This window comes from Saccharopolyspora sp. NPDC003752, assembly GCF_053605825.1.
Window position 1 is genome coordinate 114,715 of sequence record NZ_JBSGJZ010000002.1, and the last position, 221,450, is coordinate 336,164.

Below are 221,450 nucleotides of genomic sequence, written 5' to 3' on the forward strand. Positions count from 1 at the left end.
CATCGTCGGCAAACCAGCGCCCTACCGGACGACCATGGGCGACGAGATCGCCGCCGAGGATTACGACGTGGCCGTGCGGATGCTGTCCATGAACGCGCCGCACCCCGCCATCGGGCTCACCTCCGCCGTCGGCATCGCCGTGGCGAACCTCCTCGGCGGAACCGTCGTGCGCGGCGCGTCGGCGAGCACCGGTCCGACGCTGCGAATCGGAACTCCGGCCGGTGTCGTCGCCGTCACCTGCGGTGATCTCACCGGGGCAACGCCCCGCCGGGTCACCGTTCGGCGAGCCGCTCGCATCCTCTGCGACGCCGACATCTTGGTTCCGGACCTCATCCCGGCCTAACATCCGCCCGATCTCCAACCGCATAGGACAACGATGTCTGCCGAAATGATCTCCATCGGTGCGCTCGGCGTCATGTTCGTCGTGGCCACCGTGCTGCCCATCAACATCGGGATCCTCGCCTTCATCGGCGCGTTCGTCGTCGGCACCGCCTCGCTGGGGCTGTCCGAGGACGAGATCTTCGAAGGTTTCCCCGTCTCGCTGTTCGTGACGATCGTCGGTGTCACTTACCTGTTCTCGGTCGCCCAGCGCAACGGCACGATCGACGTGCTGGTGCGCGCCGGGATCAAACTCGTGCGCGGCAAGGCCGCGCTGATTCCCTGGGTGCTGTTCGTGGTGGCCGCCGTGCTCACCGCGTTCGGCACGTTCACCCCGGCCGCGGTGGCGCTGCTGGCGCCGGTCGGCATGAACTTCGCCTACCGCTTCGGCATCAGCCAGTTGATGGTCGGCATGATGGTGATCAGCGGTGCGCACGCAGGTGCGTTCTCGCCGATCGCCGTCTCCGGCGCCCTGGTGCTGGGCATGGTCGACAAGACGCCGCTGCACGTGGCGCCGCACCTGTTGTTCCTGGCCAGCTTCGGCTTCAACTTCCTGCTGTCGCTGATCACCTTCTTCCTGCTGGGCGGATTCGCCAAGCGGCAGGCCCGGGAAGTCGCGCCCGACGAGGCCGACGAGCCGGAGCTGTCGGCCGGCGAGCTCACCTGGCGGCAGGGGGTCACGCTGGTCGCGTTGGCCGGGCTGGTCGTCGGTGCCCTGGTGTTCCACCTGGAGATCGGATTCCTCGCGTTGCTGGCGGCCACCGCGCTGACGCTGGTCGACATCAAGAACCAGTCCAAGGCGGTCGAGGGCATCAGCTGGTCCACGATCCTGCTGGTCGCGGGCATGGTCACCTACGTGGAGATCCTGGAGAAGGCGGGCACCATCGAGGCCGTCTCGCACGGCGCGGCGGGCATGGGCGCGCCGCTGTTCGTGGCCCTGCTGCTGTGCTTCGTGGTCGCGATCGTCTCGGCGTTCGCCTCGTCGACGGCGATCCTCACCGCGATCATCCCGATCGCCGTGCCCCTGCTGCTGGCCAGCCACATCAGCGCGGTCGGCCTGGTGGCGGCGCTGGCGATCTCCACCACGATCGTCGACACCTCGCCGTTCTCGACGAACGGTGCCCTGGTGCTCAGCAACGCCCGCGGTGTGGACCGGGACCGCTTCTACAAGCAGATCATCGGCTACACGGCGGGAATCGTGGGTGCCGGCCCGATCCTGGCATGGGGCTTCCTGGTGCTGCCCTCCTCGATGTGATCGCGCGGCTGAGCCTGAGCCCGTGCCAGGGCTCAGGCCCCGCTGTTCTTCGCGATGTGAGATCCGCGTCACAACCGGATGATCTTCAGTGCGGTCGAGGTTGGAGGTTGGTGCACAGTCGACGGAGTTCGGAGGAGCGGTCATGAGGGTTGTGCGGGTGAGCGAGTTCGGTGGGCCCGAGGTGCTCGTCGTGGCGGAGGCGCCCGATCCGGTCGCCGGGGCCGGGCAGGTCGTGATCGGCGTCGAGGTCGCCGCCATCGACTTCGTCCAAACCCAGCTGCGCCAGGGCTTCTCGCCGGGACCACCGCTGCCGGAGCTGCCCTACGTGCCCGGCGCGACGGTGGCCGGAACGGTGCTCTCGGCAGGCGACGGCGTAGACGCGAGCTGGATCGGCCGCCGGGTGGTCGCCCACACTGCCGACGGGCTCGGTGGGAACGCCGAGAAAGCGGTAGCCGACGAGGACGCGCTGTTCCCGGTCCCGGACGGGCTGGGGCTGCCGGAGGCGGCGGCGCTGTTCGACGACGGCTCCACCGCGATCGGCCTGGCCGAGAACGCGGCGATCAAGCCGGGGGAGTGGGTGCTCGTCGAGGCGGCCGGTGGCGGCGTCGGCAGCCTGCTGGTGCAGTTGGCCCGCGCCGCCGGCGCGCGCGTCATCGGCGCGGCGAGGGGCGAGCGCAAGCGCGAGCTGGTGCTCTCGCTGGGAGCCGAGCTGGCGGTCGACTACGCGGAATCCGGTTGGCGCGAACAGGTCCTGGCGGCGACGGCCGGCCGGGGCCCGGACCTGGTCTTCGACGGCATCGGCGGAACCATCGGCCGGGAGGCGTTCGAGCTGACCGCGCGCGGCGGGCGGTTCTCGGTGCACGGCGCCTCCAGCGGCGCGCCGAGCGAGATCGACGGGGCGGAGGCCGAGCGCCGCGAGGTCACCGTGATCGGCCTCGACCAGCTCTTCGGCTTCGCGGCGACCGCGCGCCCGCGCAAGGAACGAGCGCTTTCCCGAGCGGCGGCGGGATTGCTGACCCCGACCATCGGCCAGACCTTCCCGCTGGAGCGCGCCGCCGACGCCCACGCGGCCATGCAGAACCGCCAGGTGATCGGCAAGACCCTGCTCCAGGTGCAGACGGGAGCATGATCGGGACTCGTGAGCACTTCGGGCTGTTGCAGCGGTCCAAAGTGCTCACGAGCCGGGTCAGCGGAGGTAGACCCGGTCGGGGTCGACGTCCTCGCGGAGCAGGCGGAGTTCCGCTGCCGTGGGCGGCTCGACGGTGGTCAGCTCGTCGGCCACCTGGAGGTCCCAGCCGGTCGCCGCGCGGACCTGGTCCACCGTGACGCCGGGGTGAGTCGCCACCAGCCGCAGCTCCTCGCCGACTCCGTCGCGCGCCAGGATGCCGAGGTCGGTGATCACCCGCGTGACGCCCGCGCCCAGCGGCCGGATCCCGTCCCGCAGCGCCCGGTCCGGGCCCGGCGAGGTGCAGAAGTCCAGTTCGGACATGAAGGAACGCGGGTCGTGGCGGCGCATCACCACGAACACCTCGCGGGAGTTGGCCATCACCTCCATCGCCCCGCCCGAGCCGGGCAGCCGCACCTTCGGCGCGTGCCAGTCGCCGATGACCGACGAGTTCAGGTTGCCCCACCTGTCGATCTGCGCCGCGCCGAGGAACCCGACGTCGATCCGGCCGCCCTGCAGGACGTAGCCGAACAGCGCCGTCATCGGCAGCACCGCCTCGGAATCGGTGATCAGCACCGCGTCGGCGATCGTCTCCGGCAGCTGCGACGGGTGCGCCCCGCACACGCCGGACTCGTAGACGATCTCGATGCCGGGCGCGACGGTCAGCTGCGCCAGCGACACCGCCAGCGTCGGCAGCCCGATCCCGGCGAAGACGGTGTTCTTGCCGGCCAGCTCCCGCGACGCGACCGCGGCGAGCAGCTCGGAGGACGTAACGGCCACAGTGGACCCCGTTGAACCGGTGGAGACAGCGTTCATCACGACAAATCCTTTCGTTCTGCCCGTCAGAGCCGGCGCCCGTAGTTGACCGGTTCGCTCCACGCCTCGCCCACCGCCAGGCCCGCCCAGTGCTCGGCGCCGAGCTTCTCGAGGTACTCGGCGTGGTCGCGGGTGCCGCGGATCCACTCGTCCAGCCAGGCCCGCAGCCGCTCGGGATCCTTGCTGATGTGCGACCAGCTGCGGTAGAAGTCGCCGTCCCGGTCGTAATAGCCCTGCGCGAAGGCCGGGTGCGCGCCGCGCGGGCACTCCACCACCGCGTCCACCGCGTGCGCCGGGATGACCGTGCGGTTGGGGTCGGAGCGGATCACCTCGTCGGCCACCACCTCCTCGACCACGATGATCGCGTGCTTCGCGGCGTAGACGGCCTCGGCCTGGATGCCGGTCAGGCCCCAGATCTGGGTGTTGCCGGCCCGGTCGGCGCGCTGCGCGTGCACGATCGTGACGTCCGGGTTCAGCGGCGGCACCACGTAGATCTGCTCCGCTTCGCCGTCCGGGCCCGGGAACGGCGAGGCCACCTTGCGGATGCCGGGGTTCACCGCAGGCACGTCGCTGCCGCCGTAGGAGCGCAGCGGGTAGAACGGCAGCCGCTGGGCGCCGGCGAGGTACCGGCAGATCATCCCGTAGTGGCTGTACTCCTCGAACTCCAGCGGCGCGGGCTGCCCGGTCTCGATGCGGCGGCGCAGCTCGCCGAGCGAGCCGGCGGTGGAGTTGCCGACGAACGACGACACGAGCTTGCGGACGCAGCCGCCGGCGATGAGCTGATCGGTCACGATGTCGGCGGTCATCCGCGCGATGGTGAGGTCCTCGCGGCCCTGCCGGATGATCTCGTGCCCGGCCGCGGTGGGGATCAGGTGCGTGAAGCCCTCCAGCGCGACCGTCGCCCCGTCCGGGACGAACGCGGCGATCGCGTCCCGCATCGTCATGGTCTTGTCGGGCCGGGGGACCGGCGTCGTCGACTCGGCGACCGGGTTCTGCATCGTCGGGGCTCCTCGGTGTGCGCTTCGAATGCACAGCACATTGCCAGGCGGCATTGATAGCTGTCTAATACTGAATTAGTGTCGGATCAAGAGTCATTTCTTATGGATTCCCCGGGTTCCGGGGTGAACAGAGGTCGACCGTGGAGCTGCGCTACCTCACCGCATTCGTCGCCGTCGCCGAGGAACTCCACTTCGGCCGCGCAGCCAAGCGGCTGCAGATGGCGCAGCCGCCGCTGAGCCAGCAGATCCGCCAGCTGGAGAAGGAGCTCGGCGTCCAGCTCTTCGAGCGCAACACCCGCTCGGTCCGGCTCACCAGCGCCGGCGAGTCGTTCCTGGAGCCCGCCCGCACGGCGCTCGACGACGTCGACATCGCGGTGCGCGCCGCGAAGGCCGCCGGCCGCGGCGAGTACGGGCGGGTCACCGTCGGCTTCGCCGGCGCCTCCAGCCACGAGTCGCTGCCCCGGCTGACCCGCGCGGTGCGCGCCGCGCATCCCGGCCTGGAGCTCGTGATGCGCGGCCAGACCTACGCGAACGTGGCGCTGGCGAAGGTCGCCGACGGCTCGCTGGACCTGGGTTTCGTGCGGCTGCCGGTCAACCAGGTCGGCTCGCCGACCCCGGGCGTGCAGACCCGGGTGATCGAGGTGGAGGAGCTGATCTGCGCGCTGCCGACGGATCACCCGCTGGCCGGGCGGGAGCGGATCGCGATCGAGGACCTCGCCGACGAGCCGTTCGTCAGCTTCCCGTCCAACGCCGGGTCCACGGTGCGCGACGCGTTGGTCAAGGCGTGCGTGTCCGCCGGGTTCAACCCGCGCGTGGTGCAGGAGGCGCCGGATTCCTACACCATCCTCGCGCTGGTGGCCGCGGGCGTCGGCGTCACCCTGACGCTGACGTCCTGCCAGCACATCCAGCAGACCGGCACGGTCTACCGGCCGCTGGCGGGCGCGCCGATGCTGCTGCACGCGGCGCTGGCCTGGCGCACCGACAACACCTCCGCGGCCCTGCGCACCGTGCTCGGCATCGCCGAGGAAGCCCTGCCCACGCCCGTGGGCGGCTGATCGCCGACGGCCGCTCACCTGGGGTGTTCCGGCGAATTAATAAGCCTGACGTCTCACTGTTGCACTGATTCTGTATTGGACACGTCTAGGTTTGGGTGGCACGGTTACCGCCATCACATCGGGACGCGGGCGCCGTTCGAGGACGCCCGCCGGCACCGAGCTTCAAGGGAGAATGCATGGGTGCGGCCAACGCGCGCGAACAGAGCCGAACGGCCAACCGCGCCGGGATCGGGGCCTTCATCGGCTCGACCATCGAGTGGTTCGACTTCTACATCTACGGCACGGCCTCGGCCCTGGTCTTCGACAAGGTCTTCTTCCCGGAGCTCGACGGTGCGATCGGCACCCTGGTCGCGTTCGCGACCTTCTGGGTCGGCTTCCTGGCCCGCCCGATCGGCGGCATCATCTTCGGCCACATCGGCGACCGGCTGGGCCGCAAGAAGACCCTGGTCATCACGCTGCTGCTGATGGGCATCTCGACGACCCTGATCGGCGTGCTGCCCGGCTACGCCCAGATCGGCGTGTGGGCGCCGATCCTGCTGGTGACCATCCGCATGGTGCAGGGCATCGGCCTCGGCGGCGAGTGGGGCGGCTCGGTGCTGATCGCCTCGGAGCACGCGCCCAAGGGCAAGTCCATCCTCTACGGCGCGTTCGCCCAGCAGGGCTCGCCGGTCGGCAACACCCTGAGCACGGTCAGCTTCCTGGCCATCAGCCAGCTCCCGGACGAGGCGTTCCTGGGCTGGGGCTGGCGCGTCCCGTTCCTGGCCTCGGCGCTGCTGGTGCTGGTCGGCCTGTTCATCCGGATGCGGGTCACCGAGTCGCCGGCGATGGCGAACCTCATCGAGCGCAAGAAGGTCGCCAAGCTGCCGGTGTGGGAGGTCGTCCGCTCGCACCCGGCGCTGCTGGCGCTGGGCATCGGGGCCTGCACGATCGGCCTGTCGGCGACCTACTTCAAGTCGACCTTCGCGCTGTCCTGGGCCACCAGCCACCTCAGCTTCGACAAGAGCTCGTTCCTGACGATCATCCTGGTCGCCAACATCACCCAGATCATCGTGCAGCCCTTCGGCGCCGTCATCGCCACCAGGATGCGCAGCTGGTCCCGCGCGGTGACCGTGATGCTGCTGCCCGAGGTCGTGCTGCTGCCGCTGATGTTCGTGCTGATCGGCACCGAGAACTACGGGCTGGCGATGTTCGGCGTGGCGATCGCGACGATCCCGCACTGCCTGTACTACGCGGCCCTGGCGGGCATGCTCGCCAGCCGGTTCCCGGCGCACGTGCGCTACACCGGCATCTCGCTGTGCTACCAGATGTGCGGCACGCTGCTCGGCGGCACGACGCCGATCGTCGGCCAGTTCCTGCTGAACCTGTCCGGTTCGATCACCGCGGTGATCGCCTACGCGATCTTCCAGGTGGTGCTGACCCTCGGCTGCATGCTGTTGCTGCTGCGCCGCCCGAACCACGACGAGCGTGCCGAGGCCGACCGGGCCTCGCGCGCCGAGGCTGTTCCCGCGTAACCGGGCGCGACCGGGTGCGGCTTCCCCGTCCGGCGGGGAAGCCGCACCCCGTTCTTCTGGAGGCACAGATGGAGAATCCGCGTTGGGTGCGGCGTCCCGAGGGGTCCAACTGGGGCGATTTCGGGCCGGACGACAACCTGGGGCGGCTGAACCTGCTCACACCGGAGAAGGTCCGGGAGGGCGTGGCCGAGGTCGTCGAGGGCGTCACCCACTGCCTGAGCCTGCCGCTGGACCTGCCCGGCGGCACCGCGCTGAACCCCAACCGGTTCCCGCCGGTCCTGCGGCCGAACCGGCGCGCAGGCGAGGTCAACTACAACTTCGAGATGGACCGCATCGACCCCGGGCACACCGACGTGCTTTGCGACGACCTCGCGGTCCTGCACCTGCAGTACTCGACGCAGTGGGACTCGCTGGCGCACGCCGGTTCGATGTTCGACGCCGACGGTGACGGGGTCGCGGAACCGGTGTTCTACAACGGTTTCCGCGCCGCGGAGCACGTCGTCGGCCCGGCCCGGCTCGACGATGCGGGCATGCAGACCCTGCACGGTGCCAGCACGTCGTCGGCCGGGCCGCTCGGGATCGACCACATGGCGCGGAAAGCGGTGCAGGGCCGGGCCGTGCTGATCGACCTGCACGCCCACCTCGGCGGCGAGCGCACCCTCGTCGGCTTCGATGCGCTGGCCGGGATCATGGCCGCCGACGACGTGGTCGTCGAACCGGGCGACATCGTCTGCCTGCACACCGGCTTCGCCGAGAAGGTGCTGTCGATGCGGGGGAATCCCGATCCGGACGTGCTGCACGGGTTCGGCGCCGTCCTCAACGGACGCGACCCGGAGCTGCTGCGCTGGATCACCGAGTCGGGGCTGGCCGCGCTGGTGGCCGACAACTACGCGGTGGAGGCGTTCCCGGCTCCGGCGGCGCCGGGCCCCAACGCCGTGCTGCCGCTGCACGAGCACTGCCTGTTCAAGCTCGGCGTGCACCTCGGCGAGCTGTGGCGGCTCACGCCGCTCGCCGGACACCTGCGGGCGAGCGGCCGCAGCCGCTTCCTGCTCACCGCCCCGCCGCTGAACCTGCCGGGCGCGGCCGGTTCGCCGGTCACCCCGGTGGCCACGCTCTGACGCATTTCGCACCGGGAAGGTCCCGGCGCGCTAGGGAAAGCACAGATGACCAAGATCGCCAACTTCTTCACCGAGCTGATGCGCCGGTACCTGCCCGATCCGTTCGTGTTCGCCATCGGGCTGACCTTCCTGACCCTGCTGCTGGCGCTGACGGTGGAGGGCAAGGGCTTCCTCGAGATCACCGAGGCGTGGGGCGACGGGTTCTGGAACCTGCTGTCCTTCACCACGCAGATGGCCGTCATCCTGGCCATGGGGTACGTGCTGGCCAGCGCGCCGGTGACCGACCGGCTGCTCGACGCGGTGGTCGCCCGGGTGCACCAGCCGCGCACGGCCGTCGCGGTCGCCACCCTGATCGGCGCCGTCGGCTCCTACCTGAACTGGGGCTTCGGCCTGGTCATCGGCGGGATCGTGGCGAAGAAGCTGGCGCTGAAGGTGCCCGGCGTGCACTACCCGCTGATCATCGCCGCCGCCTACAGCGGTTTCACCATGTACGGCCTGGGGTTGTCGGCGACGATCCCGCTGACCATCTCCACCAGCGGGCACTCGCTGGAGAGCAAGATGGGCGTCATCGCCCTGGGGCAGACGATCTTCTCGCTGCCGATGCTGCTGACCGCGCTCGCCGTGCTGATCACGCTGCCGGTCCTCAACGCGATGCTGCACCCCAAACCCGGCCAGCCGGTCAAGGAGATCGACCCGGCGCTGCACACCGAGAGCAAGTCCGCGGCCGTCGAGTCCGCGGACTTCGGCGGCGTCACCGTCGCGTCGCGGCTGAACAACAGCCGCGTCCTGAGCCTGCTGATCGGCGCGCTCGGCATGGTCTACGTGGTCGTCTACTTCGTCAAGGGCGGCGCGGCGGACCTGAACCTGGTGAACTTCTTCATCCTGTTCCTGGGCATCCTGCTGCTGGGCACGCCGCAGGCCTACGTCGCCAAGCTCGGCGAGGGCATCAAGACGATCTCCGGCATCGTCCTGCAGTACCCGTTCTACGCGGGCATCATGGCGATCATGGCCGCCTCCGGCCTGGTGGGCACGATCTCGCAGGTCTTCGTGGACATCTCCACCCCGGAGACGCTCGGGTTCTGGGGCCTGATCAGCTCGTTCGTCATCAACTTCTTCGCGCCCTCCGGCGGCGGCCACTGGGTCATCCAGGGCCCGTTCATGGTCGACGCGGCCAACGCGATCGGCGCGCCGATGCCCGACGTGGCGATGTCGGTCATGCTCGGCAACGCCTGGAACGACCTGGTGCAGCCGTTCTGGATCCTGCCCGCGCTGGCGCTGTCGCGGCTGCGCCTCAAGGACGTCATGGGTTACACGGTGATCATGATGTTCTGGGTCGGGTTGATCTACATCGCCGCGATCCTGCTCTGGGGATTCCTCGGCTGAGCCGTTGTTCGCCGGCCGGTGCGCCTGCTGTGCTGTCGGGCGCACCGGCCGCTGTCCGACCAGGAGGGTGAAATGCCTTATTTCATCGAAACATTCGACAAACCGGACCACCAGCAGGTGCGGCTGGACAACCGCCCCGCGCACCTGGCGTTCCTGGAGGAGCACAAGGAGCTGCTGCTGGCCTGCGGCGCGAAGCTGGCCGACGACGGCGATGCGGCCACCGGCGGCGTCTACCTGCTCGACGTCGAAACCCGGGCGGCGGCCGAGGAGTTCATCGCCGCGGACCCCTTCGCGAAGGCCGGCCTGTTCGCCGACACCAAGATCCTCCGCTGGCGCAAGGCCTACCTCGACGGCAAGGGCTACCTGTAGTCCTCACGAGCCGGGCCTGGCGCGGATGGCGAGGAACCCGCTCGGTTCGCGGTGCAGGCGGTCGAACGCCGCGGCGTTGATGGCGGCGCCTGCCGGGGCCGGGCGAGGTTCGAGCAGGCGCTCGATGACGAATCCCGCCTGGAACAGCTCCTCGCAGGTCATCTCCAGCGGAGTCATCCAGAACCGCACCCGCCAGCCCCGGCTCCAGGTCTCCTCGACGACGCGCGGCTCGAAGTAGTTGCCCCCGTGGCGGAGCCAGTCGCCGGTGGGGTGCATGCGCGACATCACCAGCGCCCCGCCGGGCCGCAGCACGCGGCGGAACTCGCGCAGCGCGGCGACCCGGTCGTCGAGGTATTCCACGGCCAGCGCGAAGAGCACCAGGTCGACCGATGAGTCCGGCAGCCAGTCCAGCGGCTCGGCCAGGTCGTGCACCCGGAACTCGCCCGCCGGAACCCGGGCGCCGGCGAGCCCGGCCATCCGTTCGCTGATGTCGCAGCCGATCACCTGCGCGCCGCGGGCGGCCAGTTCCCCGGCGTACAGGCCCGGGCCGCAGGCGGCATCGAGCACGCGCCTCCCGGCCACCTCACCGAGCAGCGACAGGCAGGCCGGCCGGTCGTAGTGCGCGTTGTAGAAGCCGTTCTCGGCGTGCTCGGCGAATTCATCGGCGAACACCTCGTACTGCGGATCGCGTCCCACTTCCTCGCTCATTCCGCCGATCTTGGCAGCGCGTCCGGCGGCGGCGATCACCCACTCGGCCCGTTCCGCCGCTGGAAGCCGGCCGAGGACTAGCCGGCCGGAGCCGGATGACCGTCCACATCGGACCATGCCGCCAGGCTCCGGCGGGTCTCGAAGCGGCGTCGCCGGCCGCTGATCGGGTCGGTGAACTCCAGCGCCCGGGCGAGGAGCTGGAGGGGCGCGGTGAAGTCGTCGGCGGCGCGGTCGCGGACGACGGGGTAGAGGTCGTCGCCGAGGATCGGGATGCCCAGGCCGTTGAGGTGCACCCGCAGCTGGTGGGTCCGGCCGGTGCGCGGCAGCAGCCGGTACCGGCCGAGGCCGTCGCGGTGCTCGATCAGCTCGATGCGCGTTTCGCTGTTCGGCTCGCCGGGTTCCTCCCAGGCGGCGAGCACGCCGCGGTGCTTGACGATCCGGCTGCGCACCGTGCGCGGCATCGCCAGCCCGGGGTCGAAGCGGGCGACGGCCTCGTACTCCTTGTGCACCAGGCGGTCGTGGAACAGGGTCTGGTAGGCGCCGCGCAGCTCGGGCTTGAGCACGAACATGACCAGCCCCGCGGTCAGGCGGTCCAGCCGGTGCGCCGGGCTGAGCTGCGGCAGGTCCAGGTCGCGCCGCAGCCGCACCAGCGCCGTCTCCACGACGTGCCCGCCGCGCGGCGTGGTGGCCAGGAAGTGCGGCTTGTCCACGACCAGCAGGCCGTCGTCGCGGTGCACGACGTCCAGGGCGAACGGCACCGGCGTCTCGTCGGGCAGGTCGCGGTGGAACCAGACGAACCCGCCCGGCGCGTACGGCGCGTCGGGCGCGAGCGGGCCGTCGACGCCGACGATCCGGCCTTCGCGGAGCATGGCGTCGATGCGTTCCGGGGCGAGCTTCGGTATCCGGTCGACGAGGTGGTCCCGGACGGTGGCCCAGTGGCCGTCGGCGGGCAGTCGCAACCGGACGGGGTCCAGGCCGTGCCGCTGGGGCAGCGGCGATCTGAGCTTGCGTCGCATCGCCCCGCCAGCGTAACCGGCGGTCACAGCCGGAGCTTGTAGCCCACGTGCGAGGCCTCGAACCCGAGCCGGTCGTAGAAGCGGTGCGCGTCGGAGCGCTGCCTGTCCGTGGTCAGCTGGACCAGGGCGCAGCCACGTCGGCGGGACTCGGCGATGGCCCAGTCGAACATCACGCGCCCGAGGCCGCGGCTGCGGTGCCGCTCGTGGACGCGGACCGCTTCGATCTGCGCGCGCAGCGCGCCCCGCCGGGCCAGCCCGGGGATGAACGTCAGCTGCATGGTCGCCACGACCTCGCCGCCCGGCGTCGCGGCCACCAGCAGCAGCTGCGCGGGATCGGCCTCGATCGCCTCGAAAGCCCGCTGGTAGGGGGCCAGGTCGGCGGCGGACTCCCGGGTCGAGCCGAGCTGGTCGGCGGCCAGCAATCCGACGATCGGCCCGAGATCGTCGCCGGTCGCCCGGCGCAGCAGGTACGTCCCGGACCCGGTGGACAGCTCGACCGGCACGCTCAACTGATCCTCCACTGTGGACTCGGCATCGGGATTCACCCCACCGGACCCTAACTCGGCGGTGCGGGGAGCGCGAAAAACCGGCGGCGCGCGCAGGCGGGTCTTGGCATGATCGTCGGGGACTCCGGAGGAAGGACGGGTATGCCCGAGGTCGCGACGGATCGGCGGCCGGTGGCGGCGCGGTTGGCGGTGGCCACGCTGTTCCTGGTCAACGGGGCGAGCTTCGCCAGCGTCGTGCCGCGCTACCCGGAGCTCAAGGACGCCCTGGCCCTGTCCAACGCCGCGCTGGGCACCGCGATCGCGGCGCTGCCGCTGGGTTCGCTGGTCGCCGGCCTGCTGGCCGGGCCGATCCTGGCCCGCTGGCGGTCGGCGGTCGTCGCGGTCGGCTGCTCGGTGCTGCTGGCGGCGGATCTCGTGCTGATCGGGTTCGTGGGGCTTTGGTGGCAGCTGGCGGCGGCGTTCTTCCTCGCGGGTGCGATGGACGCGATCGTGGACGTGGCGATGAACGCGCACGGGCTGCGGGTGCAGCGGCGCTACGGGCGGTCGATCGTCAACTCCTTCCACGGGATGTGGAGCGTCGGCGCGATCATCGGCGGCGCGGCGGGCTCGCTGGCCGCCGGGGCGGCCCTGCCGCTGCCCGTGCACCTGACGGCGGCCGCCGTCGTCCTGGCCGCCGCTGCGGTCGTCTGCGCCCGGTTCCTGTTGCCCGGCCGGGATGATGCCGAGCGCACGGGCGGACACCGGGGGAGACCGCGCTTCAAGCTGCTGCTCGCGTTGCTGGCGCTGGGCGCGCTGTGCGCCGCGGCGGCGCTGGTCGAGGACACCGCGGCGTCCTGGGGCGCGGTGTACCTGCGCGATTCGCTGGATGCCGCGCCGGTTCTCGCGGGCATGGCGTTCGTCGCGTTGCAAGTGGCGCAGACGGTCGGCCGGCTCTCCGGCGATCGTCTGGTGGACCGGTTCGGCAACCGGGCGGTGGCGCGAATCGGCGGCATCGCGGTGCTCGTCGGTGTCGGCTCGGCGCTTTTGTGGCCGTCGGTCCCGAGCACGCTGGCCGGATTCGCGCTCGCCGGCTGGGGCGTCGCCACGATCATCCCGGCCGGGTTCCACGCGGCCGACGAGCTCCCCGGACTGCCGGGCGGAACCGGGATCGCGGTCGTCGGCTGGGTCTACCGGCTGGGCATCCTGGCCGGCCCGCCGGTCGTCGGGCTGCTCGCGGACGCGGTCAGCCTGCGCCTCGGCCTGGTGGTCGTCCCGTTCGCGGGGGTGCTGATCGTGCTGCTGGCGGCGCGCCTGCCGCGCCGGCGCCCTGGAGCGGGCTGACCGGTGGCATCCGCATTCCGATCCGCAGATGCCGGCCCGCTGAACGGGGCGACGTCACCGACCTGGCCGCGTCGGCGCTGTCGGTGATCCGGTTCGAACGCCTGTGACCGCTACGGCTTTCAGAGCAGGCCCCGGTCGCGGAATTCCTCGTGCGCGACCGTCCAGGCGCGGGCCTGGTCGCTGATCGTCACGCCGAGTCCGGGACGGCTGGAGATGTGCATCCGGCCGCCGGAGATCTCGAGGTGCTCGTCGAACAGCGGGTCCAGCCACTCGAAGTGCTCGACCCACGGCTCGCGGGCGTACGCCGCGGCGAGGTGGACGTGGATCTCCATCGCGAAGTGCGGCGCGAGCTGGAGGTTCCGGTCGTCGGCCAGCGCCATCACCTTGAGGAACTGGGTGATGCCGCCGACGCGCGGGGCGTCCGGTTGCACGATGTCGGCGCCGCCGGCGCGGATGAGCTCGCGGTGCTCGGCCGCGCTGGTCAGCATCTCGCCGGTGGCGATCGAGGTGTCGGAGTTCGCGGCCAGCACCGCGTGCCCCTCGAAGTCGTAGGCGTCCAGCGGTTCTTCGATCCACACCAGGTTCAGCGGCTCCAGGGCGCGGCACATGCGGCGCGCGGTGGGCCGGTCCCACTGCTGGTTGGCGTCGACCATCAGCGCGACGTCCGCGCCGATCTCCTCCCGCACCGCGGTCACGCGGGCGAGGTCGGTGGCGTTGTCGGGATGCCCGACCTTGATCTTGATGCCGCCGATGCCGTTGGCCACCGATTCCGCGGCGCGGTCGAGGACCTCCTCGATCGGCGCGTGCAGGAAGCCGCCGGAGGTGTTGTAGCAGCGCACCGAATCCCGGTGGGAGCCGAGGAGTTTCGCCAGCGGCAGTCCCGCGCGCTTGGCCTTGAGGTCCCACAGCGCCACGTCGAAGGCGGCGATCGCCTGGACCGACAGGCCGCTGCGGCCGACGGAGGCGCCCGCCCAGGCGAGCTTGTCCCAGATCTTGGCGATGTCGCTGGGGTCCTCGCCGAGCAGCACCGGGGCGATCTCGCGGGCGTGCGCGTACTGGCCGGGGCCACCGGCCCGCTTGGAGTAGCTGAACCCGACGCCCTCCAGCCCGCCCGCGGTGGTGATCTCGGCGAACAGCATCGCCACCTCGGTCATCGGCTGCTGCCGCCCGGTGAGCACCTTCGCGTCGCTGATGGGGGTGGGCAGCGGCAGCGTCACCGAGGAGATCTTGACTCCGGTGATCCGGTCCAGCGTGGCGGAGTCGGTCGTCGTCATGGGTTCACTCCGTTCAAGCGGTTTCGCGGATCACCCCGCGTTACCGGGACATTAGAGTCGCGCACCGATGCCGGTCCAACACCGATTCGACATCGATCAATACCCGGTCCGCATTGGACACTTGGCGGCCCGGCTCGCGCGGCGGCGACGCCCCGCGATGCGCGCAAGGTATCGGTCGATGCCGAAATAGCCATGGACACGCATTTTTCGCGCTCTTAGGCTGCCCAGCGTTCCTCACCGTGACGGCACTCACACCGAGCGCGCGGCCCAGCGGACCGAAGGAGAAGGCATTGACCCAGGTGACGTCGAAGGCGCCAGTCCGAGGGGCGGTGTCCGTGCTCGCCGCGGCTCTTTCCCTGTCGCTCGCCGCGTGCGGCGGGAACCTCTCCAGCAGTGGCGGCGGGAAGTTCCCGAGCGGGCCGGTCACCATGACGATCGGCCAGGCCCCGGGCGGCAGCACCGACCTGATCGGCCGCGCGCTGGCCCAGGGCGCGGCCGACGACCTCGGCGTCCCGATGCCCGTGGTCAACACGCCCGGCGCCAACGGCGCCCTGGCCGCCGGGGAACTCGCCGGGAAGCAGCCGGACGGTCAGCACATCATGGTCATCAACGCCTCGCTGACCGCGATCACGCCGCTGGCGGCCGCGCCGCAGGAAGCCGTCGCGATCGACGATTTCGAGGTGGTCACCGGGATTTCGCAGGACGACTACGTGCTGGTCGCCAACGCCGCCTCCGGCCTGAAGTCGGTGCGGGACCTCGTGGACGCGCACCGGAACCTCAAGTTCGGCACCACCGGCGTCGGCACCGGCAGCCAGCTCTCCCAGGAACTGCTGTTCAAGCAGGCGGGGATCGCCGGCACCGCGGTCCCGTTCGACGGCGGGTCGCCCGCGATGACCGCGGTGCTCGGCGACCAGGTGGACGTCGCCTCCGTCCAGCTCGGCGAGGCGATCGGCCAGATCCGGGCGGGCGAGCTGGTCCCGCTGGTCACCTTCGCCGCGCAGCGCAACCAGTACCTCCCGGACACCCCGACGGCCGTGGAAGAGGGTTACGACGTGCGGGTTTCGCAGTTCCGCGCGGTCGTGGCCCCGAAGGGCACGCCCCGGGAGGTCGTGGACCGGCTGCGCCAGGCTTTCCGGACGACGTTCGCCACCGAGCGGTACCGGAAGTTCAACGAGGACAACCTGCTCACCCCGCACGAGGTCGACGGCGCGCAGGTCGCGCAGGAGTGGACCGGCTCGCTGGAGAGCTACCGAGCCCTGATCCAGCGCTACGGCATCGACCTCGGCGGGCCGAAGTGAGCGATGCCCGGCGCGACGGCGAACCGGCCGGCGCGGCCGCGAACCTGGTGGTGGCGCTGGTGATCGCCGGCATCGGCGGCGCCGGGATGGCCGGTTCGTGGGCACTGGGCCTGGGCAGTGCGGCCGCGCCGTCCGCCGGAACCTGGCCGTTCCTGGTCAGCACCGCGATCGCGGTGCTCGGCGTGGTGCTCGCGCTGCTGGCGCGGCGCACGAACGACGCCGAAGGGCTGTCGTCGTCCGGCCTGCCGGTGCTCGGCGCGGTGGCCGGTATGGCCGGGTTCGCCGCCCTGGTCGGCGTGATCGGGTTCGAGATCCCGGGCGCGTTGCTGGTCTTCGCGTGGCTGCGCTTCCTCGGCCGCGAGTCGTGGCGGCTGTCCGCTCTCGGCGCCGTCGGCATCGTGGCGGTCTTCTACCTGATCTTCGTCGGCGCCCTGAACGTGCCGATTCCCCACCTGTTCTAGGAGCGGCGATGGATCTGACTCCGGTGCTCGACGGGTTCGGCGTCGTCCTCGAACCCACCAACCTGCTCTACTGCCTGATCGGCGTCGTGATCGGGATGCTGGTCGGGGTGCTGCCCGGTCTCGGCCCGGCCGCGACGATCGCGATCCTGCTGCCGCTGACCTTCGACGTCGAACCGGTGACGGCGATCATCATGCTGGCCGGCATCTTCTACGGCGCCCAGTACGGCGGCACCATCACGTCGGTGCTGCTGCGGTTGCCCGGCGAGGCGTCCTCCGTCGTCACGGTCTTCGACGGCCATGCCCTGGCCCGGCAGGGCAAGGCCGGCACCGCGCTCGGGATCGCGGCGATCGGGTCGTTCGTCGGCGGCACCGCCTCGATCGTGGTGCTGTCGGTGCTGGCGCCCCTGATCGCCGGGTTCGCGCTCGACTTCGGTCCGCCCGAGTACACCGCCCTCGCCCTGCTCGGCATCCTGCTGGTCGCCACCGTGAGCAGCGGCGGCCGGCTGAAGGCGGTCGTGGCCGCCTGCATCGGGCTGCTGCTGGCGGTGGTCGGCCGGGACGCGTTCACCGGCGCCGAGCGGTTCACCTTCGGCCTGCTGCCGCTGTCGGACGGGCTCGACTTCGTCCCCATCGCGATGGGCCTCTTCGGACTCGGCGAGATCCTCCACGGCCTGGAGGAACGGCGGCGGGGCGCGACGGCGGTCACCCGGGTGGCCAACGCGTGGCCGTCCCGCGCGGATCTCCGGCGCTCGACGGGGGCGATCGGCCGCGGCTCGGTGCTCGGGTTCGTGCTGGGAGTGCTCCCGGGTGGCGGCGCGACGCTCTCCTCGCTCGCGGCGTACGCGCTGGAGAAGCGCCGGTCGAAGACGCCGGAGCGGTTCGGCAGCGGCGCGGTCGAGGGCGTGGCCGCACCGGAGACGGCGAACAACGCGGCCGCGACGTCGTCGTTCATCCCGCTGCTGACGCTGGGCATCCCGGCGAACGCGACGATGGCGATGATCTTCGGCGCCCTGCTGATCCAGGGCGTGACTCCCGGGCCCCAGCTCGTTGCCGAGCGGCCGGAACTGTTCTGGGGCGTGGTGAACTCGATGTACGTCGGGAACATCCTGCTGCTGGTCATGAGCATCCCGCTGGTCGGGCTGTTCGTGCGGATCCTCCGCGTGCGCGCCACCGTCCTCGCCCCGATCACCGTGCTGATCACGCTGGTGGGCGCGTACACCGTCCGCAACAGCGTCTTCGACATCGGGCTGGTGATCGCCTTCGGCGCCCTCGGCTACCTGATGAAGAAGTTCGGCTTCGAGCCCGGGCCGCTGGTGCTGGCCTTCGTGCTCGGCGCGATGCTCGAAACCTCGCTGCGCCGGTCGCTGCTGCTCTTCGACGGAAACCCGGCCGGCTTCATCACGAGGCCGATCTCCGCCACCCTGTTCGCGCTGCTGCTCCTGGTCGTCCTGCTTCCGCTGCTGCAGAAGCTGATCCGGTCCTGGCGCCGACCACGACAACCGTCCGATGCAGACGCATGAGCAAGGCTCGGTCACAGCAGGTCGAGCAGCGCGTGCAGGGCTGGGTTGTCGTTCGTCCGGCGCCAAACCAGGTGCAGTTCAACGGGATTCGGTTCGGGGAGCCGGACCTCGCGGAACGTCACGCCTTCGAAGTGCAGCCGGGCCGCGGTGGCCGGCACCAGGGCGGTGCCGAGACCGACCTGGACCAGCGCCAGGGCCGTGTGGATCTGGCTGACGTGCTGCACGTAGGTCGGCTGCGCGTTGGCGTTGCCGAAGGTGGTGACGAGCAGTTCGTGGAAGTACCGGGCCTCGGTCGGGGAGTACATCACCATGTCGGTGCCGTGGAATTCGGCGAGCTCCAGGGGTTTCGCGCCCTCGGCGAGCGGATGCCCGGCGGGCAGGGCCGCCAGCAGCGGTTCCGCGCGGAACCGGCGCGACTCCAGCTCGGGCCGCGCGGCGGGCGGGCGGGCCAGCCCGAGATCCAGGGAACCGCCGGACAGGCGGTCGATCTGGTCGCGGGTGACCAGCTCGTGCAGCACGACGTCCACCTGCGGCAGGTGTTCGCGAACGGTCGCCAGCAAGCCGCCCAGCACCCCGTACGCCGAGGTCGCGGTGAATCCGATCCGGATGATGCCCGCCTGGCCCGAGGTCACCCGCCGCACCGACAACGCCGCGTTGTCGGCCTCGTGCAGCAGGCGCCGCGCGTCCTGCAGGAAGGCACGCCCGGCCGGCGTCAGGCGCACCGTGCGGCTGGTGCGGTCGAACAGCTGGACCTTGAGCTCCTTCTCCAGTTGCTGGATCTGCCGTGTCAGCGGCGGTTGGGTCATGCGCAGGCGCTGCGCGGCGCGGCCGAAGTGTTGTTCCTCGGCCACCGCGACGAAGCCGGTGAGCTGGTTCAGGGTGAACAATGATGCCGTCCCGGTATTGGTGAATGCATTGTTGGACTTGGACGTGCATTGATGGCTCACCTTACTGTCATCCGCAGCCGGTTCCCCCGGGGCGCGGCGCGCTCCGGCGGAGCCGGGGGAACCACCGCCGGTGCCCACCGCCGCCAGGGCCGGCGCAGTCAGATGAATCCGCCCGATGAAGGAGATCTGCCGATGTCCGCGTATTCGCCCACCGATGTGGCCCGGCAGCTGGCCGGCGGGCTGTTGTCCTTCCCCGTGACGCACTTCCGGCCCGACCACGGCTTCGACGAGGCCGCGTACCGGGAGAACATCGGCTGGCTGGGCGGGTTCGGGGCGGCCGGGCTCTTCGCGGCCGGCGGCACCGGTGAGTTCTTCTCGCTGACCCCCGCCGAAGTCGAGTCGGTGGTCACCGCGGCCGCGCAGGAGGCGCCCGAGGGCGTGCCGGTGATCGCCCCGGCCGGTTACGGCACCGCGATGGCCGTCGAGATGGCCCGCTCCGCCGAACGCGCGGGGGCCGACGGCCTGCTCCTGCTGCCGCCGTACCTGACCGAGGCGGACCAGGACGGGCTCGCCGCCCACGTCCGCGCGGTCTGCGCGGCCACCGGCCTCGGCGTGATCCTCTACAGCCGCGCCAACGCGGTCTTCGACGAGACGACCGTCGCCGCACTGGCCGAGGACTGCCCGAACCTGGTCGGGTTCAAGGACGGGGTCGGCAACATCGAGAAGATGACGCGCCTGTACTCGCGGCTGGGGGACCGGCTCACCTACATCGGCGGCCTGCCCACCGCGGAGACCTTCGCGCTGCCGTACCTGGAGCTGGGCGTCACCACGTACTCGTCGGCGATGTTCAACTTCGTGCCCGAGTTCGCGATGCGCTTCTACCGGGCGGTGCGCGACCACGACCGCGCCGCCGTGTACCGGTACCTCGACCACTTCGTGCTGCCGTACTGCGACATCCGCAACCGGCGCGCCGGGTACGCGGTGAGCATCGTGAAGGCGGGCATGAAGGTCATCGGCCGCCCGGCCGGGCCCGTGCGCCCGCCGCTGGTCGACCTCGGCGAGTCCGAGCTCGCGCTGCTGGCCGGTCTCGTCGAGCGCCTGCCCGGGGAGTCCCGATGACCGTCCACATCTGACTGACCGCGGAGGATGCCGATCATGACCGCTCAGCACGGCCCGCTGGTGACCGGAATGCAGGTCGTTCCCGTCGCGGGGCACGACAGCATGCTGCTCAACCTCAGCGGGGCGCACGCCCCGCACTTCACCCGGAACCTGGTGATCCTCACCGACTCCGAAGGCCGCACCGGGGTCGGCGAGGTGCCCGGCGGGGAACCCATCCGCATCACCTTGGAGGAGTCCCGGGACCTGGTGGTCGGGCAGCCGGTCGCGCGGTACCACGCCGTGCTGGCCGGCGTGCGCGACCGCTTCGGCGACCGGGATTCCGGCGGCCGCGGCACGCAGACCTTCGACCTGCGCGTCGCGGTGCACGCCGTGACCGCTCTGGAATCCGCGCTGCTCGACCTGCTCGGCAAGCATCTCGGCGTGCCGGTCGCGGAGCTGCTCGGCGACGGCAAGCAGCGCGACGAGGTGCCGGTGCTGGGCTACCTGTTCTTCGTCGGCGACCGCACCAGGACCGACCTGGCCTACCGAGCCCCGGCCGACGAGCCCGCCGACGCCGACGACTGGTCGCGGCTGCGCCACGAGGAGGCGCTGACGCCGGATTCCGTCGTGCGGCTGGCCGAAGCGGCGCAGGCCCGCTACGGGTTCCGCGACTTCAAGCTCAAGGGTGGCGTGCTGCCCGGGCCTGCCGAGATCGAGGTCGTCACGGCGCTGGCCGAACGGTTCCCGGAGGCCCGCATCACGCTCGACCCCAACGGCGGATGGCTGCTGTCCGAGGCGATCGACCTGTGCCGGGGACTGCATGACGTGCTCGCCTACGCCGAGGACCCGTGCGGCGCGGAGCGCGGGTACTCGGGACGGGAGGTGATGGCGGAGTTCCGGCGGGCCACCGGGCTGCCCACGGCGACGAACATGATCGCCACCGACTGGCGCGAGCTCGGCCACGCGATCCGCGCCGACGCCGTCGACATCCCCCTGGCCGACCCGCACTTCTGGACGATGAGCGGCTCGGTGCGCGTAGCGCAGCTCTGCGACGCGTGGGGTCTGACGTGGGGTTCGCACTCGAACAACCACTTCGACGTGTCGCTGGCGATGTTCACCCACGTCGCCGCGGCGGCGCCCGGCGAGATCACGGCCATCGACACGCACTGGATCTGGCAGGACGGCCAGCGGCTCACCCGGCACCCGCTGGTCATCGCCGACGGACGGCTACCGGTGCCGACGGCCCCGGGACTCGGCGTGGAGCTCGACATGAGCCGGGTGGCCGAGGCGAACGAGCTCTACCGGCGCGAGGGCCTCGGCGCCCGCGACGACGCGCTGGCGATGCAGTACCTCGTCCCGGGCTGGGCCTTCGACGGCAAGCGCCCAGCCCTCGACCGGTAAGCACCGGGGGTGTGTCCGTCTTTGGTTCTTGCCCTTGAAGCGGCGAAGCCGCTTGGCCCACCTACGCGGCTTGCACCGCCGCGGGTTCTCAGGGGTCTTCTCGCGAGGACAGCCCCGACGTGGTGAATTGGCATTCATGAGTCGGGGATCCCACAGCGAGAAGACTCCTGAGGTTCCGCCACCCGCACCGCCACGCAAGGCGAGCCTGGAATAGGAAAACCGGTCAGCCCAGGAGCTTGGCGAGGAACCAGCCGACTCGGCTCACCTTGCGGATTCGCGGGTTGCCGGCCACTCCGTGGATCTCCCACTGCTGGCCGCAGACGTCGCACCGCCACAGGCCGATCCGGCTGGTGTCGGGTTCGCAGGGGTGGCCTCGGCGCCCTCGTCTCATGCACCGATGAGATCACAACGGGTACCCGGGATGGTCCCGATCGGTTCCGGAAGATCGGGTGAAACCGTGACTTTCGGCCTTACCGAGCGTGCACGGAAACGCCGTAGCGTCATCGGCGGTGTTGCGCGTCGGGGAGAGGAGCACCAGGTGACGTTGCGGGAGATGGTCGAGCAGATGGAACAGCGCTGGGAGGAGCTGAACACCCTGCGCGCGAGCCCGGACATGTACGGCAGCGAGAGCCTGGACGGCCAGCTCTCCGAACTGGAGCTGTGGCTGCTGCGGATGCACCGCCTGACCGCGGCGAGCCCCGCCGCATGACGGGCACGCCGGGGGTGCGGATCAGTTGACCAGCCGGTCGCGGGGGGCGAGCTTGTCGAGCAGCCGGAGCAGCTCGGCGCGCTCGGCCGGGGTGAGCCGGTCGAGCAGTTCGATGTCCACCCGGTCGGCGATCGGTTCGACGACGCGCAGTTCGGCCTCGCCGATCGGGGTGAGGCGCAGGAGGCGGCGGCGCCGGTCGGCGTCGTCAACGGTGCGGTGCACCAGCCCGCGCTGCTCCATCCGGACCAGTAGGGAGGCGAGGGTCGCCTTGTCGATCGCGGCCCGCTGACCGAGCTGCGCCTGCTCTATTCCGGGGTTCGCCCGGATCGCGTTGAGCACCGCGTACTGCGGTTTCGTCAGGTGCGGCAGGCGGGACTGCCAGCTCGACGTGTGTTCCTGCATGGCGCGGCGCATGAGGTGGAAGACGGCGTTGTCCAGCTCCACGTGGGCGTCACTTCCGTCAGGGTTGGCGAACGGGGTGTGCGCATCCTAGTCCAAACGGCCCAACTCGCGATTCGATATCCGGAACTTCACCGGTCTGGATTACGGTCGAGGTCGCAGGTGCACGGATCCTGGCACGCGTGGTTCAGGCCCGGCAGCGGGTACGTCTCGACACGCCGGGCGCGGTCGATGGTCAGCCACGCCAGCACGCCGCCGGCCGCGCACATGACCGCGGAGATCAGCATCGCCTGCCCGAAGCCGGGGCCGAGCGGCTCGCCCGCGCCGGTGTGCGACAACCCGGCGATCACCGGGAGCACCGCGACCGCGAGGAGGCCCGCCAGCCGGGACACCGCGTTGTTCACGCCGGAGGCGACACCGGCGTTGTCCGGGCTGACGGAGGCGAGTACCGCCGAGGTCAGCGGCGCCACCGTGATGGACAGGCCGACGCCGAACACCAGGACGCCGGGCAGCACGCCGCTGAGGTAGGTGCTGCCGGGCACCGCCCAGGTCAGCAGCGCCAGGCCGACCCCGCAGACGACCGGGCCGATGCTCATCGGCAGGCGCGGTCCGGTGCGCTGCGCGAGCGCGCCGACGCGCCCGGACACCAGCAGCATGATGATCGTGATCGGCAGCGTCGCGATCCCCGCGGCGAGGGCGGTGTAGCCCATCGACTGCTGCAACTGCAGCGACAGCAGGAACAACGCGCCGCTCAAGGCCGCGTAAACGGTGAAGGTCGTCAGGTTCGCGCCGGTGAACTGCGCGGAGCGGAACAACGACAGCGGCAGCAGCGGGTCCGGGTGGCGCGACTCGATCAGCGGGAACGCGACCAGCGCGGCGACGCCCACCACGGCCGCCGCCGCGCTGGCGGCGTTCCACCCGTTCGTCGGGATCTCGATCAGGGCGTACACGGCACCGGCCAGCCCGACGGTCACGGTGATCGCGCCGAGGACGTCCAACGGCCCGGCGGCGGCCGGGCCGCGGGATTCCGGCACGTGCCGCAGAGCCAGCAGCGCGGCCGCCGCGATGGGGACGTTGATGAAGAACACCCACCGCCAGGACGCCGCGTCCACCAGCCACCCGCCCACGAACGGGCCGATCGCCGAGGCCACGCCGGTCAGCCCGGCCCAGCGGCCGACCGCCTCGCCGCGGTCGTCGTGGCGGATCGTGGAGTTGATCAGCGCCAGGCTGCCGGGCACCAGCAGGGCACCGCCGACGCCCTGCAGCAGGCGTGCGGCGATCAGGGCCGCGCCGTTCGGCGCCAGGCCGCAGCCCAGCGAAGCAAGTGTGAACAGCACCAGCCCGAGCGTGTAGACGCGGCGGCGGCCGTAGCGGTCACCGAGCGCGCCGCCGAGCAGCAGCAGCGCGCTGAGCGTGAGCAGGTAGGCGTCCAGCACCCACTGCAGGACGCTGAGGTCGCCGCCCACGTCCCGGCCGATCGCCGGCAGCGCGACGTTGACGACGGAGCCGTCCAGGAACGCCACCCCGGAGCCGAGGATCGTGGCGACGATGATCCAGCGGCCGGGCCGGGAGCGAAGGGCTGTGGCGGCGGTCACCGCCCGACCATAAGGGGCGTGCCCGGGACCCGCCGCCGATCACCTGGTCCCCGGCGTGAACGCCATCGGCAGGTGCTTGATCCCGTTGATGAAGTTCGACACCAGGCGCTCGACCGGCCCGGCCACCCGCAGGTCGCGCATCCGCCACAGCGCCTCGCGGTAGAACGCCCGCAGCTGCAGCCGGGCGAAGTGCGCGCCAAGGCAGACGTGCGGGCCGTTGCCGAAGGCGACGTGGTCGTTGGGCGCGCGCCGGATGTCGAAGCGGTGCGGGTCGGGGAACCGCCGCTCGTCGAAGTGCGCCGAGCAGTGGAAGACCACGACCTTGTCCCCGGCGGCGATGCGCCGGCCGCCGAGTTCGGTGTCGGCGGACGCGGTCCGGCGGAAGCTGAGCACCGGCGGGTGGTAGCGCAGCGTCTCCTCCACGGCGGAGTCCAGCAGCCCGGGATCCGCCAGCAGCAGCCGCAGCTGGTCGGGATTCTCGGCGAAGGCGAGCATCCCGCCCGGCAACGCGCTGCGCACGGTGTCGTTGCCCGCCACCGAAAGCAGGAAGAAGAACATCTCCAGCTCGGCGTCGGCCAGGCCGCGCCCACCCGGCTCGGCGGTGGCCAGCGCGGTCATCACGTCGTCGGCCGGGTTCCGGCGCTTGAACGCAGCGAGGTCCTGGGCGAAGGCGAACATGTCCGCCAGCATCGCCGGGGAACGCGGGTTGACCGGCTTGCCGTCCGCGCCGCGGACCACCTCGGAGTGCTCCGGGTCCTGGTAGCCGATCACGCGGTTGGTCCACTCCAGCAGCATCCGCCGGTCCGACTCCGGCACGCCGAGCAGATCGGCGAGATTGCGCAGCGGGTAGTCGTCGGTGACCTCGGCGGGCAGGTCGCACTCGCCGCGCTCGACGACGCCGTCGACCAGCAGGCGGGCCCGCTCCGCGACCTCGTGCCGGAACCGGTCGATCCGCCGGGGCGTGAACGCGCGGCTGACCAGGCGGCGCAGCCGCCCGTGCTCCGGCGGGTCGAGGTTGAGCATCATGCTGCGGATGAACGGCAGGTCCGCCGGGTCGGGATCGCGGATCTGGGTGGCGCCGAGCCAGGACGAGTACGTCGCGGCGGACTTCAGCACCGCGACGACGTCGGAATACCTGGTGACGGCCCAGAATCCGGGCCCGGCGGGCCAGTCGCCGATCTCGTGCTCCTCCTGGCGGCTCACCGGCGCGTGCCGCCGCAGCCAGGCGAAGTCGTCGTGCGGCACGCCGTCGGCGTACCTGCGCGGATCGAACACGTCCGGAACATGGGCGGGCGCTGCCATCGCGACTCCTTCACCGCAGCCGTTGCAGGCCTACTCTGGCCGCGGCGCGCGACCCCGTCAACGCCCGCCTCCAGTCCGAAGTGGACTATCCGGGTACCGGCACCGCCAAGCCGGGGGCGGGCAGCTGCGAGCCCGCGGCGTCCGGGGCGTAGCGGCGCAGCAGGTCCAGGCCGATCTGCGCGCGGCGCACCCGCTCCCGGCCGAGCGCCACCGCCGTCGGCGTCAGGTGGGTGCCGCTGGGGTAGATGTTCGGCGCGTTGCGCAGCCCGAACTTGACGTGCACCGGGGCCGCGACGCGCACGATCTCGGCGATCTCGAAGTGCCGGACGAAGCCGCCCATGTCGTCGGGCGCCTCGACGTAGACGTCCAGCGGCAGGTCGGTGGCGGCGCGGATGGCGGCCAGCTGCCCGATGCTGAGGTCGGTCGGCACGTTGTAGGTGTCGGCGCCCAGGTCCTCGGCGATGCGCACCGAGGCGGGGTTCGCCAGTCCCATCTGGACGCTGATCTTGAACTGCAGGTCCGGCGGCAGGTCGCCGGCCGCGCGCATCGCCGCGGCCACCTTGAGCACGCCGAGATCGGTGATCAGCACGCTGCGGATGCCCGCGTCGGCGGTGCGGCGGATGTCCTCCAGCACGTGCACCAGCTGCTCGGTGCCGCGCGCCTGGGCGGCGACCGGGCCGCCGGCCGGGGCGGTGGCCATCGGGCTGGTGTCCCACCCGGCGACCGGCCGGGCGAACAGGCTCAGCTCGACCGACCGCCCGGCGGCCGTGGCGGCCATCGCGCGCAGCTCGTCGTCGGTGAGCAGCATGCCGCCGCTGCCCTGGGAGATGCGGTGCACCGGCACCTGGCGGGCGTCCGCCTCGGCGAGCACCGCGTCGAGCACCTCGGGGCCTTCGGTGCTGGGGATCTCCACCCGGTACTGCGCGCCGTCCGGGAACCGCTTCGTGCTGGTGGCGGGGGAGTCGTCGGTGGGCAGTCCCTGGGACCGCAGGAATTCACGTGTCTGGCGCACCGGTAGCTCCGTCCGAAATGTCGAACAACGTTCGTCAAATCGTATGATCGGCCGGGCCGGGTGGTCAAGGGACCCGGCTCGCCGTGGTCGATATCGGATACGATGTTCGAAATATCGGTCAACTGGCCGACGAGTTCCGACAGGGGGAAGTACGCGTGGCACGAGCGGTACCTGCCGTGGAACGGGCCTTCGATGTCCTGGAGCTGTTCCTGGACGCCCACGAGCTGAGCGCGCCGGAGATCACCGCGCAGCTGGGCCTGCCGCGCACCACGGTGCACGAGCTGGTCGGCACCCTCAGCGAGCGCGGCTACCTGATGCCCGCCGGCCGCGGCAGCAACCGGTTCCGGCTGGGCGTGCGCGGCTTCCAGCTCGGCGCGGCCTACGCCGAGCGGCTGGACCTCGCCCGCGAGGGACAGCTCGTCGCGGAGGAGATCGCCGAGCGCTGCCAGGAAACGGTGCACGTCGGGGTGCGCGACGGCACGGACGTGCTCTACGTGGCCAAGGTCGACAGCAGCCACCCGGTCCGGATGGTCTCGGCCGTGGGCCGGCGGCTACCCGCGCACTGCACCGCGCTCGGCAAGGCCCTGCTGGCGGCGCTGCCCCGCGCCGAGGTCGACGAGCTCTACGGCAACCGCCGCCTGGAGGCGATGACTGAACACAGCATCACCACCCGCAAGGCGCTGCGCCAGGAGCTCGACGCCATCGCCGAAGGTGGCGTGGCGGGGGAGTACTGCGAGTCCAACGAGTCGGTGGCCTGCGTCGCCGCGCCGGTGCGCGACCAGTCCGGCGAGGTGGTGGCCGCGATGAGCATCTCGGCGCCGATCCTGCGCTGGAACGACGAGACCGAGGCGGCGCTGCGCGAGCTCGTCGCGGAAGGCGCGTCGGCCCTCTCCGAACGCCTGGGCCACACCGGCTCCTGACGCCGCACGCGCGGCAGCCGGGAAGGCCGCCGAGATTCCGCTACGCCGCCGCGCAAGTCGATCCACCGGCTCATCGTTCAGTGCCGGACGATCACGACCGGGCACTTGGCGTGCTGGGCGCAACGCTGGCTCACCGACCCGAGCAGCGCACCGTAGAAGCTGCCGTGGCCACGGCTGCCGACCACCAGCAGGTCGGCGCCCTCGGAGGCGTCGAGCAGCGTCTGCGCCGCGTGGCCGTGGGTGAGCTCGCGCTGCACCGGGACCGCCGGGCTGAGCTCGTGCTCGATCTCGTCGACGGTGTCGGCCAGGCTCTTGCGCGCGGCCTCCTCGAAGTCGTCCGGCGGCATCGGGCCGCCTTCCCAGCTGTAGAAGGCCGGGAACTCCCACGAGGTGATCGCGTGCACCACGGCCCCGGAAAGGGCTGCCTGCCGCAGTGCCCACCGCAGGGCGCACCTGGACGAATCCGAGCCGTCCACCCCGACGACGATCCGGTGCTGGGTTCCGCTGTTCATGGCGTTGGCCTCCGGTTCCGCGATCCGCTGTGGCGGGCTCAGCCGCCGGCCCGCTCGACGAGCTCGTCGGACAGTTTCCGCAGCCGCGCCCTGGCCTGCCCGTCGTAGGCCTGTTCGAGCGCGCGGCAGGCGCGGGTCCCATGGAAGTACTCCCCGGTCACCTCGTCCAGTCCCGGGTCCGTGACCAGCCGCATCGTCGCCGCGACGCCCTCGGCCACGGTGGCCACCGGGCTCACCCCGGCCTCGCGGACCATCGCGGTGTTCATGTAGGTCGCCGGGTGCAGCGCGTTGACCGTGACGCCGGTGCCGCGCAGCTGCTCGGCCAGGTCGAAGGTGAACATGATCTGCGCGAGCTTGCTCTGCGCGTACGCGCGGTAGCCGAGGTAGTTGCGGGTCAGCATGGGATCGTCGAAGTCGATCGGGTGCTGCCCGGCCGAGGCGACGTTGACCACCCGGGCCGGCGCCGAGAAGATCAGCAGCGACTGCAGCAGCCGCGTCAGGTGGTACCCGGCCAGGTAGTTCACCGCGAACCGCAGCTCGATGCCGTCCGCGCTCTCCTCCCGGCCGCTGTCCGGTGGTCCGGAGCCGACGCCCGCGTTGTTCACCAGCACGTCCAGCCGGTCGCAGCGCAGCCGGGCGTCGTTGGCCAGCTGTTCGACCTGGCGGAGCTCGGCGAGGTCGGCGACCAGCACGCCGAGGCGGTCCGAGCCGGTGGCCGCCGCGATCTCCGCGCGCACCGCTTCGGCGCGCTCCGCACTGCGCCCGTGGATCAGGATCCGGGAACCGGTCTCGGCGAGCCGGTGGGCCAGGGCCCGGCCGAGTCCGCCGGTCGCGCCGGTGATCAAGATGCAACGCTGGCTGGGATCGCGCACGGCTCGCTCCGAACTATCGGCGGTGATTACGACCAGTGTGCGGACGTACGCCGGGAAATGTCATTCGCGCGTGCCGGAGATCCCCGGCCGAGGTACCACGAAAGCGTTGTGTCGCAAGATAATCGCCGAGGAAGTCGAGATGGGTGGTACGGATAGTGCGGTCCTTACCCGAGTGGGTGCTTGTGACTGTCCGTAACGCGCGATACACCTGAGAACGGTGTGGCGGTTCGCCGCACCTGGAACTCGCCGAGGGAGCGACCATGACCACCAACGAGGAGAGCTCCACCGGACGCTATCTGGTGCTGCTGGAAGACAACTCGACGATCATCGGGACCCGCGAGCTGACGCGGCTGACGGGCATCCGCTGCGCCAACACGGCCGACGCGGCGGGCGCGGCGCCGGGCGAGCTGTTCCGCGGCGCGGGCGGGATCGTGCTGCACCAGCTCGGCATCGCGTTGGTCAGCGCCGACGCCGAGCAGGCGGCGGCCCTGACGAACGCGGCCCGGGAGAGCGGCCCCATCGCCGCGTTCGAGCCGGAGCGCCGGGTGTTCGCCATCGGCGCGGAACCGGCCGTCGCGGACGGCGAATTCACCTGGGGTCTGCAAACCGTGCGCGCCGACCGCGCGCAGCCCACCGGCAAGGGCGTGCGGGTCGCGGTGCTCGACACCGGCCTCGACCTCAAGCACCCGGACTTCGCCGGCCGGGACATCGTCACGGGCTCGTTCGTGGAGGGCCAGGACGTGCAGGACGGCCACGGGCACGGCACGCACGTGATCGGCACCTCCTGCGGGCCGCGCACCTCGCAGGCCGGGCCCGGCTACGGCATCGCGTCCGAGGCCAGCATCTACGCGGGCAAGGTGCTCGGCGACGACGGTTCGGGCTCCGACAGCGGCATCCTCTCCGGCATCGAGTGGGCGATCTCCAACGGTGCCGCGGTGGTGTCGATGTCGCTCGGCGCGCCGACGCAGCCCGGCGAGGCGTTCTCCGCGGCCTTCGAGCGGGTCGCGCAGCGCGCGATGGAACGCGGCACGCTGATCATCGCCGCGGCCGGCAACGAGAGCGAGCGCTCCGCCGGGAAGATCGCGCCGGTCGGCCACCCGGCCAACTGCCCGTCCATCCTGGCCGTCGGCGCGATCGATTCGCAGCTGCAGATCGCGGACTTTTCCAGCGGCACGGTCGACGAGATCGGGCAGGTGGACCTGGTCGGTCCCGGCGTGGACGTCTACTCGAGCTGGCCGGGAGCGGAGCGCTACCGGAAGCTCAGCGGCACCAGCATGGCCACGCCGCACGTCGCGGGCGTCGCGGCGCTGCACGCGCAGCAGCACGCGGAGCGGGCGTGGGGCCTGTGGGCGCGGCTGTCGCAGACCGCCCGCCGGCTGCCGCTCGCGTCGACCGACGTCGGTGCGGGCGTGGTCCAGGCGCCGTAGCGGCCGGAGGTCGCCGCGCCGTCATTCGTCGAGGATGGCCTGCGCGGCGACCTTCGCGCAGTTGCCGAGGTCCTCTGCGGCGGCTGCCGCCTGGTCGAGCGCGACGTGCAGCTCGGACGGTTCGGCGGGGTTCGGCGTCTTGTAGGCGGCGGCCAGCATGTCGAGCTGCCGGGCCAGCCGGGCACCCGCCGCGGTGACGGCCAGCAGCGCTTCGCGGGCCGCGGCGGGTTCGCCCGGTGCCCGGCCCTTCCTGGCGGCTCGTTCCAGTTCCCGGCCGGCCTGCGAGATCACTTCGCCTGTCGTGCCGACGTCCTGCCAGCGCGACGGCGTTTCGCTCTCCATCTGGTTTGCCCCCCACACGCACCCGTTCGCCCGCCCGGGTCAGCTCCGCTGCAGCGCCCGCTCCAGCTCCGACTTCGTCATCTTCGAACGGCCTTTGATGCCGGCGCGCTGGGCGTCCGCGTAGAGCTGCTGCTTGGTGCGCCCGCCCGGGCCGGAGCCGGATCGCAGCCCACCGCGGCGCTGCGGCGGGATGTCCTGCGTGGCGGTCCTGCTCTGCTGCCTGGCTTCGCCGCGCTGCGCCCGGTTCTTGTTGACCGTCCGCGCCGCGATCTCCTCGGCGCGGTCCTCGGTGCTACCGCGCTCGATCGCCTGGTCCTTGATGTGCTGGTACTGGCGTTCCTCCGTTGCGGTCCAGCTCTGCTGCGGCATGCCCGTTCACCTCGCCTCCGCACGACTTCGGACGTGCTTCGCGTACCCCGTGCGGGCGTCGGTCACACGTGTGAGCGGCGGGCGCGGAGGCGCGCGGCGGCGACGGAGCCGAGCGCTCCGGCGGCGACCTCCAGGCGGCGCGCGCCGGAGACCGCGAGCCGCTGCCCGAACACGTCGTACCCGGATTCCACGATGCGGTCCAGGATCTCGCCGTACAGCGTGAAGGCGGTGCGCACGCACGGCCGGGACCAGGGCGCGAGCAGCGCGATGCCCGGCTCCGCGGCGCGGTACTTCGAGCGGGTGCGCGCGACCTGGTCGGCCAGCGCGCGGCGCACCGGGCGGTCCGGGCGGCCCGATTCCCGGCACCAGGCCAGCCGGTCCCGGTCGACGCCGAACACCGCGAGCTCCTCCATCGGCAGGTAGACCCGGCCGCGGTCGAGGTCCTCGCCGACGTCGCGCAGGAAGTTGGTGAGCTGGAAAGCGCCGCCCAGCGCCGCGGCGTAGGGCTCGGCCTCGCCTGCCGGGCACACCGTGCCGAGCACCGGGAGCAGCTGGAGGCCGATCACCGCCGCCGAGCCGTGGATGTAGGCGTCCAGCGCCGCCCGCGTCGGGTAGGCGTGGACGGTCAGGTCCATCCGCATCGAGGCCATGAAGTCGGTGAACAGCGCCGGGTCGATGCCGTGCCGGGCGACGGTGTCGACGAGCGCGGCCAGGATCGGGTCGTCGCTGGACCCAGTGCGCAGGCCAGCGCGCAGCTCGCCGTCCAGCCGGTCCAGCGCCTGCTGCCGGTCCGCCACGGTCCGCCGCCGGTCGGTGTCGTCGACGATGTCGTCCACCCACCGCGCGAAGCCGTAGAGCGCGTGCACCGAAGGCCGCTGCTGCGGCGCCAGCAGCCGGGTCGCGAGGAAGTAGGTGCGCCCGTGCGCGGCGTTGAGCATCCGGCACCGCTGGTAGGCGGGGCGCAGCTGCGGCCGGACGCCCGCGGCGTCGAGCTCGCGGCGCGCCGCCACTCGCGGCCAGGTGCCCGTGTCCATACCGGGAATCTCAGCACACGGAGTGCGTGACCGTGCGCACGGTGGGCATCCGCGGTGAACCCGGTCACTACCGCCGGGGTCCTCTTAGGACTGTTCGGCCGGCCCGCTGCGCTCGCCCCGCGGGACTCCGCCGAGGCCGCTCTCGGCCAGGGCCTCGTCGAGGCCGTCGAGCAGGACCACGCCCAGGGTGTTCGCGACCGAGCCGGAGGCCAGTTCGCTGCGCAGCCGGAAGGCGAGCAGCCGCACCCGGCGCGGATCCGGCCTGTCCTGCCGCACGGCCTCGCCCAGCCGCCGGGCGATGAGTTCGATCTCGGCGGTGTCGCCGTAGCGCGCGTGCACCGTGGGCAGCGCCAGCAGCACGACCTTGGCCACCCGGCTCAGCCCGGTGAAGTCCGGGCGCGCCGGCGGCGCGGGCGCCGGCTGGGCGGGCACCACGGGGTCCGCCGGACGCTCGTCCAGCACCGCGACCGACTGCGCCCTGGCCCACGAGCCGATGTCGCCGCCGTGCCTGCCCGCGCAGATCAGCCCGGAGCCGGTCAGCCCGGCGCGGGCGGGCGCGCCCTGCCACCCGGTGCCGCTGGTGGCGATCAGCTCGTGCTCGCGCAGCGTCTGCACGACCTCGGCGAGCTCCGCCCACGACGGCTGCAGCGCCGCCGCCACGGCCGCCGGGCTGGCGAAGAAGTCCGCGATCTCGGGCCGGAAGCGGTCGTCCTCGTACAGGTATCGGAGGAAGGCGCGAGCGATCGACTCAAGCCTGGACACGGTTGGCCTCCAGAGTGCTCGTCCAGGGTGCAGGGCGAGAGGGAGGGCGGACCCGGGTCCTGCCGAAGACCGCAGACGCACCGGCGCGCAGCCGGTTCCGGATTTTTGGTGCCGCTGTCCCCAGTTTCAGCGGATCCGCCGTGCGGCCGCCGGGTCCCGGGCGGCCACATCGGAGGAGCGTAAGCGGACCGGGGCCGTGATCGCAGGGGGCTTTCGTCACCCACAAGCTGGGGATTTCGACGCCGCCGCGTGACTGTCCACTGTGTTCAACGCGGTCGGGAATCGCGCCGCTGCGGCGAACGTGACGGGAGTTGCTCGGGTGACCGCCGGTCGCGACCCACATCCAAGCCACGACCGACGGCCGGTCGCGCGCACGAAATCCCCTCTTCGTTCCGCGCGCGCGGCGGGCGCTCCAGATCGCCCACGGGATCGAGACCCGCGGGCGAGATCATCATGACGCCGAGATCTGGAATTTATTTCGCGCGAGTTCCGGGGGCCTCCGGCGCGCGGTCGTCGGCGCCGGTGCGCAGCCCGTCGAAGGCGATCTTGGTCACCGCGTCGGCGACCTGCGCGGCCCGCAGGCCGCGGCTGGGCCGGTACCACTCGATGATCGAGTTGACCATGCCGAACAGCAGGCGGCTGGTCAGCGCCGGGTCGACGTCCGGGCGGATGCTGCCCTCCGCCTCGGCCTGCCGGACCAGCTCGCTGACCACCTGGTCGAACTCGCGGCGCCGGGCCAGCGCCTGCCGCTCGACCTTGGTGTTGCCCCGCACCCGCAGCAGCAGCGTGACGAACGGCAGCTCGTCGACCAGCACCTCGATGCTGCGCCGGACCACGTGTTCGAGCCGGTCGATGGCCTTGCCGGTGGTCGACGCCGCTTCCTCGGTGACCGCGAACAGGGCGTCCAGGGCCCGGTTGACGCTCAGCCGCAGCAGCTCGTCCTTGCTGGACACGTGGTAGTAGATCGCCGACTTGGTGATGCCCAGCCGCTGGGAGAGGTCCTCCATGCTGGTGCCCTCGTAGCCGCGCTCGTTGAACACCCGGACGGAGACGTCCAGCAGTCTGCCGAGGTCGTAGCCCGGTCGACCTCGGCGATTCGCGCGACCAGCGTTCCCCGACATGGCTCGCAGTATTTCAGCCGGCCGAACGGGGTTCGCGGCGGTCCACCACGCGGCGCAACTTGCCCACCGAGCGCTCCAGCGTGTCCGGGTCCACCACGGCGACCTCGGTGCTGACGCCGACGCCGTCCTTGATGGCGCGGACCAGTTCGGCGGCGGCGGGTTCGCGGCGGTCGGCGGGGCAGTCGGTGCGCGCCTCGACGCGGACCGCCATCTCGTCCATCCGGCCCCTGCGGGTGAGCACCAGCTGGAAGTGCGGCGACAGCCCGGGCGTGCGCAGCACCAGCTCCTCGATCTGGGTGGGGTAGACGTTGACGCCGCGCAGGATGATCATGTCGTCGCTGCGGCCGGTCACCTTCGCCATCCGGCGCATCGGCCGGGCCGTGCCGGGCAGCAGCCGCGTGAGGTCCCGGGTGCGGTAGCGGATGACCGGCATGGCCTCCTTGGTCAGCGAGGTGAACACCAGCTCGCCCTCGGTGCCGTCGGGCAGCACCTCCTCGGTGAACGGGTCGATCACCTCGGGGTAGAAGTGGTCCTCCCAGATGTGCAGCCCGTCCTTGGTCTCCACGCACTCGTTGGCCACGCCGGGCCCCATCACCTCGGACAGGCCGTAGATGTCGACCGCGTCGATGTCCAGCCGCTCCTCGATCTCCTGCCGCATCTGCTCGGTCCACGGCTCGGCGCCGAAGATGCCGATCTTCAGCGACGTGCCGCGCGGGTCGATGCCCTGGCGCTCGAACTCGTCGACGAGGGTGAGCAGGTAGGAGGGGGTGACCATGATGATCTCGGGCTTGAAGTCCTGGATGATCTGCACCTGCCGGGCGGTCATCCCGCCGGAGGCCGGGATCACGGTGCAGCCGAGCCGTTCGGCCCCGTAGTGCGCGCCGAGCCCGCCGGTGAACAGGCCGTACCCGTAGGCGACGTGCACCTTGTGGCCCGGCCGCCCGCCGGCGGCGCGGATGGAGCGTGCCACCACGTCGGCCCAGACGTCCAGGTCCCGCTTGGTGTAGCCGACGACGGTCGGGTTGCCGGTGGTGCCGCTGGAGGCGTGCAGCCTGCGGACCTGCTCCATCGGCACGGCGAACATGCCGAACGGGTAGTTCTCGCGCAGGTCCTGCTTGGTGGTGTGCGGGAACTTCGCCAGGTCGGCCAGGCTCCGGCAGTCCTCCGGGCGGACGCCCGCCGCGTCGAACTTGTCGCGGTACAGCGGCACGTTCTCGTAGGCGTGGCGCAGGGTGTGCTGCAGGCGCTCCAGCTGCACCGCGGCGAGCTCGTCGGCGGAGTACCGCTCGGCGGGGTCGAGATCGGCCGGATCCGGTGCGGCTCCGAGCCGGCGCGGGGCGCCCGTTGTCGCGGTCATCGCTTGGCTCCCTCGGATTGGTTCTCGGACGAGCCGTTCAACGACCGGCTGTGGCCCCGGAATTCGGCGATCGGCTCGTCGCCTCGGTGCACCGACACGTCGTAGATCCCGCTGCGGCCGAAGCGGGTCCGCTCCTCGGCGCGGGCGACCAGCAGGTCGCCGGCGCGGGCGGGGCGCATGAAGGTGATGTCCGCGCGCGCCGCGACGGTCGTCGGGCCGTGGCTGTTGCACGCGCAGGCGAAGGTCGTGTCGGCCAGCAGGAAGATGTAGCCGCCGTGCGCGATCCCGTGGCCGTTGACCATGGCGTCGGTGATCCGCATCCGGGCCAGGGCGAACCCGCTGCCGGTCTCGACGAGCTCGATGCCCAGCGCCCGCGAGGCGCGGTCGTCGTCGAACATGGCCTGGGCCGGGTTGCGCGTCGTCGCGCCGGGCTCCTGCACTGGGGTTCACCGCCTCATAACCGAACGAATAGTCGGTAATTAATACTGCGCCGCCGGACGCTGTCAAGGGTTCCCGCCCGGGCTGGTGTTTCTGGCTCGGTACAGCAGAATTTAGCTGCACCGGGTGGTGTGCGACACCGGTCGCCGGTGGTACTTTTTCGAACGAACGGTCAGTTAAAGAACCAGCCGGAGGAGGTCGGGCCGCATGGCTGCCCTGCGGAGCTACGTCAACGGTGCCTGGCACGCGCCAGCGGACAACGGGGTGCCGTTGCGCGACGCGGTGACCGGCGAGGAGGTCGCACGGGTCTCCTCGGCGGGGATCGACATGGCCGCGGTGCTGGCCCACGGGCGCGGCAGCGGCGGCCCGGCGCTGGCCGAGCTGACGTTCCACCAGCGCGCCGCGCTGCTGAAGAGCCTCGCGTCGCACCTGCGCGAGCACCGCGAGGAGCTGTACGCGCTGTCGGCCCGCACCGGGGCCACGCTCGGCGACTCCAAGTTCGACATCGACGGCGGCATCGGGGTGCTGTTCGGCTACTCCAGCAAGGGCCGCCGGGAGATGCCCAACAGCACCGTCTACGTCGACGGCGCGGTCGAGCCGCTGAGCAAGGGCGGCACGTTCGTCGGGCAGCACGTCTGCACGCCGCTGCAGGGCGTTGCGGTGCAGATCAACGCCTTCAACTTCCCGGTGTGGGGGCCGCTGGAGAAGTTCGCGCCCGCGTTCCTGGCCGGGGTGCCCAGCCTGATCAAGCCGGCGAGCCAGACCGCGTACCTCACGCACCGGCTGGTGGAGCTGATGCTCGGCTCCGGCCTCCTGCCCGAGGGATCGCTGCAGCTGATCTGCGGCAGCGTCGGCGACCTGTTCGAGCACCTCACCGACCAGGACCTGGTGTCGTTCACCGGCTCGGCGGCGACGGGGCAGCGGTTGCGCGCCCACCCGGTGGTGGCGGCGAACTCGGTGCGGTTCAACGTGGAGGCCGACTCGCTGAACTGCTCGATCCTGGGCCCGGATGCCGGGCCCGGCACCGAGGAGTTCGACCTGTTCGTCAAGCAGCTGGTCACCGAGATGACGGTCAAGGCCGGGCAGAAGTGCACCGCGATCCGCCGGGCGCTGGTGCCGGCGAACCGGATCGACGACGTGGTGGCGGCCGCCAAGGCGCGGTTGGAGAAGGTCGTCGTCGGCAACCCCGCCTCGCCGGACGTGCGGATGGGCGCGCTGGCGAGCCTGGAGCAGCGCGAGGAGGTCCGACGCTCGCTGAAGGCGCTGCTGGAGGCCGGGACCCTGATGCACGGCGACCCCGAGCGCGTCGAGGTCGTCGACGCCGACCCGGAGCGCGGCGCGTTCTTGCCGCCGCTGCTGGTCCGCTGCGACGACCCGGACCAGCCGCAGCCGCACGAGGTGGAGGCGTTCGGCCCGGTGAGCACCGTGCTGCCGTACGAGACGACGGCGCAGGCCGTGGAGCTGGCGCGGCGCGGCATGGGCAGCCTCGCCGGATCCGTGGTGACCGCCGACGCCGAGTTCGCCCGCGAAGTGGTGCTGGGCGCGGCGTCGCGGCACGGCCGGATGCTCGTGCTGAACCGGGAGAACGCCGGGGAGAACACCGGGCACGGCTCGCCGCTGCCCGCGCTGGTCCACGGTGGACCGGGCCGCGCCGGCGGCGGCGAGGAGATGGGCGGCGTTCGCGGCGTGCTGCACCACATGCAGCGGACCGCGGTGCAGGCCGACCCGGCGACGCTGACCGCGATCACCGGGCAGTGGGTGCCCGGAACTCCGCGCAACACCACCGAGAAGCACCCGTTCCGCAAGCACCTCGACGAGCTGCGCATCGGCGACACGGTGGTCGCCGGGCCGCGCACCGTGACGCTGGCGGACGTCGAGCACTTCGCCGAGTTCACCGGCGACACCTTCTACGCGCACACCGATGAGGAAGCGGCGAAGGCCAACCCGTTCTTCGACGGCCGGGTCGCGCACGGCTACCTGGTGGTGTCCTTCGCCGCCGGGCTGTTCGTGGACCCGGACCCGGGTCCGGTGCTGGCCAACTACGGGCTGGAGAACCTCCGGTTCCTCACGCCGACCTACCCGGGCGACGAGATCACCGTGACGATGACCGCGAAGCAGATCACGCCGCGGGTCGGCGCCGAGCACGGCGAGGTCCGCTGGGACGTGGACGTGACCAACCAGGACGGTGCCTCGGTGGCCAAGTACGACGTGCTGACGCTGGTCGCCAAGCGGCCGGCGGAGCAGGGGGCATCATGACCAGCGCGGTGGACCGGCTCGGCGACGCCGGGCTGCAGGAGCACTTCGACGAGCGGATCGCGCACGACCAGCGCATCGAGCCGCGGGACTGGATGCCGGAGGGCTACCGCAAGACCCTGGTGCGCCAGATCGCCCAGCACGCGCACTCCGAGATCATCGGCATGCAGCCGGAGGGCAACTGGCTGACCAGGGCCCCGAGCCTGCGGCGCAAGGCGATCCTGCTGGCGAAGGTGCAGGACGAGGCCGGGCACGGGCTGTACCTGTACTCGGCGGCCGAGACGCTCGGCGTGGACCGCGCGGAGCTGACCGAGAAGCTCATCACCCGCCGGCAGAAGTACTCGTCGATCTTCAACTACCCGACGCTGACCTTCGCGGACATCGGCGTCATCGGCTGGCTGGTCGACGGGGCGGCGATCTGCAACCAGGTGCCGCTGTGCCGCAGTTCCTTCGGGCCCTACGCGCGGGCCATGGTGCGGATCTGCAAGGAGGAGTCGTTCCACCAGCGGCAGGGTTACGAGCTGCTGATGACGATGATGCGCGGCACCGACGAGCAGCGGGAGATGGTGCAGGACGCCACGAACCGCTGGTGGTGGCCGTCGCTGATGATGTTCGGCCCGCCGGACGCCGACTCGCCCAACACCCAGCAGTCCATGGCGTGGCGGATCAAGCGGCACACCAACGACGAGCTGCGGCAGAAGTTCGTGGACATGTCCGTGCCGCAGGCGGAGGCGCTGGGCGTCACGCTGCCCGATCCGGCGCTGCGCTGGAACGAGGATCGCGGGCACTACGACTTCGGCGAGCCGGACTGGTCCGAGCTCAAGCGGGTGATCGCCGGGCACGGGCCGTGCAACGAGGAGCGGCTGGTCCGGCGCCGGGCCGCGCACGAGGAGGGGCAGTGGGTGCGCGATGCGGCAGCCGCCCACGCCGCGAAGCAGGCCGCACGCGAGGAGGTCGCGCGATGAGTTCGGACGCCGAGACCGGTGCGCCGCGGTCCGCGTGGCCGCTGTTCGAGGTTTTCGTCCGCGGCAAGCGGGGTTTGAACCACGTGCACGTGGGCTCGCTGCACGCCGCGGACGAGGAGATGGCGCTGCACAACGCGCGCAACCTCTACACGCGCCGCAACGAGGGCGTGAGCATCTGGGTGGTGCGGGCGGACGCGATCACCGCGTCCAGCCCGGACGAGAAGGACCCGTTCTTCGCGCCCAGCGGCGACAAGGTGTACCGGCACCCCACGTTCTACCGCATTCCCGACAACGTCCCGCACATGTGAGGTCGGCCTGATGTCGTTCGACAACGCCTACGAGGCGCTGACCGCGGCGGAGCCGGATGGCGAGTCCCGCTGGGCCTTCGGCACCGGCTTCGACGACCCGCTGTCCGGAGTGGACACCACGCTGCCGGAGGGCGTCGACGGCGCCGCGTTCGCCCGGTACTGCCTGATGCTCGGCGACGACGCGCTGATCGCCTCGCAGCGGCTGACCGAGTGGGTCACCCGCGCGCCGGAGCTGGAGGACGAGCTGGCGCTGGCCAACATCGCGCTCGACCTGCTGGGCCAGGCGCGGCTGCTGCTGTCCCGCGCCGGGCAGGCCGACGGCAGCGGGCGCGACGAGGACGAGCTGGCGTACTTCCGCGACGAGCGGGAGTTCCGCAACGTGCGGCTGGTCGAGCCGCCGAACGGCGACTTCGCGCAGACCATCGCCCGGCTGCTGGTGTTCGCGACGTGGCGGCTGGCGCTGTTCGCCCGGCTCGCCGAGTCCCGCGACCCGGTGCTGGCGGCGATCGCGGCCAAGGGCGTCAAGGAGCTGACCTACCACCGCGAGTACGCGGCGCAGTGGGCGGTCCGGCTCGGCGACGGCACCGAGGTGTCGCACGCGCGGATGCAGCAGGGGCTCGACGACGTGTGGCCGCTGGTCGACGAGCTCTTCGCGACGAACGCGACCGACCGGGAGATGGTCGCGGCCGGTGTCGGCACCGATCCGGCGCAGGCGCGAGCCGAGTTCGACGACGTCCTGGACCAGGTCACCGCCGCGGCCACCCTGCGGCGACCCGATGCGTCGGCGCTGGCCGGGGTGGCCGGGCGGACCGGCCGGGACGGCGTCCACACCGAACACCTGGGCTTCCTGCTGGCCGAGCTGCAGAGCCTGGCCCGAGCGCACCCGGAGGCGACGTGGTGACGAGCACGAAGCCGGGCCTCCGGCACGCCCGCGCGGTCGCCGAGTCGGTCACCGACCCGGAGCTGCCGGTGCTGACGCTGGCCGACCTCGGCGTCCTGCGCGACGTCGAGATGGCCGGGGACGGGACGGTGGTCGTGTCGATCACACCCACCTACTCCGGCTGCCCGGCGATGCGCGAGATGCGCGCGGACCTCAGCCACCGGCTGCGCGAAGCCGGGTTCGCCGACGTCGAGGTGCGCACGGTGCTGGACCCGCCGTGGACCACCGACTGGATCAGCCCGGTCGGCCGGCGGAAGCTGGCCGACTACGGCATCGCCCCGCCGGGCGCCGCCCCGCAGCGCTCGCCCGGCCCGGTGCCGCTGACGCTGACGGCGCCGCGCGCCCAGGTCCGCTGCCCGCAGTGCGGTTCGCCGGACACCGAGCAGGTCTCGCAGTTCGGCGCGACGGCGTGCAAGGCGCTGCGCCGGTGCCGCTCGTGCCGCGAACCCTTCGAGCACATCAAGGAGATCTGACGTGGTCCGTCCCGCCCCCGTCGACGCGCCCGCCCCGGCCGCCACCGAGCGGACCGGCCGCCGTCGCACGACCTTCCACCCGCTGCGGGTCAGCCACGTGGAGCGGCTGTGCGAGGACGCGGTCGCGGTCAGCTTCGACGTCCCGCCGGAGCTCGCCGAGGAGTTCGCGTTCCGGCCGGGCCAGTCGCTGACGCTGCGCCGCCGGGTGGACGGCCGCGAGGAGCGCCGGTCGTACTCGATCTGCGCCCCGCACGGCGCGGCGCCGCGGATCGGCGTGCGCCACGTGCCGGGCGGGCTGTTCTCCAGCTGGCTGGTGCAGGAGGTGCGGCCCGGCGACGAGATCGAGGTGCTCCCGCCGGTCGGCGGCTTCAGCCCGGACCTGACCGCGCACGAACGGCACGTGTGCGTCGCCGCCGGATCGGGCATCACGCCCGTGCTGTCCATCGCCGCGTCGGTGCTGCGCGAGACGGACGCGACCGTGACGCTGCTCTACGGGAACCGGCGCAGCGACACGGTGATGTTCGCCGACGAGCTCGCCGACCTGAAGGACCGCTACCCGGCGCGGCTGGAGCTGGTGCACGTGCTTTCGCGGGAGCCGCGCGAGTCGGAGCTGTTCACCGGCCGGCTGGACGCGGCGAAGATCCGGGCCCTGCTGTCCACGGTGGTCGATGCCGGTTCCGTAGACCAGTGGTGGCTGTGCGGGCCGTACGGCATGGTCAGCGACGCCCAGGACGTGCTGCGCGAATGCGGCGTCGCCACCGGGCAGATCCACCAGGAGCTGTTCTACGTCGAGGACGTGCCGCCGGAGCCGGCGCGCCACGAGGAGCCGGTGGTCGAGGGCCCGACCAGCGAGGTCACGGTGGTGCTCGACGGCCGGTCGACGCCGATGTCGCTGCCCCGCGACGTCCCGGTCCTGGACGCGGCCCAGCGGATCCGCCCCGACCTGCCGTTCGCGTGCAAGGGCGGCGTCTGCGGCACCTGCCGGGCGAAGGTCACCTGCGGGGAGGTCCGGATGCGCCGCAACTTCGCACTGGAGGAATCCGAGGTCGCGGAGGGCTTCGTCCTGACCTGCCAGTCGCTGCCGACCACCGACGAGGTCACGGTCGACTTCGACGCCTGATCGCTAGCCCGGCAGGGCCAGGCGGATCTCCTCGCCTGTGTGTCCACTGTGGTCAGGAGGCCTTGCGGGAACGGCGTCCTTCGGTGCCGGTGGGTTTCCGGATGGCCGCGGCCACCGCTTCCTCCAGCTCGGCGCGCTTCATCTTGGAGCGGCCCTTGATGCCCAGCTGCTTCGCCCGGTCGTCGAGCTCGGCCTTGTTCAGCTCCGACAGGTCTTCCTCGGCCTGCGCGGGCTTGCGGCCCTTGCGGGCCTCGTCGACGCTGCGCCGCAGCGCCTCGGTGAGGTCGATGACGTCCGTCGGCTTCGGCGGCTCCTCCGCCGCCTTCACCTCGCCGCCGTGGGCCTTCTCCGCCAGCAGCTCCTCGACTTTCGCGGTGTAGGTGTCCTCGTACTGCTCGGGTTCCCACGGCCCGCTCATCGACTCGATGATCGTGGTCGCCATCTGCAGTTCCTTCTCCGACGGATTCGCTTGCTCGCCCGCGTCGCCGATCAGCTCGCCCGGGTCGCGGACCTCGTCGGCGAAGAAGAGGGTGTTCAGCGCCAGCACGGTGTCGTCGGCGCGCACCGCGGTGAGGTACTGCTTGCCGCGCAGCACGAAGGTCGCGATCCCGGCCTGGCTGGTCTCGTGCATCGCCCGGCGCAGCAGGTTGTACGGCCGGTAGTGCTCCTTGCTGTTGGGGGCCAGCCAATAGGTCTTCTGGAAGTGCACCGGGTCGATCTCGGTGAGGTCGACGAACGTGGTGATGTCGATGGTGCGGGAGCGGCCGGGGGCGATCTCGTCGAGTTCGGACTGCTCCACGGTGATGACCCCGCCGTCGAACTCGCGGCCCTTGACGATGTCGTTGAAGCCGACTTCCTCGCCGGTCCGCTCGTTGACGCGCTTGTAGCGGATCCGGTCGGCGGTGCCGCGCTCGTACTGGTGGAACTGGATGGTGTGGTCCTCGGTCGCGGCGTAGAGCCCGACCGGGATGGTGACGAGGCCGAAGTTGATGGAGCCGGTCCAGATCTTCCGCGGCATGGTTGCCTCCCATCGCCCCGGCGCCCGAGCGCCGCCGGTGTTCACCATGCGGTGATGGGCGCAAGATCGCAGAAGTCCTGCTCATCGCCGTGGCGTCGGGTTGCCCCCGGTATTTCCCCGGGCCCGGGGTGGGGAAACAACGCGGTGGGTGCCGTCGGCCAGCCGTTGCGTCCGGCCGCGGCGAGCGAGCAGTTCCAGCAAGGGAACCGCAACGCGGCGCGAGGTGTCCAGCGCCTGCCTGGCCTGGCTGAGGGTGAACGGCTCTGGCAGCCGAGCCAGCCGTGCCACGGCGTCGTCGTCGGCGCCCGGCAGGAGCACCAGGCCGGGAGCCAGGCGCAGCAGCGCGCCGGTGTGCGCGGCTGCGGCGAGTTCCTTCTCGCCGAGGCCCAGTTCGGCGAGTTCGCCGGCGGTCGGGGCTTGGAACGGGTGGTCGACGAGCGCGGGCCGGATCGTCTCCACCGCGCGCTGCACGTGCTCGGGCAACCGGCTCCGTCCCTTGTGCAACCGTCCTTCGCTCAAAGCGATCCCGGCTGCTCGGGCGATCGGGGTCAACAGGTCCGGATCGGGCAGGTCCAGGGCGCGGCGGGCGGCCTCGGCGGGCATGCCGTCGTCCAGCGGGTGCGTCTCGCGGTGCCGCGCCAGCAGGCCGTCGAGGCGGCCGGCGAGTTCGTCGCGGCGTTCCTCGTCCAGCAGCCAAGGCCCGGGCCCGGGCGGGGTGGCGCCCATCGCGCGCAGATCATCGGCGCGGACCAGGCGGCGACGCCGCAGCTCGGCCGCGCCGTCGGGGCGGCCGTCCATGGTGTCCAGTTCGGCCGCCCGCGCGCGGGCCGCTCCGCGCCTGGTCAACCGCGGCGGACGGACGTCGAGCACCACGATTCCGCCGCAGATGCACCGGCTTCCCGGATCGCGCAGCAGGGCTCGGTCGCCGATGCGGAGGGGCAGCGGGGCGCGCAACGTCAGCCGCGCCGTGTCGTGGCCGAGCGGCCGGACGCGCGCCCCGACCGCCGCCGCGCCGACGTGCAGCACCAGGTCGCGGGGAAGACGTGGTGCCGCTCTGGTGCCGACGGAAGCAGGCGAGGCCGCCCGGTGGATCCGGACGTCGAGGACATCGGTGGTCAGCCACCGGTCCGGGGTCAGCAGCGCGTCGCCGCGCCGCACCTGGTCGAGGTCCACGCCGCGGAGGTTGACCGCCACCCGCGCGACGGCGCCGACCTGGTGTTCGGATGATCCGAGCGCCTGCAGGCCCCGGACCGTCACTTCCACCCCGGCGGGATGCAGCAGGAGCCGGGCATCTTCGCGGAGGGTCCCTGCCGGGAGGGTGCCGGTCACGACCGTTCCAGCGCCGCGGATGGTGAACGCGCGGTCCACCCAGAGCCGCACGTCGGCATCTTGGTCGGCCGCGGGTAGCCGGTGGACGAGCTCGTCGATCCGGTGCCGCAGCTCGCCCAGACCGGCACCGGTGCGTCCGCTGACGTGCACGGCCGGGATGCCGGCGAGCGACGTGCCGCGCAGCCGATCGCGGGCCTGCTCGGTGGCGGGGCCGGGGTCGGCCAGGTCGCAGCGGGTGACGGCGAGCAGGCCGTGCCGGACGCCGAGGGCTGCCAGGGCGTCCAGGTGTTCGCCGGACTGCGGCATCCAGCCCTCGTCGGCGGCGACGACGAACAGCACCGCGGGCACCGGCCCGACCCCGGCCAGCATGTTCGGCACGAACCGCTCGTGGCCGGGCACGTCGACGAAGGCCGCGGTGCAGCCGTCCGGCAGCCGGGTCCACGCGAACCCGAGGTCGATCGTCAGGCCCCGGCGGCGCTCCTCCGCCCAGCGATCCGGCTCCATCCCGGTCAGCTCGCGGATCAGCGTGGACTTGCCGTGGTCCACGTGCCCCGCGGTGGCGATGACGTGCATCAGGCCACCGCCAGCACCGCGCGATGCAGCAGTTCGTCGTGTTCGGGGGCCAGCGCGGCCAGGTCGAGCAGGCAGCGGTCGCGTTCGATGCGGGCGAGGACGGGAGGGTGCCCTTCGCGCAGGAGTTTCGCGAAGCGATCGGGGAGCGCGACGGCCGCGCTGGGCAGCGTGACGCCGGGGGCTCCGCCGCCGCCGACGGTCGCCTCGCTGTGCTGAGCCGAGGCCGGGACACCGGCGGCGGTCAGCAGATCCGCGAGCCGTTCGGCGCGGCGCAACAGGTCGGCACGGTCCTGCCGGAGCCGCTGCGCGGTCGGCGTGCTCGGACCCCGCACGGTGGCCTCCAGCGCGGCGAGGGTGAGCTTGTCGACGCGCAGCGCACGCGCCAGCGGATGTCGCCGGAGGCGGTGCACGATCTCGGCCCCGCCCAGCAGCAGCCCGGCCTGCGGCCCGCCGAGGAGCTTGTCGCCGCTGGCGATGACCAGATCCGCGCCGTCGGAAAGCGCCGTGGTCGCATCGGGTTCCCGCGGCAGGGCGGGATGCGGGTGCAGCAAGCCCGACCCGATGTCGGCGACCACGGGCACCCCGAGTTCGCGCAGCGCTGCGACCGGCACGGACGAGGTGAAACCGGTGATCACGAAGTTCGACGGGTGCACCTTGAGGACGAAGCCGGTGTCCGGTCCGAGTGCCGCCCGGTAGTCGTCGAGCCGGACCCGGTTGGTGGTGCCGACCTCGCGCAGCCGGGCGCCGGTGGCGGTGAGCAGCTCGGGGATGCGGAACCCGTCGCCGATCTCGACCATTTCGCCGCGCGCCAACACGATTTCGCGGCCCTGCGCGAGCGCGGTCGCCGCCAGGGCGAGCGCTGCGGCCCCGTTGTTGACCACGTGCGCGGCCTCGGCGCGCGGCACGGCGGCCAGCAGCGCGGCGATGGCGGCCGCGCCGCGCGGGCCGCGCCGGCCGGTGTGCAGGTCGAGTTCGACGTCCGTGGTCCCGGCGGCCTGTTGCAGGGCGTGGATCGCCGTGTCCGACAGCGGCGCGCGGCCGAGGTTGGTGTGCAGCAGGACGCCGGTCGCGTTGAGCACCGGCCGGATGCTCGACGCGGATTCCGGTAGTGCGGCAAGGGTTTCCGCGACGACCCGGTCGGGCGCGATCTCGCCGGCGCGAGCCCGTTCCTGCGCCGCGTGCACCGCGTGCTTGACCAGCCGGTGGCCCAGCCGTCCAGCTGCGGCGGCCACCTCGGGATCGGCCAGCACTCTGTCGGTGCCCGGCACCAGCTGCCGCGGATCGGCCATGCCCCGGACTATAGGAGCTGTTCCGGATGCGGTCGCGCGGGCGAAGCGCCGGAGCTGCCCTCGACGTGCCGGAGCCACGAGGTTGAGGCGTCGTTCTCGCGCGAAATCGGCGCGCTTGCCGGGTGCCGGAACAAGTCGACTGTGACAATGACTGTTGACAAGGTCTGTACTCTGCGGGGTATGGCTCGCACGCCGCGCGAAGCGGATTCCGGCAGGTGGATCGACACCGGCGATGGGCTGCGGTTGGCCGTGCGGGAGCACGGCGACCCGGCCGCCCCGACGCTGCTCGCGGTGCACGGCTACCCCGACGACCGCTCGATCTGGGACGGCGTGGTGACGGCGCTGTCCGGGCGGTACCGGGTGGTCACCTACGACGTGCGCGGGGCGGGGGAGTCCGACAAGCCCCGCGGCACCGACGCCTACCTGCTGGACCGGCTCGCCGACGACCTGCGCCGCGTCGCCGACGCGGTGAGCCCGGACCGGCCGGTGCACCTGCTGGCCCACGACTGGGGCTCGGTCCAGGCCTGGCACGCGGTGACCGATCCGCGGCTGGCCCACCGGTTCGCCTCGTTCACGTCGATCTCCGGGCCCTGCCTGGACCACGCGGGCCGCTGGATGCGGGCCAAGCTGCACCGGCCCACGCCGCGCGGGCTGCGCGACCTGGTCGCGCAGCTGATCTTCTCCGGCTACATCGGCTTCTTCCAGCTCCCGGTCCTGCCCGAGCTGGCGTGGCGGGCCGGGGCGCTGCCCAAGCTGATCGGTGCTCTGGAGCGGCTCGATCCCCGCGCGGCGGCGAACCCTACGCGCCCCGCGCTGTCCGACGGCCTGCACGGCTTGCAGCTGTACCGGGCGAACATGCGGTCCCGGCTGGGCAATCCGGGGGAGCGCCGCGCCGAGATCCCGGTGCAGGTCCTCGCGCCCGGCGGCGATCCGTTCGTGTCGACGCCCCTGCAGACCGGGATCGCGCCGTGGGTGCCGAACCTGCGGGTGCGCCGCCTGCCGGGCGGCCACTGGCTGCCGAGAAGCCGGCCCGAGCTCGTCGCGCGGTGCGCTGCGGAACTCGTCGACCACGTCGAAGGCGGCGCGGAGCCGCGAGCCCTGCGGGCCGCCCGGATCCGCCCGGGGCGCCAGCACTTCCAGGACCGGCTGGTGGTGATCACCGGCGCGGGCGGCGGGATCGGCCGGGCGACGGCGCTGGCCTTCGCCGCGCAAGGCGCGCACGTGGTCACCGCCGACATCGACGAGGCCGCCGCCAAGGCCACCGCGGAGCTGGTCGCGCGCACCGGCGCGGGCGCCACCTCCTACCGCGTCGACGTGGCCGACCAGGCGGGCATGGAGCGCTTCGCCGAGCACGTGCACGCCGAACTCGGCACCCCGGACGTGGTGGTGAACAACGCGGGCATCGGCGTCGCCGGGTCCTTCGCGGACACCGAGGTGGCGGACTGGGAACGCGTCATCGACATCAACCTGTGGGGCGTCATCCACGGTTGCCGGCTGTTCGCCGGGCAGATGATCGACCGCGGCGAGGGCGGGCGGATCGTCAACGTCGCCTCCGCCGCCGCGTACCTGCCGTCGAAGCTGCTCCCGGCTTACAGCACGACGAAGGCGGCGGTGCTGGCGCTCAGCGAATGCCTGCGCGCCGAGCTGGCCGCCGACGGGATCAAGGTGACCGCGGTCTGCCCCGGGCTGATCAACACCGGGATCACCGGCAGCACCCGGTTCGTCGGCGTCGCCGACGCCGAGCAGGACCGGCGCCGCCGCGCGGCCAAGCAGCTCTACCAGCGGCGGAACTTCACACCCGAGCGCGCCGCCGCGGAGATCCTGCGCGCGGTCCGGCGCGACGCCGCGGTCGCGCCGATCACCGCCGAAGCCAAGGTCGGCCTGGTGCTGTCCCGCCTGACCCCCGGGCTGCTGCGCGCGGCGGCCCGGGCCGACCTGACGCCCCGCTGATCCGAGGAGGCCGGAGATGTCGCAGATCGATCCAGGGGAACCGGACCGCGTCGCGTTGCAGGCCCGCGACGTCGCCTTCGACTGGGCCCAGCTGCCGATGCACTGGATTCCCGGCGAGCCGTTCGCCACCCACATGATCAACTTCCTGCACCTGGTGCTGCCGGAGGGCGAGCGCTGGTTCGTGGAGGTCTTCAAGCAGGCGATGCCGCTGATCAAGGACGACCGGCTGCTGGAGGACGTCCGCGGCTTCGTCGGCCAGGAGGCGATGCACGCCGAGTCGCACCAGGGCGTGCTGGACCACTTCGACGCGCACGGCCTGGACACCCGGCCCTATGCCGCGCAGGTCGGCTGGATGTTCCGCAAGATCCTCGGCGACCGGCCGCACACCGGCAAGCGAGCCGAGTCGTGGCTGGTGCAGCGGCTGGCGATGATCGCGGCGATCGAGCACTACACCGCGTTCCTCGGCCAGTGGGTGCTGGACGCGGCGGAGCTCGACGCCGCGGGCGCCGACCCGACGATGCTCGACCTCCTGCGCTGGCACGGCGCCGAGGAGGTCGAGCACCGGTCGGTCGCCTACGACCTCTACATGCACGTCGACGGTGGCTACCTGCAGCGCTGCCGGACGATGGTCATCGCGATCACGGTGCTGGCCATCCTGTGGGCGCGAGGCGTCCGCTACCTGATGGCGCACGACCCGGTGCTGCGCGGCCGCCGCAAGCCGCGCTTCCGCGACATGCTGCGCACCGGGCGGCTCGGGCTGACGCCCGGCTACTGGCAGATGCTGAAGGCGATCCCGCCCTACTTCCGGCGCTCCTACCACCCGTCGCAGCACGGTTCGACCAGCCAGGCGGTGGCGTACCTGGCGAAGTCGCCCGCCGCGCAGGCGGCCGAGCACTGATGGCCGAGGTCGATCGCGCCGTGCCGCCGGCGCTCACCCATGCCGGCCCGGACCGGTTCCTCTGGGCGCTCGACAAGCTGACGACCGCCGTGGAATGGCTGCACCGCAACGACCGCCGCGACCGCCCGCCGGTCCGGCCGGTGGACCGCGACATCCCGCTGCTGGTGTCGGAGGTGCGCGCCGAAGCGGACGAGGTGATCAGCCTGCGGCTGACGAGCGCGAGCGGCGCGCCGCTGCCCTCCTGGCAGCCCGGCGCGCACCTCGACGTCGTGCTGCCCTCCGGCCGCAAGCGGCAGTACTCGCTGTGCGGGGATCCCGGCGAGCTCGGGCACTACCGGATCGCGGTCCGGCGGCTGGCCGACGGCGGCGGATCGCGCGAGATCCACGACGAGCTCCGCTCCGGCAGCCGGATCGTCGTGCGCGGGCCGCGCAACGCGTTCCCGTTCGTCACCGCGCCGCGCTACCTGTTCATCGCGGGCGGCATCGGTATCACGCCGATCCTGCCGATGGTCCGCACCGCCGCGGCGCGCGGCGCGGACTGGCGGCTGGTCTACACCGGACGGTCGCGCGAGTCGATGCCGTTCCTCGGCGAGCTGGCGGCGCTGGACCCGGCGCGCGTCTGGATCCGGCCGGACACCGAGTTCGGCATCCCGGCCTCCGGCGCGGAACTGCTGGAGCACTCGCCGCCCGACGCGGCGGTGTACTGCTGCGGGCCGATCCCGATGATCACCGGCGTGCGGGTCGATCTGCCCGGCAGCGCGGCGGATTCGCTGCACTGGGAGCGGTTCTCGGCGCCGCCGATCATCGACGGCCGCCCGTTCACCGTCGAGCTGGCCCGCACCGGCGAGATCGTCGAGGTGCCCGCGGACCGGTCGGCGCTGGACGTGATCGGCGAGGTCCTGCCGCAGGTGCCCTACTCCTGCCGCCAGGGCTTCTGCGGCACCTGCCACGTCCGGGTCCTCGCCGGGGAGGTCGACCACCGGGGCCGGGCCGAGGACGACCGGATGGCGATCTGCACCTCCCGCGCGACGGGCCGGGTCGTGCTCGACCTCTGAACCGATCGCAGCGACGAAAACCACTCTCGGTGGGGCTCTCCGATGTCGTACGGTCTGAGGTGGGAGATCGATCTTGGGGAGAAGCCATGGAGCTCACTGGTCTGGTGGAGATCACGTCGGTCGACGAACTGCGCGAGATCGTCGGCGAGCCGCTGCAGCGCGTCGCGGACAAGGCGCGCCCCGGCCTGCACGAGCTGGACCGGCAGTGGCTCGCGGCCTCGCCGTTCTGCCTGATCGCCACCGCCGCCGCGGACGGCACGTGCGACGTCTCGCCGAAGGGCGACCCGGCAGGGTTCACGCTGGCGCTGGACGACCGGACGATCGCCATCCCGGACCGGGCGGGCAACCGGCGCGTCGACGGCTTCCGCAACGTGCTGTCGAACCCGCACGTCGGCCTGATCTACTTCATCCCCGGCCGCGGCGACACCCTGCGCATCAACGGCCGCGCGCGGCTGGTGCGCGACGCGCCGTTCTTCGACGAGATGGTGGTCAAGGGCCACCGCCCGGCGCTGGCGCTGGTGGTGGAGATCGACGAGGTCTTCCACCACTGCTCGAAGGCCTTCCTGCGCTCCGCGCTGTGGAAGTCCGAAACGTGGAAGCCGGACGCCGTGGCCTCCCGCGCGCAGATCGCCAAGTTCCTGGAGCGCCCGGATGACTCGCTGGCGGAACTGGAGCGCTACTATGGCCCGTCCTACGCCAACGGCCTCTACTGACGGGACGTCAGCGCGCCGAACCCCGGACCGCCGAACCGACCACGTCGGCGGCCTGGGCCAGGCCACCGGCGGTCTCGTCCAGCACCTGGGCGAGGATCTCGCGCAGCGGCGTGCCGCCGGTGCCGACCAGCCAGCTGTGCATGGCCGAGCCGAAGCAGCTCATCAGGGTGATCGAGTAGGCGACCGTGCGCGGGTCGTCGTCGCCGGTGCCCGTCCGTTCCGCGACCAGCGCGGCCATGTCCTGGACCCAGCGCTGCCTGATGAGGTGTAGCTCGTAGTCGCCGGCGTGCTCGAGGCCGTCCAGCAGCTCGGCGCGCATCAGGTGCTGCGCGCGGTCCTGTTCGATGCGTTCGGCCGCGTCCAGCAGCGCCGCGGCCAGCGATCGCATCGGGTGCTCGCCGGCGGGCCGGGCGGCCAGCACTTCGCGCATCCGTTCGGTCTCGCGGCCCGGGTCGCCGAAGAGCACGGCGTCCTTGCTGGGGAAGTGGCGGAAGAACGTGCGCGGGGCGATGTCGGCGGCCTCGGCGATCTGTTCCACCGTGGTGCCGGCGAAGCCCTGCTCGGTGAACAGCTTCAGCGCCGCCGCTTCGATGGCCGCGCGGGTGTGCATGGTCCGGCGATGGCGGCGGTCCTGGGGTCGGGAAGCCGGGTTCTCCGCCGCAGCGGCCGTCATACCTGCCAGATTCGTCCCGGCTCCCGCCCAGGTCAAGCGCGCCGATGACCGATGCGGGCGCTGGGCTTGCACTGCCCGGCCGCCGGGTTTCTCCTGGAACCACGCGTGTTGGGAGAACGGCGATGGCGGAGTGGTTGGGTTGGCCGGTGGTTCGCCAGCTGACCGGGGCGGACCCGCTGGGCAGGGGCCCGGCGGCCCGGTCGCGGCGCACCGATGAGCGGCGGGCGCGCACCGAGGACGCCGACGCGGTGGTCCGTTCGGTGTGCCCGTACTGCGCGGTGGGCTGCGGCCAGCGGGTCTTCGTCCAGGACGGTGCGGTCACCCAGATCGAGGGCGATCCCGATTCGCCGATCAGCCGCGGCCGGCTGTGCCCCAAGGGCTCGGCGAGCCGCGAGCTCGTGACCTCGCCGCTGCGGCAGACCAAGGTCCGCTACCGCCGCCCGCACGGCACCGGGTGGGAGGACCTCGACCTCGACACCGCGCTGGACATGATCGCCGACCGGGTGCTGGCCACCCGGGCCGCCACCTGGCAGGACGCCGACGCCGACGGCCGGCCGCTGCGGCGCACGACGGGCATCGCGAGCCTCGGAGGAGCGACCCTCGACAACGAGGAGAACTACCTCATGAAGAAGCTCTACACCGCCCTCGGCGCGATCCAGGTGGAGAACCAGGCCCGCATTTGACACTCCTCCACGGTGCCCGGTCTGGGCACCTCGTTCGGGCGCGGCGGCGCCACCACGTTCCAGCAGGACCTCGCCAACGCCGACTGCGTCCTCATCCAGGGGTCCAACATGGCCGAGGCGCACCCGGTCGGCTTCCAGTGGGTGGTGGAGGCGAAGCGGCGCGGCGCCACGATCATCCACGTCGACCCGCGCTTCACCCGCACCTCGGCGCTGGCGCACCGGCACGTCGCGCTGCGCGCGGGCAGCGACATCGCGTTCCTCGGCGCGCTGATCAACCACGTCCTGACCAACGACGCCTACTTCCACGACTACGTCGTGGCCTACACGAACGCCCCGATGATCGTGGGCGAGGACTTCCGCGACACGGAGGACCTCGACGGCGTCTTCTCCGGCTTCGACCCCGAAGCCGGCAGCTACGACACGACGACCTGGCAGTACGAGGGCAGTTCCGCGGTGCCGTCGGTCGGCGGTCACGGCCCGGAGACCGCGGTGCCCACGACGCCGCACGGACGCGAGCGCGACGCCAGCCGCCCGGAGCGCACCGGATCGGGCGGCCCGGTCTACCGCGGTCGTGCCGAGACCGACCCGACGCTGCAGCATCCCCGCTGCGTGTTCCAGCTGCTCAAGCGGCACTACGCGCGCTACACGCCGGAAATGGTGGAGGAGGTGTGCGGGGTTCCGCGCGAGGACTTCGAGTGGGTGGCCGAGCAGCTCGTGGCGAACTCCGGCCGGGACCGCACCACGGCGATCGCCTACGCGGTCGGCTGGACGCACCACACGGTGGGCGTGCAGTACATCCGCGCCGCCTCCATCCTGCAGCTGCTGCTGGGCAACATCGGCCGGCCCGGGGGCGGGATCCTGGCGCTGCGCGGGCACGCCAGCATCCAGGGCTCGACCGACATCCCGACGCTGTTCAACCTGCTGCCCGGCTACATCCCGATGCCGCACGCGCACGCCGACTTCGACCTCGACTCCTTCGTCGCGCCCGACGAGCTCGCGCGCGGCTACTGGGGCAACATGCGGTCGTACCTGGTCAGCCTGCTCAAGGCGTGGTGGGGCGAGCACGCCACGGCCGACAACGACTTCTGCTTCGACCGGCTGCCGCGGCTGACCGGCGACCACGGCACCTTCCAGACCGCGATCGACCAGATCGAGGGGCGCTGCAAGGGCTACTTCGTCGTCGGCGAGAACCCGGCGGTGGGCACGGCGAACGCCCGCCAGCAGCGGATGGGCCTGGCGAACCTGGACTGGCTCGTGGTGCGCGACCTCAACCTGATCGAGACGGCCACCTTCTGGCTGGACGGCCCGGAGATCGAGACCGGCGAGATGCGCACCGAGGACATCGGCACCGAGGTGTTCTTCCTGCCCGCCGCGGCGCACACCGAGAAGGACGGCACCTTCACCAACACCCAGCGGCTGCTGCAGTGGCACCACAAAGCCGTTGAACCGCACGCGGATCAGCGCAGCGACCTGTGGTTCTTCTACCACCTGGGGCGGCGGATCCGGGAGAAGCTCGAACCCGGCGCCGAGCGGGACCGGCCACTGCTGGAGCTGACCTGGGACTACCCGGTCGAGGGCGACATCCGCGAGCCGAGCGCGGCGGCCGTGCTGCAGGAGATCAACGGCTTCGACGCCGCCGGCGATCCGCTGTCGTCCTACACCCAGCTGCGTCCGGACGGGTCCACCCGCTGCGGTTGCTGGATCTACTGCGGCGTTTTCGCCGACGGGATCAACCAGTCCGCGCGGCGTCGCCCGGGACGCGAGCAGTCGTGGGTCGCGCCGGAGTGGGGCTGGGCGTGGCCGGCGAACCGGCGGCTGCTCTACAACCGGGCATCGGCCGATCCGGACGGCCGGCCGTGGAGCGACCGGAAGGCCTACGTCTGGTGGGACGACGAGAGCGGCGAGTGGACCGGCCACGACATCCCGGACTTCGACCGGGCCAAGCGGCCCGACTACCTGCCCGACCCGGACGCCACCGGGCCCGAGGGCATCGCGGGCACCGAGCCGTTCATCATGCAGAGCGACGGGCGCGGCTGGCTCTACGTCCCGGCCGGGCTGGTCGACGGACCGCTGCCGGCGCACTACGAGCCGCAGGAATCGCCGGTGGAGAACCGGATCCACGCCGCCCAGCAGCGGAATCCGGCGCGGCAGGTGTGTTCGCGCCCGGAGAACCGCTACCAGCCCAGCGGCGCCGAACCCGGCAGCGAGGTGTTCCCGTACGTGTTCACCACGTTCCGGCTCACCGAGCACCACACCGCGGGCGGCATGAGCCGGTGGCTGGCGCACCTGTCCGAGCTGGCGCCGGCGATGTTCCTGGAGGTCTCCCCGGCGCTGGCGGCCGAGCGCGGGCTGCGGCACCTGGGCTGGGCGACCGTGGTCACCGCCCGCAGCGCCATCGAAGGCCGCGTCCTGGTGACCGCCCGGATGCGGCCGCTGAGCCACGGCGAGCGCACCATCCACCAGATCGGCATCCCGTGGCACTGGGGGCCGAACGGCCTGACGACCGGCGACGCGGCGAACGAGCTGATCAACGTGGCGCTGGACCCGAACGTGCACATCATGGAGACCAAGGCCGGTGCCTGCGACATCCGGCCGGGCCGCCGCCCGCGCGGCGCGGCGCTGGTCCGCTACGTCGAGGAGTACCGCAGGCGGGCCGGGATCACCGAGCGCACCGGCACGGAGCACGCCGACAGCCCGAGGCGAGGAGGCGAGTGAGCGCGTGGAATCGAACCGGTTGAGCGGACCGCTGGCGGACCCGGCGGGGGAGGCGGGCTACCCGCCGGACCACCCCGACCGCGTCGGGTTCTTCACCGACACCAGCGTGTGCATCGGGTGCAAGGCGTGCGAGGTCGCCTGCAAGGAGTGGAACCTGCTGCCCGAGGACGGCCTCGACCTCACCGGGATGTCCTACGACAACACCGGTGCGCTCGGCGCGACGACGTGGCGGCACGTGGCCTTCGTCGAACAACACGGGTCCACTGTGGACCTGGGCATGCCGGGCATGGGCGAGGACCAGGTCCGCTGGCTGATGTCCTCGGACGTCTGCAAGCACTGCACGCACGCGGCATGCCTCGACGTCTGCCCGACGGGCGCGCTGATCCGCACCGAGTACGGCACGGTCCTGGTGCAGGACGACGTGTGCAACGGCTGCGGTTACTGCGTTCCCGCCTGCCCGTACGGGGTGATCGACGTGCGCCCGGACACCGGCGGCGCGGCCAAGTGCACGTTGTGCCAGGACCGGCTGGGCGCGGGGCTGATGCCCGCCTGCGCGACGGCGTGCCCGACGGAGTCCATCCAGTACGGCCCGCTCGACGAACTCCGCGACCGCGCGCAGCTGCGCGTCGAAGAACTGCACGCCCAGGGCATCGCCGAGGCCAGGCTCTACGGGCACGACCCGGCGGACGGGGTCGGCGGCGACGGCGCGTTCTTCCTGCTGCTGGACGAGCCCGAGGTGTACGGGCTGCCACCGGACCCGGTGGTGACGACGCGGGACCTGCCGTCGATGTGGCGGCACGCGGCGGGCGCGGCGCTGACCGCGGCGGCGGTGATCGCCGGGTGCTTCCTCGGGGGCAGGCGGTGAAGCGCGGCGACCGGCTGATGGTGCCGGAGGCGGAGTTCCGGTCCTACTACGGGCGCCCGGTGCTCAAGCAGCCGGTGTGGAAGGTGCCGGACGTTCCCGCGTACCTCTACCTCGGCGGGCTGGCGGGGGCGTCGTCGGCGATGGCGCTGTGCGCGGACCTCGCCGGGTACCGGCGGCTGGCGCGCTCCGGCAGGCTGGCCGCGGCGGTCGGCGCGACGGCCAGCGTCGGGGCGCTGATCCACGACCTCGGCCGCCCGGCGCGGTTCCTGAACATGCTCCGGGTGCTGAAGCCGACCTCGCCGCTGAGCGTCGGGTCCTGGATCCTGGCGCCGTTCTCGGCGTTGTCCAGCGCGGCGGTGGCCAGCGAACTCACCGGGCGGCTCCCGGTGCTGGGCCGTGCGGCGGCCACCACGGCCGGGGTGATCGCGCCCGCCATGACGACCTACACCGCGGTGCTGCTGGCCGACACGGCGGTCCCGGGCTGGCACGAGGCGTACCGCGAGCTGCCGTTCTTGTTCGCCGGCAGCGCCGTGTCGAGCGCGGGTGCGATCGGCATGCTCACCGCGCCGGGCGAGTCCGGCCCGGCGCGGCGGATGGCGATGACCGGGGCGGCGCTGGAGTTCGCCGCCGAGCAGCGCATGCACCGGCGGATGGGGCTGGTCGGCGAGGTCTACCGGCAGGGGCGCGCGGGCGCGGTGTGGCGTGCTGCCCGGGCGCTGACCGCCTTCGGCGCGGGCGCGGCGCTGTTCGCCGGGCGCAGCCGGACGGCCGCGATCGCCTCGGGGCTGAGCCTGACCGCGGCCGCCGCCGCGACGCGGTACGCCGTCTTCGAGGCCGGTCGTGCGTCGGTCCGGGATCCCCGGTACACGGTGGTGCCGCAACGCGAACGCGCCTGACCAGCGGAATCGCTTGATGCAGGTATCTATACACTCGCTATATACATCGCGCGTATAGTTGCCGGCATGTCGATCAGTCTCACCTTGCTGGGGCTGCTGGAAGGTGGCCCCAGCTACGGATACGACTTGAAGCGCGCCTACGACGAGAGCTTCGGGCACGCCAAGTCGCTGGCCTACGGGCAGGTCTACTCGACGCTGTCCCGGCTGCTGCGGGACGAACTGGTCGAAGTGGACGGAGTCGAGTCCGGTGGGGGACCGGACCGCAAGCGCTACTCGATCACCGAGGCCGGCCGGCGCCGGATCGAGGAGTGGCTGTCCACTCCGGAGAAGCCCGTGGCAGAACTCCACAACACGCTCTACGCCAAGGTCGTCCTCGCCGTCCGCTCCGGTCGCGACGCGACGGAGGTGCTCGACCGCCAGCGCGGCGCCCACCTGGCCCGCATGCGCGAACTGACCCGCCGCAAGACCGAAGCCGAACCCGGCGAGCAGTTGGTGCACGACTACGCCCTCTTCCACCTGGAGGCGGACCTGCGGTGGCTCGAACTCGCCGTGACCCGCCTCGAACCGCTCGCCCAGGAGGTTTCCCAGTGACCGAACCAGCGGTGACCCAGGCGCCCGCAGCCGAACCGCTGCTGCGCGGCGCGGACCTGCACCTGTCCTTCGGCCCGACGCCGGCGCTGCGCGGCGTGTCCCTGTCCGTCTCGGCGGGGGAGATCGTCGCGGTGATGGGCGCGTCCGGGTCCGGGAAGTCGACCCTGCTGCACTGCCTGGCCGGCATCCGCCTGCCGCAGTCGGGCCGGATCAGCTACCGCGGCACGGAGCTGACGACGCTGTCCGACGAGCGGCGGAGCGCCCTGCGCCGCGAGGAGTTCGGCTTCGTCTTCCAGTTCGGGCAGTTGGTGCCGGAGCTGACGGTGCGCGAGAACGTGGCGCTGCCGCTGCGGCTGTCCGGGGTGGCGCGCCGCGAAGCGGAGTCCAAGGCCGCGTTGTGGCTGGACGAGCTGGGGATCGCCGACGTGGCCGGTTCGCGCCCCGGCGACATCTCCGGTGGGCAGGGCCAGCGCGCGGCGCTGGCCAGGGCGCTGGTCGCCGAGCCCGCGGTGATCTTCGCCGACGAGCCGACCGGCGCGCTGGACTCCGCCGGCGGCGAGCAGGTGATGAAGTTGCTGACGCGCGCCGCGCGGGGCGCCCGCGCGGCGGTGGTGCTGGTGACCCACGAACCGCGCGTCGCCGCCTACGCGGACCGGGAGGTCGTGCTCCGCGACGGCAGCACCCAGCTCACCGGGGTGGCCCGATGACGACTGCGCAGGACTGGATGCGGGACCTGGCCTTCGGGCTCCGCCTGGCGGTGACCGGCCGGCGGTCGTGGGGACGGCTGGTGGTCACCGCCGCGGGTGTCGGGCTCGGCGTGGCGCTGCTGCTGGCGGCGGCATCGATCCCGAACGTCACCTCCTCCCGCGACGCCCGGTTCGATGCGCGGTGGGGTGCCGGCGCCGCCGTCGGGGACGCCGCCTCGGTGCTGGTGGCGGAGACCTCGACGCAGTTCCGGGCGGAGTGGGTGCAGGGGGTGTGGGTGCAGAACCTGCGTCCCGACGGGCCGGTTGCCCCCGGGCTGCGCCAGAACCCGCGTCCGGGAGAGGTGGTCGTCTCGCCGGCGCTGCAGGAGATCCTCTCCGGGCCGGACGGTGCGTTGCTGCAGCCGAGGTTCCCCAACGTGGTCGGCGTCATCGCCGACGAGGGCCTGATCGCCCCCAACGAGCTCTTCTTCTACGCCGGAACCGACGCGCTTTCGCCGCAGAGCAGCAGCGTCAGCGGGGTGGTGGACCACTTCGGGGAGGCCCCGGGGCACAGTCGCACGACGTTCTCCACGGACGAGTGGCTCATGCTCGCCCTCGGCCTGGCCGCGCTGCTGGTGCCGATCGTGGTGTACGTGGCGGCCACCACGCGATTGGCCGAGACCGCACGGCAGCGCCGGCTGTCGGCGATGCGGCTGGTCGGTGCCGACGGCGAGCAGATCCGCCGGATGGCGGCGGGTGAAGCGCTGGCCGGCGCGCTGCTGGGCGTCGTGCTGGGCTGGGCGCTGTACTTCCTCGGGAAGACGTTGGCCAGTGGGGTGACCGTCGTGCGGACCGCCGTCTTCGAATTCGACATCACCCCGGTGTGGTGGCTCGCCCTGCTCGTGACCGCAGGTATCCCGGCCGTCGCCGTCGTGGTCACGATCGGTTCCCTGGCGCAGGCCATCGCCGACCCGCTGGACGTGACCCGCCGGACGGTGTCGCGGCGGCGTCGCCTGGGCTGGCGCCTGGTGCCGCTCGGGCTGGGCCTGCTGGGATTGCTGGCCGTCACCGCCGGTTTCGACAGCGTGGACGACCTCCCGCTGTTCGTCGTCTCCGTGGTGCTCGTGCTGGTCGGGATCCCGGTGCTGCTCCCGTGGTGCGTCGAGCGCGCGGTCGGACGACTGCGCGGCGGCTCGACGGCGTGGCAGCTGGCGATCGGACGGCTGCAGCTGGCCAGCGGCCCCGCCGCGCGGTCGGTCAGCGCGATCGCCGTCGTGGTCGCGGGCGTGATCGCCCTGCAGACGCTGGTGGCCACGGTCGAAGCCGAACGCGCGGCCCGCAGCACTCCACGCGAAGCGGTGCAACCGGCGTCGGCCGAGGGACGGATCACCGGCGAACGACCGGCCGATGCCACCGAGATCGGGCGGATCGAGCAGGAAGTGCGGTCGCTGCCCGGCATCGACGACGTGCAGGTCGCCACGACGGCCTATGTCACGGGAAAGGACCAGGCGACCGGGAAGTTGCTCATCGCCGACTGCGCGCAGATCGCCCGGTTGCTCTCGGTGCCGGACTGCCGGGACGGCGACGCGTTCGTCCCGCCAGGGCGCAGCCCGCTGCGACCAGGCGAGCGCGTCGAGCTCGCGGAATCGTCGTTCGGCATGGAATTCCGCGCCAGCACGCCACCGCCGGCCTGGGACGTGCCGGAGTCGGTGCGGCCGGCGACCGTGCCGTTCAGGTTCGGCACCGAGGACATCGCGATGGTCCTGACCCCAGCCGCGGGCGTCCCGGCGGAAGCCCAGAGCCTGGAGGGGTACATCCGCCTCAACCAGGCGGCCCCGAACGACCTGAGCGATCGCCTCCGCAACGTCGCCGCGGCACATTTCGCCGATTACAGCGCATGGATCGCGACGACCGGAACCAGCAGCACGGCTGCGGAGGAGGAGTCGGCCGTAGCCGCGATCCGCGCCGCGCTGCTGGCGGGCGCGCTGCTCACCTTCGCGCTCATCGGGTGCAGCCTGTTCGTCTCGGCGGCCGAGCAGATCCAGGAACGACGCAGGCCGCTGGCCGTGCTCGGGGCGGTGGGCGTCCCGAGGCGAACCCTGCGGCGGTCACAACTCCTGCAGAACGCGGTCCCGATGCTCGTCGCAACGGCGCTGGCGACGGTGGTCGGCATGCTGCTCGGCACGCTGACGGCGGTGGCCACGGATGCCGGGAGGGAAGGGATCGTCTTCGACCTGCCCGGCATGCTCGGCCTCTTCGCGTTCGCGGCAGCGGCGGTCCTGGTCGTCACGGCCCTGACCCTCCCGGCGCTCGGCCGAGCCGCCCACCCGACGGGCCTCCGCACGGAGTGACCCCGCCGGACGAGTAGTAGCGAGTGGATGGGCGCCTCCCGCCGACATAAGCAGGAGGCGCCCATCGTTGTGTTTGTCTACTCTATTAGTTCAGTGTTGAATGAAATCATCTCGCTGGCGGCGCACCATCTCGGTGATCCAGATGGGCGCGAACGGTGACGTGCAGTTCGGTGGGGTCGGGTAGTCCTTGAGCACCTCCAGGCGCTCACCGATGTCGAGTGCACGGGCGCGGTGCTCGGCGTGACTGATCCCGATCTGGGCCAGGCAGCTGTTCATTGCCCACTGCAGGCGGTCCGGGGCGCCTTTCATCTCCGCCTCGATGACGTCGAGCAGCTCCGCGAGGTCGAGGCCCTCCGGCTTCTTCGCCACGCGTTCGGTGGTCAGCGCCCAGCCGGCGCTCGCGACCACCGGATCCGGATCGGCGGACCAGGCCAGGCGCAGCTCTTCGGCGTGCGGGCTCTTCTTCACCACGTAGTTCACGAGCCAGTCGTGCACCTTGGGGGTGCGCGCCTCGCGCAGCATGACGTCCAGCTCGGCACGCTCGAACGCCTTCGGGCGGCAGATCAGCGTCGCCAGCAGCCTCGCAGCGGTGTCGCCGGTCTCCCAGAGTTGGCGCGCGAGTTCCTGCTGCGTCTTCAGCCGCTTCGCGAGCGCGCGCAGCTTGCCGAGGTTCACACCGTGATCGTCACCGTGCTTCTCGTTCACCTTGCGCGCCTTCGGGTCCTCGAGCGCGGCCAGCTCGGCCATCACCTCGGCCACCGACGTCTCAGCCACCTCGGCCTCCTGTCCATCACGTGTGGGATCAGCCTACGAGGCAAGGGATGTCGCGCCGGGCAATTCGGTCTCTTCGGACGAGGCGCAGAGCCTCCGCTCGGTCTTTTCGGTGTGCCCATGTGAACTGATCGAATGCGGTCGGGGACGCTCTGTGAACACTCAATAGGGTGAGTCGTGGCTCATGTCTCACCGTGGGTGATTGGATTTCCGGGGGTGAGCTCATCGTCGATCAAGAAATGAGCTGGAAAAACCCAGCAATCGCGGCGATCTTGTCGGCGTTTCTATGACGATGGCCACTCGCTGATGGTTTGGTCCTCGGTTTCCGGCTACGTAGCGTGGCCCCTCGTCGGCGCCCCCGAGCCGACGAGCAAGACCGGAAGTCCGCTTCGCCGAACCCTGCCCAGCGGGCCCTTCCGACCCCCGACACGTGCATCAGGGCAGGGGCCTGACGACGACGGCGAACCCGGCGTCCCGGCCGAGCAGTCTCGGCCGCGCCGGTCGCCGCCCCTGGCGTCAGCGCAGGCGTTGCTGGAGACGAAGAACATGGCTAGCTCCCGAGGCAAGCACCGCAAGTCCACCACCGGCCGCAACGTCGCGCGGGTCGCCCTCGCCGGCGCGGTCGTCGCCGCTCCGTTCGCCCTGGCCCTGCCGGCCAACGCCGCGTCGCAGTCCACCTGGGACGCCGTCGCGAAGTGCGAGAGCGGTGGCAACTGGTCGATCAACACCGGCAACGGCTACTACGGCGGCCTGCAGTTCAACCAGTCCACCTGGGCCGCCTACGGTGGCACCAGCTACGCCTCGAACGCCTCGCAGGCCAGCCGCGAGCAGCAGATCGCGGTCGCCGAGCGCGTGCTGCAGAAGCAGGGCCCGGGCGCCTGGCCGGTGTGCTCGAAGAAGGCGGGTCTGACGGCCGGTGGCGGCCTGCAGAACCAGAGCGTCTCTTCGACCACCACGAAGAAGACCACTCCGAAGACGGAGACCAAGCCCAAGGTCAAGACCGAGACCAAGAAGACCGAGGTCAAGAAGACCGTCCAGGTCGAGGGCGCCTACACCGTGCAGGCCGGCGACACGCTGAGCTCGATCGGTGCCCAGTTCGACGTCAGCTGGCAGTCGATCTTCGAGAAGAACCACGGCGTTGTCAGCGACGCCAACCTGATCTTCCCGGGGCAGCAGCTGACCGTGAAGTGACCCGTCCGGTCCGCGTGACCGGGCGACAGCAAGGGACCCCGCCTGCCTCTCTCCGGCGGGGTCCCTTGCATTTCCGGTCGAGGCGCGGGAAACGGGCTCATTTCAGCTTGCGGCGGCGCAGGTCGCTGCGGATGTCCCACGCGGTCCAGCTGACGCCGCCCAGGGCGAGGCCGGACATCAGGATCAGCACCAGGACTTCGGTCACGGCGGGCTCCCTTCGAGTGGGACCGTCGGAGTGCTTCCCGAGCCTAATGACCGTTCCGTTGATCGCCGAACGTGTTGAGTTTTCAAACCCGATCGAGCGAAGTGTCCACATCGTCCGATCGTCGCTGACACCTCGAATTCCGCGTGCCCGAGGCGAATTCGGCGCATGGTCCGGACGCGCGCCCCGTCACTCGCCTTGTACGTTCCGTGTCTTCCGATCATCACCCGGGATGAATGCTGCCCGGCAGGGTGATTCATCGGCATGTTGGGACCGGTCGCATCGCCCGTTGCCCCGATCATTCTCGTGATCAAGCCCGGCCGTGCGCTCGGTGCGGGAAACGGCACGTGCCGCGGGAAAGGGGGAGAGCAAGATGGACGCAGGTCATTACGCCGCGCTGGTGGAGGTGACCGCCTTGGGCGGCTGGGTCGGCCCGACGACGATCGCCGCCGGTGCCCTTCTGCTGATCGTCGCGCTGTTTCGCCGAACGCGCGCCACACTGGCGAAGAAGCGACGGACGGCGCGCCCGAGTGCGGCCCATTGGTGGTGACGCGTCATCCGGAGCTGGCCTAGGCGTGTCGCGCGTGTGCGGGCGCCGAGGGGGGAGGGACGCATGACCGACACCACGCGGGACTCGAGGGAGGCGGCGGAGCGCGCCCCGACCGCAGACCGGCCGGCCGATCAGAGCTGGCGGGTCGTCCCGGCACCGCCGATGCGCAGGGCGCAGCGCCAAGACCTGCGCACCGCCATCGCCGTCGATCTGGGGCGGCTGGCGGCGTCGATGTCGCGGCGGCTCGGCATGGGCAGCGGCGGGATGATCGGCGGCCGGCTCGCGCTGAGCGTACAACCGAGAGCCCTGCGCAGGCTGGCAATCGGGCGGCGTGTCGTGATGGTCACCGGGACGAACGGCAAGACGACGACCACGCAGATGGTGGCCGAGGCGTTGCGCTCGCAGGCTCCCGCCGTCAGCAACGGCACCGGCGCGAACATGCTCGATGGACACGTCGCCGCGCTGATGACCAGGCCGGACGCCCCGTTCGCCGCGCTGGAGGTCGACGAGCTGCACCTGGCGCAGGTGACCGAGCAGTTCGAGCCGGCCGTGATCCTGCTGCTCAACCTCAGCCGGGACCAGCTCGACCGGGTCGGCGAGATCCGCACTGTCGCCGCGAGCCTGCGACGCGCCCTGGCGCAGGCGCCGGGCGCGCAGGTGATCGCGAACCGGGACGACCCGAACATCGTCTTCGCCGCCGCCGGTCATCCCGCGGTCACCTGGATCTCCGGTGGCGTGCGCTGGAAGGACGACGCGCTGAACTGCCCGAACTGCGGCGCGTTCATCGGCGACACCGACCGGGACTGGCGCTGCGCCTGCGGCCTGGCGCGTCCCGCCGCGGACTGGACGGTCACCGGAACCGGCGCGGTGTCCGCCGATGGTTCCCACCACGAGCTCGCGCTGTCGCTGCCGGGCCACGTCAACCGGGTCAACGCGACGTTCGCGCTGGCCGCGGCGCTGCACCTCGGCTGCGACGAGGACGCGTCGCTGGCCCGGATCGGGCGGATCTCGGATGCCGCCGGCCGCTACCAGACGGTCCGGCTCGCCGGGCGGGACGCCCGGCTGCTGCTGGCGAAGAATCCGGCCAGCTGGCTGGAGATGCTCGACCTCGTCGACGGTGGCGACGCACCGCTGGTGCTGGTGGTCAACAGCCGGGAGGCCGACGGCTACGACGTTTCCTGGCTGTGGGACGTGGATTTCGAGGTCCTGCGCGACCGGCCGGTCCGGGTGGCGGGGGACCGGGCGCTGGATCTGGCGGTGCGGCTGCGCTACGCCGAGGTGCCCTGCGCCGTGTCGTCCGATGTGGACGAGGCACTGGCCGGGTCGGCCACCGGCGTGCCGGACGTGATAGCCAACTACACCGCCTTCCGCGACCTCGTGACCAGGAGCCGGCGATGATGCGCGACCGCGTCCGGCTCGCACTGGTGCTTCCCGACCTGCTGGGCACGTACGGCGACCGGGGCAACGTGCTGGTGCTGGCGCAGCGGCTGAAGTGGCGCAACATCGACAGCGAGACGGTGACGGTGCTCTCCGATTCCGCCGCGGTGCCGGAGTCCTGCGACCTGTACCTGATCGGCGGTGGGGAGGACGTCGCGCAGGTGGCCGCGGTCCGGTTCCTGCACCGCGGTCCCGGGCTGCGGCGCGCGGTGGAACGCGGCTCCCCGGTGCTGGGCATCTGCGGTGGCCTGCAGGTGCTCGGGACGAGCTTCGTCACCGGCGACGGCGTGGAGCACGCCGGCCTGGGCGTGGTCGACGCGGCCACCGAGCCGGGCAGCGGGCGCGCGATCGGCGAGGTGACGACGCAGTCCACCCTGGGCGGCGTCGGGATGCTCACCGGGTTCGAGAACCACCTCGGCCGCACCCGGGTCGGCCCCGGCTCGCAGCCGCTGGGCCGGGTGACGCGCGGTATCGGCAACGGTCACGACGATGCCGAAGGCGCGGTCCGCGGGCACGTCGTGTGCACCTACCTGCACGGACCGGTGCTGGCGCGCAACCCGAAGCTGGCCGATCTGCTGCTGGAATGGGCGATCGGCGAACCTCTGGAGCCGCTGCCCGATCCTCCGGAGCTGCGCGCGCTTCGCGCCGAACGAACCCGGCCGCACGTCCGCAACCGCAAGTGACCGTCAGTGGCGGAAGATCCGGGCCAGCCGGTCGACCGCGGGTCGCAGCTCCGGGGCACGGAAGAGCGCCAGCGCGCCGAAGCTGACCGCCAGCACCACCACCGTGTGCACCACCAGCGAGAACCAGGCGTCGGCGACCGGCCCGAACGGGCCGAACGCGCTGCGCAGTCCGGCGAGGGCGGCGAGCCCGCAGGCGCAACCGAGCAGGGCGGCGGCGATCGCGCGCCCGATCCCGGCGAGGGTCCGGCGGGTCTGGACCGGGCCGACCCTGCGGTGCAGCCAGATCTGGCCGGCGATCGCGCCGATCACGAAGCTCACCGACATCGCACCGGTGACGCCGACGACGAGATCGCGCGGATCCAGCACGGCGAGCGCGACGTAGCACAGCACGCTGCGGACCAGAACCATGATCACGTTGATCCAGGTGGGCGTGCGGGCGTCCTTCATCGCGTAGAACGCGCGCAGCTGCAGCATCGTGATCGCGAACGGGACCACGCCCAGCGCGGCGGCCGCCAGCGCCCAGCCGAGCCGGTCCGCAGCCGCGACGTCGCTGGCGCCCAGCGAGAAGAACGCCACGCCGATCGCGCCGCCGGCGACCGCCAGCAGCGCGCTGATCGGCATCAGCAGCACGGCGCTCAGCCGGCTGCCCAACGACACGTCGGCGACGAACTCCGCGGTGTCCTCGGCCGCGGCCGCGCGGCTGATCCGGGGCATCAGCGCGGTGAGCAGCGAGACGCCGAGCACGCCGTAGGGGACCTGCGACAGCAGCCAGGCGTAGTTGAAGGTCGCGACGCTACCGGTGGTGCCCTGCCCGGTGACGCGGGTGATCACCACCATGCCGGCCTGGCTGACCAGCGTGTAGAGCACGACCCACCCGGCGAGCCCGCCGAACTCGGACAGCCTGCGGTCCCAGCCCCACCGCCAGCGGAACCGGAAACCGCTGCGGCGCAGCGAAACGGCCATGATCGCCGCTTGGGCCGCGATGCCCAGCGCGGTGCCGATGCCCAGGACCAGCAGCTTCGGCTCGCCCATGCGCACCGGGTGCGCCGAGATCTCGCCGGGCACCAGCGCGTACACCACGACTGTGGTGATCACGACGACGTTGTTGAGCACCGGGGCCCAGGCCGGGGTGCCGAACACGCCGCGCACGTTGAGGATCGCCTGCAGCAGCGCGGACATCCCGTAGCAGACGATGCCGGGCAGCAGCAGGTAGGCGAACGCCGTGGTCAACGCGGCGTTGGCCCGGGTGTCGGGGCCGAGGTAGAGCTCGGTGAGCAGCGGCGCGGCGGCCACCGCGGCGGTGGTGGCCGCGATCAGCAGCACCCCACCCATGGTGATCATCCACTGCGCGTAGGCCTCGCCCTGCCGGGCGCCCTCCTGCTGCGCCCGCACCAGCAGCGGCACCGCGATGCTCGTGAGCACCCCGCCGAGCAGGAGCTCGTTGACCACGGTCGGGAGGGTGTTCGCGACGGTGTAGGAGTCGTTGACCATGCCGAGCCCGAGAACGGCCACCAGCAGCACCTTCGCCAGCAGGCCGCTGACCCGGCTGACGGTGGTCGCCACCGCCATCGCCGCGCTGGCCCGGGCCAGCGAAGTGCCGCGCACGCTGGAATCGGCCTGCTCGACCACGACACTCCCCAGTTCTCCGGTCCCACCTGCGCCGACCGTGCCATGAAAACCCGGCCGCCGCCTCGCGACCGCTCGTCCCATGGCAACCTGATCACACCGACGTGGACGGGGGAGGCGCTGCGATGATCGTGATCGGCGGGCTGTTGCTGGTGGCCGGGGTGGTCGTGGCGATCATCAGCGGCGGCGACATGGCGGGCGGCTGGTTGCTGCCGGTGGGCCTGATCGCCGCGGGCCTCGGGATGCTCGTCGCCGGAACGGTCGCGGCGGCTCGCCGCCGGCTCCCGCTGCGGGCGGCGGTCCGCGCGCACCGGGTCGCGCCGGTGGGCAGCCCGCTGCGGCGGGCCCGCGCGGTTCCGTCGATGATCGCCTCCACCGCGCGGGGCCGGAATCCGGTGCTGCCGCGCTACCAGCTCGCGCTCTGGCTGCTGGCCGCGGTGTACGTGGTCTCGCCGATCGACTTCATCCCGGACTTCCTGCCGCTGCTGGGCATCGGCGACGACATCGGCGTCGGCACCTGGCTGCTGACCAGCCTGTACGCCGAAGCGGGCAACTTCCTCGCCGCCCGGGAGCAGCGGTCCGGTACGGACACCGAGTAGTCCTCAGCTCGTCGTCGGGGCGGGTTCGGTGGGAGCGCGACGGCGGCGGAAGAGGCCGTGGTCGATCGACCAATTGCCGCCGTTGAAGCCCAGTGCGAGCGCGGCGACGCCGATTGCCAGCGGCAATTCGAAGCCCATGGGGGAGAACAGCCCGTGGGGCAGGTGCACGAGCAGCACCGCGCCGGCCATGTCGATGGCGACCAGGACGCCGACCAGCGGCAGCAGCAGCCCGAGGATCAGGAACACACCGCCGATCAGTTCGACCAGGGCCGCGTACCAGGCCGACGCCTGCGGGAACGGGATCTGCATGCCGGCGAAGCTCTGGGCGACCGCGCCGAGCCCGTAGTCGACGACCTTCTGCCATCCGTGCGCGATCAGGATGATCCCGATGCCCAGCCGGCCGATGAAGGCGAAGAAATCACGAACGACGTGCATGACGTGCCTCCTGTCCTGCGTCGACCCCGCTGGCGGCGCGGCCCCACCTCAAGTCTGGTAGGTGGCCGCGTCCCAGTCATCTCGGCGGAGTTCTCGCCGGGCAGGAGGGTTGGGGGCCGGCCCGCGGCCCCCAACCCGGTGGATCAGCCCTTGAGCAGGGAGCGGGCCATCACCATGCGCTGGATCTGGTTGGTGCCCTCGTAGATCTGGGTGATCTTGGCGTCGCGCATCATCCGCTCCACCGGGAAGTCCCGGGTGTAGCCGGCGCCGCCGAAGAGCTGCACCGCGTCGGTGGTGACCTCCATGGCGACGTCGGAGGCGAAGCACTTCGCGGCGGCGGAGATGAAGCCGAGGTTCGCCTCGCCGCGCTCGGCGCGGGCCGCGGCGATGTAGACCATGTGGCGCGCGGCCTCGACCTTCATCGCCATGTCGGCCAGCATGAACTGGACGCCCTGGAAGTCGGAGATGGCCTTGCCGAACTGCTTGCGCTCCTTGACGTAGGCCAGCGCCTGGTCCAGCGCGCCCTGCGCGATGCCGACGGCCTGGGCGCCGATCGTGGGCCGGGTGTGGTCCAGCGTGCGCAGCGCGGTCTTGAAGCCGGTGCCGGGCTCGCCGATGATCCGGTCGGCCGGGATCGTGCAGTCCTCGAAGTACAGCTCCACGGTCGGCGAGCCCTTGATGCCGAGCTTCTTCTCCTTCGGGCCCACCACGAATCCGGGGTCGTCGGCGTGCACGACGAACGCGCTGATGCCGTTGGCGCCCTTGTCCGGGTCGGTCACCGCCATCACGGTGTACCACTTGGACTCGCCGCCGTTGGTGATCCAGCACTTGCTGCCGTTGAGCACCCAGTGGTCGCCGTCGAGGCGCGCGCGGGTCTTCATCGACGCGGCGTCCGAACCGGCCTCGCGCTCGGACAGCGCGTAGGACGCGGTCGCCTCGCCGTTGGCGATCGAGGGCATCACCTTCTTCTTGAGCTCCTCGGAGCCGGAGAGCAGGATCGGCATGGTGCCGAGCTTGTTCACCGCCGGGATCAGCGACGACGAGGCGCAGACCCGGGCGACCTCCTCGATCACGATGCAGGTGGCGACCGAGTCGGCGCCCTGCCCGTCGTAGGCCTCCGGTACGTGCACGGCGGCGAAGCCCGCCTTGACCAGCGCGTCGCGCGCCTCGCGCGGGTACCGCTCCTGCTCGTCCACCTCGGCCGCGTACGGCGCGATCTCCTTCTCGGCCAGGGCACGCACCGCCTCGCGCAGTGCTTCGTGCTCCTCGGCCAGCTGGTAGGTGCCGAAGCTCGGGTCCACCGGGTGCCTCCTAGTTCCCCGGCTCCGCGGCCGGGTAGTCCTCGCGGTCCGCGCCGGCGGACCCCTGTTCGTGTCACCATCTTAACGGCACTGAGTGCCACTAGCAATCGTGGCCGGTGCTATATTCCGGCCATGTCCGAGGCAGCGACTCCGGCCCCCAGAACCCGTTCCGGCCGCACCCCGCACGGCCGCCGGCGGGTCCGCAGCTCCCTGGCCTTGGCCGCGATGGAGCTGTTCGGCGAGCAGGGTTTCGAAGCGACCACTGTGGACCAGATCGCCGAAGCGGCGGGTGTCGGCCGGCGCACCTTCTTCCGGTACTTCCGGTCCAAGGAGGACGTCGTCTTCCCCGGCCACGACGAGCGGCTGGCGGAGGTGGTCGAGCTGCTGGCGGCCGCCGACCCGGCGGCCGACCCCCTCGCGGTGCTCGGGCGGACCGCCGAGGTGGTGCTGGAGATGTACCTGGCGGAGCCGGAGGTGTCGCTGAAGCGGTTCGAGCTGACCCGAGAGGTTTCCGCGTTGCGGGACAAGGAGATCGCCAGCATCGATCGCTACCAGCGGGTGTTCGCGCGTTACCTGCGCGGCCGCTACGCGGACGAGCCGGGCGGCGATCTGCGCGCCGCGGTGGTGGCCTCGGCGGTGGTCGCCGCGCACAACCACGTGCTCCGCCAGTGGCTGAAGAGCGGGGGAGCGCTGGACGCGAAGGCGCTGCTGCGCGAAGCGCTGCAGCAGGTGACGGTCGCGATGTCGGGGCAGTGGGGCCGCGACGATTCCGCCGTCGAGGCGGGGGAGAACGTCGTGGTGGGCGTGGTGCGGACCGCGGCGCCTGCGGGTGTCGTCCTCAAGCACCTCGAAGAGGCCCTGCGGGACATCCGCTAGCGGCAATTCGGCACTCAGTGTCAGATCGAAAGCGGCAGCGCGATGACCAAAAATATCGATTATATCTATTTCTTCAGTGTTGAATGAAATCATGCTGCGAACCGCACGACGGCACAGCGGCGGGGGCAGGAGCCCGCTGCGAACTTCGCCGCGCGTGGGGCTCAGCCGGTCATCGAGCGGACCCGCTCGATGACCGGCGCGAAGGCGTCCATGTACGGGCCGTGCACGGTGTAGTAGGTGAAGCCGTAGCGCTCGCGGTTGCGGAGCACTTGGTCGGCGATCTGCTCGACGCTGCCGATGAAGGCGAACGGCGTTTCCAGGAGCTCTTCGGCGGTCATCATCGAGCCGTACCGCTCCAGGAGCTTCTCGGCTGCGGCCGCTCGGCCATCGGTGATCACGACCACCTGCGTCAAGGCGTGCCACTGCACGCGATCGGCGCGATCTCCGGCGCGTTCGCGGGCGTAGCGGACCCGCTCGTCGGCTTCGGCCGCCGTGCCGATGCGCAGCGTCCCCGGCGGTTGCCCCTTGACCTGGAAAGCCCCGGCGATGCCGATGACGTCCGCGGATTCGGCGGCGATCTGCAGGATCCGGTCGCCGGTGCCGCCGACGATCAGCGGTGGCCCGTAGCCGCCGAAACCGGAGCGCTGCACGGGGCGCAGGACCGGGATGCCGAAGTTCTCGCGCATGGCCGCCTGCTGTTCGTAGCCGTCCGCGGCGAACAGCAGGCCGAGCTCGTCGATAGTCGCGCGCAGTCGTTCGGCGCGGCTGCCGAACGGTTCCCACTCGATGCCCGCCTCGTCGAACTCCCACTTCATGTGGCCGGCGCCGAGGCCGACTTCGAGGCGGCCGCCGGTGAGGACGTCCGTGGTGGCGATCTCGCGGGCCAGCAACGCCGGGTTCCAGAACGGTGCGTTGAGCACGAGGGTGCCGACCCGGAGCCGCTCGGTGGCCTGCGCGGCGGCGACGAGGGTGGGGAAGGGGGACGCGATGCCGAGGTGGTCGGCGGCGAACACCGCGTCGTACCCGTACCGCTCGGCGCGGCGGCAGGTCTCGGCGAAGGCCGCGGGCTCTTCCAGCCCGAAGATGTTGTAGGAGAAGCGGAAGTCGGTCATGGGGATCATGCTGCGGCATGCCCCGGACGACCACCAGGGGTTCAGCACTCGGCGAACGTCTCATATCATTAAAATCTATTGTTTCAGTATTGAATGAAATAAAGGCACAGTGTCGAACACCCACCATCACCTGCCGAAAAACCGCTAGGAAGCGGGGGCCGACGTCTCTAGCCTTGCTCGGCAATGGTTTTCGTGAATCGGGGAGTGGGAATGGTCGGGTCGGTGCGTTTCGATCCGTTGTCACGGCAGGATTTCGGGTTGCTGCAGAGCTGGCTGTCGGCCCCGCACGTGCGGGAGTGGTGGCGTGGCGCGGAGCCGACCGCGGACCTGGTGGAGCAGGAGTACGGCCCGTCCGTGGACGGGGTGGATCCGGCGCGCTGCTTCGTGATCAACGTGGCCGGGGAGCGGGTCGGGATGATCCAGTGCTACCGGATGGCGGACGAACCGGAGTGGGACGCGCTCGTGGGGATTCCGGCGGCGGCCGGCGTCGATTACCTGATCGGGATGCCCGGCCGATGCGGGCTCGGTATCGGCCCGTCGGCGATCGCGGCGTTCACGGAGCTGGTGTTCGGCCTCTACGACGACGTCGAGGCGATCGTCGCGGTGCCGCAGGCGGACAACCAGGCGTCCCGCCGGGCGCTGGAGCGAGCGGGGTTCGAGCTGATCGAGGAGCGAGACCTGGAGTCCGATGATCCGTCGGACTCGGGTGTCAGCGCGATCTACGAGTTCCGCCGCTGATCGGGCGATCCACTGTGGATGCGCGGTTCAGCACGCGATGCCGGAGGACTGCAGGTGCCGGCGCACCACGTCCCAGCGCGGATCGACAGGTTCGGGCCGTTGCGTCCCGACGCCGATGTCCTTGAACCCGCTGGAGGTGGCGATGCAGACCACGGGACCGTCGAACTCCTCCTGGGCGCGCGCCTGGCGGAAGCCGGCCAGCCCGGCGGCCGCGGAGATCTCGTACCACAGGCCCGCACGGGCCAGATCGTGTTGCGCCCGCGTCATTTCGGCGTCGTCCACCAGCAGTGCGCGCCCACTGCTGGCCCGGATCGCCGCCACCGGTCGGTAGCCGCTGACCTTGGAGTTGATCGCGTAGGCGGCGGTCTCGGCGACCTCGACTTCCGCCGCCGGGCGTCCTTCGGCGAGGGAGCGGGCCAGCGGGCCGCCTGCGGCGGGTTCGCAGGCGAACATCCGGGGCGTTTTCGTGGCCACGCCGAGGCGTGCCAGCTCGGCGAATCCCTTCCACACGCCGAAGAGCAGCTCGCCGTACCCGGTGGGCGCGAACACCGCCGCCGGGACGCCGAGTTCGGTGAAGATCTCGTACGCGATGGTCTTGTACCCCTCGGGGCCGAAGGCGTGTCCGGTGTGCGTCGTCGTGACGTTGCTGACCGGGTGGAAGCCCGTTTCGGCCACGATCTGGCGCAGCAGCGGCCAACGCGCTTCCGCGGGCACGGTCAGCACGACCGCGCCGTAGGCCCGCAGGAAAGACGTGACCGCAGGCGGGGTTTCGGCCGAGGTGAGCACGACGCACTTCAGCCCGGCGCGGGTGGCGTACGCGGCGGCGGATGCGCCGTGGTTGCCGGACGATGCGACGACGATCCCGTCTGCGCCCGAGCCGAGGGCGGCGCTCACCGTGCAGCGGTTCAGCCGGTCCTTGTGGCTCCAGGTGGGGTTTCGCGCTTCGTCCTTGACGAATGCGCCGTCGGCGATCTCCACCAGCGGCGTGCCGCCTTCGGCCAGTCCCGGGGCGGTCAGGGGTGGCAGCAGCGGCGCCCAGCGGTCCAGGCCGGTGCCGGTCGCGTGCTGGAACAGACCTGGCGGGACCCGGTCGTAGTCGTAGTCGACTTCGACCGGGTAGGCGATCTCGTCGGTGCTCGTGGTGGGGCAGCCGGCGGTCAGCGGCGGCCACAGCGGGTAGGCGATGTCCGGGTTGCCCATCGAGCGCTGGCCGATGGCCAGCGAGAGATCGGTTGCCACGCTTCCAGAGCGTAGCGGCCGGTGGGGCGGGGAGGGGTTCCGGTCAGTCGTAGCCGCGGATCAGATGGCTCTCGTCGTGGTCGTCGTGATCCGCGGCGGGGGTGGTTTCCACTCGGTCCTGGGCGGGCACGTGGAGTTCTCCGAAGTCCGGGGTGGGGGAGGCGGTTCGCTGCTGCGGGGCGGCGAAGTGGTCGGAGAGCGTCATGCCCGGCTCCTCTCGAAGCGGAAGTTATTGCCTGATGGTGCTTCTCGGGTTGGGAGATCGCATGGCGACCCGCGATCGCTGATCGGAAATCGCCCGGTCGGGAGGAGTACGTGTGTAGTATTAACTTCTATGATATCAGTGTAGATTGAAATTAAATCTTCAATCACCACGAACCGACTTGCTGTACACCCGCCAAGACGCATAGATGGCCAGGGGTTTCCCCTTGTGGGAGCAAGGGATTCGGGTCGAGGTGTGCGAGCCGACGTGCGGTGTTCGCGGAGTTGTTGGCCGGTCTCGTCTGAGGCGTTCCGGGTGCCCCCGTCGCCGTGTTCGGTGGCGGGCGCACCCGGGGTGGGGTCAGGCTTTCGGCGTCAGGCGGATTCCGGTGCGGGGGCCGATGTATTCGCCGTCCTCGACGACGGTTCGCCCGGCCTGGCAGACCCAGGGAATGCCGGCGGGTGGGCGCATCGGGTCCTGGTAGTCGCCGATGTCGGTGACCGCGTCGGCGTCGAAGGCGACCAGGTCGGCGATGTTGCCGGGGGCGATCACGCCGCGGTCCGGGATGCGGAAGCACCGGGCGGGCAGTGCGGTCATCCGGCGGATGGCTTCGGGGAGGGTCAGGACGCCGCGTTCGCGGGTGTAGCGGCCGAGGATCCGGGGGAAGGTGCCGGTCAGTCGCGGGTGCGGTTTGCCGCCGGTGCCGGGTGGCAGGCCGTCGGAGCCGATCATGGTGTGCGGGTCGGTCATGGCGAGTTCGAGGTCGTCCTCGTGCATCGAGAAGTTGATCATCGCTGCGCGGAGTTGCTCGTCGACCAGGACCTTGATCAGCGCGTCGACGGGTTCGGTGCCGTGGTGCGCGGCGAGTTCGGCGATGGTGCGGCCTTCGTGGCGGTGGCTGGCGGTGGTGGCGATGAGGATGCGGTCCCAGGCGGTGCGTTCGCCGATGGTGGCGGCGAGGTCGTCGCGGCCGGTCTTGCTGCGGAGGCGGGCGATGGTCTGTTCGGCGGTGCCGGCGAGGTACGAGGTGGGGAGGACGGCGGTGAGCATGGTGGAGGACGCGGTGTAGGGGTAGACGTCCTGGACGACGTCGTGGCCGGTGTTGCGGGCTTGGTCGATCTTGTCGAGGGCGGGCCGCATCTTGCCCCAATTGTCCGATTTAGTGGCTTTGAGGTGGGACAGGTGGGTGCGTCCCGCGGTGGCGCCGATGTGGAGCGCTTCGTCGATGGATTCGAGCAGGGCGTCGCCTTCGTCGCGCATGTGCGTGACGTAGAGGCCGGTGCCGGCGAGTGCTTCGGCGACGGCGGTGAGTTCGCGGGTGGTGGAGAAGACGGCGGGTGGGTAGATCAGTCCGCTGGAGAGGCCGAAAGCACCGGCGGTCATGCCTTCTTCGAGGGCGGTTCGCATGGTGCGGAGGGCGTTGTCGTCGGGGGCGGTGTCTGCCATGCCGAGGGCGGCGATGCGGAGGGTGCCGTGGCCGATGAGGGGGCAGTAGTTGGTGACGTAGCCGGCCGCGTCGGTGGCGGCGAAGAGGTCGTGGAAGCCGGTCCAGGTGAAGTCCAGCGGTGGGAAGAGGCGTTGCAGGAAGGTGGCGAGGGTGTCGGCGTTGCGGGTGCTGCGCGGTGCGAGGCTGAAGCCGCAGTTGCCGACGATTTCGGTGGTGACGCCTTGCAGGATCTTGGTGGTGTCGTCGGTGGTGAGCAGTGGGGCGTTGTCGGCGTGGGAGTGGACGTCGATGAAGCCGGGGGCGAGGACGAGTCCGGTGAGGTCGCGTCGGGGTGTGTCGGTGGGGAGGGTGCCGGGGTGTTCGACGGCGGTGATGCGGTCGTCCTGGATGAGGATTTCGGCGGGGCGCAGGGGTGTTCCGGTGCCGTCGGCGAGGAGCGCGCCGGTGAGCAGTTCGGTGGTCACTCGGGCTGCCTTTCGGGTGCGGTGGAATAACGGTGGTCGTGTGATGTTGTCCGGTTCGTCGGTGTCTAGGGCAGGGGTGTGCGGTGCACGGTGAGTACAAGGTTCCCGGTGGGAAGCTGGTCGTGGTCGATCTGGACGTTGTGGACGGTCGGCTGGCGGATGTGCGGTTGAGCGGGGATTTCTTCTTGGAGCCGGACGAGGCTTTGGAGGACATCAACGGTGCGTTGACGGGGGCGCCGGTGGATGCCGATGGGGCGGAGTTGGCGGCGCGGATCCGGAGCGGGTTGCCGGCTGGTGCGCGGTTGGTGGGTTTCGATGCGGAGGCGGTCGGGGTCGCGGTGCGGCGGGCGTTGACGCGTGCGTCGGATTGGGCTGATCACGAGTGGCGGTTGGTCCACGATGGGCCGCAGACGCCTTTGATGCACATGGCGTTGGACCAGGTGTTGGCCGAGGAGGTGGCGGCGGGGCGGCGTGCGCCGACGTTGCGGTTCTGGGAGTGGGCGGCGCCGGCGGTGATCATCGGGAGTTTCCAGTCGGTGCGCAATGAAGTGGATGTGGCTGGTGCGCAGCGGCATGGGGTCGAGGTGGTGCGGCGGATCACCGGTGGTGGGGCGATGTTCGTGGAGCCGGGGAACACGGTGACGTATTCGCTTTATGCGCCGGGTTCGCTGGTGGCGGGGATGACGTTCGCGGAGTCGTACGCGTTCTTGGACGACTGGGTGCTGGGTGTGTTGCGGGAGTTGGGGTTGAACGTGTGGTACCAGCCGTTGAACGACATCGCGTCGGATGGCGGGAAGATCGGTGGTGCGGCGCAGAAGCGGTTGGTGTCGGGTGCGGTGCTGCACCACGTGACGATGTCCTACAGCATCGATGCGGACAAGATGGGTGAGGTGTTGCGGGTGGGGAAGGAGAAGTTGTCGGACAAGGGGATCTCGAGCGCGAAGAAGCGGGTGGATCCGTTGCGGCGGCAGACGGGGTTGGCTCGTGAGGTGATCATCGAGCGGTTGATCGAGGGGTTCCGCCGGCGGTTCGGGTTGTCCGATGGTCCGGTGTCGGAGGGCGAGCGGCAGCGGGCGCGCGAGTTGGTGGAGTCGAAGTTCGCGACGCGGGAGTGGTTGCTGCGAGTGCCGTGACCGGGTCAGGTGAGCAGGCCGGGTACGCCGGGGGTGGTTCGGCGGCGGCGTAGCCAGATCTTGCGGGTTCCGTCGGCGTAGAGGAGCACGCGGGAGAGCTCCCAGCCGGAGAATTCGGCGTGGATGCTGAGTTGGGTCGCTGCGCTCCATCGGGTGACGCCCGGTGGGAGGCGCAGCGGTTGGTATTCCCAGTCGGTTTCGGTGTCGGTTCCTTCTGCGTTCACGCTCTCACCACCTGGTAGCCGGCGCCGTTGGCGGAGGCGATGTAGACGTCTCCGGTGTCTGGGTCGACTGCGACTGCGTTGGGTTGGCTGATGGTGGGGAGCCGGTGGCGTTCCTGGGGTTCGCCGCCGGCGATGTCGTAGCCGACGAGTTCGTTGGTTGCGGTCAGTGTGATCCAGGCTAGGTCGCGGGTGGGGTCGTAGGCGAGGCCGTAGGGGGCGCCGGGCACGGGGTAGCGCTGTTTCATGATCAGCGGGTCGGTGCTGAAGGCGAGGAGTTCTTGGCCTCGGGTGTCGATGGTGAGGATGCGGCCGTAGCGGTCGGTGATGGCGTTGGTGGCGCCTTGTCCGGCGCGGAGGCCTGCGCCTTTGCTGCCGGTTGCGGGGTCGATGGGCGTGATGGCGGTGGTGAGGCGGTCGAGGACCGCGATGCCGCCGCGGGTGGGCAGCAGTTGTGCCGGGCCTTGGAACTTCTCGGTGGTGGCGGTGGGGTTGCCGTTGTGGAGGACGGTGACGGTGCCGGTGTCGCGGAGGATGACGGCTGTTCGGTCGCCGTCGAGGTCGATGGCGTCGACCGGGCCGCCGGGGACCTGGGTGGGGCGTGCGGTGGCGGTGCGCAGGTCGATGCGGCTGATGAGGTTGGTGTCGGGGAGTGCGGCGGTGAGTTGGCCGCGGTCGGTGTGCAGGGTGGCGGGGGCGCTGGGGAGGGTGAGGGTGCGCGGGGTGTTGGTGCGCGTGTCCACGAGGGTGAGCTGGGGGCCGCTGGCGAGCACGAGGGTGTGGGTGTCGCGGTCGTAGGCGGCGTGTTGCACGGGGGGTGCGGGGTGGACGGTTCCTGCTGGTGGGGTGGTTGCGGGGGGCGCGGTGGCGGGTGTTGCGGCGGTGAGGGTGTCGGTGACCTGGAGGGGGTCGCTGGTGGTGTCCATTCCGCAGCCTGCGAGCAGGGTTGCGGAGAGGCAGATGATGGCCAGCCGACGCAACGGGGGTCCTCCTTGGTGCCGCGTGCCCCGCGGGTTGCGGTGCGTGTTGCTGGCTCCAGCATCCCTGATTCGGTCGGTCGGGTGGTGGTTGGCCCGGGGTGTCAGGGCTGGGCGGGGTTGCGTTCGGGGTAGCTCTGGTCGGGTGCGCTGATGTCGTCGAGGGCGGCGCGGATGGCTGGGGGGAGGGTGAGGTCTTCGGCGGCGAGGGCTGTTTTGAGCTGGGTGTTGGTGCGGGCGCCGAGGATGGGGGCGGTGACGCCGGGGCGGTCGCGGACCCAGGCGAGGGCGACGTGGACGGGTGCGGAGCCGAGGCCTTCGGCTGCGGTGAGGACGGCTTGGACGATGCGGGCGGCGCGTTCGGTGCGGTGGTGTTCGACGTAGCTGGCGAAGTGGCTGGTGGCGCCGCGGGAGTCGGGTGGGGTGGCGTTGCGGTATTTGCCGGTGAGGACGCCGCGGCCGAGTGGTGCCCAGGCGAGGAGGCCGAGGCCGTGGTGGGTGGCGGCGGGGGTGACTTCGCGTTCGATGCCGCGTTCGAGGAGTGAGTATTCGGCTTGGGTGGCGATGAGGGGGGTGCGGGTGGGGTGGGCGTTCTGGTGGGTGGCGGCGGTGGCGAGTTGCCAGCCGGCGTAGTTGGAGATGCCGGCGTAGCGGACGCGGCCGCTGGTGACGGCGGTGTCGATGGCGGAGAGGGTTTCGTCGAGGGGGACGGAGGGGTCCCAGGCGTGGAGTTGCCAGAGGTCGACGTGGTCGGTGCGGAGGCGGCGCAGTGAGCCGTCGAGGGCGGTGAGGAGGGCGCCGCGGGAGGCGCCGCCGCCGAAGGGGCCGGGTTTGCGGCGGGCGACGGCTTTGGTGGCGAGGACGATTTCGTCGCGGGGGAGTTGGGTGGTGAGGAGGTCGCCGAGGATTTCTTCGGTGTGGCCGTCCTGGTAGACGTCGGCGGTGTCGATGAGGGTGCCGCCGGCTTCGTGGAAGGTGGACAGTTGCTCGGCGGCTTCGTCGGCGTCGGTGTCGAGTCCCCAGGTCATGGTGCCGAGGGCGAGTCGGGAGACGCGGAGGCCGCTGCGGCCGAGTTGTCGGTGTTCCACGGTGGGTGAGGGTATTGCCTGTGGCGGTCGTGGGCGGTGAGGCTGCTGCGGCGGGTCTGGTTCTGGGTGTTCCGGATCACAGTTCGGGTCGTGGTGCCGGTGGGTGCCGGGTTTGTTCGTCGCTCGCTGTGATCAGCCGTTCGCTGACCTGGTGGAATGTGGTTGCCCGGGGTGGGGGAGGGCGGGCGGTGGGAATGCTGCAAGATTTGGGCTTCGAGCTTGGCGGCCGGTGGCCGGTGGGCGCACAAGGGTTTCCGCGATCGTGCTGGAGTGGGTTTCGTTGTCGTGGTTGCAGGCCATGGTGTTGGCCGTGGTCCAGGGGCTCACGGAGTTCCTTCCGATTTCTTCGTCCGGTCATCTGTCGATCGTGTCGAAGTTGTTCTTCGGTGACGATGCTGGTGCGTCGTTCACGGCGGTGACGCAGATCGGTACCGAGCTGGCGGTGGTGATCTTCTTCCTGAAGGACATCGTCCGGTTGGTGGGCGTGTGGTTCCGGGGTTTGGTGAACGCCGAGGTGCGGCGGACGCAGGATTACCGGCTGGCCTGGTACGTGATCGTCGGTAGTTTGCCGATCGGCGTGCTGGGTTTCCTGTTCCAGGACTTCATCCGGTCGACGTTCCGGAGCCTGTGGATCACGGGCACGACGTTGATCGTGTTCGGTGTGCTGATGGGGTTGGCGGAGCGGTTCGGTCAGCAGCGGCGGTCGCAGGACCGGTTGCGGTTGAGCGATGGCGTGGTGATGGGTTTCGCGCAGGCGTTGGCGTTGATCCCGGGTGTGTCGCGGTCGGGTGGCACGATCACGGCTGGTCTGTCGTTGGGGCTGGACCGGCCGACGGCGGTGCGGTTCTCGTTCTTGCTGGCGATTCCGGCGGTGTTCGCGGCGGGGTTGTCGGAGATCCCGCACGTGTTCGAGCCGAGCCCGTACGGGTTGCAGCCGACGACGGCGCAGATGATCGTGGCGACGGTGGTGGCCGGGGTGATCGGGTATGCGGTGATCGCCTGGTTGCTGCGGTTCGTGGAGCGGCACAGCGTGTACTTGTTCGTGTGGTACCGGATCGCGTTGGGTCTGCTGGTGTTCGGGTTGTTGGGTTTCGGCGTCATGCAGCCGTGATCCGGTGATCGGGGAGCGCGGTCGGCACCGTCGGGTGCCGGCCGCGTTTTCGTTTGCCGGGGGTTGTGGTGGGTGGCGCGGGGGTGGGGCCTACAGTCGGCGGGCGTGGCGACTCTCATCCTGTTGCGGCATGCGCGGTCGGCGGCCAATGGTGCCGGTACGTTGGCGGGGCGTTCGCCCGGTGTCGGGTTGGACGAGACCGGGGTGGGCCAGGCGGCCGGGTTGGTGGACCGGTTGGCGGGGGTTCCGCTGGCCGGGATCGTGGTGTCGCCGTTGCAGCGGTGCCGGGAGACGGTGGCGGGGCTGGCCGCGCAGCGGGGGCTTTCGCCGGTGGTGGAGCCGGATCTGGCGGAGGTCGACTACGGCGAGTGGACCGGCCGGAAGATCACCGAGTTGACCGCGGAGCCGCTGTGGAAGGTGGTGCAGCAGCATCCGTCGGCGGCGGTGTTCCCGGGTGGCGAGGGGTTGGCGCAGGTGCAGGCGCGGTCGGTGGCCGCGGTGCGGGCGCACGATCGCGGGTTCGGTGCGGATGCGGTGTGGTTGGCGTGCACGCATGGCGATGTGATCAAGTCGGTGCTGGCGGATGCGTTGGGGCTGCACCTGGACGGGTTCCAGCGGATCGTGGTGGATCCGTGTTCGGTGAGCGTGGTGCGCTACACCGAGACGAGGCCGTTCGTGTTGAAGGTCAACGACACCGGTGGGGACGTGTCGGGGTTGGTGCCGCCGGTGGATGCGGCGAAGTCGGATGCCGTCGTGGGTGGGACGACGGGTTCGTCGGATCGCTGAGCCGCGCTAGTTGCGCAGTGCCACGAGGTGGCAGCGGGCGTCTGCGGGCAGGAAGCGCTGGGTGCCGCCGGTGAAGCGGACGAGGACCTGCTCGTTGGTGGCGGGGGTGACCTGGTCGACGATGCCGACGGGCCCGATCGGGCCGTAGATGCGGATGGCGTCGCCGGGGAGCAGTTCGTCGGCGTAGACCTGTTCGAGGTTGGTGGCGGCCGAGGCGGGCCGGATCCAGCGGGTGGTGGCGAACCAGAGGGCGTAGGCGGCTGCGGGCAGGATCAGCGGCAGCCAGGTGTTGAGGTCGATGAGGGCGAGGCCGAGTGCGGTGCCGGTGAGCGCGGCCCAGAGCCCGGAGCTGATCGGTCGTGCGCCCAGCTGGAGCCAGCCGGTGGTGCGGATGGTGCCGTCGGGTCGGTGGCCGCGGGGTGGCGGCGGGATGTGGTCGAGGTCCGGCTCGTCGCCGTCGGCGTCGTCGCGGGTGTGGTGCGCGGTGATCTTGCCCAGGGGTTCGCGGGCGGTGTCTTCGGGTTGCACCCGGGGGATTTCGGCGGTGACGTCCAGCGCCGCGGTGTCGGTGTCGGCCGGTGGCTCCGGGTTGGCCGGCGGCGCCGGCTTGTCGGTGGGGGAGGTCGCCAGTGGCTGGTCGAAGTCGGCGTTCTCGGGGTTGAGCAGGGTGCGCAGCATCGTGATCTCCATGCCGCGGCGTTGTCCGCATTGCGGGCAGGCCATCGCCACGCCGGTGGGGGCGGCGGGGTCGGTGATGGTGGTCAGCGGGCCGTGCCCGTGGGGGCATTGCGGGGCGTGGGGGCCGTTTTCCAGGATGCGCAGGGCGCTGGTGTGGTGGCGGTCGGTGTCGGGGTTGTTCTTGTTCACCATTGCGTGGTCCACCTCAGCTTGCCGTGGTCGTCGCGTTCGCAGCTGGCGGCGGCGCCCGAGGAGGTGCGGCCGACGTCGCCTTCGCGGGAGCAGCGTTCGCCTTCGGTGACTTCCGGGACCCAGTCGTCGCCGCTGGTGGAGGTGGTCGTGGGCCGCCCGTGGTCCCAGCCCGGGGGCGTGGGCGCGCGGGTGGGTTGCGGGCGGCTGCTGGTCGTGGTGGTGACCGGTGCCGCCGTGGTGGTGGGTTGCGGGCGGCTGCTGCTGGTCGTCGGGGGCGCGGCCGGTTCCGGCTCGGTGGTTTCCGCGGCCGTGGTGGTCGTGGTGACCGCCGTGGTGGTCGGCGCGAGGTAGTCGACGGGGGCGCGCGGGGGCGGTGGAGTGGCGACGTCCTGGCTGCCCGCGGGCAGGGCGCTGAGGGCGCCGGCGCCGGTCGCGGTCAGCAGCGCGACGGCGGGCAGCAGACGTGCCGCCAGCGGGGTCCGCCACCACCAGCGGCGCAACGGGTCGGGGTGCTCGGCGGGCAACTGGTCACTCCGTTCGTGTAGTGCCGGTTGTTGTCCTGTCCCCGACCCGGCCGGCGAATCGTAGCGAATTCGTCATGATTTCGTGTCGGACGGTCCACGCGCCCGGCGGTTCACCGGCCGGTTGCCGGAGCGTAGGCACCCCGCGGGAGCCTGCTTGTGATCTCCATCGCAGCACGCGGAGGGCGTGGCGGGGTCAACTGGAAACGCATGCGCGGACACGAAGAGTCGCCACCATCGGTGTCCGATGTGGACTGTCCGAAGCGGACCGTTGCCCAGTGACCCGGGGGTCCGCGAAGCCGGTCTGGTTTCAGCCGGTTTCAAGGGGGAGTTGTGGCCGGTCCGGCCGGGTCACGCCGACATGCGCTGTTGTGCTTCCTGTGTCGCCGCGACGTCCTTGCGCAGTTCGTCCAGCGACAGTCCCACCGCGTCGGCCACCGCTGCGACGGTGAAGAACGCCGGGGTGGGGATGCGGCCCTTCTCGATCTTGCGGAGCGTTTCGGTGGAAATCCCGGACGCGGCGGCGATCTCGACCATGCTGCGCGTGCCGCGGGCCTCTCGCAGCGCCTGGCCGAGGAGTTCGCCCCGTTGGCGTTCTTGCTCGTTCAGCGGCACGCGCACCATGGCCGTGATACTAATATCGGTATAGTTATTGGGTCCAGTGGTGTGGGAGAGACGCACGTGATCGAACTGAAGACGCCCGCCGAGATCGACGCGCTGCGCGAAGCGGGCCGCATCGTCGCCCGAGCGCTGCACGCCGTCCGCGAGCACGCCACCACCGGCACCACGCTGCGCGAACTCGACGAACTCGCGCACACCACGATCACCGACGCCGGCGCACAACCGGTGTTCCTCGGCTACCGGCCCAACTGGGCGCCCACCCCGTTCCCCGGCACCATCTGCGCCTCGGTCAACGACGCGATCGTGCACGGCATCCCCAACGGGCAGCGGCTCGCCGACGGCGACCTCGTCAGCATCGACTGCGGCGCCCGCCTGCAGGGCTGGGTCGGCGACGCCGCCATCACCTTCAGCGTCGGCACCGCCCGCCCCGAGGACACCCGGCTGGCCGACACCACCGCGCAGGCCCTCGCCGACGGCATCGCCGCCGCCCGGCCCGGCGCCCGCATCGGCGACATCTCCCGCGCCATCGGCGTCGTCGGGCGCAGCGCCGGCTACGGCATCCCCGACCCCCTCGGCGGCCACGGCGTCGGCCGAGACATGCACGAAGCCCCGTTCGTGCCCAACGACGGCCCCGCCGGCCGCGGCACGCCGCTGCGCCCCGGGCTGGTCCTGGCCATCGAGCCGATGTTCCTCGCCGGCGGCCGCGACGACATCCGCACCGCCGACGACGGCTGGACCGTGCTCACCGGCGACGGCAGCCGCGCCGCCCACGTCGAGCACACCATCGCCATCACCGAGGACGGCCCGCGCGTGCTCACCATGCCCTGACACCGGGAACAACGCGGAACCCGGGGAAACGCGCGCCGGCGGGCTCCGGCAAAACGGGGGCGTGGCAGGAATTGCGGCGAGCAGCCGATGCGGACGCAATTCCGCCGGCCCCGAACACCTTTTGACCGGAATAGGCGAAAACGGTGATGATCAACGCCACATGCCGCCGCCGGAACGGATCCGGATACTGGACGGTGAGCCCCGCGCACAACGCGCACGTCCAGTACGAGGGATCATGAAAAAGCACTTCGCGTTCATCAGCATGCCCGCCGCCGGACACATCAACCCCACCCTGCCCCTGGTGACCGAACTGCTGCGCCGCGGCCACCGGGTCAGCTACGCCACCGGCCCGAAGATGGTCCAGGCAGTGGAAGCCACCGGCGCCGACGTCGTCGAACTCCCCACCGACGTGCCGGAAATACCGCCCCAGTCGCAATCCGTCCCGCCCCCGGTGGCGAGGCTGATGCAGTTCTTCATCGACGACATCAAGAACAGCTTCCCGCCGCTGCGCGAGCACTTCCGCGCCGACCCGCCGGACGCCGTCTGCGTCGACGTCATGAGTCCCATCGGGCGCATGCTCGCCGACGACCTCGACATCCCGGTGATCGCACTGATGCCCAGCTTCGCCACCAACGAGAAATTCTCCCTCCTCGACACCGTCGCCAAGGACAACCCCGCATTCTCCCCCGAGGCCTTCGCCGAATTCGGCCGGCGGATCCAGGAGATCGGCGCCGAGTTCGGCGTCCGCGCCCAACTGCCCTTCGGTGCGCCGCCGGCCGAGCTCAACCTGGTGTTCCTGCCCCGGGAATTCCAGCTCGCCGCCGACACCTTCGACGAGCGGTTCCACTTCATCGGCCCGCTGCTCGGCGACCGCCACGAGCAGCCCTGGCAGCCCCGCGACGCAGCCGCCCCGCTGCTGTTCATCTCCCTGGGCACCGCGTTCAACAACCGCCCGGAGTTCTACCGGATGTGCTTCGAGGCGTTCGCCGACAGCCCCTGGCAGGTCGCCATGTCCACCGGGCAGCACGTCGACCCCGCCGGCCTCGGCGAGATCCCCGCCAACTTCGACGTGCGCGCCTCCTTCCCGCAGCCCGCGGTCCTGCGCCACGCCACCGTCTTCCTCTCCCACACCGGCATGAACTCCACCATGGAATCCCTGCACGCCGGGGTGCCCCTGGTCGCCGTGCCGCAAATGCCCGAACAAGCCGCCAACGCCACCCGCGCCGAAGAACTCGGCCTCGGCCGCCGCCTCGACCCCGACACCGTCACCGCCGCCGAACTGCGCACCGCGGTCGACGGCATCGCCACCGACGAACAGGTCCGCGCCAACCTCCAGCGGATGCGCCAGATCATCCACGACTGCGGCGGCGCCACCGCCGGAGCCGACGCCCTCGAAGCCCACCTGAACTGACCCCGGCAACCCGCTGTTGGGCATCCCCACCCGGGATGCCCAACAGCGGTCGGGCCTACGTCAGGCAGAACTCCTTCTACCGGCGCCCGCCGAACTGCCACGTGTGCACCTCGACATCGGCGTAGCGATCCGCGTCGAGGACACCCCGCGCCTCGCCCGGGTCCTGCGCCTGGACCAGCGCCGCCGTGCCCAGCCAGGCAGTGCCGTCGTCGGACAGCAGCGGCCCGTACGCGATCAGGTCGTCACGGCCCCGCGGCACCTCGAGGTCCACCGGCTGCCCCGCACCGAGACCGAGCACCAGGTACCGGTTGCCGCCGCTGCTGCCGCCGGGGAAGTCCCACATCGTGCGGCCCAGCACGTTGCGCCAGCGCCGCAGCAGCACGTCCCGGTACGCCCCGGCCTGGTAACTCGGCTCGTCGAAGGCGAACGCGCGCGCAGCAGCGGGATCAGGCAGATCGACGATGTGCACGCTGCCGGTCGGCGTGTCGCCGTCGAGGGTCGGCCCCCGGGCGATCATCACGTCCGCAAACCGGTCCATGTAGGACCAATGCGCTTCCAGCAGCGCCTCGCGCAGCCCCAAAGAGCCGGGTCGGTCGCGGTGATAGCAGAAGAACTCCATGCCGACAGTCTTCACCCCAACTGGCAGAGCACGCGGGGCAGCCGGAGTACCGGTGTTGGCGTTTGATCAGAGCGGCAGCGTGTCACGGATTGCCTGGACCACGGCGTCCGGCCGGAGCCAGACGATGCCCGAGTGCCCGGCATCGTCCAGGCGGCGGACCTGGGTTCGGGGGCGCGCCGCGGCCAGGTCGGTGTACAGCCGGTGCTTGGTCTGGTTGGACTCGGCCAGCGATGCGTGCGCTTCGGGCGGCACCAGCTCCTCGGCGAACGCGTCGGTCCCCATGGCGGACACGAAGATCAGCGGCACCTCGGGATCGGGTCCGGCGTCGCGGACCTCGCCGAACAGCCGCGACAGGTTCATCGGCTCCCGCAGGGACTGCCGGTAACCCTCGCGGTTGAACCCCTGATCCAGCAGCGGTTCGCGGATCTCGGCGGGCCAGTCGGCGAGCGCCCGCCCGAACGTGGTCCGGTACGCGGTCCGCATCACGTCCATCTGCTCGGGCGGGAACAGGTCGTCGGTGTTCGAGTCCTGCAGCCGCTGCGCTTTCTCCTCCGGCAGGTAGTCGACGATGTCCTCGTGAGTCGGGTCGAGCAGGACCAAGCCGGCCACCTCGCCGGGGAATCGCTTCGCGTAGAGCCGCGCGTACAGACCGCCGAGTGAATGCCCGACCAGCACGTACGGGCCGGGCACGGCAGCGGCACGCAGTAGCTCGTGCAGGTCATCGGTCACCTGCGTGCCGCTGCGCGGAAGGCCCACCACGTCGCTCCAGCCCGTGCCGAGCCGGTCGTAGATCACGCTCGTGGTGAACTCCGCGACGAGGTTGTGCACGTTCCAGTAGTACAGGCCGAACATCCCACCGCCGGCCAGGAACACCACGGGCGGCCCACCGGTGCCGGACCGGTGCAGCAGCATCGCTCCGCCAGTGACCTCGTAGCGCATCCCCAGCGGCGCCCCGGCCGCGCTCGCGGTGTTCTCCACCATGCCCTGGCCGGCATCGGTATTGCTCCGGAGATCGTCCATGCCATCGATCATGCCCGGCCAGGAAGGCGAAGTGTCGCAGAAGACCGGGCCGCTCCTGTCCTCAACCCCGGCGGCCCAGCGCAATTCCTGCTCATCACAGCCGTTCTGGCGGCAGACGCGTAGCTGCCGGTCAGCCGAGGTCGGCGAGTTTGCGTGCGAGCACGGCCCGCTCTCGTTCGTTCCCGCACAGCTGCAGTGCGAGCCGAAGCTCGGTGCGCGCCTGGTCGGTGCGTCCCAGGCGGGTGAGCAGTTCCCCGCGGACGCTGGGCAGCAGGTGCGAGTTCGGTAGCGCCTGCGCGGCAGCCAGCTCGTCCACGATCGGCAACGCGGCAGCCGGTCCCCGCGCCATGCAGACCGCGACGGCCCGGTTGAGGTCGACCACCGGTGACGGTGCGAGCCGCCCGAGCGCCTCGTAGCGGAGCACGATGCGCTCCCAGTTCGTCTCCTCGACCGACGCCGCCACGGCGTGGCATTCGGCGATCGCCGCCTGCAGGCCGTAGGCGCCCAGGCCCCGGCCGATCCGCTCCGCCCGGGCCAGCGCCGCCCGTCCCCGGCGGATCGCGGCGCGGTCCCAGCGGCGGCGGTCCTGGTGCTCCAACAACACCGGCTCGCCGTCGGGCCCGGTGCGGGCGGGGAAGCGCGCCGCGGTCAGCTCCAGCAGCGCCAGCAGGCCGAAGACCTCGGGCTCGTCGGGCACCAGGCGAGTCAGCACCCGGGCGAGGCGCTGCGCCTCGCGCGCGAGGTCGAGCCGGATCAGATCACGACCGGAGCTGGCCGAGGACCCCTCGGTGAAGATCAGGTAGACCACGCTGAGCACCGAGCCCAGCCGCTCGGTGCGCTCCGCGGCCGCGGGCACCGCGAACGGCACCCGCGCCGCCCCGAGGGTCTTCTTCGCGCGGGTGATCCGGGCCTGCACGGTGGCGGTCGGGATGAGGAACGCCTTGGCGATCTCGTCGCTGGTGAGACCGCCGACGACCCGCAGGGTGAGCGCCACCCTCGCCTCCCGCGACAGCAAGGGGTGGCAGGCGATGAACATCAACGCGAGCACGTCGTCGTCGATCTGGTCGGGATCCCACAGCACGTCTTCGGTGTCCCGAGCCGGATCGGCGGGCGGGCGCCCCGAGGCCACGCCGCCCTCGCCGAGGTCGTGGGCGAGGGCGGCGTACCGCTCGTCGAGGGCGGAGCGGCGTCGGAACGCGTCGATCGCGCGACGCCGGCCGACGGTGAGCAGCCACCCCGCGGGATTGCGCGGCACGCCCTCGCGCGGCCAGGTCACCAGCGCCTCCGCCAACGCCTCCTGGGCGAGGTCCTCGGCGAGCGCGAAGTCGCCGGTGTAGCGGGCCAGGGCACCGACGATCCGCGCGGATTCGATCCGCCAGACCGCCGCGACCGCCTCGCGGCCGGTGGGGTTCGCCATCGAGTCCGGGCTCAGAGCTGGCCGGTCGCCTCGCGCCAAGCCCGCTCCTTCTTGATCCACTCGTTGTCCTGCGGGAACTCGTCGATGCTGGTGACCCGGCGGATCTCGCACTTGCTGCCCGGGCCGGCCATCGGCGCGCGCTTGGCCCACGCCACGGCCTCTTCCTTGGAGGCGACGTCGAGGATCCAGTAGCCGCCGAACAGTTCCTTGGTCTCGCCGTAGGGGCCGTCGGTGACCACCGGCGGCTGGGAGGAGTAGTCGACGACCACGCCGTCGGCGGCGTCGTCGAGGCCTTCGGCGGCGAGGAGGACACCGGCCTGGATCATCTCGTCGTTGAAGCGGCCCATCGCCTCCAGGATCTCGTTGAAGTCGACGTCCTGGAACGCCTCGAACGCCTCGTCGGTCGCGCGCATGATCAGCATGTACTTCACGGTTGTCTCCCTGGGCCTTCCGGGGTCCCGCTCGGACCCGCTCACCCCCAGGTCGAACGGGGAACGCCGCGGATCGACACGCCCGCCGAACTTTTTCCGAGGGGACTGCCGGGCAGCTTACGACCAGGCCGGTGACATGGCGATCGGCGCTGGAGATCCACACCGGGTTGCAGGTGGTCGAGAACTGGGACTCCGCCGATGACGTCGTGTTCTGCGGCACCCCCGTGAGTTGAGCCCGTCAAATGCGGGCATCAGTCACCGTCGTGCTCGGGGGTTCAATGCTGAAGGCTTACCAGCGACTCGGTTGTTCCCCGAAGCTCACCGGCGTTCCGGCCGGGTTTCGCCGAAGGTTCGCCGGTAGGCGCCGGGTGTGGTGCCGAAGTGCGCCCGGAAGCGGCGGCGCAGGTTGACCGCCGAGGCGAGTCCGACCCGGGTGGCGATGGCTTCCACCGGAAGGTTGGTCTGTTCCAGCAGTACCCGTGCCGCGTCGAGGCGCTGGCCGAGCAGCCACTGTCCCGGGCTGGTGCCGAGCTGTTCGGTGAACCGCCGGGCGAGAGTTCGGCTCGACAGCCCGGCGTGTTCGGCGAGTCGGCAGACGGTCAGGGTGTGGAGCTGGGAAGTGGCCCACTCCAGCAGTGGCGCCAAAGACTCGTCCGCCCTGGCCGGGGCGGGTTGTGCGGCGTACTGGAGTTGGCTGCCCTCCCGGTGTGGTGGCAGCACCATGTTCCGGGCGATCTGGGTGGCGTATGCCGCGCCGTGGTCGGAACGCACGAGGTGCAGGCACAGGTCGATGCCCGCACCGGTTCCGGCGCTGGTCGCCACGTCGCCGTGGTCCACGTAGAGCACGTCCGGGTCTACCTGCACCTCGGGGAAGGTGGCGGCGAGTTGAGCGGTTTGGCGCCAGTGGGTGGTGGCGCGGCGGCCGTCGAGCAGTCCGGCCTGAGCGAGGACGAAAGCCCCCGTGCAGATGGCGGCGATCCGCGCACCGCGCTGGTGGGCAGCCCGCAGCGCCTCGGTGATGGCCGGTGGCGCCGGTGTGCCGGGTGGCTGCCAGCCGGGGATGACCACGGTGTCCGCCTCCTGCAGGGTTTCCAGCCCTGCGTCGACGAGCATCGCGTAGCCGATGGTGGTCCGAAGGGGGCCGGGGTGCTCGGCGCAGATCCGGAAGTCGTAGTGGGCGGGCATGTCCTGCCGGACGGTGCCGAAGACCTCGGCGGCACAGGCGAGTTCGAAGGGGGACTGGGGTGGGTTGAGCAGCGCCACCACCCGATGACGGTTCATGGCAGAAATATACCCATGAATGTCTTTCTTGACTCTCGGCTGGGAGGCAGGTCCCGGCGAGAGTGGGCCCATGAGCGAAACCACTGAAACGGGCGTGCTGAGGACCGCGGTCCAGGTCGACGGCGAAACGGCCAGCTACCTGACGGCAGAGACCGCAGAGCAGGACGTCCCGGCTGTGTTGCTGCTGCACGGAACGTATTGGAGCCGGGTGTGGCTTCCGGTGCTGGGCCGCCTCGCGAAGGCGGGGCTGCGGCCCTTCGCGGTCGATTTCCCCGGACTGGGGCGCTCGGGGGGCGAGCTCACCCTGGAAACGGCCACGGTCCCGGCCCTTGCGGATTGGGTGGTGCGATTCGCGTCCGCGCTGAAGATCTCCGGGCCGATCGCCCTGGCAGGTCATGACATCGGTGGCGCCGTCGCCCAGCATCTCCTCGCCCACGATCGGCTGGAGGTGCCCCGGCTGGCCTTGGTCAACTCGGTCGTCTACGACTCCTGGCCGGCGCCCCACGTGGGCCGGTACCGGGACCCGGTGGTCGCCGCGGCGACCACCGTCGATGACCTCCTCGCCGCCCGCCGGCAGGCCGTGACGGGGGCGCTGGCCGGTGCCGCCACCGAGCAGCGGATCGCCGAGTACCTGGAGCCGTGGACCGATCCGCGGGTCGGACGCTCCTGGCTGGCCATGGCGGGCGCGGCCGACAGTCGCTACACCCTTGATCTCGTTCCCGCGCTGCGGCGGTCCACGACGCCCACGTTGCTGATCTGGGGCGAGGACGACGTGGACGAGAGGGTGGAGTACGCCGAGAAGTTCGCCTTGGAGATCCCGCACACCACGCTCGTACGCATCCCGGAAGCGGACCACATCCCCACGGAGAACGCCCCCGGCCAGATCGCCCGCGCCCTCATCGATTTCTTCAGGGCGTAGAGGTCTTGCTGCGGGCAACCTCGCCAAGCGCCCTGAGTCGGGCACAGCGTTGCTGCCGGCCCATCGCGAGGGCGGCCAGATCGTGGTGACCGAGCTGGACCGGCTCGGCACAGGCCCCCTGGCCGTAGCGGGAGTTCGAGGCCTTTACCGGGCGCGGAAGGCCACCGCGACGGCTAGCAGCGCCAGCACCGCGGCGAGACCGAAACCCGCGAGATACGCGGTGGCGGGCGACCACACCAGCCACGCCGCGAACAGCGTGCCCGCCGCCGCCAGCACCGTCGTGGTGAACAGGGACTCGCTGAGCTGCAACGCCGAACTGTTCACGCCCTGCTCGCGCGGAGCCGACAACCGCAGCGTCAACGTCGACAACACCGGATACACCAGGCCCATCCCCAGCGACATCACCGCGAGCCCGCCGATGCACACCACCAGCGGCACCGCCGCGAAAACCGTCGTCGCCACCCCCGCCGCCCCGGCGGCCAGCAGCGCCGCGCCCACCACCGGAACCCGGTCCCACGCCGGCAGGCGGCCCTGCAGCCACGAACCCGCCAGCCACCCGACCGCGGTCGTGGTCAGCACCAAACCCGCGGCGGTGGGGGACAGGCCCCGCTCCCGCGACAACATCAGCGGCACGAACACCTCAGCGGCCGAGAACGCCGCACCCGCGATACCGCGCAACGCCACCACGCTCGGCAGCCCCGCTCGGCCCCGGAAGGTCCCCACCGGCAACAACCTCGGCGCGAACACCACCAACGCCGCCAATCCCGCGATGACCAGCACCCCCGACAGCCAACCGGTCTGCTGCCCGCCGTAGTGCAGCAGCAACCCGCCGGCCGCCGCCCCCACCGCCCACATCGGACGGTCGAAACCGCGCTGCTGCGGCTGCGAACGCCAGGACAACCCGCGCAAGCTCGGGCTCACCAACGCCAGCGCGGGCACCGCCAGCACCATCGTCGCCAGGAACACCCACCGCCAGCTCAACCTCTCCACCAGCAGCCCCGCCACCAGCGGGCCCACGATCGACGGCAGCAGCCACGCCCCGGCCAGCATCCCGAAGAACCGCGCCCGCAACTCCTCCGGCAACACGTGCCCCACCACCACGTACAGGGCCACCGAGATCAACCCGCCGCCCAAGCCTTGCACGATCCGGCCCGCCACCAGCACCCACATCACCGGCGCCACCCCGGCCAGCAACAGTCCCGCGGCGAACACCGCGACCCCCACCCGCAGCGGCACCGCAGGCCCGCGCGCATCGCTCCACCCACCGGAGACGACCATGCTCACCACACCGGCGGCCGTCGTCCCGCCGAAAGCCACCGCATACAGCGCCAACCCGTCCAGGGAACGCGCGACCGTCGGCATCGCCGTGGCCACCGCCACGTACTCGAAGGCGACCAGCGAGATCAACGTGAGCGCGCCGAAGGTCAGCGATCGGTAGCGGCGGGAGAACAAACCGCCTGCGGCGGAATCGACATCGATCGCGGACACGACCACCCCCGGGCGGCTCGGCGAACCAGACCGCCCCAGCGTTCAACCTCCACCGCACTGCAGGTCAAGCCGGCACCCCGGAACGGCCCGCGGCCCGGGCGCGCTTCTTCGGCCGCCGGTCCAGCCACAACTGGGCGAGGATCAGCGGAACCACCCAGCCCAGCCACGTCGTCAGCCCGGCGATCGTCGAGGTCATGTACTGCTCGTTGCCGCCGAAGGTCGTCTCCAGCTGCGGGCCCAGCACCACACCCGCCACGACCCCCCACACGCGGTTGGTCACCGTGGAGACGGTCAGCACGAACGACCGCACCATCCACTTGCGGTGATCGCCGAACCGACGCGCCCGGCCCGCTCGCCACCCCGCGACCGTGCAGCCGAACCACACCAGCCCCAGCAGCACGTTGCTGACCCGCGCCACCGGCCCGAAGGGCGACACCGCGCCGATCACCGTCGCCATCACCGCCGCGGGCAGCACCCCGGCGAAGACGTAGGCGCGGCCGATCCAGCGGTGCGCCACCGGATACCGCCGCCGGAACGCAGGCCACACCTGGAAGCAGCAGCTCACGATCGCCACCGACCCGAACAGCACGTGCGCCACGAGCATCGGGTAGTGCGGCGCGAACCCCTCCGCGGGCGGCACCAGCGACTGCGCCGGATCCAACGTGAGGTACCGCGGCACCGATGCCACCACGAACACCACCGCGACCAACGCCAACGGGCCCACCCACGGCCGCCGCCACCACCGCACCGCCCGCGTTTCCTCCGCAGCCACCGGACGTTCCGCCACCACGCTCATCGATCCACCTCGAAAATGGAGAATGCGTACCCCGTACCTGACGCGTACACCGTATTCGACACGAAGTCGAACATGCTGCGGTACAACGAAGAATCTCAAAAAATACAGGGATAGCACTAGTGCGCCTTAGGGGAATCCGCGGGATTTCCTATAATTCCTCGGGGTAGTGCACTAGTGCGTAACCGAAAGGGGAGCGATGACGACCGGATCCCGGCCCCAACCGCCGTACCTGCGCATCGCCGAGGACATCCGCGCCCGCATCGACTCCGGCCGACTCCGCCCCGGCGACAAGGTGCCCTCGACCCGCCAGATCATCGACGAATGGGGCGTGGCCATGGCGACCGCCACCAAAGCCCTCGCCGCCCTGCGCCAGCACGGCCTCGTGCACGCCGTCCCCGGCGCCGGCACCGTCGTCAGCGACCCCGCGGCACATCCCCGCGCCCGGCCCCGGTCACCCAGAACCACCGAACCCGCCGGCCGCGAACGCATCGTGCGCACCGCCATCGGCATCGCCGACCGCGAAGGCCGCGCCGCGGTGTCCATGCGCCGCGTGGCCGCCGAACTCGGCGCCGGCACCATGTCCCTGTACCGGCACGTCCCCGACAAGGACGAACTCCTCCGGCTCATGGCCGACGCCGCCTTCGCCGAAACCCCGCTGCCCGGACCCGGCCACCGCGGCTGGCGCGCCCGCCTCGAAGAACTCGCCCGCCGGCAATGGGCCACCTACCGGCGACACCCCTGGCTCGCGCCCATCGCCCTCAACTCACTGGCCCAGCCGCCGCTGCTGCCGGCCGGCATGGCCCACGTCGAATGGCAACTCGCCACCCTCGACGGGCTCGGCCTCGACCACCGCGACAAACTGCGCATCGCCGTCGGCCTCAACGGCTACGTCGGCGGCATCGCCATGAGCCACTCCCTGGACGCGGAACTCACACAGGAAACCGGCATCACCAGCAGGCAACGCCACGACACCGACGAACCCGAGATGCGGAACCTGCTGGGAACCGGCCGCTACCCGAACCTGGCCGCCGCCGCGACCAGCGGCGTCGAACTCGACCTCGACGACCTGTTCGAGTTCGGCCTGCACAACCAGCTCAACGGCATCGAACACCACCTCTCCCACCGCGAAAAGCGCTGACCGGACGCGCTCCGCCGGCCGCGGCCCCGGGTGATCGCCACGCCCACCCGGCCAGGCAACGGGCCGCCCGAAAAACGTCCCGCGATCACAGCGAAACGCCACCCGGCGCCGCCGCGATCCCAGTAGCGTCGGCGCCACGGTCAGGGGAGCCACCGGCGACGAGGAGCAATTCGGGTGCCCATCGCACGCAGCAACGGATACCGGATCTCCTACCAGATCGCCGGGGACGGGCCACCGCTGCTGCTGCACCCGGGCATGTTCCAGACCGGCGCGCACTGGACCCGAACCGGCTGCACCACGACACTCGCCGCCACCCACACCGTCATCACCGTGGACCCGCTGGGCCTCGGCGCCAGCGACGCCCCGCACGACCCCGCCGCCTACACCCCGGCCCGACGCGCCGACTACGTCACCGCCGTGCTCGACGCCGTCGGCGCCATCAAAGCCGCGTTCTGGGGCTACTCGCTGGGAGCCTTCACCGGCTACGCCGTCGCCGTGCACGCCCCCGAACGGCTCACCCGGCTCGTCGCCGGCGCCTTCGACCCCATCGACGGGTTCCGCTCCGCGATCGCCCCGGTGCTGCGCCACCTCGGCCTGCCGGCCGACACCGACCCCTACCCGTTCATGCACCAAGCGGCCACCGCCGACCCCGCGCTGGCCGCCGTGATCGACGCCGCCGACCCCGCGGCACTGCGCGCGAACTTCCAGGCCTTCGCCCACGAACCCGGCCAGCACCGCGCGCTCGCCGCCACCGACGTCCCGATGCTCATGTACGCCGGCACCGAGGACTTCTGGCACGACCCGATGCGGACCTTCGCGCAGCAGACCGGCACCGAGTTCTTCTCCCTGCCCGGCGCCGACCACCAAACCGGCTGGGACCGGGCCGCCGACGCACTGCCCCGAGTCCAGCGGTTCCTCGCCGGGGACCGGACCTGCTGAGCGCGGTCCGGCCATGAACCGGATCCTCGCCCGCACGAGTGTGAACGCCTGTCTGGAGTCGTGATCACGTGGCGGGAAAAGGGATGGGCGGGATCGCGTCGGGCTGGTAGCTTGCAGTCGACCGCGACACCGCCCGAGGAGGTGAGACCCATGAACGCATCGATGTGGGTGCTCTCCCTTCCCGTCACGGTCGGGCGATTGACGTAGGTGTCGCCGGGAGCGCCTCGCCAACAAGGCACTCCCGAAAGGCAACACCTATGCACTCTCCGCAGTTCACCGCCGAGCCGTCGTCGAACGAAACGGCCGAGCGCGACTTCACCGTGGGCGACGTCCCCGGACTCAGGTCATCGGCCCCCGGCGCCGATCGCGCGCCCCACATGTTCGACGTGATCATTGCCGGGTGCGGGCCGACTGGCGCGATGCTGGCCGCCGAACTGCGGCTGCACGACGTGCGGGTACTCGTTCTGGAGAAGGAAACCGAGCCAGCGTCCTCCGTCCGCGTCGTCGGTCTGCATATCCGCAGTATCGAGCTGATGGCAATGCGCGGACTGCTGGATCGCCTCCTCGAACACGGGAGGCGGCGTCCGGCCGCCGGTTTCTTCGCCGCCATCGCCAAACCCGCGCCCGAGGGCCTGGACTCCGCGCACGAATATCTGCTGGGCATCCGGCATCCGGTCATCGTCCGCCTGCTCGAGGAACATGCGATCGAAGTGGGCGCGCAGGTCCGGCGCGGTTGCGCGGTGGCCGGTTTCGAGCAGGACGACAAGGGCGTGACCGTCGAGCTGGCCGACGGCGAACAGCTGCGTTCGCGCTATCTCGTCGGCTGTGACGGCGGGCGCAGTACGGTGCGCAAACTGCTCGGCGTCGGCTTCCCCGGCGAGCCCGCGCGGAACGACACGCTGATGGGCGAGATGGAAGTGGGCGTGCCGCAGCAGGAGATCGCCGCCAAGGTGGCCGAAATCCAGAAGACCGATAAGCGATTGAGGCTCCAGTTCTTCGGCGAAGGGGTTTACGGCGTCGTGGTCCCCGCCGCGGGAGTCAGCGACCGCGCGGAACCGCCCACCCTCAAGGATTTCCAACAACAGCTGCGCGCCATCGCCGGAACCGATTTCGGCGTGCACTCCCCGCGCTGGCTGTCCCGCTTCGGGGATGCCACCCGGCTGGCCGAACGTTATCGGGTCGGGCGGGTGCTGCTGGCAGGCGATGCGGCACACATCCATCCACCCACCGGCGGACAGGGCCTCAACCTGGGCGTTCAGGACGCGTTCAACCTCGGCTGGAAACTGGCCGCGCAGATCCGCGGCTGGGCGCCGGAAACACTGCTGGACACCTACCAGGCCGAACGTCATCCGGTCGCCGAGGACGTGCTGGACAACACCCGCGCCCAGATGGAACTGCTGTCCACCGAACCGGGCCCGCAGGCCGTGCGCAGGCTGCTCACCGAACTGATGGACTTCGACGAGGTGAACCGCCATCTGATCGAGAAGATCACCGCGATCGGCATCCGCTACGACTTCGGCGCAGGCCCCGACCTGCTCGGCCGCCGCCTGCGCGACATCGACGTGAAACAGGGCCACCTCTACGGTCTGCTGCATCGCGGCCGCGGCCTGCTGCTGGACCGCACCGAACGACTGACCGTCGGCGGCTGGTCGAACCGGGTCGATTACCTCGCGGATCCCACTGCGGCACTGGATGTTCCGTGCGTCCTGCTACGCCCCGACGGCCACGTCGCCTGGATCGGCGACGATCAGCAGGACCTGGACGACCACCTCGCCCGCTGGTTCGGCAAGCCCGCCAACTGATTTCGCCTGAGCAGTGGTCATCCCGCGCATACGTGGCGAGATGGCGAGCAGATCTGCGGCGCTGCCGGCCAGGAGCGGGGAGTGGTCGGCGTTCTCGGCGGGCGGCGTCGCTTGATCCAAAACGATCGTTCTGGTTAACTTGACGTTGGTGACCCGCAGACGGACGGGACATCCGTAGCTCGGCAACCGCGGGCTCGTCACCGCCTCAGCAGTAGAGGCACCGGCATGAAGGACGTCCTCCCGTCGTTGTGAACCCGCCGAGTACGACCCTGAGGTCCTCGGCTTCGCTCAAAAATGGAGTACGAATGCGTGTCATCATCGTCGGCGCGGGACTCGGCGGGCTTGCGCTTGCCCGATTTCTGCGCCGCGCGGATATCGATGTATCCGTCCATGAGCGTGACGAGGCCCTTGAACAACGGCCGCAGGGGGCGCGAATCCACCTCGACGAGCGTGGGCTCGGCGCGCTACACGCCTGTCTTACCGCCTCCGAAAGCAAATTCCTCGACGCGACCCTGGGACAACCCGACGAGTACGTCACCATCCTCGACGAATCCGATCTCGCGATCGTCAAGCGCCGGAAGTCCACCGGTCGGGAGGGGAGTCCCGACGCGATACGACCGGGCTCGTCGGCGAGTCGCCGCATCGTGCGACGGCTCCTCGCCCATGACGTGCACGACACGATCCGATTCGGTTCGGCGTTGACCGGCTACACCAAGCACGCGGCAGGGGTCACCGTCCGGTTCTCCGACGGGACGGTGGACGAAGCCGATCTGCTCGTCGGGGCGGATGGCATCGGATCCGCTGTGCGCCGGCTACGGCTGCCCGAGGCTGCGGTCACCGACAGCGGATTGCGGCTGTTGCAGGCGAAGACACCGATCACGCGTGAGCTGATCGCCACCGGTGTGATCGACCGGATCGCAGGCAGCTTCACCTTGACCGCGATCGGCGACGTGCAGGCGATCATTGGCGCGGTCCGTTACGGAGAACAACCCGCTGCCGCCGCGCAACGGCTCCTACCCGGCTTCGATCCGGGTGACCGGCACGACTACGTCATGTGGGGGCTGTTGTTGCGACGTCACCAGCTCGGGGACCTCGACCGCGACTTCACCCGCCGGTCACCCGCGAGCTTGTCCGACCACCTGCGGACCGTCACCGCGACGGCTCACCCCGTGTTCCGGCTCCTGCTCGACCAGGCATTTCCCGACCAGTTCTTCGGCCTGGCAATGGGAACCTCGCGCGAAGTCCCCGCGTGGACACCGGGCCGGGTCACCTTGCTCGGAGACGCCATCCACGCGATGTTGCCCACCAGGGCCTCAGGGGCCAACTCCGCCCTGCAGGACGCACGCCGGCTCGCCGACGCGATCCTGTCCGTGCACGCCGGCAGCCGGGCATGGGAGCACGCGATCGGCGACTACGAACACCTGCTCCGACGCGACGGTTTCCAGGCGGTGCGGGCTTCGTTGAACGGTGTCCGCGAGCTCGATGAAGATCACACGGCCGCCGTAGCACCAGTCGGCTCGTAGAACGCCGAGCACATCCGCTTCACGTGCCATCGCCGGCGTGTCGCCGCTGCACAATCCAAGACGGTCACCTGATCAGTAGGCTGAGATGATGACACCCCGGGAACGGCCACGTCGAGGTCCCATCCGCAGAGAGCAGATCGCGGCCGCGGCCCTGACCGTTCTTCTCGATCGCGGCTACGCGGGCACGTCGATGCGAGCCATCGCCGAGCAAGCCGGCTGCTCCCTGGAAACGCTGTACCGGCACTTCGAGAACAAGGAAGCCCTGTTCCTCGAGTTGGTCAACTCCCTCCGGCAGCGCATAGTCGAGCCCTTGCACCACGCAGCCGCCGCACCCCTCACCGGCCGCGATCTGAAAGAGGCGCTCACGCACGCCGGCACACTGCTCTTCGACGTTCTCACCAGCGATGAAGGTCTGAAAATGCAACGCCTGACCTTCGCTGAATCAGGTCGATTCCCCCAGCTGGGACGGCTCGTCTACGACGAAGGGATCAGACACTTCGACAACGCCGTTGCCACTATCCTCAGCGACGCCGCCGCGCGGGGGCTCCTGCAGTGCCCCGACCCGCACGAGGCAGCACGCATGTTCAGCGGCATGATCTTGTTCGATCCACGGGAGCGACTGCTCCTGGGAATTGAGCAACCACAGTCGCGCGGCGACCGCTCCGATTACATAGAACGCGTCGTCACGCTTTTCCTCGCAGGAAATCGCAGCTCCACGACGACCGCCGCCCCGGCAGAAATTTCGCAACGAATGACCTGAGCCACCGGCCGAGTCGAAGACCAGCCCCGTGTCACCGGCGAAGTCCCGCCGGAACCAGGAACGCTCCACATCGGTCAGCTGACGCACCAGGCCGAGGACCCGGAAGCCTTCCACACCACCAGATCGCGCTGCCGCTGCAGGAAACCCAGCAACGCCGCGCGCTCGTCACCGCGATGCGCGGGCGCGGTCATGCCGAACCGCACCCCGCAGAAGAAGCCGGGTGCGGAAGGAGAATCCGCACCCGGCGCCGCCTCACCGCGAGGCCATCAACTCGTCGAACGACGGGAACCGCTCCGCGGTGTCCGTGGCGCAGAAATCGCCCACCCAGCCGTCCTCGTCGTGGAAGAACCGGATCGCCACGAAATCCGGGCGCGTCCCCATGTCGAACCAGTGCGTGGTGTTCGCCGGCACGCTCAGCAGGTCACCCGCCTCGCACAGCACCGCGTACACCTTCCCGTCGATGTGCAGGTAGAAGACCCCGGCACCGCGAGCGAAGAACCGGTCCTCGTCATCGTCGTGGGTGTGCTCCGACAGGAACTTCTCCCGCGCCGCCTTCGCCTGCTGCGCCCACTCCGGATCACCGTCGCGCGGCGTCATCACCGCCGCGTCCACCTTGATGTAGCCCTCGGCGTCGATGACCCGGTCGACCTCGGCGCGATACGCGGCCAGCACGTCGTCGGCGGACGCGTCCGCCGACAGGTCCTTGAGCTCCCAGCGCTCGAAGCGCACCCCGAACTGCTTGAGGACGTCCGCGATCCGCTCGCCGTCCTCGGTGCGCAGCTCCACCGCGCCGGGATCGGTGTCCGGCCACACAGTCAGCAACGTCATGCCAAACCCTCCTGGATTCCGTTCGTGGCCAAGGTGAACTGGAACAGCCAGTCCAAGCATTCCGTGCGGTGCCGGGCCTGCACCAGATCCCGGCCCCACACGTACAGGCCGTGCCGGGCCACGATCACCGCCGGCGTCGCGGCGTCGAAACCCGCCTCGAACGCGTCGCCCAACACGCTCATGTCCTGGCTGTTGGGCACCACCGGCACCGTCATCACATCGTCGTCGCGGCGCCCGAGACCCTTGAGCATCTCCAGATCCCGCAGCACCACACCACTGGGCCAGCGCTGCCCGGCCACCACGGCCGAGAGCATGTGCACGTGCACCACCGCACCTGCACCGGCCACCGCCGCGATCCGCGCGTGCAGCCCCGCCTCCGCCGATGGCCGCTGCGCGGGATTGGGCTGATCGGGCACCGCCGCCCCGGCGGAGTCCACGACCACCACGTCCTCGCCGGTCAGCTCGCCCTTGTCCAGGCCGCTGGCCGTCACCGCCAACCGCAGCGGCTCCCGCTGCAACGTCACCGACAGGTTGCCGGATGTGCCGCGCATCCAGCCCAGCCCCGCCATCCGCGCCGACTCCGCGGCCAACGCCGCCCCGGCCTGCTCCAGACCGACGCTCACACGATCACCCCAAGCTCAACATCGTCGAAAGTGGACACCACCGGATGCGACCCGAAATCGGCGTCCGCGAACGGTTCCCCGGCCCGGGCCACCCCCACGGTCCGCCAGCCCGCCGCCGCGGCGGCGTCCAGCTCCGCCGGCACATCCGAGAAGAACACGATCTCGCCCGAGGCCGAGCCCAGCCCTGCGGCGATCGCGTCGTAGGAGGCGCGCTCCCGCTTCGGCCCGGCGTTGACCGTGTCGAAGTGGTGCGAGAACAGCCCCCGCAGGTCACCGGAGGTCGTGTTGGAGAACGACGCGACCTGCCCGGCCACCGAACCCGAGGAGAACACCGCCAGTCGTAGGCCCTGGCCCAGCCAGGACCGCAACGCCGGCACCACGTCCGCGAAGTAGTCGGTGGTCAGCTCCCCGCGGGCGTACCCGTCGGCCCAGATCAGCCCCTGCAACGTCTTCAACGGGCTGGCCTTGCGGTCAGCGTCCATCCAGCCGTGCAGCACCGCCACCACCTCGGCGGTGCCGGCCTGCTCGCCCAACCCGGCGTCGGTCTTGACCTGCGCCACCGCCTCGGCGACCACCGGATCGTCGCCGTGCGCGTCGATCCACGGCCCCAGTCGCGGCCGCGCGTAGTCGTAGAGCACCACGTGCACCTGGCTGGTGGCGGTCAGCGTTCCCTCGATGTCCAGCACGACCCACCTGGCCGCGACCCGCACGCTCACCGTGCCGTCCCCCGTTCCTCGTTCCAGTACTCGTGCACCCGGTCCGGCGCGAACGCGCCCCGGTCGGTCACCACCGTGGTCACGAACCGCGGATCGGTGATGTCGAAGGCCGGGTACAGTCCCCGCGCCCGCTCGCTGGCGCTGCGCCGCCCCAGGGTGTGCAGCACCTCGTCGCCGTCGCGGAACTCGATCGGCACATCCGCGCCGGTGGCCGAGGCCGGATCCGGGGCGTGGCACAGCGCGTGGAAGGGCACCCCGAAGGCGTTCGCGGCCACCGCCAGCTGCAACGTCCCCACCTTGTTGATCACGTGCCCGTCCATGGTGACCCGGTCGCTCGCGGTCACCAACGCGTCGATCTCGCCCGCCCGCATCAGCGACGCCGGCATGCCGTCGGTGACCAGCGTGGTGTCCACGCCCATCTCCGCCAGCGTCTCCGCGGTCAACCGCGCGCCCTGCAGGTACGGGCGGGTCTCGGTGCACACGAACGACGGCCGCTTGCCCGTCTCCAGCGCCGCCTCGACCAGCCCCACCAGGTACAGATCGCCCCAGCAGTGCGTCAGGACCCGGCCGCCCTCCGGCAGCAGAGCCGCGCCGGCGCGCCCCATCTCGCGGCTGCGCCGCCGGTAGTCCTCGTCCCCGGCCAGCGCACCGGCCAGTGCCGCGGCGGCGACGTCATCGCCGCCGGTGTTCACCGACGCCATGACCCACTCCACGGCCTTGCGCGGCTGGTCGTTGGTCGGGCGGGTGGCGATCAACCGGTCGCCGGCGGCCCGCAGCCGCTCGCGCGCGGTCTCCGGATCCTGCCCGGCCGTCTCCCGCGCGGCCAGCACCATGCCCCACAGCACCGCGAAGTACGGCCCGGACGACTGCGTCACCATGTCCTCGATCGCCGCGGCGACCTCCTCGACGGTGCGGGCGTGCACCCACCGGTGCTCGAACGGGAACACCCGGCGATCCAGGATGTGCACCCCGTCCTCGGCCAGCCGCACGCTGTCGGCCAGCGTCGGCAACCCCGGGTGTGCGGCAGGTGGCGGCATCGAATCCTCAACTAGGCGCAACAGCAGGTGAACAGGTCTTCACCAGGGTATCGATCCCGGTCCGCGCACCGGAAACACGATCCACATCGCGGAACCGGTAGGGTTTCGGTCACCGACCATGATCGGACGGTCAGCGGCCCGGCGACACCGGGACCGCGCGACACCGGGACCGCGCCACCGCCCACTCCGGGATGTCTCCCGAGGGCCGCGCCGAGGCCGAGTCGAGCCCCGCGTCCGACCCCGTGCCACGTCACACGAGCACCCGGCCGCGCCCGGGCGCGAGATCCTGGAGGCCAACCGGTGATCGACTCCCGGCCCACCGAGACCGGCCCCGTCCTGCGGGTCGCCGACATCGACGTCGTCCGCGACGGGAATTACCTGCTGCAGTCGATCTCGCTGGAGGTCCACCGCGGCCAGCACTGGGCGCTGCTGGGTGCCAACGGTGCCGGCAAGAGCACCCTGCTGAACCTCCTCGGCGCCGTCAGCCACCCCACCCGCGGAACGGTCGAGGTCCTCGGGCACCGGCTCGGCCGGGTCGACATGCGGCAACTGCGCTCCTACGTCGGCCACATCAACCCCCGCCACCCCCTGCGGAGCCCGCTGCGGGTCCGCGACGTCGTGCTCACCGGCGCCACCAACACCACCGAACCGGTCCCGCGCTGGCAGCCCACCGACGAACAGTCCCGGCAGGCCGACCGCCTGATCGGCATGCTCGGCATGGGCGGCAAGACCGACGCCCGCTGGAACACCCTTTCCCAGGGGGAGCGCGGCCGCACCCTCATCGCCCGCGCCCTCATGCCCCTCCCGCGGCTGCTGCTGCTCGACGAGCCCGCCACCGGCCTGGACCTCGCCGCCCGCGAACAGCTGCTCACCAGCCTCGACGAACTGCGCGCCGAACACCCCGAACTGGCCACCGTGCTGGTGACCCACCACCTTGAAGAACTGCCGGCCAGCACCACCCACGCCATGCTGCTGCGCGAAGGCCGCTGCCTGGCCGCCGGGGGAGTGGACGAGGTGCTGACCACGGACGAGGTCAGCAAGTGCTTCGACCACCCGGTCCGCATCACTCGAACCGACGGCCGCTGGCACGCCCGGGCCGACCGATGACCACGAGTACCGCGCAACTCAGCAGCAGGCGACCAAGGCCGGCTCGCAGCAGATCACGGGTCAGCGCTGCCCACCGTTCCAGTGCACCGCCGGTCTCGGTCGCCGCGTGCTGGATGACGGGCTCGTTCCTGGTGAAGGCGCGCATCACCTGACCGCGCCCCAGGTGCGCGAGCAGTCCGACGCCTGGACTTCAGCGAACGGCTCGTCCATTCCGTGGCAGCAACAGGAAAGGCGCCCATCGCCCGCGAACCGGCGTGGTACCACTGATGCGATCTGCGCTGACGGCGGTACTCCGGCTAGATGAGCAGGTGAGCTGAGGTGTCCTTTGGCTTGCGGGCCGCTTGGCCGGTCACGGCGCTGGCGGTCGTCACGACCTACGTCGCCCTGCACCTGGCGATCACCGCGGGCCTGGACCTGCGCACCCGCGACCGCTTCCACGACGCCCAGGCCCAAGCCGCTGCCTTCGCTGCCGCGCTCGACCGTTACGCCGGCGGCGACGAGGCCGCACGTGCGGAAATCCTCGAACTCAACGCGTGGTTCGAGCGCAATGCCCCGCTGACCGCCAGCCGCTCGACGATCGCTGCGGCCACCGACCACGCCGAGCACGGCAGATTCCCCGCCGCCCGCGAACAGGCTGGCAAGCTGGCCGCGGGAACCCTGCAGGATCAGGAAGAACTCGACCAGGACCTCAGTTCGTCGGGCACGGCGGTGCTGTGGTGGGCGGTGGCCGCAGGAGCGCTCGCCGTGCCGTCGCTGTGGCTCCGGCATCGGCGCCGGGCCGCCGCCTTCGAGGTCGTCGAAGCGATCCGTCCGTTCGTCCCACACCAGCCGTGGTGGCGGCGGCCGGTGTTCCTCGCCGTCAGTGCGGCCGGGTATGGGCTGTTCGCGGCGGGAGCCATCGGGGTGTCCACCCTGGAACGGGGCCACCGGCCGACGCTGGGCGTGCCCGCGCACTCCATGCTCGGCGGCCTGCTCACGCTGGGAATCCAGGGGCTCTTCGTGCTCGGCGGCCTGTTCGTCCTGTGGGCCGGATTCCTGACGCTGCGCTACTCCCGGCCACGCGCGGCGCGCGGCGCGACCCAGGCCCTGTTGGCCGACGGCCGCCGGCCCGTGCTCTACCTGCGCAGCTTCGCCGATGACGACACCGCCGCGCAGGTCGACGACGCGGTTCCCCTCAACATCCATTCCTGGGAGGAGCAGCTCGTGAGCGCGTTGACCGCCTTCGGCCCCGTGATCGCAGTGGGCAAGCCCGGGGAACCACTGCCGCGCCTGGGAGCGGCGCGGTGCTACCTGCCGCACGACGACTGGCAACCCGAAGTCCTCCGGCTCATGGACCTGTCGCAACTGATCGTGCTGCGCTTGGGCACGGGGGAGGGGTTGTGGTGGGAAGTCGAGCAGGCCCGCGCCACCCAACCCGCGCGCAAACTGCTGCTGCTGACGCCGAGTGACCCGGCGGCCGTGGCCGAACGGCTGGACGAGCACCTGCCGACACCGACCCGGCTGAACGAAGTGGCCGCCGGCGACCACTGGATCTCAGCCGTCGTCGCGTTCGACCCCGAGTGGAATCCCCACGTGTTCCCGGTTGAACCCACGCCCGGCCCCCTGAACGCGCTCGCGCATCGCACGATCCGCGCGGTCAAGCGGGCACTGGGGTTCCTGGTGTTGAGCGTGCCCGCGCGGAGTGCGGCCCGCGCGATGAAGGCCGCTCGGGCATCGGTGGGCGACCGCAAACCGGCGATGGTGCTGCGGGTGAACATCGGCATGCTGGCGGCGTTGGGCAAGGGCCTCCTGCTGATCGCCGCCCTGGCGCTGCTCGTGAGGGCACTGGAGCTCGCCGGCGCCGGTTAGCGCCCCTTCGGCCGAGAGATCCCGAAAACCCGGAAATGCCGGGACACCAAGGAATCCGGCGGTTTCACGAATCCCTGGGGGAAACATGGACGGTGCGGTGCAGGGCACGCCGACGGACGTCGGCGAGCAGCGGTGCCGGCCGGTGACCGGCGTGGCCACCGCCGCGAAAGCGCTGATCGCCTTGGTGCTCGGGTGCGACGTGCTGGATTCGGTATCCGCCTGGCACACCCACCTGGTCGTTCGCGACTACCTGGCCGGGAACGCGACGACCGCGGACCTCGAAGCGGCCGATGTCTTCACCGCACTGGTGTCGATTCCGGCGCTGCTGGTGTACATCGCGGCCGGTGTGGTGTTCCTGATCTGGCTGTGGCGGGCGCGGATCAACGCCGAAGTGCTGGGTGGCCGCGCCGCGCACCGCCGGTCCCGGGGCTGGGTGATCGGCGGCTGGTTCGGCCCGGTGGTCAACCTGTGGTTCCCGCACCAGGTCGTGTCGGACATCTGGCGGGCCAGCGCGCCCCGGCGGCAGGTCCCCGGCGGCCTGATCACCGCCTGGTGGGTGCTGTTCGTGGCCGTCACGCTCATCGGTCAGATCCTCCTGCGATCGTCCTTGGAGGAGATCACCGAGCAGGGACTGCAGGAAGCCGCGAACCTGTCCACCCTGTCCACGATGCTCAACTTGGCGGCGGGCGTGCTGATCGTCGTCATCATCACGCAGATCACCGCGTGGCAGACCAGCCGCAGCACATCGCCGCAACACCCTACCGAGACGCACTCCGACCAAGGCGAGATCGACCGCAGCACCGCGCGCATGGCGCTGCTCACGCTGCTGCTGGGCGCGTTCAGCCTGGTGCCGCTGCTGATCGTGCCGGGCATCATCACCGCGGTCCTGGTGCTGCTACGCGTCAACCGCGGCCCGCGCCAGACCAGCCCGCCCGGGACAGCGATCACCGGGGGCCCGGCAGGAAGCAAGACCACCGCAGTGGTGATGGCGCTGTCCGGCCTGCTGTTCTCCGTGCTGTGGAGCGGAATCTGGACCTACGCCGTCCTGGATGCGACGTACGTCCCTGAACCTGCGGCCACGCTCGCCGACTGCGAGAACCCACCCGCAGGCACTGCCACCATGTGCACGATGAAACCCGGTGACTGCTTCACATGGCCGGGCGAGGCCGACCGGTTCCTCACCGTCGAGCTCAAGTCGTGCACCCAGCCGCACGATGCGCAGACCATCGGCGCCTACACCGCAGGCGACGGCCCATGGCCCGGATGGGATGCGTTCCAGAACCAAATCGACGCGCGGTGCGGCCCGATCGCAGAGCGGAACGTGGACATGAGCGCGGTCTCACCGGACGACTCCCTGGGAGCCGTCGCGCCGGACCGAACTGCGTGGGAAGGCGGCCACCACACCGCGTTCTGCGCGGTCGTCAGCGAAGGGAGCGGCTACCAGCGGTCGATCTTGGTGCCCGACGCCGACCTGTCCGTCCCGACGCGGTGAAAAGCCGTTGTGGGCCGGGTGGGACGTCCCACCCGGCCCACAAGAGCGTGGATCAGTCCGTGCCGTACTCCATCGCGGCCCGGTCGAGGGTCTGGCCCTCCTCGGAGTCCCGGCCGCGGGAGGCGATCGCCTCGGCACCACCCTGCGGCATCGCCCCGATCAGCCCCGTCGACGCCGCCTGCGCGGCACCGATGAGCGCCGGGTGACCGGTGCCGACCATGCCGATGCCCGCGTACTGCTCCAGCTTGGCGCGCGAGTCCGCGATGTCGAGGTTGCGCATCGTGAGCTGGCCGATCCGGTCCACCGGGCCGAACGCCGAGTCCTCGGTGCGCTCCATCGACAGCTTGTCCGGGTGGTAGCTGAACGCCGGACCGGTGGTGTCCAGGATCGAGTAGTCCTCACCGCGCCGCAGCCGCAGCGTCACCTCGCCGGTGATCGCCGTGCCGACCCAGCGCTGCAGCGACTCCCGCACCATCAGCGCCTGCGGGTCCAGCCACCGGCCCTCGTACATCAGCCGGCCCAGCCGCCGGCCCTCGTTGTGGTAGTACGCCAGGGTGTCCTCGTTGTGGATCGCGTTGACCAGCCGCTCGTACGCGGCGTGCAGCAACGCCATCCCCGGCGCCTCGTAGATGCCGCGGCTCTTGGCCTCGATCACCCGGTTCTCGATCTGGTCCGACATGCCCAGGCCGTGCCGGCCACCGATCGCGTTCGCCTCGATCACCAGGTCGACCGCGGTGGCGAACTTCTTGCCGTTGATCGTCACCGGGCGGCCCTGCTCGAAGCCGATCGTCACGTCCTCGGTGGCGACCTCGACCTCCGGATCCCAGAACCGCACGCCCATGATCGGGTCCACGGTCTCGATGCCGGTGTCGAGGTGCTCCAGCGTCTTGGCCTCGTGGGTCGCGCCCCAGATGTTGGCGTCGGTCGAGTAGGCCTTCTCGGCGCTGTCCCGGTAGGGCAGGTCGTGCGCCAGCAGCCACTCCGACATCTCCTTGCGGCCGCCGAGCTCGGACACGAAGTCCGCGTCCAGCCACGGCTTGTAGATGCGCAGCTGCGGGTTGGCCAGCAGGCCGTACCGGTAGAACCGCTCGATGTCGTTGCCCTTGTAGGTCGAGCCGTCGCCCCAGATCTGCACGTCGTCCTCGAGCATCGCCCGGACCAGCAGGGTTCCCGTGACGGCCCGGCCCAGCGGCGTGGTGTTGAAGTACGGGCGCCCGGCGGAGCGGATGTGGAACGCACCGCAGGTGAGCGCGGCCAAGCCCTCCTCGACCAGCGCCGCGCGGCAGTCGACCAGGCGCGCGAGCTCGGCACCGTAGGTCAGCGCACGACCGGGCACCGAGGCGATGTCGGGCTCGTCGTACTGGCCGATGTCGGCGGTGTAGGTGCACGGGACGGCACCCTTGTCGCGCATCCACGCGACCGCGACAGAGGTGTCGAGGCCCCCGGAGAAGGCGATGCCGACGCGCTCGCCGGTGGGCAGGGAGGTGAGAACCTTGGACATGGAAGAGAGTATGCATTGCGACGTATGATCATGCAAAACTGGGGTGCACGACAGCCGCGCCGCAGCCCGAGGAAACCACATCAACGCCGCAACCCCGGCCGCAGGACACCTTCGAGCGGAAGTCGTCGGGCTGCACCCGGATCGCCCTGGGCGCAGCCCATGTCGACGGCATGCGGAGTCCGCGGAGCGGAGTCCGCGGATCCGCCGGCCTCCGGCCGCGGTCCACGACGACTACCAGCCGGGGATGCCCTCGTCCTGACCTGGATGAATGCCGTGGTGTCACTTCGGGGACCGGCGTGGAACGCGGTTGGTTCGACGATGTCGGCCAGGCTTGCGCCAACGGTCTTCATGCCGCCGGGCAAGATTTCACGCAACAGTCGTTATGTAAATTGTGTGGCAGAATCGGCGGGGTGCCGAACACGAAGGCCCGGCTGCCGGGTGGCGATGGCGGGACCGAGCCGGCCGTGCAGCGTGGCCGCCCGACCGGGGACCACGCCGCGAAGCGGGCGGAGCTGCTGAAGGCGGCGACCTCGGTGATCGCGCGGGAGGGCTACGCCAACGCGTCGCTGCGCAAGGTGGCCCAACGCGCGGGGTGCACAACCGGGGCCGTGACCTATTACTTCGCGAACAAGGAAGAACTGGTCACCGCGCTGGCCGAAAGCCGGTTCGACACCTACGACGCGATGCTGGAAGCCATCCGCGACCAGGGCGACATCGAAGCGCTCTTCCATCGGTGGCTGGCCCTGACCACCGGCGATCCCGAGTTCTGGCCGGTGATGTCCCAACTGCTCGCCCACGCGCGCTACGAACCGGCCCTCGCCGCCGTCATCGAGCAGCGCTACGCCCGCTACCGCGCGGTGCACACCACGATCATCGAGGCCGGGCAGGAACGGGGCACCATCCGCGACGACATTCCCGCGGACCTGCTCACCGACCAACTCGCCGCCATGGGCGACGGCTGGATGATGATGCACCCCTTCGAACCCCAGAGGTTCACCCCCAGCCGGGTCCGGGCGCTCGTGGACGCCGCCCTCGCCTTGATCGCCCCCGCCCCGGGCTCGTAACCCGCGAACTCCTCGTCCAGGCGGCGGTGGTGCGACAACGCGACTCCCGCGAACGGGGGCGTGATCAGTTGAACGTGAGTCGCCCAGCGGAGGCGCGCAACAAGAGGGGAATGCCCATGCGAATCGACCGCGACGTGACGGTCCCGACCAGAGACGGCACACCGATCGTCATCGACGTGTTCCGGCCCGATGGTGAGCGACCGGTGCCCGTGATCGCTTCGATGAGCCCCTATGGCAAGGACGTGCATTGGCCGGAGCGCTATCCCATGTACGAGCTGGTCGACCAGGGCGACCACATGGTGTGGGAGACGCCGAACCCGGAGTGGTGGACCGAACGCGGGTACGCCGTCGTCCGCGCCGACGCGCGCGGCACCGGCAAGTCCGCCGGTCGCCTCGACGTCTTCAGCCGCAAGGACGCCGAAGACTTCTACGACGTCATCGAATGGTGCGGCGTGCAGCCGTGGTCGACCGGCAAGATCGCCAGCAGCGGCATCTCCTGGTACGCGATGATGGGCTGGCACGTCGCCGCGCTCCAGCCGCCGCACCTGGCCGCGGTCGTCGCCTGGGAAGGCTGCACCGACTTCTACCGCGACTGGGGCCGCCAGGGCGGCATCTACACCAACGCCACCGAGAGTTGGTGGCAGCGGCAGATCATCCCGCAGCTGGGCGGCGACGATCACGCCAGTATGCCCGACGACCTCAGGTCGCACGAGCTGCTCGACGACTGGTACCGCGAGCGAACCGTCGACCTCGCCCAAGTGCGGGTGCCCGTCCTGTCGGCGGGCAACTGGGGCTCGATCCACCTGCACCTGCGCGGCAACATCGAAGGGTGGCTCGACGCCGCCTCCGAGCACAAATGGCTCGTCGTCCACGTCGGCTCCCACATCGATCCCTACTACGCGGACTGGGCCAAGGACCTCCAGTTGCGATTCCTGCAACGCTTCCTCGGTGATGACCAGACCGCGATGGATGGCATCCCACCTGTCCGGCTCGCGATCCGCCGCGGCCACGACGTCGAATGGCGCGACGAACAGGACTGGCCGCTGCCCCGCACCCAATGGCGCCGGCTCTACCTGGGGCAGAAGGAACTCAGTTGGCACCCGCCGACCGAGGACCGGACGCCGTACCCGGCCACCTTCGACTTCACCGCCACCGAACGGCTGGAACTCACCGGCCCGCTCGCCCTGCGGCTGTGGGTCTCGCACATCGCTGACGACCTGGACGTCTTCGTACAACTCGAACAGTACGACGCCGAGGGTCAGCGCATCCCCGCGGTCGGTCCAGGCGGGGCAGCCACACCGGTGCCGATGGGCATCGGCTGGCTGCGCGCCTCCCACCGCAAACTCGACCCCGAACGCACCCTTCCGCACCGCCCGTGGCACAGCCACGACGAGATCCAGCCCCTCGAACCCGGCGTGCCAACCCTGCTCGAAGTGGAGATCTGGCCCACCTCCATCACACTCGAACCCGGCCAACGCCTCCAACTGCGCGTCCAAGCCGACGACGACAACATGGGACTGCTCGCCCACAACGACCCGGACGACCGCAAGAGCGGACACGGTGCCACCATCCACCTCGGCGGCGACCACGCCTCACACCTGTACGTGCCGGTCATCCCCAACTAATACGACAAACCGCGGTGTGCCAACGGTGAACGGGCACGACTGCGGGAGCGAAACGTCCGTGGGTGATCTGTGGAGTCGAGCGTTACGTCGCACGGAACCGGCCTTGCTCGACTTCCGCGACCAGTCCCTTGCCGATCAAGCGGTCCAGGTGTCGCATCGCCGTCCTCCGCTCGACCGGATCCACGTGCGCGCCTTCCACATGCGGCCGGTAGACCAGCCTGTGCTCGACGATCTCCGCGACGGTCCGCGGTTCACCGAGCAGCCCCAGTAGCACCGCGTCCCGTTTTTCCACCACACCGGCGAAGGCATCGAGCCGCCTGCGGAACTCGTCGGCGCCCTCGATCACACCCTTCTGATGCGACGTGCCGTACCAGCGAGCATCGATCTCCCGGCATCGGCGCATGGACTCCTCGAAGTCCACGAGACTGCTGCCGACGTCGCCGTAGTAAGGACCGAACGACGTCAGATCGACATCCGCCACGAACAGGAATCCGTCCGGCTCGACCAGGAAACCGCAATGACCTGCCGTGTGGCCGGGAAGGTGCACCACCGTCACAGTGCGCCCACCCAGATCGAACACTGCTCCGTCGGTGAACTCCAGCGCGTCCGGACGACCCCGCACGTGGAAAAGATCCCGCAGCTTCCGGTCGGCATCGTCGATGGCGTCGGGAGGGAGCCCGAACCCGGCGACCATCACCTCGCGAGATCGCAGCCCGTCGATGTCCGCCTCGTGGATGTGGACCGGCACGTCGTAGTTCCCGAGACCGGCGACGTGGTCCTCGTGCGCGTGACTCACGAGGACCACGTCTGCGGGTGGCGCCGCTTCGACCAACGACAACGACGGATCGACGACCAGCGCGGCGTCGCTGCCGCGCACCACCAGCGAGTTGCCGAACGGGTAGGCACCCCGCTGCGCGCCGATGAGCACGGTGACCTCTCCGTACTTCATTTCCGCGTATCCCGTGGCGACCAACTCGAGTTCCTCCCGCGCGCTCTCGGCTGATGTGGTTCGAATCGGTGGTCCAATGCGGACGGTCCGGGATCCGGCCACCAAGCACCGCAACGTCATTCGTGCCGGTCAGGAGTCCCGGCGTGCGCGCTGGCCGATGGAGGCACCGTACCGAGCCCCAAGATTTCACGCAACGTTCGTTATGTAAATCGCGGAGCGTCCGTAGTCACCGGGTTCGGCCAAAGCGTCAGGACCGGCTCGCTTTCTGCGGGTCGTTCAGGGGCAGGCGCGGTTCGGTCGCCACGCGACGGCTGGATACCCAGACCACGAGAGCGCAGGCCGCGAAGGCTGCGCCGAGGATGCTGGAGCCGGCCCATCCGGCGCCGGCGAACACGGTGGTCGTCGTGGTGGCGCCGAGGGCGGAGCCGAGGGAGTAGAAGATCATGTAGCCGCCGACGACGCTGCTGGTGCGGTTCGGGTGGGTCATGGTGAGCAGGTGCTGGTTGCTCACGTGCACGGCTTGGACGGCGAAATCGAGCACGACCACGCCGATGACGATGAGCCACAGCGACCACGCCGCTTGCCCGATGGCCAGCCATGAGGCGGCGAGGATGACGAGCGCTCCGCCGGTGACGGCGCTCGTGAATCCGCCGTCGGCCCAGTGTCCCGCCCGGGCGGCGCCGAGCGCGCCGACCAGGCCGGCAAGGCCGAACAGGCCGATCTGCGCCGTGCTCAGATGCCACGGGGCAGCCGCGAGCGGCAGCGCCAGGCCGCTCCACAGCGTGCCGAAGGACGCGAACAGGAAGAACGCGATCAGCCCGCGCGAGATGAACAAGCGCTCGCGGAACAGTCCGCCCAGCGATGTGAGCACCTGTCGATACGTGGTGTGGTCGGCACGAATGTCCGGCGGCAGGGTTTTCAGGACGAGGCACGCCAGCGCCACCAGGAGCACGGCGAGCGCGACGTACACGCTGCGCCAACCCCATACCGCGGCCAGGGCTCCGGCCGCCACGCGTGCCCCGAGGATGCCGATGACGACACCGGAGGTCACCACGCCGAGGTTGCGGCCGCGTTCCTCGGGCGTGGACAGGGCTGCGGCGTAGGCCACCGTCGTCTGGACGACGACCGCGAACAGGCCGGCGACCACCAGCCCGGCAAGTAGCACCCAGGCCCGAGTGGCTGCCGCGGCCAGCGCCGCACCCGCCGCGGTCAGCAGAAGGTGCCCCGCCATGAGCTTGCGCCGGTCGATCATGTCGCCCAACGGGACGAGAACGGCCAGTCCTGCCAGATAGCCGAGCTGCCCGGCGGCGACGATCCACCCCAGGTGGGCATCCGGAATGCTCAGGCCGGTTCCGATCTGAGCGAGAACCGGCTGGGCGACGTAGATGCTCGCGACAGCGACCGCGCAGACCGCGGCGAACAACGTCCTTCGGCCAAGGCCAATGGTCGGGCCCATCCGCCCTCCTTCGATTAGTAGCAAATTGCAACTCATTCGAAGGTACGGCAGAATGGTTTCAAACAGCAACTCTTCGGGGAGGCACGGTGACTCAGACCGCGATCAGTGCCGAGGATGTGGCCTGGACCGACCCGCCCTGCCCAGTGGCGCGAACGCTTGACCTGATCGGTGACCGTTGGAGCCTGCTCATCGTCCGCGACGCGATGGACGGCGCGCGAGCGTTCACCGACTTCCAGCAGCGCACCGGGATCGCCCGCAACATCCTCACCGACCGGCTCCGCCGGCTGGTCGAGCGAGGCATCCTCGACCGGAAGACCGCACCATCGGGCAGGCGGCAGCTCTACACGCTCACCCCTGCCGGGCGCGACCTGTTCACCATCATCGTGGCCCTGCGCCAGTGGGGAGAACGCCACGCCTTCGCCTCCGACGAGAACCACTCCGTCCTCGTCGACGAGCTTGGCCTCCCGCTTCCGGAGCTCCGGCCGACCGGCTCCAGCGGCAGTCCCGCCGACGTCGACACGACCTCCGTGCGGAAGGATCACTGAACCCGGCGCTGATGAGTACTCACGTCAACCCAAGAGCCGTCCCAGCGGCCAGCAGCATCGTGACGGCCATGGCGCGCGGTGTTAGCAGCGGGAGGCACTGAGTTGCCCGAGGCGCTGTCCCGGGCCGAGTTGATGGCAATGCTCGCCGCCAGCGGAGTCGATCGGGGTGGCACCGCACCGAGCAATCAGCCGGGCGGCGTCGGAGGCTGAGCAGCCCGCTTGGGTGTCGACACCGTGTGGTCGGGGTGTTCTCCACCGCTAGGGCCTTTTTCGAGTTCGGTGAGGCGGGTGCGGGCGGCGGCGAGGTCGCGTTCGAGTTCGGCGATGCGGCAGGCGGCGGAGAGGATGGTGTGGCCGTCGAGGAGTTCTCGGACACGGGCGGCGAGAGTGAGTTCGGTGCGGCTGTAGCGGCGATGCCCGCCGGCGGAGCGGTCGGGTGCGAGCAGGCCGGTGGCGTCGAGGCTGCGGAGGAACTCGGGGGTGACGCCGAGCATCGCGGCAGCGCGGCCCATGGTGTAGGCGGGGTAGTCGGCGTCGTCGAAGGCGCTGGCCGCACTGTAGGCCGGGGAAGGATCGGTCATACCCACCTCGCGAGATCGGGATACGCCCAGGTCTGGCCCGCGAGGGAGCCGGACCTGGGCGCGGGGGTCATTGGGTGGCGCCTTCGATGACCTTGCGGCCGCCGCCGTGACCGATTTCGATGCGCCGTGGCTTGGCCTTCTCCGCCACCGGCAGGGTCACGGTGAGCACCCCGTCGGTGTAGTCGGCGCTGATGTGGTCCACATCCAGGCCGCCGCCCAGCGAGAGCTGGCGGGAGAAGGTGCCGCGGGGCCGTTCGGCGGTCAGGTAGCTGATCTCGGCATCGCCCTCCCCGCTCGGCCGCCCGCGGCGCTGGGCGCGCACGGTGAGGGTGTTGTTCTCCGCGCTGACTTCCAGCGATTCGGTGTCGATGCCGGGCAGGTCGAACTCGACCACGTAGTTGTCGCCGGCCCGGTAGGCGTCCATCGCCATGGCCTGGGGTGTGCGGGCGCTGCCGAACACCTCGGTGGCAAGCCGGTTGAGGTCACGGAAGAACGGGTCGAACGCCAGCGTCATCACCCACCACTCCTTTCACACGCTCAACGTCAACTCACGCATGATCGGCAGCGGAGTGCGGGGAGCGGAGCCGGAGGCCGGACGCCCGGGCACTCCGCGGGGAGAAATGACCGACAGCCTCACCTCCTGTGTTTGTGCTGGTAGACCTCTTGCCAACAGTGCTACCTCACTTATTCTGGAACTGCCACTGCAGATTTGCAAGGCCGCTGATTCACAGTATGTAGCGCCGTCTCGGGAGATATCAGGTCAGTGGAAGGTGGTGCGGGGCGATGGCAGCGCGGCATGTGGTGTATCGATGCGAGCTGGACCACCAGGTTCGGTGGCGTGGTTATGCGACCTGCGACGGTGAGATTCCCGTGCACGTGCGCGCGCCTTCGCTGGGCCAGGCCCGGCAGTTGATGGCGGCCACCACCGTCGGCGACGGGAGGCGGTCGGGGTGGGTCGAGCACACCGAACACGCCGCAGGCGACGGGCTGTGGGTGCGCGAGGCCCTCGACGAGTGGGTGCTGGATCGCGAGCACTCCACCCGGGTGTTGATGGAGGTCCTCGCTGACCAGCGGCTGCGTGCCCGGCTGGCCACGCTCCCCGCCTGCCGGATCGGCGGTGTGCCGGTGGTCGTGTGCGTGCCCGGTGACGCCGTGGAATGGGTTGTGGGGCAGCACGACGGGCATGGGGCCCTGGTCGTGGCCGCGGCGGTGACCAACCACCAGGTGTGGTGGAACGTGCTGGTGCCCGCCGACCGTGCCGCCGAGACCGACCTGGGCGTGATCGGCAGCCTGGACGAGATCGGCGTGACCGGCCCGGAGGCCACGGTCGATGACTGGATGGCCGCCGCCGACTGCGCAGGCCTGGTCCTGCTTGCCCCCCGACACGCGAAGGCGCACGCCTCGCCCCACCCGGACCCGGCAGCAGCCGATCCCTGCGCCAGCCGGAGCGCCGCAGCGCAGAAGCGTCCCGCCCATCTGGGCGAGCCCGAGACAACCGCCGATCCGCTGGGGACAGCGGAACTACGCGCGCGAACGCACGAGCTGGAAGGGGTCCTCCAGCGGCTAGCACACCGCCGGCGTGTGCCGGACTCGATCCCGCCCGGCACGGCAGCGGCGCCTACCCGCGATGAGCCGCAACAGCAGCGCACCTCGCGGTAGGCCTGGCGGTGATCGCGGCCAGGACGCAGCGGAGGAGGCATCCCGTGTCTGAGCAGGAACACCCTTTGGAAGCGCTGCACCGCGGGCGCGACGCGGTGGCGGCGGCTGTGAGCCAGCAGGCCAGAATCCCGCAGCCGTCCTTGAATGACCTCCATGTCTTCGGCTCCGCGATCGTGGGCACGCTCGCCCAGCTCGGCCACCTCAGCTCCGTGCTGGCCGACCAGGTAGGGCGCTTCGACGAACAGGAGCTGGAACAGGCCACGACCAGCGATGACCCCGCCGACAAGATCAGGATCGCCGGAACGCACCTGGCCAGGCTCAGCGACGAGTTGGCCACGGCCGTCGCCGACGCCAACCGGTACTGGACCGCGATGGAAAGCGTAGACCTGCACACCTCCGGCGACCTCCAAGCACGACGCGAACCCGACCCGTAGCCGCGGAATGCGGCGCGAAGGACCGACGGGAGGCGCCTCGGAGGCCGAGTGCATCCGGCAGCGGTGTCCCCAGAGATCCTTACTCACGCAGGTGCAATCGACCTGGGCCTGCTACCGGCCGAGCTCAGCGGCGGTTGTCGCCGGGCGCCAGCAAGCTCGTGACCTCGGCCAGGGCCTCGTGTGAGGGCGTGAGGTCGGGGTCCTCGATGTTGAGGCCGAGGATTTCCTCGGCGCGAGCGGCGGTTTCATAGAGCATCCGGTAGAGCGTCTTCTCCCGGATCGCGGCCTCACGACGCGCCACCAGCCGGTCGATCGTCAGCCGGGTCTCGGAATCCGGGGTCGCGAGTCGCTTGGTCCACCCCGGATGGCCAGGTCCTCATGGTCGCGATCGCGACACCACGACAGCAACGAGCCCACCGCGGTGCTGTAGCCGCGGATGTGTTCGGGTTCGCCAGCGAGTCGAGGACCACTTCCGCATGCCGGGCTGTCGGGGTTTCGGCGGGGAAAACAACAGTGGCCTTGGCACCAGCGCAGGATGCAGGTCTGCGCCAGTGCCAAGGCCACCGCCTTGCGCTGCTCTTACCGCTTCTTCTTCGGCGGATCCTTGCGCAGCAGATCAGGGCCGATGATACGGCGCACCACCCGGCGGACCAGGCTGCGCTTCTTCACCGGGGCGGGCGGGGCCGATGTCACCGGCTTGACCCGCTCGGTCGGCGCCGCCACCGACGCCTGCGGTTGCGGACCCGTCATCCCCGCGGCCGGTGCCGGCGGGTCGGGGTTGAGCAGCTTGGCGAACTCCGGCTGCTCGTCGCGGATCGCGGGAATGTAGGGCTGGGTGACCTCCACCCGGGATGGGGCGTCGGCCATGGGCGGCGGCGATGCCGCCGGGCGGGCCGGAACGACCACCTCGTCCAGGGGCAGCTGGCCCACGATGCGGGTAGTCGGCGGTCCCGAGTCCAGTCGCGGCTGCTGCGCTTCCGACTGGAGCACGGGCTGGAACCACGGTCGAGCAAGGTCGTCTTGAATAGTCATCCGTATCGACTCTGCGGGGGGCAAAGGGGCCAATGTCACCGGATCAGGGGCTTCCCTCACCGGCGGCTCAGACCCTACCGGTAACGGACAGATAAAGCACACCCCCGTGTTCCGTATGTCTCGCTGCGTGATCACAGCGAGTCCCGAAGCGGCCATCCGGCGTAATCAAGATCCGCCAAGCGATGGCGAAACCCATCGGTCCCGCCCTCGTTAGGCGCCCTTTCGAGGCGGCTCGGGCGCCACTCAGCCTTGCGGCGCGCCGGAATCCTGTTGCGGCGGCTCGCCGGGCATCGAGACCTGCTGCAACTGGCGGAACTCCGCGGCCAGCGTGCCCGCGGTCCAGTGCGCGTTGAGGCCGCTGGGATTCGGCAGCACCCACACCCGCGCGCCCTCGATCCGCCGGTCCTGCGGCCCGACCGTCGCCCGCCGCTCTCCGAACGCCGTCCGATACGCGGTGATCCCCACCACCGCCACCCACGCGGGCTGGAAGCGGCGCACCTTCTCCACCAGCACCTGCCCGCCGGCCCGCAACTCGTCGTCGGTGAGCTCGGCCGCCCGGGCGCTGGCCCGCGCGACGAAGTTGGTGATGCCCAGCCCCAACCCGGGCAGCTCGCCCTGCTCGTGCGGCTGCAGCAGGCGCGGCGTGAAGCCCGAGGCGTGCAACGCGGGCCAGAACCGGTTGCCCGGCCGCGCGAAGTGGTGACCGGTGGCTCCCGACCACAGACCCGGATTGATCCCGCAGAACAGCACCCGCAAACCGGGGGAGAGGACGTCCGGAATCCTCGCCCCCTCCGCCGCGGCCAACTCCTCCGCGCTCGGCCGGTTCCCCGCCAACTCGCACCTCCGGTTCCCGCAACCAACACCGGACCTTAACCGGCGGCCACGGCACCCCGAACCGGGTCCGGTCACCGGCTCCGACAGCACCTCCGCACGTATTACGTAACACCATCAACAGTAACGTTAATAACCAAACGAAACAGAATTTTGATTCGAGAAACACCGCCAGATTTACCGCGCATAATCGCGCTTATGTGCGGTAAGCTGATTCGGTGAGCATCACCGGAGAAGCGCGGGCGCCAGTCGTCGGCCGAGAGGCGCAAACGGAACTCCTGGCCACGCCCACGCGCACCGGCCACACCGTGGCCGCGTTGATCGCGGCGTGGCTGGGCTCGTTCGCGGACTCCGGAGCTACCCGCGCCGCCTATGCGCGGGATCTCCGCGAGTACGTGGAGTGGTGCACGCGCCGGGAACTCGATCCGCTCGACGTGCGCCTCCCGGAGGTGCAGATGTACGGCGCCGAGCTCGCCGCGGCGACCAATCCGCGCACCGGGCGTGCGTTCGCGGCCAGCACCCGGGCGCGGAAGATCGCCGCCGTCTCCAGCTGGTACACCTTCCTCGTGCGCGCCGGTGCGATCGACGCCAACCCGGCTCGCGACGCCGCGCGGCCCCGTTACGACAGGCAGCACTCGCCGACCGCCAGCGTCTCCGAGCGACAGGCCGCGCAGATGCTGACCGCCAGCCGGGACTACCGGCACCGCAGCCTCGCGCCCGAGGCGGTCGCGCTCGTGATGATGCTGCTGATCGATCTGGGTATCCGCGTCTCGGAGCTGTGCCACGCCGATTTGTCCGACCTCGGTCAGCGCGACGGCCTCCGGGTGCTGACCGTGCACATGAAGGGCGGCAAGGTCCGCACCCGGCCTATCCCGGCGCCGCTGGTCCCGGTCCTGGACGCTTACTTGGCGCAGCGGCCGGACGCCGACACCAGCGCCCTGGTGGTGACCCGGCACGGCGAGCGCATCAACCGCCACCAGGTATTCCGGCTTGTGCAGACGATGGCCGCGGAAGCCGGCGTGCCGATGCCGCAGCGGATCACGCCGCACTCGATGCGGCACACCTTCAACACCATCGCCCGGGAAAGGGGAGCGGCTCTGGAAGACCGCCGCGACGCGCTCGGGCACTCCTCGGCGGCGGTCACCCAGCTCTACGACCACGTCGCGGTGTCGCTGACCCGCGACCCGGCCCACCTCGTCGCGGGAGCGACCAGCGAAACCCGCGAAACAACCCCGAAATCGCCCGAACAATCCCATTGATCATTTACGTCACGGTGACGTAAATGATCAATGGGGCTTGTTCTGGTCGGTCTTGCCGATCCGGCTAGCGCGTAGCGCAGGAGCACGACGCCCGAGGTGAACGGGCGCGTCTCCAGCAGCTCGAGATCCTCACGGGTCGAGTCGAACAGGCGGTCTCCGTGACCGTCGGCCACGGGGAAGACGAACAACCGGTACTCGTCGACGTCGCTCACGACCCCAGACTGCTTCTTAGGGGTGCTTCAGCGTTCAAGCCTCCACGCGCTTCCACGGCGCACGCTGGACATCATCGCCTCAACCAGCGAAGGAACCACCGGAATGACCGAGAACGCCTCAGCAGCACCGACGAACCTTCCCGCCACGGAGCGGGTCCGCCTGCCGTCTACCACGGATTCGCCCGCACCGGACAGAACGGCCACGATTCCCCAGCAGAGCGGGTGGGAATCTTGAGTCACGGTGACGAAAATCAGGCCGGTTTGCGGGCCTCGACGAGAACCCGGGCCGAGTGGGCGATGAACGGGCCCTCTCGCTGGATCCGCTCGTGCAACTCGCGCAGCCGGTCCCGGTAGCGGTCGACGGTGAAGTCCGGAACCGTCCAGATCACCTTGCGCAGGAAGTAGATGACGGCGCCGACGTCGAAGAACTCCATCCGCAACCGCTCCAGGCGCACGTCGACGACGTCCAGTCCGGCCGCCTCGGCTTCGGCCGTCTCGACGTCGGGATGGCGCTTGCGGCGGATGTCCTCGGACAGCGGCCCGAGGAAGAACTCCACCAGCTCGAACACGGTCTCCGGGCCGACGTGCTGGGCGAAGTACGTTCCCCCGGGCCGCAGGACCCGGGCGATCTCCGCCCACCACACGGTCGCCGGATGACGGCTGGTGACCAGGTCGAACGCCGCGTCCGCGAACGGCAGCGGCGGCTCGTCCCGGGCTGCCACGACCACCGCGCCCAACGGGTGCAGCAGCTCGGTGGCCCTGGCGACGTTCGGCGGCCAGGACTCCGTCGCGGCCATCACGGCGGGGAAGTTCCCGGCGCCGGCCAGCACCTCGCCGCCACCGGTCTGCACGTCCAGCGCGGCCGACGCGACGCCCAGCCGATCGCCCAGCAGCCGCTGGTAACCCCACGACGGGCGCTGCTCGGTCGCGCGACCGTCCAACCAGGAGAAATCCCACCCATCGACCGGTGCGGCCGAGGCCTCGGCCACCAACTCCTCGAACGAACTCGCCGACATGCGGCCGATCTTCCCAGCCCGCCACGCGCGCAGCCACCGAATATTCGTTGGCTGGATGGAACATCCGGCCGTCGCCGATCCGGCCTTGCGCGCCAACCGGTTCGTCCCGCTGTTCTCGTTCAACAGGATGACGTGGATCAAGCCGTCATTGCGGCTGCTGCCTCCGGAGCGGCTCTTCCCGGTGCCCCGAGCGATCGCCGGGATCAGGGCTTGCGGCCCTTCCGGCGGATCTTGATCTGGCGCATGTCGGTCACCGCCGTGCGCAGGACCTGGTACGGGTGGCCGTGGGCGTCCAGCGCCGCCAGTGCGCGCTGGGTCGCCTCCCGCTCGCCGTCGTCGTCGCGTTCCGCCGGAACCTGGCAGCGGAAGGTGAACGTCGAAACGGTGTCGTCGTGGGTGAACGTGCCCGCCTCGGTGAAGGCGGTGTCGGTGGCCGCCAGGACGGCGGCGCGCCCGGCTTCGCTGAGCCCGTCGAACTTGCCTCGGATCGTCACTCGGAACACGGTTGGTCCTTTCGCGTGGCGTAGGTGAGAACGCGGTCGCCGAGCACGTCCTCGATGGTGGTCAGCAGATCCAGCGCGGCCTCGGCGATCGCGTCGGGGCGCTCGCCGGCCGCGAGGCGCTCGCCGATCTCGGCGAACACCAGGGAGTGGAAGCAGCCCAGCTGGTGGGCGATCACCCGGGGCAGCGGGTCGTCCGGTGCGGCCCCGGTCTCCTCGGCGAGGACGGCGGCGAGCGCGTCGGTCATCTGCTGACCGAGGGACTCAAGCCGCGCGAGGAGCGTGGGCGCGGCCCGCATCATGTCGAAGACGCGGCCGAAACCGCCGGTCAACCCCACCTTGCGGTCGCGGCGGCGCACTTCCTCGCGCAACTCGCGCAGGATCGCGTCCGCGGCGGACTCGCCGACGCGGCGTTGCCGCACCATGTCGGCGAGCCGTTGCGGGGACGCTTCGTCCGGTGGCAGGACGAGGTCTTCCTTGGTCGGGAAGTAGTTGTAGACGGTGTTCGCCGACACCTCAGCGGCCGCGGCGACCTCCGCGATCGTGACGTGCTCAAAGCCTCGCTCGACGAACAGGCCCACGGCCACCTCGGTGATCCGCTGCCGTGTCTGGCGCTTCTTGCGCTCCCGCAGCCCCTCGGTCATGCCACAAGCTTAACTCGACTGCAATATTGGAGTCGACTCCATTATTTCTCAGGCGAGCTGCTTGTAGAAGAAGCTGCCGTCTTCGAGACGACCGGCCGGGTCGGCGGCGTAGCCGGGCACGATGCCGAACCGAGTCCAACCGGCGGCGAGGTAGAGCCCCTCGGCGGGACTGCCGGTGGTGGTGTCCAGGAGCAGCAGGATGGCGCCCGCGTGGGCGGCGGCCCGTTCGGCGGTGGCGAGGAGTTCGCGGCCCAGTCCCTGGCCGCGGGCGTCGCGGTGCACCATGAGCTTGACGATCTCGGCGCGGTGCCGGCCGTTGGGCTTGGATTCCAGCGCGAGGCTGACGGTGCCGGTGATGCCGTCGGGGCCGTGGGCGGCCCAGACGATCAGGCTGCCGTCGGCGATCGCGGATTCCCGGGTCTCCCACCAGGCCGCGGCCGCGTCCTGGTCGAAGGGTTCGAGGAACCCGAGTGAGAAGCCGCCGTCGACGACGTCGACGAGGAGATCGGCCAGTTCCTTCACGTAGTCGCGGAAATCGGCGGCGGACAGCCGGGTGATGGTCGGCAAGGCGGGTTCCCTCCGGGTGATCAGGGCAGGACGATCAGCAGGGCGTAGCGGACCGGTTCGGGGCCAGGGCAGCGGAAGCGAGACCGGCCCCACAGCCGGAACCGCAGGCAGTCACCGGCCCGCACCTCGTGCACGTGGTCGCCCGCGGTGACCTCCAGGGCCCCCGCCAGCACCCAGATGTGCTGCTCCAGGCCCGGCACGGCCGGGCCGTCGTAGGAGATGTCCGCGCCCGGTTCCAGCACGCCTTCGACGACCTCGCCGCGCAGTCCCGGATGCGGCGGAGACACCGAGCGCCGGGTGAAGCCCGATGCCGCGTCCCGCCACACTTCCTGCCGGTCGGCGCGCACCAGCTGCGGCGGCTCCGATTCCACCTCGGCCAGCAACTGCGACATGGTCCGCCCGTAGGCCGCGCACAACTTGTTCAGCAGCGCCGCGGTCGGGCTGATCTCGGCCCGCTCCAGCCTCGACAGCGTCGAGCGGCTGATCTCGGTGCGCTGCGCCAACTCCTCCAGCGACCAGCCGCGCTCCACCCGCAGCTCCGCCAGCCGACCCGCCAGCCGGGTGTCCATCTCAGAGCCGTTTCTCATATTCGGGAGACTAGCTCAAATATGAGATGGATCGGAAGCCGGGTGCGGATGTCACCGAGAGCGCGTCATGGCAACCCTGCGTCGTCGCGGCGTTCGCACCAGCTTCGCCCAGGTCAAGGCTTTCGCAAGACGAGCGCGCCGCTACTGGCGCGCGGTGACGACGCTGACGACGTTGGCGGCGACGATCGCCGAGATGCTCAGCCACTCCAGCAACTGCAGGTTCTGGCCGAGGAACACCAGTCCCACGCCGGCCGCCAGAACCGGGTTGATGCTCATGAAGATGCCGAAGAACTGCGCCGGAACCCGCCGCAGCGCCAGCATGTCGATCAGGAACGGCACGGCCGAGGAGAGGATGCCCGCCGCGGCCGCGCAGCCCAGCGCCGCCGGGGTCGGCGGATGCTGGATGAGCACCGCGATACCGATCGGCACGAACAGCAGACCCGACAGCCCGGCCGAGGCCGCAGTGCCCTCGGCACCGGGCAACCGGCGGCCCACCGAGCGGTTGAGCAGGATGTAGGACGCCCAGCACACCGCGGCCAGCAGCGCCAAGCCGATGCCGAGGTAGTCCGTGGTCGGCTGCGGCCGGGTCAGCGCCACCACGCCCGCGGCCGCGACCACCGCGCACCCCAGATCCACCACGCGTCGCGACGCGGCGAGCGCGACCACCAGCGGACCGAGGAACTCCAGCGTCACCGCAAGACCGAGGCCGATGCGGTCGATCGCGCTGTACAGCGACAGGTTCATCGTCGCGAACACCGCCGCCAGCAGCAGCACCGGCTGCCACTGGCGCCACGTGAACGCCCGCAGCCGAGGACGCCCCACCGCCAGCAGTGCCACGGCGGCGATCCACTGCCGCACCGCCACGACACCGGCCGGCCCGATCACCGGGAACGCCAGCGATCCGATCGCCGCACCGACCTGATTGGACAGCCCGCTGCCGACCATCATCGCGATTCCCGCGTAGCGGCCGCCGTTTTCCGCGGTGGGCGCCGGGACCGCCACGGGCTGCCGCACCTGCGCTGTCGTCTGCATGGCACAGAGCCTGCGCCGCCGCGGTGCTTCCGCAAAATGCATCCGGCGCGCCAGCTATACGCTTGGGTTATGGATGTGGAGCTGCGGCAGCTGCGCTGCCTGGTCGCGATCGCCGACGAGGGCACCTTCACCGACGCCGCCATCGAACTGGGCGTCTCGCAGGCGGCCGTCTCCCGCACGCTGGCCTCGCTGGAAGCCGCCCTCGGCGTCCGCCTGTTGCGCCGCACCAGCCGCGAGGTCGTGCCCACCGCCGTCGGCACGCAGGTCATCGCCCGCGCCCGGCGGCTGCTGGCCGAGGCCGAGGACCTAGTGCGCGACGCCACCTCCGGGCACACCCGGCTGCGCATCGGCTACGCCTGGTCGGCCATGGGCCGCCACACGGTGGACTTCCAGCGCAGGTGGCCCGCGCTGCGCCCGGACGTCGAACTGAGCCTGGTGCGCACCAACTCCGCGACCGGCGGCCTCGCCGAAGGCGCCTGCGACGTCGCCGTGGTGCGCACCGAACCCGACCAGCGGCGCTTCGACGGCGTCATCGTCGGCCTGGAACGCCGGTTCTGCGCGGTGGCGTCCGACGATCCGTGGGCCCGCCGCCGCTCCATCCGGCTGGCCGAGATCAGCGAACGCACGCTCCTCATCGACCGCCGAACCGGCACCACGACCACCGACCTGTGGCCGCCGGAGAACCGGCCTGCCATCGAGTACACCCACGAGCTCGACGACTGGCTCACCACCATCGCCACCGGTCGCAGCGTCGGCATCACCGCGGAAAGCACCGTCGACCAATACCCGCGCCCCGGCGTGGTCTTCCGCCCGCTGCGCGACGCCGCACCCATCGCGGTCCGCCTGATCTGGTGGCGCGACGACCCGCACCCGGCCGCGCAAGCCGCCGTCGCCCTGCTCACCGACCTCTACCGCGCGCACAGCTAGAGAAAACGGTCCCGGTCGGGGATGAGCCGGCTGCTCACCTGCCGATGTCCGTCCGGTCATGCCCTTCGGGGCGAAGTCGTGCCCTTTCGGACATTCCTGGGGAAGTCACCCGCTGGGAGCATCGGCTCGGGACCTGGCTCTGCGGAGGGAGTCGCATGCGCGCACACGACCAGGCATCCAACCGGATGTCGCAGCCGCAGCGGCCGCTCCACCAGGCCGCGGACAAGCCCTCTGCCGGCGGCCTGACACGCACACCGCTGTCCCCGCAAGCGGCGCTGGCACTGCAGCGCACCGCAGGCAATGACGCCGTGAGCAAGCTGATCGCCGCGCAGCAGCATGCGTGCGGCGACGGTTGCGGACACGGGCCGGCCGTCCAGCGCAACGACCGAGCGCAGGGCCGCGGGGGCCAGCCGAAGCCGCACGTCGCCGGGGTGATCCAGCGGAGCATCACCATGCGCCCCGCGGAAAAACCAGAGGGCAGCGACCTGCTGGAAGAGGCGAAAACGGCCGGGGGGACCACCGACGCCGGTGGGCTGTTCAGCTTCCTCGTCCACAAGCTCAGGGAGGAGAGCCGCAACGGCAGCGGCGTGCCCGAGAACGAGATAGCCGAATTCGAGCGCAATCGGGAAACCCTCGAACCGCAGCTGTTCAAATGGGCCGCCGGCACACCCGGCGCCCGTGGCGCCAAGTCCCATCCGCAGTTCGGCGCCAAACAGCAGGACCGCGATTACCACACCTACACCGATCTCGCGCTGGCGCTGAGCGGGTGGATGCGGGCCAAACCCGCGCGGCACGACGAGAAAGAACTGGCCCGCAACGTCAAGGACAACTCCGACGTCGAGCTGCACCTCGAGATCCTGCTCACCCGGGTCAGGGCGATCGTCGAGGACCGGCGAGCCGAGGAGCGGAGTCCCACCGGCCCGTTCCGGTGGGAATACATCCGCCAGGAACTGGAGACCGGGACGACCCTCCAGCCGGACGCGGGCGGCAACCGCCAGTTCGGCCACTACCAGCACTACTTCGACCAGGTCATCCAGGGGAAGGCCGAGATCCCGGCCGAGATCAGGGACCAATTGCGCACCCGGATCAACGGCGGCATGTGGAAGGCGCTGGAGGCTCCGGAGCAGTTCAGCTTCCGCGACAAGATAGTCGTCCTGCACGACCTGATGGAGTACTTCGGCAAGCACCAGCGGTGGAACCCGCCCACGGCCGGCAACGACGTCATCGCCGACCAGCACGGCCAGAACCTCACCACCACGGCGATCGACGACCACGGCAACCGGGTGCGGGCCGACGAGGACCGGGGCCAGGAGTCCACCGTCCTGCCGGGGGGCAAGGTCAAGAACCATCCGTCGACGCGCCGGGAGTCCGCGGAGAGCACCCGCCTCGCCCGACGGCACGACATCCCGGTGTGGGCGGGCTCGTCGTTCACCGCGATGCGCATGCTCAACCTCGCCAAGTCCGCTGGCGGCACCATCGAGGAGATCAGCGCGGTCGCCTGGGGGATCTTCGCCTTCTGGCGCTTGGACTACGACCACTCGTTCGAGCTCGCCTACCACACGCTGCACGAAGTCATGGACATCGCGCAGAACTTCGGCGTCCCCTACAACGCGCTGCACCGCGGGAAAGGCTTGGAGGAGGGACACCGGGCAGGGATCACGAAGCAGCACGTGCTGGACCGGCTGACCGTCGCCGAGCGGCAACTCGCCGAAGACCACGGCAGGCTGACCGCCGGGGCGCAACAGGTCGCGGAGCACCTCGGGAAGAATCCGCCGGTCGACCGGACACCCTTCGACCAGTTGGGAAGCAGGCTGGCCGCCCTCGCGCAACGCATCGAGCAGCTGCGTCAGCGCGTGCTCGGCGTCGGCCGAGCTGTCTCGGGCATAGCCGAACACGCTTCTCCCGCCGACCGCCAGCACCTGCGCCAGGTGATGCTCGACATGCCCGGATTGGCCACCGACCTGAGCGCCATCGCACGGGAGATCAACGACCTCGACCGGGACCTCGTCGACCACCTCAGCACCTACATGAGCACCTGAGCAGACCGCCTACCGGCGGCGCTCGTCCCTGGCGAGTTCGTCGAGGACGAATCGCATGCGCTGGTCGACCGTTGTTCGCGGGAGGTGGACGAGTTCGTAGCCGTAGTCGGTGTAGGCGGCGACCATGTGCTCGTAGGTGCGTTCGGCCTCCGCCGGGGTTTGCTTGCGTTCGCCGTCCTGGCGGTAGATCTCCGGCCAGAACGGGGCGATCAGCACGCGGTTGCGGTACCGGAACCGCCGCGCGGCGGCGTCCACGTGCGGGGGCACCGGCAGGCCGCTCAGCCGCAGGTAGCCGACGATGTCGGGCAGCCCGCGGTCGAAGATCACCGGTCCGCGCCTGCGGCGGGCCTGCCGGTGGGAACGCAGGTCCCGCTGCAGCATCAGCTCGGCGAACAACGCCCGGTCCGCCCAGGGCAGACCGCGGCCTCCGGCGGCCAGCTGATCTGCGATGACGCCGCGGCCCGCCTCCGGCGAGCAGGCACATCCGGCGGCGGCCAGGCGCTCGACGAGCGTCGTCTTGCCCGCCCCGGGACCACCGGTGATCACGACGAAATCTGCTGGCGACATGCCGACCTCCACCATCGAACCCTCGCAACGGTCGCGAACGGAAGTGCGGTGATTGTCGTCGCCGGATGCGGCGGGAACGCCGGGGTGAGCGCGGCGTGAACGGCCACTGGAGCAGGCCTGGCACCAGATCTTAGCGGTCGCGATGAGTTTCGCGGCCCGGCGCGGTCCAACCATCGGAGGCGCTTGCCGGCCGGAGGTGCCTCCGGGGCCGTGTCCGAGGTCGCGCATTCGGCTGCAGGGGGTACTGCGCGGCTCTCGGACGGCCCTCGGCCTCGGGGAACATCGGTACAGCGGTTACCGGTGAGAACGATCATGGTCCGGGCGGCGCGAGTGTGCTGACCCGGCTCTCGTACTCAGCTCGCGCTGGAGTTCGCCGGCGGAGGCGAGGGCCGCGTACGAGGCGGAACATCTCGGAGATGTGCACGGTGTCGCCCGGCCGTGCGTAACGGGTTCATTGGACGCTGGGGCCGTTTGTCGTCAAACGGTCATTTGACGAGCAGCAACAGGCGTTCTGGGCCGACCGGTTCCGCGACGCCGGCTGGCAGACCGAGCGCTTCGTCGAGGGCATGGTGACCAGCCCGTTCTTCTACTCGCAGGAGATCGTCCAGGTCCGCACCGACACCTGGTCCAAGGGCCGGGTGGTCCTGGCCGGCGACGCCGCGCACTGTGCCTCCCCCTACAGCGGCATGGGCACTTCCGGCGGCCTGGTCGGCGAGATCAACCGTCACTCCGGCGACCTGCCGACCGCCCTGGCGAACTAACGACCAAACGCTGCGACCCTTCGTCAACGAGATCCAGGGCGAAGTCAACCCGCGGCTGCTGCGCTTGGGCATGCCGATGACTCAGCGCGCGATCGACGTCTTCCAGGCCACCACCGCACTTGCCTGCGTCCTCCGCGTCCCGGAACTCACCGCACGCTTCTCCGAGGAAGACCGCGGCGGCGACTGGCGGCTCCCCGCTAACCCGGCACCGATCAGCGCCGCGTGAAAACCCGCAGGGACAGCAGTAACCCGGCGGAGCCGGCGACCAGGCGAAACTGGCAGGTCACGGCACCGCGAGCGGCATTTCACCGAACCCCAGTGGCGAAGTGGGTCACTGTGCTGGCCGACCATGATCGTTCTCACCGACAACCGCTGTACCGATGTTCCCGGGGCCGGCCCTGGCGGCCGTCACAGGTAGGTGGTCAACAGGTCGTCCACCGAGTACATCAGTTCCGTGCGACCGCCGAAGAGCTTATGCAGGCGGGTGGCGTGATCGCGCATCGCGGTATCGAAGTCCGCGGCACCGTCGTAGAGGCGGGCCACGCCGTCGACGAGGTCGGGGAGGTCGGCGTCGATGCGGGCCGCGGACATGCTGGGCGAGCGCGGGCCGTCGTCGTCGACGGGCTCGGGCGTGTTGCCCAGCATGACGTAGCAGGGGAAGCGTTCCAGGTCCGGCAGCACCGAGTAGAACGGCACGCCCGGGTTGAAGTAGTACTCCGCCCAGTCGTTCCCGGCCAGCGCCAGCCACGGGGTGTCCACGGCCAGCGCGGCGAACGCGAACCCGGTGTGCGGCGAGAGCAGCATGTCGCAGCGCTGCATCGCGGCCAGCTGCCGGTCCAGCGGCACGTCCAGCGCCCACGCCGCGTTCGGGACGGTCGCGGCCAGCGCGTCGAACTCCGCGCGCGTGAACCCGGTGCTGGTGCGGCCGTCGTCGGCGAGCTTGCCGGTCAAGCAGATCCGCGCCTGCGGCCAGCGGTCGGTGATGGCGCCGAGGATCCGCTGCCACGACGCCAGCGACGGGTAGCGCCACCGTTCGGCGCTGCCGCCGGGCAGCACCGCGATGGTCGGCGCGTCGTGCTGCGGCAACAGCTCGGCGGCCCAGTCGCGCGCCGCGGCAGGCAGGCTCAGCCGCAGCGGGTTGCGCGCCTGGTAGGCCGGTTCGGGTGCGCCGACCTGCGTGTGCCCGCCGGTGGTGCGGAAGTGCTCGGCCGACAGCTCGTAGTAGCGCTGCAGGCCGGGGAAGAAGTCGTGCTGCCACTTCTGGTGGCCGCGCGGGTCGTCGACGACCCAGTCCCACTCGGCGGGGATGTGCGCGAGGACGTCGGCCGTCGGCGGCTCGAACACGTCGATGTCCACTGTGTACACCTCGTCGATCGCGTCGCACCAGGCGGCCAGGTCGACGGCGGTGGCGGAGTTGAGCACCACCGCGATCCGCCGATCCGGGTTCGCGCGGCGATATCCCAGGCAGTACTGCAGCGCCTCCACGGCGTGTCCGACGGGGTGGCAGTAGACGAAGTTGACGAGCACCGATTGCACGAGATCAACCCTACGATCGCGGGCAACGGGTTTTCGCCGCTACAGCCCGCCCGCGACGCGCAGCACCGCCCCGCTGGTGTAGGCCGACTCCGGACCGAGCAGCCAGCCGATCGCCGGGGCGATCTCGTCGGGTTCGCCGGCCCGGCCGAACGGCACGCGTGACACCGCCGTGTCGATGCGTTCCGGCGCTCCCGCGCTGGCGTGGATGTCGGTGCGCACCAGTCCGGGCGCGACGGCGTTGACGCGCACGCCCTCGTCGGCGAGTTCCTTCGCCAGGCCCACCGTCAGCGCGTCCACGGCGGCTTTGGCTCCGGCGTAGTGGACGTACTCGTGCGGCGAGCCGAGCGTTGCCGCGCTGGAGGAGATGTTGACGATGGCCCCGCCACCGCCGCCGCGGCGGGTGGACATGACCTGCGCGGCGGCACGCGCGCAAAGCACCGCGCCGAGGAAGTTGACGTCGATGACGTGGCGGATCACCTCGACCGGCGTGTCGGCCAGATCGCCGATGTGCGCGGTGAGCCCGGCGTTGTTGACCAGCCCCGTGACCGGGCCCAGCTGGTCCGCGGCCTCGGCGAACAACCGGTCCACATCGGCCTCGCGACTGACGTCCACCCGCACCACCACGCACCGGGCGCCGTGCCCGCGGGCTTCGGCCGCGACGCGCTCGGCGCCGCTGTCGTTGTCGCGGTATCCGAGCACGAGGTCGTGGCCGGCCCGGGCCAGCCACGACGCCGTGGCCGCGCCGATGCCGCGACTGGCGCCGGTGATGATCGTGATGGGGCGACTCATGCGCTGATCATGACATCCGCCGGTGCCCGGCTCATCGACAGCCGTGCGCGAATTCGTTGGCCCGCAGCCGGCCTGAGCGGGAAGACTGTCCCACATGGACATCGGCCCAGCGGACGTCGGCGAGGTGATCAGCCCGGTCGACTCGATCTGGGGCATCGGCCTCGCCGCCGACGATCCGCGCTGCGAGAACCCCGAGCAGTGGCGAGGGCTGAACCTGCTGGGCTTCGCGCTGGGCGAAGCCCGCGCCCGCCTCGGTCGGCAGTCCTGACCGAGGCGGGGCAACGGCGTCACAGCAGTGTCAGCTGCGCGGGACGCGGGCGGCGTGGTGCCGGGGTCGCGGCCTGGGTGGTGGTGTCGCCGAGGGCGGACAGGAACGGTGACGGCTGGCGGTCCTGGGTGCTGCCGCGGACCGTTCGCCGTGCCGCGCCGGTGAGGTAGAGGTGATCCTGGGCGCGGGTCATGCCGACGAAGAACAGGCGGCGTTCTTCGGCCACTTCCTCCGCGGTGGGTTCGGCGCCCGGCCAGCGCAGCGGCAGCAGGCCGTCCTCGCAGCCGACCAGGAACACCACCGGGAACTCCAGGCCCTTGGCGGCGTGCAGGGTCAGCAGGGAGATCGCCTCGGCTCGCGGGTCGAGCGTGTCGACCTCGGCGCCGAGCAGCACCTCGCGGCAGAACCGCGGCACGTCCTCACCGCAGCGCTGCGCCAGCGGCCCGAGCAGTTCCACCGCGGTGTGAATGTCGGGCCGGGTGTCCTCGGGCAGGGTGTCGGCGACCGTTTTCGCGGCCATGCGCAGCTGGTCGGTCACCGGGCCGGTGCGGTCGGCGACGTGCAGCAGTTCGCGGACCAGGAGGTCGACGCCGGGGCGGGCGGAAAGCCGGTCGTGCGACCGCTTCTGCACCGGCAGGCCGCAGCGGGTGAGCTCGTCGAGGATGGCGTGCGACTGCGAGTCCGTCCGGTACAGCACCGCGATGTCGTTGAACCCGATGCCGCCGGGGCCGTCGCCGAGGACCCTGCCGCTGTCGAGGGAGTGGAACGACGCGCCGCCGAGCAGCTGGTCGATCGTGCGCGCGACGAACGCCGCCTCCGCGCGCTCGTCGCCGGCCCGGTGGGCGACGATGCGGTGCGCCTCGCGGTCCGAAGCCGGGTGCAGCCGCCGGTCGGTGACCAGTGTGGACGGTGCGATGGCGCGGATCGCGCCGTCGAGGATGTGGGCGCCGCTGCGGTAGTTGCGGGTCAGCGCCCGGACCGGTGCGCGGGGGTAGTCCTGCTCGAAGCGCAGGAAGAAGCCGACGTCGGCGCCGCGGAAGGAGTAGATCGCCTGGTCGGGGTCGCCGATGGCGGTCAGGTTGGCTTCGGCCGGCGCGATCAGCCGCAGCAGCCGGTACTGGAGTTCGTCGACGTCCTGGTACTCGTCGACGGTGATCCACCGGTAGCGGCGGCGGTACTGCTCGGCGATGCCGGGATGGTCGGTGAGCAGCTGCACCGCGAGCACGACGAGGTCGTCGAAGTCGACGAGGTTCTGCTCGCGCAGTCCCGCCAGGTAGTCCGCCAGCACGGCTAGGGTTTCCGGGTCCGCCTCGCCGCCGCGGCGCGCCGGTGACAGCTGCGCCTTCACCCGCCGCGCGTTGCGTTCGTCGCCGGTGATGGCGGTGAGGATCTCCTGCTGGCGGGCGGCGTCGGCGAGCCCGAAGTCGGCGCCGAGCCCGAGTTCGCGGTGGTGTTCGCGCAGGATCTGCAGGCCGAAGGAGTGGAAGGTCGCCACGGTCATCCGCTGCGCGGGCGCGCCGATGAGCGCGTGCAGGCGTTCGGTCATCTCCTCGGCGGCGCGGCGGGTGAAGGTGATCGCGAGGCATTCCTCCGCCGGGACGTCGCGTTCCAGGACGAGGTGCGCCAGCCGGTGGGTGACGGTGCGGGTCTTGCCGGTGCCCGGCCCGGCGACGATCAGCAGCGGACCGCCCGGGACCTCGGCCGCGGCCCGCTGGTCGGGATCCAGCCCGGCGAGCACACCGGTCCCGGTGTTCCGGGTGGGAGCCGGCTGCGGCTCGGGTTCGGCTAGTGGCTGGGGGACCGGTGCGGCAGCGGGTTCGGGTTCCGGCTGCGGGGCGAACAGCGCGTCGTCGAACAGCGCGGGCGCATCGCCGGTGCGCAGGCGGGTGAGTTCGGCGGGTTCGAAAACGCGGATGGTGCCGTATTCGCCGTCGTAGCCGGGATCGCGCAGCACCTGGCCGTGCCGCAGCCGGTCGATCGCCTCGGCCACCGCGGCGTTGCTGCGGCGCAGCTCGTCGACCGGCACGTCCTGGAGGATCTGCAGTTCCGGGCCGTGGGCGGCGGTGAGGTCGCTGACCTCGCCGAAGACCTTCTTGCTCTTGGGTCCCACGCCGAGGACCTCGCCGACGATCTCCGGCAACGGGATGAGGTTGCGGAACCCGGCCGCGCCGGGTGGGCGGATGCCTTCGGGCCGGTCCGCGAGCGCGTCGATGCGGTGCAGCACGCCGACGGTCAGCGGCTTGTTGCAGCCCGGGCACAGTCCGCTGTGGGCGCGGGTGTCGCCCGGCTCGAAGCGCACCTGGCACTTGCGGTGCCCGTCGAGGTGGTACTTGCCCTCTTCGGGGAAGAACTCCACCGTGCCCGCGAAGCCCTCGCCGGTCTCCAGTGCGCGCTTGATCGCGAAGTAGTCCAGGTCGGTGTCGAAGACGCTGGCCTCGCGGCCCAGCATCGGCGGCGAATGCGCGTCGGAGTGGCTGACCAGCGTGTACTTGTCCAGCGCGGAGACCCGCCAGTTCATCTCCGGGTCGCTGGACAGCCCGGTCTCCAGTGCGAAGACGTGCCCGGCGAGGTCGCGGTAGCAGTCCTCGATCGCGTCGAACCCGGCCTTGGAGCCCAGCACCGCGAACCACGGCGTCCAGATGTGCGCGGGCACGAGGTAGGCGCCGTCGCCGGATTCGAGGGTGATCTCCAGGAGGTCCCGGGAATCCAGGCCGAGGATCGGGCGGCCGTCGGAGCCGAGGTTGCCGATGCGGCCCAGCCGCTGGTTGAACCGCTCGGCGGCGGCGAAGTCCGGCAGGTAGCAGAGGTGGTGGACCTTCCGGGTGCGTTCGCCGTGCTTGTAGATCGTCGAGATCTCGACCGACAGCATGAACCGCACCTGACCGCCGCAGTTGGCGGGCATGCCGCGGGTCATCGCGGCGTCGAGGTCGTCGCGCAGCCGGAACAGGCCGGGCTCGGCGGGTTCGAGGACTTCGCGCAGGTGCGCGAACCAGGCCGGGTGGGTGAAGTCCCCGGTCCCGACCAGCGTGATGCCCTTGCGGCGCGCCCACCAGGTCAGGTGCTCGATGTCGCAGTCCTTGCTGCAGGCGCGCGAGTACTTCGAATGGATGTGCAGATCGGCGTAGAAGCGCACCCCGGCGATCTTGCCAAAAGATCACCGGCGGCCGTCCGGGGGCCGGGCGAAGCGGCTGCCCGTCGATGAGCGGGTGGGTGACCGAGCGGTTGGTCAGCTCTCCGGCAGGCTCCGGTCCACCAGGTCGTCGACGATCTTGTCGATGCCGTACGGCTGCAGCAGTCCGGGGACCGTGAGGTCGTCGACGATGACGCCGAGCATGGCCAGGTAGAGCTGCAGCACGGTGGCGCGGTCGCCGGGCAGGCCTGCTTCGAGGTGCCAGTCGATGTTGCTCTTGAGCATGTCGGCGAAGGTGGTGGTCAGGTCTTCCTGCAGCTCCGGTCGGCGGGTGGCCTCCAGGCGCAGTTCGAGCATGGCGAGGTGGCTGCTGCGGTCGGCGCGCATCCGCTCGACGAGCTGGCGCAGCAGCGTGGCGGTGAGCTCGCGGCTGGGCGCGGCCTTCATCGTCTCGGCCATCTCGACCGGGTCCGGGGTGAGGCGCTCGTGGGTGCGGGCCATGATCTGGCGGAGCAGTTCCGCGCGGTTGGCGAAGTAGTTGGTCGTCGTGCCGGTGGGAACGCCCGCTTCCTTGTCCACGGAACGCAGCGTCAGCCCGCGCGACCCGTCCCGCGCGAGGACCTCGATCGCGGCATCCAGCAGGGCGGTGCGGCGGGCGGGGTTCTGTCGCATGTCGATCTCCCGAAACTCGTTGACACCACTTCAAATGCAGTACTACGTTTCAACCACTTCAATCACAGTATCTCAATCGAAGTTGGAAGTGAGGACCCGAGATGCGAGTTCGCCCGAAGCGCCAACACCGCCCGCAGCCACCGATGCCGCGCCCCGCCCCCGGCCGCCGCCCAAGCCCGCAACCCGGCGGTAACGCGCACCCCTGCCGCCCAGCGATCCACGACCGGACGGCAGATCGACGTTGAAATTCCTCCAGACCGCCACGATGCTGTCCGCCACGATCGCCTGCGCGCTGATGGCCGGGCTGTTCGCCTGAGAAGACCTGGGCCACCTGGAACATCGTCCGCGCCCTCGTGCACACCGCGGCATTCGCGTGCCTGCTGTGGTCCCTGGTCGTCTACGGCTCCCAGCGGGTCGACGACGGCCAGCCGGCCGCGCTGCAAGCCGGTCACGCCCGTTCCGTCGTCGTCCACGGCGGCTGAGCGGCAGCGCGGCCGATCACCAGTGCGCGGGGCGGGAAAGCGCCGGGGGCAGCTTCGTGGCGGCATCGCCCTTGGCGGCGTTGAGCTGGGCCTGGGTGAGGAAGATCGCGCCGGTGAGGTCGGCCCCGCGCAGGTTCGTGTCGCGGAAGTCCGCGCCGATCACGTCGGCCGAGCGCAGATCGGCACCGCGCAGGTCGGCCGCGATGAGGTAGGCGCCGCGGAGGTTGGCGCCGCGCAGGTCGGCGCCGCGCAGCTTGGCTCCGATGAGGTCCGCGCCCCGGTGGTTCTTCTTGCGGCCCGAGACCTTGGCCCGCACGAGCTCGCTGGTGCGCAGCAGCAGGGTGTTGATGTCGTGGCGCAGCGCCGCGACATCGACATCGGTGAGCTCATCGGCGCTGCCGCGGGTCAGCGCTTCGGTGTCCTCCAGCGCCTTGCGGAGGTCGTCGTGCACGGGCTCGGCCGCCGGGAGGGTCAGGGCTTCGGCGAGGTACCAGAGCAGCTCGTGGAGCTGGCGCATCACCGGGAACACCGCGAACATCTTCCCGGCGGTGCGCGGGGCCTGCCGCCAGTCCGTGCCGCCGAAGGTGACCTGCGAGACCTTCTGCCCGGCGCCGAAGCAGTCGAAGACGGTGCAGCCGGGAAAACCCCGCTCGCGCAGCTGCGAGTGGACGCCGCAGCGGAAGTCGTCCAGCAGGTTCCTGCACGGCGTCCCGGCGTCCTTGTTCACGGCGAAGTCGGCCGAGGCGGCGAAGGGCAGTGCCACGCAGCACAGTCCGAAGCAGTTCGCGCAGTCTGCATGCAGACCGCCATCGGCGGGTGGGGCTTGGTGCTGGTCGGACAACGTGCGTGATCTCCTGCCGCGAGGCGTTCTCTCGTCCTATTCTCCCCGACCGGATGCGGCGGGCCGGACGCAGGTCGTGCTGCCGGGGCGGGTCCCGGGGGCGGCGGCGTGCCCGCCAGCAGGTCCGACGTGCCGCCGGTCGCGGTTGATAACGTCCGCGGCATGGGTGAGCAGCAGGTGCGCGACGCGACGTCCGAGGAGCAGGCCGAAGGGGTGTGCCGGTTCCCCGGATGCTCGCGGGAGGTCGTGCGCACCGGCGGCCCGGGGCGCCCCTCGGAGTACTGCGATCTTCCCGAACACACCCGCTGGCGCGCCTGGAAGGAACGGCAGCGCCTGCAAGCCGTGCAGGATCAGGCCGAGGTTTCGCCGGTCGCGGCCGTCGAGTACGACAGCGCGCGGCTGCGGGCCGAGGAGTTGCTGCGGCAGTACCGGCTCCTGTCGGAGCAATTGACCCGGAATCTGCGTGCCGGGATCGCCGAACTCGGTACGATCGCTGATCCCAGCGCGGCGGAGGCGCAGATCCAGGCGGCCCAAGCCGAAGCCGCGCACCGCATCGCGCAGGCCGAGAAAGCCCTGGCCACCGCGCAGCAGCAGCGTCGCGACGCCGAACAGGCGCGCAGCGCCGCCGAGGCGGCGGCAGAGGACGCCACCGCGGCCGCGGAAACCGCCGGGCAGGAGGCCGAAAGCGCCCGCAAGGAACGGGATGATGCCGTGGAACGGGCGGACCAAGCCGAGCGGCGGGCGCGTCAGGACATCGAGGCGGCGCGCAACGAAGCCGAGGTCGCCACCGCGGCGGCCCGGCGCGACGCCGAGCGGCAGATCGCCGACGCGCGCAACTCCATCGAGCAGGCGAAGGCGAGCGCGGCGGCGGAAATCCAAGCGGCGCAAGAGGAAGCGCGGCGGCAGATGGATGCCGCGGCGCAGCAGCAGGCGGCGGCGGTGGAGCGGGCGGCGCGCGCCGAGCAATCGGCGGAGACCGCGCAGGGACAGCTGGACGAGCTCAAGCGCGTAGCGGAGGAAGCGCGCGCGGAGGTGCAGCGCCAGCGCGACGAGCTCGCAGTGCTGCGCGAGCAGCAGGCGGCGGAACTCCAGCAGCTGCGGACAGAGGCCGCGGAGCGGATGGAGACCGAGCGCACCGCCGCCGCGCAGCGGGTGGCGGCGGTGCAGGACGCGCGGGAGCAGTCGCTGGCACGCGCGGAGCGCGCCGAACGGCAGCTCGACGCGGCGACGGAGGAGCTGCGTGCTCTGCGGGCAGCTGCGGCGCCGCCGCCCGTGGAGCCGGCGTAGCAACCTTCGGGTCACCGCGCCGCCTGCCTCCCGGTTCCGCAGCAGGTAGGCGGCGCGGTGACGTAGTCAGCGGGCGCGTTCGGCGGTGAACGGGCCGTCGGAGCCGAAGGCCCGTTCGGCGAAGCGTTCGCCGATGCGGCGGTGGGTGGCGGCGTCCGGGTGGAGCCGGTCGGGCAGCGGCAGCTCGGCGAAGTCCGCCTCGCCGTAGAGCTCGAGGCCGTCGAGGTGGTGCAGGTTCGGGTCGTCGGCCGCGCGCTGCTTCACGATGCGGGCGAGCTCCTCCCGGATGACGCTCAGCGTCAGCTTCCCGGCCGCGCGCTCCGCGGGGTCGCCGGTGGCCCGGAACTGCACCTTGCCGGCTCGGAGCGCGTCGATGTCGAAAGCGCCGGGGCCGGGGGTGTCCTCGTGGATGGGGCACAGGATCGGCGAGACGACCAGCAGCGGCGTCGTGGGATGTCCTTCGCGGATGGTGTCGAGGAAGCCGTGCACTGCTGGGGTGAAGGCGCGCAGGCGCATCAGGTCGGCGTTGACGACGTTGATGCCGATCTTGACGCTGATCAGGTCCGCGGGGGTGTCGCGCAGGGTGCGGGCGGTGAACGGGTCGAGCAACGCGCTGCCGCTGAAGCCCAGGTTGATCAGTTCCACGTCGCCGAGGGCGGCGGCCAGCGCGGGCCAGATCGTGCTGGGACTGGCCGCGTTGGAGCCGTGGCTGATGGAGCTGCCGTGGTGCAGCCACACCCTGCGCAGCCCGGTCGGCACCGGCTCGACCGGGGCGTCGGTGCGCAGGGCTACCAGTTGCGTGAGCTCGTTGTGCGGCAGCCAGATCTCGACCTCCTTGACGCGGTCGGGCAGCCCGGCGAACCGGACGGTGCCGACCGGGCCGGGCCGGGTCTCGGTGGAGCCGGTGGCGATGTCCACGGTCACAACGTTGCCGCCCGGCGCACTCGCCTGGTCGGTCAGGCGGCCGTCGACGAGCAGGTCGTAGACGCTGCCGGGGCGCGGCGGAAGACCTTGGTAGACGGTCTTGGTGGGGAGGACGTCCAGCTCGATGACCGTGGCCCGGGTGCTGACGACCAACCGCACGCCGGAGGGCTGGGACTCGGCCGTGGCCAGCTGCCCATCGGTGTACTGCGCACGCGCCCAGGCCGGCAGCCGGTGCGGCAGCAACCCGTGCTCGGTGCGTTCCAGGTCGAGCGCACCGCGCAGGAGATCCGCGGTGATGGGGGTGGTGACCCGGGCCTGCGGCCCGGTGCTGGCGGCGTCGTGCGCGTGGTTCATGACCACCAGCCTGTCAATTGGTTTCCCGATCCGCACCTGGATTTCGCGTCGCGGGCTCGGCTCAGGGGTTCACGGCGGCCAGCGCGTCGATCTCGACCAGCTGGTCGTCGTAGCCGAGCACCGTGACGCCCAGCAGGGTGCTGGGCGGGGCGTGGTCGCCGAAGTGGTCGCGCACCACTTCCCACGTCGTGACCAGGTCGGCCTGCCGCGTGGCGGCCACGTAGACGGTCGTCTTGACGACATCGGACAGTCGGGCCCCGGCGTCGGTCAGGGCGGTTTCGAGGTTGCGCATCATCTGGTGCGCCTGTGCGGCGTAATCGCCGACGGCCACTGTCGCGCCGGCCTCGTCGAGCGGGCAGGCTCCGGCGGCGAAGACGAGTTGCGAGTCGGGGCGCACGACCGCGCCGTAGGCGTATTCGGCCACATCGGACAGTTTTCCGCTGCGGATCAGGCGGAACGCATCGGACATAACGTCACCCTACCGGCGGGCGCCGCGATGGGGGCTTTCGCTCGTCGCGAAAAAGGAGTTGATCGTCCGAATAGTCTGGTTGTCAGTGGGCGGTCGCTGAGCCGGATCCGCCGGAACCTGTTCCACAGTGGACACCGAAAGGGCTGGAGGACGATGGAACCGCGGGGCGTGGTGGACGACCGGTTCGCCAAGGTGGCCGAGACCTTCGCGCAGCTGCTGGCCGGCGGCCGCGAGACCGGTGCCGGGCTGGTGGTGCGCCACGGCGGCGAGGAGGTCGTGCGGCTCTCCGGCGGGTGGGCCGATGCCGCGCGCACCCGCCCATGGCGCGAGGACACGCTCGTGCACGTCTACTCGGTCAGCAAGCCGTTCGCCGCCCTGACCCTGCTGAAGGTGCTCGCCGAAGCCGGGATCGCGCTGGACACCCCGGTGGCCGCGCTGTGGCCGGACTACGCGGCGGCCGGCAAGTCGGCGACCACGCTGCGCCAGCTGCTCAGCCACCAGACCGGGCAACCGGTGTTCCCCGCCGCCGCGGACCCGTTCGACGACGCCGGGCTGCGCGCGCAGCTGGCCGCGGCCGCGCCGGAATGGCCGCCGGGCACGGCGGTGGCCGAACACGGCCTGACCTACGGTCATCTGCTCGACGGCGTCGTGCGGTCGGTCACCGGGCGCTCGCTGGGGACGGTGTTCCGGGAGGACATCGCGGGACCGCTGGGGCTGGATGCGCACTTCGGGGTTCCTGAAGCGGACCTGGGGCGGGTCGCGGAGCTGGAGGTCGCCGACCCGGAGTCCTGGAAGTTCGGCGAGCCGGGCGATCTGACGCACCGCGCGCTGGCGGTACCGCCCGGCGCGTTCGACGTGGCGCTGCACAACTCCGAGCGCTGGCGCCGCGCCGAGTTCCCGGCGATCGGCATGCACACCACCGCCCGGGCGCTGTGCGGGTTCTTCGCCGGGCTGGCCGACGCCGACGGGCCGGTGGCGCGGCTGCTGGGCGGGAAACTGCACGGGGAGTTCATCCGGCCGCAGGTCAGCGGGCGGGATCTGTTCCTCGGCTTCGACGTGACGTGGACGCTGGGCCTGCAGCACTACGACGGAGACCTGGCCATGGGCGGACTGGGCGGCTCCACGGCATGGGTGTCGCGGAAGCACGGGTATTCCTGCGCGTTCGTGACCCGGCACCTCGCCGGCCCGCACCGGATGATGGCGCTGGAGGAAGCCATCGAGTCGGTCTGGTGAACCGGGCTTCCGGTGCGGCGGGGCGCGCCGGGTGTCATGGGGTTGGCGCCGGGTGTCATGGGGTTGGTATTGACTGGTTGCCATGGCAATCAAGATCGATGACGCGACGGTCGCCGATACCGAACGGCTGACGCGGATCGTGCGGACCAGCAGCGCCTACGACGGGCACTACCGGGTGATGGTGGCCGATCTGGGTATCGACGCCGAGTACCTGGCGGCGCACCTGGTACGGGTCGCCCGCGACGAGTCGGGCCGGCCGCTGGGCTTCTGCACGGTGATCGTCCCGGGGCGTGGCGGCGCCGGAGAAGGAGAGCTCGACTTCATGTTCGTCGACGACGCCGCGCAGGGCCGGGGCGTGGGCCGGATGCTCATCGACGACGCCCGCGCGCAGGCCCGCGCCCGGGGTTTGCGGCGGGTTCACGTGGTGTCGCACCCGCCGTCGGAGGGCTTCTACCTGTCGGTCGGGGCTCAGCGTGTGGGGACGGTTCCCGCGGAGGGTGCGATCACGTGGTCCCGTCCGCATCTGGTGCTCGAACTGTAGGCGGCACCTACCGTGTCGACATGCGAATCTCACGTCTGCAGTTCGTGTCGGTGCCGGTGGCCGACCACGTCAAGGCCCGCGAGTTCTACGTCGACGTCCTCGGCTTCGAGCTGGTCGTGGACATCGCCGGCCCGCACGGCCAGTTCGTCATGGTCGCCCCGTCCGGCGCGCAGACCGGTGTGGTGCTGGTCGACTTCAGCGTCGACGGGCGCGAATTCGGCGGGCCCGTGCACCTGCAGTTCCACACCGACGACCTGGACGCCGATATCGCGGAACTGCGCGCCGCGGGAGTGGAGGCCGGGAACCCGCAGGAGGTGCCGTGGGGCCGGATGACGACCTTCACCGATCTCGACGGCAACCCGATCTCGCTGCTGCAGCCCTCGGCGATGGGCAACCGGCCGGGCTGACGCCGGTCACCGCATGGCGCGCCAGGGTTCGCCGCCGGCCCGGTCGAGCTGGTCGCCGGGTGTCGCCCAGGTGTGCACCGGGGTTTCGCCGGGCGTGACCTGTGGCCAGCCGGGGTCGCCGGTGCGGGCGAAGTCGTGCCAGGCGCGCATCATGCGCCGGGACAGGGCTTGGTCGTGGTGGTCGGGTGGGCCGCCGAGGAGGAAGTCCGCCGCGGCGAGGTTGCCGAAGTTCAGCGGCACATCGGCACCGTGCCAGGCGTGGACTCCGGGGCGGCTGCGGGCGAAACGGGCCAGGTGCGCCCGCCCGCCGTGGCGTGCGTGGTGCTCGGCCAGCCGCGTGCTGTGGGCCGCGAAGATCGCGTCGCCGAACAGGGCGAGATAGGCATCGCGCGGCGAGGACGCGAGGGCGAGGTAGCGCGCGGCGACGGTATCCGGGATGGCCATGGCGTGGGCGAAGGCGCGCAGCTGGACACCGGTGTCGACGCGCTTGATGGTGTCCAGTGCATCGAACAGCCAGTACTCCTCTGCCGTGTGGCAGACCAGGATGTCGACGGTCGTGTCGTGCACTGTGGACAGTGGTGCCGCGGGCAGCGTGCGGCCGTCGACGACGGGGCCGAACAGGACCGGGTCGTACTGTCGCCGGGAACCGGGCTGCGGGGCGCCGGAGACTTCGGTCGCGGCGGCGACGAGTTCGCGGGGCGGGGCCGTCTGCGGATCGGTGCCCAGCCGCGTGGTGATCTCGGCGGTGATGGCCGCGGCGGCGTCGGTGGTGAAGTAGGAGTCGGGGACGCTGTGCAGGATGGCGCGGCGGAACAGCCCGCGTGCCTGCGGCATGAGCAGCAGGCACGCCGCCGATCCGGCACCGGCGGACTGCCCGGCGACCGTCACGTTGCCCGGGTCGCCGCCGAACGCGGCGATGTTCTCCCGCACCCAGCGCAGCGCGGCGATCTGGTCCAGCAGGCCGCGGTTGTCGGGATGGCCGGGCAGATGCCCGAACCCTTCGAAACCCAGCCGGTAGTTGGCGGTGACGACGACGAGCCCGGTTGCGGCCAGGGCGGTGCCGTCGTAGTCGGGCTGGGCGGTGGAACCGAAGGTGTAGGCGCCGCCGTGGATCCACACCAGCACCGGGAGCCGGTGCGCGGCCGGCGGCGCCCAGACGTTGAGGGTGAGCACGTCGTCGGCGCCGGACCACGTCGGCGCGCCGGGCAGTTCCGCGTCCTGGGGTGCGATGGGGCCGAACGCCACGCAGTCGCGCACCCCGTTCCAGGTCTCTGCCGGCCTGGGCGGCTGGTACCGGTTCGGCCCGAACGGTGCTGCGGCGTATGGGATTCCGAGGAACGAGTGGACTGCGCCGTGGCGGCCGCGAATCCGGCCGGCGGCGGTGGTGACCTCGGGCGTCACCGCGGGGCCGGGCGGGTCAGCCGCCAGATGACGTCGATGCCCTCTTCGCTGCCCGATCGGGGGTCACGACTGGGGCTGCGGCGGTCGACGCAGGTGAAACCGAGGCGTTGCGGGATGCGCCCGCTGGCGGTGTTCGCCGCGTCGTGCCAGATCTCCACCCGGTCGATGCCCGGCAGCGCGAACGCCTCGTCGACCAGCGCGGCGGTGCTGGTGGTGGCCAGGCCGAGACCGGTGTAGTCGGGGTGCAGCCAGTACCCGATCTCCAGGCCGCCGGAGCCGATGCGGCGTTCCATGGCGACGCAGCCGGCGATCGCGCCGTCGACGATGATGGCGTAGGTGTAGGCACTGCCGGTGTGCCAATTGCGGTCGCAGCGGTCGAGGAACTCGACGGCGGTGTCCAGCGAGTAGTCCCCGGCGGCCCACGGCATCCACGGCCGGAGGTGCGGCAGGGCCTCGGTGACCACTCGGTGCATCTCGGCGAGATCGCCACCGCGCCAGCGGCGCAACACCGCCGATTCGAGGGTGATCAGTTCCGGGGGGTGGGCCATGCGCCGATGGTCCTGCCCCGCGGCCGGTCCCGGCAACCGAATATCACCGGATCCGCATAGCCGAAGTGGGCCGCCCCGCAACCGGGACGGCCCACTTCGGCTATGCGCGAGTGGCTCAGATCAGGCCGAGCTTGCTGACCGCGTCGCGCTCCTCGACGAGCTCGTTGACCGAGGCGTCGATGCGCTCGCGGGAGAACTCGTCGATCTCCAGGCCCTGCACGATCTCGAACTTGCCGTCGCGGGCGGTGACCGGGAACGACGAGATCAGACCCTCAGGCACGCCGTAGGAGCCGTCGGAGACCACGGCCGCCGAGGTCCAGTCGCCCTCGGGCGTGCCGTTGACCCAGGTGTGCACGTGGTCGATGGCGGCGTTGGCGGCCGAGGCGGCCGAGGACGCGCCGCGGGCCTCGATGATGGCCGCGCCGCGCTTGGCGACGGTCGGGATGAACTCGTCGGCCAGCCAGGCCTGCTCGACCTGCTCAGCGGCGATCTTGCCGCCGACCTCGGCGTGGAAGAGGTCGGGGTACTGGGTGGCGGAGTGGTTGCCCCAGATGGTGAGCTTCTTGATGTCGGTGATCGACACGTTCAGCTTCTGCGCCAGCTGGGACAGCGCCCGGTTGTGGTCCAGGCGGGTCATCGCGGTGAACCGCTCGGCGGGCACGTCCGGCGCGTGGGCCTGGGCGATGAGGGCGTTGGTGTTGGCCGGGTTGCCGACCACCAGCACGCGCACGTCGTCGGCGGCACCGGCGTTGATCGCCTCGCCCTGCGGCTTGAAGATGCCGCCGTTGGCCTCCAGCAGGTCGCCGCGCTCCATGCCCTTGGTGCGCGGGCGAGCGCCTACCAGCAGCGCGACGTTGGTGCCGTCGAACGCGGTGCGGGCATCGTCGGTGATGTCGATGCTCTGCAGCAGCGGGAAGGCGCAGTCGTCGAGCTCCATCGCGGTGCCCTCGGCCGCCTTGACCGCCTGCGGGATCTCCAGCAAGCGGAGCTTGATCGGGGTGTCGGGCCCGATGAGCTGACCGGATGCGATCCGGAACAGCAACGCGTAGCCGATCTGACCGGCCGCACCGGTAACGGTCACGGTGACGGGAGCTTGGGTCATGAGGTTTCGTTCTCCTGCTCGCCGGGTGATTGCCTAGCCGGATGCTATCCCCAGCGCGCCGGTGCCGTTGCGTGCCCGCCACGGATCACAGTGGACCGCGCGCCTGACCGATTCAGCCGCGACCGGCGGCGAGAGGCAGACCACAGTCCGGCGGCCGCATGATCATCGGTACGTGCTGGGTGGCGGCCCGCGGAAATTCTTCGCACCGTGGTGTCGATCCGGCGCGGAGCCGTTCGTGTAGTGGGTGAGGAGCCGGGGCGGAGCCGGCTTCACGAGCGCGAGGAGAACGCGATGAAGCAGTACCTGCTCAGCATCTACCAGCCCGACGGGCCCACGCCGCCACCGGAGGTGCTGGAGCCGATCATGCGCGACGTGCAGGCGGTGAACGCCGAGATGCAGGCCGCCGGGGCGTGGGTGTTCGCCGCCGGCCTGCACCCGCCGACCACCGCGACCGTGCTGCACGCGAAGGGCGCCGACGTGCTCACCACCGACGGCCCGTACACCGAGGGCAAGGAGCACCTGGGCGGGTTCACCATCATCCGGGCGGCCGACCTGGACGCCGCGCTGGAGTGGGGCCGCAAGCTGGCGAAGGCGATCACCCTGCCCATCGAGGTGCGGCCGTTGCAGGACGACGAGGGCGAGACGTGCCGGTCGTCGGCGTAGCGGAGATCGAACGGGTCTTCCGCGCGGAGTACGGCCGCGCGGTGGCGGTCCTGGTCCGCTTCTTCGGCGACATCGACATCGCCGAGGAAGCCGTCCAGGACGCCTTCGCCACGGCCGTGGCGAAATGGCCATCGGCGGGCCTGCCGCCGAGTCCGGCGGGCTGGATCATCACCACGGCGCGCAACCGGGCGGTCGACCGGCTGCGCCGGGAGGTCTCCCGCGAGGACCGGCACGCGCAGGCCGCGCTGCTGCACGCCCGCGACGAGCCGGAGCAGGAGGGGCCCGTGCACGACGACCGGTTGCGGCTGATCTTCACGTGCTGCCACCCGGCGCTGTCCACCGGCGCGCAGGTGGCGCTGACGCTGCGGCTGCTCGGCGGGCTGAGCACCGCGGAGATCGCGCGGGCGTTCCTGGTGGCCGAGCCGGCGATGGCCCAGCGGCTGGTGCGCGCCAAGGGCAAGATCCGCGACGCCGGGATTCCGTACCGGGTGCCGAGCGAAGCCGACCTGCCGGACCGGCTGCGCGCGGTGCTGGCCGTGGTCTACCTCGTGTTCAACGAGGGCCACACCGCCAGCTCGGGGCCTCGGCTGGTCCGCGAGGACCTGTGCGCGGAGGCCGTCCGGCTGGGGCGGCTGCTGGCCGGGCTGATGCCCGACGAGCCGGAGGTCCTGGGGCTGCTGGCGCTGATGCTGCTGGTCGAATCGCGGCGGGCGGCGCGCACGACCGCCGATGGCGCACTGGTGCTGCTGGCCGATCAGGACCGCGGCCGCTGGGATCGCGACCTCATCGCCGAAGGCCAGGCCCTCGTGCGCCGCTGCCTGCGCCGCAACCAGCCCGGCCCCTACCAGATCCAGGCGGCGATCAACGCCGTGCACAGCGACGCGCCGACCGCCGCCGACACCGATTGGCGGCAGATCCGGGCGCTGTACGACCAGTTGCTGACGGTGTCGCCGAGCCAGGTGGTGGCGCTGCACCGCGCGGTCGCCGTCGCGGAGGTCGAGGGCCCGGAAGCGGGACTGGCCCTGGTGGACGAGCTCGACCTCGGCGGATACCACGTGTTCCACACCGTCCGCGCGGACCTGCTGCGCCGCTTGGGGCGCGTCGAGGAGGCGGCGCGGGCCTACGACGCGGCGATCGCGGGAACCGACAACGCTGCCGAACGCGAGTTCTTGCAGCACGCACGCCGGGCGCTGGCGCGATGAGTTTCGCGCCGCGCGCCGGTCTACCCGTGGTGCAGGCGAAACCACGAGGTTGACGGAGTATGTGATGAGCGTTCCCGACATCGTTTCGCGCGAGGAGTGGCTGGCGGCCCGCCGCGATTTCCTGGTGCGGGAGAAGGAGTTCACCCGCACCCGCGACGCGCTCAACGCCGACCGGCGGCGGCTGCCGATGGTCGAGATCGACGCGGACTACCGGTTCGAGGGCCCGGCCGGGCCGGTCGGCCTGCCGGAGCTGTTCGACGGGCGGCCGCAGCTGGTGATCTACCACGCGATGTTCGATCCGAGGTGGGACGGCGCCTGCCGGAGCTGCTCGTCGTTCATCGACCAGATCGGGCACCTGGCCCACCTGCACGCCCGCGGCACGTCGCTGGTCCTGGTATCGCGCGCGCCGCTGGCCAAGATCGAGGCGTTCCGGGCCAGGATGGGCTGGACCGTGCCCTGGTACTCCTCCTACGGCAGCGACTTCAACTACGACTTCCACGTGACGCTGGACGAGTCGGTGCGCCCGGTGGAGTACAACTACCGCACCGCCGAGGAGCACCGGCGGGCCGGCACCGGCTACTACGTCTCCGGTGAGCAGCCGTTCGAGCTGCCCGGGCTGAGCTGCTTCCTGCGCGTCGGCGACCGCGTGTTCCACACCTACTCGACCTACGGGCGGGGCATGGACGTGCTGGGCAGCACCACGAGTTTCCTGGACCTGACCGCCCTGGGGCGGCAGGAGGACTGGGAGGAACCCGAGGGCCGTGCCACCGGGCTGGGTGCCCCTGCGGGCAGCCCGCAGGTGAAGTACCACGACGAGTACTGACCACGGCGTTTCAACTGGTGAGGCCGAGTTCGCCGGCTCGGGCACCGGCTTGGAAGCGGGAGTTGGCGTCCAGCAGGGTCATCAGCTCGGCGACGCGCCGCCGGTAGGTGCGGAGGGAGACGCCGATGCGGCGGGCCGCGGCTTCGTCGGTGAGCCCGGCGTTGAGCGCCTGCAGGACGCTGCGCCCGGCCTGGTCGATCTGCGGAAGTTCCTGGCGCAAGTAGTCGGAGAGTGGGATGGCCGTGTGCCAGGTGGCGTCGAACAGGGCGTGCACGCCGTTGATGAAGGTCGGCAGCAAGCTGCCAGCGCGCACCTGGAAGAGAACGTGGCCGCCGGTGGGTTGCGGCTCGACGACAGTGACCTCGCGGAGCTGGGCTCCTAGACGGGGGAGGCCAGTGCCGCCGAATTGGCCTTTGGTGCCGCCGCCGCGACTGCCTAGTGTCCGATGAGGACGGTTTGTTGCGGCGAGAAGGTGGCGTGGTGGTCGAATTTCCGGCGGTGGCGGGGATCGCGGTGGTGGCGCTGGGGCTGGTGCTCACGCCGGGACCGAACATGTTCTACCTGGTGTCGCGGTCGCTGACGCAGGGACGCCGGGCGGGGCTGGTGTCGCTGCTGGGCGTGGCGGTGGGGTTCCTGGTGTACGCGGCGGCGGCCACCGCGGGCATCGCCACGGTGTTCGCGCTGGTGCCCGCGCTGTACACGGCGTTGCAGATCGCCGGCGCGGCATACCTGCTGTGGCTGGCGTGGCAGGCGGTGCGCCCGGGCGGGGTGTCGGTGTTCGCGCCGGCGCCCACCCCCGCCTACGGGCCGGGAAAGCTGTTCGCGATGGGGCTGGTGACCAACCTGCTCAACCCGAAGATCGCGGTCCTCTACGTGTCGCTGCTGCCGCAGTTCATCGACCCCACGCGGGGCGGTGTGGCGTTGCAGAGCCTGACGTTGAGCGTGGTGCAGATCCTGGTGGCGCTGTCGGTGAACGCGCTGATCGTGGTGACGGCCGGGTCGGTGGCGGGCATGCTCGCCCGGCGCCCGGGGTGGCTGCGGGTGCAGCGCTACTTCATGGGCGCGGTGCTGGCCGGGCTGGCGGTGCGGCTGCTGACCGACCGGGCTCGCCCGGCGTGATGCCGAGCGCGGTTTGCAGCCCGTCGACGCCGTGCGCGGTGAGTTTCAGCGCCCGCTGCTGGGGTTTGCGGGCCAGCCAGCCTGAGTCGAGCAACCCGGTCAGCAGTGCCGCGCCGAGCCGGCCGGCGAGGTGGTGCCGCTGTTCGCTCCAGTCCACGCAGAACCGCAGCAGCGGCCGTCGCGACGGCCCGGCCTGCACGGCGCGCAGGTCCACGCCCAGGGCGGCGAAGACCCCTTCGGCGTGCGGACCGAGCCGGTAGGGATGGTCGCTGAGCTGCACGGACAGGCCCTCGTGCGGGCGACGGCGGGTGTCGGGGATGCCGTCGTCTGCGGCGAGCGCGCCACGGTCCAGCAGTGCCGCGGTGACCGCGACGCCGAGCCTCCCAGCGAGGTGGTCGTAGCAGCTGCGGGCTTCGCGCACCGCGGCGGCACGGGTGCCCTGGCGCAGCGAGCGCACCGGTTCGGCCGGTGCGATGGCGGCGAGGGCTTCCAGCACGGCGGCGACCCGGTCGTCGACGAGCCGGAAGTAGCGGTGCCGCCCGGAGCGTTCGGCCTCGATGAGGCCGCCGGCGCAGAGCTTGGCGAGGTGCGCGCTGGCGGCGCTGGCCGACAGCCCGGCCTCCGCGGCCAGCACCGAGGCGGGTAGCGACCGCCCGTCGGCCAGCGCCTGCAGCACCTTGGCGCGGCCGGGTTCAGCGAACAGTGCGGCCACCGGTGCGATGTCGCTGTCTCCCTGGACTGCCATGCGCCCATTCTGCGCCCGCGACGTTTCAGGCCGGCGTGAAGTGTTGCGGGTGCAGCCTCGGTGCGTGTTGAAGAGACGAGGTTCTCCTGTGCTGGTGCTCGCGGTGATGTGCGCGGGCATGTTCTTGGTGCTGCTGGACGTCACGGTGGTCAACGTGGCCCTGCCCGCCATCCGCGGTGCGCTGGGCGCGGGGATGGCGGGGACGCAGTGGGTGGTCGACGGGTATGCGCTGGCCATCGCCGGGATGTTGCTGGTCGGCGGCGCGCTGGGCGACCGCTTCGGGCACCGCCGGGTGGTGCTGGCCGGGCTGGCGGTCTTCGGCGCGGCGTCGCTGGGGTGCGCGCTGGCTTCGGGGTTGGGGGCGCTGGTCGCCTCCCGCGCAGTGCAGGGCGTGGGGGCGGCGTTGCTGCTGCCGGGCAGCCTGGCCGTGATCGCCGGGGTGTACCCGGACGCGGCGGCGCGGGCGCGGGCATTGGGGGTGTGGGCGGCGGTGTCGTCGCTGGCGTTGCCGGCCGGTCCGCTGATGGGCGGCCTACTCGTCGAGTGGGGCGGCTGGCAGTCGGTGTTCGCGCTGAACGTGCCAGTGGTGATCGCCGCGGTCGTCGGAGTTCGCGCGCTGGTGCCGGATGTGCCCGGCGATCGCGGGCAGCGGGTGCGCGTCGGGGTGCTGGCGGGCGCGGTCGCGGGGTTGACGGCACTGGTGTTCGCGGTGATCGAGGCCGGCCAGGCGGGGCTGGACGCATCGGTGGTGGCAGCGCTGGTGCTGGCGGTGATCGCGCTGGGGGCGGCCGGGCGGCGGATGCCGCGTTCGTGGCTGGGCAACCGGCCGTTCCTGACGGCGAACTCGGTGGCGCTGCTGATGAATCTCGGCATGAACGGCACGCTGTTCGTGCTGTCGCTGTACCTGCAGAACCTCGGCGGGAACTCGCCGGCGCGCACCGGGGCGCTGCTGTTGCCGATGTCGATTCCGCTGGTGCTGCTGGCGCCGGTGGCCGGGCGGCTGGTGGCGCGCTTCGGACCCCGGGTGCCGATGGTGTGCGGCGCGGTGATCGCCGCGGCGGGATCGGGTTGCTGGGCCCTGGCGTCTCCGGGCGGTGGTTATGCGGAGGTGGTTCCGGTGCTGGTGGCGTGCGGGATCGGTGCCGGGTTGCTGACCACGCCGGTGGTGGCGGCCGCGGTCGGTGCGCTCGGTCCGCGGCGTTCGGGGCTGGCCAGCGGGGTGAACAACACCATGCGGCAGACCGGGACCGCGCTGGGTGTCGCGGTGTTCGGCGCGGTCGCGGGCTCGCCGGAAGCACCTGCTGATTTCGCCGCGGGGCTGCACCGCCTGGCCGTGGTCGGCGTGCTGCTGTGGCTGGCGGCGATCACCGTCAGCCTCGCCGCAGGCGCGCGTCGGGCCGTGGGTGACCGCGTTTCCGCAGTGCGGTGAGATGCGCCGCCCCGTGAGCGTTTTGGGGCGCCACTACACCCCAAAACGCTCACGGGGGTCAGGCTGTGCCGACGACCGGCTCCGGGTGGCCGCCGCGGCGATCCGCCGGACACAGTGGCCGGCGCTAGATCATGCGTTTGCCCCCTCCGGCGTAGATGGTCTGGCCGGTGACCCAGCGGGCTTGGTGGGAGGCGAGGAAGACCGCGAGGTCGGCGATGTCGTCGGGGCGGCCGACGCGGCCCAGCGGGCTGAACTCGGCGAAGCGGGTGTTCATGTCGTCGCTGATCCAGCCGGTCTGCACCGGGCCCGGCGAGATGATGTTGACGGTGATGCCGGCGGCGCCGAGTTCGATGGCCGCGGAGCGGCTCAGCGATTCCAGCGCGTTCTTGGTCGCCCAGTAGGAGATCTGGTCGGCCGCGCCGGGCGCGGCGTCGGTGGAGATGTTGATGATGCGGCCCCAGCCGGCTTTGCGGCGCCGGTGGCGGCGGTGGAATTCGGCCATCAGCAGCGCGGGGGCGCGGGTGTTGACGGCGTGGTGGGCGTCCAGGGTCGCCGCGGCGACGGTGGTGGCGCCGCGCGCGGGCTCGGTCCCGAAGGTGTCGGGCACGCAGTGGGCGGCGTTGTTGATGAGGATCTCCACCGGCCCGAAGTGGGTTTCGGCGTGGTCGAAGATCGCCGGGACGACGGCGGGGTCGGCGAGATCGACGGCCAGCGATTCGGCGTCGGCGCCGTCGGCGCGCAGGGCATCGCGCACGTGATCGGTGTCAGTGGCCTTCGCCGCGCCGTAGGTGCGGTCGGCGCCGGCGGTGTCGCGGGTCGGGGGTGTTTCGGGCAGGGAGGCGAGCACGACTTTGACGCCTTGGCGGGCCAGGGCGCGGGCGATGCCGGCGCCGATGCCCAGCGGGCTGTTGGCGCCGGTGATCACGGCAACGCGGTCGCGCAGGCGGGGGTCGATCACGCGGTGGTCCTCTCGAAGTGTCCGATGTGGTCGGTGATGGTGGCGGTGATCTGGCGGTGCAGCGCGCCGGGCAGGGCGTGGCCGAGCCCGGGGATCGTCGCGCAGCGGGCGCCGGGGATGAGGTCGGCGAGGTGCCGGCCGTGCGGGGGCGGGTTGATGGGGTCCTGCGGGCCCTGGATGACCAGGGTCGGCGTGCTGACGTGGCGCAGTTCGGCGCCGCGTTCGGTGGGCACCGGGGTGGCGAAGGCGTGCGCGGACGGTTGCCGGTAGCTGCCGGCGTGGTCGATCGCGGCGTTCTCCCAGCGGCGGAACTCCGCGGCGTCGAAGGGGATTTCGTCGCCTGCGAGCAGTCGCCACTCGTCGATCCGGCGTTGCAGCGCGGTGGCGCGGTCGGGTGCGGGGTCGGCGCGGTGGGCCATCGCGGTGACCACCCGCGGGGTGGGTGGGGGCAGGTCGCTGGGTTCGCCTTCGACGGCGCGGCGCATCGAGTCGGCGAAGTCGACGTCGAGGGCGGCGGTCAGCATCAGGGTGAGGGTGCGCAGCCGGTCGCGGTGGTCCAGGGCGAGCAGCTGGCCGAGGGTGCCGCCCATGGACAGGCCGATGACGTGGGCGGTGGCGATGCCGTGGCCGTCGAGGACCGCCACGGCATCGCGGGCGAGGTCGGTCAGGGCGTAGTCGGTGATGTCCAGGTGCGTGGAGCGGCCGGTGTCGCGGTGGTCGTAGCGCACGACGTGCAGGTGGTGCGCGACGAGGGCGTCGACGAACTCGTCGGGCCAGCCCAGCGCGCTGGTGTTGGCGCCCATGATCAGCAGCACCGGAGGGTCCGCCGGGTTGCCGCGGGATTCGCTCCACAGCAGCAGGCCGTCGGGGGTGGTGATGTGGCGTTCAGTCATCGAGCAGCCCTTCCCTGCGGGCCAGGGCCGCGAGCTCCTTGGGGTCGCCGCCCATGATGGTCCGCACGTGGGTGGTGATGGTCTGGACGGGCCAGTTCCACCAGGCGATGCGCTGCAGCAGCTCGACGTCGTCGTCGTAGAAGCGGCGGCGGATCACCTGAGCCGGGTTGCCGCCAGCGATGCCGTAGGCGGGGATATCGCCGGTGACCACCGCGCCGGTGGCGATGATCGCGCCGTCGCCGATGCGCACGCCGGGCATGATGGTGGCGTCGCGGCCGATCCAGACGTCGTTGCCGACGACGGTGTCGCCCTTGGCGGGCAGGCTGGTGGCGAGGTCGAGGGTGGCCTGGGCCCAGTCGCCGCCGAACATGGTGAACGGGTAGGTGGAGCAGCCGATCATGGGGTGGTTGGCGGCGGGCATGATGAACCGCGCTCCGGTGGCCAGCGCGCAGAACCGGCCGATGCGCAGCCGCGCGGGCCCGTAGTTGTAGAGCACGTTGCGGGTTTCGAATTCGGCCGCGCCCGCGGGGTCGTCGTAGTAGGTGTACTCGCCGATCTCGATCAGCGGGGAGCTGACCACTGTGGACAGGAAGGCCACGTTGGTCAGCTCGGGCCGGGTGCTGGGGTGCACCCGGGCCGGGTCGGGCGTGTTGGGCATGGTGGCGGCTCCCCTCAGGCGCTTCGGCCGTCGTGCAGGTTCAGGGTGGGCCCGTTCCAGCGTCGCCGCAGCCATCGGTCGTGGCTGGCGAGGACGATGGCGCCGGGCGCGGTGTGCAGGGCGTCTTCGAGTTCGCCGACGAGGGTCAGCGACAGGTGGTTGGTGGGTTCGTCCAGCAACAACACCTGTGGTGGATCGGCGAGCAGCACGGCCAGGGCCAGGCGGCGGCGCTGGCCGACCGAGAGGACGCCGACGGGGCGGTCGAGGTCCGCCGGGGCGAGCAGGCCCAGGTCGCGCAGGTCGGGCCGGTCCTCCCGGTGGGGCGTGGCGTAGATCTGCCGGGGGCTCTTGCGGGGTTCGGCGAAGGTGACGTCCTGTTCGAGCAGGCCGATGCTGACGTCGTGGCGGCGCTGCACGCTGCCGGTGTCGGGTGTCAGCCGGCCGGCGGCCAGGTGCAGCAGGGTGGACTTGCCCGCGCCGTTGCCGCCGGTGATCAGCAGCCGGTCGGTGCCGGTGACGTCGAGTTCGTCGATCCACACCCGCCCGCGCACGCCTGCTTCCCGGATCTGCAGCACCACATCGGTGGTGGTTTCGCGGCCGGTGAGGGGTGCGGCGAAGCGCAGCGGGCTCGGCGGTTCGCGGACTTGGGCGGCGGTGAGGTCGTCGAGGCGCTGCTGGGCGTTGCGCACCCGGCGGGAGATCTGCTTCTGGACCCGGCCGCCGGAGTAGTCGTAGGCCATCTTGGCGTTGTCGCGCCGCATGCCGTGGTGGCTGACCTGGCGGGCGGTGACGTCCACGGCGTGGCGCAGGGCGGCGAGTTCGTTCTGCTCGGCGGTGTAGCGCTGTTCCCAGCGGGCGCGTTCGGCGCGTTTGGCTGCGAGGTAGTCGGTGAAGGTGCCGCCGTAGCGGGTGGGGCCGTCCACGGCGGGGTCGAGGTCGAGGATGTCGGTGCAGACCGCGTCGAGGAAGACGCGGTCGTGGCTGGCCAGCACGACGGCGCCGGGCAGCGCGGCGAGGTGCTGCTGCAGGAACGTCAGGGCGGATTCGTCGAGGTGGTTGGTGGGTTCGTCCAGCAGCAGCGCGCGCGGCCTGCGCAGCAGCAGGACGGCCAGTCCCAGCCTGCTGCGCTGGCCGCCGGAGAGCGTGCCGATGCGCCGGTCGCCGGTGATGCCGCCCAGGCCGAGCCCGTCGAGGACGACTTCGGCGCGGTGGTCGGCGTTCCAGGTGTCGTGCTGCTGGGCCCAGTCGAGGACTTCGCCGTAGGCGGTGAGGATCCCGGGGTCCTCGGGTGCCTCGCCGAGGGCGTCGGCGAGTTCGGCCAGGCGGGCTTGCGCGGCGCGGTGGTCGGCCAGCGCCTCGTCCAGCGCGGCCGCCAGCGTCGTGTCGGGGGTGAAAGGTGGTTCCTGGTGCAGGAATCCGAGGTCGTCGGGGCGGGTGAGCTCGCCGCTGTCGGGATCTTCCGCACCGGCGAGGATGCGCAGCAGGGTGGACTTGCCGGCGCCGTTCTCGCCGACCAGGCCGATGCGCTGGCCGGGCGAGACGGTCAGCGACACCCCGGCGAGGACGGTTCGGTCCGCATAGGACTTGACGAGATCACGCGCGCGCAGGACGACGGACGAAGCAGCAGAAGCATGGGACACGGGGCGTCACACCGGAGGACTCGATGGCAGTCGCCCGCCGGGCATGATTCGACGCGAACCGGTGAAAGCGGTCGCGGAAGCCTCGGACGCGGGCCTGGCTCGAAGTCAGTTCTTCATAGTGGTGTTGATCTTAGCGGCCGGCCCGCCGCGGATGTCAAGGGAATTTCCTCGCCGCCGTCCGCCGGACGGGGTAGATCCGCTCGCCTGTCGTGGTGATCCAGTCGGCGCGCGGCGCCGGTCGGTGTTGGCCTGGGGCCACCGGCCCCCGCACGGGGGGCCCGAGCATTCCAGGAGATACGTGATCATGCGCCGAATCCTCAGCGTCGCCATCCTCGCCGCCGCCTTCGCCGGCACCACCGCGGGCCTGGCACAGGCCCAGGACCAGCCGTGGAACGTCACGACGCTGCCCGCCCCGGCATGCGAGAGCGGCAGCTGCACCAGCTCCAACGGGCAGGACGGGTACGGGCAGGACGGCGTGGCGCACGCCGTGGCGACCGACGAAAGCGGGAACCAGTGACACCGGTTCCCCGGTAGCCGAACCGTTGGGGGCCTGTTCCGCGCGGAACAGGCCCCCAACGCTGTCCGCTCCGACGCTAATTCGGTTGCCCCGCCGCGAGATTCGGGTGTAGTGGTTGTCCAATGATGCAACAGAACCACGCCGGCGACCCCGCGATGCTGTCGGATGGCACCACGACGGTGTCCTACATCCCCAAAGGGATGCCGCGCACCGCCCGGGTGCTCGGCATCGACGGACCCGCCGCGCTGGACCTGCTGCGCGCGGAGTTGCCGGGGTGGAAGCTGTTCGCCACACCGGAGCAGGGCGCGGCCCTGGTGCGCGAAGGTGCGCGGCTGAAGCGGCACGCGCATGCGATGCGGCGGGATCTGCGGGCCGACCCGCCACCGCAGGAGTGGGCGGACCTGGTGCCGGCGGCGCCGATGCGGCTGGCGGACTGTGATCGCCCGGCGTCGGAACTGCTGGCGTCGTGGCGCGAGGCGTACCCGCCGGATCACCCCGACCGGGCCTCCGGCGACGACCAGCAGGTGCTGGTGGAGCTGCTGCAGCCGCTGCTGGCCGGCCGGGTGCTGGGCCCCGTGCTGGGGTGCAGCGCGTTGGTGGTCGACGCCGACGACAGGGTCGGGGCCGGGCTGGTGGTCAACGATCACGACGGTGTCCCGTGGGTGGGCGATGTGTTCCGCCGTCCGGCACCGGAATTCGCCGGCCTGGGCGGGCTGCTGCTGCGACGCGCGATGGCGTGGCTGAGCGCGCAGGGCTGGCACGAAGTGGGTCTGGCCGTCACGGTCGGCAATCCGGCGCAGCACGTGTACGAGCGGCTCGGGTTCGCCGTCACCGACACGACGATGACCGTGGAAATCCCGTGACCGCATCCCCGGACCGGCCGCCGGGATGGTTTCGGTCATATCGCAGGCAGTGCGCGGCCGGAGCGGGTTAGGATGGCGGCGTGATTCGCAGTTCGTGCTTCGCGTGGTGGCGCTCCGGTTAGGAGCGGCCATCTCAGCACGCACGTCTCGGGCCGTTCGGATGGACGGCCCTTTTTCGTGTTCTCCACACGTCCCGGGGCCCCGGCCGGACCCCGCCACCAGACCGAGGAGAACACCATGACCACCGTGATCGAGACCTCCACCGCCGTGCGCCGCAGCGCCGAGCTGGAGGAGCAGATCGCCTTGCGCCCCAACGACTTCCGGGTGCTCACCGGCGACCGCCCGACCGGGCTGCTGCACTTGGGCCACTACTTCGGCACCCTGCACAACCGCGTCCGGTTGCAGCGCCAGGGCGTGGAGATGATGGTGATCATCGCCGACTACCAGGTGCTCACCGACCGCGACCTCACCGAACACCTCGGCGAGCACGTCGACGACCTGGTGCTGGACTACCTGGCCGCCGGGATCGACCCGCGGACCGCCACGATCTTCACCCACAGCGCGGTCGCGGCGCTCAACCAGCTGCTCCTGCCGTTCCTGAGCCTGGTGTCGGTCTCGGAGCTCAGCCGCAACCCCACGGTCAAGGACGAGATCAACCACTCGCGGCAGGCGGCCGTCAGCGGCCTGATGTTCACCTACCCCGCGCACCAGGCCGCCGACATCCTGTTCTGCAAGGCCAATCTCGTACCGGTGGGCCAGGACCAGCTGCCGCACCTGGAGCTGACCCGCACGATCGCGCGCCGCTTCAACGACCGCTACGGGCGGCTGCTGCCCGAACCCGACGCACTGCTGTCGCCGGCGCCGCTGCTGCTGGGCACCGACGGCACCAAGATGAGCAAGAGCCGCGGCAACGCGATCACGCTGTCGGCCACCGCCGATGAGACCGCGCGGCTGATCCGCGGCGCGAAGACCGACGCACAGCGCCACATCACCTACGACCCGCAGGCGCGCCCGGAGGTCTCCAGCCTGGTGCTGCTCGCGGCCCTGTGCCTGGGGCGCGATCCGCACGACGTCGCCGCGGACATCGGTCCGGGTGGCGCGGCGGCGCTGAAGCGCACCGTCACCGAGGCCGTCAACGAGCACCTGGCACCGATGCGGCAACGCCGCGCCGCCTTCGCGCAGGACCGCGGCTATCTCCGCCGGATCCTGCGCGAAGGCAACGAGCGCGCCAACACCATCGCCGAGGCGACCCTCACCGAGGTGCGCTCAGCGATGGGCACCCGCTACTGAACGGGCCAGCTCCCCGTCACGCATCACGGCCACCTCGTCAACCTGGTCGAGGTACTCGGTGTCGTGGGTGACCATGACGGTCGCGACCTGGTGCTGGCGGGTGACCTCGGCGAGCAGCTCGACGATCTGGCCGCCGCGCTCCTGGTCGAGCGCGGCGGTCGGCTCGTCCACCAGCAGCACCGCCGGCCTGCCGGTGAGGGCGCGGGCGATGTTGACCCGCTGGCGCTCACCACCGGAGAGCTGGTGCGGACGCCGGTGCTGCTTGCCATCCAGCCCGACCGCGGCCAGCGCTTCGGCGGCCGCACGGCGCTGCCGCCGCACCGAACCGCCGCGCATGTGCTGGACGGCGAGCAGCTGCTCGGCGGCGGTCAGCGAACCGAGCAGGTTGGGCTGCTGGAAGACGATGCCGATCTTCTCCAGCCGCAGCCGGGCCCGCTGGGCGGCGGAAAGACCACCGGCGTCGACGCCGTCGACGACTACGCGGCCGGAATCGGGGCGCAGCAGGGTCGCGGCCACGGCCAGCAGGCTCGACTTGCCGGACCCCGAGGGGCCGACGACGGCCAGCATCCGGCCGGGCTCGACCTGCAGCGACACCTCGTCGAGGGCGGTGAGAACGCGGTCGCCGTCGGGGTAGGTCAGGCGGACATCGGTCAGGGTGAGGCTCATCGGGCTGCTCCCAAAGCGGTCAACGGGTCGACGGAGGTGATGCGCCGGACGGCCAGAACGGCACCGATCATGCCCAGGACGATCATGGCGGCGATGGGCAGCACCGTCGTGGCGGCGGTGAGCTGGAACGGCACGGCCTGCACCGCCAGCGCCCCCAGGCCGACCCCGACCGCGCCGCCGACACCGGCGCCGAGCACCAGCACGATCGCCGACTGCGCCAGCGCATCCCGAAGCAGGTAGCCGGTGGCGCCACCGAGGGCCTTGAGGATCGCGATGTCGCCGCTGCGCTGGATGGTCCACACGGTCATGAACGCACCGATCACCAGCGCGGAGATCGCGTACAGGAAGCCCTGCATCATCAGCAGCGACCCGTTCTCCGAGGAGTAGGAGCCGATGGCCGACAGGCTGGCTCCGGTGGTGGCCGTGGTGGTGCCCGCCGCGGCGTCGGCCTGCGCCGGATCGGTGGTCACCTCGGCAGCGATCACGGTGGCCAGCGGCGCGTCGACGCGCGGGGGCCGCAGCGTCGACCAGGTCTCCAGCGCCGTCCACGCCACCGGCGTGTGGCTGTAGTAGGCGTTGTCCGCGATGCCGCTGATGGTCAGCCGCTGCGTGCCCGCCAGCACGGTCTGCCCGACGGCCAGGTCGTTGTCCTCGGCGAGCTCGCGGCTGATCACCAGCGTGCCGGGCGTGACCGCCTCGGGCGCGAGTCCGTCGGCGGAGCGCACGCCGAAGATGGTGGCCGCCGCGCCGCCGGTGGCGGTTTCCAGGCGGGTCTGGGTGATGCCCAGCGGCGCGGCGCGCTGCACGCCGGGTGCGGCGCGGTAGGCGTCGAGCTGGGCCTGGGTGACCGAGGAGTCGGCGAAGGACTGCTCGGGGGCTTCGGCGCTGGTCGTGCCGAAGGCGATGTGGGTGGCGGGCAGCTGTGAGATGGCCGAGGTGGACTGGTGGGCCAGTCCCGCGGTCAGTCCCGACAGCAGCACGATCAACAGCGTGATCAGCCCGACCACCGAGCCCATGAGCGCGAACCGCCCCTTGGCGAAGCGGATGTCGCGGATGGCGAGGAACACGGTGCTCTGCTTTCCGGTCGTGGTCGATTCCGGCATCCAGCCTCGCCGCGATCGGCCCCGCTGCCATCGCCGCACGGATTGATTCCGCGCCTGCCGCGCGGTGCACCCCGATCTCAACCGAACGATCGATGCCGCGCCCCGGCCCCGATGTCTAGAAAGGACCCTGGCGAGCACCGTCCGCCCCGTCCACCCGCAGGCCTTAAGGTGTCCACAGTGTCCGAAACGTCGTTGCCCGCCGGTCCCGGCCCGGTGGCGATCCTGCGGTTGATGCGGCTGGTGTTCCACGCGGGATTCCTGCTGCTGCTGGGCATCGCCACGGCGCGGGTGTTCCTCACCCACCCCGCCGGCCCGACCGGCTGGCTGGCGGTGGCCGGCGCGGTGCTGCTCACCGCCGTGTACGCCGCAGGCGCGGCCGTGCGCCACGCCCTGCACCGGCGGTGGCTGGCGATGACGTGGCTGGCGGCGGTCACCGCGGTGTGGGCGGGCCTGCTGGTGATCAGCCCGGACTTCTCGTGGCTGGCGTTCCCGCTGTTCTTCCTGCACCTGCACCTCCTGCGCGGGCGGCACGCGCTGGTCGCGGTCGTGGTGGTCACCGCCCTGGTCGTCTCGGCCCAGGGCTGGCACGCCGGGACCTGGAGCGTGGGCATGGTGCTGGGCCCGGTCGTCGGGGCAGGGGTGGCCGTGGTGATCACCTGGGGCTACTCGGCGATCTACGCCGAGAGCCAGCGCAGGCAAGCCCTCATCGACGACCTGACCCGCACCCGCGCGGAGCTGGCGTCCTCGCAGCACCAGGCCGGGGTGGCCGCCGAGCGCGAACGGCTGGCCAGGGAAATCCACGACACCCTCGCCCAAGGCCTGTCGAGCATCGTGCTGCTGCTGCGCGCGGCGGACTCGGCGTTGCCGCCGCAGGCGGACAAGGCCCGCGCCCGCATCGTCGAGGCGCAGCGCACGGCGGCGGACAACCTCGACGAGGCCCGCCGCTTCGTGCGGGACCTACGACCGCCGTCGCTGACCGGTGCGGGACTGCCGCAGGCACTGCAGCGGCTGTGCGAGGACACCGCGAGGGAATCGGGCATCCACTGCCGCTTCCAGACCGATGGCGTGCCCGTGCAGCTGCCGTCCGGCTACGAGGTGGCGCTGCTGCGCGCGGCGCAGGCCAGCCTCGGCAACGTCGTCCGCCACGCCCACGCCCGCACCGCGGTGGTCACGCTCGGGTTCCTCGACACGGAGGTCACCCTCGACATCTACGACGACGGCGCCGGCTTCGACCCGGCCGCGGTCCGGCCCGCACCAGATGGCAGCGGATACGGGCTGATCGCGCTGCGGGAACGCATCGGCGCGCTGGGCGGGCGGCTCGCGGTGGAGTCCGCGCCCGGTGACGGCACCGCGGTGGCCATCCGGCTGCCCCTGACCGACGAGGAGATCCGGTGATGGCCGAAGCGTTGCGCATCCTGCTCGTCGACGATCATCCGGTGGTCCGGCGCGGGCTGCGGGCGATGTTCGACGACCGGCCGGACATGACGGTGGTGGCCGAGGCCGCCGACGGGCAGGCCGCGCTGGACGTGCTGGCCGGCACCGAGGTGGACATCGTGCTGATGGACCTGCAGATGCCCACCGGCATGGACGGCGTCACGGCCACCCGCCGCATCACCGCCGAGGGTGGCCCGCCGGTGCTGGTGCTGACCACCTACGACTCCGACGCCGACATCCTCACCGCCGTGGAAGCCGGCGCCACCGGCTACATGCTCAAGGACGCCCCACCGGAGGAGCTGTGCCAGGCGGTGTGGCTGGCGGCGTCGGGCCAGACGGCGCTGGCACCCGGCGTGGCGGCACGACTGCTCGGTCACCTGCGCCGCCCGCAGCCCGCGCTGAGCCCGCGCGAGGTGGAGATCCTCCAGCTGCTGGCCCAGGGCCTGTCCAACCGGGCGCTGTCGAAGGCGCTGTTCATCAGCGAGGCGACCGTGAAGACGCACCTGGTGCACATCTACGACAAGCTCGGCGTGGACAACCGCACCGCGGCGATCACCACGGCGTTGCAGCGCGGCATCATCCGGCCCCGGTGACCGCCTCGACCAGGAACGCCGGCCGCCACCAGTAGTCGGCCAGCCGCGCTGTGCGCGGTGGGGCATCACCGCCGCTGTAGGCCCGGATCGCCGCGCACAGCGCGGTTTCGGCATCGGCGAAGATGTCGGCGGGGCGGGTCTGGTGGATCCGTTCAGCTGGGACCGTCGAGGTAGGACTGCCCGCGCGAGGACAGCCGGAAGCCCGACTCCTGGGGCTCGACGAGGCCGAGCTCGCGCAACTGCCACACATCGGATTTGCAGCGCGACACCGGCCGCCCCTGGTCGGCGGCGAGTTCGGCGGCCCGAAGCCCGGGGCGCCGCCGCAGCACCTCCAGGACGGCCTTGGTCCACGGCCCGCGCGGGGAGGCGACATCCAGCCGCGCCAATCGCCGGTCGATCTCGGCGCGCTCGCGGGGACGCAGCTCCACCGGTTCCGGCGGCAGCTGGGGCGCGGAGCCCGCGTAGCTGAGGGCGAGGCGGTAGACCGCGCCGCGGCCGTGCTTGTCCAAAGAGGACCGGAGACCGGCGGCGGAGGCGAAGCCGGCGCGGTGGGCGTCGGCATCGGTGATCTGGGCCGGATCGACCTCGGCGACTTCGTCGACACCGATCACCCCGGCCGCGGTGTGCAACCGCGAGCCGGCCCGCGCCAGCGGGCTGGGCCAGCGCTGGAACGCCAGGGTGATCTCGCCGGCGGCCACGCCCCGCAGGATCCGGTTGCTCAACACCACGGCCACCACGCTAGTACAGGCGCCGCAATCACCGATCCGGGCGGATTGTCGCGCCCACGATGATCACGAAACGGGGTCGTCAGCTTCCGCACCCCTGCCGGCGCAGGGGAGAATCAGAGCATGTTGCAGGTCTGCCTCAACGGCGCCCGCTCGCCGCGCGAGCACTTCCACCTGCCCGTGCGGCCCGAGGAACTGGCCAAGGCCGCCGCGGACAGCATCGCCGCCGGCGCCACCGACATCCACCTGCACCCCAAAGCGCCCGACGGGACCGACAGCCTCGACCCGCACGCGGTCGCCGCCGCGTTGCGCGCGGTGCGGGCCGCGGCACCCGGCGTCGGGGTCGGCGTCACCACCGGCGCCTGGACCGCGCCCGACCCGGCCGACCGGATCCGGGCCATCCGGGCGTGGACGGTGCTGCCCGATCACGCCTCGGTGAACTGGCACGAGCCCGGCGCGGACGACGTCGCGGCCGTGCTGCTGGAGCGCGGTATCGGCGTCGAGGCGGGCATCTACTCCGGCACCGACGGCGACCACCAGTTCCTGCGTTCCCCGCACCGCGGCCGGGTCCTGCGGGTGCTGGCCGAGGTCACCGACCTGACGGCGCGCGGTGCCCCGGCGACCGCCGAAGCCCTGCTGGAGCGGCTGCGGCCGGCGGCGACACCGATCCTGCTGCACGGCGAGGCAGCGGGTGCGTGGCCGGTGCTGACCGTCGCCGCCCGCCGTGGGCTCGCGACCCGCATCGGCCTGGAAGACACCCTGCTGCTGCCCGATGGGCAGGTCGCCGCCGACAACGCCGAACTGGTCGCCGCCGCGACCCGGATCCTCGCGGAGGAGAGCTCATGACCGCCATCGACCACCAGCAGCTCGTCGCGCTCATGCCGTTCGCGGTGTCGCTGGGTGTGCAGATCGACTCCGCGAGCGCCGAGGAGGTCCGCGGGCACCTGGACTGGGCACCGCAGCGCTGCACGGCGGGGGGAGTGCTGCACGGGGGAGCGGTCATGGCGCTGGCCGATTCGATCGGCGCGATCTGCGCGTTCCTCAACCTCCCCGAGGGCGCGCACACCGCCACGATCGAATCGAAGACGAACTTCTTCCGCGCGCTGCGCGAGGGTGCTCTGCACGCGGTCAGCCGCCCGCTGCACGTGGGCCGCTCGAACATCGCGGTGCAGACGGAGCTGCTGGACGTCGACGGGCGCCGCATCGGGCACACCACCCAGACCCAGGCCGTGCTCACGGCCTGATCGGCCGGATTCGCGGTCATATTTCCGCTCGGCTATATTGACGGGGTGGCAAGTGCCTTCGAAGTCCTGGCCGAACCGCACCGCCGGGACATCCTCGACCTGCTGCGCACCGGCGAACGAGCCGTCGGCGACCTCGTCGACCACCTCCCGCTGAGCCAGCCCACGGTGTCCAAGCACCTCAAGGTGCTGCGCGAAGCAGGCCTGGTCGAAGTCCGCCAGGACGCCCAACGCCGCTGGTACCGGCTGCGTCCCGAGCCACTGGCCGAGATCGACGCCTGGCTGGCGCCCTACCGGCAGATGTGGCACGAACGCCTCGACGCCCTGCAACGCCACCTCGACGCCATGCCCGACCCGGAGGACACCCAGCCATGAACACCGACACGTCCGTCACGATGATCGGCGACCGCCCCGTCCTGCGCCTGCAACGCCTGCTGCACCACCCGCCGGAGAAGGTGTGGCGCGCCATCACCGACCCCGCCGAGCTGACCCACTGGTTCCCGGCCCGCATCGACTTCGACCAGCCCGTCCCCGGCGCCAAGATGCGCTTCACCTTCGAAGGCTCCGACACCGCCGACGAGGGGGAGATCCTCGAAGCCGACCCGCCGAAGGTCTTCGCCTTCCGCTGGGACACCGACGTCATCCGCTGCGAACTGCTCCCGCGCCCCGAAGGCTGCCTGCTGGTGTTCAGCCACGCGCTGCACGGCCCCGACAGCGACCGCCCGTCGACCGCCCGCCACGCCGCCGGCTGGGACGCCTGCCTCGACGGCCTCGCCGCCCGGCTCACCGGCACGACCGCCGAGTTCTCCATGCAGACCTGGTTCGAACGCGCCGAGGCCTACATCGAGCAGTTCGGCCTCGGCGAAGGCGAACTGCACGAGACCGACAACGGCCACGAGATCCGCTTCGAACGCGACTTCGTCCAACCACCCCACGAGGTCTGGGCACTCATCACCGGCGACAGCAACCCCACCGCAGGCACCCGGCCTCCGCTGGAAAGCACCCACGGCTACGGCGAGGCCGGCGCACTCACCAGCGTCGAAGCCCCGAACGCCCTGGAATACGCCTGGCAACCAGGCGGCACCGTCCGGTTCCAGCTCCGCGACCAGCACCCGATCGGCACCCGCCTCACGTTCACCCACGCGCTGCCCGCCGCACAGGCCGCCGAACGGGCCACCCTCCTGGCGGCATGGCAGGTCTACTTCGAGATCGTGTTCGCGGCCCTGCACGGCGACATCCGCTGCCCCTGGCCCGCCGACCGCACCGAGCAGCTGCGCGAGCACTACGCGCAACGCCTCGGCCTGGACTGAATCGAAGCCGACCAGCCCGAATCGCCCCGCGCGCGGTTCCTTAGGATCATCGAGCCCGGTGGAAGCCGAGCACCACGACGCCGAAGGAGTACCCGCGATGATCTTCATCACCGCCAAGTTCCGCATCCGGCCCGAACACGCCGACCGGTGGCCGGAGATCGCAGCCGAATTCACCCGGGCGACCCGCGCCGAACCCGGCTGCCTGTGGTTCGACTGGTCCCGCAGCCTCGACGACCCGAACGAGTACGTCCTGGTCGAAGCCTTCCGCGACGACCAGGCCGGCACCGCGCACGTCCAGTCCGAGCACTTCGAGAAGGCCCGGCAAACCCTGCCGCCGCACCTCGCCGAGACCCCGCGGATCGTCAACGCGACCGTGGACCAGCAGGACTGGTCGCTGCTCGGCGAGATGGCCGTGCAGGACTGACCCGCTGTGGTGTCGTGCGTCCGAGCACGCACGACACCACAGCCGTCGTCACAGCGACCCCGCCAGATCGGCCAGCAGGGCGGCGACCAGATCCGGCCGGGACCAGTTGGGGCAGTGCCCGGTCGGCAACTCCACGACCTCGACCGCGTCCCACTCGACCGAACCCGACACCAGCTCCGGCATCCGGTCGGCCGCGCCCCGCACGAAGGTCACCGGCGCCTCCCGCCACGCCGCCGCCCGCACACCCTGCGCACCGATCACCGGGTTGCTGGGCCGCAGCAACGAAATCGCCTCCTCGGCCCGCGCCGCGGAGCAGTCGTGGAACAACGCCTCCCGCGCGGAATCCGCGGTCAGCTCCAGCAAGCCGTCCACCCGCCACCGCACCGCCTCCCGCACCCCGGGCCCAACAACAGGCGGGGGAGCGAGATCCGTCAGGCTCTGCCCGGCATCGGGCATCGCGCCGGCGAGGTACACCAACCGCCGCACCGCCGGATGCCCGGCCGCCGCCTCGGTGATCACCGCACCGCCGTAGGAATGCCCGCACAGCACCACCGGTTCGGTCGCCGCGTCCAGGAGCTCCCGCACCTGGGCGGCGTCGTCGTGCAGGTCGCCGGCCGCATCGCGGACGCCGCCGAACCCGCTGGGCAGATCCGCGACCGAGCACCCGATCCCCACGCCCTCCAGGTCTGCGACGACATCGCGCCACGACCAGGGCCCCAGGAAACTGCCGTGCACCAGCACCACAGCCATACCGGGAGCCTAACCGGCCACACTTTGACATGCAGCCGGTTGGCTGCCTATATTCATGCAGCCAACCGGCTGCGCTTTGGTAGGTGAGATGGACGACGTGTTCAAAGCACTGGCTGACCCCAACCGTCGCCAACTGCTCGACAACCTGAACGCCCACAACGGCCAAACCCTGCGCGAACTGTGCAGCGGCCTCGACATGGCCCGGCAATCCGTGAGCAAGCACCTCGCAGTGCTCGAAGCCGCCAACCTCGTCACCACCGTCCGACGCGGCCGCGAAAAACTCCACTACCTCAACGCCGAACCCATCAACGCCATCACCGAACGCTGGATCGACCAGTACGACCGGCAACGCATCCGCGCACTCGCAGACCTCAAAACCGCACTGGAGCAACCCGTGAACAAACCGGAATTCGTCTACACGACCTACATCAACACCACGCCGCAACGGCTCTGGCAAGCCCTCACCGACCCCGCCTTCACCCGCCGCTACTGGGGCCTGACCATCGACACCGACTGGCAACCCGGCTCCACCATGACCTGGCACGTACCCGGCACCACGATCACCGACCCCGCCCAGGTCGTCATCGAAGCCGAACCCCACCGCAAGCTCGCCTACACCTGGCACACCTTCACCCCGCAATGGGCCGAAGGCAGCGGCATCGACGACGACACGCTCACCACGATCGCCGCCGAACCCCGATCGAAGGTCACCTTCGAGATCGAACCCCTCGGCGACATCGTCAAACTCACCGTGATCCACGACGGCTTCGAACCGGACAGCACCGTGCTCACCATGATCACCCAAGGCTGGCCCGCCCTGCTCTCCAGCCTCAAAACCCTGCTGGAAACCGGCGAAGCGCTACCCGACGCCTAACAACACCTCACGCATCGAACCGCAACGGCGTCAACTGCTCGATGTCATGCCGCCGCCGCAACTCCGCCACCGCCACATCATCCACGCCCCCCGGAGCCTCCAGGATCTCCAACAACTCCTCGAAGTACCGCTCGTGATGCGACGGCGGCGACGACTGGAAGAACATCCGCGCCGCAACCCCACCACGATTGGCGAACGCATGCGGACACCCCGGCGGCACGAACATGACACTGCCCGGACCAGCACGACAAACCCGCTGCCCCGACTCGCCCTCCCACTCGGACCAGTCGCCCCCACCACGCACGACCGGCTCGAACGCCAACAGCTCCAGCTCACCCTCCAGCACGTAGAACAACTCCTCGCTGCGGGCGTGCACATGCGCACCGACGTCGAAACCCGGCGGCACCACGACCTCGAAACTCGACGCCGCCGACGAATGCGCCCCCGTGACCTTGAACGTCACGTCCTGCGCACCCGTCACGATCCGCTTCCCACCACCAGGCGGAACGACCAAACCCCGCATCAGCGCTGAACCTTCCCCGAATCACCAGGTCACCGGCAGACCGACCGGACCGCGGATCATCACGTCCTGCCGCCACCGGACCTCCTCCGGCGGCACCGCCAACCGAAGCCGGGGGAGACGCTCCACCAAACCACCCAGCAGCACCTGCGACTCCATCCGCGCCAACAACGGCCCCACGCAGTAATGCGGGCCATGCCCGAACGCCACGTGCGGAATCTCCGCACGCCCCAGATCGAACCGCTCCGGCTCCGGGAAGACCTCCGGATCCCAGTTCGCCGTCACGTACGAGACGTGCACGACGTCCCCGGCCCGAATCCGAACACCCCCGATCACCACGTCCTCAGTAGCCACCCTCGGCTGCCCGACACCGCGCTTGTGCGGGATGAAACGCAGCAGCTCCTCCACCGCATGCGGAACCAGCCCCGGCTCGGCCACCAACCGATCCCGCAAACCCGGCTCCGTCAACAGCACGTACACCATGTTCGAACTGTTGTAGCGAACCGCGTGCCACCCGTTCAGCGACACCAGCACCACCAGCGCGCCCAGCTCCTCGTCATCGATCTCGCCACGATCGCGCGCATCACCCAGCACCGTCAGCAGATCATCACCCGACTCCCGACGACGCCGCGCCACCAACTTGTGGAAGTACGCGTACAACTCGTCCTTGATCCGACCGTTGCGAGCCACCTCCGACTCGTCGCGCGCCATGCTGAACAACGTCTCCGCGCACCACATCAACCACGGTCGATCGTCCTCCGGAACACCCACGACCTCACCGATCATCGCCATCGGAAAAGGCGCCACCACGTGCTCCACCAGATCGGCCGGCGGCCCCGCGCTGACCAACGCCGCAATCCGCTCGGCCACCACCTGCTCGGCGCGCGCCCGCAACCGCTCGACGTTGCGCTGCGCGAAGACCTTCGCCGCCACCCGCCGGATCCGCGCATGCCCCGGCGGATCCGCATAGCTCACCGCCCGGTCCAACGGGATGATGTGCTTCGTCATCCGCGGGAACGGCTGGCCCGCGATCGCCGCCCGGCTGAACCTCGGATCCGAGGTCACGAACTTGACGTCCTCGTACCGCGTCACCAGCCACGCCTCACCCGACCCGAACTGCATCCGGATCCGCGCCACCGGCTCGTCCCGCAAGAACGCGGCCAGATCCGGATCGAACCCCACCCCGGCGACGTTCGGCGGCACGTAGAGCCGCACCGGACACCGATCCGACATCAGCGACCTCCCAACGGACGCGCAACCTCCACCTGCTCACCCCGGGGACGCACGATCGTCGGCTCCGGCCCCGAAACCCAACTGCCGACGGCCATCTCCGCACTGATGCCCGGGCCGAAACCAGCGATCACCCCACGCGCCCGATCGGGCACCGAACCCTCGTCGAACATCCGCAACAACGCATCGAGCACGACGCCGCTGGCGATGTTCCCGTACTCGGTGAGCGTCGCCCGGCTGTACCGGAACGCCACCGGCGGCACCCCCAAGAACTTCGTCAGATCGTCGAGGATCCGCGGCCCACCGGCATGGATGATGTAGAAGTCCAGCCCCGAGACATCCCACCGATGGCGATCCGCCAACGCACGCAACGCCGGCGCCAGCGGCTCCATCGTCGTCGGCACCCGCTTGTCCAACCGGAAGTGGAAGCCGGTGGCCTTCACCTGGTAGGAAATCCAGTCCTCGGTGTCCGGGATCATCGCCGCGGCATTGCGCTCCAGCAGAACCCCGCTACCACCGGAACCCCGCACCACGGCAGCCGCGACGGCATCGCCGAACAGCCCGTTCGACAGCAACGAACCGATGTCGTGGTCGTCGGGCTGGTAGCACAGCGAGCAGAACTCGCAGGCCACGATCAGCGCGTTCAAGTCGGGATAGGCGGTGCAGAAGTCGTGCGCGCGGTTGATCGCCGCACCACCCGCAGCGCACCCGAGCTGCGCGATCGGCAGCTGCCGCGTGTCGTGGCGGAACCCCATCGAGTTGATCAGCCACGACGTCATCGACGGCATCATGAACCCGGTGCACGACACGTACACCAGCAGGTCGATGTCCTCGGCGCGCAACCCGGAATTGGCCAGCGCCCGGGACACGACGGCCGGCACGCGCAGCTTGGCCTGCTCCTCGTAGATCCTGTTGCGCACCTCGAACCCCGGATGCTGCAACGTCTCGGAGATCGGCCGGATGAGGTGGCGCTTGCGGACCCCGGTGTTGCTGATCAATCGCAGTGCGAGGGGGAGTTGCGGGTGATCGGCGTGGACTCGACGGGCGTGCTCAAGAGTTTCCTCCACGGTGATGACGTGCTCGGGAACCGCAACCGCCGGTCTGCACAGAACTGCCACCGATGCCTCCAGACGTACGAGCAGACCTGCTGCGAAGCGAATTGGTTCGGCACTCATCATCCGGTGCGGCGGGAGGAATGGTCGTCCGTGCGGGGCCGTTTCCCTCGGCATAGCCACTGATGGGAGGACACAGCGGTGTTGAGTGACCAACTCATGTGAAAGTTGTTCGCGCCCAACGGATTTCCGGATCCGCCGGCACGATTCGACTTCGGAGACAAGGGGAGTGGGGCGGCTCCGTCGCACAAGCCATCAACCCATTGCGATGCGTCTATCTCTGCGGTGTTGATCTCGGACGGGACGCCAAGGGGAGAGGCAGCCGGTGGTCCGGCGCAGTTTTCTCGCTGGCGCGCAACTGGCGAGTCAGACACGCGGGTGCGCGACCGCAGCGCGCACTCCGAGCCAGGAGCCGCCTTCCCGTCGCTCGGGATGCCAGAGCGTTGATGAGCGCGGCGGACTCGGCATGCCTGTGAGGTCGGGCGGTAACGCGACCGGGACGTGGTCGGAGGCCAGGGTGGTGGTCGGGGCGCCCCGCAAATGCATTACTTAACATAATGTACATTATCGGCGTTTTGTCGATCTGCGGAGACGGCGGCCAGAAGGGCCGTTTGTCGGGTTTTCGCGCCATGTTGCATCCGACTTCGACGTCAGATGCCGACGAGCCGGATGGCGTGATTGGCAACCGGCGCCTGACGACTGGCTGGCTCGTCGGCGTCGTGTCAGGCGCTGAGTGCGATGTCGACCATGGGATTGCGTCCGTGAGCCGAGTTGGCGGTTGGTCGACGCGTGCCGTGAGGCTCTGCACCCGCAGCCGCCTTGTGGAGTGCCGAGCTTGGCCGGCTCATGGTGTCGGATGCAGGCGAAGGTCCTCCGGTCGCCCATCCGGCTCGATCTACCAGGCCTCGTTCCTCTGCCTATTAACGTCACAGTGACAAAATCAGGTAGGCGGAACGGGACGTCCATCTGCGGAGCATCATCGAAGCAATCCGCCGGATCATGATCCACATGGTTCGAGGCGGGCCGAGCCGGGCGCGCCATGTGGAACGATCTGGCCTGATGATTCGGCCGGACGTCAAGGCGTGTGGCGTGCCGATGCGGAGCCGTTGAACGTGTGGACCACGAGAGAGCCGATCGGCCTGGGCGAGCGACCAGCTATCCCCCGGGAAGGGCTCCGGCTCTTTCCTCGCGCCACGTCTCCATTTGATGGATAACGTTCATTATCCATCAAATGGGGAAAGGGAATGATGCCGAAGGTCTTGCTCGCGCCGCCCGGGACTTGTTGCTACTCCACGCACATTCGCTCCTGGATGCCGCTGCCCTCGGTCACTTCTGGCAGCTCGCCCCCCCTAACGTCTGCCGGAAAGACTTATCCCCTACCCGTACGCGGTCGGCCCCAATCCCCTCCCCATGCACCAGAGGGCGGTCGGTGCGTAGGCTGCCCTTCCCCGCCGCATCGCCCCTCGATCGTCCGCAGAGGTCACGCCGCGGAGCGGGCGATCAGGACCGGGCACGGGGCCATGTGCAGCAGGGCTCGGCTGGTCGAGCCCAGCAGCATGCCGGTCATGCCGCCTCTCCCCCTGCTGCCCACGACGATCAGCTGGGCCTCCCTGCCGTGTCCGACCAGGTAGCGGACCGGCCGGTCCCGTTCCACCACGCGATGCACCTCGACGTCCGGGTACTTCTCGCGCCACCCGGCGAGGCGCTCGGCGAGCACCGCTCGCTCGGCCTCGTTGATCGACTCCCATTCCTGGTCGTCGTCGCGGGCGAGCCAAGGCTCTACTTCGACGTCCATCCAGACGTGCACGGCCACCAGCGGCGCGTGGCGCACCGATGCCTCCTCGAAGGCTGCGGCAACGGCGGCCTCGCCGACGCGGGACCCGTCGACGCCGACGAGAATCGGCCCCGGATCTGCCGGTTCGACGTCGCGAACACGCACTACGACCACCGGGCACTCGGCGTGCATGGCGACCGTCTCGGCCGTGGACCCGACCATCATGCCCCCGCCTTCACCGAGGCCCCGGATCCCCACGATCACCCGGCGGCCCTGTCCGGATTCCTCGACGAGAACGGCGTGCGGGGCGCCTCGGCGCAGTTCCGACGTCGTCTCGACGCCTGGCGCGACCTCGTCGACCTGCTGAGCGGCCACGGCCAGCCAACGGCGCCGTGCGGACTCCTCGGCGACACGCGCCTTGTCCGGCAGTGATTCCGCTCCGACCGAGATCAACCGCAGTGGCACGCGGTGCAACGCGGCGTCGGCCGCAGCCCACCGCACGGCGTTCAGCGCCGCCCCGGACCCGTCGACGCCCACGATGTTGGCCTTGCGCATGCTCGTCTCCTTCCCCCGACCGACCGTAAGGCCCCTCCAGAACCGCACAAGTCGGGCGTTCCTGGAGGACTTCGTGGCCCAGTCGGTGCAGGTCGGATGCGCCGGGTGCCACGGGCACTTCGTCACTCGTGGCTGCGGTGCTGTCCGAAGGCACTTGGACCCTCGCCCAGCGGGGCTCCGAGCGGTCACAGCGACAGCATCGAGGGTGAGGAGTCGTGCATGCGAACGTTCCCGCTGCCTTCGGGCTGACATCCAGCCTGACGGAGCAGGTCGTCCGGCTGGCTGGGATGGCTCCGTCGCTGCACAACAGCCAGCCGTGGCGCTTCCGGGTCCTGCCCCACCTGATCGAACTGCACGCGGATCCGAAGCGGCACCTGCCGGTCGCCGATCCGGAGGACCAGGAATTGCGGCTGGCGTGCGGTGACGCGACTCGATGTCCTGGTGCTGGTCGAAGGCGGGCCGGGCGCGTTTCGGGTCGGTAACCACCTCGTCGCCCCATTGCATCGGCAACTATGCACGGGCTAGTTTGTACGCGATGCGGGCGGATGTACGTAGAGCGTACATTCGAGCCTTCGCGAAAGGAGCCCAGGTGGCCGGTAGCGGAGCGAGATCGAGGCCGCGGCGCCTCGCCGCGGTGGTGGTGACCCTCGCGTTGGCCGCCACCACGGCCGGGGCGTGCACGGCCGGTGGCCGGGCGGGCGCCACGGCGGGAAACGGGCGGAACATCGTCGTCGCCTACAACAACAAGATCAATTCGCTGGATCCGATCAACGTCGAGTACCAGCAGGCCAACGTGGTGCTGCAGGGCCTCTACGACACGCTGGTCACCTACGACGCCGACCAGCGCCTGGTGGGCCGGCTCGCGTCGGGTTTCGCGCTGTCCCCCGACGCCACCGCCGTCGACATCACGCTGCGCGAGGGCGTCACGTTCCACGACGGGACCCCGCTGACCGCGGCCGACGTCGCGTACACATTGGACCGGACGGCGCGGCTGGCGCGGGGCGCGGCGACCTACCTGACCGGGTACGCGGGCACCGAGGTCCGCGACGCCGGGCACCTGACGATCCGGCTGACCAAGCCGAATTCGCTGATCCTCGGCGGTCTCAGCAAGATCTACATCCTCAACTCCGCCCTGGTGCGGCGCAATGAGGGAACCGACGACGCGCAGAGCTGGCTGTCCGCCAACGACGCGGGCAGCGGCCCGTACCGGCTCACCGAGGCGCGGCAGGGCGACACCTTCGGCGTCCACCGCCACCCCGGCTACTGGGAGTTCGACCCGGCCCGGCCCGACGAGCTCTCGTTCCGGCTGATCACCGAGAGCGCCACGCAACGCGACGAACTGCGCGCGGGCAACCTCGACGTGGCCACCACCCTGACCGCGACCGACGCGGCCACCCTCGACGGCATCGACGGGGTCACCGTCCGCACCTCCCCGACCAACCTGGAATCGGTGGTGGTGTTCAACATGGTCGACGGGCCGACCACGAATCCCGCGGTGCGCAAGGCGATTCAGCTGGCCTACGACTACCAGGGCGCGCTGCGGGCCTTCCGCGGCGGCGCGGGATCCGTCGCCGCGGGGCCGCTGCCCAACACGATGTCGTGCCGCCCGGGCCTGCCGCCGGCGCATCGCGACCTCGCGGAGGCGCGGCGGATCCTGGACCGGGCGGGCATCGGCAAGCTGACGCTGACCATGAGCTTCCAGCCGTCGTCGACGGTGTGGAAGCAGGAGGCGACGCTGCTGCAGTCGAACCTGGCCGAGATCGGGGTGACGCTCAACCTCGAACCGATCGCCTTCGCCGACTACCTGAGCCGGCTGTCGGACCGGTCGAAGATCCCGCAGATGATGTTGCTGGAGGAGTTCGCCCAGTTCCCCGATCCGGGCGCGCTGCTGGTGCGGGGCTACCACTCCGAGTCGGTGGGCACGAACCGCTCCGGCTACGCCGATCCCGAGCTGGACGCGTTGCTGCGGCGGGCCCTGGCCAGTCCCACCGCCGAGCAGGCCTGCCCGAGCTACCTGCGGGCGCAGGAGCTGATCGACCGCCAGGCGATCACCCTGCCCATGTACACGCTGGAGAAGTCGATCGGCTTCGCGAACCGGGTGTCGGGGGTGCGCCCGGCGACGGTCGGGTCCGGGGTGTCGGTGCCGGACCTGCGGCTGTCGGCGGGAGGCGCCCGATGAGCGGATCACGACAGGCGATCTGGTTCCTGGCGCGCCGGCTGGGCACCGCGCTGCTGACGGTGCTCGGGCTGGTCACGCTGGTGTTCGCGATGATCAAGCTGATCCCGGGCGATGAGGCGCAGGTGGCGGCCGGTGACGGCGCCACCCCGGCGCAGGTCGAGCGGACCCGCGCGCAGCTCGGTCTCGACGCCCCGGCGATCGTGCAGTACTTCCGCTACCTGGGCCGGCTCGTGCACGGCGATCTCGGCACCTCCACCGCGACCCGGCACCCGGTGCTCAGCGATGTGCTCGCGGTGCTGCCCGCGACGGCCGAGTTGGTGGTGCTCGCGCTGCTGCTGGCGCTGTTGGTGGCGTTGCCTGCCGCGACGCTCGCGGCGCTGCGGCACGGGGCGGCCACCGACGCGGTCAGCCGGATCCTGGTCGTCATCACCGCCGGGCTGCCGACCTTCTGGCTGGGGTTGCTGCTGCAGTGGCTGCTCGGCACCAAGCTGGAGATGCTGCCGATCTCCGGCCGGTTCTCCGCAGGCGTTGAGGTTCCGACGCGCACGGGCATGGCGATGCTCGACGCGTTGCTGGCCGGTGACCTCTACGCGTTCTACGACGCGCTCCAGCACTTCGTGCTGCCCGCCTCGGTGCTGGCCGTCCCGGTCGCCGCGCAGCTGTTCCGGTTGTTGCGCGCGGAATTGCTGACCGTGCTCGCCCGCGATCACATCACCGTCGCCAGGGCCAAAGGGGTGCCGATGCGGCGGTTGGTGCGCGGGCACGCGGTGCCTAACGCGATGGGTCCGGTGCTGACGCTCACCGGCATCGAGGTCGGCATCCTGGTCGGCTCCGCGGTGCTGGTCGAGTCGATCTTCGGGCTGTCCGGTGTCGGCGCCTACCTGCAGAACGCGGTGGAACAGCGGGACATCTTCGCGGTGCTGGGCACGGTGACGGCGATCGGTGTGCTCGTCGTGCTCGCCAACCTCGTGACCGATGTGGTGCAGCTCGTGCGGGATCCGCGGCTGCGCTCGACCCGGATGGGCGGGTGAGTACCGTGCCGCAACTCGTCAGGTCGGCGCGGTCGAGCAGGCGGAGCACGCTCGACGTGATCGTGATCGCGCTGGTGTGCCTGGTCGTGGCCACCGCGCTGCTGGGGCCGCTGCTGGCGCCTGGGTCGGCGTTCCGCTCCAACGTGCTGGAAGCCCTGCAACCGCCTAGCGCGGCGCACTGGTTCGGCACCGACGACCAGGGCCGGGACGTGCTCTGGCGGCTGGTGGCCGGGGCGCGCGAAACGCTGCTGGCCGCGATGCTCGTGGTGGTCAGCTATTCGGCCATCGGATGCCTGGTCGCGGTGCTGGCCACCGTCGGCGGCCGGTGGCTGGACGAGGTGCTGATGCGGGTCACCGACATCGCGCTGGCGCTGCCCGGGATGGTCGTGGCCCTCGGCTTCGCCGCCGCGATGGGGCCGAGTCTCAAGAGCGCGATCATCGCGATGGTCCTGGCCGGCTGGCCGATGACCGCGCGGCTGTTGCGCGGGGTGATGCACGAGACCATGGCGATGCCGTTCGTCGCCGGGGCTCGCGTGCTCGGGGTGTCCCGGGCCCGGCTGATGCTGCGCCACGTCCTGCCGAACTCGCTGGACGCGCTGCTGGTCAAGTGGGCGGGCGACATCGGGTTCACGGTGCTGCTGCTGGCGGGGCTGTCGTTCATCGGTGTCGGCGCCCAGCCGCCCAGCGCCGAGTGGGGCGCCATGATCTCGGGTGCGAAGGGCTACATCGCCACCGCCTGGTGGGTGGCCCTGGCCCCAGGTCTGGCCATCGCCGTCACCGCCGCGTCCTTCGGGCTGCTCGGCGATCTGCTGCAAGTCCGCCGCAATCCCGCGTTGAGGAAGAAATGAGGTCCGCGATGGTTGCGACCCCGCTGCTGGACATCCGCGGGCTGACGGTCCAGGTCGACGGGCCCGTGGGGCCGGTGACGCTGGTGGATTCCTTCGATCTCGCCCTGGCCGCCGGTGACCGGGTCGCGCTGGTCGGCGAGTCCGGTTCCGGCAAGTCCGTGATGGCCCGGTCGGTGCTCCGGCTGGATCCCGACGTGGCGTTGTCCGGGTCGATCCGCCTGGGTGGCAGCGAACTGCTGTCCAGCGGCGAGGCCGAGCTGGCGCGGGTGCGGGGCGGCCGGGTCGGCATGGTGTTCCAGGATCCGATGGGCGCGCTGAACCCGCTGCAGACGATCGGCAGGCAGATCGCCGAACCGCTGCTGTTGAAGGGAGTTCCGCGGCGGACCGCGCTGAACCGGGCCCGGGAGCTGCTGGACGAGCTCGGCGTGGACCGGGCCGCGCAGCGGCTGCGGGCCTACCCACACGAGTTCTCCGGTGGGATGCGTCAGCGCGTGGTGCTCGCGATGGCCTTGATCGGCGAGCCTGAGCTGCTGATCGCCGACGAGCCGACCACGGCGCTGGACGTGCGGGTGCAGCAGCAGGTGCTGGCGCTGCTGGACGACGTGTGCCGCCGCCGCGGGCTGGCGGTCCTGCTCATCACCCACGACCTGGGGCTGGTCGCGGGTTTCGCCGAGCGGGTCGTCGTGATGTACGCGGGCCGCAAGGCCGAGGAACGACCGGTGCGGCCGCTCTACGCGCAGCCCGCTCACCCCTACACCTCGGGTCTGCTGCGCGCGGTGCCGCGGATCGATCGGGAGACGCAGCGGTTGGCGTCGATCCCGGGTGTTCCGCCGACGCCGTCCGCCCGCCCCGCCGGCTGCGCGTTCCACCCCCGGTGCGAGGTGCGCGTGGACCGGTGCAGCACCGAGATCCCGCGGCCGCGTGCGCTGGAGCACGGTGTCGCCGCTTGCCACCTGCTCGGCGATGATGCGGAGGCCCGTCCATGACCTTGCTCGACGTACGCGCGGTGACCAAGGAATTCCGCGGCACGCGCGCCCTGCACGCCGTCGACCTCGCCGTGGGCGAGGGCGAAACCGTTGGTCTGGTCGGCGAATCCGGGTCCGGGAAGTCGACGCTGCTGAAGTGCGTGCTGCGGCTGGAGCGCCCGGACAGCGGCGAGATCCGCTACGACGGCATCGACGTGATCCGTGCGGACCGGGCGCAGCGCAAGCGGTTCCGGCGGGAGGTGCAGATGGTGTTCCAGGATCCGCACGCCAGCCTCAATCCGCGGATGACGGTCGAGCAGCTGGTCTCCGAGGGCATGTTCGTGCACGGGCTGGAGCGGTCCGGGGCCGGCCGCCGGGACCGCGTGGCCGAGTTGTTGTCGATGGTCGGGCTGGCCCCCTCGGACATGGGCCGCCGCCCAGGCTCGTTCTCCGGCGGGCAGCGGCAGCGCATCGCGATCGCGCGGGCGCTGGCGGTGCGACCCCGCCTGCTGGTCTGCGACGAACCGGTGTCCGCGCTGGACGTTTCGGTGCAGGCGCAGGTGATCAACCTGCTGGCGGACATGCAGGCGGAGCTGGGGCTGGCGGTGCTGTTCATCGCGCACGACCTCGCCGTGGTCGGCCACCTCTGCACCCGGATCGCGGTCATCTCGCGCGGCGAGATCGTCGAATCCGGTCCGCGCGAGGAGGTTTTCGGCGCGCCGCGCCACGAGTACACCCGCGCGCTGCTGGACGCGGTGCCCATTCCCGATCCCACGATCGCACGATGAGAGGACGCCGGATGCGAATCGGAGTAGACGGCCGGAAGATCCCCGAGAGCGCCAAGCGCGGGCCGGTCGCCAGCCTCGACCACGGCCACGAGCTCGGCATGGCGGGGCTGTTCTTCCGGACGGTGCTGGACATGAGCCCGGCCCTCGACCCCGGCGAGCTCGGGGCGATCCGGCAGCGCGCCGACGAGCTCGGCATGTACTTGGAGACCGGGCTCGGCAAGGTCAACCCCTACGCGCTCGCCGAAGCCCCGGAGCTGCGCGCGGTCGGCGACGGTGACGTGCTGCTGGGGTTCCGGCGCATGATGGAGGCCTGCGCGGCGATCGACTGCCGGGAGTTGTGGGTGGCGACGGCGAACTACAAGCCCGCGTTCCGCGGCCGGTGGGCTTACGACCGCTTCCGCACGGACGTGACCTGGGACGAGCAGCTCGCCGCCACCGACCGGCTCCTGCACCGGCTCGCGCCGATCGCGCGGGATCTCGGCATCCACCTGAACCTGGAGACGCACGAGGAGATCACCACGTTCGAGCTGGTGCGCCTGGTGGAATCGGTCGGCGCCGACGTCGCGGGAATCGTGTTCGACACGGCGAACGTCCTGCAACGCGTGGAGCACCCGGTGTGGGCGGCGCGGCGGGTCGCGCCGTACGTCCGCCAGACGCACATCAAGGACGCCTTGATCGCGCACGAGTGCGGTGAGCTCGCGTACCAGATGCGTCCGTGCGGCTCCGGCGTGGTGGACTTCGCGGCGTTGCTGCCGATCCTCGCGGCGGCCAACCCGGCCCTGCACCTGACGATCGAGAACGACGAGTCGCTGGACGACCGGCCGCGGCCGCGCAAGCCCATCCTCATCGAGATCTACTCCCCGGAGTTCCTCGCCGGGCACCCGGACCTGACGGTCGAGGAGATGGCCGCCTACCTGGAGATGGTGCACGGCTACGAGCGGCGGATCCGCAGCGGTGAGCTGCCCACCAGGCAGGACTACGCCGAACAGCCCTACGGCTACGCCGAAACCGTGGCCTACATCCGGCGCAGCGCCGAGCACCTGCGGTCGGTGTGCGCGGCCGCGGACTTGCCGGTGACGGCGTGATGATCGCCGCGCGGGGGCGCGTGGAGATCTGCGCGCGCGATCTCCCGGGCGCCCCGGCCGATCCGGCCGAGGCGGTCGGGAAGACCGGCGAACTGGGTTTCGGCGGTGTCCACTTCCCTTCGGTGACGGCCATTTCCGCGCGCTACGAGACGCGGGAGCTGGCGGAGTTCGCCGCGTTCGCCGCCGATCGGCGGGTCTCCGTGTCGCTCGGGGTGGGCATGATCAACGCCTACCGCCTGGACCGGGCCGCTGAGCTGCTGGCGGCGGGGTCGGGTGATCTGCTGCGCGGCTTCGGCCGGACGGTGGCGTCGGCCGCCGCGCTCGGCGTGCACGAGCTGACCGCGGTCGTGGGTGTGGAGGCGGATCGCTTCGACCCCGCGATCCCGTGGCCGGAGCAGTTGCGCGCCACCGGTGATCTGCTGGCGCGGCTGGTGCCCGCGTTGCGCGACGCGGGCAGCAGGCTGCTGATCAAGACGCACGAGGAGATCACCACCTTCGAGATCGTCGGGCTCGTGGAGTCCGTCGGTCCGGACGTGCTGGGCGTCGCCTTCGACCCGGTGAACGTGGTGGTCCGGCTGGAAGATCCGGTGGCCGCCGCTGGCCGTGTCGCGCCGCACGTCCGCGCGGTCCACCTCGACGACGCTTGGCTGTGCCGGACCTCGCGCGGTCTGGCGCGCCGGATGTGCCCGCTGGGGCGGGGAATCCTCGACTGGCCGCGCTTGCTGGCGGAGGACGCCCGGCTGGTCCTGGACTTCCACCGCGCTGAGCTGGAGCTGCCGTACTTCGACCGGGCCTGGCTCGCCGCGCAGCCCGACGCGACCTGCGTCGAGCTCGCGGCGCTGGCGGCCACTGCCTCGGCGGACCGCGCGCCGGTCTCCGACCTCGGCGTTCGCCTCATGGCGGCGCTGGACGCGCTGCCCCGATGACAGACTCCGAGGAGGATCGCATGCCCACTCCCGACAAGACGCACCGCCGCGAGGGCAGCCACTGGGTCAGCCCGGTGAACTTCGACCCCGAGGTGCAGGGCGGTTTCCGCTGGCCCGATCCGTTGGAGCTGATCGACAGCACGTTGCGCAAGACGTTGTTCACCGCCGGGGCGACCACCACGATCGGCGGTTTCCTGCGCATCGCCGAAGCGCTCGCCGACGCCGGCGTCAGGGAGGAGAGCCTCAACATCAACTGGGGCGGCGGCAGCGCCCCGATCCCCCGCGAACTCGAACTCTGCCGGGCCATCGCGGGCCGCGACTTCGGGTTCCGGCTCAACGTCTACGCGGACACGCTGCTGTCGGACGGGGTGAACCGGCAGCCGGTGACGGCCCGCGAGACGGCCCGGCTGCTGGCCGATCTCGGCGTTCGCGTGCTGGCGCCGGGCATCGTGCAGGCGCCGTCGAAGGAGGCGCAGAAGCACCAGTTGGAGGAGCTCGCCGACTTCTTCGAGCTGGCCCGCGAGCTGGGGATGGACGTGACGATCACGCTCGCGCACGTGGGCAGGCGCGACTGGGACAGCCTCGTCGAGGTGTCCAACGTCGCGATCGCGCTCGGTGCGCGGCGGATCGACCTGATGGACTCCACCAGCAGCCTCGCGCCGGAGGCCATGAAGGTGTTCATCACTCGCTACCGCGCTGCCCTGGTGCGCGACGTCCCGGTGACGATGCACGTGCACGACGACTTCGGGCTGGCCACGGCCGGGGCGATCGCCGCCGCCACCGCCGGGGCGTCCCCGGACGTCTCGGTCGCCGGGGTCTCCTACCGCGCCGGGTTCGCGCCGTTGGAGGAGGTGGTCTCCAGCCTGGAGTTCCTCTACGGCGTGGACACCGGTATCCGGCTGGACCGGCTCAAGCCGCTGGCCGACCTCGTGGCCGCCGAGATGGGGCTGCCGATCCCGCCGCTGAAGCCGCTGGTCGGCGAGTACGCGTTCCTCCGGCACATGCCGGGTGACGTGTTGTCCTGCCTGCGCCAGGGAACCGATGCGTTCCCGCCGGTTTCCGCCTGCGTCGACCCGTCGGTCATCGGTTCCCGGATGCGCTGGGTCTGGGACAGCCTGAGCAACGACGCGATGGCCCGTGAACTGGGCAGGTCGCTGGGCGAGGAGCTCAGCGGCGAGGAAGTCCGGGCGGTGCGCGTCGCGTTGGACTCGGCGGTGGAGCGGATCATCAGCTACCCGCGCTGGCTCACCTCGGAGGAGGCCACGCGGCTGTGCCGGGAGACGCTCTCCGGTGTGCGATCGGCGACCGAGCGGTGAGCGGCATCGCGATCCTCAACGCGTTGCCCGCCGATGCGGCCCGTGATGCGTTGCGCGCGTGCTGGTCGCGGGAATTGGCCGGCCGAACTGCGGACGGCGCGCGCGGAGCCGCGCGGGATCGTCGAGCTGCGGCTCGGCCGAATCCTCGAAGCGGTACGCTGAGCGTGCAGATTGCACACGATGCGCCCGCGCCGGAGGTAGTGGTGGACGAGCAGGACCAGGCGGCACCGTACTTCGTCACCGCCGTGGAACGGGGAATGGCCGTCCTGCAGGCCTTCACCGCCGCTCGTCCCGAGCTGAACTTCACCGAGGCCGGTGAGCTGACGGGGCTGAGCCGCGCCACGACCCGGCGGCTGATGCTGACCCTGCGCGACCTCGGCTTCCTCACCTCCGAGGACGCCCGCACGTTCCGGCTGGCCCCCAAGGTGCTGCAACTCGGCTACAGCTACCTCTCCAGCATGCCGCTGCGCGACATCGCCCGGCCGCACCTGGAAACGCTGTCCGGCCGGCTCGGCGAGACCGCCGGGCTCGCGGTGCTCGACGGAGCGGAGATCCTCTACGTCGCGATAGCGATGTGCCCGCGGCTGACCGCGGTCCGGATCAACCTCGGCACCCGCTTCCCCGCGCCCGCGACCGCCGCCGGCCGGGTCCTGCTCGCCAACCTGCCGCCCGCCGCGCTGGACAAGGCCCTCGCCGAGACGGCGCTGGACCGGGCCGCGGGCACCACGTCCGAGCGGGTGTTCCGCGATCGCCTGGCCGAGATCCGCGGCCAGGGCTGGGCGCTGGCCGACAGCGAGCTCGACGACGAACTCCGCGGCGCGGCGGCCCCGGTCGCCGATCAGGACGGCCGCGTCACGGCGGCGGTGAGCGTCTCGCTGCACAGCGGCCGGCAGACCGCGGAGGCCATGCAGCGCGACGTGATCCCGCAGGTGACGAACACGGCGGGCCTGATCCACGCCGACTTGACCGGAACCCCCCGAGCCAGGCCGTGAGCCGCGCGGCGGGGCCGCGCTACTGCGGGTCCAGCTCGGCGATGGTCCGGTCGAGCCAGTCGCGGTCCGCCCGGCTGGTCGCGCCGGCGAGGGTGAGCATTCCCCGGCGGAAGCGGTCGGGCATGTCGGCGGCGCGCAGCGGCCGGCCCTGGTCGTAGAAGTAGCTGGCGGGCTGGTCCATGAAGGCCAGCCGGCGGCGCAGCACCTGGGCCTGGTCGGCCGGGTCCGGCAGGAAGCGCAGGAACGCCAGCAGGATCAGGAACGAGTTGCGGTCGGTGATCTCGACCTCGGCCGGTTCGCGCAGCCGGCGCAGCAGTTCCGCGCGGCCGCTGTCGGTGAGGGTGAGGACGTTGCGCGGGGTGGCGCCGGTGCCGCGCTCGGCGTGCTTGGTCAGGTACCCGGCGGCCTGCAGGCGGTTCAGCGCCGGGTACAGCGCGCCGTCGCTGAGCGGCCGGATGTGCCCGCTGAGCCCGGAGATCCGTTGTCTCAGGTCGTAGGCGTGCAGGGGTTCCTCGTAGAGGAACCCGAGGATGCACAACGTCAGCACGAGCCCTCCCCTTCCTTGTGTCGATCGCCATGGTAATACCTCTAATAGAGACCACTCGATTAGAGTGACGCCCGAGCGAAAGGATCACGAGATGCCGACGAACCAGCCGACGACGGGACACCTGACCACTCCGGAAGGAAATCGTCTGTCGTATGTGGATTTCGGCGGCCCCGGCCGCCCCGTCCTCGCACTGCACGGCGCCTACGGGCGCGGCCGCGCCTTCCACGGCCTGGCGCAGCGCCTCGGCTCGCGGTACCGGGTGATCGCGGTGGACCAGCGCGGGCACGGACTGTCCGATCCCGCGCGGGACTACGGCCGCGAGGCGTTCCTCGGCGACGCCGCGTCGGTGATCGAGCAGCTGGACCTCGCGCCAGCGGTGGTGCTCGGGCATTCCCTGGGCGGGATCAACGCCTACCAGCTGGCGGCACGCAGGCCCGAACTGGTGGCGGCGGCGGTCGTGGTGGATGTCGGGGCCGAGATCTCCGTTCCCGAGGACACCGCGATCGCCCGCCTGCCGAGGCACTTCGCCAGCCTGCAGGCGCTGCGCGAGGGAATTCGGCGTGCCGTCGCGCCGTTCGGCGCGGTCGAGCACTTCGACGAGAGCGCCGTCGAGGACGAGCAGGGCTGGCGCTTCCGGTGGGACGCGGCGGACATGGCGGAGGTCAAGCGCGGCGTGTGCGGGGCGTGGTGGGACGACTGGGCCGGCGGCGAGCAGCCCCTGTTGCTGATCCGGGGCGAGGACAGTCCGCTGATCCCGCCCGCGCACGGCGCGGACATGGTCCGGCGGCGGGCCAACACCGAGCTGGTCACCATCGAAGGCGCGGGCCACGACCTGCACCTCACCCATCCCGACCGGTTCGCGGCCGTGGTGCGACGGTTCCTCGACGAACTCGCCGGCTGATCGCCGCCTCCGGTCAGGCGGCCCGCAGGGCATCAAGAGCGCGTAAACGGCCTAGGGGAACATCGGTACAGCGGTTGGCGCTGAGAACGATCATGGTCAGGGCGTGAGGCTGCTGACCCGGTTCTCGTACTCGCGGCGGGCCTTGCGCTGGGCTGGGACCGCCGGGACGCCCTGGCCGCCGTCGAGCGGCTGGGCGAGCTGGTCGCGGTGCAGGACTTCGAGTACGTCGAGGATGTGCTGATTGCCGCGCACGAGGCGGAACATCTCGGAGATGTGCACGGTGTCGCCCGGCCGCGCATATGTCAGCAGCTCGCCGAACTTCGGGCGCTGAAGCGGGTGGAGGCGGCTGGAGGTGCCGCCTCTTCCTCGAACACCCGGGGATCTTCGATCTCGGCCTCGGCGAGGACGAGATCCTGCCGGGCGGTCGACTGCTGGTCGGTCGACACCCGCTTGTAGACGAGATTGGCCACGCTGTTCCCCCGCTTCTGCCGACGCATCGGACCTTGGGTGTCATCTAACCCTGTCGTCAGCCGTCATCGGATCTCATTGGATCCGAGTCGCCGTCAGGCCCCGGAATCACCGGGTTCATGGAACGCCGGTCGGACCTGTCGTCATTCGATCGTTTGACGACAGGCGGCCGACGCGTCCGGGCGATGTAGTCGGGACAGACTGCTGTCTGCCATCGGTGAACACCACCCCGAGCGGGCGCAACGGTCATTAGCGTCCAGTCGCATGACGACGGTCGCAACCCGTACGGTCGAATACCCGGCCGACAACCTGACGATGATCGGATACCTCGCGCTCCCGGCCGGCGCCGAGCGCCGACCCGCAGTCCTGATCGGACCCGAGGGGATGGGGCTCAGCGATGTCGAGCGCCGGCGGGCCGAGGCTCTGGCCGAGCTGGGGTACGTGGCGCTGGCCTTCGACCTCCACGGCGGACGCTATTTGGAAGACCCAGAGGAAATGTTGGCCCGTTGCATGCCGCTGCTCGCCGATCCCGACCGCATGCGAGGAATCGGTCACGCCGCGCTCAACGTGTTGCGTGCCGAATCACGGGCCGACCCCGACCGGACCGCCGCCGTCGGCTACGGCACCGGGGGCGCAGTCGCACTGGAACTCGGTCGCGATGGCGTCGACCTGCGCGCGATTGGGACAGTCAACGCACTGACCACGGGCCGACCGGGCGAGGCGGCACGCATTCGCTGCCCGGTATGGGCCGGGGTCGGGTCGGAAGACCCGATCATGCCGCCCGCGCAACGGGAGGCGTTCACCGCAGAGATGCAGGCCGCGGGCGTCGACTGGCGCCTCGTGGTCTACGGAGGAGCCCTTCACGCCTTCCACCACCCACCGGTCGACCACACCGCGCCTCCCGGCGTCGGCTACCACCCACGGCACGCGCAGCGAGCCTGGCGTGACATCGTCGCCCTGCTCGCCGAGTGCCTGCCCGTCACGGATTGATCCGATCGGCTCCTGATACTCACTCCTGCCCGCCGTCGTCGTCTTCGTCCAGCCCTGGGGCATCCGACACCTGCCGGGCCAGCACCGACACCCCAGGCAGCAGCACCCGGTGCCGGCGCAGCCAGCCCACCGCTTGGTTGAACAGCGCCACCGGCCCCTCGGCGTGCGTCCAGGCCCGGCCATGCAGGAAAGTGCGGAACCGCCGCGACCACTCCGCATCCTCGTACTCGTGGTACTCGTAGGCGTCCCGGATCTCCCACGCGTGCTCATACGCCGTCTTCGGCCGCTCGGTGTACCGCTTGACCACCTTCGATGCCGAGCTGCGCGGCCAGGTGCTCGACCACCGGCCGCGGCGCATTGAGCGGGTCGTCCGGGAGGAACCGGCCGATGTAGCGCACGGTGCACATCTGGAGCGCGAAGCCGAGCTGGTGGTGCGAGGAGCGGCGCAGCGCGATCAGGTCGCGGTCGACGTCGTCCAGGAAGAAGAATCGCTCCAGCTCGGGGCGGGTCGGCTCCTCGGCGAACTTCCCGTACGCCTCGGCCTGCTCAGCAGTCAGAAACTCAACCGGCACGAGGCGGACCGTAGCCGCCCGGGAACCCGCTCAGCGATCTTTCTGCGAACCCCAGCGGAGCCCCCGACCGGTGTGCTAGCCGACCGTGATCGTTCTCAGCGCCAACCGCTGTACCGGTGTTCCCCGAGGTCGGTGAACAGCCGCCCCCTGCTGCTTGTCACCTCCGTGCGGCAGGCGTAGCTTGTGCACTCATGACCGAATGAGTAAATCTGGTCAAACATGTGTAGAACATCGTGGAGGCTTGGGTGGCGGATGGTGCTCGGGATCGTTCCCTCGAACGCCGGCAACGCGGGCAGCGGATTCTGGACGCCGCTGCCGAGTTGATCCTGCGCTGGGGTTACGACAAGACCACTTTGGACGATGTCGCCCGGTCGGCCGGGGTCTCGAAGGGGACGATCCACCTGCACTGGAAGAACCGGGAGCGGCTGTTCCTGGTCCTGCTGCGGCGGGAACGGGTCGGGCTGCTGACCGAGGTCCGGCGGCGGGTGGTCGAGTCGTCGCAGCAGCCGTCGCTGCACGACCTGCTGCTGCACACGGCGCTGGTCTACCAGCGGCATCCCCTGCTCATGGCCGTGCTGACGCGGGACATGGACGTGATCGGCAAGCTGGCCCGCACCGAGAAGGCGGCCCAGGCCGGGGACGCGTTGCGCAGCGATTTCGTGCGGTACCTGGAGGTGCTGCACGAGCGGGGCCTGATCCGCACCGACCTGGGGCTGGCCGAACTGGTGCAGCTGGTCAGCTCGGTGTTCCTCGGGTTCTTCCTGGCACCGCCGCTGGTTCCGGCGGAGTTCGCGGTCGCCGACGAGACGCGTGCGCGGTTGCTGGCCGAGACGGCGTGCCGGGCGCTGGCGACCGGGCGGGAGTCCACTTCGGAGGATGCCCGGGACCTCGCGGCGGCCACGGTGTCGTACCTGGACGAGTCCTTGAGCAATGCGGAAGCGAAGTACCAGGCCCTGTTGGGTGCTGGGGAATGAGGGGTGTTCCGGTGTCTGTTGTAGTGCCGTTGGATGCCGCCGACGCGGATCTGGCGCTGGTCGGTGGCAAGGGTGCGTCGCTGGCGCGGCTGGCGGGCGCGGGGTTGCCGGTGCCGCCGGGGTTCGACGTCACGACGGTGGCGTACCGGGATTTCACGGCCACCGCGGGTGTGCAGGAGCGGATCCTGGCGGCGGTCGCGGAGGTCGATCCGGACCGGCCGGAGACCGCGCAGGCGGCGTCGGAGAAGATCCAGCAGTGGTTCGCCGAGTCGCCGGTGCCCGCGGAGATCGCGGAGGCGGTCGGGGCGGCGTATGCCGGGATGGGCGAGGACGTTGCGGTGGCGGTGCGATCGTCGGCGACCGCCGAGGACCTGCCGGAGATGTCGTTCGCGGGTCAGCAGGACACGTACCTCAACATCCGCGGCGAGGCTGCGGTGCTGGATGCCGTGCGGCGCTGCTGGGCATCGTTGTGGACCGCGCGGGCCATCGACTACCGGCTGCGCAACGGGGTGGCCGCCGACGAGGTGGCGCTGGCGGTCGTGGTGCAGGAGCTGGTGCCCGCGGACGCCGCCGGGGTGTTGTTCACCCGGGACCCGGTGACCGGCGCCGGCGAGGACGTCCTAGTGAACGCAGCATGGGGACTCGGCGAGTCGATCGTGGGCGGCCAGGTCACACCGGACACCTACGTGGTCGCGCGCGACGGCCGGGTGCGCGAGCAGGTCGTCGGCGACAAGGCGGTGATGACGGTGCGCACCGCCGAGGGCACCAGGGAAGAACCGGTGCCGGAGGGGCGCCGGGGTGTCCCGGTCCTCTCCCCCGCCGAGGCCGGCGAACTGGCGACGCTGGGGGTGCGGATCGAGGAGCTGTACGGGCGGCCGATGGACGTGGAGTGGGCTGCCCGGGACGGCCGGTTCTGGGTGGTGCAGGCACGGCCGATCACGGGGCTGCGGGACCGGCCGGTGGAGACGTGGAACGACAGCCTCGGCGGCGACTACCTGTGGACGTGCGCGAATCTCGGCGAGGCGATCCCGAGCGTGATGACGCCGTGCACGTGGTCTCTGGTGGAGATCTTCATGTCGGAGACGATGGCGCTGTCGCGGGTCGGGCCGCACCGGCTGTCGGGCAACATCGGCGGCCGCTTCTACCTGAACCTGAGCTTGACGTTCGCGGTGGGCAACGCGCTCGGGCTGGGTTCGCTGGTGCGCGCCGCCAGCGAACAGGCGTTCGGGCGCATCCCCGCGGATGTGGCGGTTCCGGCGCTGCCGATGTCGCGGTGGCGAGTGGTGCGGTCGGCGCTGGCGAGCGCGTTGCCGTTCCTGCGTCGCGTCGCGGCGTACCAGCGGCGGCTGCCGGAACTGCTGGCGTCTTCGCCGGATCGGTGCGCGCGGTTGCACGAGCGGATCGCCGCGGCCGGTGACGCCGGGGAGTTGCGGGCGTTGTGGCGTTCGGATGTGGAGCCGTTGCTGCGGGATTCCAGCCGAATGCTGGCGGCCGGGGCGCGGTTGGACGGCGCCGGTCTGGTGCGGATTCGGCCACGGCTGCTGAAGCTGGTCGGCGAGGCGGACGCGAACGCGTTGCTGAGCGGGCTCAGCGCCGGCGGGGATGCGCTGGCGAGCCTGGGGCCGGTGATGGGGCTGGGCGAGCTGGCGCGCGGGGAGATCGACCGGGACGCGTTCGCGCGGTCGTGGGGGCATCGGTGCCCGGACGAGTTCGAGGTGTCCGCGCCCCGGCCCGCCGAGGATCCGGAGTGGATCGACCGGCAGCTGGCGGGGTTGCGGTCGGCGGCGGATCCGGCGGAGTTGCTGGCGCGGCAGCGACGCGCGCGGGATGCGGCGTGGGCGCGGCTGCGGTCGCGCCACCCGGGGAAGGAGCGGGGGTTGCGGCGCCGGATCGCCGGGGCCGCGCGGTCCGCGCGGGGCCGGGAGGCGGCGCGTTCGGAGTTGATCCGGGCGTTCTGGGTGCTGCGGGCCTTCGTGTTGCGCGCCGGCGAGCTGACCGGGTGCGGCGAGGACCTGTTCTTCTTGCGGATCGAGGAGGTCCTGGCGGTGCTGGGCGGTTCGCGGGAGCCGTTGGGGGCGGTCGCGGACCGGCGGCAGACCTACCGGGCGTATGCGGCGTTGGGGCCGTACCCGACGTTGGTCCGGGGACATTTCGACCCGGTGCGGTGGTCGACCCTGCCGGATCGGCGGATGGACGTGTTCGACGAGTCGGTGGCGTTGGCCCCGGTGTCGCACTCGGTGCGCGGTTTCGCCGGCGCGGCCGGTGTCGTCGAGGGCACGGCGCGGGTGCTGACCTCGGTCGACGAGGGCGATTCGTTGCGGCCGGGCGAGGTCCTGGTGACGACGGTGACGAACGTGGGGTGGACACCGTTGTTCCCGCGGGCCGCGGCGGTGGTGACGGACGTGGGTGCGCCGCTGTCGCATGCCGCGATCGTGGCCCGGGAGCTGGGGATTCCGGCCGTGGTGGGCTGCGGCAACGCCACGACGCGGCTGCGCAGCGGTGATCGGGTGCGGGTGGACGGCGCCGCGGGAACCGTCGAGGTCCTGACCGCCGATTCGGGTGTTGAGGAACATCCGAACGAAAACCGGCGCTGAGCCCTGGGGTTCCCGGTCTGCTCGTTGACGGCCGTGATCGGGATGGCGATCAAGCTCCTCCGGCAGGACCTCGACCACGTGGAGCGCATCCTCGATACCTGATCATCTGTAAGGAATCGGATCGTCGTGGCGAGATCCTCACCCGGGCCACGCGGACGGATGCCGTGCCGCGGTGCCCAGGTACCACGAGGCCGGACCGGCCAACTCGGTGATCTGCGGCGCGGTCTTGCCGGGACCGCGCCGCACTGGTCAGGATCAACTCGCCGGTGCATTGCGATTCGCACTCGGCGCAGCGGAACGGAGTTCGGTCAAAGCCATGGCGCCGACAACCAGTATCCCTCCGAGGACGATGCGAATCGTTATTTCGTCATGATCGACCAGCACACCGAAAACGCTCGCGAAGACCGGTTCGATGGTGAGAGCCAGTGCCGCGACGACAACCGGCAACTGAGCCTGCGCCCACGTCTGAATGAGGTACGCCGCCGCTGTCGCCACTACTGCCAAGCCGATGACGGGGATCCAGAAGCTCTGATCACCGGGGAGGGCGATGCCGTTCGGGGCGCCCAGCATCAGGCAGAGCGCACCGACCACGCCCAGTTGCACCACGGTGAGGGCGTATGCATCACGTGCTGTGGACCATTCGCTGAGCGCAATGACGTGGAGCGCGAAGAAGAGCGCGCAAAGCAGTGTGAGCCCCTCGCCGAGGCCGATCGTGAACCCACGCAGCGACAGGATTCCCAAGCCCACCGCGGCAATCGTCACCGCACCCCAGGTCGCCAATCCGATCCGGTGCCGCAAGAGCAATCCGGCGATCATGGGTGTGAACACCACGGACATCCCGGTGATGAAGCCCGACATGGACGCCGACGTGTATTGCTGGCCGAAGGTCTGCCCGATGTAGGCGATGCCCAGCAAGAGCCCCATCAGGAGACCGTGCCCCCACTGCTTCCGGCTCAGCACCCGCAACCGGCCGGGACTCCACAACGCCAGCGCACCGGCCGCGACGAGGAACCGCACGGCCAGGAAATCCATCGGTGGCGCTTGCTGCGTCACGTCCTTGACGACGACGAACGTCCCGCCCCAGACAGCAGTGACAACGACCAGAGAAGCCAGTGCGAGCGGCTTCATCATGCTCGCTGCGTCATCGGGGTGAAGTCGATCAACAGCACCGCTCGCTCGCCTGTCTCAGCGCCGGCGGCGACGGTGACAGGCGCAACGTAATGGCTGACCAGGTCGTCCTTGACTCCGTAGGAGTCCAGCGGGTGGCGGAGCGTGAACCGGTCCAGCACGCTCTCCGGTGCGACATCGTTCGGGGAACTGCCGGCGCAGGCCGGGGTGGCTATGACGTTCTCGCCGCCTTCCGCATCACGCCGGTAGATCAAGTGCGCGAACGTGTAGGGTTCCCCGTCCTGGTGCAGCATGTCGGGGGTTGCGACCGCGCGGCCGCCGGGACTGCCTACCGACAACCTGATCAGGTGGACGCCGACATGGATCGGCCAGCAGAGCTCGACCTCGCTCCACGTCGTTTGCGAGAAGTCGAATTTGATCAGTTCGGTCAACAGGGAATTCCGCCTGACCGACTCCGTGAGCCCCGGCATGTGCCGTACCATGCCGATGAATTCCGGGTTGTGCATTCCCTGCTGATAGTGGTTGACGCTGCAAGTCGTGCCGTCCGGCATGTTCACGAGGGTTTCGGGCATCCAGTGGAACTCGTCATTCCACGGCAGCAACACCCCTCGGCCGAAGCGGCGAAAGCGGCCCTCGTTTCGCGAGTGCGGATCACCTGGCAGCTGCCCGAACTCCACGGTCAAGCGACGAAGCCGCTCGTCCGTCATGGAGATGTCCAGCATTGACGCCAGCTCGTATCGAGCGAAACCCAACCGTTGAAGTTCGGACGCGGGCGCGGCTAGTTTCACAGTGATCCTTTGTTGAAAATTAACTGGTCCCGTGAACATTGACGACAGCAACGAACGTCGCTCAACTATTCATCGGCAATGATGGTATTGCCGAGGCGGGACGAGAAAGCCGGCGCAGGTACAAATCTGCCCGTTTGCTTCCGGAACCTGCTCGGAAAGGTAGGAAACAGCTCCGCCTCGCACACCGATCGCCTCGACGGGGACGGCGGCGAAAGCGCCGAATGTCGCAGCTGGCGCAGCGTCCGCGGACCGCCCGGCAGCTTCGCCGCCCGCCGGTAGGACAACCGTGCCCGCCCTGTTTCCGGGGCCAGACCCCCGTTCCTGACGCCGCCCCTGGGCCGGCGGGTTCAGGGGCGCCAGCGGGCGATGTAGCCGGGGCGGTCGGTGTAGGGCAGGCCGAGCAGCGCCCGGGTGGGGCAGCCGCGTTCGTCCTCAGGCGGGTAGCTCTCCCTCAGTTCGTCGCAGGGGCCGCCGCCGGTGCCGCAGTGGTGGTGGGCGGAAAGCAGGCGGGATTTCAGCTCGCATTCCCGGAATCCCCGGATGGGGGTGATCAGGCAGGCGTGGACGGCGCCGGTTTCGGCGTCTTGCCTGGCCACGCGCAGCAGCTCGAGGTCGATGTCGAGCTGGCGGCGCAGGAACGTGACGAACCGGTCCATCTTGCGCACTCCCGTTGTCCGCGGTGTTCGTCGGTCACAGACAGGGACGCGGCGGCGGTTCGGTTGTGACGCGTTCGACGCGGGTGATCTTGTCATCCGGCGGCGGCGTGGTGGCTTCTTGACCGGTTGTTGGCGGATTGTCGCCAAGAATTCCCCGCTCCGGTTACCGCTGCGTACCGTTCGGGGCTCCGGGCTCGGCCCTGATCATGATGTTCGTCCGGTTTGGGGAGTGGCTATGGCGTTGCGCGATGTTCGGATGGCCCGTCGGGTGCTGTTAGCCGGTGGGCTGGCGGCGACGGCGGTCGGCGTGTGCGGGTTGCCGGCGGTGGCCGCCGGCCGGTCGCGGCGGTCGGCCGCGCCGGAGATCGCGTCGACGGCGGATTGGCAGGCGCGGGAGCCCACTTCGCCGGTGGACGTGCTCGACAGCAAGCCGGTCAAGATCGTCGTGCACCACACCGCCTCGCCCAACGTCGACGACACCTCGCAGGAGGCGGCGTTCGCGCTGGCCCGGCAGATCCAGGACTTCCACATGGATTCCAACGGGTGGAAGGACACCGGGCAGAACTTCACCAACTCCCGCGGCGGCTGGCTGATGGAGGGCCGCCACCGGAGCCTGGAGGTGCTGACCGCCGGCGATCAGCACGTGCAGGGTGCGCACGCGGGCGCGGAGAACCCGGTGTCGCTGGGCATTGAGAACGAGGGCACCTACGTCGACACCGACGTGCCGGAAGACCTGTGGGACTCGCTGGTGCTGTTGTGCACCTACATGGTGTCGCAGTACGGCATCGAGCCCGGCGAGATCTACGGGCACCGCGACTTCATGGCCACCGAATGCCCCGGTGATGTCCTGTACGGACGGTTGCCGGAGCTGCGCGAGGCCGTCGGCGCGGCCACGGGCCGGGCCGTGGTGCAGCCGGCGGTGTGGCCGCTGCTGCGCCCGGAGGCGGCGGGCCCGTCGGTGACGGCGTTGCAGCTCCTGCTGCGGGCGCAAGGAGTTCCGGTGCCGGTGGACGGCGTGTTCGGTCCGCAGACGCAGGCCGAGGCCGGTGGGGTCGTCGCGGCCGGCGGTGCGGCGGGCGTGTCCTGCTACGCGACGCGGTTGCCGGAGCCGGGTTTGTTCGGCGGTTCGGCCTGGGCCGGTCTGACGCCGGTGCTGGGCCAGGGCGCCGGTGGCGATGCGGTGCGGGCGGCGCAGGTCTTGCTGACGTCTCGTGGCCGGTACGTGGCGGCGGATGCGCGTTTCGGCGACCGGATGGTCGCGGTGGTGCGGGAGTTCCAGGCGTCCAGCGGCCTGGCGGCCACGGGTGTGCTGGACCAGCGGACCTGGCAGCGCCTGCTGAGCTGATCATGGAGAACCGGCTGCACCTGCTCGGGTGCAGCCGGTTCTCCATGATGTGCCTGCCGGATGCCGGACGGTCGGGTCCGCCGGCGTCAGGACTCTGGTTCAGGCTTCGGTGTGCTCCCCGGCGAGGTCCTCTTCCTGCAGCAACGGATTCCCCGCCGTTTCGCGCATGGAGAAGGCCGCGATCAGCCCGATCACGGCGGCGACCATGAGGTACGGGCCGGGCACCAGCGTGCTGCCGGTGGCCGAGATCAGGACCGTCATCAAGTAGGGCACGGTGCCGGCGAACAGGGCGGCTGTCAGGTTGTACGCGATGGACAGGCCGCCCTGGCGGGTGCGGGTCGGGAAGATCTCGGCGGACCACACCGCGTACGTGCCCAGGATCGCGGAGAGCACCACGCCGAGCGCGAGCCCGCCGATCCACGTTCCGGTGAGGCCCGTGCGCATCAGCAGATAGGCCGGGGTCGCGAGGACGAACAGCGCGATGCCCGCGCCGAGCAGGACCGGACGCCTGCCGACGCGGTCGGACAGGCGGCCGAACGCCGGGACGAGGACCAGCCCGACCAGGGAGATGACCGTGGACAGGAGCGCGGCGTTGCCGGCGGAGTGGCCCAGGTAGTCGGTCTCGTAGGTGACCAGGTAGGTGAGCACGGCGTAGAACGGCACGTGCATCATCGTCATCAGGCCGGCGGCCTGCAGCAGCTGCTTCTTGTTGTTGCGGAAGAGTTCCCGCACGGGGCTGCGGGGCACGTTGTCGGTCGCTTCGAGGGTGCGGTACTCGGGGGTGTCCTCGATCTTGTTGCGGACGATGAAACCGACGATGCCCAGCGGTGCGGCGATGAGGAACGGGATGCGCCAGCCCCACGAGGTGAGCTGCGCGTCCGAGAGGCCGACCGACAGCAGGAGGAACACGAACGACCCGGCGAGGAAGCCCAGCAGCGAGCCGACTTCGAGCCAGCTGACGCCGAACCCGCGGCGGCGGCGCGGCGCGAACTCGGCGAGGAAGCTCGCGGCGCTGCCGAACTCGCCGCCCGCGGCGAAGCCCTGCAGCAGCCGCAGGAAGACCAGCAGCAGCGGGGCCGCGATCCCGATCTTCGAGTAGTCCGGCAGCAGGCCGATGGCGAGCGTGGCGCCGGACATCATGAAGATGACGATCGACAGCGTGCGCTTGCGGCCGATCCGGTCTCCGAGCGGTCCGAACACCAGCGCTCCGACGGGGCGGATGCCGAACGACACCGCGAAGACCCCGAACACGGCGAGGAGGCCGGCGGTGGCGTTGCCGTCGGGGAAGAAGACCGAGGCGATGGTGCTCGCGAGATAGGCGTACGCGGCCCAGTCGAACCAGTGCACGAAGACGCCGACCGCGCCCGCGGCCACGCTCCGGCGCAGCGTCGCGGGATCGGCGATCGTCTCGGTGAGCTCCCTGGCCGGGGCGGATTCACGTGTGGTCATGGGCGGCCTCCTTGGACCGGATTTCGTGATGACGCTAGGAGCGGTCCGTGGCATCTAACAAGAAGTAATAACCAAAGCAATGCATCGAGAGGATCTATGCAGAGGCGCTGAGCTGGCCCGAAACGCGAGCCTGACGAGGCTGAAACGGCGACTTCACCGCGGCCCGGGGACGGTCAGCCGACGGGTCCGCCGGTGAGGGCCTGTGGCGTGGTCAGCGCGCCGAGTTGCTCGTCGGTCAGCAGATGCCGTTCCCGCACCAGTTCCAGCGCGGGCCGGCCGGTGCGGTGCGCCTCCAGCGCGATGGTGCACGCGGTTTCGTAGCCGAGCGCGGGACTCAGCGCGGTCACCAGGCCTGCGGAGGTGGCGACGATGCCCGCCAGGTGCTCGCGGCGGGCGGTGATGCCGCGTACGCAGTGCTCGGTGAGCACGCCGATCGCGGCGGTGAAGTGGTCGAGGCCGGCGGTCAGGGCCCGCGCGATGATCGGCTCGAAGGCGTTGAGCTGCAGTTGTCCGCCTTCCGCGGCAAGGGTGATCGTGACGTCGTTGCCGACGATCTCGAATGCGACCTGGTTGACGACCTCGGGGATGACCGGGTTGACCTTGCCGGGCATGATCGACGAACCGGCCTGCCGGGCGGGCAGGGTGATCTCGCCGAGCCCGGCCTGCGGTCCCGACGAGAGCAGTCGCAGGTCGTTGCAGATCTTCGAGAGCTTGACCGCGACCCGTTTCAGGACGCCGGAGAGCTGGACGAACACGCCGACGTCCTGGGTGGCCTCGATGAGGTCGGGGGCGGAGACGAGCGTCGGGATGCCGGTCAGCTCGCGCAGGTGCGCCACGGCGAGCTCGCGGTAGCCGGGGCGGGCGTTGAGCCCGGTGCCGATCGCCGTGCCGCCGAGGTTGAGCTCGTGCAGCAACAGCCGGGCCTCGGCGAGGCGCTGCTCGTCCTCGCCGAGCGTGGCGGCGAACGCGCCGAATTCCTGGCCGAGGGTCATCGGGACCGCGTCCTGCAGCTGGGTGCGGCCCATCTTGAGGATGTCGGCGAACTCGACCGCCTTGGCGGAGAACGCTTCCCGCAGCCCGGCGAGTGCCGCGAGCAGCTCGGCGAGGTGGCTGTCGAGCGCGAGCTTGACCGCCGTGGGATAGACGTCGTTGGTGCTCTGGCCCAGGTTGACGTGATCGAGCGGGTGGAGCGCGGAGTGATCTCCGCGGTCGTGGCCGAGCAGTTCCAGGGCCCGGTTGGCGATGACCTCGTTGGCGTTCATGTTCGTCGAGGTTCCGGCGCCGCCTTGGATCAGGTCGACGACGAACTGGTCGTGCAGCCCGCCGTTGCTGATCTCGGCGCAGGCTTCCGCGATGGCGTTGGCCCTGGTGCGGTCCAGGGCGCCGACCTCCGCGTTGGCGGTGGCCGCGGCCTGCTTGACCGCAGCCAGTGCCACGACCAGGTGCGGGCGGTCGGCGAGGGTCTCTTGCGTGATGGGGAAGTTGACGAGGGCGCGTGCGGTGTGGGCGCCGTAGTAGGCGTCCGCGGGCACGCTGATCTCGCCCAGCATGTCGTGCTCGGTGCGCGTCGGGGCGTGGGACATCGTTGTCCTTCCCGGAATGGTGCGGATTCAGAACGTGAGCGTGCTGCGGATGCGGGCCGAGGAGCGGGCGGTCACGGCACCACGGCTCGGTCCACTCCGGTCCACGCCAGTGCGATCGCGCCGTCGAGCAGGGCTCGTTGCGCGGTGCCGCCGACGCAGTGCGCGGCGAACTCGCGCTGGTGGTTGATCGCCGGCAGGGACCCGATGCCGATGTAGGGGTGGATGGCGGGCACGACCTGCGAGACGTTGCCCATGTCGGTGGAGGCGCGGTTCATGCGGGACGCCGTGCCGTCCGGCGCGAACTCGCGGCCGAGCTCGAGCGCGTTGGCGTGGTAGGCCGCCAGTGCCGCCTCGTCGGCGCGGAACTCGGCGTAGGGCTTGCTTTCCGGTTCCACGGTCAGCTCGCAGCCGGTGGCCAGCGCGCCGGCTTCGAACGCGCGGAACACACGCGGCTCCAGCTCGGCCAGTTCCGCGAGCGTCTCGGCACGCACGTACCAGCGGCCGCTGGCGTGCTCGGGGATCGCGTTCGGAGCGTCGCCGGCGTTCGTCACGATGCCGTGCACCCGCGCCGAGGCGGGGATCTGCTGGCGGAGCAGGCCGATGGCGACCTGGGCGACGGTGAACGCGTCGGCGGCGTTGATCCCGGCCTCGGGGTAGGCGGCGGCGTGCGCGGACTTGCCGGTGTAGGAGATCTTCGAGTGGCTGACGGCGAACGGCCGGGCCTCGGCGACGTCGACGGGCGCCGGGTGCACCATCATCGCGAGGTCCACGTCCGCGAAAGCGCCGCGGTCGAGCAGCTCGATCTTCCCTCCGCCGCCCTCCTCGGCCGGGGTGCCGTAGACCTCGACCGTCACCCCGGCGTAGTCGGCGACCGCGGCCAGCCCCAGTGCGGCGCCGATGGAACTGGCCGCGATGAGGTTGTGGCCGCACGCGTGGCCGAGGCCGGGCAGCGCGTCGTACTCGGCGCACAGCGCGATCCGCGTTGGACCGGTGCCGAAGCTCGCGTGGAACGCCGTGTCCAGGCCGAGGTAGCTGGAGGTGACGGCGAACCCGGCGCGGTCGAGCAGTTCCGGGACCGCCGCGGCGGCGCGGTGCTCCTCCCACGCCGTCTCGGGGTCGGCGTGCAGCCGTTCCGACAGGCGGATCAGTGCGTCGGCGTGCCGGTCGACCTCGGTGCGGGCCGCGTTCTTCAGTGCCGTCATCACTCGTCTCCCGGCACGCCGTAGGACGGGGCCGAAGCGGGGTTGAGCCCGCGGGTGACGTAGTCGTCGCGCTGCGGGAGCCACACGTCGAGCAACTCGGCGAGCCGGTCGACGGGGTCGTCCGCCCAGTCCACCCGGAGGTCGGTGACCGGCCAGTCCACATCGGACACCACGACGACGCCGGCGGAGTGGACCGGGCCTTCCTCGCCGCCGGCGGTGAGACCGGCCTGCAACGCGGTGACGAGCCGCTGCTCCAGCTCGCCGGTGGCGGAGGTGAACGCGTCCACGATGGCCTGCGGGATGTGGTTCCCGGCCAGCATGTTGCCCGCCGCCACGACACCGTCCGCGGCGACGGCACCGTGCTTGCCCAGCGTCCGGGGCCCGCTGTAGGCGAAGCCCGGGCCGGTCGGGCCGAGCACGGTGAGCTGCCGGTACTCGATGTTGTCCGCGGCGGCGGTGACCCCGGCGAGCGCCCGCTCGGCGTCGCCGTGTTCGGCGAGCCCGTCGAGCAGGTGGCCGCCGAGTCGCGGGTCGGTGATGTTCTGCGAGGCCGCGGCGCCGAGGCCCGGGCGCAGGTGCGCGACGCGGGCGACGACGGCAGGGCTGGATGAGGTGGCTGCGACACCGAATCGCACGGTGCCGCCGGAAGTGTCGCGGGCGACGATCGAGAGGGTCACTTCTCCTCCTCCGGGATCACGGCGATGGCGTCGATCTCGCACAGCCACTCGGGCCGGGCGAGCGCGGAGACCACCACGCCGGTCGAGATCGGGTGCACGCCCTTGGTCCAGCGCCCGACGGTGCGGTAGACGGCCTCGCGGTAGCGCGGGTCGATCAGGTAGATGGTGAGCTTGACCAGGTGCTCCATCCGGCTGCCTGCTTCTTCGAGCAGCACCTTGATGTTCGCCATCGCCTGCTCGGCCTGCGCGGCGGCGTCGCCGATCCCGACGGACTCGCTGGTGTCGAGGTCCTGCCCGATCTGGCCGCGGACGTAGACGGTGCCGTTGGCGACGACGGCCTGGCAGAGGTCGTTGTCGAGGTTTTGCTCGGGGTAGGTGTCGCGCGTGTTGAACGGGCGGATGCGGCGATGAACAGTCACTTCGTGGCCTTTCCCGGCGGCGGTTGTCGGACGGATCGGCGGCGCCATCGCCACAGCCTGACCTCGCCACGCACTTTCTGTCCAGTAGATGTTTCAGTACCAATGCATCGGAAATTTCGATCCACGGATGCGGCCCTGGATCGGAAAATCAGATCTCGTGTACCAAAAACATCTGTTGGACACGGGAAGTGTCCGGCGGTCAGGATCCGGTTGAGACGCACAGAGGCATGGAGGCGGACCGGCGCGGTCCGCCCGCCGGTCCGGAGTGGAGGTCTGGATGTCGATCCAAGAGGTGGAGGCCCTCGTCGTGGGCGGGGGCCAGGCCGGCCTGGCGATGAGCGAACACCTGAGTGACTGCGGCGTGCAGCACCTCGTGCTGGAACGCGACCGCATCGCCGAGCGCTGGCGTTCGCAGCGGTGGGACTCGCTGGTCGCGAACGGGCCCGCGTGGCACGACCGCTTCCCCGGCCTGGAGTTCGTCGACCTGGCACCCGGCGCCTTCGCTTCCAAGGACCAGGTCGCGGCCTACTTCGAGGCGTACGCCGAGAAGATCGCCGCGCCGATCCGGACCGGGGTCGAGGTGACGTCCGTCCGGAGGCTCGAGGGACGGCCCGGTTTTCGCGTGGAGACCTCGGACGGAACCATCGACGCCCGCTTCGTCGTCGCGGCGACCGGGCCGTTCCAGCGGCCCGTGATCCCGCCGATCGTGCCCCGGGAAGCCGGCCCCCTGCAGATCCACTCCAGTTCCTACCGGAATCCGGAGCAGCTGCCCGACGGCGCCGTGCTGGTGGTCGGAGCAGGTTCGTCGGGAGTGCAGATCGCCGAAGAGCTCCGCCGATCGGGGCGGCCCGTGTACCTGTCCGTCGGCCCCCACGACCGTCCTCCGCGCCAGTACCGCGGACGCGACTTCTGCTGGTGGCTCGGCGTGCTCGGCAAGTGGGACGCCGAGACTCCGCCGTCGGGGGCCGAACACGTCACCATCGCGGTCAGCGGAGCCCGCGGCGGGCACACGGTGGACTTCCGCGCCCTCGCCGGACTCGGGATCGACCTCGTCGGCATGACCGGCTCGTTCGACGGCGGGATCCTCCGCTTCGCGCCGGACCTCGGGGCCAACATCGCCAAGGGAGACGCGAACTACCTCGCGCTGCTCGACGAAGCCGACGCGTATGTCGCGCGCAACGGCCTGGACCTCCCGGAGGAACCGGGTGCCCGCGCGCTGGGGCCGGATCCCGCCTGCGTGACCGACCCGATCCTCGAGCTCGATCTCGCCGCCGCCGGAGTCCGCTCGATCGTCTGGGCGACCGGCTTCGCCGTCGACTACGGCTGGCTGCAGGTCGACGCGTTCGACGAGAACGGCAAGCCGAAGCACCGTCGCGGCGTGTCCCCCGAGCCCGGCGTGTACTTCCTGGGACTGCCCTGGCTGGCGCGCCGTGGCTCGAGCTTCATCTGGGGGGTGTGGCACGACGCCAAGTTCGTGGCCGACCACATCGCGACCCAGCACCGCTACCTCAACTACGAGGACTGACCCGTTCGACCGTTGTGGGGCCGGGGAAGCGATCGCCTCCCCGGCCCCACAACGGTCAGCGCGCGTAGAGGGCGCGGCACAACTCCCGGAACTCCTGCGCCCGCCGGGTGAGGCGGACCCCGCGCATGGAGGCGACGACGATTTCCAGCGACGGGACGTCGTCGGTCAGGGTCAGCGGTACGGCTCGCGCCCCCGAGTAGGTGGTCTCGGCTGGCGGGCATTGGTTGAGGAGCGCGAAACCGTGACCGTGCGCGACGAAAGCGCGGACGGTCTCGTAGCCGCTCGTGCGGTGGCGGACCCGGGGTTCCACGCCTGCGTTGCTGAGGATCGACTGCAGGTACTCGCGGCTGTGCGGCAGGTCGAGCAGCACCATGGGCTCGTCGGCGAGGTCCTGCAGCGACACCTTGCGGTTCTTCCGCCGCGCGAGGCGGTGGTCCTCGGACACGAGGGCGTACGGGTGCGCGGTTCCCACGACCTCGCGGTCGATGTCGTCGTCCAGGTCGTAGCCGTAGAGCAGGGCGAGTTCCGTCTCGCCCGAGCGCAGGGCCGATTTGAGCGCCTGGTGCTCGCCTTCGCGCAGGGACACGTGGACGTGCGGGTGCCGGGCCTCGAACTCGGCCAGCAGGCCGGGTAGCCGGAACGGCGCGAGCGTGGCGAAGCAGCCGACCGTCAGCGTCCCGACCAGCTCGGTCCCGGACTGCCGGGCGGTCTCGACCAGCTCGGCGCCGTGGGCGAGGAAGTCCAGGACCCTCTTGTAGAACGCCTCGCCCGCTGTGGTCAGGCTGAGCCCGCGGGCGTGGTGGCGCAGCAGGAACTGCACGCCCATTTCTTTCTCCAGCTGCGCGATCGCGGTCGACACGGCCGACTGGGACACCATGAGTTCCTTCGACGCGGCGGTCATGCTGAGGTGCCGGGCCGCCGCCTCGAAGTAGCGCAGTTGCACGAGGGTGAAGGCAGGCTCGTTCATGGAGACATCCTGCCTCCCGGAGCCGCGTTCGACTACGAGGTGGTCGCGCAGCCGATGGCCTGCCGCGCGTACTCGGTGACCAAGTGCTTGGCGGCACTGCGCTCGACGGAGGTGTTGTTGCTCATCAGGTGCAGCCCGAGGCCGTCCTCCAGCGCGACCAGCGTCGCGGCGATCTCGCGCACCGGCCGGGAAAGCGTGAACCGGCCCGTCGCGCGGCCGATCTCCAGCACCGTGCCGTAGAGCGCGACCTCGCGGTCGTACAGACTGGTCATGAGCGCGGCGTGCGCGGAACTGCGGTCGGCCAGCCCATGCATCTCGTAGAGCACGCAGGCGACCTCGTCGTCCTTCCCCGAGGGCAGGCCGGTCTCGATGGCCGCGGCGAGCTTGAGCTCGGCGCTCCCGGCCGCGTCGACGGTGTCGGCCCGGTGGCGGTAGAAGCGGTCGGTGACCGTGCGATGCACGTCGAACATCAGCTCCGCCAGTTCCGGGTAGTGGTAGAGCACCGAGCCCGGTGACACACCCGCCTCCGTGGCGATGTCGCGGATGCGGACGTTGACGCGCCCGCGTTCGTTGATCGCCCGCAGCGCGGCGTCGATGAGCTGTTCCCGGCGTGCCCGCTGTGTCCTCGTCCGTGTCACGCCACCATTATTGACGCTCTGGTTCAATTTTTTCAATCTCTGACGTGGCTATTGACATGTGACTTTGCTGAAGTTTTGAATCTGCGTTCAAAGTTTCTTGAGCGAAGAGGAGAGCCATGCCAGCGTTCACCCACGAGCAGTGGCGCGAGGCCGCCGCGGGTCTCGCCCCGCGCACCGCCGCGTTCATCGGCGGCCGGTTCACCGCGGCGCTCGACGGCCGCACCTTCCCGACCGTCGACCCCGCCACCGGCCGCACCATCGCCGACGTCGCCGAGTGCGGCCCCGCCGACGTCGACGCCGCCGTGTCGGCCGCCCGCACGTGTTTCGAGTCCGGCGCCTGGTCGTCCGCCGGACCCGCCGAGCGCAAGCAGGTGCTGCTGCGCCTGGCCGACCTGATCGACGAGCACCGCGCGGAGCTCGCCCTGCTCGACTCGATGGACATGGGCAAGCTCGTCACCGACGCCTACGAGATCGACGTACCCGGGGCGGCGGGCCTGTTCCGCTGGTACGCCGAGATGCTCGACAAGGACTACGGCGAGATCGCGCCGACCGCTGCGGGAGATCTGGCCCTGGTGCGCCGCGTCCCCCTCGGCGTCGTCGGCGCGGTCGTGCCGTGGAACTTTCCGCTGGACATGGCCACCTGGAAGCTCGCACCCGCCCTGGCCGCCGGGAACTCGGTGGTGCTCAAGCCCGCCGAGCAGTCCCCGCTGTCGGCGCTGCGGCTCGCGGAGCTGGCCGCCGAAGCAGGGCTGCCCGACGGGGCGCTCAACGTCGTTCCGGGCTACGGCGAGACCACCGGCCGCGCGCTGGGCCTGCACCCCGACGTCGACTGCATCGCGTTCACCGGATCAACCGCCGTGGGACGGCAATTCCTGCGCTACGCGGCGGAATCCAATCTCAAGCAGGTGTGGCCGGAATGCGGCGGGAAGAGCCCCAACCTCGTCTTCGCCGACTGCGCCGACCTGGACGCGGCGGCCGAAGCCGCGTGCGCGGGGATCTTCTTCAACCAGGGCGAGGTGTGCTCGGCCCAACTCGCGGTTGCTCGTCGCCCGCGAGATCAAGGACGACCTGGTGGCCAGGATCGCGAAGCGGGCCGCCGACTACGCACCCGGCGACCCGCTCGACCCCGCGAGCCGGATGGGGCCGCTGGTCGACGCCGCCCACGCCGAACGGGTCGCCGGCTTCATCGCGGACGGCAGCCGCGAAGCCGCACTGGTCACCGGCGGCGGACGGCGCGACTGCTTCGTGGAGCCAACGGTCTTCGACGACGTGGCACCGGGTTCGCGCATCGAGCGCGAGGAGATCTTCGGCCCCGTGCTCTGCGTGACCGCCTTCGACGACGAAGCGCACGCGATCCGGCTGGCCAACGACAGCCGCTACGGCCTGGCCGCCTCCGTCTGGACCGCGGACCTCTCCCGCGCCCTGCGGGTCTCTGACGCGCTGCGCGCGGGAACCGTGTCGGTCAACACCGTCGACGCGCTGAGCCCGCAGACCCCGTTCGGCGGCTTCGGCCAGTCCGGCTTCGGACGCGACCTGTCCGCGCACGCGATCGAGAAGTTCACCGGCCTGAAAACCACGTGGTTCAAGTACTGAAGGCCACCGCGGGGCCACCGCCCCGCCCCGTGACCTGAACCGGTGGCCGGCGTCCAGAACCACCGGCGCGGCCGTTCCTTTCGAGCCACCGCAAGGCATCGAACCCCGAACACCGACAACTCTAGGGAGCACCATGTCCGCGGAGACGAGCACGACCGCCACCGTTGAAGAGCTGGCGAAGCGCCACCTGGTCATGAACTTCACCTCGGCGGCGAAGTACCGGAACGAGAGCCTGCCGATCTTCGTCCGCGGCGAGGGCTGCTACGTCTACGACGAATCGGGCAAGCGCTACTTCGACGGGCTGGCCGGGCTGTTCTGCACCCAGCTGGGCTACTCGCACGGAGCCGAGGTCGGCGAGGCCGTCGCCCGGCAGATGAGCGAACTGCCCTTCCAGACCACCTGGAGCGTCGCGCACCCGCCCGCGGCGAAGCTGGCCGCCGAACTGGCCGCGCTCGCCCCCGGCGACCTGAACCGGGTGTTCCTGACCTCCAGCGGCTCGGAGTCCAACGAGGCCGCGATCAAGCTGGCCCGGCAGTACCACATCAGCCGGGGCGAGCACGCTCGCCGGAAGTTCATCGCCCGCCGGGTCGCTTACCACGGCACCAGCTTCGGCGCCATGTCCCTCAACGGCATGGTGCAGGTGCGCAAGATGTTCGAGCCGCTCATGTCCGGCGTCCGGCACGTGTCCAACACCAAGCGGTACCGCCGCCCCGGTCAGGAGACCGAGGCGGAGTTCACCGCTTTCCTGCTGACCGAGCTCGAATCGCTGGTCCTGCAGGAGGGCGCGGACACCATCGCCGCCATCATCATGGAGCCGCTGCAGAACGCCGGCGGGAGCCTCACCCCGCCCGAGGGCTACTTCCGGGGCGTGCGCGAACTCTGCGACCGGCACGGGATCCTGCTGATCGCCGACGAGGTCATCACCGGGTTCGGCAGGCTCGGCGAGTGGTTCGGCTCGATCCACTACGGTTTCCAGCCCGACATCATCACCTTCGCCAAGGGGATCGCCTCGGCCTACGTGCCGCTGGGCGGTCTGATCGCCGCCGACCGGGTCATCGAGACCGTCCTGGACGGACCGGCCGGCATGTACAACCACGCGCTCACCTACAGCGGGCACCCGGTCGCCTGCGCCGCGGCGCTGGCCAACCTGGAGATCATGCGCCGACTGGACGTGCGGGGCAACGTCAAGGCCACCAGCGCGACGTTCGCCGCCGAACTCGAACGGCTCCGCGAGAACCCGATCGTGGGCGACATCCGCGGCGACGGCTACCACCGCAGCCTGGAGCTGGTCACCGACAAGGCCACGAAGTCCTGGGCCTCGGAACGGCTCGACGCCACCGAGTTCGTCGACCAGCACCTGACCCCGGCCGCCGCCGAGGCTGGCGTGCTGTGCCGGCTCGCCGTCGACTCCGAGGGCAACCCGCTGCTGCAGCTCTCCCCTCCGCTGATCGCCGACGCCGCAGCCATCGGCGAACTGGTCGGGCTGGTCGAGCAGGCGCTCAACAAGGCCGTCGCGTCGGGTGGACTCCGGTGAGCGGGCACGACAGTCGCGCCGAGGCAGCCCGGCCCGCGACGGCACCGGCCGGCACCCATCCGGCCGGTGAGCACGGGCTCAAACGCGTGCTCGGGCTGCCCTCGCTGTTCCTCTTCGGGCTGGCCTACATGGTCCCGCTCGCGGCCTTCACCACCTACGGGATCGCGACCGACGTGACCCGCGGACACCTGCCCACCGCGTTCATCGTCACCCTGGCCGCGATGACGTTCACCGCGCTGGGCTACGCGAACATGGTGCGCGCCTACCCCGTGGCCGGCTCCGCCTACACCTACACGCAGCAGACCTTCGGCCCTGCCACGGGTTTCCTCACCGGCTGGGCGCTGCTGCTGGACTACATCTTCCTGCCCACGATCAGCTACATCGTCATCGGGCTCTACCTGGGGATCGCCATCCCGGCGGTGCCCGGATGGGTCTGGGTGCTGCTGGCGATCGCCGTCGTCACCGGGCTGAACACCCTCGGCATCAAACTGGTGACCGGCATGAACATGGTGCTGGTGGGCGCGCAGGGGGTGTTCATCGCGACGTTCCTGGCGATGAGCTACCTGACCGTGTCCAGGCGCTCGGCACCGGCGGACCTGGTGGCGCCGTTCTACAACGCGGACTTCTCGCTCACCGCGGTCGTCGCCGGATCGGCCATCCTCTGCTTGTCGTTCCTGGGATTCGACGCGATCTCCACGCTCTCCGAGGAGGCCCGGGAGCCGCAGAAGACGATCCCGACAGCGATCATCCTGTGCACGGTCTTCTGCGGACTGCTGTTCGTCCTCATGTCCTGGGTGGGCCACCTGGTCCACCCCGACTGGCGGACCTTCACCGATCCCGACTCGGCCTCGGTCGAGGTGATGGTCAGCGCCGGCGGCGATTTCCTGGCGGCGTTCTTCACCGCCGCCTACGTCGCGGCCTGCTTCGCCTCGGCCATGGCGGCGCAAAGCGCGGTGTCCCGGATCCTGTTCTCCATGGGGCGTGACGGCGCGCTGCCCAGGCGCGTCTTCGCCCGCATCCACCCGAGGTACCGGACCCCGCACCTGGCCACCCTGGCGGTGGGCGCGGTGTCCCTGCTGGCCTGCGTCATGTCGCTGGACCAGGCCGCCGCCCTGGTGAGCTTCGGCGCCCTGATCGCCTTCACCTTCGTCAACCTGAGCGTCATCAAGCACTACGCGATCGGCCAGGGCAGGCGCCGGGGCGCGGACTTCCTCCGCTACGTGCTCACCCCGGGGATCGGTGTGGCGCTGACCGTGTGGCTGTGGACGTCGCTGTCGCCGCTGACCTTCGTCATCGGCCTGAGCTGGGTGGCGGTCGGCTTCCTGCAACTGCTCCGGCTCACCCGCGGCTTCAAGCGGCCGGCCCCCACCATGGGCCACGAGCCGTGACCCCCGCCGGTGGCCCCGCGTTCTGAACGCGGGGCCACCACGCCGGGTGGTTCACGCGCCGGCGGGGCGGGCGAAGCGCAGGGTCCGGATTTCGAAGGGCCGCAGCCGCAGGTCGAATGCGTCGGTGGTGGCGTCGGGTTCGGCGAGCGGCCGTTCGAGGAGGTCGGTGCGGGTGACCGAGGTGGCCGGGAAGGAGGTGGTCAGCCGGGCGCGGGCGCGGGCGCCGCGCGATTCGTAGAGGCGGACCACGAGGTCTCCGCTGCGGTCGTCGGCGAGCTTGACCGCTTCGACGACGACGGCGTCGTTGTCCACGGCCACCAGGGGCGCGACGGGCCGCGAGCCGTTGATGGTGCGTTCGGGCAGGTTGATGCGGTAGCCCTCGCGGGCGGCGTCGCCGATGTCCGCCCCGACGACCAGGGCGTAGCGCAGGTGGTGGCGGCCGTGGTCGGTGTCGGGGTCCGGGAAGCGGGGCGCGCGCAGCAGGGACAGGCGCACGGTGGTGGTCGTGCCGCCGCCGGGGCGGGTGTCGCGGGTGACGTCGTGCCCGTAGGTGGCGTCGTTGACCAGGGCGTGGCCGTAGCCGGGTTCGGCGACGTGCAGGAACCGGTGGGCGCAGATCTCGAACTTGGCGGCATCCCACGAGGTGTTGCTGTGGGTGGGGCGCATGACGTGGCCGAACTGGGTTTCCGCGGCGGAGCGGTCGGCGTGCACGTCCAGCGGGAAGGCCGCTTTGAGGAGCTTCTCGGTTTCGTGCCAGTCGATGTCGGTGTCGATGTCGACGCGGCGGGCGTCGGCGGCGAGCCCGATGCGCTGCTCCACTGTGGACTTGCCGAAGCGGCGGCGGATGCGGACGATGCCGTTGTCGAGGTCCAGCTCGTCGAGCTCGGTGAGGTCGCGGGTGTGGTGCCGGTAGAAGGCGTCGAGGTCCCAGGCGTCCCAGGCGTTGGGGTGGTCGGCGTGCAGCTGCAGCAGGTTCGCGGGGCCGGCCAGCGCCTCGCGTTCGGCGGCGTGGTCGTAGACGGAGGTCAGCAGCCCGCGGTGGTCGATGGTGACGCGCAGCAGGCCGTTGTCGAGGGTGGTGGTGCCGTCGGGGTGGCGGGTGGCCGTCGCCGCGGCGGTGGTGTTCGCGGTGGCCGCGCCGAGGGCGGGGACGCCGTTGCGGGCGTGCGGGGTGGCGTTGAAGGTCAGCGGCCCGGCGGGGTCACCGGCCAGGGCGCGCAGCGCGCCGGTGATGATCGCTTCGAGCTCGGTGGCGACGCGGGCGTAGGCGGCTTCGGCCTCGCGGTGCACCCAGGAGATCGAGGAGCCGGGCAGGATGTCGTGGAACTGGTGCAGCAGCACCTGCTTCCACAGCCGGTCCAGCGCGTCGTGCGGGTAGTCGCGGCCGGTGGCGATGGCGGCGGTGGCGCACCACAGTTCGGCTTCGCGCAGCAGGTGTTCGCTGCGGCGGTTGCCCTGTTTCGTCTTGGCCTGCGAGGTATAGGTGCCGCGGTGCATCTCCAGGTACAGCTCGCCGGACCAGACCGCGGGGCCGGCGTGGTCGGCTTCGGCGGCGGTGAAGAACTCCTCGGGGGTTTCCAGGCGGACGCGCGGGGAGCCTTCGAGGTCGGCGGTGCGGTAGGCGCGGGCGAGCATTTCACGGGTGGGTCCTCCCCCGCCGTCGCCGTGGCCGAAGGGCAGCAGGGAGCGGGTGGCGTAGCCGTGCTCGGCGAAGTTGTCGGTGGCGTGGGCGAGTTCGGCGCCGCTGATCTCGGAGTTGTAGGTGTCGGCGGGCGGGAAGTGGGTGAACACCCGGGTGCCGTCGATGCCTTCCCACCAGAAGGTGTGGTGCGGGAACTTGTTGGTCTGGTTCCAGGAAATCTTCTGGGTGAGGAACCACCGCGAGCCGGACTGGGCGACGAGCTGCGGCAGCGCGGCGCTGTAGCCGAAGGAGTCGGGCAGCCACACCTCGCGGGTTTCGATGCCGAACTCCTCCAGGTAGAAGCGCTTGCCGTGGACGAACTGGCGGGCCATGGCCTCGCCGCCGGGCATGTTGGTGTCGGCTTCCACCCACATGCCGCCGACCGGCACGAACTGCCCGGTGTGCACGAAGGTGCGGACGCGGTCGTAGAGCTGGTGGTGGTGCTCCTTGATCCAGGCCAGCTGCTGGGCCTGCGACATGGCGAAGTGGAAGTCGGGGTGCTCGGCCATCAGGGCGGTGACGTTGGCGACGGTGCGGGCGACCTTGCGGACGGTTTCGCGCAGCGGCCACAGCCAGGCGGAGTCGATGTGGGCGTGGCCGACGGCGGAGATCACGTGGGAGCTGGGGTGCGCGGGCCGGGCGAGGACCTCGGCGAGTTCGTCGCGGGCTGCGGGTGCGGTGCCGGTGATGTCGTGCAGGTCGAGGCGGTCGAGCATGCGTTCCAGGGCGCGGAGGATCTCGTGTCGGCGCGGTGAGTCCGCGGGGAGTTGCCGCATGAGCTGGTCGAGGACCTCGGCGTCCTGGACGAGTTGCCACACGGGTTCGTCGAGGACGGCGAGGTCGGCGCGGCGCAGCCGGTACAGCGGTGGGGTCGCGGTGGTGGGTTTGGTGCCGAGGTCGGTGGGCCGGAATCCGTGGTCCCCGAGGATGATCGGGTTGGCGGCGGCTTCGACGTACCAGGTGCGGTGCCGGCCGGCGGAGTTGCGGCCGGCGGGCAGGTGGGTGTTGCGGGGGTTGAGGCCTTTGATGGGGGTGCCGTCGGCGCTGTGGGCGAGACCTTCGCACTGGAATCCGGGGCGGTCGGCGTCGAAGCCGAGGTCGACCACGACTTCGACGGTGCGGCCGTCCCAGTGCGGCGGGATGGTGGCGGCCAGGCGGAACCAGCTGGTACCCCAGGCGGGTCCCCAGGCTTCGCCGATGCCGGCGGGGACGTAGTCGGCGCGCAGGGCCTCGGCGACGGGCACGGGTTCGCCGGGCGCGTGCCAGACGGCGATGTCGCAGGGCAGCGTTTCGGCGTAGTAGGCGGGTCGCAGGCGTTCGGCCAGCACCCGGTCGAGGCGCTGTTCGACGATGCGGCGGTCGTCGTGCATGTGCTCCCCCGATGCGCTCGGTGTGATCGCGATCATGCTGGCACATCTCCGGGGCGGGTGGGCAGCTGCGAATCGGGTGGTGGCGCGGTTGCCGACCCATCGGTAGGGACGCATCCTGCGGGTGTCCACCCGTCGGCGTGGAAAGGCGACGTCATGGCGACCTGCGAAGTCTGCGGCAACGACTACTGGATGACCTTCGAGGTGCACACCGTGGGCGGCGGGGTGCACACCTTCGACTGCTTCGAATGCGCTGCGCAGCGGCTCGCGCCGCAGTGCGAGCACTGCGGGACCCGGATCCTCGGGCACGGCGTGGAAGCCAGTGGCCGGTTCTTCTGCTGTGCGCATTGCGCGCGGCAGTCGGACATGGCCATGGCCGGGGAGCTGCGCGACACCGTCGGTGCACATCCCGGTTGATGGTCCACCCGGGGCATGCACGCAGCGTCGGCAAAGCCCAACGGACATGCCCCTATCGATGGATAAGCACCCTATCTGAATCTTCGTTACCAATACGTTATGAATTGCGAGAAACACGTGGGCTACCTGCGACGACATGGCGGGTGAGACGGCTTCTTCCCGCCTGGTTCGCGCCGGTTGTCGCGTCCGGGATTTGACAACGGGGCGAAGCACCGTCGACTCATCCCCTCGAAGTTAGTGGAGGACGCCCCGATGGCAGGTCTGGTTCGCTGGCTGGGCGGCATGGCACGTGAGATGCAGCGGGCCCGCATGGTGATGCGGAACCCTGCGTCGAGCGGCCAAGCCCGGCGCTGACGTCCGTCAGTACCCAACCCTGCCCGGCCGCTTGCCGGGCGCGGTCGAGGCATCGGTCCGGCGGCCACGCGCCGCGACGCAATACCGGGGCAACCAACAACCGGGCGACTGATGCCGGAACCTGCTGAAGACACTGGTGCCGTGGCCGGCCGGCCACGGCACCAGTGCGTTTCGGGCGCGATCAGGGCGCCCAGCCGACGACCGGCCGTGCATCTACGTGCTCGACGGGGCCCTCACTGTGGAGTTCGACGGGCGGATCCACACCGCGACCCGGGGGCAGTTCGTGCGCCTGCCGCACGGCGTTCCACACGCACTGCGGCCGGGGTCCACGCCGCCGCCGCGCGTGCTGCAGATCTCCGCCCCGGGCGGGTGGGAGTGCTTCGTCGAGGACCTGATCGAGGCCCGGGCCCAGGTGAGCTCCGGTGGTCGGCTGGATCCCGCCGCGCTCAACGCCATCGCCGCGAAGTACCGGATCACCTACGAGGAATGAGCTCCAGTCGTCCGATGTGGACTGCCGGGTGGCGGGCGGGCCCGCCCCGGGCTGCTGCTAGTGTTGCCGCATCGTGCGAGACCGAGGAGGTGAGACCCATTACCGCTGTTGCAGGCCGGGTGCTCTCCTTCCGCCGCCGTGACCGGCGTCGCTGAGAGCGCTCGTGGTCACCGAAAGGCACTTCTCATTCCTGTGTTGTCATCATCTTTCTCCGCTGTTGTGAGCAGCCTGCGCGCTGCTGGTTGCGTGTTCGCCGAGGACGAGGCGCGGCTGCTGCTGTCGGTGGCCGCCGATCCGGCCGAGCTTTCCGGCATGGTGCAGCGCCGGGTCGATGGCCTGCCGCTGGAGCAGGTGCTGGGCTGGGCGGAGTTCTGCGGTCTGCGCATCGCCGTGGATCCCGGGGTGTTCGTTCCCCGTCGCCGCACCGAGTTCCTCGTCGAGCAGGCCGCCGCGCTGGCCCGGCCGCGCTCGGTCGTGGTCGACCTGTGCTGCGGCTCGGGTGCGGTCGGCGCCGCGCTTGCCGCGCGGCTTCCGGTGGAGTTGTACGCCGCGGACGTGGATCCCGCGGCGGTGCGCTGCGCGCGCCGCAACATCACCGGTGAGGTCTTCGAAGGCGACCTCTACCGGGCGCTTCCGGTGGCGTTGCGGGGCCGCATCGAGGTCCTGGTCGTCAATGCCCCCTACGTGCCCTCCGGCGAGGTCGATCTGATGCCCCCGGAGGCGCGGCTGCACGAGCCGCAGGTGGCGCTGGACGGCGGCGCCGACGGCCTGGACGTCCAACGCCGGGTGGCGGCCGCGGCGCCGCAGTGGCTCGCGCCAGGCGGGCACCTGCTGATCGAGACCAGCCGCCGCCAGGCACCGCACACCGCGGAGCTCTTCGCGGATGCCGGGCTGGTCCCGAGCGTGGCCGGTTGCGAAGAGCTGGACGCCACGGTCGTGGCGGGCGCCAACCCCGCGGCGCCGTAGCGTTTTCCGGCTACCGGCCGGGCAGCTCCGGGGCAGTGTTCTCGAATCGGCGCAGGGACGTGTTCGTCAGCGCGAGCACGACGATGCCGACGACGCAGAGCGCTCCGCCCGAGAAGGCCGCGAACGCCGCCGATGTCGCGTCGGCGACCAGGCCGCCCCGGAAGTTGCCCAGGTCGGGGCCGGAGACGCCGACGATGTGGTCCACGGCGCTGACCCGGCCGCGGTGCGAGTCCGGCGTCGCCAGCTGCACGATCGCCCCGCGCGTGATCACCGAGGTGGTGTCGGCCGCGCCGGCCGCGGCGAGGCAGGTCAGCGCCAGCCACAGCGGCTGCGCCAGGCCGAATCCGGCCAGTGCCAGGCCCCACGCACCGGCCGCGGCCAGCATGACCGCGCCCGGCCGGCGGGCGCGGGTCACCATGCCGGAGGCGGCGCCCGCGGCGAGTCCGCCGACGGCGACCGCGGAGAAGAACAGCCCGAGGGTTTCCGGGCGCCCGCCGAAGCGCTCGGCGTTGATCAGCGGGAACAGCGCCATCGGCATGGCCGTCACGGTCGCGAGGACGTCGCTGAGCAGCGCGCCGTGCAGCAGGGGTTTACCGGTGATGAACCGCCAGCCTTCCCAGATCGCCCGGGCCCCGGGACGAGCGGTCTCCCCTTGCGGTCGCATGGCGGGTAGCCGCAGCACGCCGTAGAGCGCGGCGGCGAAGGTCAGCGCGTCAAGCAGGTAGCAGGCGCCCACGCCCCACTGGGCCACCACCACGCCCGCGATGGCGGGGCCGATCAGCATGGCGGCCTGGAAGGCGAGGTTGGTCAGGGCGATGCCCGCGCCGACCTGGCCGGCGGGCAGCAGGCGCACCACGAATGTCTTGCGGGCGGGCGCGCCCAGTCCGCCGCCGGCCGTCTGCAGCGCCGTGAGCGCGAGCAGCCCCCACATCGAGGCGACGCTGGAGGAGGCGTGCACAGCGAGCAGTCCGGCGGCCAGCAGCTGGATGACGGTCGTGAGCAGCACCAGGCGCCGGCGGTCGACGGCGTCGGCCAGCGCCCCGCCGAGCAGCCCGAAGACGACCATCGCGGCGGACTGGACGAGGCCGATCGCGCCCACCGCGAGGGGGCTGCCGGTGAGCTCCCACATCTGGAAGAGCACCGCGACCACCGTCAGCTGCCCGCCCAGGGCGGAGAGGGCGTTTCCCGCCCACAGGCGGCGGAAGGCGGCGCTGGTGCGCAGCGGCCGGGTGTCGAGCAGCCGGTCCGCCAGGCTCACGGAGACTGGTCCGCCGACAGCTGGAGGTGGTGGGCGATCCGGTCGTGGAACGAGCGCCGCGCCAGGGCCTCCGCCAGGTCCCGGACCACTTCGCTGAGCGGGTGCGGCAGTTCGCCTTCCAGCTCGCGCACGGCCTCTTCGGTGGCCCGCCACTCGGCTTCCAGCAGCGGAAGGAGCGCGTGTGCGCGTTTGGTCAGCGTCACCTGGCGGGTGCGTGCGTCGGTGCCCGCGATGCTGCGCACCAGTCCTTCGCGGCGCATGGCGCTCACGGTCTGGCTCATCGCCGAGTGGGTCACGTCCAGGGCGTCGGCGAGTTCGCGGATGGTCATGGCGCCGCGGTGGCCGAGGCGGATCAGGGGCATGACGAACCGCGGGCGGATGCTCTCCAGGCTCCGCTGCCGGTACAGGCGGCCGATCTCGTCATCCATGTCGCCCAGCAGGCGGCGCAGCGGCTGCCAGACGCTTTCTTCCTCGGTCGGGTCAGGACCCCCAGTCGTCACCCGGCCGACTGTAACAGTGCTTATGTAAGTGCTGTTGCTCTTTTCGGGGAGAGATCCCGGAAGCCGGGTACGTCTACTTGCGCGACCGGAGGAGGACATCCGAGCTGGCCTCGATCAACCTCGCCGACTACCACCGGTCCGCTCCGGGTGCGAAAGCGCAGCTGCTGGTCCACAACAAGGGCGGCGACGAAACCTGGGTCGGCGTCCCGGTCGCCGTCGACGACTGGCTGGCCCACCGAGTCTCGGCCACCGTGGCCAGGCCCGGCGAGGCCGGCGGCCGCCTGGAGCAGCCGATGTTCGTCACCGCCACCGGCGCGCGGGTCCACGAGAAGCACGTCTCCGCGGTCATCACCCGGATCGTGGAGACGTTCACCCCACACCCGGACAAGCCACCACGGGAGCGGTGGAAGCTGAACCTGCTGGCCAGCATCGATGGAGTGGCGATCAGCGCCCAGCTCGCGTCCCTGAAGGGCCAAGCCACTCCGCACCGGTTCCGGCACTCCTACGGCACCCACGGCGAGCGCCAGGGCGTGCCGATCCGGCAAATCCAACGGGACCTCAACCACGCCAGCGTTGCCACCACCGAGGGCTACATCGACGACGGGCACATCGCCGAACTCCAGGTCGGCGAAGACAGAGAAGGTACGGGTGCGTGAGCAACCTCCCGGCGTACTGGACGTCCCACCAACGCCAAGACCCTGACTGGCACACCGGGCGGGACCACGGATCCAGATCCACTGACCATCGAATGACGTCTGCCTACTCGCACGGGTTCTCGCCCGGTTGATCGCTTCGGGTGATGACCGGTTCCTGCTGGCACCAAGTCCGGGAATCCCGGTCCCCGGCCGTTCCGGTTGGGAGATCATTCGTGGGGTGTCTCCCGATTCCGATGCGGTGAAGTGGCTCGTCGTCGTGGCGACCCTGGTCCAGACGGTCACCACGGTCGCCCAGGCCCAGCAGCGCCAGCAGGCTGACGGGTCCGCCGCGGTACCGATGACCAGCACGCTCAAGCTGGCGCTGGTGTCCTCGGTGCTCAGCACACTGTGGCTGGTGGGGTTCCGCTATCTGCACGAACGTCACACGGTAGAGGGAGTGGTCCTCTACACGATCCGCGACGAGTTCGAGAAAGCGAAGCCCCTGCAGGCGCTGTTACTCATCGGCGCGGCGTTTCTCCCCGGTCTCGGGTGTTGGGCGGTTGTGTCGATCACCAAGGCGATGGTCATCAGCGACCTGGACATGTCGCGGATCTTCGTTTATGTCGTGGCGCTGGTCGCCAGCATCGTGAGTTTGTTCGTCGCCGTCGCCCAGACATACGCCGCCTCCTGGGACGACCCCGCGTTATGGATAGTGATGGTTTGCGGTGCCCTAGCCGGGCTCGACACGGAGAAGGAGTAGCGGGGGCCGTCGATCTCGGGCCACCCGGTCGGCGTCTGGAAGGGGCAGGAACCGAATTCGGCTGAAACGGGCCTCGTGCTGGTCACGACGGCCGCCCATCTCGACCACTGTAGACAGTATGGGTGCTGGGACCTGTGCAAACAGCCCCACAAGGCCCGCTCCTGGCGTACGGCGGGGACTCGTCGACACCGGCGGTCAAGGCTTGGGAGTGTGGCGCACCCGGTCTGAGGCCGAGGAGTACGTACGCGAGCAGACCGCGGACAACCCGGCCGGCGCGGCCGCCGGAGGAGACCCAGGTCGAGTGGTGCGCGTTCCACGACGAGCAACGCGTCTCCCGTGGCCGTCCGGAGGCTCCGCTGGTGGTGCTCATCGCCGAGTTCTGGGCCGCACCACGGTCGTTGTGACCCACCGGCGCCAACTCGTGGGCTTACCTTGGCTGCATCCCGGCAAGGGGCAGCGCCGGTGTACGCCGCAGACCTCGTGTCAGGGCACTCGCGCGACCGCGCCGTAGCCGAGCGGTCTGGCCACGTCGTCCAGTTCATTCGGGTCCTGGGTGTGCCACTCGGGCAGAGTGACCAGGCCCGGGTCGACCAGGTCGAGGCCGTCGAACCAGGACAGGATCTCGGCGTGGTCGCGCGGGTACACGGGTTCGCCGGCTGCCTCGTACGCGCCGCGCAGCAGTTCCATCTCGGCACGCAGCGCCGGCGAGGCGTGTTCGGCGGTCAGGGTGGATACGGCGACCAGCGAGCCGGGCGCGAGGCGTTGCTGGTAGGCGTGGATCAGCTCGGCTGGTTGCGGGTCCTTGAGGTACAGCAGCACGCCGACGACGAGGAGTCCGACCGGTTGGCTGAAGTCGAGCAGCCGGCGGGTGTCCGGGTGGTCGAGCACCGCGGGCAGGTCGCGCATGTCGGCCTGGATGATCGTCGTCGTGTCCGCCCCTCCCAGTACGTGCTGGGCGTGGTGGTAGGCCACCGGTTCGTTGTCGACGTAGACCACGCGGGCCGGGACGCCGGCGGATTCGGCGACCTGGTGGGTGTTGCCGACTGTGGGGATGCCGGAGCCGAGGTCGAGGAACTGGCGGATGCCCCGGTCGAGGCAGTAGCGCACGGCGCGACGCAGGAAAGACCGGTTCAGCCGGGTCACGGCCGGGATGCTTGGCGCGATGGCCAGCACTTGGTCGGCGAACTCGCGGTCGGCGGCGAAGTTGTGCGAACCGCCGAGGAAGTAGTCGTAGGCGCGGGCCGCGCTCGGCTGGTTGGTGTCCACGGTCGCCGGCAAGTCGGGCACGGGGTCCAAGATCGACATGGTGGGGCTCCCTCATGGTTCCGGTGGGTGCTCGTTCGGCAGCGCATGGACATGCAACCGACCGTCCCGACCCCAGGTCGCCGTGGGGTGGCGGGTGAAGAAGTCATACACCCCGCCATGATCACAGCTCCGGCCGAGTTCGTGGACCTCACGATCCTGATCATCGGTCATGCCGGGCACGCTCTCCGGCGATCTCGACCTCAGCAGCCGCGCACTCGACCCCGGAACCGGCTCGCAGCCAGCGCTTTTGAGCTAGCCGTTGGTTTTCCGGCGCCTGCTACCGGGGGGCCGTCGAGACGAACAGCGAGAACTGGTGCACGGTCGGGCGGGTCGTTCAACTCCGCGACGGGCCACGGCGAACGCAGGGGTCACGCCGTCGGTGATGCCGCCGCCGCGCGCCGGAAGCGGGCCGCCCTGCCGGAAGGGGCGGCCCGCTTCGGCGGGGTCAGGCGAGGGCTTCGCGGTGCTTGGCGGCCAGCGTGACGTAGTGCTCGGCGGAGAGCTTGAGGCGGGCCTGTTCTTCTTCGGTGAGTTCGCGGCGGACCTTGCCCGGGGTGCCGGCGACCATCGAGCCCGGCGGGATCTCGGTGCCTTCCAGGACCACGGCGCCGGCCGCGATCAGCGATCCGGCGCCGATGCGGGCGCCGTTGAGCACCACGGCGCCCATGCCGATCAGGCAGTCGTCTTCCACGGTGCAGCCGTGCAGGACCGCTTTGTGACCGACGGTGACGCCGGTGCCGATCTCGGCCGGGAAGCCGGGGTCGGCGTGCACGACGCAGCCGTCCTGGATGTTGCTGCGGGTGCCGACGCTGATGTTCTCCTGGTCGCCGCGCAGCACGGCGTTGTACCAGACGCTCGCGCCGGCGGCCAGGCGCACGCGGCCGATGAGCGCGGCGCCGGGCGCGACGAACACGTCGGCGTCGAGCTGCGGGGCGATCCCGTCGATGGTCAGCGTGTGCGAGGGGCCTGAACTCACATTTCCTCCTGTTTCTCCCGCTGCCGCCGCAACCACTGCAGCGCCACATCGGTGTGTCCGTCCACTTTGGTCTCGATGCCGTCGAGGAAGGTGCGGTCGCCGTGCTCGGCGAGTTCGGTGAGCACCGACTCGGGGTCGCCGGCCTCGATGACCGACAGCAGCCGCCGGTGGCGGGCCACGTCCTCGGCGAGGCTCTCGCGGCCCTGGCGGGCTTTCCGGTTCAGCGCCATGGACAGCATCATCTGCAGTTGCAGCGACCGGTAGGCGTCTTCGAGGCGCTGGTGCCCGGACAGGCCGACGACCGACAGGTGGAACTCGAAGGAGCATTCCATGAATGCCGGTTCGTCTCCGGTGCCCGCGGCGTCGTCCATCCGCTGCAGGGCCTGCCGGCAGCGGCGCAGCCGGGCGGGTTCGGTGACCGGCACGCCCAGGCGCACCGCGAGGCGTTCGAATTCGGCGCGCAGGGTGCAGATCTCGTAGATGTCGTGCAGCGTCAGCGGGGTCACGATCACGCCTTTGCGCGGCACCTGCCGCACGAGGCCTTCGCGTTCGAGCACCCGCAGCGCTTCCCGCAGCGGTGGCCGGCTGATGCCCAGCTCGTGGGTCAGCCGGTTCTCCACGATGCGCTGCCCGCACAGCAGGTCACCGCCGATGATCATGCGGCGCAGCGTCGCGGCGGCCAGCTCCACCAGGCTCGGTGGGCCGACGATGCTCGGGGCCCGGCGGGTCGCGGGGCTGTCTTCAACGGATCCGGTCACGTCCAGCAGTCTTCCCTTCCCGGGCCCGGTTCCGGCGCGCTTTCGCGCCGGTGCCGCGGCGCTGGTCCGCTCGGGGCAACCTCGTGGGGCAAAGCTTGTCAGCTCCGTTCTGCCTGCTGTAGACAAAAGTCAGGTGATGCCGATCACGGTATCCGGTTTCCGCCCGGATTTCTTGGAGCCGCGCATGACTTCTCCCCCAGATTCCCGATCCCCCGCCCCGCTGCACGGGGTGCGCGTGGTGGAGATCGGCGCGTTCATGGCCGCGCCGTTCGCGACGATGCAACTGGCCGACCTCGGTGCCGACGTCATCAAGGTGGAAAACCCCGCCGGCGGTGACCCGGTGCGCCAGACCGGGCCGTTCCTCGACGGCCACAGCTCCCCGTTCGTGCGGCTCAACCGCAACAAGCGGTCGGTGGCGCTGGATCTGAAGACCGACGAAGGGCGGCGGCTGCTGTGGTCGCTGCTGGACACCGCGGACGTGCTGGTGGAGAACCTGCGGCCGGGCGCGCTGTCCGCACTGGGCTTCGGCTACGACGCCGTGCACGCCCGCAGCCCCCGGCTGGTGTACGTGTCGGCATCGGGGTGGGGGCAGGACGGGCCGCTGGCCACGCAGCCCGGGCTGGACATCATGGCGCAGGCCCGCGCAGGGCTGATGAGCATCACCGGCCCACCCGGCGGGGAGCCGGCCAAGGTCGGGGTGCCGATGTGCGACCTGGTGTGCGGGCTGTACTCGGCGATGGGCGCGATGGCCGCGCTGCGGGCCCGCGAGCACACCGGCGAGGGCCAGCACGTGGACGTGTCGCTGTACGAGGCGGGGGTGTCGTTCGCGGTGTGGGAGGCCGGGAACTACTTCGCCACCGGCGAAGTCGGCCGCGCGCACGGTTCGGCGCACCAGAACAGCGCCCCCTACCAGGCGGTGCGCAGCAAGGACGGCTGGGTGACCGTCGGGGCCACCACGACGAAGACCTGGCCGGCGTTCTGCCACGCCCTCGGGCTCGCCGAACTGCTCGACGACGACCGCTACACCAGTTCCTACGACCGCTACCACCACCGCGACAGCCTCATCGCGGCCATCGAGGTGGCCACCGCATCGCGCACCACCGCGGAGATCGTCGACGTGCTGGTGGCCGCGGGGGTGCCGTGCGCACCGATCGCGACCATGGACCGGGTGTTCACCGACGATCACCTCGGCCAGCGCGGATTCTTCTGGGACGCGCCACATCCGCAGCTCGGCGAGGTGCGGCAGATCGGTTCGCCGATGCGGATGTCGGCGACCCCGGCGCGCCGCGGCCCGGCCGGGCCGGTGCTGGGCGCGCACACCGCGGAGGTCCTGGCCGAGGTCGGTGCCGGTGCCCAGGAGCTGGAGCGGTTGCGCGAGTCCGGGGTCATCGCCACCGGCGAGTAAATCCCCTACTTCTTCCCTTTTTTCGCGACGCAGCTCAAGGAGGAGCAGCGATGCGCGTGTTGTTGCGGGGTCGCGGCGTGCTGGCCGCGTTGTGCGCGGCGGTGCTGCTGGGCGGGTGCGCCACCGGCAGCGCCGGACAGGAAGGTTCCGGTGGGCCGCGGCCGGCGGGGAACGTGACGATGGTGGTGCCCTTCGCCGCCGGTGGCGGCAGCGACATCGCGGGCCGCGCGATGGCCGACGGGCTCGCCGGCGTGGAGCCCGGGCTGCGGGTCAACGTCGACAACCGGGAGGGCGGGCAGGGCGCGGTCGGCTACTCCTACTTCCTGGCCAAGGCGGGTTCGCCGGACTACCTGCTGGCCACCGAGACGTCGCTGCTGTCGCTGCCGTTGAGCGTCGACGTGGCGTTCTCCTACCGCAGCTTCACGCCGATCATGAAGATCGGCGATGACTACACGCTGCTGGTGGCGCTGCCGGGATCGCCGATCACCAGTTGCGCGGACGCGGTGGCGCAAAGCCGCGGGCGGCGGGTGCTGGCCGGGATCTCCGGTGCGGTGGGCCCGGATGCGGTGGTGTTCTCGCAGATGGAGCGGGTGGCCGGCGCTGATTTCGACACCGTGCCCTACGAGGGCGGCGGGGAAACGCTGGCGGCGGTGCTCGGCGGGCAGGTGGAGCTGGCGTCGCTGAACCCCAGCGAGGTCGTCGGCCAGCTGCGGGCCGGGCAGCTCAAGGCGCTGTGCGTGTTCGCCGACCAGCGCTACACCTATCCGGAGCTCGCGGGGATCCCGACGTCGGTGGAGCAGGGCGTGCCGGTGTCCTTCGCGCAGTTCCGCGGCATGATCGCGCCGGGCGGGCTCAACCCGCAGGCCGCCGAGTACTGGATCGGGGTGGCCCGCCGCTTCGCCGACTCCCCCGCCTACGCCGAGTACGTCGAATCGGAGTTCCTGCAGCCGCGGCTGGCCTTCGGCGAGGAGTTCACCGCGTACCTGCGGGACAACGAGGGGCTGCTGGCGCAGGTGGTGCGGCGATGAGCGGGCAGCGGTCGCCGCAGGTGGCGGTCTTCGGCGGACTCGCGCTGGTGGGCACGGGTTTCGCGGTCAGCGCAGTCGGTTACGGGGTGATGCTGCCGGAGTCGCGGATCGGGCCGGGGTTCCTGCCGCTGGCAGCGGGCGGTCTGCTGGCGGTGTTCTCGGTGCTGCTGATGGTCGAGCAGCTGCGCCGGGCGGCCCCGGCCGCCCCGGAGGGCGGCACCGATGACTTCGGGCGAACACCGGCGCAGAGGATGTGGATCCTGCGGCGGGTGTTCGCGCTGTTGCCCGCGGCGCTGCTGGTGGTGCCGCTGGTGGGCATGGTCACCGCGTTCGGGCTGCTGGTGCTGGTGATCTCCACCTGGCTGGAGCGGCGCAGGGTGCTGCCCGCGCTGGCGCTGTCGGCGGTGTCGGCGGCGGCGATGCACGTGATCTTCGCGGTGGTGCTGCGGGTACCGCTGCCCACCGGCTTGTTCGGCTTCTGAGAACCGGAGGCACAAGTGATCGACAACTTGTTGCTGGGTTTATCCACTGCTCTTACGCCGACGAACCTGTTGTGGTGCTTCGTCGGCGTCGTGCTGGGGACCGTGATCGGGTTGCTGCCCGGGCTGGGTTCCAGCACCGGGGTGGCGATCCTGATCCCGCTGACGCTGACCGTGGAGCCGGTCACCGCGCTGATCATGCTGGCCGGGATCTACTACGGCTCGCAGTACGGCGGCACGATCACCTCGGTGCTGCTGTCCACGCCGGGCGAGGCGGCCAGCGTCGTGACCACTTTGGACGGTTATCAGATGGCGCGGCAGGGCCGAGCGGGCGCGGCGCTGGCCATTGCGGCGATCGGGTCGTTCGCCGCGGCGATCCTGTCGCTGGTGCTGCTGGCCGCGCTCGCGCCGCCGTTCGCGCAGTTCGCGTTGCGGTTCGGGCCGCCGGAGAACCTGGCGGTGATGGTGCTGGCCCTGGTGACGATGGTCGTGCTGTCGACCGGTTCGAAGCTGCGGGCCGCGGCGATGGCCTGCGCCGGGGTGCTGCTGGCGTGCGTGGGAATCGACGCGGGCACCGGCGAGGCCCGCTACACCTTCGGCAGCATCGAACTGCTGTCGGGCATCCCCTACATCGAGGTGGTCATCGGGTTGTTCGCCGTCGGCGAGGTGCTGTACCAGATCCGGGTGGGGGCGGCGACGCCGATCCGCGCGCGGTTCCGGGATCTGGTGATCCGCCGCCGCGACATCCGGGACTCGGCCGGCGCGATCGGCCGGGGCAGCGCGATCGGGTTCCTGCTGGGCACGCTGCCGGGCGCCGGGTCGACGCTGGCGTCGTTCCTGGCCTACGGGCTGGAGAAGCGGGTTTCCCGCAACGCCGCGCAGTTCGGGCACGGCGCGATCCAGGGCGTCGCGGCACCGGAGAGCGCCAACAACGCCGCCGCGAACGCCAACTTCATCCCGACGCTGACGCTGGGCATCCCGGGTGGTGCGACCACGGCGGTGCTGCTGGGCGCGCTGACGGTTTACGGGGTGCAACCGGGCCCGCTGCTGTTCGAGGAGCAGCCGGAGCTGGTGTGGGGCCTGCTGGTGTCGTTCTTCATCGGCAACGTGATCCTGCTGGTGCTCAACCTGCCGTTGGCGCCGGTGTTCGCGCAGCTGCTGCGCATCCCCTACGCCTACCTGTACCCGTTGATCCTGTTCACCAGCTTCGTCGGGGCCTACGCCATCGACAACAACGTCTTCAGCGCGTGGCTGGTGCTGATCTTCGGCGTCATCGGCTACGGCATGAAGCGCTACGAGCTGCCGATGGCGCCGCTGGTGGTCGGGGTGGTCATCGGGGCGTTGTTCGAGAAGGCGCTGGTGCAGTCCTCCGCGCTGCTGGACGGCAATCTGTGGCTGGTGCTGACCAAGCCGATCGCGGTGGTGATCCTGGCGCTGGCGGCAGTGCTGCTGGCCGGCCCGGCACTCGCCCGCCGCGCCCGGGTGTTCCTCCGGCGCGCCGCGCCGGATCGGTCCGAAGAGGAGTCGCATGTCTGACGAGTTGCTGGTGGCCCGCGAGGGGGCCGTGCTGCAGGTGACGTTCAACCGGCCGCGGCAGCGCAACGCGATGAGCTGGGAGATGTACGACGGGCTGGTCGCCGCGTGCGAGGCGGCCGACGCCGATGACGGCATCCGGGTGCTGGTGCTGCGCGGCGCCGGGGACGAGGCGTTCGTGGCCGGCACCGACATCGCGCAGTTCACCGGGTTCACCTCCGGCGAGGACGGGGTGGCCTACGAGCAGCGGATGGAGGCGGTGCTGGAGCGGTTGGAGACCACCAGGGTGCCCACGGTCGCGGCGATCTCCG

Annotated in this window: 223 protein-coding genes and 3 pseudogenes (2 of these 226 only partly in view); 117 read left to right on the forward strand and 109 right to left on the reverse strand. The window is 70.9% G+C overall.

Annotated features, from left to right (window positions below; genetic code table 11):
* The 3 genes from ACWEV3_RS03380 to ACWEV3_RS03390 form a co-directional block, all read left to right on the forward strand.
* A protein-coding gene (locus ACWEV3_RS03380) for a PrpF domain-containing protein (protein WP_452612338.1) crosses the window boundary here: on the forward strand, window positions 1-343 show its 3' end. Its footprint begins 776 nt before the window's first position; 343 of the gene's 1,119 nt are visible here — the last part of the coding sequence; the start codon falls outside the window, past its left edge; it ends in the stop codon at window positions 341-343.
* A gap of 33 nt (window positions 344-376) precedes the next feature.
* Window positions 377-1,633 (forward strand): SLC13 family permease, encoded by a 1,257-nt coding sequence (locus ACWEV3_RS03385; protein ID WP_452612339.1) that lies wholly within the window; start codon window positions 377-379, stop codon window positions 1,631-1,633.
* 142 nt (window positions 1,634-1,775) lie between these two features.
* Entirely contained in the window at window positions 1,776-2,762 is a 987-nt protein-coding gene (locus ACWEV3_RS03390) for a zinc-binding dehydrogenase (protein ID WP_452612340.1), read from the forward strand.
* A 57-nt stretch (window positions 2,763-2,819) separates the two neighbouring features.
* On the opposite strand, the gene ACWEV3_RS03395 is transcribed toward ACWEV3_RS03390, so the two are convergent.
* Complete coding sequence (locus tag ACWEV3_RS03395) at window positions 2,820-3,614, reverse strand: CoA-transferase subunit beta (protein WP_452612341.1); 795 nt, start codon at window positions 3,612-3,614, stop codon at window positions 2,820-2,822.
* 26 nt (window positions 3,615-3,640) lie between these two features.
* Window positions 3,641-4,612 (reverse strand): CoA transferase subunit A, encoded by a 972-nt coding sequence (locus tag ACWEV3_RS03400; protein ID WP_452612342.1) that lies wholly within the window; start codon window positions 4,610-4,612, stop codon window positions 3,641-3,643.
* Between the two features lie 140 nt (window positions 4,613-4,752).
* On the opposite strand from ACWEV3_RS03400, the gene ACWEV3_RS03405 reads away from it, so the two are divergent.
* The 5 genes from ACWEV3_RS03405 (at window position 4,753) to ACWEV3_RS03425 (ending at window position 10,048) form a co-directional block, all read left to right on the forward strand.
* Entirely contained in the window at window positions 4,753-5,667 is a 915-nt protein-coding gene (locus ACWEV3_RS03405; RefSeq protein ID WP_452612343.1) for a LysR substrate-binding domain-containing protein, read from the forward strand.
* A gap of 176 nt (window positions 5,668-5,843) precedes the next feature.
* The gene (locus ACWEV3_RS03410; protein WP_452612344.1) at window positions 5,844-7,178 is read left to right on the forward strand and encodes an MFS transporter; all 1,335 of its coding nucleotides are present in this window, start codon (window positions 5,844-5,846) and stop codon (window positions 7,176-7,178) included.
* A 68-nt stretch (window positions 7,179-7,246) separates the two neighbouring features.
* Window positions 7,247-8,296 carry a cyclase family protein gene (locus ACWEV3_RS03415; RefSeq protein WP_452612345.1) on the forward strand — a complete coding sequence of 350 codons (1,050 nt, stop codon included), beginning with the start codon at window positions 7,247-7,249 and terminating at the stop codon, window positions 8,294-8,296.
* Window positions 8,297-8,341: 45 nt separating this feature from the next.
* On the forward strand, window positions 8,342-9,679 hold the full coding sequence (locus tag ACWEV3_RS03420) for a short-chain fatty acid transporter (RefSeq protein WP_358574201.1): 1,338 nt from the start codon (window positions 8,342-8,344) through the stop codon (window positions 9,677-9,679).
* Window positions 9,680-9,751: 72 nt separating this feature from the next.
* Window positions 9,752-10,048, forward strand: a complete 297-nt coding sequence (locus tag ACWEV3_RS03425; RefSeq protein ID WP_358574200.1) for a YciI family protein — start codon at window positions 9,752-9,754, stop codon at window positions 10,046-10,048.
* Window positions 10,049-10,051: 3 nt separating this feature from the next.
* On the opposite strand, the gene ACWEV3_RS03430 is transcribed toward ACWEV3_RS03425, so the two are convergent.
* From ACWEV3_RS03430 to ACWEV3_RS03440, 3 genes are all read right to left on the reverse strand, one after another.
* Window positions 10,052-10,756 (reverse strand): class I SAM-dependent methyltransferase, encoded by a 705-nt coding sequence (locus tag ACWEV3_RS03430; protein ID WP_452612346.1) that lies wholly within the window; start codon window positions 10,754-10,756, stop codon window positions 10,052-10,054.
* A 77-nt stretch (window positions 10,757-10,833) separates the two neighbouring features.
* Window positions 10,834-11,772, reverse strand: coding sequence for a pseudouridine synthase (locus ACWEV3_RS03435; RefSeq protein WP_452612347.1), 939 nt, complete (start codon window positions 11,770-11,772; stop codon window positions 10,834-10,836).
* A 23-nt stretch (window positions 11,773-11,795) separates the two neighbouring features.
* Complete coding sequence (locus tag ACWEV3_RS03440; protein WP_452612650.1) at window positions 11,796-12,263, reverse strand: GNAT family N-acetyltransferase; 468 nt, start codon at window positions 12,261-12,263, stop codon at window positions 11,796-11,798.
* Window positions 12,264-12,419: 156 nt separating this feature from the next.
* Here ACWEV3_RS03440 and ACWEV3_RS03445 point away from each other — a divergent pair, with 156 nt between their 5' ends.
* Window positions 12,420-13,598 carry an MFS transporter gene (locus ACWEV3_RS03445; protein ID WP_452612348.1) on the forward strand — a complete coding sequence of 393 codons (1,179 nt, stop codon included), beginning with the start codon at window positions 12,420-12,422 and terminating at the stop codon, window positions 13,596-13,598.
* A gap of 119 nt (window positions 13,599-13,717) precedes the next feature.
* On the opposite strand, the gene ACWEV3_RS03450 is transcribed toward ACWEV3_RS03445, so the two are convergent.
* The gene (locus tag ACWEV3_RS03450; protein WP_452612349.1) at window positions 13,718-14,872 is read right to left on the reverse strand and encodes an L-talarate/galactarate dehydratase; all 1,155 of its coding nucleotides are present in this window, start codon (window positions 14,870-14,872) and stop codon (window positions 13,718-13,720) included.
* Between the two features lie 299 nt (window positions 14,873-15,171).
* Between ACWEV3_RS03450 and ACWEV3_RS03455 the strand changes: the two genes are divergently transcribed.
* Genes ACWEV3_RS03455 through ACWEV3_RS03465 form a run of 3 tightly spaced genes read left to right on the forward strand, consistent with a single transcriptional unit; the run spans window position 15,172 to window position 18,151 of the window.
* Complete coding sequence (locus tag ACWEV3_RS03455) at window positions 15,172-16,170, forward strand: tripartite tricarboxylate transporter substrate binding protein (protein ID WP_452612651.1); 999 nt, start codon at window positions 15,172-15,174, stop codon at window positions 16,168-16,170.
* Entirely contained in the window at window positions 16,167-16,631 is a 465-nt protein-coding gene (locus tag ACWEV3_RS03460; protein ID WP_452612350.1) for a tripartite tricarboxylate transporter TctB family protein, read from the forward strand. Before ACWEV3_RS03455 ends, ACWEV3_RS03460 begins: the two co-directional genes overlap by 4 nt.
* An 8-nt stretch (window positions 16,632-16,639) precedes the next feature.
* A complete protein-coding gene (locus ACWEV3_RS03465) occupies window positions 16,640-18,151 on the forward strand; it encodes a tripartite tricarboxylate transporter permease (protein ID WP_452612351.1) in 1,512 nt (503 codons plus the stop codon).
* An 11-nt stretch (window positions 18,152-18,162) separates the two neighbouring features.
* Here the strand turns inward: ACWEV3_RS03465 and ACWEV3_RS03470 are convergent, their stop codons facing one another.
* Window positions 18,163-19,038: a LysR substrate-binding domain-containing protein gene (locus tag ACWEV3_RS03470; RefSeq protein ID WP_452612352.1), complete on the reverse strand. Its 876-nt coding sequence runs from the start codon at window positions 19,036-19,038 to the stop codon at window positions 18,163-18,165.
* A 192-nt stretch (window positions 19,039-19,230) separates the two neighbouring features.
* Here ACWEV3_RS03470 and kdgD point away from each other — a divergent pair, with 192 nt between their 5' ends.
* Together kdgD and ACWEV3_RS03480 are read left to right on the forward strand one after the other, a co-directional pair.
* On the forward strand, window positions 19,231-20,157 hold the full coding sequence (kdgD, locus tag ACWEV3_RS03475; RefSeq protein ID WP_452612353.1) for a 5-dehydro-4-deoxyglucarate dehydratase: 927 nt from the start codon (window positions 19,231-19,233) through the stop codon (window positions 20,155-20,157).
* Between the two features lie 36 nt (window positions 20,158-20,193).
* Window positions 20,194-21,537, forward strand: coding sequence for an enolase C-terminal domain-like protein (locus ACWEV3_RS03480; RefSeq protein WP_452612354.1), 1,344 nt, complete (start codon window positions 20,194-20,196; stop codon window positions 21,535-21,537).
* 223 nt (window positions 21,538-21,760) lie between these two features.
* On the opposite strand, the gene ACWEV3_RS03485 is transcribed toward ACWEV3_RS03480, so the two are convergent.
* Complete coding sequence (locus ACWEV3_RS03485; protein WP_452612355.1) at window positions 21,761-21,928, reverse strand: hypothetical protein; 168 nt, start codon at window positions 21,926-21,928, stop codon at window positions 21,761-21,763.
* A gap of 147 nt (window positions 21,929-22,075) precedes the next feature.
* Between ACWEV3_RS03485 and ACWEV3_RS03490 the strand changes: the two genes are divergently transcribed.
* Complete coding sequence (locus tag ACWEV3_RS03490; protein ID WP_165968058.1) at window positions 22,076-22,246, forward strand: hypothetical protein; 171 nt, start codon at window positions 22,076-22,078, stop codon at window positions 22,244-22,246.
* A gap of 21 nt (window positions 22,247-22,267) precedes the next feature.
* Here the strand turns inward: ACWEV3_RS03490 and ACWEV3_RS03495 are convergent, their stop codons facing one another.
* The 4 genes from ACWEV3_RS03495 to ACWEV3_RS03510 form a co-directional block, all read right to left on the reverse strand.
* Window positions 22,268-22,690 carry a MarR family winged helix-turn-helix transcriptional regulator gene (locus ACWEV3_RS03495; protein ID WP_358574175.1) on the reverse strand — a complete coding sequence of 141 codons (423 nt, stop codon included), beginning with the start codon at window positions 22,688-22,690 and terminating at the stop codon, window positions 22,268-22,270.
* A gap of 86 nt (window positions 22,691-22,776) precedes the next feature.
* On the reverse strand, window positions 22,777-24,240 hold the full coding sequence (locus tag ACWEV3_RS03500; protein WP_452612356.1) for an MFS transporter: 1,464 nt from the start codon (window positions 24,238-24,240) through the stop codon (window positions 22,777-22,779).
* 39 nt (window positions 24,241-24,279) lie between these two features.
* Window positions 24,280-25,542, reverse strand: coding sequence for a cytochrome P450 (locus ACWEV3_RS03505; protein WP_452612357.1), 1,263 nt, complete (start codon window positions 25,540-25,542; stop codon window positions 24,280-24,282).
* An 85-nt stretch (window positions 25,543-25,627) separates the two neighbouring features.
* Window positions 25,628-26,554 carry a U32 family peptidase gene (locus ACWEV3_RS03510; RefSeq protein ID WP_452612358.1) on the reverse strand — a complete coding sequence of 309 codons (927 nt, stop codon included), beginning with the start codon at window positions 26,552-26,554 and terminating at the stop codon, window positions 25,628-25,630.
* 155 nt (window positions 26,555-26,709) lie between these two features.
* Here ACWEV3_RS03510 and ACWEV3_RS03515 point away from each other — a divergent pair, with 155 nt between their 5' ends.
* Window positions 26,710-27,474 carry an IclR family transcriptional regulator gene (locus ACWEV3_RS03515; protein WP_452612359.1) on the forward strand — a complete coding sequence of 255 codons (765 nt, stop codon included), beginning with the start codon at window positions 26,710-26,712 and terminating at the stop codon, window positions 27,472-27,474.
* 77 nt (window positions 27,475-27,551) lie between these two features.
* On the opposite strand, the gene ACWEV3_RS03520 is transcribed toward ACWEV3_RS03515, so the two are convergent.
* Together ACWEV3_RS03520 and ACWEV3_RS03525 are read right to left on the reverse strand one after the other, a co-directional pair.
* Window positions 27,552-27,986 carry a universal stress protein gene (locus tag ACWEV3_RS03520; RefSeq protein WP_452612360.1) on the reverse strand — a complete coding sequence of 145 codons (435 nt, stop codon included), beginning with the start codon at window positions 27,984-27,986 and terminating at the stop codon, window positions 27,552-27,554.
* 38 nt (window positions 27,987-28,024) lie between these two features.
* A complete protein-coding gene (locus ACWEV3_RS03525; protein ID WP_452612361.1) occupies window positions 28,025-28,831 on the reverse strand; it encodes an SDR family NAD(P)-dependent oxidoreductase in 807 nt (268 codons plus the stop codon).
* Between the two features lie 287 nt (window positions 28,832-29,118).
* Here ACWEV3_RS03525 and ACWEV3_RS03530 point away from each other — a divergent pair, with 287 nt between their 5' ends.
* A complete protein-coding gene (locus ACWEV3_RS03530) occupies window positions 29,119-30,285 on the forward strand; it encodes a S8 family serine peptidase (protein ID WP_452612362.1) in 1,167 nt (388 codons plus the stop codon).
* 21 nt (window positions 30,286-30,306) lie between these two features.
* Here ACWEV3_RS03530 and ACWEV3_RS03535 read toward each other — a convergent pair whose 3' ends face one another.
* The 7 genes from ACWEV3_RS03535 to paaI form a co-directional block, all read right to left on the reverse strand.
* Complete coding sequence (locus tag ACWEV3_RS03535) at window positions 30,307-30,627, reverse strand: hypothetical protein (protein ID WP_452612363.1); 321 nt, start codon at window positions 30,625-30,627, stop codon at window positions 30,307-30,309.
* Between the two features lie 39 nt (window positions 30,628-30,666).
* On the reverse strand, window positions 30,667-30,996 hold the full coding sequence (locus ACWEV3_RS03540; RefSeq protein ID WP_132483692.1) for a plasmid stabilization protein: 330 nt from the start codon (window positions 30,994-30,996) through the stop codon (window positions 30,667-30,669).
* Between the two features lie 62 nt (window positions 30,997-31,058).
* Window positions 31,059-32,030, reverse strand: coding sequence for a phytoene/squalene synthase family protein (locus ACWEV3_RS03545; protein ID WP_452612364.1), 972 nt, complete (start codon window positions 32,028-32,030; stop codon window positions 31,059-31,061).
* A gap of 84 nt (window positions 32,031-32,114) precedes the next feature.
* Entirely contained in the window at window positions 32,115-32,792 is a 678-nt protein-coding gene (locus tag ACWEV3_RS03550) for a hypothetical protein (protein ID WP_452612365.1), read from the reverse strand.
* 473 nt (window positions 32,793-33,265) lie between these two features.
* A complete protein-coding gene (locus ACWEV3_RS03555; RefSeq protein ID WP_452612366.1) occupies window positions 33,266-33,913 on the reverse strand; it encodes a TetR/AcrR family transcriptional regulator in 648 nt (215 codons plus the stop codon).
* 13 nt (window positions 33,914-33,926) lie between these two features.
* Complete coding sequence (paaK, locus tag ACWEV3_RS03560; RefSeq protein ID WP_452612367.1) at window positions 33,927-35,270, reverse strand: phenylacetate--CoA ligase PaaK; 1,344 nt, start codon at window positions 35,268-35,270, stop codon at window positions 33,927-33,929.
* Entirely contained in the window at window positions 35,267-35,668 is a 402-nt protein-coding gene (paaI, locus tag ACWEV3_RS03565; RefSeq protein WP_452612652.1) for a hydroxyphenylacetyl-CoA thioesterase PaaI, read from the reverse strand. Before paaI ends, paaK begins: the two co-directional genes overlap by 4 nt.
* A gap of 247 nt (window positions 35,669-35,915) precedes the next feature.
* On the opposite strand from paaI, the gene paaZ reads away from it, so the two are divergent.
* Genes paaZ through paaE form a run of 6 tightly spaced genes read left to right on the forward strand, consistent with a single transcriptional unit; the run spans window position 35,916 to window position 41,767 of the window.
* Complete coding sequence (gene paaZ / locus ACWEV3_RS03570) at window positions 35,916-37,964, forward strand: phenylacetic acid degradation bifunctional protein PaaZ (RefSeq protein ID WP_452612368.1); 2,049 nt, start codon at window positions 35,916-35,918, stop codon at window positions 37,962-37,964.
* A complete protein-coding gene (gene paaA / locus ACWEV3_RS03575; RefSeq protein WP_452612369.1) occupies window positions 37,961-38,926 on the forward strand; it encodes a 1,2-phenylacetyl-CoA epoxidase subunit PaaA in 966 nt (321 codons plus the stop codon). The genes paaZ and paaA overlap by 4 nt, the downstream gene beginning before the upstream one ends.
* Entirely contained in the window at window positions 38,923-39,234 is a 312-nt protein-coding gene (gene paaB / locus ACWEV3_RS03580) for a 1,2-phenylacetyl-CoA epoxidase subunit PaaB (RefSeq protein ID WP_093263452.1), read from the forward strand. Before paaA ends, paaB begins: the two co-directional genes overlap by 4 nt.
* Before the next feature lie 10 nt (window positions 39,235-39,244).
* Window positions 39,245-40,135, forward strand: coding sequence for a 1,2-phenylacetyl-CoA epoxidase subunit PaaC (gene paaC / locus ACWEV3_RS03585; RefSeq protein ID WP_452612370.1), 891 nt, complete (start codon window positions 39,245-39,247; stop codon window positions 40,133-40,135).
* Window positions 40,129-40,647 (forward strand): 1,2-phenylacetyl-CoA epoxidase subunit PaaD, encoded by a 519-nt coding sequence (gene paaD / locus ACWEV3_RS03590; RefSeq protein WP_452612371.1) that lies wholly within the window; start codon window positions 40,129-40,131, stop codon window positions 40,645-40,647. The genes paaC and paaD overlap by 7 nt, the downstream gene beginning before the upstream one ends.
* 1 nt (window position 40,648) lies before the next feature.
* Complete coding sequence (gene paaE / locus ACWEV3_RS03595; RefSeq protein WP_452612372.1) at window positions 40,649-41,767, forward strand: 1,2-phenylacetyl-CoA epoxidase subunit PaaE; 1,119 nt, start codon at window positions 40,649-40,651, stop codon at window positions 41,765-41,767.
* Window positions 41,768-41,819: 52 nt separating this feature from the next.
* Here paaE and ku read toward each other — a convergent pair whose 3' ends face one another.
* From ku to selA, 3 genes are all read right to left on the reverse strand, one after another.
* Window positions 41,820-42,785, reverse strand: coding sequence for a non-homologous end joining protein Ku (ku, locus tag ACWEV3_RS03600; RefSeq protein ID WP_452612373.1), 966 nt, complete (start codon window positions 42,783-42,785; stop codon window positions 41,820-41,822).
* A gap of 81 nt (window positions 42,786-42,866) precedes the next feature.
* Window positions 42,867-44,687, reverse strand: a complete 1,821-nt coding sequence (gene selB, locus ACWEV3_RS03605) for a selenocysteine-specific translation elongation factor (RefSeq protein ID WP_452612374.1) — start codon at window positions 44,685-44,687, stop codon at window positions 42,867-42,869.
* Window positions 44,687-45,976: an L-seryl-tRNA(Sec) selenium transferase gene (gene selA, locus ACWEV3_RS03610; RefSeq protein ID WP_452612375.1), complete on the reverse strand. Its 1,290-nt coding sequence runs from the start codon at window positions 45,974-45,976 to the stop codon at window positions 44,687-44,689. The genes selB and selA overlap by 1 nt, the downstream gene beginning before the upstream one ends.
* A gap of 180 nt (window positions 45,977-46,156) precedes the next feature.
* Between selA and ACWEV3_RS03615 the strand changes: the two genes are divergently transcribed.
* The 4 genes from ACWEV3_RS03615 to ACWEV3_RS03630 all read left to right on the forward strand — a co-directional run bounded on the left by ACWEV3_RS03615 (window position 46,157) and on the right by ACWEV3_RS03630 (window position 50,592).
* Window positions 46,157-47,926 carry an SDR family oxidoreductase gene (locus tag ACWEV3_RS03615; RefSeq protein WP_452612376.1) on the forward strand — a complete coding sequence of 590 codons (1,770 nt, stop codon included), beginning with the start codon at window positions 46,157-46,159 and terminating at the stop codon, window positions 47,924-47,926.
* Between the two features lie 16 nt (window positions 47,927-47,942).
* Window positions 47,943-48,824 carry a metal-dependent hydrolase gene (locus ACWEV3_RS03620; protein ID WP_452612377.1) on the forward strand — a complete coding sequence of 294 codons (882 nt, stop codon included), beginning with the start codon at window positions 47,943-47,945 and terminating at the stop codon, window positions 48,822-48,824.
* Window positions 48,824-49,879, forward strand: coding sequence for a PDR/VanB family oxidoreductase (locus ACWEV3_RS03625; RefSeq protein WP_452612378.1), 1,056 nt, complete (start codon window positions 48,824-48,826; stop codon window positions 49,877-49,879). Before ACWEV3_RS03620 ends, ACWEV3_RS03625 begins: the two co-directional genes overlap by 1 nt.
* A gap of 86 nt (window positions 49,880-49,965) precedes the next feature.
* Complete coding sequence (locus ACWEV3_RS03630; RefSeq protein ID WP_452612379.1) at window positions 49,966-50,592, forward strand: pyridoxamine 5'-phosphate oxidase family protein; 627 nt, start codon at window positions 49,966-49,968, stop codon at window positions 50,590-50,592.
* Window positions 50,593-50,599: 7 nt separating this feature from the next.
* On the opposite strand, the gene ACWEV3_RS03635 is transcribed toward ACWEV3_RS03630, so the two are convergent.
* Window positions 50,600-51,265, reverse strand: a complete 666-nt coding sequence (locus ACWEV3_RS03635) for a TetR/AcrR family transcriptional regulator (protein WP_452612380.1) — start codon at window positions 51,263-51,265, stop codon at window positions 50,600-50,602.
* Between the two features lie 122 nt (window positions 51,266-51,387).
* Between ACWEV3_RS03635 and fdh the strand changes: the two genes are divergently transcribed.
* From fdh to ACWEV3_RS03665, 6 genes are all read left to right on the forward strand, one after another.
* The gene (fdh, locus tag ACWEV3_RS03640) at window positions 51,388-54,663 is read left to right on the forward strand and encodes a formate dehydrogenase (RefSeq protein ID WP_452612381.1); all 3,276 of its coding nucleotides are present in this window, start codon (window positions 51,388-51,390) and stop codon (window positions 54,661-54,663) included.
* Window positions 54,664-54,667: 4 nt separating this feature from the next.
* Window positions 54,668-55,528, forward strand: coding sequence for a 4Fe-4S dicluster domain-containing protein (locus tag ACWEV3_RS03645; RefSeq protein ID WP_452612382.1), 861 nt, complete (start codon window positions 54,668-54,670; stop codon window positions 55,526-55,528).
* Window positions 55,525-56,424: an NrfD/PsrC family molybdoenzyme membrane anchor subunit gene (gene nrfD, locus ACWEV3_RS03650; RefSeq protein WP_452612383.1), complete on the forward strand. Its 900-nt coding sequence runs from the start codon at window positions 55,525-55,527 to the stop codon at window positions 56,422-56,424. The genes ACWEV3_RS03645 and nrfD overlap by 4 nt, the downstream gene beginning before the upstream one ends.
* Before the next feature lie 66 nt (window positions 56,425-56,490).
* Entirely contained in the window at window positions 56,491-57,015 is a 525-nt protein-coding gene (locus tag ACWEV3_RS03655; protein ID WP_452612384.1) for a PadR family transcriptional regulator, read from the forward strand.
* Window positions 57,012-57,722, forward strand: coding sequence for an ABC transporter ATP-binding protein (locus ACWEV3_RS03660; protein WP_452612385.1), 711 nt, complete (start codon window positions 57,012-57,014; stop codon window positions 57,720-57,722). Before ACWEV3_RS03655 ends, ACWEV3_RS03660 begins: the two co-directional genes overlap by 4 nt.
* Window positions 57,719-60,052, forward strand: a complete 2,334-nt coding sequence (locus ACWEV3_RS03665) for an ABC transporter permease (protein ID WP_452612386.1) — start codon at window positions 57,719-57,721, stop codon at window positions 60,050-60,052. Before ACWEV3_RS03660 ends, ACWEV3_RS03665 begins: the two co-directional genes overlap by 4 nt.
* A gap of 90 nt (window positions 60,053-60,142) precedes the next feature.
* Here the strand turns inward: ACWEV3_RS03665 and ACWEV3_RS03670 are convergent, their stop codons facing one another.
* The gene (locus ACWEV3_RS03670; RefSeq protein WP_452612654.1) at window positions 60,143-60,799 is read right to left on the reverse strand and encodes a DNA alkylation repair protein; all 657 of its coding nucleotides are present in this window, start codon (window positions 60,797-60,799) and stop codon (window positions 60,143-60,145) included.
* Between the two features lie 570 nt (window positions 60,800-61,369).
* On the opposite strand from ACWEV3_RS03670, the gene ACWEV3_RS03675 reads away from it, so the two are divergent.
* The 4 genes from ACWEV3_RS03675 to ACWEV3_RS03690 all read left to right on the forward strand — a co-directional run bounded on the left by ACWEV3_RS03675 (window position 61,370) and on the right by ACWEV3_RS03690 (window position 64,886).
* Window positions 61,370-62,014, forward strand: a complete 645-nt coding sequence (locus tag ACWEV3_RS03675; protein WP_452612387.1) for a transglycosylase family protein — start codon at window positions 61,370-61,372, stop codon at window positions 62,012-62,014.
* A gap of 575 nt (window positions 62,015-62,589) precedes the next feature.
* Entirely contained in the window at window positions 62,590-62,766 is a 177-nt protein-coding gene (locus ACWEV3_RS03680) for a hypothetical protein (RefSeq protein WP_452612388.1), read from the forward strand.
* A 63-nt stretch (window positions 62,767-62,829) separates the two neighbouring features.
* A complete protein-coding gene (locus ACWEV3_RS03685) occupies window positions 62,830-64,164 on the forward strand; it encodes a MurT ligase domain-containing protein (RefSeq protein WP_452612389.1) in 1,335 nt (444 codons plus the stop codon).
* Window positions 64,161-64,886, forward strand: a complete 726-nt coding sequence (locus ACWEV3_RS03690) for a type 1 glutamine amidotransferase (protein ID WP_452612390.1) — start codon at window positions 64,161-64,163, stop codon at window positions 64,884-64,886. Before ACWEV3_RS03685 ends, ACWEV3_RS03690 begins: the two co-directional genes overlap by 4 nt.
* Window positions 64,887-64,889: 3 nt before the next feature.
* Here ACWEV3_RS03690 and murJ read toward each other — a convergent pair whose 3' ends face one another.
* Entirely contained in the window at window positions 64,890-66,515 is a 1,626-nt protein-coding gene (gene murJ, locus ACWEV3_RS03695; protein ID WP_452612391.1) for a murein biosynthesis integral membrane protein MurJ, read from the reverse strand.
* Window positions 66,516-66,637: 122 nt separating this feature from the next.
* Between murJ and ACWEV3_RS03700 the strand changes: the two genes are divergently transcribed.
* Entirely contained in the window at window positions 66,638-67,111 is a 474-nt protein-coding gene (locus ACWEV3_RS03700) for a YkvA family protein (protein WP_452612392.1), read from the forward strand.
* A 3-nt stretch (window positions 67,112-67,114) separates the two neighbouring features.
* On the opposite strand, the gene ACWEV3_RS03705 is transcribed toward ACWEV3_RS03700, so the two are convergent.
* Both ACWEV3_RS03705 and ACWEV3_RS03710 read right to left on the reverse strand, forming a co-directional pair.
* Entirely contained in the window at window positions 67,115-67,546 is a 432-nt protein-coding gene (locus tag ACWEV3_RS03705) for a DoxX family protein (protein WP_452612393.1), read from the reverse strand.
* Between the two features lie 143 nt (window positions 67,547-67,689).
* Window positions 67,690-68,847, reverse strand: coding sequence for an acyl-CoA dehydrogenase (locus tag ACWEV3_RS03710; RefSeq protein ID WP_397525667.1), 1,158 nt, complete (start codon window positions 68,845-68,847; stop codon window positions 67,690-67,692).
* 132 nt (window positions 68,848-68,979) lie between these two features.
* Between ACWEV3_RS03710 and ACWEV3_RS03715 the strand changes: the two genes are divergently transcribed.
* Entirely contained in the window at window positions 68,980-69,723 is a 744-nt protein-coding gene (locus ACWEV3_RS03715; RefSeq protein WP_452612394.1) for a TetR family transcriptional regulator, read from the forward strand.
* Window positions 69,724-69,884: 161 nt separating this feature from the next.
* Here ACWEV3_RS03715 and ACWEV3_RS03720 read toward each other — a convergent pair whose 3' ends face one another.
* Window positions 69,885-70,835, reverse strand: a complete 951-nt coding sequence (locus ACWEV3_RS03720) for a TIGR03621 family F420-dependent LLM class oxidoreductase (RefSeq protein WP_452612395.1) — start codon at window positions 70,833-70,835, stop codon at window positions 69,885-69,887.
* A gap of 237 nt (window positions 70,836-71,072) precedes the next feature.
* Between ACWEV3_RS03720 and ACWEV3_RS03725 the strand changes: the two genes are divergently transcribed.
* Window positions 71,073-71,573: a GNAT family N-acetyltransferase gene (locus tag ACWEV3_RS03725; protein ID WP_452612396.1), complete on the forward strand. Its 501-nt coding sequence runs from the start codon at window positions 71,073-71,075 to the stop codon at window positions 71,571-71,573.
* A gap of 27 nt (window positions 71,574-71,600) precedes the next feature.
* On the opposite strand, the gene ACWEV3_RS03730 is transcribed toward ACWEV3_RS03725, so the two are convergent.
* The 3 genes from ACWEV3_RS03730 to ACWEV3_RS03740 form a co-directional block, all read right to left on the reverse strand.
* A complete protein-coding gene (locus ACWEV3_RS03730; RefSeq protein WP_452612397.1) occupies window positions 71,601-72,812 on the reverse strand; it encodes a threonine synthase in 1,212 nt (403 codons plus the stop codon).
* Window positions 72,813-72,855: 43 nt separating this feature from the next.
* Window positions 72,856-73,017, reverse strand: a complete 162-nt coding sequence (locus ACWEV3_RS03735; RefSeq protein ID WP_165968059.1) for a hypothetical protein — start codon at window positions 73,015-73,017, stop codon at window positions 72,856-72,858.
* 357 nt (window positions 73,018-73,374) lie between these two features.
* The gene (locus tag ACWEV3_RS03740) at window positions 73,375-74,925 is read right to left on the reverse strand and encodes an N-acyl-D-amino-acid deacylase family protein (RefSeq protein ID WP_452612398.1); all 1,551 of its coding nucleotides are present in this window, start codon (window positions 74,923-74,925) and stop codon (window positions 73,375-73,377) included.
* Window positions 74,926-75,008: 83 nt separating this feature from the next.
* Here ACWEV3_RS03740 and ACWEV3_RS03745 point away from each other — a divergent pair, with 83 nt between their 5' ends.
* A complete protein-coding gene (locus ACWEV3_RS03745) occupies window positions 75,009-76,058 on the forward strand; it encodes a lipoate--protein ligase family protein (protein ID WP_452612399.1) in 1,050 nt (349 codons plus the stop codon).
* Between the two features lie 5 nt (window positions 76,059-76,063).
* Here ACWEV3_RS03745 and ACWEV3_RS03750 read toward each other — a convergent pair whose 3' ends face one another.
* The 3 genes from ACWEV3_RS03750 to ACWEV3_RS03760 form a co-directional block, all read right to left on the reverse strand.
* Window positions 76,064-76,282, reverse strand: coding sequence for a DUF5703 family protein (locus tag ACWEV3_RS03750; protein WP_093263387.1), 219 nt, complete (start codon window positions 76,280-76,282; stop codon window positions 76,064-76,066).
* Complete coding sequence (locus ACWEV3_RS03755; protein WP_452612400.1) at window positions 76,279-77,259, reverse strand: YncE family protein; 981 nt, start codon at window positions 77,257-77,259, stop codon at window positions 76,279-76,281. Before ACWEV3_RS03755 ends, ACWEV3_RS03750 begins: the two co-directional genes overlap by 4 nt.
* 101 nt (window positions 77,260-77,360) lie before the next feature.
* A complete protein-coding gene (locus tag ACWEV3_RS03760) occupies window positions 77,361-78,344 on the reverse strand; it encodes an aldo/keto reductase (protein ID WP_452612401.1) in 984 nt (327 codons plus the stop codon).
* 289 nt (window positions 78,345-78,633) lie between these two features.
* On the opposite strand from ACWEV3_RS03760, the gene ACWEV3_RS03765 reads away from it, so the two are divergent.
* Complete coding sequence (locus ACWEV3_RS03765; RefSeq protein WP_435828510.1) at window positions 78,634-79,455, forward strand: undecaprenyl-diphosphate phosphatase; 822 nt, start codon at window positions 78,634-78,636, stop codon at window positions 79,453-79,455.
* 105 nt (window positions 79,456-79,560) lie between these two features.
* Window positions 79,561-80,241 carry a histidine phosphatase family protein gene (locus ACWEV3_RS03770; RefSeq protein ID WP_452612402.1) on the forward strand — a complete coding sequence of 227 codons (681 nt, stop codon included), beginning with the start codon at window positions 79,561-79,563 and terminating at the stop codon, window positions 80,239-80,241.
* Between the two features lie 6 nt (window positions 80,242-80,247).
* On the opposite strand, the gene ACWEV3_RS03775 is transcribed toward ACWEV3_RS03770, so the two are convergent.
* From ACWEV3_RS03775 to ACWEV3_RS03785, 3 genes are all read right to left on the reverse strand, one after another.
* Window positions 80,248-81,111 (reverse strand): hypothetical protein, encoded by an 864-nt coding sequence (locus tag ACWEV3_RS03775; protein ID WP_452612403.1) that lies wholly within the window; start codon window positions 81,109-81,111, stop codon window positions 80,248-80,250.
* Complete coding sequence (locus ACWEV3_RS03780; RefSeq protein WP_452612404.1) at window positions 81,105-81,635, reverse strand: hypothetical protein; 531 nt, start codon at window positions 81,633-81,635, stop codon at window positions 81,105-81,107. The genes ACWEV3_RS03775 and ACWEV3_RS03780 overlap by 7 nt, the downstream gene beginning before the upstream one ends.
* A 348-nt stretch (window positions 81,636-81,983) precedes the next feature.
* Entirely contained in the window at window positions 81,984-82,256 is a 273-nt protein-coding gene (locus ACWEV3_RS03785; protein ID WP_452612405.1) for a helix-turn-helix domain-containing protein, read from the reverse strand.
* A gap of 57 nt (window positions 82,257-82,313) precedes the next feature.
* On the opposite strand from ACWEV3_RS03785, the gene map reads away from it, so the two are divergent.
* Both map and ACWEV3_RS03795 read left to right on the forward strand, forming a co-directional pair.
* Window positions 82,314-83,081: a type I methionyl aminopeptidase gene (gene map, locus ACWEV3_RS03790; RefSeq protein ID WP_452612406.1), complete on the forward strand. Its 768-nt coding sequence runs from the start codon at window positions 82,314-82,316 to the stop codon at window positions 83,079-83,081.
* A 235-nt stretch (window positions 83,082-83,316) separates the two neighbouring features.
* Window positions 83,317-84,492 carry a macrolide family glycosyltransferase gene (locus ACWEV3_RS03795; protein ID WP_452612407.1) on the forward strand — a complete coding sequence of 392 codons (1,176 nt, stop codon included), beginning with the start codon at window positions 83,317-83,319 and terminating at the stop codon, window positions 84,490-84,492.
* 76 nt (window positions 84,493-84,568) lie between these two features.
* Here the strand turns inward: ACWEV3_RS03795 and ACWEV3_RS03800 are convergent, their stop codons facing one another.
* The 5 genes from ACWEV3_RS03800 to ACWEV3_RS03820 form a co-directional block, all read right to left on the reverse strand.
* Complete coding sequence (locus ACWEV3_RS03800; protein WP_452612655.1) at window positions 84,569-85,111, reverse strand: YciI family protein; 543 nt, start codon at window positions 85,109-85,111, stop codon at window positions 84,569-84,571.
* A gap of 66 nt (window positions 85,112-85,177) precedes the next feature.
* Window positions 85,178-86,131, reverse strand: a complete 954-nt coding sequence (locus ACWEV3_RS03805; protein ID WP_452612408.1) for an alpha/beta fold hydrolase — start codon at window positions 86,129-86,131, stop codon at window positions 85,178-85,180.
* Between the two features lie 130 nt (window positions 86,132-86,261).
* Window positions 86,262-87,548 carry an RNA polymerase sigma factor gene (locus ACWEV3_RS03810; RefSeq protein WP_452612656.1) on the reverse strand — a complete coding sequence of 429 codons (1,287 nt, stop codon included), beginning with the start codon at window positions 87,546-87,548 and terminating at the stop codon, window positions 86,262-86,264.
* 11 nt (window positions 87,549-87,559) lie between these two features.
* A complete protein-coding gene (locus ACWEV3_RS03815; RefSeq protein ID WP_452612409.1) occupies window positions 87,560-87,979 on the reverse strand; it encodes a YciI family protein in 420 nt (139 codons plus the stop codon).
* Window positions 87,980-88,297: 318 nt separating this feature from the next.
* A complete protein-coding gene (locus ACWEV3_RS03820; RefSeq protein WP_452612410.1) occupies window positions 88,298-89,260 on the reverse strand; it encodes a helix-turn-helix domain-containing protein in 963 nt (320 codons plus the stop codon).
* A gap of 70 nt (window positions 89,261-89,330) precedes the next feature.
* Here ACWEV3_RS03820 and ACWEV3_RS03825 point away from each other — a divergent pair, with 70 nt between their 5' ends.
* The gene (locus tag ACWEV3_RS03825; RefSeq protein WP_452612411.1) at window positions 89,331-90,179 is read left to right on the forward strand and encodes an alpha/beta fold hydrolase; all 849 of its coding nucleotides are present in this window, start codon (window positions 89,331-89,333) and stop codon (window positions 90,177-90,179) included.
* Between the two features lie 144 nt (window positions 90,180-90,323).
* Here the strand turns inward: ACWEV3_RS03825 and ACWEV3_RS03830 are convergent, their stop codons facing one another.
* Complete coding sequence (locus ACWEV3_RS03830; protein WP_452612413.1) at window positions 90,324-91,667, reverse strand: MFS transporter; 1,344 nt, start codon at window positions 91,665-91,667, stop codon at window positions 90,324-90,326.
* 64 nt (window positions 91,668-91,731) lie between these two features.
* Complete coding sequence (locus ACWEV3_RS03835) at window positions 91,732-92,463, reverse strand: DUF2306 domain-containing protein (RefSeq protein WP_452612414.1); 732 nt, start codon at window positions 92,461-92,463, stop codon at window positions 91,732-91,734.
* A gap of 196 nt (window positions 92,464-92,659) precedes the next feature.
* On the opposite strand from ACWEV3_RS03835, the gene ACWEV3_RS03840 reads away from it, so the two are divergent.
* The 5 genes from ACWEV3_RS03840 (at window position 92,660) to ACWEV3_RS03860 (ending at window position 98,625) form a co-directional block, all read left to right on the forward strand.
* Window positions 92,660-93,601 carry a TetR/AcrR family transcriptional regulator C-terminal domain-containing protein gene (locus ACWEV3_RS03840; protein WP_452612415.1) on the forward strand — a complete coding sequence of 314 codons (942 nt, stop codon included), beginning with the start codon at window positions 92,660-92,662 and terminating at the stop codon, window positions 93,599-93,601.
* Window positions 93,602-93,775: 174 nt separating this feature from the next.
* The gene (locus ACWEV3_RS03845) at window positions 93,776-94,540 is read left to right on the forward strand and encodes an alpha/beta fold hydrolase (RefSeq protein ID WP_452612416.1); all 765 of its coding nucleotides are present in this window, start codon (window positions 93,776-93,778) and stop codon (window positions 94,538-94,540) included.
* A 377-nt stretch (window positions 94,541-94,917) separates the two neighbouring features.
* The gene (gene rox, locus ACWEV3_RS03850; protein WP_452612657.1) at window positions 94,918-96,342 is read left to right on the forward strand and encodes a rifampin monooxygenase; all 1,425 of its coding nucleotides are present in this window, start codon (window positions 94,918-94,920) and stop codon (window positions 96,340-96,342) included.
* 305 nt (window positions 96,343-96,647) lie between these two features.
* On the forward strand, window positions 96,648-97,865 hold the full coding sequence (locus ACWEV3_RS03855) for an FAD-dependent oxidoreductase (protein WP_452612417.1): 1,218 nt from the start codon (window positions 96,648-96,650) through the stop codon (window positions 97,863-97,865).
* A gap of 88 nt (window positions 97,866-97,953) precedes the next feature.
* A complete protein-coding gene (locus tag ACWEV3_RS03860; RefSeq protein WP_452612418.1) occupies window positions 97,954-98,625 on the forward strand; it encodes a TetR/AcrR family transcriptional regulator in 672 nt (223 codons plus the stop codon).
* A 252-nt stretch (window positions 98,626-98,877) separates the two neighbouring features.
* Here the strand turns inward: ACWEV3_RS03860 and ACWEV3_RS03865 are convergent, their stop codons facing one another.
* The 4 genes from ACWEV3_RS03865 to ACWEV3_RS03880 are packed head-to-tail and all read right to left on the reverse strand — an operon-like array spanning window position 98,878 to window position 101,829.
* A complete protein-coding gene (locus ACWEV3_RS03865; RefSeq protein ID WP_452612419.1) occupies window positions 98,878-99,453 on the reverse strand; it encodes a 1,2-dihydroxy-3-keto-5-methylthiopentene dioxygenase in 576 nt (191 codons plus the stop codon).
* Window positions 99,450-100,076: a methylthioribulose 1-phosphate dehydratase gene (gene mtnB / locus ACWEV3_RS03870; protein ID WP_452612420.1), complete on the reverse strand. Its 627-nt coding sequence runs from the start codon at window positions 100,074-100,076 to the stop codon at window positions 99,450-99,452. The genes ACWEV3_RS03865 and mtnB overlap by 4 nt, the downstream gene beginning before the upstream one ends.
* Window positions 100,073-100,792, reverse strand: a complete 720-nt coding sequence (gene mtnC, locus ACWEV3_RS03875) for an acireductone synthase (RefSeq protein WP_452612421.1) — start codon at window positions 100,790-100,792, stop codon at window positions 100,073-100,075. Before mtnC ends, mtnB begins: the two co-directional genes overlap by 4 nt.
* Window positions 100,789-101,829: a s-methyl-5-thioribose-1-phosphate isomerase gene (locus ACWEV3_RS03880; protein ID WP_452612422.1), complete on the reverse strand. Its 1,041-nt coding sequence runs from the start codon at window positions 101,827-101,829 to the stop codon at window positions 100,789-100,791. Before ACWEV3_RS03880 ends, mtnC begins: the two co-directional genes overlap by 4 nt.
* Before the next feature lie 300 nt (window positions 101,830-102,129).
* Here ACWEV3_RS03880 and ACWEV3_RS03885 point away from each other — a divergent pair, with 300 nt between their 5' ends.
* From ACWEV3_RS03885 to ACWEV3_RS03895, 3 genes are all read left to right on the forward strand, one after another.
* Entirely contained in the window at window positions 102,130-102,936 is an 807-nt protein-coding gene (locus tag ACWEV3_RS03885) for an ABC transporter ATP-binding protein (RefSeq protein ID WP_452612423.1), read from the forward strand.
* 318 nt (window positions 102,937-103,254) lie between these two features.
* The gene (locus ACWEV3_RS03890; RefSeq protein WP_452612424.1) at window positions 103,255-104,784 is read left to right on the forward strand and encodes a hypothetical protein; all 1,530 of its coding nucleotides are present in this window, start codon (window positions 103,255-103,257) and stop codon (window positions 104,782-104,784) included.
* 85 nt (window positions 104,785-104,869) lie between these two features.
* Window positions 104,870-106,276: a DUF4328 domain-containing protein gene (locus ACWEV3_RS03895; RefSeq protein WP_452612425.1), complete on the forward strand. Its 1,407-nt coding sequence runs from the start codon at window positions 104,870-104,872 to the stop codon at window positions 106,274-106,276.
* Between the two features lie 52 nt (window positions 106,277-106,328).
* On the opposite strand, the gene argG is transcribed toward ACWEV3_RS03895, so the two are convergent.
* The gene (argG, locus tag ACWEV3_RS03900; RefSeq protein WP_132494926.1) at window positions 106,329-107,777 is read right to left on the reverse strand and encodes an argininosuccinate synthase; all 1,449 of its coding nucleotides are present in this window, start codon (window positions 107,775-107,777) and stop codon (window positions 106,329-106,331) included.
* Window positions 107,778-108,187: 410 nt separating this feature from the next.
* Here argG and ACWEV3_RS03905 point away from each other — a divergent pair, with 410 nt between their 5' ends.
* Window positions 108,188-108,841: a TetR/AcrR family transcriptional regulator gene (locus tag ACWEV3_RS03905; RefSeq protein WP_452612426.1), complete on the forward strand. Its 654-nt coding sequence runs from the start codon at window positions 108,188-108,190 to the stop codon at window positions 108,839-108,841.
* Between the two features lie 116 nt (window positions 108,842-108,957).
* A complete protein-coding gene (locus ACWEV3_RS03910; RefSeq protein WP_452612427.1) occupies window positions 108,958-110,466 on the forward strand; it encodes a CocE/NonD family hydrolase in 1,509 nt (502 codons plus the stop codon).
* Window positions 110,467-110,548: 82 nt separating this feature from the next.
* Here ACWEV3_RS03910 and ACWEV3_RS03915 read toward each other — a convergent pair whose 3' ends face one another.
* Together ACWEV3_RS03915 and ACWEV3_RS03920 are read right to left on the reverse strand one after the other, a co-directional pair.
* Window positions 110,549-111,415, reverse strand: coding sequence for an MBL fold metallo-hydrolase (locus ACWEV3_RS03915; RefSeq protein WP_452612428.1), 867 nt, complete (start codon window positions 111,413-111,415; stop codon window positions 110,549-110,551).
* A 247-nt stretch (window positions 111,416-111,662) separates the two neighbouring features.
* Entirely contained in the window at window positions 111,663-112,871 is a 1,209-nt protein-coding gene (locus tag ACWEV3_RS03920; RefSeq protein ID WP_452612429.1) for an MFS transporter, read from the reverse strand.
* An 86-nt stretch (window positions 112,872-112,957) separates the two neighbouring features.
* On the opposite strand from ACWEV3_RS03920, the gene ACWEV3_RS03925 reads away from it, so the two are divergent.
* The gene (locus ACWEV3_RS03925) at window positions 112,958-113,416 is read left to right on the forward strand and encodes a winged helix-turn-helix transcriptional regulator (protein ID WP_452612430.1); all 459 of its coding nucleotides are present in this window, start codon (window positions 112,958-112,960) and stop codon (window positions 113,414-113,416) included.
* A gap of 185 nt (window positions 113,417-113,601) precedes the next feature.
* Here the strand turns inward: ACWEV3_RS03925 and ACWEV3_RS03930 are convergent, their stop codons facing one another.
* Both ACWEV3_RS03930 and ACWEV3_RS03935 read right to left on the reverse strand, forming a co-directional pair.
* The gene (locus ACWEV3_RS03930; RefSeq protein WP_452612431.1) at window positions 113,602-113,997 is read right to left on the reverse strand and encodes a MerR family transcriptional regulator; all 396 of its coding nucleotides are present in this window, start codon (window positions 113,995-113,997) and stop codon (window positions 113,602-113,604) included.
* A 67-nt stretch (window positions 113,998-114,064) separates the two neighbouring features.
* Window positions 114,065-114,511 carry an Hsp20/alpha crystallin family protein gene (locus ACWEV3_RS03935; protein WP_452612432.1) on the reverse strand — a complete coding sequence of 149 codons (447 nt, stop codon included), beginning with the start codon at window positions 114,509-114,511 and terminating at the stop codon, window positions 114,065-114,067.
* Between the two features lie 269 nt (window positions 114,512-114,780).
* Between ACWEV3_RS03935 and ACWEV3_RS03940 the strand changes: the two genes are divergently transcribed.
* Both ACWEV3_RS03940 and ACWEV3_RS03945 read left to right on the forward strand, forming a co-directional pair.
* On the forward strand, window positions 114,781-115,656 hold the full coding sequence (locus tag ACWEV3_RS03940; RefSeq protein WP_452612433.1) for a hypothetical protein: 876 nt from the start codon (window positions 114,781-114,783) through the stop codon (window positions 115,654-115,656).
* Between the two features lie 44 nt (window positions 115,657-115,700).
* Window positions 115,701-116,090: a hypothetical protein gene (locus ACWEV3_RS03945; RefSeq protein WP_452612434.1), complete on the forward strand. Its 390-nt coding sequence runs from the start codon at window positions 115,701-115,703 to the stop codon at window positions 116,088-116,090.
* 124 nt (window positions 116,091-116,214) lie between these two features.
* Here the strand turns inward: ACWEV3_RS03945 and ACWEV3_RS03950 are convergent, their stop codons facing one another.
* The 3 genes from ACWEV3_RS03950 to mug form a co-directional block, all read right to left on the reverse strand.
* Complete coding sequence (locus ACWEV3_RS03950; RefSeq protein WP_452612435.1) at window positions 116,215-116,391, reverse strand: hypothetical protein; 177 nt, start codon at window positions 116,389-116,391, stop codon at window positions 116,215-116,217.
* Between the two features lie 278 nt (window positions 116,392-116,669).
* On the reverse strand, window positions 116,670-117,122 hold the full coding sequence (locus ACWEV3_RS03955) for a hypothetical protein (RefSeq protein ID WP_452612436.1): 453 nt from the start codon (window positions 117,120-117,122) through the stop codon (window positions 116,670-116,672).
* A gap of 243 nt (window positions 117,123-117,365) precedes the next feature.
* On the reverse strand, window positions 117,366-117,956 hold the full coding sequence (gene mug, locus ACWEV3_RS03960; RefSeq protein ID WP_452612437.1) for a G/U mismatch-specific DNA glycosylase: 591 nt from the start codon (window positions 117,954-117,956) through the stop codon (window positions 117,366-117,368).
* 215 nt (window positions 117,957-118,171) lie between these two features.
* On the opposite strand from mug, the gene ACWEV3_RS03965 reads away from it, so the two are divergent.
* Entirely contained in the window at window positions 118,172-119,212 is a 1,041-nt protein-coding gene (locus tag ACWEV3_RS03965; RefSeq protein WP_452612438.1) for a tyrosine-type recombinase/integrase, read from the forward strand.
* Between the two features lie 463 nt (window positions 119,213-119,675).
* On the opposite strand, the gene ACWEV3_RS03970 is transcribed toward ACWEV3_RS03965, so the two are convergent.
* Window positions 119,676-120,440: a class I SAM-dependent methyltransferase gene (locus tag ACWEV3_RS03970; RefSeq protein ID WP_452612439.1), complete on the reverse strand. Its 765-nt coding sequence runs from the start codon at window positions 120,438-120,440 to the stop codon at window positions 119,676-119,678.
* 55 nt (window positions 120,441-120,495) lie between these two features.
* On the opposite strand from ACWEV3_RS03970, the gene ACWEV3_RS03975 reads away from it, so the two are divergent.
* On the forward strand, window positions 120,496-120,675 hold the full coding sequence (locus tag ACWEV3_RS03975; protein ID WP_452612440.1) for a DUF4291 family protein: 180 nt from the start codon (window positions 120,496-120,498) through the stop codon (window positions 120,673-120,675).
* Here the strand turns inward: ACWEV3_RS03975 and ACWEV3_RS03980 are convergent.
* From ACWEV3_RS03980 to ACWEV3_RS04000, 5 genes are all read right to left on the reverse strand, one after another.
* Complete coding sequence (locus ACWEV3_RS03980) at window positions 120,644-120,934, reverse strand: DUF6204 family protein (RefSeq protein WP_452612441.1); 291 nt, start codon at window positions 120,932-120,934, stop codon at window positions 120,644-120,646. The genes ACWEV3_RS03975 and ACWEV3_RS03980 overlap by 32 nt on opposite strands.
* The gene (locus ACWEV3_RS03985) at window positions 120,931-121,584 is read right to left on the reverse strand and encodes a TetR/AcrR family transcriptional regulator (protein ID WP_452612442.1); all 654 of its coding nucleotides are present in this window, start codon (window positions 121,582-121,584) and stop codon (window positions 120,931-120,933) included. The genes ACWEV3_RS03980 and ACWEV3_RS03985 overlap by 4 nt, the downstream gene beginning before the upstream one ends.
* A gap of 48 nt (window positions 121,585-121,632) precedes the next feature.
* Window positions 121,633-122,151 carry a GNAT family N-acetyltransferase gene (locus tag ACWEV3_RS03990; protein WP_452612443.1) on the reverse strand — a complete coding sequence of 173 codons (519 nt, stop codon included), beginning with the start codon at window positions 122,149-122,151 and terminating at the stop codon, window positions 121,633-121,635.
* 20 nt (window positions 122,152-122,171) lie between these two features.
* Entirely contained in the window at window positions 122,172-122,738 is a 567-nt protein-coding gene (locus tag ACWEV3_RS03995) for a helix-turn-helix domain-containing protein (RefSeq protein WP_452612444.1), read from the reverse strand.
* A 141-nt stretch (window positions 122,739-122,879) separates the two neighbouring features.
* The gene (locus ACWEV3_RS04000; protein WP_452612445.1) at window positions 122,880-123,770 is read right to left on the reverse strand and encodes an EamA family transporter; all 891 of its coding nucleotides are present in this window, start codon (window positions 123,768-123,770) and stop codon (window positions 122,880-122,882) included.
* Between the two features lie 69 nt (window positions 123,771-123,839).
* Here ACWEV3_RS04000 and ACWEV3_RS04005 point away from each other — a divergent pair, with 69 nt between their 5' ends.
* Both ACWEV3_RS04005 and ACWEV3_RS04010 read left to right on the forward strand, forming a co-directional pair.
* On the forward strand, window positions 123,840-124,697 hold the full coding sequence (locus ACWEV3_RS04005) for a LysR family transcriptional regulator (protein WP_452612446.1): 858 nt from the start codon (window positions 123,840-123,842) through the stop codon (window positions 124,695-124,697).
* A 155-nt stretch (window positions 124,698-124,852) separates the two neighbouring features.
* On the forward strand, window positions 124,853-126,736 hold the full coding sequence (locus ACWEV3_RS04010) for a hypothetical protein (protein ID WP_452612447.1): 1,884 nt from the start codon (window positions 124,853-124,855) through the stop codon (window positions 126,734-126,736).
* 9 nt (window positions 126,737-126,745) lie between these two features.
* Here the strand turns inward: ACWEV3_RS04010 and ACWEV3_RS04015 are convergent, their stop codons facing one another.
* Window positions 126,746-127,303 (reverse strand): AAA family ATPase, encoded by a 558-nt coding sequence (locus ACWEV3_RS04015; RefSeq protein WP_452612448.1) that lies wholly within the window; start codon window positions 127,301-127,303, stop codon window positions 126,746-126,748.
* Window positions 127,304-127,869: 566 nt separating this feature from the next.
* Here ACWEV3_RS04015 and ACWEV3_RS04020 point away from each other — a divergent pair.
* Together ACWEV3_RS04020 and ACWEV3_RS04025 are read left to right on the forward strand one after the other, a co-directional pair.
* The gene (locus ACWEV3_RS04020) at window positions 127,870-128,064 is read left to right on the forward strand and encodes an FAD-dependent monooxygenase (RefSeq protein ID WP_452612449.1); all 195 of its coding nucleotides are present in this window, start codon (window positions 127,870-127,872) and stop codon (window positions 128,062-128,064) included.
* A 76-nt stretch (window positions 128,065-128,140) separates the two neighbouring features.
* Window positions 128,141-128,290 (forward strand): hypothetical protein, encoded by a 150-nt coding sequence (locus tag ACWEV3_RS04025; protein ID WP_452612450.1) that lies wholly within the window; start codon window positions 128,141-128,143, stop codon window positions 128,288-128,290.
* A 182-nt stretch (window positions 128,291-128,472) separates the two neighbouring features.
* Here ACWEV3_RS04025 and ACWEV3_RS04030 read toward each other — a convergent pair whose 3' ends face one another.
* Together ACWEV3_RS04030 and ACWEV3_RS04035 are read right to left on the reverse strand one after the other, a co-directional pair.
* Window positions 128,473-129,600 (reverse strand): glycosyltransferase family 9 protein, encoded by a 1,128-nt coding sequence (locus tag ACWEV3_RS04030; RefSeq protein WP_452612451.1) that lies wholly within the window; start codon window positions 129,598-129,600, stop codon window positions 128,473-128,475.
* Window positions 129,601-129,639: 39 nt separating this feature from the next.
* Window positions 129,640-130,389 (reverse strand): SDR family oxidoreductase, encoded by a 750-nt coding sequence (locus ACWEV3_RS04035; RefSeq protein ID WP_452612452.1) that lies wholly within the window; start codon window positions 130,387-130,389, stop codon window positions 129,640-129,642.
* Between the two features lie 130 nt (window positions 130,390-130,519).
* Between ACWEV3_RS04035 and ACWEV3_RS04040 the strand changes: the two are divergent.
* A pseudogene (locus tag ACWEV3_RS04040) lies at window positions 130,520-130,657 on the forward strand (NADAR domain-containing protein); the annotation flags it as partial.
* 19 nt (window positions 130,658-130,676) lie between these two features.
* Here ACWEV3_RS04040 and ACWEV3_RS04045 read toward each other — a convergent pair.
* A complete protein-coding gene (locus ACWEV3_RS04045; RefSeq protein WP_452612453.1) occupies window positions 130,677-133,790 on the reverse strand; it encodes a UvrD-helicase domain-containing protein in 3,114 nt (1,037 codons plus the stop codon).
* Between the two features lie 93 nt (window positions 133,791-133,883).
* Window positions 133,884-134,459, reverse strand: a complete 576-nt coding sequence (locus ACWEV3_RS04050) for a TetR/AcrR family transcriptional regulator (RefSeq protein WP_452612454.1) — start codon at window positions 134,457-134,459, stop codon at window positions 133,884-133,886.
* 353 nt (window positions 134,460-134,812) lie between these two features.
* Between ACWEV3_RS04050 and ACWEV3_RS04055 the strand changes: the two genes are divergently transcribed.
* Entirely contained in the window at window positions 134,813-134,941 is a 129-nt protein-coding gene (locus ACWEV3_RS04055; RefSeq protein ID WP_452612455.1) for a hypothetical protein, read from the forward strand.
* Window positions 134,942-134,957: 16 nt separating this feature from the next.
* Here ACWEV3_RS04055 and ACWEV3_RS04060 read toward each other — a convergent pair whose 3' ends face one another.
* Window positions 134,958-135,782: a pentapeptide repeat-containing protein gene (locus ACWEV3_RS04060; protein WP_452612456.1), complete on the reverse strand. Its 825-nt coding sequence runs from the start codon at window positions 135,780-135,782 to the stop codon at window positions 134,958-134,960.
* A gap of 162 nt (window positions 135,783-135,944) precedes the next feature.
* Between ACWEV3_RS04060 and ACWEV3_RS04065 the strand changes: the two genes are divergently transcribed.
* Window positions 135,945-137,069 carry a hypothetical protein gene (locus tag ACWEV3_RS04065; RefSeq protein ID WP_452612457.1) on the forward strand — a complete coding sequence of 375 codons (1,125 nt, stop codon included), beginning with the start codon at window positions 135,945-135,947 and terminating at the stop codon, window positions 137,067-137,069.
* Between the two features lie 66 nt (window positions 137,070-137,135).
* Here ACWEV3_RS04065 and ACWEV3_RS04070 read toward each other — a convergent pair whose 3' ends face one another.
* A complete protein-coding gene (locus ACWEV3_RS04070) occupies window positions 137,136-138,347 on the reverse strand; it encodes a GDSL-type esterase/lipase family protein (RefSeq protein WP_452612458.1) in 1,212 nt (403 codons plus the stop codon).
* A 61-nt stretch (window positions 138,348-138,408) separates the two neighbouring features.
* On the reverse strand, window positions 138,409-138,816 hold the full coding sequence (locus tag ACWEV3_RS04075) for a RidA family protein (protein ID WP_452612459.1): 408 nt from the start codon (window positions 138,814-138,816) through the stop codon (window positions 138,409-138,411).
* A 153-nt stretch (window positions 138,817-138,969) separates the two neighbouring features.
* Between ACWEV3_RS04075 and ACWEV3_RS04080 the strand changes: the two genes are divergently transcribed.
* The 3 genes from ACWEV3_RS04080 (at window position 138,970) to ACWEV3_RS04090 (ending at window position 140,997) form a co-directional block, all read left to right on the forward strand.
* A complete protein-coding gene (locus ACWEV3_RS04080; RefSeq protein WP_452612460.1) occupies window positions 138,970-140,049 on the forward strand; it encodes a serine hydrolase domain-containing protein in 1,080 nt (359 codons plus the stop codon).
* 82 nt (window positions 140,050-140,131) lie between these two features.
* On the forward strand, window positions 140,132-140,590 hold the full coding sequence (locus ACWEV3_RS04085) for a GNAT family N-acetyltransferase (protein ID WP_452612461.1): 459 nt from the start codon (window positions 140,132-140,134) through the stop codon (window positions 140,588-140,590).
* A 20-nt stretch (window positions 140,591-140,610) separates the two neighbouring features.
* Complete coding sequence (locus ACWEV3_RS04090; RefSeq protein ID WP_452612462.1) at window positions 140,611-140,997, forward strand: VOC family protein; 387 nt, start codon at window positions 140,611-140,613, stop codon at window positions 140,995-140,997.
* A gap of 6 nt (window positions 140,998-141,003) precedes the next feature.
* Here the strand turns inward: ACWEV3_RS04090 and ACWEV3_RS04095 are convergent, their stop codons facing one another.
* The 3 genes from ACWEV3_RS04095 to ACWEV3_RS04105 all read right to left on the reverse strand — a co-directional run bounded on the left by ACWEV3_RS04095 (window position 141,004) and on the right by ACWEV3_RS04105 (window position 144,048).
* Window positions 141,004-142,398: a carboxylesterase/lipase family protein gene (locus ACWEV3_RS04095; protein WP_452612463.1), complete on the reverse strand. Its 1,395-nt coding sequence runs from the start codon at window positions 142,396-142,398 to the stop codon at window positions 141,004-141,006.
* Window positions 142,395-142,946 (reverse strand): GNAT family N-acetyltransferase, encoded by a 552-nt coding sequence (locus ACWEV3_RS04100; protein ID WP_452612464.1) that lies wholly within the window; start codon window positions 142,944-142,946, stop codon window positions 142,395-142,397. The genes ACWEV3_RS04095 and ACWEV3_RS04100 overlap by 4 nt, the downstream gene beginning before the upstream one ends.
* Window positions 142,947-143,061: 115 nt before the next feature.
* On the reverse strand, window positions 143,062-144,048 hold the full coding sequence (locus ACWEV3_RS04105) for a malate dehydrogenase (RefSeq protein ID WP_358598528.1): 987 nt from the start codon (window positions 144,046-144,048) through the stop codon (window positions 143,062-143,064).
* Window positions 144,049-144,339: 291 nt separating this feature from the next.
* Between ACWEV3_RS04105 and ACWEV3_RS04110 the strand changes: the two genes are divergently transcribed.
* The 3 genes from ACWEV3_RS04110 to ACWEV3_RS04120 all read left to right on the forward strand — a co-directional run bounded on the left by ACWEV3_RS04110 (window position 144,340) and on the right by ACWEV3_RS04120 (window position 146,736).
* Entirely contained in the window at window positions 144,340-144,711 is a 372-nt protein-coding gene (locus ACWEV3_RS04110) for a YciI family protein (protein ID WP_452612465.1), read from the forward strand.
* A complete protein-coding gene (locus ACWEV3_RS04115; protein WP_452612466.1) occupies window positions 144,693-145,913 on the forward strand; it encodes an RNA polymerase sigma factor in 1,221 nt (406 codons plus the stop codon). The genes ACWEV3_RS04110 and ACWEV3_RS04115 overlap by 19 nt, the downstream gene beginning before the upstream one ends.
* 64 nt (window positions 145,914-145,977) lie before the next feature.
* A complete protein-coding gene (locus ACWEV3_RS04120) occupies window positions 145,978-146,736 on the forward strand; it encodes a DUF899 domain-containing protein (protein WP_452612467.1) in 759 nt (252 codons plus the stop codon).
* Window positions 146,737-146,746: 10 nt separating this feature from the next.
* On the opposite strand, the gene ACWEV3_RS04125 is transcribed toward ACWEV3_RS04120, so the two are convergent.
* Complete coding sequence (locus ACWEV3_RS04125) at window positions 146,747-147,049, reverse strand: hypothetical protein (RefSeq protein WP_452612468.1); 303 nt, start codon at window positions 147,047-147,049, stop codon at window positions 146,747-146,749.
* A 167-nt stretch (window positions 147,050-147,216) separates the two neighbouring features.
* On the opposite strand from ACWEV3_RS04125, the gene ACWEV3_RS04130 reads away from it, so the two are divergent.
* On the forward strand, window positions 147,217-147,855 hold the full coding sequence (locus ACWEV3_RS04130; protein WP_132490175.1) for a LysE family translocator: 639 nt from the start codon (window positions 147,217-147,219) through the stop codon (window positions 147,853-147,855).
* Here ACWEV3_RS04130 and ACWEV3_RS04135 read toward each other — a convergent pair.
* Window positions 147,791-148,600 (reverse strand): metalloregulator ArsR/SmtB family transcription factor, encoded by an 810-nt coding sequence (locus ACWEV3_RS04135; RefSeq protein WP_452612469.1) that lies wholly within the window; start codon window positions 148,598-148,600, stop codon window positions 147,791-147,793. The two genes, ACWEV3_RS04130 and ACWEV3_RS04135, sit on opposite strands and share 65 nt — an antisense overlap.
* A gap of 64 nt (window positions 148,601-148,664) precedes the next feature.
* Between ACWEV3_RS04135 and ACWEV3_RS04140 the strand changes: the two genes are divergently transcribed.
* The gene (locus ACWEV3_RS04140; RefSeq protein WP_452612470.1) at window positions 148,665-150,029 is read left to right on the forward strand and encodes an MFS transporter; all 1,365 of its coding nucleotides are present in this window, start codon (window positions 148,665-148,667) and stop codon (window positions 150,027-150,029) included.
* A 124-nt stretch (window positions 150,030-150,153) separates the two neighbouring features.
* Here ACWEV3_RS04140 and ACWEV3_RS04145 read toward each other — a convergent pair whose 3' ends face one another.
* From ACWEV3_RS04145 to ACWEV3_RS04160, 4 genes are read right to left on the reverse strand one after another with little or no spacing between them, the layout of a single operon-like run.
* Complete coding sequence (locus ACWEV3_RS04145) at window positions 150,154-150,987, reverse strand: SDR family NAD(P)-dependent oxidoreductase (protein ID WP_452612471.1); 834 nt, start codon at window positions 150,985-150,987, stop codon at window positions 150,154-150,156.
* Window positions 150,984-151,880 carry an alpha/beta fold hydrolase gene (locus ACWEV3_RS04150; protein ID WP_452612472.1) on the reverse strand — a complete coding sequence of 299 codons (897 nt, stop codon included), beginning with the start codon at window positions 151,878-151,880 and terminating at the stop codon, window positions 150,984-150,986. Before ACWEV3_RS04150 ends, ACWEV3_RS04145 begins: the two co-directional genes overlap by 4 nt.
* Window positions 151,873-152,538, reverse strand: coding sequence for a CatB-related O-acetyltransferase (locus ACWEV3_RS04155; RefSeq protein ID WP_452612473.1), 666 nt, complete (start codon window positions 152,536-152,538; stop codon window positions 151,873-151,875). Before ACWEV3_RS04155 ends, ACWEV3_RS04150 begins: the two co-directional genes overlap by 8 nt.
* A gap of 14 nt (window positions 152,539-152,552) precedes the next feature.
* Window positions 152,553-154,178 (reverse strand): ABC-F family ATP-binding cassette domain-containing protein, encoded by a 1,626-nt coding sequence (locus ACWEV3_RS04160; RefSeq protein ID WP_452612474.1) that lies wholly within the window; start codon window positions 154,176-154,178, stop codon window positions 152,553-152,555.
* Window positions 154,179-154,482: 304 nt separating this feature from the next.
* Here ACWEV3_RS04160 and ACWEV3_RS04165 point away from each other — a divergent pair, with 304 nt between their 5' ends.
* The 3 genes from ACWEV3_RS04165 (at window position 154,483) to trpS (ending at window position 156,848) form a co-directional block, all read left to right on the forward strand.
* Window positions 154,483-154,695 carry a hypothetical protein gene (locus ACWEV3_RS04165; protein WP_452612475.1) on the forward strand — a complete coding sequence of 71 codons (213 nt, stop codon included), beginning with the start codon at window positions 154,483-154,485 and terminating at the stop codon, window positions 154,693-154,695.
* 122 nt (window positions 154,696-154,817) lie between these two features.
* On the forward strand, window positions 154,818-155,558 hold the full coding sequence (locus tag ACWEV3_RS04170; RefSeq protein WP_452612476.1) for a GNAT family N-acetyltransferase: 741 nt from the start codon (window positions 154,818-154,820) through the stop codon (window positions 155,556-155,558).
* Between the two features lie 237 nt (window positions 155,559-155,795).
* Window positions 155,796-156,848, forward strand: coding sequence for a tryptophan--tRNA ligase (trpS, locus tag ACWEV3_RS04175; protein WP_452612477.1), 1,053 nt, complete (start codon window positions 155,796-155,798; stop codon window positions 156,846-156,848).
* Here trpS and ACWEV3_RS04180 read toward each other — a convergent pair.
* Entirely contained in the window at window positions 156,825-157,514 is a 690-nt protein-coding gene (locus ACWEV3_RS04180) for an ABC transporter ATP-binding protein (RefSeq protein ID WP_452612478.1), read from the reverse strand. The two genes, trpS and ACWEV3_RS04180, sit on opposite strands and share 24 nt — an antisense overlap.
* The gene (locus ACWEV3_RS04185; protein ID WP_452612479.1) at window positions 157,511-158,617 is read right to left on the reverse strand and encodes an ABC transporter permease; all 1,107 of its coding nucleotides are present in this window, start codon (window positions 158,615-158,617) and stop codon (window positions 157,511-157,513) included. Before ACWEV3_RS04185 ends, ACWEV3_RS04180 begins: the two co-directional genes overlap by 4 nt.
* A gap of 177 nt (window positions 158,618-158,794) precedes the next feature.
* Here ACWEV3_RS04185 and ACWEV3_RS04190 point away from each other — a divergent pair, with 177 nt between their 5' ends.
* Window positions 158,795-160,012 carry a sensor histidine kinase gene (locus ACWEV3_RS04190; protein WP_452612480.1) on the forward strand — a complete coding sequence of 406 codons (1,218 nt, stop codon included), beginning with the start codon at window positions 158,795-158,797 and terminating at the stop codon, window positions 160,010-160,012.
* The gene (locus ACWEV3_RS04195; protein ID WP_358378760.1) at window positions 160,012-160,644 is read left to right on the forward strand and encodes a response regulator transcription factor; all 633 of its coding nucleotides are present in this window, start codon (window positions 160,012-160,014) and stop codon (window positions 160,642-160,644) included. Before ACWEV3_RS04190 ends, ACWEV3_RS04195 begins: the two co-directional genes overlap by 1 nt.
* 152 nt (window positions 160,645-160,796) lie before the next feature.
* On the opposite strand, the gene ACWEV3_RS04200 is transcribed toward ACWEV3_RS04195, so the two are convergent.
* Entirely contained in the window at window positions 160,797-161,372 is a 576-nt protein-coding gene (locus tag ACWEV3_RS04200; RefSeq protein WP_452612481.1) for a hypothetical protein, read from the reverse strand.
* Window positions 161,373-161,492: 120 nt separating this feature from the next.
* Between ACWEV3_RS04200 and ACWEV3_RS04205 the strand changes: the two genes are divergently transcribed.
* From ACWEV3_RS04205 to ACWEV3_RS04225, 5 genes are all read left to right on the forward strand, one after another.
* On the forward strand, window positions 161,493-162,215 hold the full coding sequence (locus ACWEV3_RS04205; RefSeq protein ID WP_358578008.1) for a 3-keto-5-aminohexanoate cleavage protein: 723 nt from the start codon (window positions 161,493-161,495) through the stop codon (window positions 162,213-162,215).
* The gene (locus ACWEV3_RS04210) at window positions 162,212-162,613 is read left to right on the forward strand and encodes a PaaI family thioesterase (protein WP_452612482.1); all 402 of its coding nucleotides are present in this window, start codon (window positions 162,212-162,214) and stop codon (window positions 162,611-162,613) included. The genes ACWEV3_RS04205 and ACWEV3_RS04210 overlap by 4 nt, the downstream gene beginning before the upstream one ends.
* 45 nt (window positions 162,614-162,658) lie before the next feature.
* A complete protein-coding gene (locus ACWEV3_RS04215; protein ID WP_452612483.1) occupies window positions 162,659-162,985 on the forward strand; it encodes an ArsR/SmtB family transcription factor in 327 nt (108 codons plus the stop codon).
* Window positions 162,982-163,920 (forward strand): SRPBCC family protein, encoded by a 939-nt coding sequence (locus ACWEV3_RS04220; protein ID WP_452612484.1) that lies wholly within the window; start codon window positions 162,982-162,984, stop codon window positions 163,918-163,920. Before ACWEV3_RS04215 ends, ACWEV3_RS04220 begins: the two co-directional genes overlap by 4 nt.
* Window positions 163,921-164,017: 97 nt before the next feature.
* Window positions 164,018-164,344: a putative quinol monooxygenase gene (locus tag ACWEV3_RS04225; protein WP_452612485.1), complete on the forward strand. Its 327-nt coding sequence runs from the start codon at window positions 164,018-164,020 to the stop codon at window positions 164,342-164,344.
* Window positions 164,345-164,392: 48 nt separating this feature from the next.
* On the opposite strand, the gene ACWEV3_RS04230 is transcribed toward ACWEV3_RS04225, so the two are convergent.
* Window positions 164,393-165,094: an alpha/beta fold hydrolase gene (locus ACWEV3_RS04230; protein ID WP_452612486.1), complete on the reverse strand. Its 702-nt coding sequence runs from the start codon at window positions 165,092-165,094 to the stop codon at window positions 164,393-164,395.
* An 88-nt stretch (window positions 165,095-165,182) separates the two neighbouring features.
* Here ACWEV3_RS04230 and ACWEV3_RS04235 point away from each other — a divergent pair, with 88 nt between their 5' ends.
* Window positions 165,183-165,968 carry an ArsR/SmtB family transcription factor gene (locus tag ACWEV3_RS04235; RefSeq protein ID WP_452612487.1) on the forward strand — a complete coding sequence of 262 codons (786 nt, stop codon included), beginning with the start codon at window positions 165,183-165,185 and terminating at the stop codon, window positions 165,966-165,968.
* Between the two features lie 7 nt (window positions 165,969-165,975).
* Here ACWEV3_RS04235 and ACWEV3_RS04240 read toward each other — a convergent pair whose 3' ends face one another.
* From ACWEV3_RS04240 to ACWEV3_RS04255, 4 genes are all read right to left on the reverse strand, one after another.
* Window positions 165,976-166,431: a cupin domain-containing protein gene (locus ACWEV3_RS04240; protein WP_452612488.1), complete on the reverse strand. Its 456-nt coding sequence runs from the start codon at window positions 166,429-166,431 to the stop codon at window positions 165,976-165,978.
* A gap of 81 nt (window positions 166,432-166,512) precedes the next feature.
* Window positions 166,513-167,721: a cytochrome P450 gene (locus tag ACWEV3_RS04245; protein WP_452612489.1), complete on the reverse strand. Its 1,209-nt coding sequence runs from the start codon at window positions 167,719-167,721 to the stop codon at window positions 166,513-166,515.
* On the reverse strand, window positions 167,721-168,836 hold the full coding sequence (locus ACWEV3_RS04250; RefSeq protein ID WP_452612490.1) for a type III polyketide synthase: 1,116 nt from the start codon (window positions 168,834-168,836) through the stop codon (window positions 167,721-167,723). The genes ACWEV3_RS04245 and ACWEV3_RS04250 overlap by 1 nt, the downstream gene beginning before the upstream one ends.
* Window positions 168,837-170,310: 1,474 nt before the next feature.
* Entirely contained in the window at window positions 170,311-171,159 is an 849-nt protein-coding gene (locus ACWEV3_RS04255) for a universal stress protein (RefSeq protein WP_452612491.1), read from the reverse strand.
* A gap of 215 nt (window positions 171,160-171,374) precedes the next feature.
* Here ACWEV3_RS04255 and ACWEV3_RS04260 point away from each other — a divergent pair, with 215 nt between their 5' ends.
* The 10 genes from ACWEV3_RS04260 to ACWEV3_RS04305 all read left to right on the forward strand — a co-directional run bounded on the left by ACWEV3_RS04260 (window position 171,375) and on the right by ACWEV3_RS04305 (window position 181,289).
* Window positions 171,375-171,641, forward strand: a complete 267-nt coding sequence (locus ACWEV3_RS04260) for a hypothetical protein (protein WP_452612492.1) — start codon at window positions 171,375-171,377, stop codon at window positions 171,639-171,641.
* Between the two features lie 107 nt (window positions 171,642-171,748).
* Window positions 171,749-173,338, forward strand: coding sequence for an ABC transporter substrate-binding protein (locus tag ACWEV3_RS04265; protein WP_452612493.1), 1,590 nt, complete (start codon window positions 171,749-171,751; stop codon window positions 173,336-173,338).
* The gene (locus ACWEV3_RS04270; RefSeq protein ID WP_452612494.1) at window positions 173,335-174,369 is read left to right on the forward strand and encodes an ABC transporter permease; all 1,035 of its coding nucleotides are present in this window, start codon (window positions 173,335-173,337) and stop codon (window positions 174,367-174,369) included. Before ACWEV3_RS04265 ends, ACWEV3_RS04270 begins: the two co-directional genes overlap by 4 nt.
* On the forward strand, window positions 174,366-175,217 hold the full coding sequence (locus tag ACWEV3_RS04275) for an ABC transporter permease (protein ID WP_452612495.1): 852 nt from the start codon (window positions 174,366-174,368) through the stop codon (window positions 175,215-175,217). Before ACWEV3_RS04270 ends, ACWEV3_RS04275 begins: the two co-directional genes overlap by 4 nt.
* A gap of 8 nt (window positions 175,218-175,225) precedes the next feature.
* Window positions 175,226-176,203: an ABC transporter ATP-binding protein gene (locus ACWEV3_RS04280; RefSeq protein ID WP_452612496.1), complete on the forward strand. Its 978-nt coding sequence runs from the start codon at window positions 175,226-175,228 to the stop codon at window positions 176,201-176,203.
* The gene (locus ACWEV3_RS04285) at window positions 176,200-176,970 is read left to right on the forward strand and encodes an ATP-binding cassette domain-containing protein (RefSeq protein WP_452612497.1); all 771 of its coding nucleotides are present in this window, start codon (window positions 176,200-176,202) and stop codon (window positions 176,968-176,970) included. Before ACWEV3_RS04280 ends, ACWEV3_RS04285 begins: the two co-directional genes overlap by 4 nt.
* A gap of 11 nt (window positions 176,971-176,981) precedes the next feature.
* Window positions 176,982-178,055, forward strand: coding sequence for a sugar phosphate isomerase/epimerase family protein (locus ACWEV3_RS04290; RefSeq protein ID WP_452612498.1), 1,074 nt, complete (start codon window positions 176,982-176,984; stop codon window positions 178,053-178,055).
* Complete coding sequence (locus tag ACWEV3_RS04295; protein ID WP_452612499.1) at window positions 178,055-178,981, forward strand: sugar phosphate isomerase/epimerase family protein; 927 nt, start codon at window positions 178,055-178,057, stop codon at window positions 178,979-178,981. Before ACWEV3_RS04290 ends, ACWEV3_RS04295 begins: the two co-directional genes overlap by 1 nt.
* A gap of 20 nt (window positions 178,982-179,001) precedes the next feature.
* Window positions 179,002-180,297, forward strand: a complete 1,296-nt coding sequence (locus ACWEV3_RS04300) for a hypothetical protein (protein ID WP_452612500.1) — start codon at window positions 179,002-179,004, stop codon at window positions 180,295-180,297.
* 164 nt (window positions 180,298-180,461) lie between these two features.
* On the forward strand, window positions 180,462-181,289 hold the full coding sequence (locus ACWEV3_RS04305; protein ID WP_452612501.1) for an IclR family transcriptional regulator domain-containing protein: 828 nt from the start codon (window positions 180,462-180,464) through the stop codon (window positions 181,287-181,289).
* 19 nt (window positions 181,290-181,308) lie between these two features.
* Here the strand turns inward: ACWEV3_RS04305 and ACWEV3_RS04310 are convergent, their stop codons facing one another.
* Window positions 181,309-181,836: a PadR family transcriptional regulator gene (locus ACWEV3_RS04310; RefSeq protein WP_452612502.1), complete on the reverse strand. Its 528-nt coding sequence runs from the start codon at window positions 181,834-181,836 to the stop codon at window positions 181,309-181,311.
* 91 nt (window positions 181,837-181,927) lie between these two features.
* Between ACWEV3_RS04310 and ACWEV3_RS04315 the strand changes: the two genes are divergently transcribed.
* Window positions 181,928-182,737 (forward strand): alpha/beta fold hydrolase, encoded by an 810-nt coding sequence (locus ACWEV3_RS04315; protein WP_452612503.1) that lies wholly within the window; start codon window positions 181,928-181,930, stop codon window positions 182,735-182,737.
* A gap of 96 nt (window positions 182,738-182,833) precedes the next feature.
* Here ACWEV3_RS04315 and ACWEV3_RS04320 read toward each other — a convergent pair whose 3' ends face one another.
* On the reverse strand, window positions 182,834-183,016 hold the full coding sequence (locus ACWEV3_RS04320) for a hypothetical protein (protein WP_452612504.1): 183 nt from the start codon (window positions 183,014-183,016) through the stop codon (window positions 182,834-182,836).
* A 23-nt stretch (window positions 183,017-183,039) separates the two neighbouring features.
* Complete coding sequence (locus ACWEV3_RS04325) at window positions 183,040-183,234, reverse strand: hypothetical protein (RefSeq protein WP_452612505.1); 195 nt, start codon at window positions 183,232-183,234, stop codon at window positions 183,040-183,042.
* 235 nt (window positions 183,235-183,469) lie between these two features.
* On the opposite strand from ACWEV3_RS04325, the gene ACWEV3_RS04330 reads away from it, so the two are divergent.
* On the forward strand, window positions 183,470-184,195 hold the full coding sequence (locus tag ACWEV3_RS04330; protein WP_452612506.1) for a dienelactone hydrolase family protein: 726 nt from the start codon (window positions 183,470-183,472) through the stop codon (window positions 184,193-184,195).
* 19 nt (window positions 184,196-184,214) lie between these two features.
* Here ACWEV3_RS04330 and ACWEV3_RS04335 read toward each other — a convergent pair.
* Window positions 184,215-184,767, reverse strand: a pseudogene (locus tag ACWEV3_RS04335) (DUF4158 domain-containing protein).
* Window positions 184,768-185,012: 245 nt separating this feature from the next.
* On the opposite strand from ACWEV3_RS04335, the gene ACWEV3_RS04340 reads away from it, so the two are divergent.
* Both ACWEV3_RS04340 and ACWEV3_RS04345 read left to right on the forward strand, forming a co-directional pair.
* Window positions 185,013-185,741: a TetR/AcrR family transcriptional regulator gene (locus ACWEV3_RS04340; RefSeq protein WP_452612507.1), complete on the forward strand. Its 729-nt coding sequence runs from the start codon at window positions 185,013-185,015 to the stop codon at window positions 185,739-185,741.
* 11 nt (window positions 185,742-185,752) lie between these two features.
* Window positions 185,753-188,335 carry a PEP/pyruvate-binding domain-containing protein gene (locus ACWEV3_RS04345; protein WP_452612508.1) on the forward strand — a complete coding sequence of 861 codons (2,583 nt, stop codon included), beginning with the start codon at window positions 185,753-185,755 and terminating at the stop codon, window positions 188,333-188,335.
* 255 nt (window positions 188,336-188,590) lie between these two features.
* On the opposite strand, the gene ACWEV3_RS04350 is transcribed toward ACWEV3_RS04345, so the two are convergent.
* From ACWEV3_RS04350 to ACWEV3_RS04360, 3 genes are all read right to left on the reverse strand, one after another.
* The gene (locus ACWEV3_RS04350) at window positions 188,591-189,466 is read right to left on the reverse strand and encodes a DMT family transporter (protein ID WP_452612509.1); all 876 of its coding nucleotides are present in this window, start codon (window positions 189,464-189,466) and stop codon (window positions 188,591-188,593) included.
* Window positions 189,463-190,185 carry a 2OG-Fe dioxygenase family protein gene (locus ACWEV3_RS04355; RefSeq protein ID WP_452612510.1) on the reverse strand — a complete coding sequence of 241 codons (723 nt, stop codon included), beginning with the start codon at window positions 190,183-190,185 and terminating at the stop codon, window positions 189,463-189,465. The genes ACWEV3_RS04350 and ACWEV3_RS04355 overlap by 4 nt, the downstream gene beginning before the upstream one ends.
* 413 nt (window positions 190,186-190,598) lie before the next feature.
* Complete coding sequence (locus tag ACWEV3_RS04360) at window positions 190,599-190,907, reverse strand: DUF6221 family protein (protein WP_452612511.1); 309 nt, start codon at window positions 190,905-190,907, stop codon at window positions 190,599-190,601.
* 235 nt (window positions 190,908-191,142) lie between these two features.
* On the opposite strand from ACWEV3_RS04360, the gene ACWEV3_RS04365 reads away from it, so the two are divergent.
* Window positions 191,143-192,252 (forward strand): peptidoglycan recognition protein family protein, encoded by a 1,110-nt coding sequence (locus ACWEV3_RS04365; RefSeq protein WP_452612512.1) that lies wholly within the window; start codon window positions 191,143-191,145, stop codon window positions 192,250-192,252.
* Between the two features lie 99 nt (window positions 192,253-192,351).
* Here the strand turns inward: ACWEV3_RS04365 and ACWEV3_RS04370 are convergent, their stop codons facing one another.
* The 5 genes from ACWEV3_RS04370 to ACWEV3_RS04390 form a co-directional block, all read right to left on the reverse strand.
* Window positions 192,352-193,701 carry an MFS transporter gene (locus tag ACWEV3_RS04370; protein WP_452612513.1) on the reverse strand — a complete coding sequence of 450 codons (1,350 nt, stop codon included), beginning with the start codon at window positions 193,699-193,701 and terminating at the stop codon, window positions 192,352-192,354.
* Window positions 193,702-193,874: 173 nt separating this feature from the next.
* The gene (locus ACWEV3_RS04375; protein WP_452612514.1) at window positions 193,875-195,284 is read right to left on the reverse strand and encodes an aspartate ammonia-lyase; all 1,410 of its coding nucleotides are present in this window, start codon (window positions 195,282-195,284) and stop codon (window positions 193,875-193,877) included.
* 71 nt (window positions 195,285-195,355) lie between these two features.
* Window positions 195,356-196,486, reverse strand: a complete 1,131-nt coding sequence (locus ACWEV3_RS04380; RefSeq protein ID WP_452612515.1) for a M20 family metallopeptidase — start codon at window positions 196,484-196,486, stop codon at window positions 195,356-195,358.
* Entirely contained in the window at window positions 196,486-197,163 is a 678-nt protein-coding gene (locus ACWEV3_RS04385; protein ID WP_452612516.1) for a DUF1028 domain-containing protein, read from the reverse strand. The genes ACWEV3_RS04380 and ACWEV3_RS04385 overlap by 1 nt, the downstream gene beginning before the upstream one ends.
* Window positions 197,160-197,582: a RidA family protein gene (locus tag ACWEV3_RS04390; protein ID WP_452612517.1), complete on the reverse strand. Its 423-nt coding sequence runs from the start codon at window positions 197,580-197,582 to the stop codon at window positions 197,160-197,162. The genes ACWEV3_RS04385 and ACWEV3_RS04390 overlap by 4 nt, the downstream gene beginning before the upstream one ends.
* A gap of 277 nt (window positions 197,583-197,859) precedes the next feature.
* On the opposite strand from ACWEV3_RS04390, the gene ACWEV3_RS04395 reads away from it, so the two are divergent.
* On the forward strand, window positions 197,860-199,107 hold the full coding sequence (locus tag ACWEV3_RS04395; protein ID WP_452612518.1) for a flavin-containing monooxygenase: 1,248 nt from the start codon (window positions 197,860-197,862) through the stop codon (window positions 199,105-199,107).
* Window positions 199,108-199,162: 55 nt separating this feature from the next.
* Here ACWEV3_RS04395 and ACWEV3_RS04400 read toward each other — a convergent pair whose 3' ends face one another.
* Window positions 199,163-200,074, reverse strand: coding sequence for a LysR substrate-binding domain-containing protein (locus ACWEV3_RS04400; RefSeq protein WP_452612519.1), 912 nt, complete (start codon window positions 200,072-200,074; stop codon window positions 199,163-199,165).
* 32 nt (window positions 200,075-200,106) lie between these two features.
* Window positions 200,107-200,712, reverse strand: coding sequence for a TetR/AcrR family transcriptional regulator (locus ACWEV3_RS04405; RefSeq protein WP_452612520.1), 606 nt, complete (start codon window positions 200,710-200,712; stop codon window positions 200,107-200,109).
* Window positions 200,713-200,828: 116 nt separating this feature from the next.
* Between ACWEV3_RS04405 and ACWEV3_RS04410 the strand changes: the two are divergent.
* From ACWEV3_RS04410 to ACWEV3_RS04425, 4 genes and pseudogenes are all read left to right on the forward strand, one after another.
* Window positions 200,829-201,680 (forward strand): annotated as a pseudogene (locus ACWEV3_RS04410) (aldehyde dehydrogenase family protein); the annotation flags it as partial.
* A 103-nt stretch (window positions 201,681-201,783) separates the two neighbouring features.
* Window positions 201,784-202,305 (forward strand): aldehyde dehydrogenase family protein, encoded by a 522-nt coding sequence (locus ACWEV3_RS04415; RefSeq protein ID WP_452612521.1) that lies wholly within the window; start codon window positions 201,784-201,786, stop codon window positions 202,303-202,305.
* 133 nt (window positions 202,306-202,438) lie between these two features.
* Window positions 202,439-203,839, forward strand: a complete 1,401-nt coding sequence (locus tag ACWEV3_RS04420; protein WP_452612522.1) for an aspartate aminotransferase family protein — start codon at window positions 202,439-202,441, stop codon at window positions 203,837-203,839.
* Window positions 203,836-205,227, forward strand: coding sequence for an APC family permease (locus tag ACWEV3_RS04425; RefSeq protein ID WP_452612523.1), 1,392 nt, complete (start codon window positions 203,836-203,838; stop codon window positions 205,225-205,227). The genes ACWEV3_RS04420 and ACWEV3_RS04425 overlap by 4 nt, the downstream gene beginning before the upstream one ends.
* Window positions 205,228-205,278: 51 nt before the next feature.
* Here ACWEV3_RS04425 and ACWEV3_RS04430 read toward each other — a convergent pair whose 3' ends face one another.
* Window positions 205,279-208,314, reverse strand: coding sequence for an alpha-mannosidase (locus tag ACWEV3_RS04430; RefSeq protein WP_452612524.1), 3,036 nt, complete (start codon window positions 208,312-208,314; stop codon window positions 205,279-205,281).
* Between the two features lie 117 nt (window positions 208,315-208,431).
* Between ACWEV3_RS04430 and ACWEV3_RS04435 the strand changes: the two genes are divergently transcribed.
* The 3 genes from ACWEV3_RS04435 to ACWEV3_RS04445 all read left to right on the forward strand — a co-directional run bounded on the left by ACWEV3_RS04435 (window position 208,432) and on the right by ACWEV3_RS04445 (window position 210,502).
* On the forward strand, window positions 208,432-208,692 hold the full coding sequence (locus ACWEV3_RS04435) for a Prokaryotic metallothionein (RefSeq protein ID WP_093267697.1): 261 nt from the start codon (window positions 208,432-208,434) through the stop codon (window positions 208,690-208,692).
* A 571-nt stretch (window positions 208,693-209,263) separates the two neighbouring features.
* A complete protein-coding gene (locus ACWEV3_RS04440) occupies window positions 209,264-209,536 on the forward strand; it encodes a hypothetical protein (protein WP_452612525.1) in 273 nt (90 codons plus the stop codon).
* 219 nt (window positions 209,537-209,755) lie between these two features.
* Window positions 209,756-210,502, forward strand: coding sequence for a putative protein N(5)-glutamine methyltransferase (locus tag ACWEV3_RS04445; protein ID WP_452612526.1), 747 nt, complete (start codon window positions 209,756-209,758; stop codon window positions 210,500-210,502).
* 10 nt (window positions 210,503-210,512) lie between these two features.
* On the opposite strand, the gene ACWEV3_RS04450 is transcribed toward ACWEV3_RS04445, so the two are convergent.
* On the reverse strand, window positions 210,513-211,760 hold the full coding sequence (locus ACWEV3_RS04450; protein WP_452612527.1) for an MFS transporter: 1,248 nt from the start codon (window positions 211,758-211,760) through the stop codon (window positions 210,513-210,515).
* Complete coding sequence (locus ACWEV3_RS04455) at window positions 211,757-212,260, reverse strand: MarR family winged helix-turn-helix transcriptional regulator (protein WP_452612528.1); 504 nt, start codon at window positions 212,258-212,260, stop codon at window positions 211,757-211,759. Before ACWEV3_RS04455 ends, ACWEV3_RS04450 begins: the two co-directional genes overlap by 4 nt.
* Before the next feature lie 77 nt (window positions 212,261-212,337).
* Here ACWEV3_RS04455 and ACWEV3_RS04460 point away from each other — a divergent pair, with 77 nt between their 5' ends.
* Both ACWEV3_RS04460 and ACWEV3_RS04465 read left to right on the forward strand, forming a co-directional pair.
* Window positions 212,338-212,916: a tyrosine-type recombinase/integrase gene (locus ACWEV3_RS04460; protein WP_452612529.1), complete on the forward strand. Its 579-nt coding sequence runs from the start codon at window positions 212,338-212,340 to the stop codon at window positions 212,914-212,916.
* A 217-nt stretch (window positions 212,917-213,133) separates the two neighbouring features.
* Complete coding sequence (locus ACWEV3_RS04465; RefSeq protein ID WP_452612530.1) at window positions 213,134-213,655, forward strand: hypothetical protein; 522 nt, start codon at window positions 213,134-213,136, stop codon at window positions 213,653-213,655.
* A 483-nt stretch (window positions 213,656-214,138) separates the two neighbouring features.
* Here ACWEV3_RS04465 and ACWEV3_RS04470 read toward each other — a convergent pair whose 3' ends face one another.
* The 3 genes from ACWEV3_RS04470 to ACWEV3_RS04480 form a co-directional block, all read right to left on the reverse strand.
* The gene (locus ACWEV3_RS04470) at window positions 214,139-214,960 is read right to left on the reverse strand and encodes an SAM-dependent methyltransferase (protein WP_452612531.1); all 822 of its coding nucleotides are present in this window, start codon (window positions 214,958-214,960) and stop codon (window positions 214,139-214,141) included.
* Window positions 214,961-215,405: 445 nt separating this feature from the next.
* Window positions 215,406-215,936 carry a gamma carbonic anhydrase family protein gene (locus ACWEV3_RS04475; protein WP_452612532.1) on the reverse strand — a complete coding sequence of 177 codons (531 nt, stop codon included), beginning with the start codon at window positions 215,934-215,936 and terminating at the stop codon, window positions 215,406-215,408.
* A complete protein-coding gene (locus ACWEV3_RS04480) occupies window positions 215,933-216,694 on the reverse strand; it encodes a GntR family transcriptional regulator (protein ID WP_452612533.1) in 762 nt (253 codons plus the stop codon). Before ACWEV3_RS04480 ends, ACWEV3_RS04475 begins: the two co-directional genes overlap by 4 nt.
* 184 nt (window positions 216,695-216,878) lie before the next feature.
* Here ACWEV3_RS04480 and ACWEV3_RS04485 point away from each other — a divergent pair, with 184 nt between their 5' ends.
* The 5 genes in view from ACWEV3_RS04485 to ACWEV3_RS04505 are tightly spaced (at most 50 nt apart) and all read left to right on the forward strand, a layout consistent with a single transcriptional unit that may run on beyond the window.
* The gene (locus tag ACWEV3_RS04485; protein WP_452612534.1) at window positions 216,879-218,099 is read left to right on the forward strand and encodes a CaiB/BaiF CoA transferase family protein; all 1,221 of its coding nucleotides are present in this window, start codon (window positions 216,879-216,881) and stop codon (window positions 218,097-218,099) included.
* A gap of 50 nt (window positions 218,100-218,149) precedes the next feature.
* Window positions 218,150-219,127, forward strand: coding sequence for a tripartite tricarboxylate transporter substrate binding protein (locus ACWEV3_RS04490; RefSeq protein WP_452612535.1), 978 nt, complete (start codon window positions 218,150-218,152; stop codon window positions 219,125-219,127).
* A complete protein-coding gene (locus ACWEV3_RS04495; protein ID WP_452612536.1) occupies window positions 219,124-219,609 on the forward strand; it encodes a tripartite tricarboxylate transporter TctB family protein in 486 nt (161 codons plus the stop codon). The genes ACWEV3_RS04490 and ACWEV3_RS04495 overlap by 4 nt, the downstream gene beginning before the upstream one ends.
* Window positions 219,610-219,624: 15 nt before the next feature.
* Window positions 219,625-221,142, forward strand: a complete 1,518-nt coding sequence (locus ACWEV3_RS04500) for a tripartite tricarboxylate transporter permease (RefSeq protein WP_452612537.1) — start codon at window positions 219,625-219,627, stop codon at window positions 221,140-221,142.
* Window positions 221,135-221,450, forward strand: partial view of an enoyl-CoA hydratase/isomerase family protein gene (locus ACWEV3_RS04505; RefSeq protein WP_452612538.1) — the 5' portion only. It continues 458 nt past the right edge of the window; the window shows 316 of its 774 coding nt (coding positions 1-316); the start codon lies at window positions 221,135-221,137; the stop codon falls past the right edge of the window. The genes ACWEV3_RS04500 and ACWEV3_RS04505 overlap by 8 nt, the downstream gene beginning before the upstream one ends.

What these genes read in the sequence shown, in the direction of transcription:
- ACWEV3_RS03400 (WP_452612342.1), bottom strand. Translation starts at nt 4,612, where the DNA reads ATGCAGAACCCGGTCGCCGAGTCGACGACGCCGGTCCCCCGGCCCGAC.
- ACWEV3_RS03820 (WP_452612410.1), bottom strand. Translation starts at nt 89,260, where the DNA reads ATGAACCGTCATCGGGTGGTGGCGCTGCTCAACCCACCCCAGTCCCCC.
- ACWEV3_RS03935 (WP_452612432.1), bottom strand. Translation starts at nt 114,511, where the DNA reads ATGACGCTGGCGTTCGACCCGTTCTTCCGTGACCTCAACCGGCTTGCC.
- ACWEV3_RS04180 (WP_452612478.1), bottom strand. Translation starts at nt 157,514, where the DNA reads ATGAGCCTCACCCTGACCGATGTCCGCCTGACCTACCCCGACGGCGAC.
- ACWEV3_RS04025 (WP_452612450.1), top strand. Translation starts at nt 128,141, where the DNA reads ATGACTCAGCGCGCGATCGACGTCTTCCAGGCCACCACCGCACTTGCC.
- ACWEV3_RS03620 (WP_452612377.1), top strand. Translation starts at nt 47,943, where the DNA reads ATGTCGCAGATCGATCCAGGGGAACCGGACCGCGTCGCGTTGCAGGCC.
- ACWEV3_RS04080 (WP_452612460.1), top strand. Translation starts at nt 138,970, where the DNA reads ATGGAACCGCGGGGCGTGGTGGACGACCGGTTCGCCAAGGTGGCCGAG.
- kdgD (WP_452612353.1), top strand. Translation starts at nt 19,231, where the DNA reads ATGTCCGCGTATTCGCCCACCGATGTGGCCCGGCAGCTGGCCGGCGGG.
- ACWEV3_RS03985 (WP_452612442.1), bottom strand. Translation starts at nt 121,584, where the DNA reads ATGACCGAGGGGCTGCGGGAGCGCAAGAAGCGCCAGACACGGCAGCGG.
- paaB (WP_093263452.1), top strand. Translation starts at nt 38,923, where the DNA reads ATGAGTTCGGACGCCGAGACCGGTGCGCCGCGGTCCGCGTGGCCGCTG.
- ACWEV3_RS03665 (WP_452612386.1), top strand. Translation starts at nt 57,719, where the DNA reads ATGACGACTGCGCAGGACTGGATGCGGGACCTGGCCTTCGGGCTCCGC.
- ACWEV3_RS03390 (WP_452612340.1), top strand. Translation starts at nt 1,776, where the DNA reads ATGAGGGTTGTGCGGGTGAGCGAGTTCGGTGGGCCCGAGGTGCTCGTC.
- ACWEV3_RS03895 (WP_452612425.1), top strand. Translation starts at nt 104,870, where the DNA reads ATGGACGGTGCGGTGCAGGGCACGCCGACGGACGTCGGCGAGCAGCGG.
- ACWEV3_RS04000 (WP_452612445.1), bottom strand. Translation starts at nt 123,770, where the DNA reads ATGCAGACGACAGCGCAGGTGCGGCAGCCCGTGGCGGTCCCGGCGCCC.
- ACWEV3_RS04020 (WP_452612449.1), top strand. Translation starts at nt 127,870, where the DNA reads ATGGTGACCAGCCCGTTCTTCTACTCGCAGGAGATCGTCCAGGTCCGC.
- ACWEV3_RS04185 (WP_452612479.1), bottom strand. Translation starts at nt 158,617, where the DNA reads ATGCCGGAATCGACCACGACCGGAAAGCAGAGCACCGTGTTCCTCGCC.
- ACWEV3_RS03805 (WP_452612408.1), bottom strand. Translation starts at nt 86,131, where the DNA reads ATGGACGATCTCCGGAGCAATACCGATGCCGGCCAGGGCATGGTGGAG.
- ACWEV3_RS03685 (WP_452612389.1), top strand. Translation starts at nt 62,830, where the DNA reads ATGACCGACACCACGCGGGACTCGAGGGAGGCGGCGGAGCGCGCCCCG.
- ACWEV3_RS03540 (WP_132483692.1), bottom strand. Translation starts at nt 30,996, where the DNA reads ATGCCGCAGCAGAGCTGGACCGCAACGGAGGAACGCCAGTACCAGCAC.
- ACWEV3_RS04490 (WP_452612535.1), top strand. Translation starts at nt 218,150, where the DNA reads ATGCGCGTGTTGTTGCGGGGTCGCGGCGTGCTGGCCGCGTTGTGCGCG.
- ACWEV3_RS03800 (WP_452612655.1), bottom strand. Translation starts at nt 85,111, where the DNA reads ATGGAGTTCTTCTGCTATCACCGCGACCGACCCGGCTCTTTGGGGCTG.
- ACWEV3_RS03465 (WP_452612351.1), top strand. Translation starts at nt 16,640, where the DNA reads ATGGATCTGACTCCGGTGCTCGACGGGTTCGGCGTCGTCCTCGAACCC.
- ACWEV3_RS03840 (WP_452612415.1), top strand. Translation starts at nt 92,660, where the DNA reads ATGACGACCGGATCCCGGCCCCAACCGCCGTACCTGCGCATCGCCGAG.
- ACWEV3_RS04070 (WP_452612458.1), bottom strand. Translation starts at nt 138,347, where the DNA reads ATGAACCACGCGCACGACGCCGCCAGCACCGGGCCGCAGGCCCGGGTC.
- ACWEV3_RS04015 (WP_452612448.1), bottom strand. Translation starts at nt 127,303, where the DNA reads ATGTCGCCAGCAGATTTCGTCGTGATCACCGGTGGTCCCGGGGCGGGC.
- ACWEV3_RS04495 (WP_452612536.1), top strand. Translation starts at nt 219,124, where the DNA reads ATGAGCGGGCAGCGGTCGCCGCAGGTGGCGGTCTTCGGCGGACTCGCG.
- ACWEV3_RS03735 (WP_165968059.1), bottom strand. Translation starts at nt 73,017, where the DNA reads ATGACGCTCTCCGACCACTTCGCCGCCCCGCAGCAGCGAACCGCCTCC.
- ACWEV3_RS03920 (WP_452612429.1), bottom strand. Translation starts at nt 112,871, where the DNA reads ATGGGCCCGACCATTGGCCTTGGCCGAAGGACGTTGTTCGCCGCGGTC.
- ACWEV3_RS03715 (WP_452612394.1), top strand. Translation starts at nt 68,980, where the DNA reads ATGTCCGAGGCAGCGACTCCGGCCCCCAGAACCCGTTCCGGCCGCACC.
- ACWEV3_RS04170 (WP_452612476.1), top strand. Translation starts at nt 154,818, where the DNA reads ATGATGCAACAGAACCACGCCGGCGACCCCGCGATGCTGTCGGATGGC.
- ACWEV3_RS04205 (WP_358578008.1), top strand. Translation starts at nt 161,493, where the DNA reads ATGTTGCAGGTCTGCCTCAACGGCGCCCGCTCGCCGCGCGAGCACTTC.
- ACWEV3_RS04315 (WP_452612503.1), top strand. Translation starts at nt 181,928, where the DNA reads ATGCCGACGAACCAGCCGACGACGGGACACCTGACCACTCCGGAAGGA.
- ACWEV3_RS03530 (WP_452612362.1), top strand. Translation starts at nt 29,119, where the DNA reads ATGACCACCAACGAGGAGAGCTCCACCGGACGCTATCTGGTGCTGCTG.
- ACWEV3_RS03860 (WP_452612418.1), top strand. Translation starts at nt 97,954, where the DNA reads ATGACACCCCGGGAACGGCCACGTCGAGGTCCCATCCGCAGAGAGCAG.
- ACWEV3_RS03485 (WP_452612355.1), bottom strand. Translation starts at nt 21,928, where the DNA reads ATGAGACGAGGGCGCCGAGGCCACCCCTGCGAACCCGACACCAGCCGG.
- ACWEV3_RS04075 (WP_452612459.1), bottom strand. Translation starts at nt 138,816, where the DNA reads ATGTCCGATGCGTTCCGCCTGATCCGCAGCGGAAAACTGTCCGATGTG.
- ACWEV3_RS04470 (WP_452612531.1), bottom strand. Translation starts at nt 214,960, where the DNA reads ATGTCGATCTTGGACCCCGTGCCCGACTTGCCGGCGACCGTGGACACC.
- ACWEV3_RS03480 (WP_452612354.1), top strand. Translation starts at nt 20,194, where the DNA reads ATGACCGCTCAGCACGGCCCGCTGGTGACCGGAATGCAGGTCGTTCCC.
- ACWEV3_RS03910 (WP_452612427.1), top strand. Translation starts at nt 108,958, where the DNA reads ATGCGAATCGACCGCGACGTGACGGTCCCGACCAGAGACGGCACACCG.
- ACWEV3_RS04220 (WP_452612484.1), top strand. Translation starts at nt 162,982, where the DNA reads ATGAACACCGACACGTCCGTCACGATGATCGGCGACCGCCCCGTCCTG.
- ACWEV3_RS04360 (WP_452612511.1), bottom strand. Translation starts at nt 190,907, where the DNA reads ATGGACCGGTTCGTCACGTTCCTGCGCCGCCAGCTCGACATCGACCTC.
- ACWEV3_RS04280 (WP_452612496.1), top strand. Translation starts at nt 175,226, where the DNA reads ATGGTTGCGACCCCGCTGCTGGACATCCGCGGGCTGACGGTCCAGGTC.
- ACWEV3_RS04255 (WP_452612491.1), bottom strand. Translation starts at nt 171,159, where the DNA reads ATGCGCAAGGCCAACATCGTGGGCGTCGACGGGTCCGGGGCGGCGCTG.
- ACWEV3_RS04210 (WP_452612482.1), top strand. Translation starts at nt 162,212, where the DNA reads ATGACCGCCATCGACCACCAGCAGCTCGTCGCGCTCATGCCGTTCGCG.
- paaK (WP_452612367.1), bottom strand. Translation starts at nt 35,270, where the DNA reads ATGACCGCGACAACGGGCGCCCCGCGCCGGCTCGGAGCCGCACCGGAT.
- paaI (WP_452612652.1), bottom strand. Translation starts at nt 35,668, where the DNA reads ATGTTCGACGACGACCGCGCCTCGCGGGCGCTGGGCATCGAGCTCGTC.
- ACWEV3_RS04135 (WP_452612469.1), bottom strand. Translation starts at nt 148,600, where the DNA reads ATGGCAGTCCAGGGAGACAGCGACATCGCACCGGTGGCCGCACTGTTC.
- ACWEV3_RS03810 (WP_452612656.1), bottom strand. Translation starts at nt 87,548, where the DNA reads ATGGCGAACCCCACCGGCCGCGAGGCGGTCGCGGCGGTCTGGCGGATC.
- ACWEV3_RS03700 (WP_452612392.1), top strand. Translation starts at nt 66,638, where the DNA reads ATGATCGTGATCGGCGGGCTGTTGCTGGTGGCCGGGGTGGTCGTGGCG.
- ACWEV3_RS03505 (WP_452612357.1), bottom strand. Translation starts at nt 25,542, where the DNA reads ATGGCAGCGCCCGCCCATGTTCCGGACGTGTTCGATCCGCGCAGGTAC.
- ACWEV3_RS04105 (WP_358598528.1), bottom strand. Translation starts at nt 144,048, where the DNA reads ATGACCCAAGCTCCCGTCACCGTGACCGTTACCGGTGCGGCCGGTCAG.
- ACWEV3_RS04290 (WP_452612498.1), top strand. Translation starts at nt 176,982, where the DNA reads ATGCGAATCGGAGTAGACGGCCGGAAGATCCCCGAGAGCGCCAAGCGC.
- paaC (WP_452612370.1), top strand. Translation starts at nt 39,245, where the DNA reads ATGTCGTTCGACAACGCCTACGAGGCGCTGACCGCGGCGGAGCCGGAT.
- ACWEV3_RS03835 (WP_452612414.1), bottom strand. Translation starts at nt 92,463, where the DNA reads ATGAGCGTGGTGGCGGAACGTCCGGTGGCTGCGGAGGAAACGCGGGCG.
- ACWEV3_RS04430 (WP_452612524.1), bottom strand. Translation starts at nt 208,314, where the DNA reads ATGATCGCGATCACACCGAGCGCATCGGGGGAGCACATGCACGACGAC.
- ACWEV3_RS03720 (WP_452612395.1), bottom strand. Translation starts at nt 70,835, where the DNA reads ATGACCGACTTCCGCTTCTCCTACAACATCTTCGGGCTGGAAGAGCCC.
- ACWEV3_RS03680 (WP_452612388.1), top strand. Translation starts at nt 62,590, where the DNA reads ATGGACGCAGGTCATTACGCCGCGCTGGTGGAGGTGACCGCCTTGGGC.
- selA (WP_452612375.1), bottom strand. Translation starts at nt 45,976, where the DNA reads ATGGCCGATCCGCGGCAGCTGGTGCCGGGCACCGACAGAGTGCTGGCC.
- ACWEV3_RS04325 (WP_452612505.1), bottom strand. Translation starts at nt 183,234, where the DNA reads ATGCGTCGGCAGAAGCGGGGGAACAGCGTGGCCAATCTCGTCTACAAG.
- ACWEV3_RS04300 (WP_452612500.1), top strand. Translation starts at nt 179,002, where the DNA reads ATGCCCACTCCCGACAAGACGCACCGCCGCGAGGGCAGCCACTGGGTC.
- ACWEV3_RS04285 (WP_452612497.1), top strand. Translation starts at nt 176,200, where the DNA reads ATGACCTTGCTCGACGTACGCGCGGTGACCAAGGAATTCCGCGGCACG.
- ACWEV3_RS04375 (WP_452612514.1), bottom strand. Translation starts at nt 195,284, where the DNA reads ATGTCCCACGCCCCGACGCGCACCGAGCACGACATGCTGGGCGAGATC.
- trpS (WP_452612477.1), top strand. Translation starts at nt 155,796, where the DNA reads ATGACCACCGTGATCGAGACCTCCACCGCCGTGCGCCGCAGCGCCGAG.
- ACWEV3_RS04355 (WP_452612510.1), bottom strand. Translation starts at nt 190,185, where the DNA reads ATGCTGGACATCTCCATGACGGACGAGCGGCTTCGTCGCTTGACCGTG.
- ACWEV3_RS04225 (WP_452612485.1), top strand. Translation starts at nt 164,018, where the DNA reads ATGATCTTCATCACCGCCAAGTTCCGCATCCGGCCCGAACACGCCGAC.
- ACWEV3_RS03635 (WP_452612380.1), bottom strand. Translation starts at nt 51,265, where the DNA reads ATGACGGCCGCTGCGGCGGAGAACCCGGCTTCCCGACCCCAGGACCGC.
- ACWEV3_RS04120 (WP_452612467.1), top strand. Translation starts at nt 145,978, where the DNA reads ATGAGCGTTCCCGACATCGTTTCGCGCGAGGAGTGGCTGGCGGCCCGC.
- ACWEV3_RS03785 (WP_452612405.1), bottom strand. Translation starts at nt 82,256, where the DNA reads ATGGTGCGCGTGCCGCTGAACGAGCAAGAACGCCAACGGGGCGAACTC.
- ACWEV3_RS03425 (WP_358574200.1), top strand. Translation starts at nt 9,752, where the DNA reads ATGCCTTATTTCATCGAAACATTCGACAAACCGGACCACCAGCAGGTG.
- ACWEV3_RS04245 (WP_452612489.1), bottom strand. Translation starts at nt 167,721, where the DNA reads ATGTCGGATCGGTGTCCGGTGCGGCTCTACGTGCCGCCGAACGTCGCC.
- ACWEV3_RS04330 (WP_452612506.1), top strand. Translation starts at nt 183,470, where the DNA reads ATGACGACGGTCGCAACCCGTACGGTCGAATACCCGGCCGACAACCTG.
- ACWEV3_RS04100 (WP_452612464.1), bottom strand. Translation starts at nt 142,946, where the DNA reads ATGGCCCACCCCCCGGAACTGATCACCCTCGAATCGGCGGTGTTGCGC.
- ACWEV3_RS03825 (WP_452612411.1), top strand. Translation starts at nt 89,331, where the DNA reads ATGAGCGAAACCACTGAAACGGGCGTGCTGAGGACCGCGGTCCAGGTC.
- ACWEV3_RS03625 (WP_452612378.1), top strand. Translation starts at nt 48,824, where the DNA reads ATGGCCGAGGTCGATCGCGCCGTGCCGCCGGCGCTCACCCATGCCGGC.
- ACWEV3_RS04235 (WP_452612487.1), top strand. Translation starts at nt 165,183, where the DNA reads ATGGACGACGTGTTCAAAGCACTGGCTGACCCCAACCGTCGCCAACTG.
- ACWEV3_RS03445 (WP_452612348.1), top strand. Translation starts at nt 12,420, where the DNA reads ATGCCCGAGGTCGCGACGGATCGGCGGCCGGTGGCGGCGCGGTTGGCG.
- ACWEV3_RS04270 (WP_452612494.1), top strand. Translation starts at nt 173,335, where the DNA reads ATGAGCGGATCACGACAGGCGATCTGGTTCCTGGCGCGCCGGCTGGGC.
- ACWEV3_RS04395 (WP_452612518.1), top strand. Translation starts at nt 197,860, where the DNA reads ATGTCGATCCAAGAGGTGGAGGCCCTCGTCGTGGGCGGGGGCCAGGCC.
- ACWEV3_RS03545 (WP_452612364.1), bottom strand. Translation starts at nt 32,030, where the DNA reads ATGGACACGGGCACCTGGCCGCGAGTGGCGGCGCGCCGCGAGCTCGAC.
- ACWEV3_RS03385 (WP_452612339.1), top strand. Translation starts at nt 377, where the DNA reads ATGTCTGCCGAAATGATCTCCATCGGTGCGCTCGGCGTCATGTTCGTC.
- ACWEV3_RS04420 (WP_452612522.1), top strand. Translation starts at nt 202,439, where the DNA reads ATGTCCGCGGAGACGAGCACGACCGCCACCGTTGAAGAGCTGGCGAAG.
- ACWEV3_RS04230 (WP_452612486.1), bottom strand. Translation starts at nt 165,094, where the DNA reads ATGGCTGTGGTGCTGGTGCACGGCAGTTTCCTGGGGCCCTGGTCGTGG.
- ACWEV3_RS03435 (WP_452612347.1), bottom strand. Translation starts at nt 11,772, where the DNA reads ATGCGACGCAAGCTCAGATCGCCGCTGCCCCAGCGGCACGGCCTGGAC.
- ACWEV3_RS03930 (WP_452612431.1), bottom strand. Translation starts at nt 113,997, where the DNA reads ATGACCGATCCTTCCCCGGCCTACAGTGCGGCCAGCGCCTTCGACGAC.
- ACWEV3_RS04155 (WP_452612473.1), bottom strand. Translation starts at nt 152,538, where the DNA reads ATGCCCAACACGCCCGACCCGGCCCGGGTGCACCCCAGCACCCGGCCC.
- argG (WP_132494926.1), bottom strand. Translation starts at nt 107,777, where the DNA reads ATGTCCAAGGTTCTCACCTCCCTGCCCACCGGCGAGCGCGTCGGCATC.
- ACWEV3_RS04085 (WP_452612461.1), top strand. Translation starts at nt 140,132, where the DNA reads ATGGCAATCAAGATCGATGACGCGACGGTCGCCGATACCGAACGGCTG.
- ACWEV3_RS04365 (WP_452612512.1), top strand. Translation starts at nt 191,143, where the DNA reads ATGGCGTTGCGCGATGTTCGGATGGCCCGTCGGGTGCTGTTAGCCGGT.
- ACWEV3_RS03690 (WP_452612390.1), top strand. Translation starts at nt 64,161, where the DNA reads ATGATGCGCGACCGCGTCCGGCTCGCACTGGTGCTTCCCGACCTGCTG.
- ACWEV3_RS03955 (WP_452612436.1), bottom strand. Translation starts at nt 117,122, where the DNA reads ATGACTATTCAAGACGACCTTGCTCGACCGTGGTTCCAGCCCGTGCTC.
- ACWEV3_RS03415 (WP_452612345.1), top strand. Translation starts at nt 7,247, where the DNA reads ATGGAGAATCCGCGTTGGGTGCGGCGTCCCGAGGGGTCCAACTGGGGC.
- ACWEV3_RS03410 (WP_452612344.1), top strand. Translation starts at nt 5,844, where the DNA reads ATGGGTGCGGCCAACGCGCGCGAACAGAGCCGAACGGCCAACCGCGCC.
- ACWEV3_RS04035 (WP_452612452.1), bottom strand. Translation starts at nt 130,389, where the DNA reads ATGAGTCGCCCCATCACGATCATCACCGGCGCCAGTCGCGGCATCGGC.
- ACWEV3_RS03995 (WP_452612444.1), bottom strand. Translation starts at nt 122,738, where the DNA reads ATGAGAAACGGCTCTGAGATGGACACCCGGCTGGCGGGTCGGCTGGCG.
- ACWEV3_RS04010 (WP_452612447.1), top strand. Translation starts at nt 124,853, where the DNA reads ATGCGCGCACACGACCAGGCATCCAACCGGATGTCGCAGCCGCAGCGG.
- ACWEV3_RS04150 (WP_452612472.1), bottom strand. Translation starts at nt 151,880, where the DNA reads ATGACTGAACGCCACATCACCACCCCCGACGGCCTGCTGCTGTGGAGC.
- ACWEV3_RS03975 (WP_452612440.1), top strand. Translation starts at nt 120,496, where the DNA reads ATGGAACATCCGGCCGTCGCCGATCCGGCCTTGCGCGCCAACCGGTTC.
- ACWEV3_RS03395 (WP_452612341.1), bottom strand. Translation starts at nt 3,614, where the DNA reads ATGAACGCTGTCTCCACCGGTTCAACGGGGTCCACTGTGGCCGTTACG.
- ACWEV3_RS03615 (WP_452612376.1), top strand. Translation starts at nt 46,157, where the DNA reads ATGGCTCGCACGCCGCGCGAAGCGGATTCCGGCAGGTGGATCGACACC.
- ACWEV3_RS03420 (WP_358574201.1), top strand. Translation starts at nt 8,342, where the DNA reads ATGACCAAGATCGCCAACTTCTTCACCGAGCTGATGCGCCGGTACCTG.
- ACWEV3_RS03520 (WP_452612360.1), bottom strand. Translation starts at nt 27,986, where the DNA reads ATGAACAGCGGAACCCAGCACCGGATCGTCGTCGGGGTGGACGGCTCG.
- ACWEV3_RS03795 (WP_452612407.1), top strand. Translation starts at nt 83,317, where the DNA reads ATGAAAAAGCACTTCGCGTTCATCAGCATGCCCGCCGCCGGACACATC.
- paaZ (WP_452612368.1), top strand. Translation starts at nt 35,916, where the DNA reads ATGGCTGCCCTGCGGAGCTACGTCAACGGTGCCTGGCACGCGCCAGCG.
- ACWEV3_RS04090 (WP_452612462.1), top strand. Translation starts at nt 140,611, where the DNA reads ATGCGAATCTCACGTCTGCAGTTCGTGTCGGTGCCGGTGGCCGACCAC.
- ACWEV3_RS03555 (WP_452612366.1), bottom strand. Translation starts at nt 33,913, where the DNA reads ATGTCGGGGAACGCTGGTCGCGCGAATCGCCGAGGTCGACCGGGCTAC.
- ACWEV3_RS03915 (WP_452612428.1), bottom strand. Translation starts at nt 111,415, where the DNA reads ATGAAGTACGGAGAGGTCACCGTGCTCATCGGCGCGCAGCGGGGTGCC.
- ACWEV3_RS04380 (WP_452612515.1), bottom strand. Translation starts at nt 196,486, where the DNA reads ATGACGGCACTGAAGAACGCGGCCCGCACCGAGGTCGACCGGCACGCC.
- ACWEV3_RS03880 (WP_452612422.1), bottom strand. Translation starts at nt 101,829, where the DNA reads ATGCCGCCACCTGCCGCACACCCGGGGTTGCCGACGCTGGCCGACAGC.
- ACWEV3_RS04195 (WP_358378760.1), top strand. Translation starts at nt 160,012, where the DNA reads ATGGCCGAAGCGTTGCGCATCCTGCTCGTCGACGATCATCCGGTGGTC.
- ACWEV3_RS03970 (WP_452612439.1), bottom strand. Translation starts at nt 120,440, where the DNA reads ATGTCGGCGAGTTCGTTCGAGGAGTTGGTGGCCGAGGCCTCGGCCGCA.
- ACWEV3_RS03855 (WP_452612417.1), top strand. Translation starts at nt 96,648, where the DNA reads ATGCGTGTCATCATCGTCGGCGCGGGACTCGGCGGGCTTGCGCTTGCC.
- ACWEV3_RS03670 (WP_452612654.1), bottom strand. Translation starts at nt 60,799, where the DNA reads ATGGCCGAGCTGGCCGCGCTCGAGGACCCGAAGGCGCGCAAGGTGAAC.
- ACWEV3_RS04485 (WP_452612534.1), top strand. Translation starts at nt 216,879, where the DNA reads ATGACTTCTCCCCCAGATTCCCGATCCCCCGCCCCGCTGCACGGGGTG.
- ACWEV3_RS03775 (WP_452612403.1), bottom strand. Translation starts at nt 81,111, where the DNA reads ATGGTGAACAAGAACAACCCCGACACCGACCGCCACCACACCAGCGCC.
- ACWEV3_RS04435 (WP_093267697.1), top strand. Translation starts at nt 208,432, where the DNA reads ATGGCGACCTGCGAAGTCTGCGGCAACGACTACTGGATGACCTTCGAG.
- ACWEV3_RS03705 (WP_452612393.1), bottom strand. Translation starts at nt 67,546, where the DNA reads ATGCACGTCGTTCGTGATTTCTTCGCCTTCATCGGCCGGCTGGGCATC.
- ACWEV3_RS03430 (WP_452612346.1), bottom strand. Translation starts at nt 10,756, where the DNA reads ATGAGCGAGGAAGTGGGACGCGATCCGCAGTACGAGGTGTTCGCCGAT.
- ACWEV3_RS03675 (WP_452612387.1), top strand. Translation starts at nt 61,370, where the DNA reads ATGGCTAGCTCCCGAGGCAAGCACCGCAAGTCCACCACCGGCCGCAAC.
- ACWEV3_RS04050 (WP_452612454.1), bottom strand. Translation starts at nt 134,459, where the DNA reads ATGCGACAGAACCCCGCCCGCCGCACCGCCCTGCTGGATGCCGCGATC.
- ACWEV3_RS04350 (WP_452612509.1), bottom strand. Translation starts at nt 189,466, where the DNA reads ATGATGAAGCCGCTCGCACTGGCTTCTCTGGTCGTTGTCACTGCTGTC.
- ACWEV3_RS03865 (WP_452612419.1), bottom strand. Translation starts at nt 99,453, where the DNA reads ATGACGTTGCTGACTGTGTGGCCGGACACCGATCCCGGCGCGGTGGAG.
- ACWEV3_RS04005 (WP_452612446.1), top strand. Translation starts at nt 123,840, where the DNA reads ATGGATGTGGAGCTGCGGCAGCTGCGCTGCCTGGTCGCGATCGCCGAC.
- ACWEV3_RS03940 (WP_452612433.1), top strand. Translation starts at nt 114,781, where the DNA reads ATGGCAGCGCGGCATGTGGTGTATCGATGCGAGCTGGACCACCAGGTT.
- ACWEV3_RS03535 (WP_452612363.1), bottom strand. Translation starts at nt 30,627, where the DNA reads ATGGAGAGCGAAACGCCGTCGCGCTGGCAGGACGTCGGCACGACAGGC.
- selB (WP_452612374.1), bottom strand. Translation starts at nt 44,687, where the DNA reads ATGCACGTCATCGCCACCGCGGGGCACGTGGACCACGGCAAGTCCACG.
- ACWEV3_RS03450 (WP_452612349.1), bottom strand. Translation starts at nt 14,872, where the DNA reads ATGACGACGACCGACTCCGCCACGCTGGACCGGATCACCGGAGTCAAG.
- ACWEV3_RS04065 (WP_452612457.1), top strand. Translation starts at nt 135,945, where the DNA reads ATGGGTGAGCAGCAGGTGCGCGACGCGACGTCCGAGGAGCAGGCCGAA.
- ku (WP_452612373.1), bottom strand. Translation starts at nt 42,785, where the DNA reads ATGCCGCGGAAGATCTGGACCGGCTCCATCAACTTCGGCCTCGTCACC.
- ACWEV3_RS03630 (WP_452612379.1), top strand. Translation starts at nt 49,966, where the DNA reads ATGGAGCTCACTGGTCTGGTGGAGATCACGTCGGTCGACGAACTGCGC.
- paaA (WP_452612369.1), top strand. Translation starts at nt 37,961, where the DNA reads ATGACCAGCGCGGTGGACCGGCTCGGCGACGCCGGGCTGCAGGAGCAC.
- ACWEV3_RS04110 (WP_452612465.1), top strand. Translation starts at nt 144,340, where the DNA reads ATGAAGCAGTACCTGCTCAGCATCTACCAGCCCGACGGGCCCACGCCG.
- rox (WP_452612657.1), top strand. Translation starts at nt 94,918, where the DNA reads ATGTTCGACGTGATCATTGCCGGGTGCGGGCCGACTGGCGCGATGCTG.
- ACWEV3_RS04165 (WP_452612475.1), top strand. Translation starts at nt 154,483, where the DNA reads ATGCGCCGAATCCTCAGCGTCGCCATCCTCGCCGCCGCCTTCGCCGGC.
- ACWEV3_RS04400 (WP_452612519.1), bottom strand. Translation starts at nt 200,074, where the DNA reads ATGAACGAGCCTGCCTTCACCCTCGTGCAACTGCGCTACTTCGAGGCG.
- ACWEV3_RS04370 (WP_452612513.1), bottom strand. Translation starts at nt 193,701, where the DNA reads ATGACCACACGTGAATCCGCCCCGGCCAGGGAGCTCACCGAGACGATC.
- ACWEV3_RS03655 (WP_452612384.1), top strand. Translation starts at nt 56,491, where the DNA reads ATGTCGATCAGTCTCACCTTGCTGGGGCTGCTGGAAGGTGGCCCCAGC.
- ACWEV3_RS04295 (WP_452612499.1), top strand. Translation starts at nt 178,055, where the DNA reads ATGATCGCCGCGCGGGGGCGCGTGGAGATCTGCGCGCGCGATCTCCCG.